General features: G+C 64.8%; 210 protein-coding genes, 2 pseudogenes and 1 riboswitch (2 of these 213 cut by a window edge). Of the genes and pseudogenes, 102 read left to right on the forward strand and 110 right to left on the reverse strand.

Going from position 1 to position 222,837, the window contains the following annotated elements; all coding sequences use genetic code 11:
• The 5 genes from AC0WRY_RS27910 to AC0WRY_RS27930 form a co-directional block, all read left to right on the forward strand.
• Window positions 1–100 carry the final stretch of a DUF4403 family protein gene (locus tag AC0WRY_RS27910; protein WP_194403971.1) on the forward strand. It extends 1,469 nt beyond the left edge of the window, so only the last 100 of its 1,569 coding nucleotides appear in the window; the start codon falls outside the window, past its left edge; it ends in the stop codon at window positions 98–100.
• Window positions 101–220: 120 nt separating this feature from the next.
• Window positions 221–1,330 carry an ABC transporter ATP-binding protein gene (locus tag AC0WRY_RS27915; protein WP_491121847.1) on the forward strand — a complete coding sequence of 370 codons (1,110 nt, stop codon included), beginning with the start codon at window positions 221–223 and terminating at the stop codon, window positions 1,328–1,330.
• Window positions 1,331–1,395: 65 nt separating this feature from the next.
• Window positions 1,396–2,448 carry an ABC transporter substrate-binding protein gene (locus AC0WRY_RS27920; RefSeq protein WP_194403973.1) on the forward strand — a complete coding sequence of 351 codons (1,053 nt, stop codon included), beginning with the start codon at window positions 1,396–1,398 and terminating at the stop codon, window positions 2,446–2,448.
• A gap of 6 nt (window positions 2,449–2,454) precedes the next feature.
• The gene (locus AC0WRY_RS27925; RefSeq protein WP_491121849.1) at window positions 2,455–3,714 is read left to right on the forward strand and encodes an ABC transporter permease; all 1,260 of its coding nucleotides are present in this window, start codon (window positions 2,455–2,457) and stop codon (window positions 3,712–3,714) included.
• Entirely contained in the window at window positions 3,711–4,538 is an 828-nt protein-coding gene (locus AC0WRY_RS27930) for an ABC transporter permease (RefSeq protein WP_491121851.1), read from the forward strand. The genes AC0WRY_RS27925 and AC0WRY_RS27930 overlap by 4 nt, the downstream gene beginning before the upstream one ends.
• A 111-nt stretch (window positions 4,539–4,649) precedes the next feature.
• Here AC0WRY_RS27930 and AC0WRY_RS27935 read toward each other — a convergent pair whose 3' ends face one another.
• Complete coding sequence (locus AC0WRY_RS27935) at window positions 4,650–5,174, reverse strand: PRC-barrel domain-containing protein (RefSeq protein ID WP_194403976.1); 525 nt, start codon at window positions 5,172–5,174, stop codon at window positions 4,650–4,652.
• A gap of 227 nt (window positions 5,175–5,401) precedes the next feature.
• Entirely contained in the window at window positions 5,402–5,974 is a 573-nt protein-coding gene (locus AC0WRY_RS27940) for a hypothetical protein (RefSeq protein ID WP_491121853.1), read from the reverse strand.
• Window positions 5,975–6,154: 180 nt separating this feature from the next.
• On the opposite strand from AC0WRY_RS27940, the gene AC0WRY_RS27945 reads away from it, so the two are divergent.
• Complete coding sequence (locus AC0WRY_RS27945; RefSeq protein ID WP_491121855.1) at window positions 6,155–6,955, forward strand: response regulator; 801 nt, start codon at window positions 6,155–6,157, stop codon at window positions 6,953–6,955.
• A 13-nt stretch (window positions 6,956–6,968) separates the two neighbouring features.
• On the forward strand, window positions 6,969–8,294 hold the full coding sequence (locus tag AC0WRY_RS27950; protein ID WP_491121857.1) for an ATP-binding protein: 1,326 nt from the start codon (window positions 6,969–6,971) through the stop codon (window positions 8,292–8,294).
• Window positions 8,295–8,303: 9 nt separating this feature from the next.
• Here the strand turns inward: AC0WRY_RS27950 and AC0WRY_RS27955 are convergent, their stop codons facing one another.
• Entirely contained in the window at window positions 8,304–8,504 is a 201-nt protein-coding gene (locus tag AC0WRY_RS27955) for a hypothetical protein (RefSeq protein WP_194403980.1), read from the reverse strand.
• Between the two features lie 242 nt (window positions 8,505–8,746).
• Between AC0WRY_RS27955 and AC0WRY_RS27960 the strand changes: the two genes are divergently transcribed.
• From AC0WRY_RS27960 to thiC, 6 genes are all read left to right on the forward strand, one after another.
• Window positions 8,747–9,307 (forward strand): transglycosylase SLT domain-containing protein, encoded by a 561-nt coding sequence (locus AC0WRY_RS27960; protein WP_491121859.1) that lies wholly within the window; start codon window positions 8,747–8,749, stop codon window positions 9,305–9,307.
• A gap of 199 nt (window positions 9,308–9,506) precedes the next feature.
• Window positions 9,507–9,647: riboswitch (TPP riboswitch) on the forward strand.
• The gene (locus AC0WRY_RS27965; protein WP_285807669.1) at window positions 9,635–10,657 is read left to right on the forward strand and encodes an FAD-dependent oxidoreductase; all 1,023 of its coding nucleotides are present in this window, start codon (window positions 9,635–9,637) and stop codon (window positions 10,655–10,657) included. Its footprint overlaps the riboswitch before it by 13 nt.
• On the forward strand, window positions 10,648–10,845 hold the full coding sequence (thiS, locus tag AC0WRY_RS27970; protein ID WP_491121861.1) for a sulfur carrier protein ThiS: 198 nt from the start codon (window positions 10,648–10,650) through the stop codon (window positions 10,843–10,845). The genes AC0WRY_RS27965 and thiS overlap by 10 nt, the downstream gene beginning before the upstream one ends.
• Before the next feature lie 174 nt (window positions 10,846–11,019).
• Complete coding sequence (locus AC0WRY_RS27975) at window positions 11,020–11,802, forward strand: thiazole synthase (RefSeq protein WP_491121863.1); 783 nt, start codon at window positions 11,020–11,022, stop codon at window positions 11,800–11,802.
• Window positions 11,789–12,397 (forward strand): thiamine phosphate synthase, encoded by a 609-nt coding sequence (locus tag AC0WRY_RS27980; RefSeq protein ID WP_491121865.1) that lies wholly within the window; start codon window positions 11,789–11,791, stop codon window positions 12,395–12,397. The genes AC0WRY_RS27975 and AC0WRY_RS27980 overlap by 14 nt, the downstream gene beginning before the upstream one ends.
• A 182-nt stretch (window positions 12,398–12,579) precedes the next feature.
• Window positions 12,580–14,478 carry a phosphomethylpyrimidine synthase ThiC gene (gene thiC / locus AC0WRY_RS27985; protein WP_491121867.1) on the forward strand — a complete coding sequence of 633 codons (1,899 nt, stop codon included), beginning with the start codon at window positions 12,580–12,582 and terminating at the stop codon, window positions 14,476–14,478.
• 81 nt (window positions 14,479–14,559) lie between these two features.
• On the opposite strand, the gene AC0WRY_RS27990 is transcribed toward thiC, so the two are convergent.
• Window positions 14,560–15,045, reverse strand: a complete 486-nt coding sequence (locus AC0WRY_RS27990) for a DUF4262 domain-containing protein (RefSeq protein WP_491121869.1) — start codon at window positions 15,043–15,045, stop codon at window positions 14,560–14,562.
• A gap of 97 nt (window positions 15,046–15,142) precedes the next feature.
• Here AC0WRY_RS27990 and AC0WRY_RS27995 point away from each other — a divergent pair, with 97 nt between their 5' ends.
• Window positions 15,143–15,658, forward strand: a complete 516-nt coding sequence (locus tag AC0WRY_RS27995) for a mismatch-specific DNA-glycosylase (RefSeq protein WP_491121871.1) — start codon at window positions 15,143–15,145, stop codon at window positions 15,656–15,658.
• Window positions 15,659–15,891: 233 nt separating this feature from the next.
• A complete protein-coding gene (locus AC0WRY_RS28000) occupies window positions 15,892–16,542 on the forward strand; it encodes a glutathione S-transferase family protein (RefSeq protein ID WP_194403989.1) in 651 nt (216 codons plus the stop codon).
• Between the two features lie 6 nt (window positions 16,543–16,548).
• On the opposite strand, the gene AC0WRY_RS28005 is transcribed toward AC0WRY_RS28000, so the two are convergent.
• Window positions 16,549–16,983, reverse strand: coding sequence for a hypothetical protein (locus tag AC0WRY_RS28005; protein ID WP_491121873.1), 435 nt, complete (start codon window positions 16,981–16,983; stop codon window positions 16,549–16,551).
• Window positions 16,984–17,448: 465 nt separating this feature from the next.
• On the opposite strand from AC0WRY_RS28005, the gene AC0WRY_RS28010 reads away from it, so the two are divergent.
• The 3 genes from AC0WRY_RS28010 to AC0WRY_RS28020 all read left to right on the forward strand — a co-directional run bounded on the left by AC0WRY_RS28010 (window position 17,449) and on the right by AC0WRY_RS28020 (window position 18,700).
• Window positions 17,449–17,835: a RidA family protein gene (locus AC0WRY_RS28010; protein WP_491121875.1), complete on the forward strand. Its 387-nt coding sequence runs from the start codon at window positions 17,449–17,451 to the stop codon at window positions 17,833–17,835.
• 113 nt (window positions 17,836–17,948) lie between these two features.
• Window positions 17,949–18,209 (forward strand): hypothetical protein, encoded by a 261-nt coding sequence (locus AC0WRY_RS28015; protein WP_491121877.1) that lies wholly within the window; start codon window positions 17,949–17,951, stop codon window positions 18,207–18,209.
• Window positions 18,210–18,448: 239 nt separating this feature from the next.
• Window positions 18,449–18,700, forward strand: a complete 252-nt coding sequence (locus AC0WRY_RS28020; protein ID WP_194403993.1) for a hypothetical protein — start codon at window positions 18,449–18,451, stop codon at window positions 18,698–18,700.
• Window positions 18,701–18,764: 64 nt separating this feature from the next.
• On the opposite strand, the gene AC0WRY_RS28025 is transcribed toward AC0WRY_RS28020, so the two are convergent.
• A complete protein-coding gene (locus AC0WRY_RS28025) occupies window positions 18,765–19,262 on the reverse strand; it encodes a J domain-containing protein (protein WP_491121879.1) in 498 nt (165 codons plus the stop codon).
• Window positions 19,263–19,373: 111 nt separating this feature from the next.
• Here AC0WRY_RS28025 and AC0WRY_RS28030 point away from each other — a divergent pair, with 111 nt between their 5' ends.
• The 3 genes from AC0WRY_RS28030 (at window position 19,374) to AC0WRY_RS28040 (ending at window position 21,179) form a co-directional block, all read left to right on the forward strand.
• Entirely contained in the window at window positions 19,374–20,141 is a 768-nt protein-coding gene (locus AC0WRY_RS28030) for an SDR family NAD(P)-dependent oxidoreductase (RefSeq protein WP_211416243.1), read from the forward strand.
• Between the two features lie 200 nt (window positions 20,142–20,341).
• On the forward strand, window positions 20,342–20,590 hold the full coding sequence (locus AC0WRY_RS28035; RefSeq protein ID WP_128917339.1) for a helix-turn-helix domain-containing protein: 249 nt from the start codon (window positions 20,342–20,344) through the stop codon (window positions 20,588–20,590).
• A gap of 67 nt (window positions 20,591–20,657) precedes the next feature.
• Window positions 20,658–21,179 carry a collagen-like protein gene (locus tag AC0WRY_RS28040; protein ID WP_491121882.1) on the forward strand — a complete coding sequence of 174 codons (522 nt, stop codon included), beginning with the start codon at window positions 20,658–20,660 and terminating at the stop codon, window positions 21,177–21,179.
• 159 nt (window positions 21,180–21,338) lie between these two features.
• On the opposite strand, the gene AC0WRY_RS28045 is transcribed toward AC0WRY_RS28040, so the two are convergent.
• Window positions 21,339–21,560 carry a hypothetical protein gene (locus AC0WRY_RS28045; protein WP_491121884.1) on the reverse strand — a complete coding sequence of 74 codons (222 nt, stop codon included), beginning with the start codon at window positions 21,558–21,560 and terminating at the stop codon, window positions 21,339–21,341.
• A gap of 98 nt (window positions 21,561–21,658) precedes the next feature.
• A complete protein-coding gene (locus tag AC0WRY_RS28050; RefSeq protein ID WP_491121886.1) occupies window positions 21,659–21,925 on the reverse strand; it encodes a DUF2277 domain-containing protein in 267 nt (88 codons plus the stop codon).
• Between the two features lie 129 nt (window positions 21,926–22,054).
• Here AC0WRY_RS28050 and AC0WRY_RS28055 point away from each other — a divergent pair, with 129 nt between their 5' ends.
• From AC0WRY_RS28055 to AC0WRY_RS28075, 5 genes are all read left to right on the forward strand, one after another.
• Window positions 22,055–23,131 (forward strand): alpha/beta fold hydrolase, encoded by a 1,077-nt coding sequence (locus tag AC0WRY_RS28055; protein WP_491121888.1) that lies wholly within the window; start codon window positions 22,055–22,057, stop codon window positions 23,129–23,131.
• A gap of 18 nt (window positions 23,132–23,149) precedes the next feature.
• A complete protein-coding gene (locus AC0WRY_RS28060) occupies window positions 23,150–23,500 on the forward strand; it encodes an MmcQ/YjbR family DNA-binding protein (protein WP_491121890.1) in 351 nt (116 codons plus the stop codon).
• Window positions 23,501–23,649: 149 nt separating this feature from the next.
• Window positions 23,650–24,003: a hypothetical protein gene (locus tag AC0WRY_RS28065; RefSeq protein WP_491121892.1), complete on the forward strand. Its 354-nt coding sequence runs from the start codon at window positions 23,650–23,652 to the stop codon at window positions 24,001–24,003.
• Window positions 24,004–24,078: 75 nt separating this feature from the next.
• Entirely contained in the window at window positions 24,079–24,459 is a 381-nt protein-coding gene (locus AC0WRY_RS28070; protein WP_491121894.1) for a DoxX family protein, read from the forward strand.
• 50 nt (window positions 24,460–24,509) lie between these two features.
• Window positions 24,510–25,112, forward strand: a complete 603-nt coding sequence (locus AC0WRY_RS28075) for an MSMEG_1061 family FMN-dependent PPOX-type flavoprotein (RefSeq protein ID WP_211416236.1) — start codon at window positions 24,510–24,512, stop codon at window positions 25,110–25,112.
• Window positions 25,113–25,317: 205 nt separating this feature from the next.
• Here AC0WRY_RS28075 and bfr read toward each other — a convergent pair whose 3' ends face one another.
• From bfr to AC0WRY_RS28090, 3 genes are all read right to left on the reverse strand, one after another.
• Window positions 25,318–25,806, reverse strand: a complete 489-nt coding sequence (gene bfr / locus AC0WRY_RS28080; RefSeq protein ID WP_024339472.1) for a bacterioferritin — start codon at window positions 25,804–25,806, stop codon at window positions 25,318–25,320.
• Between the two features lie 133 nt (window positions 25,807–25,939).
• Window positions 25,940–26,212 (reverse strand): (2Fe-2S)-binding protein, encoded by a 273-nt coding sequence (locus AC0WRY_RS28085; RefSeq protein ID WP_194404003.1) that lies wholly within the window; start codon window positions 26,210–26,212, stop codon window positions 25,940–25,942.
• 161 nt (window positions 26,213–26,373) lie between these two features.
• Window positions 26,374–26,676, reverse strand: a complete 303-nt coding sequence (locus AC0WRY_RS28090; protein ID WP_491123507.1) for a hypothetical protein — start codon at window positions 26,674–26,676, stop codon at window positions 26,374–26,376.
• 132 nt (window positions 26,677–26,808) lie between these two features.
• Here AC0WRY_RS28090 and AC0WRY_RS28095 point away from each other — a divergent pair, with 132 nt between their 5' ends.
• Together AC0WRY_RS28095 and AC0WRY_RS28100 are read left to right on the forward strand one after the other, a co-directional pair.
• Window positions 26,809–27,132, forward strand: coding sequence for a hypothetical protein (locus AC0WRY_RS28095; protein WP_194404005.1), 324 nt, complete (start codon window positions 26,809–26,811; stop codon window positions 27,130–27,132).
• Window positions 27,133–27,358: 226 nt separating this feature from the next.
• A complete protein-coding gene (locus tag AC0WRY_RS28100; RefSeq protein WP_491121898.1) occupies window positions 27,359–27,640 on the forward strand; it encodes a hypothetical protein in 282 nt (93 codons plus the stop codon).
• Window positions 27,641–27,732: 92 nt separating this feature from the next.
• Here the strand turns inward: AC0WRY_RS28100 and AC0WRY_RS28105 are convergent, their stop codons facing one another.
• The 3 genes from AC0WRY_RS28105 to ettA all read right to left on the reverse strand — a co-directional run bounded on the left by AC0WRY_RS28105 (window position 27,733) and on the right by ettA (window position 30,907).
• Window positions 27,733–28,929, reverse strand: coding sequence for a lytic murein transglycosylase (locus AC0WRY_RS28105; RefSeq protein ID WP_491121900.1), 1,197 nt, complete (start codon window positions 28,927–28,929; stop codon window positions 27,733–27,735).
• Window positions 28,930–28,970: 41 nt separating this feature from the next.
• Window positions 28,971–29,171, reverse strand: a complete 201-nt coding sequence (locus AC0WRY_RS28110; protein WP_491121902.1) for a hypothetical protein — start codon at window positions 29,169–29,171, stop codon at window positions 28,971–28,973.
• An 86-nt stretch (window positions 29,172–29,257) separates the two neighbouring features.
• Entirely contained in the window at window positions 29,258–30,907 is a 1,650-nt protein-coding gene (gene ettA / locus AC0WRY_RS28115) for an energy-dependent translational throttle protein EttA (RefSeq protein WP_194404007.1), read from the reverse strand.
• A gap of 234 nt (window positions 30,908–31,141) precedes the next feature.
• Here ettA and AC0WRY_RS28120 point away from each other — a divergent pair, with 234 nt between their 5' ends.
• The gene (locus tag AC0WRY_RS28120; protein ID WP_194404008.1) at window positions 31,142–31,357 is read left to right on the forward strand and encodes a hypothetical protein; all 216 of its coding nucleotides are present in this window, start codon (window positions 31,142–31,144) and stop codon (window positions 31,355–31,357) included.
• A gap of 146 nt (window positions 31,358–31,503) precedes the next feature.
• Complete coding sequence (locus tag AC0WRY_RS28125) at window positions 31,504–32,466, forward strand: D-2-hydroxyacid dehydrogenase family protein (protein ID WP_491121905.1); 963 nt, start codon at window positions 31,504–31,506, stop codon at window positions 32,464–32,466.
• 57 nt (window positions 32,467–32,523) lie between these two features.
• On the opposite strand, the gene AC0WRY_RS28130 is transcribed toward AC0WRY_RS28125, so the two are convergent.
• Both AC0WRY_RS28130 and AC0WRY_RS28135 read right to left on the reverse strand, forming a co-directional pair.
• Entirely contained in the window at window positions 32,524–33,732 is a 1,209-nt protein-coding gene (locus AC0WRY_RS28130) for a L,D-transpeptidase (RefSeq protein ID WP_194404010.1), read from the reverse strand.
• A 162-nt stretch (window positions 33,733–33,894) separates the two neighbouring features.
• Entirely contained in the window at window positions 33,895–34,053 is a 159-nt protein-coding gene (locus tag AC0WRY_RS28135; protein ID WP_491121907.1) for a hypothetical protein, read from the reverse strand.
• 47 nt (window positions 34,054–34,100) lie between these two features.
• On the opposite strand from AC0WRY_RS28135, the gene AC0WRY_RS28140 reads away from it, so the two are divergent.
• Complete coding sequence (locus AC0WRY_RS28140; RefSeq protein WP_491121909.1) at window positions 34,101–34,874, forward strand: hypothetical protein; 774 nt, start codon at window positions 34,101–34,103, stop codon at window positions 34,872–34,874.
• 1 nt (window position 34,875) lies between these two features.
• Here the strand turns inward: AC0WRY_RS28140 and sseA are convergent, their stop codons facing one another.
• The 3 genes from sseA to AC0WRY_RS28155 all read right to left on the reverse strand — a co-directional run bounded on the left by sseA (window position 34,876) and on the right by AC0WRY_RS28155 (window position 37,659).
• The gene (sseA, locus tag AC0WRY_RS28145) at window positions 34,876–35,730 is read right to left on the reverse strand and encodes a 3-mercaptopyruvate sulfurtransferase (protein WP_491121911.1); all 855 of its coding nucleotides are present in this window, start codon (window positions 35,728–35,730) and stop codon (window positions 34,876–34,878) included.
• Between the two features lie 124 nt (window positions 35,731–35,854).
• Window positions 35,855–36,268 (reverse strand): rhodanese-like domain-containing protein, encoded by a 414-nt coding sequence (locus tag AC0WRY_RS28150; RefSeq protein ID WP_491121913.1) that lies wholly within the window; start codon window positions 36,266–36,268, stop codon window positions 35,855–35,857.
• A 215-nt stretch (window positions 36,269–36,483) separates the two neighbouring features.
• Window positions 36,484–37,659 carry a vWA domain-containing protein gene (locus AC0WRY_RS28155; protein WP_211416227.1) on the reverse strand — a complete coding sequence of 392 codons (1,176 nt, stop codon included), beginning with the start codon at window positions 37,657–37,659 and terminating at the stop codon, window positions 36,484–36,486.
• Window positions 37,660–37,781: 122 nt separating this feature from the next.
• Between AC0WRY_RS28155 and AC0WRY_RS28160 the strand changes: the two are divergent.
• Window positions 37,782–38,028: pseudogene (locus AC0WRY_RS28160) on the forward strand (GlsB/YeaQ/YmgE family stress response membrane protein).
• A 93-nt stretch (window positions 38,029–38,121) separates the two neighbouring features.
• Complete coding sequence (locus AC0WRY_RS28165) at window positions 38,122–38,964, forward strand: AAA family ATPase (protein WP_063201884.1); 843 nt, start codon at window positions 38,122–38,124, stop codon at window positions 38,962–38,964.
• Window positions 38,965–39,946: 982 nt separating this feature from the next.
• Here AC0WRY_RS28165 and AC0WRY_RS28170 read toward each other — a convergent pair.
• The 4 genes from AC0WRY_RS28170 to AC0WRY_RS28185 all read right to left on the reverse strand — a co-directional run bounded on the left by AC0WRY_RS28170 (window position 39,947) and on the right by AC0WRY_RS28185 (window position 44,244).
• The gene (locus AC0WRY_RS28170) at window positions 39,947–41,593 is read right to left on the reverse strand and encodes a GMC family oxidoreductase (protein WP_491121916.1); all 1,647 of its coding nucleotides are present in this window, start codon (window positions 41,591–41,593) and stop codon (window positions 39,947–39,949) included.
• A gap of 16 nt (window positions 41,594–41,609) precedes the next feature.
• Complete coding sequence (locus AC0WRY_RS28175) at window positions 41,610–42,203, reverse strand: GNAT family N-acetyltransferase (RefSeq protein WP_194408433.1); 594 nt, start codon at window positions 42,201–42,203, stop codon at window positions 41,610–41,612.
• Window positions 42,204–42,343: 140 nt separating this feature from the next.
• Window positions 42,344–43,270, reverse strand: a complete 927-nt coding sequence (locus tag AC0WRY_RS28180) for an SMP-30/gluconolactonase/LRE family protein (protein ID WP_491121918.1) — start codon at window positions 43,268–43,270, stop codon at window positions 42,344–42,346.
• A gap of 140 nt (window positions 43,271–43,410) precedes the next feature.
• Window positions 43,411–44,244, reverse strand: coding sequence for a GyrI-like domain-containing protein (locus AC0WRY_RS28185; RefSeq protein ID WP_491121920.1), 834 nt, complete (start codon window positions 44,242–44,244; stop codon window positions 43,411–43,413).
• A gap of 170 nt (window positions 44,245–44,414) precedes the next feature.
• Here AC0WRY_RS28185 and AC0WRY_RS28190 point away from each other — a divergent pair, with 170 nt between their 5' ends.
• The gene (locus tag AC0WRY_RS28190; protein ID WP_491121922.1) at window positions 44,415–45,518 is read left to right on the forward strand and encodes a mandelate racemase/muconate lactonizing enzyme family protein; all 1,104 of its coding nucleotides are present in this window, start codon (window positions 44,415–44,417) and stop codon (window positions 45,516–45,518) included.
• A 9-nt stretch (window positions 45,519–45,527) separates the two neighbouring features.
• On the opposite strand, the gene AC0WRY_RS28195 is transcribed toward AC0WRY_RS28190, so the two are convergent.
• On the reverse strand, window positions 45,528–45,884 hold the full coding sequence (locus AC0WRY_RS28195) for a hypothetical protein (RefSeq protein ID WP_194404022.1): 357 nt from the start codon (window positions 45,882–45,884) through the stop codon (window positions 45,528–45,530).
• Window positions 45,885–46,068: 184 nt separating this feature from the next.
• On the opposite strand from AC0WRY_RS28195, the gene AC0WRY_RS28200 reads away from it, so the two are divergent.
• Window positions 46,069–46,293, forward strand: a complete 225-nt coding sequence (locus AC0WRY_RS28200; RefSeq protein WP_028138161.1) for a hypothetical protein — start codon at window positions 46,069–46,071, stop codon at window positions 46,291–46,293.
• Window positions 46,294–46,573: 280 nt separating this feature from the next.
• On the opposite strand, the gene AC0WRY_RS28205 is transcribed toward AC0WRY_RS28200, so the two are convergent.
• On the reverse strand, window positions 46,574–47,230 hold the full coding sequence (locus AC0WRY_RS28205; RefSeq protein ID WP_194404024.1) for a glutathione S-transferase family protein: 657 nt from the start codon (window positions 47,228–47,230) through the stop codon (window positions 46,574–46,576).
• A gap of 159 nt (window positions 47,231–47,389) precedes the next feature.
• On the opposite strand from AC0WRY_RS28205, the gene AC0WRY_RS28210 reads away from it, so the two are divergent.
• The gene (locus AC0WRY_RS28210; RefSeq protein ID WP_194404025.1) at window positions 47,390–48,613 is read left to right on the forward strand and encodes a polyhydroxyalkanoate depolymerase; all 1,224 of its coding nucleotides are present in this window, start codon (window positions 47,390–47,392) and stop codon (window positions 48,611–48,613) included.
• 3 nt (window positions 48,614–48,616) lie between these two features.
• Here the strand turns inward: AC0WRY_RS28210 and AC0WRY_RS28215 are convergent, their stop codons facing one another.
• The 8 genes from AC0WRY_RS28215 to AC0WRY_RS28250 form a co-directional block, all read right to left on the reverse strand.
• Window positions 48,617–51,991 (reverse strand): adenylate/guanylate cyclase domain-containing protein, encoded by a 3,375-nt coding sequence (locus AC0WRY_RS28215; protein ID WP_491121925.1) that lies wholly within the window; start codon window positions 51,989–51,991, stop codon window positions 48,617–48,619.
• A gap of 314 nt (window positions 51,992–52,305) precedes the next feature.
• The gene (locus tag AC0WRY_RS28220; RefSeq protein ID WP_194404027.1) at window positions 52,306–52,821 is read right to left on the reverse strand and encodes a hypothetical protein; all 516 of its coding nucleotides are present in this window, start codon (window positions 52,819–52,821) and stop codon (window positions 52,306–52,308) included.
• Window positions 52,822–53,162: 341 nt separating this feature from the next.
• Window positions 53,163–55,031, reverse strand: a complete 1,869-nt coding sequence (locus tag AC0WRY_RS28225; protein ID WP_491121927.1) for an ABC transporter ATP-binding protein — start codon at window positions 55,029–55,031, stop codon at window positions 53,163–53,165.
• 9 nt (window positions 55,032–55,040) lie between these two features.
• On the reverse strand, window positions 55,041–55,967 hold the full coding sequence (locus AC0WRY_RS28230) for a 2-hydroxyacid dehydrogenase (protein ID WP_491121929.1): 927 nt from the start codon (window positions 55,965–55,967) through the stop codon (window positions 55,041–55,043).
• Between the two features lie 7 nt (window positions 55,968–55,974).
• Window positions 55,975–57,303, reverse strand: coding sequence for an NAD(P)/FAD-dependent oxidoreductase (locus AC0WRY_RS28235; protein WP_194404030.1), 1,329 nt, complete (start codon window positions 57,301–57,303; stop codon window positions 55,975–55,977).
• Window positions 57,304–57,343: 40 nt separating this feature from the next.
• Window positions 57,344–58,219, reverse strand: coding sequence for an ABC transporter permease (locus AC0WRY_RS28240; RefSeq protein ID WP_194404031.1), 876 nt, complete (start codon window positions 58,217–58,219; stop codon window positions 57,344–57,346).
• Window positions 58,220–58,223: 4 nt separating this feature from the next.
• Window positions 58,224–59,174, reverse strand: a complete 951-nt coding sequence (locus AC0WRY_RS28245; protein WP_491121932.1) for an ABC transporter permease — start codon at window positions 59,172–59,174, stop codon at window positions 58,224–58,226.
• 27 nt (window positions 59,175–59,201) lie between these two features.
• Window positions 59,202–60,887 (reverse strand): peptide ABC transporter substrate-binding protein, encoded by a 1,686-nt coding sequence (locus tag AC0WRY_RS28250; protein ID WP_491121934.1) that lies wholly within the window; start codon window positions 60,885–60,887, stop codon window positions 59,202–59,204.
• Between the two features lie 214 nt (window positions 60,888–61,101).
• Between AC0WRY_RS28250 and AC0WRY_RS28255 the strand changes: the two genes are divergently transcribed.
• Together AC0WRY_RS28255 and AC0WRY_RS28260 are read left to right on the forward strand one after the other, a co-directional pair.
• On the forward strand, window positions 61,102–61,734 hold the full coding sequence (locus AC0WRY_RS28255; protein WP_491121936.1) for a cupin domain-containing protein: 633 nt from the start codon (window positions 61,102–61,104) through the stop codon (window positions 61,732–61,734).
• A gap of 128 nt (window positions 61,735–61,862) precedes the next feature.
• Window positions 61,863–63,731 (forward strand): ATP-binding protein, encoded by a 1,869-nt coding sequence (locus AC0WRY_RS28260; RefSeq protein ID WP_491121938.1) that lies wholly within the window; start codon window positions 61,863–61,865, stop codon window positions 63,729–63,731.
• A 103-nt stretch (window positions 63,732–63,834) separates the two neighbouring features.
• Here AC0WRY_RS28260 and AC0WRY_RS28265 read toward each other — a convergent pair whose 3' ends face one another.
• The gene (locus AC0WRY_RS28265; RefSeq protein WP_491121940.1) at window positions 63,835–64,860 is read right to left on the reverse strand and encodes an AraC family transcriptional regulator; all 1,026 of its coding nucleotides are present in this window, start codon (window positions 64,858–64,860) and stop codon (window positions 63,835–63,837) included.
• A gap of 187 nt (window positions 64,861–65,047) precedes the next feature.
• Between AC0WRY_RS28265 and AC0WRY_RS28270 the strand changes: the two genes are divergently transcribed.
• The 3 genes from AC0WRY_RS28270 to AC0WRY_RS28280 all read left to right on the forward strand — a co-directional run bounded on the left by AC0WRY_RS28270 (window position 65,048) and on the right by AC0WRY_RS28280 (window position 68,256).
• Window positions 65,048–65,512 (forward strand): cupin domain-containing protein, encoded by a 465-nt coding sequence (locus AC0WRY_RS28270; protein ID WP_194404036.1) that lies wholly within the window; start codon window positions 65,048–65,050, stop codon window positions 65,510–65,512.
• 93 nt (window positions 65,513–65,605) lie between these two features.
• Window positions 65,606–67,093 carry a flavin-containing monooxygenase gene (locus AC0WRY_RS28275; protein ID WP_491121942.1) on the forward strand — a complete coding sequence of 496 codons (1,488 nt, stop codon included), beginning with the start codon at window positions 65,606–65,608 and terminating at the stop codon, window positions 67,091–67,093.
• Between the two features lie 95 nt (window positions 67,094–67,188).
• Entirely contained in the window at window positions 67,189–68,256 is a 1,068-nt protein-coding gene (locus AC0WRY_RS28280; protein WP_491121944.1) for a hypothetical protein, read from the forward strand.
• A gap of 130 nt (window positions 68,257–68,386) precedes the next feature.
• On the opposite strand, the gene AC0WRY_RS28285 is transcribed toward AC0WRY_RS28280, so the two are convergent.
• The gene (locus AC0WRY_RS28285; protein ID WP_194404039.1) at window positions 68,387–69,157 is read right to left on the reverse strand and encodes an outer membrane protein; all 771 of its coding nucleotides are present in this window, start codon (window positions 69,155–69,157) and stop codon (window positions 68,387–68,389) included.
• Between the two features lie 207 nt (window positions 69,158–69,364).
• A complete protein-coding gene (locus tag AC0WRY_RS28290) occupies window positions 69,365–69,544 on the reverse strand; it encodes a hypothetical protein (RefSeq protein WP_194404040.1) in 180 nt (59 codons plus the stop codon).
• A 251-nt stretch (window positions 69,545–69,795) separates the two neighbouring features.
• Here AC0WRY_RS28290 and AC0WRY_RS28295 point away from each other — a divergent pair, with 251 nt between their 5' ends.
• On the forward strand, window positions 69,796–70,797 hold the full coding sequence (locus AC0WRY_RS28295) for an NAD-dependent epimerase/dehydratase family protein (RefSeq protein ID WP_491121946.1): 1,002 nt from the start codon (window positions 69,796–69,798) through the stop codon (window positions 70,795–70,797).
• Between the two features lie 151 nt (window positions 70,798–70,948).
• Here the strand turns inward: AC0WRY_RS28295 and AC0WRY_RS28300 are convergent, their stop codons facing one another.
• Window positions 70,949–71,740 (reverse strand): ABC transporter substrate-binding protein, encoded by a 792-nt coding sequence (locus AC0WRY_RS28300; protein WP_491121948.1) that lies wholly within the window; start codon window positions 71,738–71,740, stop codon window positions 70,949–70,951.
• Window positions 71,741–71,973: 233 nt separating this feature from the next.
• On the opposite strand from AC0WRY_RS28300, the gene AC0WRY_RS28305 reads away from it, so the two are divergent.
• Together AC0WRY_RS28305 and AC0WRY_RS28310 are read left to right on the forward strand one after the other, a co-directional pair.
• Complete coding sequence (locus AC0WRY_RS28305; RefSeq protein WP_211416199.1) at window positions 71,974–73,167, forward strand: efflux RND transporter periplasmic adaptor subunit; 1,194 nt, start codon at window positions 71,974–71,976, stop codon at window positions 73,165–73,167.
• A gap of 12 nt (window positions 73,168–73,179) precedes the next feature.
• Entirely contained in the window at window positions 73,180–76,329 is a 3,150-nt protein-coding gene (locus tag AC0WRY_RS28310) for an efflux RND transporter permease subunit (protein WP_491121951.1), read from the forward strand.
• Here the strand turns inward: AC0WRY_RS28310 and AC0WRY_RS28315 are convergent.
• The 3 genes from AC0WRY_RS28315 to AC0WRY_RS28325 all read right to left on the reverse strand — a co-directional run bounded on the left by AC0WRY_RS28315 (window position 76,326) and on the right by AC0WRY_RS28325 (window position 81,246).
• Window positions 76,326–78,593, reverse strand: a complete 2,268-nt coding sequence (locus AC0WRY_RS28315; protein ID WP_491121953.1) for a cation:proton antiporter domain-containing protein — start codon at window positions 78,591–78,593, stop codon at window positions 76,326–76,328. The genes AC0WRY_RS28310 and AC0WRY_RS28315 overlap by 4 nt on opposite strands.
• A gap of 286 nt (window positions 78,594–78,879) precedes the next feature.
• Window positions 78,880–79,821 (reverse strand): IS110 family RNA-guided transposase, encoded by a 942-nt coding sequence (locus AC0WRY_RS28320; protein WP_491121955.1) that lies wholly within the window; start codon window positions 79,819–79,821, stop codon window positions 78,880–78,882.
• A 252-nt stretch (window positions 79,822–80,073) separates the two neighbouring features.
• A complete protein-coding gene (locus AC0WRY_RS28325; RefSeq protein ID WP_211416196.1) occupies window positions 80,074–81,246 on the reverse strand; it encodes an MFS transporter in 1,173 nt (390 codons plus the stop codon).
• A 52-nt stretch (window positions 81,247–81,298) separates the two neighbouring features.
• On the opposite strand from AC0WRY_RS28325, the gene AC0WRY_RS28330 reads away from it, so the two are divergent.
• Together AC0WRY_RS28330 and AC0WRY_RS28335 are read left to right on the forward strand one after the other, a co-directional pair.
• Window positions 81,299–82,120: an AraC family transcriptional regulator gene (locus AC0WRY_RS28330; protein ID WP_371746173.1), complete on the forward strand. Its 822-nt coding sequence runs from the start codon at window positions 81,299–81,301 to the stop codon at window positions 82,118–82,120.
• A 230-nt stretch (window positions 82,121–82,350) separates the two neighbouring features.
• Window positions 82,351–83,703 carry a malonyl-CoA decarboxylase gene (locus tag AC0WRY_RS28335; RefSeq protein ID WP_259216900.1) on the forward strand — a complete coding sequence of 451 codons (1,353 nt, stop codon included), beginning with the start codon at window positions 82,351–82,353 and terminating at the stop codon, window positions 83,701–83,703.
• A 214-nt stretch (window positions 83,704–83,917) separates the two neighbouring features.
• Here the strand turns inward: AC0WRY_RS28335 and tarD are convergent, their stop codons facing one another.
• The 5 genes from tarD to AC0WRY_RS28360 all read right to left on the reverse strand — a co-directional run bounded on the left by tarD (window position 83,918) and on the right by AC0WRY_RS28360 (window position 87,811).
• Window positions 83,918–85,087, reverse strand: a complete 1,170-nt coding sequence (gene tarD, locus AC0WRY_RS28340) for a D(-)-tartrate dehydratase (RefSeq protein WP_491121958.1) — start codon at window positions 85,085–85,087, stop codon at window positions 83,918–83,920.
• A gap of 127 nt (window positions 85,088–85,214) precedes the next feature.
• Window positions 85,215–85,457 carry a DUF3297 family protein gene (locus AC0WRY_RS28345; RefSeq protein WP_041748727.1) on the reverse strand — a complete coding sequence of 81 codons (243 nt, stop codon included), beginning with the start codon at window positions 85,455–85,457 and terminating at the stop codon, window positions 85,215–85,217.
• An 11-nt stretch (window positions 85,458–85,468) separates the two neighbouring features.
• Entirely contained in the window at window positions 85,469–85,945 is a 477-nt protein-coding gene (locus tag AC0WRY_RS28350) for a glutathione peroxidase (protein WP_194404050.1), read from the reverse strand.
• A gap of 2 nt (window positions 85,946–85,947) precedes the next feature.
• Window positions 85,948–87,348, reverse strand: coding sequence for an amidase family protein (locus tag AC0WRY_RS28355; RefSeq protein WP_491121961.1), 1,401 nt, complete (start codon window positions 87,346–87,348; stop codon window positions 85,948–85,950).
• A 205-nt stretch (window positions 87,349–87,553) separates the two neighbouring features.
• Window positions 87,554–87,811, reverse strand: coding sequence for a DUF6894 family protein (locus AC0WRY_RS28360; RefSeq protein ID WP_194404052.1), 258 nt, complete (start codon window positions 87,809–87,811; stop codon window positions 87,554–87,556).
• A 261-nt stretch (window positions 87,812–88,072) separates the two neighbouring features.
• Between AC0WRY_RS28360 and pqqA the strand changes: the two genes are divergently transcribed.
• The 10 genes from pqqA (at window position 88,073) to AC0WRY_RS28410 (ending at window position 98,068) form a co-directional block, all read left to right on the forward strand.
• Window positions 88,073–88,153, forward strand: a complete 81-nt coding sequence (gene pqqA, locus AC0WRY_RS28365; protein WP_007595659.1) for a pyrroloquinoline quinone precursor peptide PqqA — start codon at window positions 88,073–88,075, stop codon at window positions 88,151–88,153.
• Window positions 88,154–88,284: 131 nt separating this feature from the next.
• Window positions 88,285–89,214 carry a pyrroloquinoline quinone biosynthesis protein PqqB gene (pqqB, locus tag AC0WRY_RS28370; RefSeq protein ID WP_491121963.1) on the forward strand — a complete coding sequence of 310 codons (930 nt, stop codon included), beginning with the start codon at window positions 88,285–88,287 and terminating at the stop codon, window positions 89,212–89,214.
• The gene (gene pqqC, locus AC0WRY_RS28375; RefSeq protein ID WP_194404054.1) at window positions 89,211–89,990 is read left to right on the forward strand and encodes a pyrroloquinoline-quinone synthase PqqC; all 780 of its coding nucleotides are present in this window, start codon (window positions 89,211–89,213) and stop codon (window positions 89,988–89,990) included. Before pqqB ends, pqqC begins: the two co-directional genes overlap by 4 nt.
• 12 nt (window positions 89,991–90,002) lie before the next feature.
• Window positions 90,003–90,314, forward strand: coding sequence for a pyrroloquinoline quinone biosynthesis peptide chaperone PqqD (gene pqqD / locus AC0WRY_RS28380; RefSeq protein ID WP_126255155.1), 312 nt, complete (start codon window positions 90,003–90,005; stop codon window positions 90,312–90,314).
• Window positions 90,311–91,492: a pyrroloquinoline quinone biosynthesis protein PqqE gene (gene pqqE, locus AC0WRY_RS28385; protein WP_491121966.1), complete on the forward strand. Its 1,182-nt coding sequence runs from the start codon at window positions 90,311–90,313 to the stop codon at window positions 91,490–91,492. The genes pqqD and pqqE overlap by 4 nt, the downstream gene beginning before the upstream one ends.
• Complete coding sequence (pip, locus tag AC0WRY_RS28390; RefSeq protein ID WP_285807708.1) at window positions 91,482–92,468, forward strand: prolyl aminopeptidase; 987 nt, start codon at window positions 91,482–91,484, stop codon at window positions 92,466–92,468. The genes pqqE and pip overlap by 11 nt, the downstream gene beginning before the upstream one ends.
• 13 nt (window positions 92,469–92,481) lie before the next feature.
• Complete coding sequence (locus AC0WRY_RS28395; protein ID WP_491121968.1) at window positions 92,482–93,159, forward strand: hypothetical protein; 678 nt, start codon at window positions 92,482–92,484, stop codon at window positions 93,157–93,159.
• 240 nt (window positions 93,160–93,399) lie between these two features.
• A complete protein-coding gene (locus AC0WRY_RS28400; protein WP_491121970.1) occupies window positions 93,400–95,199 on the forward strand; it encodes an FAD-dependent oxidoreductase in 1,800 nt (599 codons plus the stop codon).
• Window positions 95,169–97,016, forward strand: a complete 1,848-nt coding sequence (locus AC0WRY_RS28405) for a 2-oxoacid:acceptor oxidoreductase subunit alpha (RefSeq protein WP_194404059.1) — start codon at window positions 95,169–95,171, stop codon at window positions 97,014–97,016. Before AC0WRY_RS28400 ends, AC0WRY_RS28405 begins: the two co-directional genes overlap by 31 nt.
• A complete protein-coding gene (locus tag AC0WRY_RS28410; protein ID WP_211416187.1) occupies window positions 97,013–98,068 on the forward strand; it encodes a 2-oxoacid:ferredoxin oxidoreductase subunit beta in 1,056 nt (351 codons plus the stop codon). The genes AC0WRY_RS28405 and AC0WRY_RS28410 overlap by 4 nt, the downstream gene beginning before the upstream one ends.
• Here the strand turns inward: AC0WRY_RS28410 and AC0WRY_RS28415 are convergent, their stop codons facing one another.
• Both AC0WRY_RS28415 and AC0WRY_RS28420 read right to left on the reverse strand, forming a co-directional pair.
• A complete protein-coding gene (locus tag AC0WRY_RS28415; RefSeq protein ID WP_491121972.1) occupies window positions 98,069–98,518 on the reverse strand; it encodes a DUF4399 domain-containing protein in 450 nt (149 codons plus the stop codon). It abuts the gene before it with no gap.
• Between the two features lie 17 nt (window positions 98,519–98,535).
• Window positions 98,536–100,050 carry an SUMF1/EgtB/PvdO family nonheme iron enzyme gene (locus AC0WRY_RS28420; protein WP_211416185.1) on the reverse strand — a complete coding sequence of 505 codons (1,515 nt, stop codon included), beginning with the start codon at window positions 100,048–100,050 and terminating at the stop codon, window positions 98,536–98,538.
• Window positions 100,051–100,380: 330 nt separating this feature from the next.
• Between AC0WRY_RS28420 and AC0WRY_RS28425 the strand changes: the two genes are divergently transcribed.
• From AC0WRY_RS28425 to AC0WRY_RS28450, 6 genes are all read left to right on the forward strand, one after another.
• The gene (locus AC0WRY_RS28425) at window positions 100,381–101,001 is read left to right on the forward strand and encodes a hypothetical protein (protein ID WP_491121974.1); all 621 of its coding nucleotides are present in this window, start codon (window positions 100,381–100,383) and stop codon (window positions 100,999–101,001) included.
• Window positions 101,002–101,042: 41 nt separating this feature from the next.
• Complete coding sequence (locus AC0WRY_RS28430; protein ID WP_194404064.1) at window positions 101,043–101,492, forward strand: DsrE family protein; 450 nt, start codon at window positions 101,043–101,045, stop codon at window positions 101,490–101,492.
• 91 nt (window positions 101,493–101,583) lie between these two features.
• Entirely contained in the window at window positions 101,584–101,907 is a 324-nt protein-coding gene (locus tag AC0WRY_RS28435) for an ArsR/SmtB family transcription factor (protein WP_491121977.1), read from the forward strand.
• A complete protein-coding gene (locus AC0WRY_RS28440; protein ID WP_491121979.1) occupies window positions 101,904–102,335 on the forward strand; it encodes an SRPBCC family protein in 432 nt (143 codons plus the stop codon). The genes AC0WRY_RS28435 and AC0WRY_RS28440 overlap by 4 nt, the downstream gene beginning before the upstream one ends.
• 45 nt (window positions 102,336–102,380) lie before the next feature.
• Window positions 102,381–102,584 (forward strand): hypothetical protein, encoded by a 204-nt coding sequence (locus AC0WRY_RS28445; RefSeq protein ID WP_211416182.1) that lies wholly within the window; start codon window positions 102,381–102,383, stop codon window positions 102,582–102,584.
• Between the two features lie 9 nt (window positions 102,585–102,593).
• Entirely contained in the window at window positions 102,594–103,037 is a 444-nt protein-coding gene (locus AC0WRY_RS28450; RefSeq protein WP_491121981.1) for a DUF1801 domain-containing protein, read from the forward strand.
• Between the two features lie 212 nt (window positions 103,038–103,249).
• Here the strand turns inward: AC0WRY_RS28450 and AC0WRY_RS28455 are convergent, their stop codons facing one another.
• The 4 genes from AC0WRY_RS28455 to AC0WRY_RS28470 form a co-directional block, all read right to left on the reverse strand.
• Window positions 103,250–104,788 (reverse strand): SpoVR family protein, encoded by a 1,539-nt coding sequence (locus tag AC0WRY_RS28455; RefSeq protein ID WP_194404069.1) that lies wholly within the window; start codon window positions 104,786–104,788, stop codon window positions 103,250–103,252.
• On the reverse strand, window positions 104,785–106,062 hold the full coding sequence (locus AC0WRY_RS28460; RefSeq protein ID WP_211416608.1) for a YeaH/YhbH family protein: 1,278 nt from the start codon (window positions 106,060–106,062) through the stop codon (window positions 104,785–104,787). The genes AC0WRY_RS28455 and AC0WRY_RS28460 overlap by 4 nt, the downstream gene beginning before the upstream one ends.
• A 30-nt stretch (window positions 106,063–106,092) precedes the next feature.
• Window positions 106,093–108,036 carry a PrkA family serine protein kinase gene (locus AC0WRY_RS28465; RefSeq protein ID WP_194404070.1) on the reverse strand — a complete coding sequence of 648 codons (1,944 nt, stop codon included), beginning with the start codon at window positions 108,034–108,036 and terminating at the stop codon, window positions 106,093–106,095.
• Window positions 108,037–108,331: 295 nt separating this feature from the next.
• Window positions 108,332–109,006, reverse strand: a complete 675-nt coding sequence (locus AC0WRY_RS28470; RefSeq protein WP_491121984.1) for an STM3941 family protein — start codon at window positions 109,004–109,006, stop codon at window positions 108,332–108,334.
• A 348-nt stretch (window positions 109,007–109,354) separates the two neighbouring features.
• Here AC0WRY_RS28470 and AC0WRY_RS28475 point away from each other — a divergent pair, with 348 nt between their 5' ends.
• The 6 genes from AC0WRY_RS28475 to AC0WRY_RS28500 are packed head-to-tail and all read left to right on the forward strand — an operon-like array spanning window position 109,355 to window position 116,860.
• Window positions 109,355–112,204, forward strand: a complete 2,850-nt coding sequence (locus AC0WRY_RS28475; RefSeq protein WP_491121986.1) for a bifunctional transaldolase/phosoglucose isomerase — start codon at window positions 109,355–109,357, stop codon at window positions 112,202–112,204.
• A 12-nt stretch (window positions 112,205–112,216) separates the two neighbouring features.
• Entirely contained in the window at window positions 112,217–113,215 is a 999-nt protein-coding gene (gnd, locus tag AC0WRY_RS28480) for a phosphogluconate dehydrogenase (NAD(+)-dependent, decarboxylating) (RefSeq protein ID WP_491121988.1), read from the forward strand.
• A 28-nt stretch (window positions 113,216–113,243) separates the two neighbouring features.
• Window positions 113,244–114,755 (forward strand): glucose-6-phosphate dehydrogenase, encoded by a 1,512-nt coding sequence (gene zwf / locus AC0WRY_RS28485; RefSeq protein WP_491121990.1) that lies wholly within the window; start codon window positions 113,244–113,246, stop codon window positions 114,753–114,755.
• Complete coding sequence (gene pgl / locus AC0WRY_RS28490) at window positions 114,755–115,504, forward strand: 6-phosphogluconolactonase (RefSeq protein WP_491123508.1); 750 nt, start codon at window positions 114,755–114,757, stop codon at window positions 115,502–115,504. The genes zwf and pgl overlap by 1 nt, the downstream gene beginning before the upstream one ends.
• Complete coding sequence (locus AC0WRY_RS28495; protein ID WP_285807712.1) at window positions 115,491–116,021, forward strand: gluconokinase; 531 nt, start codon at window positions 115,491–115,493, stop codon at window positions 116,019–116,021. Before pgl ends, AC0WRY_RS28495 begins: the two co-directional genes overlap by 14 nt.
• A 26-nt stretch (window positions 116,022–116,047) precedes the next feature.
• Window positions 116,048–116,860, forward strand: coding sequence for an HAD family hydrolase (locus AC0WRY_RS28500; protein WP_212067239.1), 813 nt, complete (start codon window positions 116,048–116,050; stop codon window positions 116,858–116,860).
• A gap of 67 nt (window positions 116,861–116,927) precedes the next feature.
• Here AC0WRY_RS28500 and AC0WRY_RS28505 read toward each other — a convergent pair whose 3' ends face one another.
• Both AC0WRY_RS28505 and malQ read right to left on the reverse strand, forming a co-directional pair.
• The gene (locus AC0WRY_RS28505) at window positions 116,928–118,730 is read right to left on the reverse strand and encodes a glycoside hydrolase family 15 protein (protein ID WP_491121992.1); all 1,803 of its coding nucleotides are present in this window, start codon (window positions 118,728–118,730) and stop codon (window positions 116,928–116,930) included.
• 31 nt (window positions 118,731–118,761) lie between these two features.
• Window positions 118,762–120,723, reverse strand: a complete 1,962-nt coding sequence (gene malQ, locus AC0WRY_RS28510; protein ID WP_212067241.1) for a 4-alpha-glucanotransferase — start codon at window positions 120,721–120,723, stop codon at window positions 118,762–118,764.
• 204 nt (window positions 120,724–120,927) lie between these two features.
• Here malQ and AC0WRY_RS28515 point away from each other — a divergent pair, with 204 nt between their 5' ends.
• The 6 genes from AC0WRY_RS28515 to treY are packed head-to-tail and all read left to right on the forward strand — an operon-like array spanning window position 120,928 to window position 134,928.
• Window positions 120,928–122,874, forward strand: coding sequence for a maltotransferase domain-containing protein (locus tag AC0WRY_RS28515; RefSeq protein WP_491121994.1), 1,947 nt, complete (start codon window positions 120,928–120,930; stop codon window positions 122,872–122,874).
• An 11-nt stretch (window positions 122,875–122,885) separates the two neighbouring features.
• Window positions 122,886–126,176, forward strand: coding sequence for a maltose alpha-D-glucosyltransferase (gene treS, locus AC0WRY_RS28520; RefSeq protein ID WP_491121996.1), 3,291 nt, complete (start codon window positions 122,886–122,888; stop codon window positions 126,174–126,176).
• Window positions 126,169–128,307 (forward strand): 1,4-alpha-glucan branching protein GlgB, encoded by a 2,139-nt coding sequence (gene glgB, locus AC0WRY_RS28525; RefSeq protein ID WP_212067243.1) that lies wholly within the window; start codon window positions 126,169–126,171, stop codon window positions 128,305–128,307. The genes treS and glgB overlap by 8 nt, the downstream gene beginning before the upstream one ends.
• 3 nt (window positions 128,308–128,310) lie before the next feature.
• On the forward strand, window positions 128,311–130,389 hold the full coding sequence (gene glgX / locus AC0WRY_RS28530) for a glycogen debranching protein GlgX (protein WP_259216870.1): 2,079 nt from the start codon (window positions 128,311–128,313) through the stop codon (window positions 130,387–130,389).
• The gene (gene treZ, locus AC0WRY_RS28535) at window positions 130,386–132,140 is read left to right on the forward strand and encodes a malto-oligosyltrehalose trehalohydrolase (protein ID WP_491121999.1); all 1,755 of its coding nucleotides are present in this window, start codon (window positions 130,386–130,388) and stop codon (window positions 132,138–132,140) included. The genes glgX and treZ overlap by 4 nt, the downstream gene beginning before the upstream one ends.
• Before the next feature lies 1 nt (window position 132,141).
• Window positions 132,142–134,928 (forward strand): malto-oligosyltrehalose synthase, encoded by a 2,787-nt coding sequence (treY, locus tag AC0WRY_RS28540; RefSeq protein WP_491122001.1) that lies wholly within the window; start codon window positions 132,142–132,144, stop codon window positions 134,926–134,928.
• A gap of 1 nt (window position 134,929) precedes the next feature.
• Here treY and AC0WRY_RS28545 read toward each other — a convergent pair whose 3' ends face one another.
• Window positions 134,930–135,247 (reverse strand): polyhydroxyalkanoic acid system family protein, encoded by a 318-nt coding sequence (locus AC0WRY_RS28545; protein WP_194404086.1) that lies wholly within the window; start codon window positions 135,245–135,247, stop codon window positions 134,930–134,932.
• A 181-nt stretch (window positions 135,248–135,428) separates the two neighbouring features.
• Here AC0WRY_RS28545 and AC0WRY_RS28550 point away from each other — a divergent pair, with 181 nt between their 5' ends.
• Window positions 135,429–135,593, forward strand: coding sequence for a DUF3309 family protein (locus tag AC0WRY_RS28550; RefSeq protein ID WP_007595743.1), 165 nt, complete (start codon window positions 135,429–135,431; stop codon window positions 135,591–135,593).
• A 127-nt stretch (window positions 135,594–135,720) separates the two neighbouring features.
• Here the strand turns inward: AC0WRY_RS28550 and ligD are convergent, their stop codons facing one another.
• The gene (gene ligD / locus AC0WRY_RS28555; RefSeq protein WP_491122010.1) at window positions 135,721–138,420 is read right to left on the reverse strand and encodes a DNA ligase D; all 2,700 of its coding nucleotides are present in this window, start codon (window positions 138,418–138,420) and stop codon (window positions 135,721–135,723) included.
• A gap of 119 nt (window positions 138,421–138,539) precedes the next feature.
• On the opposite strand from ligD, the gene ku reads away from it, so the two are divergent.
• Window positions 138,540–139,424, forward strand: a complete 885-nt coding sequence (ku, locus tag AC0WRY_RS28560) for a non-homologous end joining protein Ku (protein ID WP_194404088.1) — start codon at window positions 138,540–138,542, stop codon at window positions 139,422–139,424.
• A 114-nt stretch (window positions 139,425–139,538) separates the two neighbouring features.
• On the opposite strand, the gene AC0WRY_RS28565 is transcribed toward ku, so the two are convergent.
• From AC0WRY_RS28565 to AC0WRY_RS28590, 6 genes are all read right to left on the reverse strand, one after another.
• Window positions 139,539–140,228, reverse strand: a complete 690-nt coding sequence (locus AC0WRY_RS28565) for a response regulator (RefSeq protein WP_491122013.1) — start codon at window positions 140,226–140,228, stop codon at window positions 139,539–139,541.
• Window positions 140,225–142,942 (reverse strand): DUF4118 domain-containing protein, encoded by a 2,718-nt coding sequence (locus AC0WRY_RS28570; RefSeq protein WP_491122015.1) that lies wholly within the window; start codon window positions 142,940–142,942, stop codon window positions 140,225–140,227. The genes AC0WRY_RS28565 and AC0WRY_RS28570 overlap by 4 nt, the downstream gene beginning before the upstream one ends.
• Window positions 142,943–142,982: 40 nt before the next feature.
• On the reverse strand, window positions 142,983–143,588 hold the full coding sequence (locus AC0WRY_RS28575) for a K(+)-transporting ATPase subunit C (protein ID WP_491122017.1): 606 nt from the start codon (window positions 143,586–143,588) through the stop codon (window positions 142,983–142,985).
• 12 nt (window positions 143,589–143,600) lie between these two features.
• Window positions 143,601–145,718: a potassium-transporting ATPase subunit KdpB gene (gene kdpB, locus AC0WRY_RS28580; protein ID WP_491122019.1), complete on the reverse strand. Its 2,118-nt coding sequence runs from the start codon at window positions 145,716–145,718 to the stop codon at window positions 143,601–143,603.
• A 22-nt stretch (window positions 145,719–145,740) separates the two neighbouring features.
• Window positions 145,741–147,444: a potassium-transporting ATPase subunit KdpA gene (gene kdpA, locus AC0WRY_RS28585; RefSeq protein WP_491122021.1), complete on the reverse strand. Its 1,704-nt coding sequence runs from the start codon at window positions 147,442–147,444 to the stop codon at window positions 145,741–145,743.
• 112 nt (window positions 147,445–147,556) lie between these two features.
• A complete protein-coding gene (locus AC0WRY_RS28590; protein ID WP_018641117.1) occupies window positions 147,557–147,646 on the reverse strand; it encodes a K(+)-transporting ATPase subunit F in 90 nt (29 codons plus the stop codon).
• A gap of 653 nt (window positions 147,647–148,299) precedes the next feature.
• Between AC0WRY_RS28590 and AC0WRY_RS28595 the strand changes: the two genes are divergently transcribed.
• From AC0WRY_RS28595 to AC0WRY_RS28605, 3 genes are read left to right on the forward strand one after another with little or no spacing between them, the layout of a single operon-like run.
• Window positions 148,300–148,767, forward strand: a complete 468-nt coding sequence (locus AC0WRY_RS28595; protein WP_491122024.1) for a hypothetical protein — start codon at window positions 148,300–148,302, stop codon at window positions 148,765–148,767.
• A 24-nt stretch (window positions 148,768–148,791) separates the two neighbouring features.
• Window positions 148,792–148,983 carry a hypothetical protein gene (locus AC0WRY_RS28600; protein WP_259216832.1) on the forward strand — a complete coding sequence of 64 codons (192 nt, stop codon included), beginning with the start codon at window positions 148,792–148,794 and terminating at the stop codon, window positions 148,981–148,983.
• 15 nt (window positions 148,984–148,998) lie between these two features.
• A complete protein-coding gene (locus tag AC0WRY_RS28605; protein WP_256438865.1) occupies window positions 148,999–149,127 on the forward strand; it encodes a hypothetical protein in 129 nt (42 codons plus the stop codon).
• Here the strand turns inward: AC0WRY_RS28605 and AC0WRY_RS28610 are convergent.
• Complete coding sequence (locus AC0WRY_RS28610) at window positions 149,124–149,540, reverse strand: LmrA/YxaF family transcription factor (protein WP_491122027.1); 417 nt, start codon at window positions 149,538–149,540, stop codon at window positions 149,124–149,126. The genes AC0WRY_RS28605 and AC0WRY_RS28610 overlap by 4 nt on opposite strands.
• Before the next feature lie 249 nt (window positions 149,541–149,789).
• Here AC0WRY_RS28610 and AC0WRY_RS28615 point away from each other — a divergent pair, with 249 nt between their 5' ends.
• From AC0WRY_RS28615 to AC0WRY_RS28625, 3 genes are all read left to right on the forward strand, one after another.
• Window positions 149,790–150,530 (forward strand): crotonase/enoyl-CoA hydratase family protein, encoded by a 741-nt coding sequence (locus AC0WRY_RS28615; RefSeq protein ID WP_491122029.1) that lies wholly within the window; start codon window positions 149,790–149,792, stop codon window positions 150,528–150,530.
• A gap of 68 nt (window positions 150,531–150,598) precedes the next feature.
• Window positions 150,599–151,234 (forward strand): uracil phosphoribosyltransferase, encoded by a 636-nt coding sequence (upp, locus tag AC0WRY_RS28620; protein ID WP_106948511.1) that lies wholly within the window; start codon window positions 150,599–150,601, stop codon window positions 151,232–151,234.
• 33 nt (window positions 151,235–151,267) lie between these two features.
• Entirely contained in the window at window positions 151,268–152,842 is a 1,575-nt protein-coding gene (locus AC0WRY_RS28625) for an AMP-binding protein (protein WP_491122032.1), read from the forward strand.
• Between the two features lie 5 nt (window positions 152,843–152,847).
• On the opposite strand, the gene AC0WRY_RS28630 is transcribed toward AC0WRY_RS28625, so the two are convergent.
• The 11 genes from AC0WRY_RS28630 to AC0WRY_RS28680 form a co-directional block, all read right to left on the reverse strand.
• Window positions 152,848–153,759: a flagellin gene (locus AC0WRY_RS28630; protein ID WP_212067253.1), complete on the reverse strand. Its 912-nt coding sequence runs from the start codon at window positions 153,757–153,759 to the stop codon at window positions 152,848–152,850.
• A 17-nt stretch (window positions 153,760–153,776) separates the two neighbouring features.
• A complete protein-coding gene (gene flgK / locus AC0WRY_RS28635) occupies window positions 153,777–155,549 on the reverse strand; it encodes a flagellar hook-associated protein FlgK (RefSeq protein WP_491122034.1) in 1,773 nt (590 codons plus the stop codon).
• An 18-nt stretch (window positions 155,550–155,567) separates the two neighbouring features.
• Window positions 155,568–155,987: a flagellar protein FlgN gene (locus AC0WRY_RS28640; protein ID WP_212067425.1), complete on the reverse strand. Its 420-nt coding sequence runs from the start codon at window positions 155,985–155,987 to the stop codon at window positions 155,568–155,570.
• A 72-nt stretch (window positions 155,988–156,059) separates the two neighbouring features.
• A complete protein-coding gene (locus AC0WRY_RS28645) occupies window positions 156,060–156,320 on the reverse strand; it encodes a hypothetical protein (protein ID WP_194404101.1) in 261 nt (86 codons plus the stop codon).
• A gap of 3 nt (window positions 156,321–156,323) precedes the next feature.
• Window positions 156,324–157,589: a flagellar hook protein FlgE gene (flgE, locus tag AC0WRY_RS28650; protein ID WP_491122036.1), complete on the reverse strand. Its 1,266-nt coding sequence runs from the start codon at window positions 157,587–157,589 to the stop codon at window positions 156,324–156,326.
• A gap of 46 nt (window positions 157,590–157,635) precedes the next feature.
• A complete protein-coding gene (locus AC0WRY_RS28655; protein ID WP_259216801.1) occupies window positions 157,636–158,301 on the reverse strand; it encodes a flagellar hook assembly protein FlgD in 666 nt (221 codons plus the stop codon).
• Between the two features lie 367 nt (window positions 158,302–158,668).
• Window positions 158,669–158,941 (reverse strand): hypothetical protein, encoded by a 273-nt coding sequence (locus AC0WRY_RS28660; protein ID WP_491122038.1) that lies wholly within the window; start codon window positions 158,939–158,941, stop codon window positions 158,669–158,671.
• A gap of 166 nt (window positions 158,942–159,107) precedes the next feature.
• A complete protein-coding gene (locus tag AC0WRY_RS28665; RefSeq protein WP_285807731.1) occupies window positions 159,108–159,536 on the reverse strand; it encodes a flagellar export chaperone FliS in 429 nt (142 codons plus the stop codon).
• Between the two features lie 21 nt (window positions 159,537–159,557).
• On the reverse strand, window positions 159,558–161,240 hold the full coding sequence (fliD, locus tag AC0WRY_RS28670; protein ID WP_491122039.1) for a flagellar filament capping protein FliD: 1,683 nt from the start codon (window positions 161,238–161,240) through the stop codon (window positions 159,558–159,560).
• Between the two features lie 61 nt (window positions 161,241–161,301).
• Window positions 161,302–162,126 carry a flagellin gene (locus tag AC0WRY_RS28675; RefSeq protein ID WP_194404108.1) on the reverse strand — a complete coding sequence of 275 codons (825 nt, stop codon included), beginning with the start codon at window positions 162,124–162,126 and terminating at the stop codon, window positions 161,302–161,304.
• A gap of 144 nt (window positions 162,127–162,270) precedes the next feature.
• The gene (locus AC0WRY_RS28680) at window positions 162,271–162,969 is read right to left on the reverse strand and encodes an RNA polymerase sigma factor (RefSeq protein ID WP_211416147.1); all 699 of its coding nucleotides are present in this window, start codon (window positions 162,967–162,969) and stop codon (window positions 162,271–162,273) included.
• Between the two features lie 513 nt (window positions 162,970–163,482).
• Here AC0WRY_RS28680 and AC0WRY_RS28685 point away from each other — a divergent pair.
• Genes AC0WRY_RS28685 through AC0WRY_RS28695 form a run of 3 tightly spaced genes read left to right on the forward strand, consistent with a single transcriptional unit; the run spans window position 163,483 to window position 167,826 of the window.
• Entirely contained in the window at window positions 163,483–165,897 is a 2,415-nt protein-coding gene (locus AC0WRY_RS28685) for a hypothetical protein (protein WP_491122040.1), read from the forward strand.
• Window positions 165,898–165,957: 60 nt separating this feature from the next.
• Complete coding sequence (locus AC0WRY_RS28690; protein WP_491122041.1) at window positions 165,958–167,277, forward strand: hypothetical protein; 1,320 nt, start codon at window positions 165,958–165,960, stop codon at window positions 167,275–167,277.
• A gap of 12 nt (window positions 167,278–167,289) precedes the next feature.
• Window positions 167,290–167,826, forward strand: a complete 537-nt coding sequence (locus AC0WRY_RS28695) for a hypothetical protein (RefSeq protein WP_491122042.1) — start codon at window positions 167,290–167,292, stop codon at window positions 167,824–167,826.
• 1 nt (window position 167,827) lies between these two features.
• Here AC0WRY_RS28695 and AC0WRY_RS28700 read toward each other — a convergent pair whose 3' ends face one another.
• Genes AC0WRY_RS28700 through AC0WRY_RS28725 form a run of 6 tightly spaced genes read right to left on the reverse strand, consistent with a single transcriptional unit; the run spans window position 167,828 to window position 174,798 of the window.
• Window positions 167,828–169,084 (reverse strand): acetyl-CoA hydrolase/transferase family protein, encoded by a 1,257-nt coding sequence (locus AC0WRY_RS28700; protein ID WP_491122044.1) that lies wholly within the window; start codon window positions 169,082–169,084, stop codon window positions 167,828–167,830.
• 1 nt (window position 169,085) lies between these two features.
• Entirely contained in the window at window positions 169,086–170,639 is a 1,554-nt protein-coding gene (locus AC0WRY_RS28705; protein WP_491122045.1) for a class I adenylate-forming enzyme family protein, read from the reverse strand.
• Window positions 170,640–170,662: 23 nt separating this feature from the next.
• Window positions 170,663–171,829 (reverse strand): acyl-CoA dehydrogenase family protein, encoded by a 1,167-nt coding sequence (locus AC0WRY_RS28710; protein WP_080134126.1) that lies wholly within the window; start codon window positions 171,827–171,829, stop codon window positions 170,663–170,665.
• Between the two features lie 39 nt (window positions 171,830–171,868).
• Complete coding sequence (locus tag AC0WRY_RS28715; protein WP_211416140.1) at window positions 171,869–173,158, reverse strand: TRAP transporter large permease; 1,290 nt, start codon at window positions 173,156–173,158, stop codon at window positions 171,869–171,871.
• Between the two features lie 11 nt (window positions 173,159–173,169).
• A complete protein-coding gene (locus AC0WRY_RS28720) occupies window positions 173,170–173,724 on the reverse strand; it encodes a TRAP transporter small permease (protein WP_491122046.1) in 555 nt (184 codons plus the stop codon).
• A 45-nt stretch (window positions 173,725–173,769) separates the two neighbouring features.
• The gene (locus AC0WRY_RS28725; RefSeq protein WP_491122047.1) at window positions 173,770–174,798 is read right to left on the reverse strand and encodes a TRAP transporter substrate-binding protein; all 1,029 of its coding nucleotides are present in this window, start codon (window positions 174,796–174,798) and stop codon (window positions 173,770–173,772) included.
• Between the two features lie 223 nt (window positions 174,799–175,021).
• Here AC0WRY_RS28725 and AC0WRY_RS28730 point away from each other — a divergent pair, with 223 nt between their 5' ends.
• From AC0WRY_RS28730 to AC0WRY_RS28745, 4 genes are all read left to right on the forward strand, one after another.
• Complete coding sequence (locus tag AC0WRY_RS28730) at window positions 175,022–176,224, forward strand: CaiB/BaiF CoA transferase family protein (RefSeq protein WP_491122048.1); 1,203 nt, start codon at window positions 175,022–175,024, stop codon at window positions 176,222–176,224.
• 49 nt (window positions 176,225–176,273) lie between these two features.
• Complete coding sequence (locus AC0WRY_RS28735; RefSeq protein ID WP_028160689.1) at window positions 176,274–176,726, forward strand: MaoC family dehydratase; 453 nt, start codon at window positions 176,274–176,276, stop codon at window positions 176,724–176,726.
• Window positions 176,726–177,577 (forward strand): HpcH/HpaI aldolase/citrate lyase family protein, encoded by an 852-nt coding sequence (locus AC0WRY_RS28740; protein WP_491122049.1) that lies wholly within the window; start codon window positions 176,726–176,728, stop codon window positions 177,575–177,577. Before AC0WRY_RS28735 ends, AC0WRY_RS28740 begins: the two co-directional genes overlap by 1 nt.
• A gap of 65 nt (window positions 177,578–177,642) precedes the next feature.
• A complete protein-coding gene (locus AC0WRY_RS28745) occupies window positions 177,643–178,383 on the forward strand; it encodes an IclR family transcriptional regulator (protein WP_491122050.1) in 741 nt (246 codons plus the stop codon).
• A gap of 10 nt (window positions 178,384–178,393) precedes the next feature.
• Here AC0WRY_RS28745 and AC0WRY_RS28750 read toward each other — a convergent pair whose 3' ends face one another.
• Both AC0WRY_RS28750 and AC0WRY_RS28755 read right to left on the reverse strand, forming a co-directional pair.
• Window positions 178,394–178,780: a hypothetical protein gene (locus tag AC0WRY_RS28750; protein WP_211416133.1), complete on the reverse strand. Its 387-nt coding sequence runs from the start codon at window positions 178,778–178,780 to the stop codon at window positions 178,394–178,396.
• Between the two features lie 238 nt (window positions 178,781–179,018).
• Window positions 179,019–179,816: a fumarylacetoacetate hydrolase family protein gene (locus AC0WRY_RS28755; protein ID WP_194404123.1), complete on the reverse strand. Its 798-nt coding sequence runs from the start codon at window positions 179,814–179,816 to the stop codon at window positions 179,019–179,021.
• 208 nt (window positions 179,817–180,024) lie between these two features.
• On the opposite strand from AC0WRY_RS28755, the gene AC0WRY_RS28760 reads away from it, so the two are divergent.
• Window positions 180,025–180,243 (forward strand): hypothetical protein, encoded by a 219-nt coding sequence (locus AC0WRY_RS28760; protein WP_491122051.1) that lies wholly within the window; start codon window positions 180,025–180,027, stop codon window positions 180,241–180,243.
• Window positions 180,240–180,416: a hypothetical protein gene (locus AC0WRY_RS28765; RefSeq protein ID WP_194404124.1), complete on the forward strand. Its 177-nt coding sequence runs from the start codon at window positions 180,240–180,242 to the stop codon at window positions 180,414–180,416. The genes AC0WRY_RS28760 and AC0WRY_RS28765 overlap by 4 nt, the downstream gene beginning before the upstream one ends.
• A gap of 117 nt (window positions 180,417–180,533) precedes the next feature.
• Here AC0WRY_RS28765 and AC0WRY_RS28770 read toward each other — a convergent pair whose 3' ends face one another.
• The 3 genes from AC0WRY_RS28770 to AC0WRY_RS28780 all read right to left on the reverse strand — a co-directional run bounded on the left by AC0WRY_RS28770 (window position 180,534) and on the right by AC0WRY_RS28780 (window position 182,705).
• Complete coding sequence (locus tag AC0WRY_RS28770) at window positions 180,534–181,640, reverse strand: trypsin-like peptidase domain-containing protein (RefSeq protein WP_491122052.1); 1,107 nt, start codon at window positions 181,638–181,640, stop codon at window positions 180,534–180,536.
• Window positions 181,641–181,797: 157 nt separating this feature from the next.
• Window positions 181,798–182,133 (reverse strand): hypothetical protein, encoded by a 336-nt coding sequence (locus tag AC0WRY_RS28775; protein WP_491122053.1) that lies wholly within the window; start codon window positions 182,131–182,133, stop codon window positions 181,798–181,800.
• Window positions 182,134–182,243: 110 nt separating this feature from the next.
• Window positions 182,244–182,705, reverse strand: a complete 462-nt coding sequence (locus AC0WRY_RS28780) for an Hsp20 family protein (protein ID WP_194404127.1) — start codon at window positions 182,703–182,705, stop codon at window positions 182,244–182,246.
• A 295-nt stretch (window positions 182,706–183,000) separates the two neighbouring features.
• On the opposite strand from AC0WRY_RS28780, the gene AC0WRY_RS28785 reads away from it, so the two are divergent.
• Genes AC0WRY_RS28785 through AC0WRY_RS28795 form a run of 3 tightly spaced genes read left to right on the forward strand, consistent with a single transcriptional unit; the run spans window position 183,001 to window position 186,772 of the window.
• A complete protein-coding gene (locus AC0WRY_RS28785; protein WP_491122054.1) occupies window positions 183,001–184,215 on the forward strand; it encodes an ABC transporter substrate-binding protein in 1,215 nt (404 codons plus the stop codon).
• Window positions 184,216–184,222: 7 nt separating this feature from the next.
• Window positions 184,223–185,956: an FAD-dependent oxidoreductase gene (locus AC0WRY_RS28790; protein WP_491122055.1), complete on the forward strand. Its 1,734-nt coding sequence runs from the start codon at window positions 184,223–184,225 to the stop codon at window positions 185,954–185,956.
• A 21-nt stretch (window positions 185,957–185,977) separates the two neighbouring features.
• The gene (locus AC0WRY_RS28795) at window positions 185,978–186,772 is read left to right on the forward strand and encodes an IclR family transcriptional regulator (RefSeq protein WP_491122056.1); all 795 of its coding nucleotides are present in this window, start codon (window positions 185,978–185,980) and stop codon (window positions 186,770–186,772) included.
• A gap of 6 nt (window positions 186,773–186,778) precedes the next feature.
• On the opposite strand, the gene AC0WRY_RS28800 is transcribed toward AC0WRY_RS28795, so the two are convergent.
• The 4 genes from AC0WRY_RS28800 to AC0WRY_RS28815 are packed head-to-tail and all read right to left on the reverse strand — an operon-like array spanning window position 186,779 to window position 191,282.
• Window positions 186,779–187,558 carry an SDR family NAD(P)-dependent oxidoreductase gene (locus AC0WRY_RS28800; protein ID WP_211416126.1) on the reverse strand — a complete coding sequence of 260 codons (780 nt, stop codon included), beginning with the start codon at window positions 187,556–187,558 and terminating at the stop codon, window positions 186,779–186,781.
• Between the two features lie 39 nt (window positions 187,559–187,597).
• Window positions 187,598–188,341 (reverse strand): aspartate/glutamate racemase family protein, encoded by a 744-nt coding sequence (locus AC0WRY_RS28805; RefSeq protein ID WP_194404132.1) that lies wholly within the window; start codon window positions 188,339–188,341, stop codon window positions 187,598–187,600.
• Window positions 188,342–188,350: 9 nt separating this feature from the next.
• The gene (locus AC0WRY_RS28810) at window positions 188,351–189,616 is read right to left on the reverse strand and encodes an NAD(P)/FAD-dependent oxidoreductase (RefSeq protein WP_491122057.1); all 1,266 of its coding nucleotides are present in this window, start codon (window positions 189,614–189,616) and stop codon (window positions 188,351–188,353) included.
• Between the two features lie 4 nt (window positions 189,617–189,620).
• Window positions 189,621–191,282, reverse strand: coding sequence for a thiamine pyrophosphate-binding protein (locus AC0WRY_RS28815; RefSeq protein WP_491122058.1), 1,662 nt, complete (start codon window positions 191,280–191,282; stop codon window positions 189,621–189,623).
• An 862-nt stretch (window positions 191,283–192,144) separates the two neighbouring features.
• Between AC0WRY_RS28815 and AC0WRY_RS28820 the strand changes: the two genes are divergently transcribed.
• A complete protein-coding gene (locus AC0WRY_RS28820) occupies window positions 192,145–192,834 on the forward strand; it encodes an aspartate/glutamate racemase family protein (protein WP_491122059.1) in 690 nt (229 codons plus the stop codon).
• A 1-nt stretch (window position 192,835) separates the two neighbouring features.
• Here the strand turns inward: AC0WRY_RS28820 and AC0WRY_RS28825 are convergent, their stop codons facing one another.
• A complete protein-coding gene (locus AC0WRY_RS28825; RefSeq protein ID WP_491122060.1) occupies window positions 192,836–194,332 on the reverse strand; it encodes a carboxylesterase/lipase family protein in 1,497 nt (498 codons plus the stop codon).
• 23 nt (window positions 194,333–194,355) lie between these two features.
• Window positions 194,356–195,696, reverse strand: coding sequence for an MFS transporter (locus AC0WRY_RS28830; RefSeq protein WP_491122061.1), 1,341 nt, complete (start codon window positions 195,694–195,696; stop codon window positions 194,356–194,358).
• A 207-nt stretch (window positions 195,697–195,903) separates the two neighbouring features.
• Here AC0WRY_RS28830 and AC0WRY_RS28835 point away from each other — a divergent pair, with 207 nt between their 5' ends.
• Window positions 195,904–196,554, forward strand: coding sequence for a TetR/AcrR family transcriptional regulator (locus AC0WRY_RS28835; protein WP_491122062.1), 651 nt, complete (start codon window positions 195,904–195,906; stop codon window positions 196,552–196,554).
• A 110-nt stretch (window positions 196,555–196,664) separates the two neighbouring features.
• Here AC0WRY_RS28835 and uxuA read toward each other — a convergent pair whose 3' ends face one another.
• From uxuA to AC0WRY_RS28865, 6 genes are all read right to left on the reverse strand, one after another.
• A complete protein-coding gene (uxuA, locus tag AC0WRY_RS28840; protein ID WP_491122063.1) occupies window positions 196,665–197,855 on the reverse strand; it encodes a mannonate dehydratase in 1,191 nt (396 codons plus the stop codon).
• Window positions 197,856–197,867: 12 nt separating this feature from the next.
• Entirely contained in the window at window positions 197,868–198,917 is a 1,050-nt protein-coding gene (locus tag AC0WRY_RS28845; protein ID WP_491122064.1) for an L-idonate 5-dehydrogenase, read from the reverse strand.
• A complete protein-coding gene (locus AC0WRY_RS28850) occupies window positions 198,914–200,320 on the reverse strand; it encodes a TRAP transporter large permease (protein ID WP_491122065.1) in 1,407 nt (468 codons plus the stop codon). Before AC0WRY_RS28850 ends, AC0WRY_RS28845 begins: the two co-directional genes overlap by 4 nt.
• 4 nt (window positions 200,321–200,324) lie before the next feature.
• Window positions 200,325–200,903: a TRAP transporter small permease gene (locus AC0WRY_RS28855; RefSeq protein WP_194404142.1), complete on the reverse strand. Its 579-nt coding sequence runs from the start codon at window positions 200,901–200,903 to the stop codon at window positions 200,325–200,327.
• A gap of 112 nt (window positions 200,904–201,015) precedes the next feature.
• Window positions 201,016–201,981 carry a sialic acid TRAP transporter substrate-binding protein SiaP gene (locus AC0WRY_RS28860; protein WP_491123509.1) on the reverse strand — a complete coding sequence of 322 codons (966 nt, stop codon included), beginning with the start codon at window positions 201,979–201,981 and terminating at the stop codon, window positions 201,016–201,018.
• An 81-nt stretch (window positions 201,982–202,062) separates the two neighbouring features.
• The gene (locus tag AC0WRY_RS28865; RefSeq protein ID WP_491122066.1) at window positions 202,063–202,875 is read right to left on the reverse strand and encodes a FadR/GntR family transcriptional regulator; all 813 of its coding nucleotides are present in this window, start codon (window positions 202,873–202,875) and stop codon (window positions 202,063–202,065) included.
• A gap of 141 nt (window positions 202,876–203,016) precedes the next feature.
• Here AC0WRY_RS28865 and AC0WRY_RS28870 point away from each other — a divergent pair, with 141 nt between their 5' ends.
• On the forward strand, window positions 203,017–204,501 hold the full coding sequence (locus AC0WRY_RS28870) for a mannitol dehydrogenase family protein (protein ID WP_491122067.1): 1,485 nt from the start codon (window positions 203,017–203,019) through the stop codon (window positions 204,499–204,501).
• A 97-nt stretch (window positions 204,502–204,598) separates the two neighbouring features.
• Window positions 204,599–205,006 (forward strand): nuclear transport factor 2 family protein, encoded by a 408-nt coding sequence (locus AC0WRY_RS28875; protein WP_491122068.1) that lies wholly within the window; start codon window positions 204,599–204,601, stop codon window positions 205,004–205,006.
• A gap of 177 nt (window positions 205,007–205,183) precedes the next feature.
• Here AC0WRY_RS28875 and AC0WRY_RS28880 read toward each other — a convergent pair whose 3' ends face one another.
• From AC0WRY_RS28880 to AC0WRY_RS28890, 3 genes are all read right to left on the reverse strand, one after another.
• Window positions 205,184–208,522, reverse strand: coding sequence for an AAA family ATPase (locus AC0WRY_RS28880; protein WP_491122069.1), 3,339 nt, complete (start codon window positions 208,520–208,522; stop codon window positions 205,184–205,186).
• A gap of 211 nt (window positions 208,523–208,733) precedes the next feature.
• Window positions 208,734–209,780: a transglycosylase gene (locus tag AC0WRY_RS28885; RefSeq protein ID WP_491122070.1), complete on the reverse strand. Its 1,047-nt coding sequence runs from the start codon at window positions 209,778–209,780 to the stop codon at window positions 208,734–208,736.
• 82 nt (window positions 209,781–209,862) lie between these two features.
• Window positions 209,863–210,663 carry an HAD family hydrolase gene (locus AC0WRY_RS28890; RefSeq protein WP_491122071.1) on the reverse strand — a complete coding sequence of 267 codons (801 nt, stop codon included), beginning with the start codon at window positions 210,661–210,663 and terminating at the stop codon, window positions 209,863–209,865.
• Window positions 210,664–210,806: 143 nt separating this feature from the next.
• Between AC0WRY_RS28890 and AC0WRY_RS28895 the strand changes: the two genes are divergently transcribed.
• Together AC0WRY_RS28895 and AC0WRY_RS28900 are read left to right on the forward strand one after the other, a co-directional pair.
• On the forward strand, window positions 210,807–211,655 hold the full coding sequence (locus AC0WRY_RS28895; RefSeq protein WP_491122072.1) for an NAD-dependent epimerase/dehydratase family protein: 849 nt from the start codon (window positions 210,807–210,809) through the stop codon (window positions 211,653–211,655).
• 76 nt (window positions 211,656–211,731) lie between these two features.
• Window positions 211,732–211,980 (forward strand): annotated as a pseudogene (locus AC0WRY_RS28900) (serine hydrolase domain-containing protein); the annotation flags it as partial.
• A 66-nt stretch (window positions 211,981–212,046) separates the two neighbouring features.
• On the opposite strand, the gene AC0WRY_RS28905 reads toward AC0WRY_RS28900, so the two are convergent.
• Window positions 212,047–212,934, reverse strand: coding sequence for a dienelactone hydrolase family protein (locus AC0WRY_RS28905; protein WP_491122073.1), 888 nt, complete (start codon window positions 212,932–212,934; stop codon window positions 212,047–212,049).
• Window positions 212,935–213,625: 691 nt separating this feature from the next.
• On the opposite strand from AC0WRY_RS28905, the gene AC0WRY_RS28910 reads away from it, so the two are divergent.
• On the forward strand, window positions 213,626–214,204 hold the full coding sequence (locus AC0WRY_RS28910) for a MarR family winged helix-turn-helix transcriptional regulator (RefSeq protein WP_194404154.1): 579 nt from the start codon (window positions 213,626–213,628) through the stop codon (window positions 214,202–214,204).
• Between the two features lie 14 nt (window positions 214,205–214,218).
• Here the strand turns inward: AC0WRY_RS28910 and AC0WRY_RS28915 are convergent, their stop codons facing one another.
• Window positions 214,219–215,169 (reverse strand): hypothetical protein, encoded by a 951-nt coding sequence (locus AC0WRY_RS28915; protein WP_491122074.1) that lies wholly within the window; start codon window positions 215,167–215,169, stop codon window positions 214,219–214,221.
• Between the two features lie 820 nt (window positions 215,170–215,989).
• Here AC0WRY_RS28915 and AC0WRY_RS28920 point away from each other — a divergent pair.
• The gene (locus tag AC0WRY_RS28920) at window positions 215,990–216,763 is read left to right on the forward strand and encodes a winged helix-turn-helix transcriptional regulator (protein WP_211416107.1); all 774 of its coding nucleotides are present in this window, start codon (window positions 215,990–215,992) and stop codon (window positions 216,761–216,763) included.
• A 274-nt stretch (window positions 216,764–217,037) separates the two neighbouring features.
• On the opposite strand, the gene AC0WRY_RS28925 is transcribed toward AC0WRY_RS28920, so the two are convergent.
• The 9 genes from AC0WRY_RS28925 to flbT form a co-directional block, all read right to left on the reverse strand.
• Window positions 217,038–217,496 (reverse strand): hypothetical protein, encoded by a 459-nt coding sequence (locus tag AC0WRY_RS28925; RefSeq protein WP_211416106.1) that lies wholly within the window; start codon window positions 217,494–217,496, stop codon window positions 217,038–217,040.
• Window positions 217,493–218,005, reverse strand: a complete 513-nt coding sequence (locus AC0WRY_RS28930; protein ID WP_491122075.1) for a flagellar biosynthesis protein FlgN — start codon at window positions 218,003–218,005, stop codon at window positions 217,493–217,495. Before AC0WRY_RS28930 ends, AC0WRY_RS28925 begins: the two co-directional genes overlap by 4 nt.
• 42 nt (window positions 218,006–218,047) lie before the next feature.
• On the reverse strand, window positions 218,048–218,527 hold the full coding sequence (locus AC0WRY_RS28935) for a rod-binding protein (RefSeq protein WP_491122076.1): 480 nt from the start codon (window positions 218,525–218,527) through the stop codon (window positions 218,048–218,050).
• A complete protein-coding gene (locus AC0WRY_RS28940; RefSeq protein ID WP_491122077.1) occupies window positions 218,524–218,943 on the reverse strand; it encodes a hypothetical protein in 420 nt (139 codons plus the stop codon). Before AC0WRY_RS28940 ends, AC0WRY_RS28935 begins: the two co-directional genes overlap by 4 nt.
• Window positions 218,944–218,949: 6 nt before the next feature.
• Window positions 218,950–219,702, reverse strand: a complete 753-nt coding sequence (gene fliR / locus AC0WRY_RS28945) for a flagellar biosynthesis protein FliR (protein WP_194404161.1) — start codon at window positions 219,700–219,702, stop codon at window positions 218,950–218,952.
• Window positions 219,699–221,780 (reverse strand): flagellar biosynthesis protein FlhA, encoded by a 2,082-nt coding sequence (gene flhA / locus AC0WRY_RS28950; protein ID WP_259216718.1) that lies wholly within the window; start codon window positions 221,778–221,780, stop codon window positions 219,699–219,701. The genes fliR and flhA overlap by 4 nt, the downstream gene beginning before the upstream one ends.
• A gap of 77 nt (window positions 221,781–221,857) precedes the next feature.
• Window positions 221,858–222,124, reverse strand: coding sequence for a flagellar biosynthesis protein FliQ (gene fliQ / locus AC0WRY_RS28955; protein ID WP_027572776.1), 267 nt, complete (start codon window positions 222,122–222,124; stop codon window positions 221,858–221,860).
• Window positions 222,121–222,540 (reverse strand): flagellar hook assembly protein FlgD, encoded by a 420-nt coding sequence (gene flgD, locus AC0WRY_RS28960; RefSeq protein ID WP_194404163.1) that lies wholly within the window; start codon window positions 222,538–222,540, stop codon window positions 222,121–222,123. The genes fliQ and flgD overlap by 4 nt, the downstream gene beginning before the upstream one ends.
• Window positions 222,541–222,554: 14 nt before the next feature.
• Window positions 222,555–222,837, reverse strand: the 3' portion of a protein-coding gene (flbT, locus tag AC0WRY_RS28965; RefSeq protein WP_194404164.1) for a flagellar biosynthesis repressor FlbT. 128 nt of this gene lie beyond the right edge of the window; 283 of the gene's 411 nt are visible here — the last part of the coding sequence; its start codon lies beyond the right edge, outside the window; its stop codon occupies window positions 222,555–222,557.

Consider the following 222,837-nt stretch of genomic DNA (forward strand, 5'->3'; position numbering starts at 1 on the left):
GACGCTGGCCGACATCGCCTTCGATTCCAAAACGTTGCGCGTGGTCGCGGAAGCCGGCGGCTCGCTGAATGTGTATGTGAGCAAGCTGTCGGGGATGTAGCGCGGCTCCCACGCCTCTTCATCCCTCGCACCGCTGGCATTCTCATCCGAGGATGCTAAGCTGCCCCTTGCAACCTCGAACGAGGTGCTGACAGCATTGTAGCGGCAAGCCGAGGACAACATGGAAGCCGGCATGGTGACGCCCGCGCCGGCATTGGTGCGCTTTTCCGGCATTCAGAAGACCTATGATGGCGAGCACCTCGTGGTGAAGAACCTCGATCTCGACATCAGGAAGGGCGAGTTCATCACCCTGCTCGGCCCGTCGGGCTCGGGCAAGACGACCACGCTGATGATGCTGGCCGGCTTCGAGGTTCCGACCCATGGCGAGATCTATCTCGGCGAGCGGCCGATCAAGAACATGCCGCCGCACAAGCGCGACATCGGCATGGTGTTCCAGAATTACGCCTTGTTTCCGCACCTGACGATCGCCGAGAATATCGCCTTCCCGCTATCCGTTCGCAAGACGAGCAAGGCGGAAGCGCAGGAGCGCGTCAAATCGGCATTGCGCATGATCAAGATGGAAGCCATGGCGCAGCGGCGGCCCGGACAGCTGTCCGGCGGGCAGCAGCAGCGCGTGGCGCTGGCGCGCGCGCTGGTTTTCAACCCGCAGCTCGTGCTGATGGACGAGCCGCTCGGCGCGCTCGACAAGCGCCTGCGCGAACAGATGCAGCTGGAGATCAAGCAGCTGCACGAGAAGATGGGCATCACGATCGTCTACGTCACCCACGATCAGAGCGAAGCGCTCACCATGTCGGACCGCATCGCCGTGTTCAACGACGGCATCGTGCAGCAGATCGACAAGCCCGACGCGCTTTACGAGCATCCGGTGAACAGCTTCGTGGCCCATTTCATCGGCGAGAACAATGTGCTTTCAGGCACCGTCGAGACGGTCGAGAAGGACTATTGCCGCGTCGCGCTGGCCGGTGGCGGCGCGGTGACCGCGCGGGCGGTCAACATCCAGGGCGCGGGCGCGTCCACCTCGCTGTCGGTCCGGCCGGAGCGGATCGCCATTGTCCCGGACGGCGCGTCCTGCGACGGACCGAACCGCCTGCCGGCGAGGGTGCAGAACACCATCTATCTCGGCGATCACGCGCTGGCCGTGCTCGACGTCGCCGGCAACGGCGAGTTCATGGTCAAGCTTCAGTCGGGCGCACATGACGGCCTGAGACATGGTGAAAGCGTATTCGTCAGCTTCCGCCCCGAGGACTGTCTGGCGCTCGATCCGGTCTGACCCAACACAAGCGGACCTGACATACTCAACCTCAACGCAACTCGCATGAAGAAGGAACCAGGACCATGATGAAGCGCAAGACGATTGCTCTGGGTTTCGCCGCGGCGTTCGTTGCCAGCGCTGCGCTGATGACGGTTGCAGAGGCGCGTGACCTCACCGTCGTGTCGTGGGGCGGCGCCTATCAGGATGCCCAGAAGAAGGTCTATTTCGAGCCGTTCAAGAAGGCGACCGGGATTGCCATGAACGACGAGTCCTGGGACGGCGGCGTCGGTGTGTTGCGCGCCAAGGTGCAGGGCGGCGCCGCCACCTGGGACGTCGTCCAGGTCGAGAGCGACGAATTGGCGGTCGGCTGCGAGGAAGGCCTGTTCGAGAAGATGGACTATACCAAGATCGGCGGAGAGGCTGCCTACATTCCGCCGTCGGTCAACCCGTGCGGCGTCGGCGCCATCCTCTATGACTTCGTGCTCGGCTACGACAAGGACAAGCTGAAGGAAGCCCCGAAGGGCTGGGCCGACTTCTTCGACACAAAGAAGATCCCGGGCAAGCGCGCTTTGCGCCAGGGCCCGAAGACGACGCTGGAGATCGCGCTGATGGCCGACGGCGTCCCGCCGAAGGACGTCTACCAGGTGCTGGCGACCGACGACGGTGTCGATCGCGCGTTCATGAAGCTCGACACCATCAAGGGCGACATCGTCTGGTGGAAGGCCGGCGCCCAGCCGCCGCAACTGCTCGCGTCCGGCGAGGTGGTGATGACCTCGGTCTACAACGGCCGCATCGACACCGCGAACAAGAACGAGAAGAAGAATTTCGGCATGGTGTGGGACGGCGCGCTCTTCACCCTCGACAGCTGGGTCGTCCTGAAGGGCAGCCCGAACAAGGAGGCGGCCTACAAGTTCCTGGACTTCGCCGGCAAGGCGGAGAACCAGTCGAAACTGTCGGAGCAGATCGCCTACGGCACCTCGAACAAGGACGCGGCCGGCAAGCTCGCGCCCGCCGTCCTGAAGGACCTGCCGACCGCACCCGACAACATCAAGAACGCGGTCGAGATCAACGTTGCGTTCTGGCTCGAGAACATCGACCGCCTGACCGAGCGCTTCAACAAATGGGCAGCGAAGTAGCCACCCATGACAGCGTCCGCGACCAGTGCCGATGCATCGACCGAAGTTCCGCTCAAGCGCCGATTGAGGCGTGCAGAGCGGGCACGTCAGGTCAAGGCATTGGCGCTGGTCGCGCCGCTTCTCGTCTTCCTGCTCTTCACCTTCGCCGGGCCCATCGCCGGCATGCTGTGGCGCGCGGTCGATGACCGCGAGGTGCGCCAGGTTCTGCCTCAAACCATAGCTGCTCTCGCCGAGTGGGACGGCAAGGAGTTGCCGGACGAGAAGGCCTACGCGGCCCTGGCGAGCGACGTCCAGGCGGCGCGCGCCTCCGGCACCATCGCCATCGCGGCCAAGCGGCTGAACTACGCGCTGAACGGTTTTCGCACGATCCTGACCAGCACCTCCCGCAATCTCAAGACCGCGCCCGAACCCGGCACGGCCAAGGAGACTCTAGGCAAGATCAATCCGGCCTGGCACGAACGCGCGACGTGGACGACGATCAAGGACGCCGGCGGCCCCATCACGGGCTTCTACCTTCTGGCCGCGCTCGACCTGACGCGAAACGTGGACGGCGCGATCGTCGCGGCCCCGCCGGACCAGGCCATCTACCGCAGCCTGTTCGCGCGCACCTTCGTCATCAGTCTCAGCGTCACCGCGCTCTGCCTCATCCTCGGCTTCCCCGTCGCCTACCTCCTGGCGACGCTGCCGCCGGGCAGGTCGAACCTCCTGATGATCTTCGTCCTGTTGCCGTTCTGGACCTCGCTTCTGGTCCGCACCTGCGCCTGGATCGTGCTGCTGCAGAGCAAGGGCGTCGTCAACGACAGCCTGCACTGGCTCGGCATCATCGACGAGCCGTTGCGCCTGATCTACAATCGCTTCGGCGTCTGCGTGGCCATGACCCACGTGCTGCTGCCGTTCATGATCCTGCCGCTGTACAGCAGCATGAAGGCGATCTCGCCCGCTTACATGCGGGCGGCCGCCTCGCTCGGCGCACCGCCGCTCACCGCCTTCCTGCGCATCTACCTGCCGCAGACCCTGCCCGGCGTCAGTGCAGGAAGCCTGCTCGTCTTCATCCTGGCGCTCGGCTATTACATCACGCCAGCCCTCGTCGGCGGCGCTGCCGATCAGATGATCAGCTACTTCATCGCCCTCTACACCACCGAGACCGCCAATTGGGGCCTTGCTTCGGCACTCGGTGCGGTGCTGCTGCTCGCCACCATTCTCTTGGCGCTGGTCTATGGCAAGCTGGTGCAGGGCCAGCAGGTCACGGGAGGCATGAAGAATTGAGCGACAATGCCTCCCTGCGCACGCCCAGCCAGCGCATCGCGTGGACAACGACTCTCGTGGTCTCCACGCTGGTGTTCACCTTCCTGATCGCGCCGATCCTTGCGATCATGCCGCTGTCCTTCAGTTCGAGCTCGTACCTCACCTATCCGCTGCCCGGCCTGTCCTTGCGCTGGTACGACGATTTCATCAATTCGCCGCGCTGGATGAATTCGCTGAAGAACAGCGTGATCATCGGCGTCGCCTCCACCGTGCTGTCCATGGTGCTCGGCACGCTGGCAGCGCTGGGGCTGGCGCAGTGGAAGAGCCGGTTCAAACCGCTGGTTCTGGCTTTCGTGCTGTCGCCGGTCGTCGTGCCCGGCGTCATCACCGCCGTTGGCCTGTATTTCTTCTTCGCGCCGATTGGCCTCACCGGCAGCTATCTCGGCCTGATCCTGGCCCACACCGCGATGGCAACGCCGTTCGTGGTGATCACGGTCGGCGCGACGCTGCAAAGCTTCGACACCAATCTGGCGCGCGCCGCCGCCTCGCTCGGCGCCTCGCCGCTTCAAGCGTTCCGCCGCGTGATCCTGCCGCTGATCCTGCCGGGCCTCGCATCGGGCGCGCTGTTCGCCTTTGCGACCAGCTTCGACGAGGTGGTGATCGTGCTGTTCATGGCCGGCCCCGAGCAGCGCACCCTGCCGCGCGAGATGTTCAGCGGCATCCGCGAGAACATCAGCCCGACCATCACGGCAGCGGCGGTGATTCTGACCACGGTCTCGGTCATCCTCCTCGCCACCATGGAAGCCTTGCGCCGTCGCAACGAACGGCTCAAGCGTGGTGGTTGAAAGGACTCCTTCCTTCGTCCTCTCCCCGCAAGCGGGACGAGGTAAGAGAAACGACACGACAGCGCGCCCGGTGAAAACCGGGCGCGCTTCGTTCAGATGGCTAGAAGCCCATTACTCCGAATACTTGAACTCCGGCATGTTCTTCAGCTCGTCCTTGCTGGCATTGAACACGGCGTGATCCGGATACCATTTCGAGGTGGACGACGTCGTGGTCGCAGCGGGCTTGGTGTCGGCGGTGCCGGTCGCAGCGCCCGTGGTCGTGGTCGCGGCGGGCTTCGCGCCGGTGCCGGTGTAGGCGACGGCCTCGTTGACGAACTTCAGCTTCTCGTAGGGCACGGCGACCAGATGCTCGCCCATGCCGAGGAAGCCGCCGACGCCGATCACGGCAATCTTGATGTCGCCGCTCTTGTCCATCAGCAGGTCGTTGATCGTGCCGATGTTCTCGTTGGCCTCGTTGTAGACCTTCAACCCATCCATCTTGGACGTACGCCACTGTCCCGATGCGGTCGTGGTGGTCGTCGTGGCGGTGGTTGCCGCAGGCGCCGCCTTGTCGGTGGTGGCGGTCGGCGACTGCGCGAACGCAACGGTCGTGAGCAGTGCAGTGCCGGCAAGGCCGGCGACGATCGTCTTCATCATGTTGTCATCTCCTTCAACGAAAAACTCGTGTGGAGAAAACAGCGCTGATCACGCGCAGTTCCGTGCGCGCGGCAATTTCGTCGCGCGATGCGAGTGCAAGAACTCCACAAGGGTGTTCCTGCGTCACTCAGTAACATTTTGCGACGCACGGTTCCCCGCCGACGATCATGCGCCCTGGGTGAAGCACGATCGCGGCGAGGAGCCGCGCCGACCCGCGTCGCTCGGGGTCAGCTCTTGTAGTCGATCAGAAGCGCGGAGAAGCCGGAGCCGCCGGATGAGCCGCCGTTGGCGCCGTAGGACGATGTCGACGATTGCGATTGCTGCAGCGCCTGGAGGAATTGCTGCAGGATCTCGGCAATGGTCTGGTCGCTGGAGCTGCTGCTGGTCGTGTCCGTGGACGACGAGGAATCCGAGGAGCTGTCGTCGGGCGGCGGACCGGGCGGCGGCCCGCCTGCGCCACCGGGGCCGCCCGCCCCGCCGGGACCGCTCGCGAAGGCGGACTGAAACACGCCCTTGAGCGCTTCGGCCTGGTCCGAGGTCAGCGTCCCGTTCGACACCTCGTTCGAAATGAGGTCGTCGATCTTCGACTGCATGTCCGCCTTGGAGGGGCGCGTGCCGCTCGACCCATCGCTCGACCGGCTCTGCTGGAGTGCCGTGTCGATGTCGGTCAGCGCCGTCGAGAGCGCGGACTGATCCGCCGACGAGACCGTGCCGGCGGACACTTCCGATTGCAATTCCTGCTGCAGCCGCTGCAGCGGGGACTGAATGTTGCCGGCGGAGGCCGCCGAAATCGAGGTCATGATGGCTCCGTGGGTTTTGCGGGGTTTCGCTGCTGTCCACGCCACGGTATGGTTAACGGCCTTAACGAGACCTTGCTGCTCCGCGAGCACACGATTGCCGCCTGTTGCGGGACGCCGGACAGAAACAATCCGAAACAAAAATCTTCGCCATTTGGCCCGAATCTTGGACAAACAAAGCGCATGGCCATTCCCAATCCCAACATCCTGGTCGTCGAGGACGACCGCGAAACCCGGACGTTGATTGCGAAGTACCTGCGCAACAACGCCTGCAACGTCACCGCCGTGAGCGACGGCCGCGAGATGTCGCGCGCCATGGCCGATCACCGCATCGACCTGATCATTCTCGACGTCATGCTGCCGGGCGAGGACGGTCTCAGCCTGTGCCGCAAGGTGCGTGCCGAGGGGCAGACGCCGATCATCATGCTGACCGCGCGCGGCGAGGACGTCGACCGCATCGTCGGCCTGGAGATGGGCGCGGACGATTATCTGCCAAAACCCTTCAACCCGCGCGAGCTGCTTGCCCGCATCAACGCGGTGCTGCGCCGCCAGGCCGCGGCGCAGGCGGCAAGCTCGATCGAGGGCGCCTCCACGCTCACCTTCGAGGGCTGGCACATCGATCTGCGGCTGCGCGAATTGCGCAATCCGGAGGGCGCGCGCGTCGCGGTGACCAGCGCCGAATTCGATCTGTTGCGCACGTTCTGCGAACGGCCCGGCCGCGTGCTGTCGCGCGACAGCCTGCTCGACCTCACGCAAGGGCGCAACACCGGCTCGTTCGAGCGCTCCATCGACGTGCTGGTCAGCCGCATCCGCCGCAAGATCGAGCCCAACCCGGCCGATCCCACGCTCATCAAGACGGTGCGCTCCGGCGGCTATCTGTTCACGCCGCGAACCCAGGTCGCAAATCCTCAAGCGACAAGCCTTCCCGCGGCAAGCCCCCAGGCAGCAGGCATTGAAGCGGTTGCGGCGCCCCTGAGCAGTTAAGGGGACGCCGACGATGAAGCCGTTCGGGTTCTTCCACCTCAAGGGGATCGGCGGGCAGATCGCCGCGCTGGTGCTGGCGTCGACCCTCGCGCTGCATCTCGTCGTCACCACCGCCTTCCTGATCAGCCGGCCGGATCGCCCCGACACGCCGCCGGACGGCGCGCACCAATTGACCGATGCCGCGCTGCTGCTCGGCTCTGCCGAGCCCGGCGAACGACCGCGCCTCGTCGCCGATCTCGCGCGCGCCTTCCCCAAGCTCGGCATCGAAGTGCTCGCCCCGGGCACCGCAAGCGTCGAGGAGAGCGACAATCAGCACCTGCGCGCAATGCGCCGTCATCTCGGGCGCGGCTACAAGCCGGTCCAGCTGGCCTCGGGCGGCAGCCAATCCCGCATCGGCGTCGAGTTGCCCGACGGCACCCTGATATCAGGGCATGTCGACGGCGGGCCGCGGCCATGGTTCTGGGGCGCACCCTGGCTGATAGCGCTGATGAGCGCCTTCATCTGCGTCACCGTGCTCGGCCTGTGGGCGGCGCGGGCGCTGGCAGCTCCCCTGTCGTCCTTCGCCAAGGCCGCCGAGAATTTCAGCCTGGACGGTGGGGCGGAGCCGCTGCCCGAGCGCGGCCCGGAAGAGATCCGCTCGGTGGCGCGCGCGCTCAACCGCATGCACGAGCGGATCGCCCGCCTGATGTCGGACCGCACCCGGATGCTGGCCGCGATCAGCCACGATCTGCGCACGCCGATCACCCGGCTGCGCCTGCGTGCCGAGTTCATCGAGGACGAGACCAATCGCAAGCGCATGCTGATCGACCTCGACCAGATGCGCGCGATGCTGGAGAGCGTACTGTCGCTGCTGCGCAACGACCGCAAGGTCGAGGCCGTGACGCTGGTCGATATCGCCAGCACGCTGCAGCTCGTCGCCGACCAGTTCGGCGACATGGGCCATGTCGTGCATTACGACGGGCCGGCCTCCGCGACCGCCGCCGCGCGGCCCGACGATCTGCATCGCGGCGTCGCCAACCTCGTCGAGAACGCGGTGCGCTTCGGCGCCGAGGTGACGATCCGCCTCGACGTCTCCGGCAGCAGGCTCGTGATCGACGTCGAGGACGACGGCCCCGGCATTTCGGACGCGCGCAAGCAGGAGATGCTGGAGCCGTTCGTGCGCGGCGACGATGCGCGCACCATGGACGAGTCCACCGGCTTCGGGCTCGGCCTGTCGATCGCGCGCGCCATCGCGCTCGCCCATGGCGGCGAGTTGTCGCTGCACGACCGCGAACCGCACGGACTGATCGTGCGGATGCAATTGCCGCTGTGGCTACAGCCGCGCCTGGCCGCGGCTTAGGATCGCCCGTTACGCCGCGAGCGGCGGGTGCTCGACGGCCGCCTCCTCGAAGATCGCCACCGCCTCGAAGCGATAGTTGCAGGCGTGGCAGGTCCAGAGATAGGAGACGCGCCCCTCGCCCGGCTCGATCCAGTCGGGCCGCGGGATCGGCGTGCCGCACTGGGCACAGGGGTTTTGCCTGGGGGTGTCGCTGAGGACTGCTTTTGTCATGGCACCTCTCCCGATTTGCTAGCCGCTTCCTACTCGCTTTCGCGCGCTTGCGCGACTAGACAGCCTTGCTGCCGCGAGTGGGGGTCGTCCGCCCTGAAGGAACCCTTAGCCCGGCATTGAGTCGTAACAGCGGCTCTGCGCCGCAAAATCGTCAGCGGCGGCGTTTGGTCACATCATCGCCGCGTTCGGGAGGCCTATCGGCAGCCGGGCGCAGGTCACCGAGAGGGCCTCAGGGATATCTTATGAAGATTTTACGCATTGCCGTGCTGCTCGTGGCCGGACTGACATTGCCGCAGGCGGCCTTCGCCGGTGAAGCCGAATATGCCGAGATGGTCGCGGCCCATGCCCGCGCCAACGGCGTGCCGGAAGCGCTGGTGCATCGCGTGATCATGCGCGAGAGCCGTTATCAGCCCCACCTCGTCGGCCGTGGCGGCACCATCGGGCTGATGCAGATCAAGCTCGCGACCGCGCGCGGCGTCGGCTACACCGGCGATGCTGCGGGCCTGCGCGATCCCAACACCAACCTCACCTATGCCGTGAAATACCTCGCCGGCGCCTATCGCGCCGCCAATGGCGACCACGCCCGCGCCGTGCGCTATTTCGCCGGCGGCTATTACTACGCCGCAAAGCGCCAGCGTCAGGAGGCCGTGCAGGTCGCCAACATGGGCGAGACCATGGGCCAAGGGGGTATGGGTCAACCTTGGCTGGAGCCGAACGGCAATCCGCAGCCGATGTTCGGCAATGTGCCGCACCGCAAGCTGGTCCAGCGCGTGCGCAACGCGCGGGCGCAGGCCTCGCGGTAACTCCCCGTGTCCCGGACACGCCGCAGCGTGCAACGCTGCTGCGCAGAGCTGGGACCCAGCCCTTCCTCCGCCACATGGGCCCCGGCTCAGCGACGCATCACGCCGCCAAGAGGCGGCGCACTGCATCGCGTCCGGGGCACGAGCGCTGCGGTTCCCGGCCAACACGCGTTGACCACCCCGCCCCACTGTCCTACATTAGACCTGTTCCGAGGGGTGCTCCGAGGAGGAGCTGAGATACCGCTAAACGGGCAATGCCGATCAACCGGCCTGCCAGGACCGCGGTGACCCTTTGAACCTGATCCGGGTCATGCCGGCGAAGGGACAGGGATGTTGCAAACGACCAAGCGACCGGATTCACCGGTATCCATCATCGGCGCAGGCATTGCGGGCGCCTGGCAAGCCCTGCTGTTCGCGCAGGCCGGCCATGCCGTGACCTTGCACGAGCGCGGTGACGAGGCGATGACGGACGCCACCAGCCATTGGGCCGGCGGCATGCTCGCGCCCTATTGCGAGGCGGAGGTCGCCGAACCCATCATCAGCCGGCTCGGCCTGCGCTCGCTCGACGTCTGGCGGCGCGAGCTGCCCGACACGCCGTTCAACGGCTCGCTCGTCGTCGCCCATCCACGCGAGCGCAACGATTTCGAGCGCTTTGCCCGCATGACCGAGGATCACCGCCGGCTCGACGCCGCCGGCCTCGCCGCGCTCGAGCCGTCGCTGGAGGGCCGCTTCCGCGACGCGCTGTTCTTCCCGGCCGAGGGCCATGTCGAGCCGCGCCGCGTGCTGCCGCAGCTGCACGAGCGCATCCGCGCCGCCGGCGGCACCATCAAGTTCGAAAGCGACGTCACCGTCGACGATCTCGCAAAAGACCCTGACGGCATCGTGATCGACTGCCGCGGCCTCGGCGCCCGCGACGAGCAGCCGGAGCTGCGCGGCGTCAAGGGCGAGATGATCCTGATCGAGACCGCCGAGGTGCAGCTCGCGCGCCCGGTGCGGCTGATGCATCCGCGCTGGCCGCTCTACGTGATCCCGCGCGAGAACAATCTGTTCATGCTGGGCGCGACCTCGATCGAGGCCGAGGACACCGGCGTCAGCGTCCGCTCCGCGCTCGAGCTGCTCGGCGCCGCCTATGCGGTGCATCCGGCCTTCGGCGAAGCCCGCATCGTCGAGTTCGGCTCGGGGCTTCGTCCCGCTTTTCCCGACAATCTGCCGCGCATCGGCATTCGCGGCCGCAGGATCACCGTCAACGGCCTTTACCGCCACGGCTTCCTGATCGCCCCCGCGCTCGCCGAGCTGACGCTCAACTATGTCGAGCGTGGCCAGATCGACAACGAGGTGATGCAATGCGTCTGATCGTCAACGGTGAGCAGCGCGACGTGACCGCGGCCAGCGTCGACGCGCTGCTCGCCGAGCTCGACTACGAAGGCAGCCACTTCGCGATCGCGCTGAACTACGACGTCGTGCCGAAAAGCCGCTGGGCCGAGACCGCACTGAAGGCCGGCGACGAGATCGAGATCATCACGCCGCGGCAGGGAGGGTGAGGTGATGATGCTCTCACTCCACACTCCACTGTCATCGCCCGGCTTGACCGGGCGATCCAGTACGCCGCGGCCTCACGTTTCCCGCCGTACTGCCGCGGCATACTGGATCCCCGCTTTCGCGGGGACGACAGCTACGTTTGCGCTGACACCGTCATTCAAGGAGACACCTTCGACATGGTGACCTTCTACGGCAAAACCTTCGCCTCGCGCCTGCTCATCGGCAGCGCGCTCTATCCCTCGCCGGCGATCATGCAGAGCGCGATCCGCGCCTCCGGCTCGAACATCGTCACGGTGTCGCTGCGGCGTGAATCCGCCGGCGGCAAGACCGGCGACGCGTTCTGGAACCTGATCCGCGAGCTCGACGTCACGGTGCTGCCGAACACCGCGGGCTGCCGCACGGTGCGCGAGGCGGTGACCACCGCAAAACTCGCGCGCGAATTGTTCGGCACGAGCTGGATCAAGCTCGAAGTGATCGCCGACAACGACACGCTGCAGCCCGACGTCGTTGGCCTGGTCGAAGCCGCCACCATCCTGGTCAAGGATGGCTTTGAAGTATTCCCCTATTGCACCGAAGATCTCTCGGTGGCCAACCGCCTGGTCGATGCCGGCTGCAAGGTGGTGATGCCGTGGGCCGCGCCGATCGGCAGCGCCAAGGGCATCACCAATCGCGATGCGCTGAAGCTGATGCGCGACCGGCTGCCCGACGTCACCCTGGTGGTCGACGCCGGCCTGGGCGCGCCCAGCCACGCCGCGCAGGCACTGGAGCTCGGCTATGATGCCGTGCTGCTCAACACCGCGATCGCAAAGGCCGCCGATCCCGTCGCGATGGCCAAAGCCTTCCGCTTGGGTATCGAGGCCGGCCGCACCGCTTACGAGGCCGGGCTGATGAACGCCCGCGACTTCGCCTCCCCTTCCACCCCTGTCGTTGGGACCCCGTTCTGGCATGCCGTATCCTGATCGCTTCTATCCCGTCGTCGACAGCCTTGCGTGGGTCGAGCGCCTCGCAAAACTCGGCGTCGGCACCATTCAGTTACGCGCCAAGGAGCTCGATGACGGGCAGGCCTTGCAGATGGTCACCGACGCGCTGGCGATCACGAAAGGCACGCAAGCCAAGCTGGTCGTGAACGATTATTGGCGCGCCGCGATCGTCGCCGACGCAAAATATCTGCATCTCGGCCAGGAGGATCTCGCAGAGGCCGACCTCAAGGCGATCCGCGAGGCCGGCCTGTCACTCGGCATCTCAACCCATGACGATGCCGAGCTTGAAACCGCGCTCGCTGCCAAGCCCGATTACGTCGCGCTCGGCCCGATCTTCTTCACCACGCTCAAATCGATGCGCTTCGAGCCGCAAGGCATTCCGAAGATCACCGAATGGAAGAAGCGCATCGGCACCATCCCGCTGGTCGCCATCGGCGGCATCAAGTTCGAGCACGCTGCGGAGATCTTTGCCGCGGGCGCGGATTCGATCGCGGTGGTCAGCGACGTCACGCAGAATCCCGACCCGGACGCCCGCGTGCGACAATGGCTCGGCGGTTCGAAGGAGGCGGCGTGATGCAGGTCCCGCTCTCATCCCACACGCCACTGTCATCGCCCGGCTTGACCGGGCGATCCAGTACACCGCGGCTTCACGGCTCCAGCCGCGCCGCCTCGGAGTACTGGATCCCCGCCTTCGCGGGGATGACAGCTGTAATCGCTCCTCGCGCAGCGACATCAACGAATTAACCGGAGGATCCCATGAACATCCGCTCCAACCCCGAAAAAACCATCCCCGCCGTCACCACCGGCCCGCTTCCCTCCTCGCGAAAGATCTTCGCCTCCCCGGACGCGGCGCCCGAGCTGCGCGTGCCCCTGCGCGAGATCATCCTGTCCGAAGGTGCGGGCGAGCCGAACCTGCCGGTCTACGACACCTCGGGCCCCTACACCGATCCGTCCGTCACGATCGACGTCAACGCGGGCCTCGCCCGCAACCGCAAAGCCTGGGTGCTGGAGCGCGGCGGCGTCGAGGAATATGAGGGCCGCCAGATCAAGCCGGAAGACAATGGCAGCGTCTCCACCGACAAGGCTGCGCGCGCCTTCTCGGCCTATCACAAGCCGCTGCGCGGCCTCGACGGCCACAAGATCACGCAGCTCGAATTCGCCCGCGCCGGCATCATCACCAAGGAGATGATCTACGTCGCCGCCCGCGAGAACCTTGGCCGCAAGCAGCAGCTGGAGCGCGCGGAAGCCGCCCTCGCCGACGGCGAAAGCTTCGGCGCTGCGGTCCCCGCCTTCATCACGCCCGAGTTCGTGCGCGACGAGATCGCGCGCGGCCGCGCCATCATTCCCTCGAACATCAACCACTCAGAGCTCGAGCCGATGATTATCGGCCGCAACTTCCTCACCAAGATCAACGCCAATATCGGCAACTCCGCGGTGACCTCGTCGGTCGAGGAAGAGGTCGAGAAGATGGTGTGGGCGATCCGCTGGGGCGCCGACACCGTGATGGACCTCTCGACGGGCCGTAACATCCACACCACCCGCGAATGGATCCTGCGCAACTCGCCGGTGCCGATCGGCACCGTTCCGATCTACCAGGCGCTGGAGAAGTGCAACGGCGATCCCGTCAAGCTGACCTGGGAGCTCTACAAGGACACGCTGATCGAGCAGTGCGAGCAGGGCGTCGATTACTTCACCATCCACGCCGGCGTGCGCCTGTCCTACATCCACCTCACCGCCAGCCGCGTCACCGGCATCGTCAGCCGTGGCGGTTCGATCATGGCGAAGTGGTGCCTGGCGCATCACAAGGAGAGCTTCCTCTACACGCATTTCGACGAGATCTGCGACCTCATGCGCAAGTATGACGTCTCGTTCTCGCTCGGCGACGGCCTGCGTCCGGGTTCGATCGCAGACGCCAACGACCGCGCGCAGTTTGCCGAGCTCGAAACCCTCGGCGAGCTCACCAAGATCGCGTGGGACAAGGGCTGCCAGGTCATGATCGAGGGCCCCGGCCACGTGCCGATGCACAAGATCAAGATCAACATGGACAAGCAGCTCAAGGAGTGCGGCGAGGCCCCCTTCTACACGCTCGGGCCCCTGACCACCGACATCGCGCCGGGCTATGACCACATCACGTCAGGCATCGGCGCCGCCATGATCGGCTGGTTCGGCTGCGCCATGCTCTGCTACGTCACGCCGAAGGAGCATCTCGGCCTACCCGATCGCAACGACGTCAAGACCGGCGTCATCACCTACAAGATCGCCGCCCACGCCAGCGATCTCGCCAAGGGCCACCCCGCCGCGCAACTGCGCGACGACGCCCTCTCCCGCGCCCGTTTCGACTTCCGCTGGAGCGACCAGTTCAACCTCGGCCTCGATCCCGATACCGCGAAGAACTTCCACGACGAGACCCTGCCGAAGGAAGCCCACAAGGTCGCCCATTTCTGCTCGATGTGCGGCCCAAAGTTCTGCTCGATGAAGATCACGCAGGACGTGCGCGACTACGCGGCGACGCTGAATGATCCGAACAGCGTGGGCATGTCGCTGGCCGGCACCGCCGAAGACGGCATGGCCAAGATGAGCGCGAAGTTCAAGGAGATGGGAAGCAGCGTTTATCTGGATGCGGAGAAGGTGAAGGAGAGCAATCGGGTGTTGTGAGGGCCCTCCTGCTCGCCCAAAATCAGCTGCTCCATTCAGAAAGCCGGGCCATTCGCCCGGCTTTCTTGCAGAAGCGTCGCTTCAAGAAACGGTCTTCTTCAACAATGGCTGATCCGCCTTCACGGAGACCGAGCATTCCGGCTCCCAAGGGAATCGCCTGTTGACGTCCTGCCAAATGACTTGCAGGCAGGGGAACGCAAGTCGCGATTTCCGGTAGAACCAGATCGCAGTGCCGAGGTAATCAGGATAAGCCGCCAACGGCACTTGCCAGAATCCGAGCTTGTAGCCGTTCTCCAGCAGTTCGTCGGAGATACTGTCGTCGTCGAATTTATCTCCCGCCGCAGCCCGATCGCGGATCAGGTTGATGATCGCCTGCGCGTTCTGGGCGCTCTGACCGAAGATAAGGAGTTCGGGGTGGCCGTAGTTCAGATACAGACCGATCGAAAATGCAAATGGTGGATTGGCATCTGGTACGCCTGTGATATGGCAGCCGTGGTTGCGGACATTGCGCAGGATGACCTTGTCGGCCTCGTGCTCCGGCTTGGGCCACTCAAATTGGTCTTGCATAAATCCCCCAGCCGGCCTGAGGCGCACGGCGCTCACACGCCTCTGATAATAACGACGGCAGATTCAGGGAAGAAGCAAGCCAATAGCTGCATCGAAGATGTCCAACATCATTCACCGCCTTCCCGACCAGCTCCGTCCCAACCTCCGCCTCGTCTTCGTCGGCACCGCCGCCTCGACGCGCTCGGCGGAGCTCGGGCACTACTACGCGCATCCCGGCAACCGCTTCTGGCGCGCGATCCATGAGGCCGGGATCACGCCGCGGCGCTATCAGCCGGGCGAGTTCGCGGAGCTGATCGCGCTCGGCATCGGTTTCACTGATCTGTCCAAGTCGGGTGCCGGGATGGATCACCAGATCGAGGCTGCTTCGATCGACGTACCCGGCTTCAAAGCCAAGATCGAAAAGTGTCGGCCGCGAACGATCGCGTTCACGAGCAAGAAGGCGGCGAGCTTGTTTTATGGCAAGCCGTCGGCTGCGATCGCGCTGGGGCGGCAGGTGCGCGACGGAAGCTTGCCGGAGATATTCGTGCTTCCCTCGCCGTCCGGCGCGGCGTCCGGGCATTGGACGATCGAGCCGTGGCGCGAACTGGGGGCGTGGATTGGTCGCGCACCCTGAGCGGCGACTGCCGGATTGCGTCTGCTCTCGTGTCCCGGGCAAGCGTAGCGCAGACCCGGGATCCAGAAGCTCCGGCACGGGTTCGTCATGGGCCCCGGCTCTGCAGCGCATCGCGCCGCAAGTGGCGTCGCGCTGCACTGCGTCCGGGGCACGCCACCACCGGTATTTCGCACACAGTCTGTCGGAGACAGTATCCGTCGTTCGTCCTGGAAACGATCACCCCGGAGCCTCCAATGCCCCCTACCATCACCGCCTTCGAAAACTCCCCCGACCGCGGCAAGGGCCAGGCCCGCGACATGCGGGTTCGCTGGGCGTTCGAGGAGGTCGGTCAGCCCTACGACGTCCGCCTCGTGTCGTTCAAGGCGATGAAGGAGCCCGCGCATCTTGCGCTGCATCCGTTCGGGCAGATTCCGACCTATGAGGATGGCGATCTCGCGCTGTTCGAGTCCGGCGCAATCGTGCTGCACATCGCCGAGCGCCATGATGGCTTGCTGTCTAAAGATGCCAATACGCGCGCCCGCGCGATCGCGTGGATGTTCGCCGCGCTGAGCACAATTGAGCCGCCGATCGTCGAGCTCACCATGGCGATGCTCTTCGAGCGCGACAAGAGCTGGTCCGCGGAGCGGCTGCCGATGTTGCAGGATCGCGTCCGCGTCAGGCTCGGCGAATTGTCCGCTCGCATCAGTGGTGCGGACTGGCTCGACGGCGCGTTCAGCGCCGGCGATCTCATGATGGTGACGGTGCTGCGGCGGTTGAACACATCGGGCCTGCTCGATGAATATCCTGCCATCGCCGCTTACGTCGCGCGCGGCGAGGCACGGCCCGCGTTCCGCCGCGCGTTCGACGCGCAGCTTGCGGTGTTCACCGCAACGGCGCGCTCGTAGCCGTCCCTAGCGCATCGTGATCGCGAGCCCGCTGAGATCGGCGTTCGCCATCAGGCCGACCTGTTGCCCCGTCAGCTCCAGCACGGCGCCCTTCTGGTTGGTCAGCACGATGGCGCGGGCGCCGGCGCCCACGGCGAGGCCCGCGCCGGCGGCGCCGTAGACCCCGGCGACGTCGGAGGGACGGTTGATGTTGCTGACGCGGCCGCGCAGCACGGTTTTCGAGCCGCCGAACACGAGGCCGTAGTCGAGGCCGCCGGTGGAGAGCCCATAGGTGCGGCCGCGGAAGTTGAGCACGCCGCTGCCGCCCGAGCCGCCGATGATCCAGCCCGCCTTGTAGATCGTCAGCGTCACGAAACCGCTGTCGGCCTGCGCCGCGGTCGAAAGTCCGGCCAGGGCCGCGATGGCGACCAGCACGGCGCGAAGGGTGGATGCAAGCTTCATGGGGGTCTCCGGGGGCTGTCTTTAGGGGGATTCGAATCAGACGAAGGGAATGTATCTGATTGATCGGGGCGGCAACATGATGGGGCAGTGTCAGTCGCGCTGTCCGCCAAACACCGAGCTGTCATCGCCCGGCCAGTGCGCAATTGGGCACCAGGACCGGGCGATCCAGTGTCCAGGGGCGGTCATGGTTGAGCCAAAAGGGCGCGGCGTACTGGATGCCCCGGTCAAGCCGGGGCATGACGGCGGAGTTTGGGGCGGCAGCACGGACCAATCGCAGCATGCGATGATGCCCCTGTTTTGCCCGACGATGCAATTCATCATCCTCGGTATAACCGAATTCGAAAACCCCAATGATTTCCGTCCCCCTCCTACTGTGCATGGGGTTGTTTTCGCATTTTTTGTTTTGAGGCCTCCTCACCTGCCGCTACGCTTGTGGCATCAGCGACCTTCCTTCGAGGTGATCCCATGCCGATCCAGCATTTCGCGCCCCCGCCGCACGTGAAAGCGCCGCCGCTGTCCTTTGCGACGCGGGTCGGCGATCTCCTGTTCGTCTCGGGCATTCCCGGCTTCGACGCCCATGGCGCGCTGCCTGATGGTTTCGAGGCGCAGTTCGCCAATGTCGTCGTCAACATCAAGCGCTTGCTGGACGAGGCCGGCGCCGGTGTCCGCGACCTCGCCAAGGTCAACGTGCTCTTGACCCGCCCCTCCGACGTCGCCGCCATGAATGCGCTCTATGCCGGCGCCTTCGGTCCGCCGCCCTACCCGGCGCGCACGACGTGCGTGGTGCAGGCCCTGCCCGATCCGAAGATGCTGATCGAGATCGAGGCGGTGGCCTCGCTGGCGAAGGGCTAGTTCGAACGGCGGAGGGACGGCTGACATATCCGTGATCGACCGCCGCCCGGCTTGCCAGAAGCATTGTTTTGCCGCACCAGTTTTCCTCTCACCTTCCCTTCAGGAGATATTTCATGCGTCGCGTTCTCGCCCTCTGTGCCGTTGCCGGCATCGCTTCCTCCGCGTTCGCCGTGCCCGCGTCCGCCAAGGCCGGCTATTACGTGATCCGCTGGGACAACACCGGCATCTGCCAGGTCTGGAACGAGGACCTGCAGTACAAGCCTCTCCAGATCGGGGTGTCGACCTACAAGGTCGTCAGCAAGCCGATGCCGACCTTCCAGCAGGCGTCCGACCTCCAGATCAAGATGCGCGCGGAGCGCCGCTGCACGCTCTAGGCTTGACGCGACAAGACGGATGTCGAGGGCGGATCGCGCGAGCGGTCCGCCCTTTTCGTTTGCGGGACCCGCGCATTTTCGCAGCCGAAACCGGCCAGGTCTCGCTCACGATGTTTGAACCTGATCGGCGCGTGGAATGACTCACATCTTGTCCGGCGCGCATCACCCACAGACGTCCGGCACAAGCCCTCCCCGCATTGCCGGGAGGCGCATCACATCATTCATTTGAGGAGCTGATCATGCGTCGTATTTCCGTGCTGTGCGCTGCCGCCGGTCTTGCCGTCACCGCGTTCGTCGCCGCGAGCCCTGCACAGGCCAGCTATCACCTGATCCGCTGGCAGGACTCGGGCTTCTGCCAGATCTGGGACGAGAGCATCCCGACCACGCCGTGGCCGGCCGGCTATCACCGTGCCAGCGCGAGCATGCCGACCTTCATCGACGCACTCGCGGCGAAGGATGCCGCGCTGAAGAACGGTCACTGCACCTGGTAGGATTTCGATCGGCGGACGAAGAGCCGGGCAAGGACGAAGACCTCGTCCTTGCCCGCTTTGTTTTTCACGCGTCCTTGTGCGCGCCGGGATGGATCAGGACGTCGCGCGCGGCGGCGAGGTCGATGAAGGCTTGCGTGCTGCCGCCGTGGTCGGGATGCATGCCCTTGGCGGCGCGGCGATAGGCCTGGTTGATGTCCTCGCAGGTGAGCTGCACCGCGAGCGGCAGCCCGAGCATCTTGCGGGCGCGATCCTCGCTGGAGAGCTTCTTCGGCGCAGCGTTGCGGCGGCCGAAGCGCGGCGCGGTCAAATCATGGACGACCTCGAGCACCACGCCGAGACGGCGCTGCGCCGCCAGCGTGACGCCGTCATCGTCATTGTCGACCGCCTGGCGCAGCACCGGCAGCGCCTGCTCCGCCGCCTGGCGCAGCGTGACGTCGACGCTCATCCGCGCGATCTCGGCCACGAGCCGGCCCGCCTCGGCGAAGTCGGCGGATTGCGCCGACCGCAGGCGTTCCAGAGCCAGTTTCCAGGAGTCCAGCCGAGTGTCGAGCCGTTCCATCATGCGTGCAACGTTTAGCAATCGAGATCAGTATGCCAAGGCTGCCGTTTCCGACCCCTTAATTTCGAGTTAGCGTTTGGTGAAACTTCGAAAAGAAATCGGGAGGAAAATGTCATGGCATTGCTCGCAAACCACATCGCCGTCGTCACCGGGGCCGGTTCCGGCATCGGCCGCGCGATCGCCGCCGGCTACGCGCGCGAGGGCGCGCGGGTGGTGCTGCTCGACGTCAATTCCGACACGGTCGCGGAGGCCGCGCAGGAGATCCGAGAAGCGGGCGGCAAGGCCGAGAGCTTTGCGCTCGACGTGACCAGGCGCGAGGATTGCTTCGCGCTGGCAAAGCAGGTCGAAGGCAAGGTCGGGCAGGTCTCGATCCTCGTCAACAATGCCGGCATCACCCGCCGCAACGCCTTCACCGCGGAGACCGAGACGGTGGCGAAGGACTGGAACGACATCATCTCGCTCAACCTCAACGGCGTCTTCAACATGACGCAGGCCTTCCTCGCACCTCTGCGCGCGAGCAAGGGCCGCATCGTCAATATCGGCTCGATCCAGTCCTTCGTGCATCTGCGCACGCCGAGCTCGGCGGCCTATACGACCTCGAAGCACGGCGTGCTCGGCTTCACCAAGGCGCTCGCGGTTGAGCTCGGCAAGGAAGGCGTGCGCGTCAACGCGATCGGGCCGGGCTTCATCGAGACCAACATCAACGCCAATGTGCGCGCCACCAATCCGGCGCTGGTGCAGGCCTTCGTCGACCACACCCCGCTGGCGCGCACCGGCAAACCGGAGGATATCGTCGGCCCCGCGCTCTTCCTCGCGTCGGATCTGTCGGCCTATGTCACGGGAACGATCGTGATGGTGGACGGTGGCTACCGGACGGTGTGAGGAAGCAGACCGGGCCGCATTGATATGCATCTTCTGCCAATCGCGGCGGCTTCGCGGCATTCCCGAGGTCATCTGGTGCGATGCTCCCCAATTAACCTTTCGTTAACCAAACCCGACCACCGTGGATCTACGGCTTGGGGGTCGTTTGTTCTCGATCCGCTTCCAACGATGGAAGCGGGCGTTGATCGGGGAGTGTGTTGATGACCACTGTTCACGTCGCCGCGTCCGAGCCGGGCGCGCAATTTCTTGCTCCTAACCAGATCGTTCCGCTTCTGATCGGCGCCACCGTCGACGAGGTCGAGCGCGAGCTCGTGCTCCAGACGCTGGCGCGCTGCGACGGCAACCGAACGCGCGCCTCGCGCGTGCTCGGCCTGTCGGTGCGCACGCTGCGCAACAAGATCAAGCTCTACGCCGCCTCCGGCATCGACGTGCCCGCCTATCAGGATTAGCGCGCGGAATTGCTGCTGTCGTCAAACGCCGCTAAGTAGCTTGCTTCCGTGACAGGGGAGCAGTGGCGTGGCAGACGATCAGGGACGGCGGCAGGGACCTCAAGGGCCGCGCGGACGGCAGGGCGAGCCGGGACGGCCGGGACCGCAAGGTCATCCGGGCCGGCGCGGCCCCGACGGCGCGCGCGGCAAGCCGGGTCCGCAGGGCAAGCCGGGGCCGCTCGGAAAGGCGGGACCTCAGGGCAAGCCCGGGCCGCAAGGCAAGCAAGGCGAGGCCGGCCCGCGCGGGGCCATCGGCGTGCAGGGTCCTGCAGGGCCGCAAGGACCTGCGGGGCCGCAAGGCCCGCGCGGCGAGCCGGGACCTGCCGGTCAATTGCCCTCGATCGAACAGGTGCTGCCATGGCTCGATCAGCTGTTCGACGCCTGGGACGAGCGGCGCCGTCAGCGCGAGCGCGAAGCCGCCGAGCGCGAAGCGCTGGAGGCCGCCGTGCAGGAGCCCGATGCAGCGACCGTCGACACCGAGAGCGACGACGGCGAAGGCGACGGGCCCAGGAAGAAGAAGAAAAAGAAGAAGCACGGCCAGAAGGACTAAGTGCCGCATCCGAGGGCTTAGTGCCCTGGACGCAGCGCGGCGTGCAATGCTGCGCTGCTGAGCGGGGGCCCGTCTCGCCAAGCGATGTGCGGGTCATTTTGGGTCCCAGCTCTGCGGAGCGGCACTTCGCGCCGCACCGCCTCCGGGACACCAGCCAGGTCAAGACGAACCGGACGCGTCGTCCTTGTGCGGCAGCATGCCCATGCGCTCGAACTGCCAGCGCATGGCGCGATACCAGAGATAGCCGACCGCCGCACCGCACAGCGCCAGGATGACCACGTTCGCGCTCGAGAACGAGCCGCTCCACCACATCATCCACGCCGTCCATAGCAGCGTGAAAACAATGGCACCTGCTTTCAGGGGAAGAAGGGGGCGATTCATGATCGTGCTCCGGGCTGTCAAAACCCCGGCGAACACCATCGCTTACCTGGAGGCTTTCTTCCGTGAGCCAGATCACGGAATGGGCTTGTCAGCGACCGCTAGCCGAAGCGCAGCCGCGAGCGCTCCTTGGCCCTCTCCGCCTCGACCTCGCGGTCGCGCGCCGGGGCATGGGTGTGCAGCGAGCTCAGGAGTTTCCGCGCGGCCTCCGAAACCTCCGCCACGGCACGGTCGAACGCCGCCTCGTTGGCCTGCGACGGCTTGTTGAAGCCGGACAATTTTCGCACAAACTGGAGCGCGCTGGCGTGGATCTCATCCTCCGTCGCCGGCGGCTCGAAGTTGAACAGCGTCTTGATGTTGCGGCACATGCAGGCCTCTCTCCGGATGTTTCCATGAAGACGATCGGCGGAGCTGAAATCCTACATCCTTCTTCGCAGTTCTGCTAAGTTCCGCCGTAACGCGGCCGCCGACCATGAGCCGCAACGGGGGAGAACAACATGAAGATGCTCTGCGCGGCGCTGTCGGCCGTTCTACTGTCGATTTCGATGTCGGCCATCTCCACACCCATATCGGCCGCCGATCATCCGGCCCCCAAGCAAGGCGACTGGATCGCCAAGGACTTCAAGTTCCACACCGGCGAGACCATGCCGGAGCTGAAGCTGCATTACACCACCGTGGGCGAGCCCACGGGCCAGCCGGTGCTGGTGCTGCATGGCACGGGCGGCTCGGGCACCGGCATGCTGGGGCCTTCCTTCGGTGGTGAGCTGTTCGGCCCGGGGCAACCGCTCGACGCCTCCAAATATTACATCATCATTCCCGACGGGATCGGCCACGGCAAATCATCGAAGCCGTCGGACGGAATGAAAACCAGCTTCCCGAAATACAATTACGACGACATGGTCGAGGCGCAATATCGCCTGGTGACGGAAGGCCTCGGCGTCAAGCATCTCCGCCTCGTCATCGGCAATTCGATGGGCGGCATGCACACCTGGCTGTGGGGCGAGAAATATCCGAAGGCGATGGACGCGCTGATCCCGATGGCCTCGCAGCCGACCGAAATGGCCTCGCGCAATTGGATGACGCGGCGGATCATGCTCGACACCATCCGCAACGATCCCGACTACAATGGCGGCAACTACACCAGCCAGCCGCGCATGATGAAATACGCAGCCACCGCTTACGGCATCGCCAGCATCGGCGGCACACTGGCTTATCAGGCGCAGGCGCCGACCGCGGCCAAGGCCGACAAGATGGTCGACGACCGGCTGGCGACGCCGATCACGGCGGATGCCAACGACTTCGTCTACCAGTGGGAGTCCTCGCACGACTACAATGCGGGCGAGAAACTCGAAGCCATCGAAGCATCGCTGCTGCTGATCAATTCCGCCGACGACGAGCGCAATCCGCCGGAGACTGGCATCACCGACGCAGCGATGAAGCGGGTCAAGAACGGCAAGCTGTATCTCATCCCGGCAAGCACCGAGACGCGCGGCCACGGCACTACGGGCAATGCCAAATTCTACGTCGAGCAGGTCCGGCAATTGTTGCAGACCGCCCCGCAGCGGACGATGTAATGCGAGCAGCAAGATGGCATGTCGAAATCCCGCTTTCGCAAGTCTGCACTCGCGCTTCCCGGCGTCATCGAGGGCGAACATCACGGCCATGCCGACTTCCGCATCGGCAAGCGCGTGTTCGCGACGCTGGGTTATCCCGATGACACATGGGGCATGGTGAAGCTTACGCCGGACCAGCAGGCCATGCTCGTCGACGCCGAACCGGAGCTGTTTCGTCCGGTCCCTGGCGCCTGGGGCAAGAGCGGCAGCACGAATGTGAAACTCGCGAAGATCGATCCGACGACGTTGCGGAGCGCGCTCGATATGGCCTGGCGCAACGTTGCACCGAAATCGCTGCTCGCGTCGATCGAGACGCGATCGCGAAGCTGATACCGCATCGCATCATGCGCGGCGCCCCCTGCGCCGCATATTATTTGGGCATGCAATGCGCCGATAGCTCGGGCTTAATCGCGTCAACGATGGAATCGACGCGAGCAGGACTCGCACGCGAAGATCAGGCCACGACGAGGAGGGATCGCATGCACAGGCTCGCACTGTGCGTCTGGCTGATCGCGACGACGGCGCTGACCGGCGCCGCACTCGCGTTCGACAACGGTCAATACGACCACGTCCCGCCCGACATCCGCGCCTGGTTCAAGAGCGTCATCGCGCCGAACGGCGTGCCCTGCTGCGACGTCTCCGACGGCCATCGCACCGACTATGATGTGCGCGGCGGCGCCTATTGGGTGCCGATCGAAGGACAATGGATGGAGGTGCCCGACCGCGCCATCATCCGCGACCGCGGCAATCCGGTCGGCCAGGCCGTGGTGTGGTATGTCCACCACCGTGGCGCCATCATCATCAGCTGCTTCGTGCCGGCGGATGCGGTCTAGCCGCGCGATGGCGCGTCAGTACCGCGCGTGGTAGTTCGAGCGATGGCTTCTGAACCCGACCGCAGGCGCGCGGTGATGCGCTTCGCTCTTGCCGCACTCTACGTCGCTGCCGGGTTTGCGCATCTGGCCGTCCCCGACAAGTTTCTCGCGATCGCGCCGTCCTGGGTTCCCTTCCCGATAGAGGTCATTCTCGTCACCGGCATTTGTGAGGTTGCGGGCTCGATTGCATTGCTGATGACGCCGCTGCGCTGGTGGGCAGGCGTGGCGCTCGCGCTCTATGCGCTTTGCGTTTGGCCTGCGAACATCAAGCACGCGCTGGAGGGTATCGACGTTCCGCCCATCCCCAATAGCTGGCTTTACCATGGTCCGCGCCTGGCGCTTCAGCCCGTGCTGATCTGGTGGGCACTCTACTGCGCCGACGTGATCGCATGGCCATGGCGGCGACAAAAGGGATAGCGGGGCGGCCGGGGAATGATAGTCTCGACACGTCAATCAAGGAGACCTTCGTGACCCAGCTTTGCGCCGAAGACCTCGCCACCATCTATGCCAAGCCGAGCCCGCGCGTGATCGCAAAGGCGCGTCCCGCGATCGACGCGCACGCGAAGAAATTCATCGAGATGTCGCCATTCTGCGTGCTCGCGACGTCGGGAGCGGACGGCAGCGTCGATGCCTCGCCGCGCGGCGGCGGCATCGGCTTCGTCCACGTCGCCGGCCCCAATCAGCTGTTGATGCCCGACCGCTCCGGCAACAACCGGATCGACAGCTTCCGCAACGTCGTCGAAGGCTCGGGCTTCGTGCAGCTGTTGTTCTTCGTCCCAGGGATCGACGAGACGCTGCGCGTCGGCGGTCGCGGCACGCTGTCGGCCGATCCGGATCTGCTTGCCTCCATGGTGGAGTTCGGCAAGCCGCCGCGCGCGGTGCTGAACGTCACTGTGAGCGAAGTCTATTTCCACTGCGGCAAGGCGCTGATGCGCTCGAAGCTGTGGTCGTCGGAAAAGGTGCAGCGCTCGGTGATGCCGAGCATCGTGACGGTCATTCACGACCAGACCGGCCTCGGCGAGCCGGCCAGCCAGGAAACCGTGGAAGAAATCTACAAGACGCAGTTGTAGCTGAAGCTCAGTTCAGCGGTGGAGCAACAGCCACGGTGTCGTCCGGGCGAACGCCGGGTCCCATAACCCCGCAGAGGCGTTTGGCGAGGACTTGCAGTGAAGAGCCTATCCGGCGGTACGAACACCGCCACGTGCAGATCGATCGCTCGGTGTAGATCCCCGCGTTCGCGGGGACTACACTGGAGTATGCGGCGAAAGCCGGAGCTTAGTGCCCCTCGCCCTCGAGCCCACCGACGTGCTTCTGGGTGTAGAGCTCGAGGCCGATGCGGCCGATCAGGTCGAGCTGGGTTTCGAGGAAGTCGATGTGGTGCTCCTCGTCGCTCATCAGCTTCTCGAACAGGTCACGCGTGACGTAGTCCTTGGCGCCGTGGCAATAGGTGGCCGCTTCCTGATAGAGCGCCCGCGCGCTCATCTCGGCGGCGAGATCGCACTCGATGATCTCCTTGACGTTCTGGCCGATGCGCAGGGGATCGAGCACCTGCATGTTCGGGAAACCGTCGAGGAACAGGATGCGCGCAGTCAGCTTGTCGGCATGCTCCATCTCCTCGATGGACTCCTTGCGCCAGACCTTGGCCATGTCGAGCAGGCCCCAATTGTCGAGGAAGCGGTAGTGCAGCCAGTACTGGTTGATCGCAGTCAGTTCGTGACGCAGCGCCTTGTTGAGATAGTCGATAACTTTTGCGTCGCCCTGCATGGTTCACTCCAGCTCTTGCATTCCAAATCGGCCCCGACCGAATTTAGAACGCTTCTAAGTCAGTTTATGGATGAGGGCAACTGGCCACGCGGACGCAGCCGGGGAAAAGCGCAGCCAATCCGAAGGGAAGATTTTAGCAGGCCGCGAGGGCGAACTGGGCGGGCTCCGCCGTCTCGTCGTTGGCGGCCACGGTGTGGCTGTGCGGGCAGCCGGCACAGCAGGACTGGGCGCAGGGGCCAAGGGCTTCGTCGATGATGGTCTTGATCGTTCGCGCACAGCGGCCGCATTCGGCGTTACAGCCGAGGCATCCATAGACTTGTTTGGCGTGGCGCACGGCGTCGTCGGACTCGGCGACGGCGGCGCGGATGTCGACATCGCTCAGCACGTTACAGGAACAAACGATCATGGAAGCAGCAGGCCCCTCGGTGATGCGTCATCATCGATATTTAACGGGCCGGCCGGATGCAAAAGGAAAAACCGGTATTTGAAGCTATTCCAAACTGGCCCGAAAGCAGCTTAGAACGGCCCTAAATTACGGCGTTGCGCTGGATCAAGATTTGAGAGGATCTAATCGCCGCCGCCTCCCCCGCCGTCGCCGCCGCTGCCTCCGCAATCACCGCCACTGCTGCCGCTATCGCTGCTGGAGCAACTGCCACCGTCGTTCGAGCTGCCCGAACTGTCGCTTAAGAACCAGCTCCCCAGCGAAAAGCCGTCGCTGGTTCCAGAGCCGGTGCTGCTGCTTCCACTGTCGCCGCCAGCCCCGGCGCGCGAGCGCCGGCCGCGGTTCTGGAGATGGGTCAACCAGCCATAGCCGATCGCAAAAACGATCCCGGCAGCGACCAGTGCATTTATCATCGCGTTGCCCATCATCGCCTCCCTGGCAGAGCCGCAGTCCACATGAATTGGTCGGGTCTGGCGAAGGTGCCGTTCATTGATCATTCAAACGAAGTATGGAACTCTGCTCCCAAAGTGTTCCAGCGTGTTTGTGCGAAAGGTCAACCAATGAAGAAATTGCTCCTGGCGGTCGCGGCCGTCGCCACCCTGGCCGTTGCGGCCGTAACACCGGCCCAGGCCCAGCGCGGTGTCGCGGCAGGCGTGGCGGCCGGGATCATCGGCGGCGCCATTGTCGGCGGCGCGCTGGCATCTCCGTATTATTACGGACCCGGCCCGGGCTATTACGAACCCGGCTATTACCCGCGCCGCTACTATGCGCCGGGTCCCGGCTACGTCGCCGACGGCTATTATGGCGGCGGCTGCGTCTGGCAGAAGCAGCGCTTCTGGGACGGCTATGGCTGGCGCGTCCGCCGCGTCAGAGTCTGCGGCTGAGGCGCCGCAAGCAGGGTTCGCGTGGACCGGTTCACTACGGATGCGCCGTTCATCTCGGGGCCTGAAAAAGACCGCTTTTTCTCGTCACAGCTCCGTGTGCGTTTACCGTGGGTTGACCAATTGCGCGCTTCTTAGCTGCACGGCCAATTCCCTCAGCGTGTGCGTGAACCTTTGAAACCCGGGCGCCTCTAACAAGAGGAACCCATCTCCCAGGAGAGCCAAGAGCATGAAGAAGACTTTAGTTGCCGCCCTCACGGTTGCGACGGTCGCCGGTTCGCTGTTGACCGCCATGCCGTCCGCGAAGGCCCATGACGGCGTCGGCGCCGGCATCGCAGCCGGCCTGATCGGCGGCGCCATCGTCGGCGGCGCCATCGCGTCGAGCCGTCCCGCCTATGGCGGCCCCGTCTACGTCGCTGAGCCCCCGCCGCCCGCGCCCTGCTACTGGCAGCGCCAGCGTTATTGGGATGGCTACGGTTGGGTCGTTCGCCCGGTTCGCGTTTGCTACTGATCTGATCGCATGGCGCTCGTCAGCGCCGCGATCGAAGCCCGGCCGAGACCATCGGCCGGGCTTTTTCTTTGAGATCAGAGAAGCGCGAGCCGCTATCGCGCCGCCTGGATCGAACGCAGCACCTCTTCGCTCGGCCAGCAATCGACCTTGAGGCCTGCCGACTTCTGATAGGCACCCAGCGCCGCGCGGGTCTGCATGCCGGCCTTGCCGTCGATCTTGTCCTTGTAGAGCCCGATCCGCGTGAGGCCGCGCTGCATCGTCTCGACATCCTTGGTGCGCAATTGCCTGGAGGCCGACCAGGGCGTTGCGAACGGCAGCGGGCTCGTCATGCGATCGGCAAGGTGGCCGACGAACAGCACATAGAGGTCGGAGAAATTGTATTCCTTGATGACGAAATAGTTCTTCGTCGTGAGGAATGACGGGCCGTAGATGCCCTCGGGCTGCAGCAGCGAAGCCGGTTGCTCCTGCTCGGCGGCGCTGAGCTTCTGTCCGCGCACCGGCACGAAGCCCTCGAGCAGCCATTGGCCGATCGGCTTCGTCACCTCGGGCACGCCTGTGCTGCAATCGACCTTGGCCGGCGCCTGCACTTCATAGGCCCAGCGCAGGCCGCTCTGCCAGCCCTTGTTGACGAGCTGCTGCGCGGCCGAGGCCAGCGCATCCGGCACCGAGTGCCAGATGTCGATGCGGCCGTCGCCGTCGAAATCGACGCCGTGCTTGTAATATTCGGACGGCAGGAATTGCGTCAGCCCGGTGGCGCCCGCCCAGGACGAGCGCATGTCCTTGCGCGTCACCACGCCCTCGCCCAGGATCTTCAGCGCGAGGATGAACTCGGTGCGGTACTGATCCTTGCGGCGTCCGACATAGGCCTGCGTCGCCAGCACGCGGACGAGATCGTAAGGCAGAGTGTAGCGGCCGTAATCGGTCTCGCGGCCCCAGATCGCGAGCATCACGGTCGCCGGCACGCCGGACTTCTTTTCGATCTCGCTCAGCGCGGCGCGATATTTTTGCAGCAGCCGCTGTCCCTCGCCAGCAAGCCGCGCGATCGAGGCCTCCCTCACATAGTCCGCAGGCACCTGCACGAACTCGGCCTGCGACGGCGCGCCGGTCGCGGGGCGCCCGGGCAGGATCAGGTCGGGCAGCTTGTAATCAGGCTCGAGACCGCGCGTCTGCGCGTCGAACACCGCGCGCGAGACGCCTTCCGCCTGCGCTTCCGGCCACAGCGAGGCGATGAATTGTGTAAAGGCCGCGTCGGCGGCGCGGGCGGAATGATAGAGAATCGACGCGAGCAATAGAGCAGCGACGACGCACCCAAGCAGTCGGCTCAGTCCGTTCACGCGTTAGCCAAATCGAGACGTCGTTCAATCCGCTCGATGCGAACATCCGTGCGATCAAGCCGGTTCGACATGTTCGCGTACTGGCTTTCCGGATTGCCGATGCGCTGCTTCATCTCGCGGATATCATCCCGCACGTCATCGACCGCCGCGCGGATGTGGCGCAAGAGCTCCAGAACCATGCTGTCAGGCTCGACCATGCGGACATCTTATCACAGGGGCTATCGGATGAAAATGCTGGGCCGCCGGGGATGCGCCCGCGGCAAATCGCGGGCGCCAATAGCCATCACCGCGTCAGCTTCTTGTACTTCACGCGGTGCGGGATGATGCTGTCCTGGCCGAGCCGGCGCATCTTGTCCTTCTCGTAGTCCTGGAAGTTGCCTTCGAACCATTCGACGTGGCTGTCGCCTTCGAAGGCCAGGATGTGGGTCGCGATACGGTCGAGGAACCAGCGATCATGGCTGATGATGACGGCGCAGCCGGCAAAATCCTCCAGCGCCTCTTCGAGCGCGCGCAGCGTGTCGACGTCGAGGTCGTTGGTCGGCTCGTCGAGCAGCAGGACGTTGGCGCCGGACTTCAGCATCTTGGCGAGATGCACGCGGTTGCGCTCACCGCCGGAAAGCGCACCGACCTTCTTCTGCTGGTCGGCGCCCTTGAAGTTGAACGCGGAGCAATAGCCGCGCGAGTTCACTTCCTTCTTGCCGAGCAGGATCAGCTCGTTGCCGCCGGAGATTTCCTCCCACACGTTCTTGTTGCCGTCGAGCGCGTCGCGCGACTGGTCGACATAGCCGAGATGAACGGTCTCGCCGACCGTGATCGAACCGGAATCCGGCTTCTCCTGGCCGGTGATCATCTTGAACAGCGTGGTCTTGCCGGCGCCGTTGGGGCCGATCACGCCGACGATGCCGCCGGGCGGCAGCTTGAAGGTGAGGTTGTCGATCAGGAGGCGGTCGCCGAAGCCTTTGCTGAGGCCTTCGAAATCGACCACGTTGGCGCCGAGCCGCTCGGCGACGGGGATGATGATCTGCGCGGTCTGGGTCTGCTTCTCGCTCGCCTGCTTGAGCAGATCCTCATAGCGCTGGTAGCGCGCCTTGGACTTGGCCTGACGCGCCTTCGGTGACGAAGCGACCCATTCCTGTTCGCGGGCCAGCGTCTTCTGGTGCGCGGCGTCCTCGCGTCCCTCCTGCTCTAGCCGCTTCTGCTTCTGAACCAGCCAGGACGAGTAATTGCCCTCGTAGGGAATACCCTTGCCGCGATCGAGCTCGAGGATCCAGCTCGTGACGTTGTCGAGGAAGTAGCGATCGTGGGTGACGATCAGGATCGCGCCGGGATAGCTGCGCAGATGGCTTTCGAGCCACGACACGGATTCGGCGTCGAGATGGTTGGTCGGCTCGTCCAGCAGCAGCAGATCGGGCTGGTCGAGCAGCAGCTTGCACAGCGCGACGCGGCGGCGTTCGCCGCCGGAGAGCTTGGTCACATCGGCCTCGTCGGGCGGGCAGCGCAGCGCGTCCATGGCCTGGTCGACCTTGCTGTCGAGATCCCAGAGGCCCTGGGCCTCGATCTCGTCCTGCAGCTTGGTCATCTCGTCGGCGGTTTCCTCGGAATAGTTCATCGCCAGCTCGTTGTAGCGATCGAGGATGGCTTTCTGCTTGGCCACGCCCAGCATGACGTTCTCGCGCACCGAAAGCTTGGCGTCGAGCTGCGGCTCCTGCTCGAGGTAGCCGACGCGGGCGCCCTGGGCGACCCAGGCCTCGCCGTTATACTCCTTGTCGAGCCCGGCCATGATCTTGAGCAGCGTCGACTTGCCCGAGCCGTTGACGCCGAGCACGCCGATCTTGGCGTCCGGGTAGAAGCTCAGATGAATGTTATCGAGCACCTTCCGGGTCGGGTAGCTCTTGGTCAGGCCTTGCATGAAATAGATGAACTGGCGCGCCATCGGTCCCGAAAACCTTCGATTTGAGGAAATTTGCTTCGCCTGCGATGTAGCGATCCCGTCCCAAAAGGGCAACGTTTTCCGTCCGTTCACCACGGACGAATACGGGATGGACACCATCCGGCCACCGATCCGGACAATTGAAACCATCTTTTAATAAATCAGGCCGAAAGCTCGGTTTCGCGCGGAAACAGCGCCACCCGCTCAGAACGAACGGGAGCACAGCGAGGCCGCATCATGGCTCTGATCGAGACCCATTCTCTTCCTGTTCCGGCAGAAGCCGGCCCAGTCTCCGACTTCGCCTCGGAGATCAAGGGCTTCTGGAAGCGCTTCTTCGCCACCGCCTTCAACCCCTACCGGCCCGAACTGCATTACATGCGCGGCCCCGGCCCCGCCTGGCGCGCCAAGCACGGCATGGATGCGCCGTTCCGCCTGAAGCCCCGCGACCTCTAAGCGCCTCTCTCTCCTATCGGGCTTTTGAGGACGCAAGCGGCTTGCGCGCTGGTGCGATTGCGCGCAACCATGGCCTTGGTTCCGACGACGGCGCTTCCCTCGCGCCCTCACCTCTCGCGATCAACTCTGGCCCTGGATCAACGCTGATGAGCCGGCTGCGCTGTGCAATTCTCGACGACTATTTCAACCTCGCGCTCGACGTCGCCGACTGGCAGAAACTGTCCGACCGCGTCGACGTCACCGTGTTCAGCCATCCCTTCGCCTCTGAACAGGCCGCGGCAAGCGCGCTTGCCGACTTCGAGATCATCTGCGCGATGCGCGAGCGCACGGCCTTCCCCAAGGGCCTGTTCGAGAGCTTGCCGAAGCTGAAGCTGCTCCTGACCTCCGGCATGCGCAACGCGTCGATCGACATGGAGGCGGCCAAGGCGCGCGGCGTCGCGATTGGCGGCACGCAATATTCCCGCGATCCCACGGCACCGCTGACCATGGGCCTGATCCTGGAGCTGACCCGCGGCATTGGCCGCGAGAACGCGCGCATGCATGCCGGCGAGCCCTGGCAGGCCTTTGCCGGCGTCGAGATCGAGGGGATGACGCTCGGCATCGTCGGGCTCGGCAAGCTCGGCACCAAGATGGCCGGCATCGCCAAGGCGTTCGGCATGAACGTAATCGCCTGGAGCCCGAACCTGACGCCGGAGAAGTGTGCGGCGGCCGGCGTCGGCTACGCCACCAAGGAGGAGCTGTTCGCCAAGGCCGACATCGTCACCATCCATGTCGTGCTGAGCGAACGCTCGCGTGGTCTCGTGGGCCGCGCGGACCTGGCGCGGATGAAGCCGACCGCCTTCCTCGTCAACACCGCGCGCGGGCCGATCGTGGACGAGAAGGCGCTGCTCGAAGCGCTGCAGCAGCGCAAAATCGCGGGCGCCGGCATCGACGTGTTCTCGGTCGAGCCGTTGCCGGTCGATCATCCCTTCCGCAAGCTCGACAACCTCGTGCTGACGCCGCATCTCGGCTACGCCACCGAGGACGGTCTGCGCATCCATTACGGCCAGATGGTCGAGGCGATCGACGCCTTCACCAAGGGCGGCGAGCTGCCGCGCAAGCTGGCCTGAAAACGAAAAGGGCGTGCCGACGGCACGCCCTTCGCAATCTGATCCGGTTCGCAGCGCTTAGCGCACGGTGACCGGTGCGGGCAGCGGCGGCACCACCGTCGGCTGGGTGCCCGGGACGGGACCTGCCTGGGCGGCCATCGGAGCCGGGCCAGCAGCAGGACCGGGCGCCGGCGCAGCGGAGGCGGTCGCCGTTCCCGGCGGCGGGCCGCCCGGCATCACCACCACGCGGGTGCCGACCTTGACGCGGTCGAACAGGTCGGAGACGTCCTCGTTCAGCATGCCGATACAGCCCGACGAGACGAACTTGCCGATGGTCGAGGGCTGGTTGGTGCCGTGGATGCGGTAGACGGTCGAGCCGAGATACATCGCGCGGGCGCCGAGCGGATTGCCGGGGCCGCCGGCCATGAAGCGCGGCAGATAGGGCTGGCGCTCGATCATCTCGGTCGGCGGATGCCAATCCGGCCACTCGGCCTTGCGGGTGATCTTCTGCACGCCGGTCCAGGTGAAGCCATCGCGGCCGACGCGGACGCCGTAGCGGATCGCGCGGCCGCCTCCAAGCACGTAATAGAGGTAGGTGTTCGGCGTATCGACCACGAGGGTGCCGGCCGGCTCCTTGGTCTGGAACGAGACTTCCTGGCGGCGCAGGTTCGGCGGCAACTGCACCGGCGCAGCATCGGGCTGCTCCTCGGGCGGCAGCGCGGCCATGGTCATCGGACGGCCATCGGCGCCGACGGGCGGCTGGCCGGCCTGGACCGTACCGGTCGCGGCGGGACCTCCGACAGCTTCCGGCGGACGCATGCCGTCACCGGCGGGGGCCTGTCCCTGCTGACCCGGACGATTGGCATAGATCACCGGCGGCGGGCCGGCGGGGCGGCCGTAGCGAGGATCGTCGGGCGACATCACGGGGCCCTGCGACGGCGCGGCCGAATAGACCGGCGGGCTACCCGCCGGGCGGCCATAACGCGGATCGTCCGGCGACATCACCGGGCCCTGCGGCGGCGCCGCCGAGTAGACCGGGGGTGCGCCGGCGGGGCGGCCATAGCGTGGATCGTCGGCGGGGCCGGGCGGCGGCAGCGCGGCCTGCGGCATCGCGTCGTCGTCATCGTCCAGCGCGTCGAAATTCGGCGCACGGTCACCGGGCCGATATTCGGCCGGGGCGCCGTAGCTCGGTGCCTGCTGGACCGGATAGCTCTGAGCCTGCGCGAGCGAGGTTCCCGCGGCAGCGACTGTTGCGGCAGCGCATATCGTCAGAAAATGTTTGATCATCATCGCTCTTGTATAGTCCCCAAGCCCGATCGGACCGTTAACGGCCAGATGACGGAAGATAGCGGCACATTCAAGACATATCAGGCTTATTTGCGCCGGATTGGCCGATTTGTGATCCGCAAGACTACCGTTGCCCCGTTGCATCACGGGGCGGAAATCCACTCACACCGTCATTTGCCGGAGTCTGCGGCCCCGTTTTTTAGGGAACGGGTCGAAATCGTTGCGGTATGTTCGAATCAGCCTGATTCGCCGCCCATTGAGCTCTCGATCCCGCGCGGCGAACGCGGCCAACAGTACCGTCACCGCGTTCAGATGGCTCATGGGCCCCGGCATCCCACGCCGCCCGGGCGGAAATTCGTAACCCTTCGATGCTTCCCGGCTTTCGCTTCCTGTTTGCCGCGATCCTGCTGTCAACCTCCATCCTGGTGTTCGGCCTGGGCGCGGCCGCTCTCCTGCGCGCGAGCCACGAGCAGTATGCCAATAACCCGTCCTGGCTGAACGGCCCGCAGGAGCAGCGGTTCGCGCAAGGACCCGAGCCAGCCCAGCCGGTGCTCGCGGTGCTCCGCACCGAGCCGGAGGTGGCGGCCGAGTCCGAGCCGTCGTTGCGCGACCAGGTGCCGACCATTGGACTGCCGGCAACCGAGCCCGAGCAGGTCGCTGCGCTGACGACCGAGGCTGACGTCCAAATGCAGGCCGCTGCGCCTCCGGCAGAAGCTGCGGCCGTCGAGCCGGCCAAGGCCGAGCCGACGACGGAGGCCGCAATGCCGGCGCCCGCCGACACGCTCACCCAGGCCGACAACACGGCCTCGCTTCCGGATGCCAAGCCGGACCTTGGCGCTGCCGCTGCCGCCACCGTCGGCGAGCCGCCGCCGGCTGATCCGGCCCTCGCCTCCTCCGCGCTCGAAATCGCCGCGGCCAAGCTGGCCGCACTGAACGAGCCGGCGACGACGGCCGTGAAGGATCCGCCGGCGAAGAAGGTCGAGAGCAAGGCCGACGACAAGGCGACCAAGCGCAAGGCCAAGGCGAAGAAGCGGCAGCGCGTGGTGCGGCGTCCGCCGCCTCAGCAATTGCAGCAGCAGTTCGATCCGTTCGGCCAGCAGCAGACATTCGCGACGACGACGGCTACGAGGTCGCGCCAGTAATTTACGCCGGCCCGGTCGCGATGGCCGGACCGCTCTCCTGGCCCCATTCCGACCACGAGCCGTCATAGAGCGCGGTGTCGGTGATCCCTAAGCGATACAGCGCGAGCGTCAGCACGCCGGCGGAGACGCCGGAGCCGCAGCTCGTCACGATCGGCGCGTCGAGCTTGACGCCGGCGCCGGTGAAGGCGGCGCGCAGATCGTCGAGCGGCTTCATCTCGCCGGTCGCGACGTCGAACAATTGATTGTACGGCACGTTGCGGGCGCCGGGGATGTGGCCGGAGCGGATGCCCGCACGCGGCTCGGGCGCGCGGCCCTCGAAGCGATCGGCGGCGCGCGCGTCGATTACCTGCTCGGCACGGCTTTCGACATTGGCGATCAGCTGCTGCATGCTGCGCACGCGCTTTGCATCGTAGCTCGCCTTGAACGTCGCCGGCTTCGGCTTCACTTCGCCGCTCTCGACCGGCCGCCCCTCGGCCCGCCACTTCTTCAAGCCGCCATTGAGGATGCGCACGTTGTTATGGCCGAAGGCCAGGAACATCCACCACGCGCGCGGCGCTGCGACCCAGCCGCCGGCATCGTACAGCACGACGGTGTCGGCGTTGGAGATGCCGAGATTGCCGATGTCGCGGCCGAACTGCTCGGCGCTCGGATACATGTGCGGCAGCGGGTTGGAATGATCCGAGACCGCATCGACGTCGAAGAACGCAGCGCCCGGCAGATGCGCGGCGAGATAGTCGTCCTTCGGCAGCGGCAGCACGCCCGGCAGCTTGAAGCTGGCGTCGAGGATCTTGACGTTGGCCTCGCCCATATGGGCAGCGAGCCATTCGGTGGAGACGAGGGGGTCGATGGCGGTCATGTAAAGTCTTTCTTGTCATTCCGGGGCGTGCGCAGCACGAACCCGGAATCCATCGTGCGGCAACGTTGGTGGATGAGTGGATTGCGGGCTCGCGACTTCGTCGCGCCCCGGAATGACGGCGGAGTCACCCCTTCTTCTTCGGCTCCCACTTCTCGGTCGGCCCGCCGGCATCGCGCCAGGCGGCGTAGCCGCCGGCGATGTGCGCGACGGGTTTCAGGCCCATGTCCTGCGCGGTCTTGGCGGCGAGAGCGGAGCGCAGGCCGCCGGCGCAGTGGAAGACGAACTTCTTGTCTTCCTGGAAGATCGGCTTGGCGTACGGGCTCTGCGGATCGATCCAGAATTCGAGCATGCCGCGGGTGCAGGCGAAGGCGCCGGGGATGCGGCCGTCGCGCTCGATCTCGCGGGGGTCTCTGATATCGACGATGACGACGTCGCCGTTCTTGGATATCTCGATGGCGTCCTTGGCGTCGAGCGTCTCGATCTCGGCATTGGCCTCGTCGATCAGCGCCTTGATGCCGCGGGTGATGTTTTGGGGCATATCGTTCTCCCTCGTTATTTCGTGGCCGTTGCTACGGTGCTTACGCGCCGCATATTCGGTCTGACCTCTCCCGCTTGCGGGGGAGGTCGCGGCGCGAAGCGACGCGAGTGGGGGCTCTCTCCTCTTGGAGAGCGTCGCCCGTGGCGATACCCCCTCCCCAGCAAGCGGGAGAGGGAGCGTACTTCCGTCGCCGATCGCACCGGGCTGATCATAAGCTAGTGCGTCAATTCCTTCATCGCACCTTCCAGCCCTTCGATCGTGATCGGGTACATCCGATTGGCGAAGATGCGCTTGATGATGGTGGTGGATTCCGAATAGTCCCAGTGCTTCTGCGCGACCGGGTTCAGCCACACCGCGTGCGGATAGGTGCGGATGATGCGGTCGAGCCAGACCGAGCCGGGCTCCTCGTTGACATGCTCGACCGAGCCGCCGGGCACCATGATCTCGTAAGGCGACATCGAGGCGTCGCCGACGAACACGATCTTGTAGTCGTGCGGGTATTTGTGCAGCACGTCCCAGGTCGGCGTGCGGTCGGTGAAGCGGCGCTTGTTCTGCTTCCACACGCCTTCATAGAGGCAGTTGTGGAAGTAGAAATACTCCATGTGCTTGAACTCGCTCTTCGCCGCCGAGAACAGCTCCTCGACCTGCTCGATATGCGCGTCCATGGAGCCGCCGATGTCGAAGAACACCAGGAGCTTCACCGCATTGCGCCGCTCGGGGCGCATGTGCACGTCGAGATAGCCGTGATTGGCGGTCTCGCGAATGGTGGTGTCGAGATCGAGCTCGTCCGGCGCGCCCGTGCGCGCGAACTTGCGCAGGCGGCGCAGCGCCACCTTGATGTTGCGGATGCCGAGCTCGACATTGCCGTCGAGGTCCTTGAACTCGCGCTTGTCCCACACCTTGACGGCGCGGTTGTTGCGGTTCTTCTCCTGGCCGATGCGGACGCCTTCAGGATTGTAGCCGTGCGCGCCGAACGGCGAGGTGCCCGCCGTGCCGATCCATTTCGAGCCGCCCTGGTGCCGGCCCTTCTGCTCTTCGAGCCGCTTCTTCAGGGTCTCCATGAGCTTGTCCCAGCCCATGGCCTCGATCTGCTTCTTTTCTTCCTCCGTGAGGTACTTCTCGGCGAGCTTCTTCAGCCACTCCTCGGGGATCTCCGCCTTCTCCATGGCGTCGAGCAGGTTTTCCAGCCCCTTGAACACCGTGCCGAAGACGCGGTCGAACTTGTCGAGGTTGCGCTCGTCCTTCACCAGCGCGGTGCGCGACAGGTAGTAGAAATTCTCGACCGAATAGTCCGCAAGGTCGGCGTCGAGCGCCTCCACCAGCGTGAGGTATTCGCGCAGCGTCACAGGGACCTGCGCGTCGCGCAGAGAGGTGAAGAATTGCAGGAACATGGCTGACAGATTGCCCGTCGGGGGACGAACGTCAAGGGGCGGAGGCTGCCGCTGAACGCTGGACCCGGGTGCTTTTTGCTCTAGAATTGGCGCCCTCACGGGGTTGTTTGGGGACGTATGCAATGGGAATTGTCGCAGCGCTCATCATCGGCGCGATCGCAGGCTGGCTTGCCGGCAAGATTGTCCACGGGGCGGGATTTGGGCTGGTCGGCAACATGGTCGTCGGCATCATCGGCGCGCTGGTCGCGAGCTGGGTTCTGCCGCAGCTCCATATCGGGCTGGCCACCGGCACGGTCGGCGCCATCGTCGATGCCCACCATCGGCGCGGTGATTGTGCTCGTCATCCTTTCGCTGATAAAACGGGTCTGAAAGCCTGACCGAACCAGGAACGGCCGCCGCGAGCGGCCGTTCGCTTGTCGCGACGGAGCGCGCCTCTCGCCGACGATGAACCAAGGACACGCAATGAAATTTACCGGCACCAAGGACTATGTTGCGACCGACGATCTCAAGGTCGCCGTCAACGCCTCGATCGTGCTCGAGCGCCCGCTCCTCATCAAGGGCGAGCCCGGCACCGGCAAGACGGTGCTGGCGGAGGAAGTGGCGAAGGCGCTGAACGCGCCGCTTTTGACCTGGCACATCAAGTCCACCACCAAGGCGCAGCAGGGCCTCTACGAATACGACGCGGTCTCGCGGCTGCGCGACAGCCAGCTCGGCGACAGCAGGGTCTCCGACATCAAGAACTACATCAAGCGCGGCAAGCTGTGGGAGGCCTTCACGGCCGAGCAGCGCCCAGTGCTCCTGATCGACGAGATCGACAAGGCCGACATCGAATTCCCCAACGATTTGCTGCTCGAGCTCGACCGCATGGAATTCCATGTCTACGAGACCGGCGAGACGATCAAGGCCAAGCAGCGCCCGATCATGATGATCACCTCCAACAACGAGAAGGAGCTGCCGGACGCCTTCCTGCGCCGCTGCTTCTTCCACTACATCAAGTTCCCGGACGCCGACACGATGGGCCGCATCGTCGACGTCCACTTCCCCGGCATCAAGAAGCGCCTGGTGGAAGAGGCGCTGCGCATCTTCTTCGAGGTGCGCGAGGTGCCCGGCTTGAAGAAGAAGCCGTCGACCTCGGAGCTGCTCGACTGGCTCAAGCTGCTGCTCAACGAGGACATGAGCGTCGAGCAGCTGCGCGAACGCGACCCGCGCAAACTGATCCCCCCGCTGCACGGCGCTCTGCTGAAGAACGAGCAGGACGTGCATCTGTTCGAGCGGCTGGCGTTTTTGAGCCGACGGGAAGTGTGAGGCTCGTGTCCCGGACGCGCTGCAGCGTGCAACGCCGCTGCGCAGAGTCGGGGGGATCACGCCGCACGGATGACGCGGAGACATGGGCCCCGGCTCTGCAGCGCACCGTCGAAGTGACGCTGCGCTGCGTCCGGGGTACGACATTCGCGTGTGAGGCAGCGGCATCGCTTCTCCAATTTGCACATTGAATCGCAGACACGCCATCGCAGCCTCGCGGCGCGTCTCGCCCGAGCTTTGCTCGCATTCCTCGCCCCAAAAAAAGAGGGCGCAGGGAAGGCCGGGTGCTGACATCGCACCCGCGGTCCGCTGCGCGAAATGCACACGCAGAGAAGACCGCACAGCAGCATACAGGTGGTGCCGATCACTCGGCCTTCCCTGCGCGATGGTCGGACGGTTTATGCCGCGCTCTCCCGGGAGCCGAACTTTCCTTTGGCCTCCCTCGCCGTTCGAATTGGATGATGCCGTCCACCCGGTTGGGCTCGCGCGCATCTTCGAACAGGCTTGACCGTAGCAACGACGGCTAGGACCACACGGTTTTGCCGTACGCACGGCCCGCCATTTCGCCGCAGTATTTCCAACCCCGTCGACGGAGCTGGAAACTTACAGGCGAGACGAGGCCTAGCAGCGCCGTTCGTCTGCACGCGGCCGCGAGCTCACAGGGACACCCCGCCCTGCCCGCACCTCTCATGCCGACGCTGCCGCGTCCACCGCAACCCGGCCCGCGTTTCGAACGACTCGCGAACCGCCCCTCTTCGTCGGGCCGGGCTGCGTCGATCTATGCTGCAATTCCGAATTTCGGTAAAGTGGAATATTTTTGCGGAAGGGGTTGACGGGCGAGCGACACAGCAAGCTTGCACAGTGCGCGTAGGGCGGATTAGCCGAGGGCGTAATCCGCCATCGTTTGCCTCGGCATCGACAGAAGCGGTGGGTTACGCCAACGACCGCGCTCTGCGCGGCCGCGGCTAACCACCCTACGAAGCCGTCAGGCTACCGCTGTGTCCGGAATCCTTGCGGCTTCCATCGGCGTCTTGCCGCGGATCAGGTCTGAGGCACGATCCGCGATCATCATCGTGGAGGCGTTGAGGTTCGCCGAGATCATGCGCGGCATCACCGAGGCGTCGATGACGCGGAGGCCTTCGAGGCCGTGGACGCGGAGCTGGTCGTCGACCACCGCCCACCTACTGTCCGCCGGGCCCATGCGGCAGGTGCAGCCGGGGTGGAAGGTGGTGGTGCCGCGTTCAGTGGCGGCGGCGAGGAATTCGTCGTCGGTGTTGATGTTGGGGCCGGGGAAATCCTCATAAGCGTAATAGGGCGACAGCGGCGCGCTCTTCAACAAGCGCCGTGCGAGCTTCATGCCGCCGACGATGACGCGGCGGTCGAGCTCGGCGTCGAGGTAGTTGGTCTGGATGATCGGCGGTGCGAACGGATCGTTCGAGCGAATGCGGACATAGCCGCGGCTCTCCGGGCGCTGCTGCCAGGAGGCCACCGTCATGCCGGGCTCGTCCTCGAGCTGGCCCTGCACGCCTTCTTTGTAGCTTGCCGGCGTGAAGGTGAGCTGGAGATCGGAGGAGTCCGCGCTCTCGCCGGAGTGCCAGAAGCAATAGACCATGGTCGGCGACAGCGAGAGCAGGCCGCGGCGCGCGGTTGCCCATTTCAGCGCCTCGATCCACAGCGAGACACCGCGGCGAAGCTCGTTGATGGTCTTGATGTCCTTGACCCGCGCCACCGTGCGCGGGGCGTAATGGTCCTGCAGGCCCTCGCCGACCGGCAGCGCGTGACGCACGGCGATGCCGTGCTGCTGCAGCAGATCCGGCGAGCCGATGCCGGAGAGCTGCAGCAGCTGCGGCGAATTATAGGTGCCGCCGGAGAGGATGACTTCCTTGTTGGCGCGCACTTCGATCGGGGTGCCGCCGCGACCGCCCTTGGTGTAGCGCACGCCAACGGCGCGCTTGCCCTCGAAGATGATCTCGGTCGCGTGCGCATGGGTGTGCACATGCACGTTGGGCCGCTTCATCGCGGGCTTGAGGAACGCGGTCGAGCCGGACACGCGCAGGCCCTTGTCGATGGTGCGCTGGCAGTAGGAGACGCCCTCTTGGATGGCGCCGTTGTAGTCAGGGTTGCGGGGAATGCCGAGCGAGACTGCGCCTTCCATGAAGGCCTCGCAGAGCGGATCGCGCCAGTCCATCGTGGTGACCGTGAGATTGCCGTCACGGCCGCGGAACGTGTTGTCGCCCTCGCCGACCCGCTTCTCCAGCCGCTTGAAGTAGGGCAGCACGTCGGCATAGCCCCAGCCGCGATTGCCCATCTGCGCCCAGGTGTCGAAATCCATCCGCTGACCGCGGTTGTAGATGTGGCCGTTGATCGAGGAGGAGCCTCCGAGCGTCTTGCCGCGCGGCGCGTAGATGCTGCGCCCGCCGGTCCAGGGCCCCGGCTCCTGCTGGTAGGCCCAGTTGATGCTCTTCATGTGGAAGGTCTTGATGAAGCCGGCCGGTAGATGGATGTAGGGATGCCAATCGGAAGGCCCCGCTTCCAGCACGCAGACGCTGGTGTTCGGGTCTTCGCTGAGCCGGCTGGTGAGCACGCAACCGGCGGAGCCCGCGCCGATGATCACATAATCAAATCTGTCCATGGTGCCTCGGCCGCTCCTAGCGCGGCTTGTCGTTGAGTTGATAATTCAAATGCGCCTGCACCGTCGGCCACTCCGCCGCAATGATGCTGTACACGACGGTGTCGCGCAGCGTGCCGTTCGGCGCGACCTGATGGCTGCGCAAAATGCCGTCCTGCTTGGCGCCGAGACGCTCGATGGCGCGGCGGCTCTGGTGGTTGAAGAAGTGGGTGCGGAATTCGACCGCGATGCAGTTCAGCGTCTCGAAGGCATGCCGGAGCAAGAGCAGCTTGCACTGCGTGTTGAGCGGGCCGCGCTGCGCGCTCTTGCCATACCAGGTCGAGCCGATCTCGACGCGGCGGTTCGCGGCATCGATATTCATGTAAGTGGTCATGCCGACGATATTGCCGCCGGCATCGAACACGGTGAACGGCAGCATGGAGCCCGCGGCCTGCAAGGCCAGGCGGCGGTCGATCTCCTTGCCCATGTTCTCCGGCAGCGGGATCGCCGTGTACCAGAGCTTTGACAGCTCGCCGTCCTTGACGGCCTCGACCAGAGCCTCGCGATGCTGCTGCGACAGCGGCTCGAGACGAGCGTGCTGTCCACGCAGGGTGACGGGATCGGGCCAGGGCATTTGATCGTTCCTCATGACGTTATTCCGGGGCGGCTCGAAGAGCCGAACCTCAGATGCGCAATTGCGCACCGGGGAATCTCGAGATCCCGGGTTCTATGCTCCGCATAGCCCCGGGATGACAATCGCGTTTTACGCGATTGTCACTTGTTCAAAAAGTTCAACGGCAATCCGCCGCGCGGCCAGTCCATCGCGACCAGCTCGCCCTTGCCGGACAGCGTGATGTAGGCCGTCCTCAGCTCGGGGCCGCCGAAGGCGATGTTGGTGGTGACGCGGTCGCCGGTCGGGACCTGCTCGACCAGGGTGCCATCAGGTGCGATCACCGAGATGCAGCCGGAGACCAGGGTGGCGACGCAGACATTGCCGCCGGCTTCCACCGCGAGCGAGTCGAACATCTGATAGCCGCCGAGGCCGCAGATCGGCTTGCCCCGCTCGCCGCGATAGATCACGTCGCGCGGCTTCAGCGTGCCGGGCGCCGAGAGCTCATAGGCCCAGAGCCGGCCGGTCGGCGTCTCCGCGATGTAGACGGTATTCTCATCCGGCGACAGCCCGATGCCGTTCGCCGGCAGGATGCCGTGCACGATCTCGACAAGCTCGGTCATGCCGGGCTTGAGGTAGTACATGCCGCCGACGTCCATCTCGCGCGCGCGGCGCTTGCCGAGATCGGAAAACCACAGGCCGCCCTGCTTGTCGAAGACCAGATCATTCGGCCCGCGCAGATCGTGCGCGCCACATTTGGTCACGACGGTCTCCACCTTGCCGGATTGCAGATCGACGCGCTGGATCGAACCGCCGAGATAATCGTCGGGCTGCGGGCCCGGCATGATCATGTTGCGGGTCGGGATCCAGGAGAAGCCGCCATTGTTGCAGATGTAGATCTTGCCGTCGGGGCCGAGGGCGGCGCCGTTCGGGCCGCCCGGAATTTTCGCGACGATCTCCTTGCGGCCATCGGGATAGACCCGCGTCAGGCGCTGGCCGCGGATCTCCACCAGCACCACCGAGCCGTCCGGCATCACGACCGGCCCTTCGGGAAATTCGAGGTCGGTGGCGAGAACGCGGACGTTGGACATGTGGAGACCCTCCCGGCTGCTTGTTATGGCTTGCACGGGATGTCCGGCACGGGCCCCACACGCAAGATTTGCCTTGGGTTATGACAAAGTCACCAGGGCTTGCCAAGCAAGCGGGACGGTATGCCAGCGTTGCGGAAGCTTTACTCCCTCACCGGCACCCAGATCTCGAAGCCACCATTGCCGGTTGCGGGATCGAAGGCCTCGCCGTAGCGCTCGAAGCTCGGCGCGTCCGCGGCCGCAAGACCGGATGCCGGCAACCACCGATTCCAGATCGTGTTGACGGTGCGGCGGATCGAGGCGACGTGGTCGGTGTGGGTGAACACCGCATAGCGCTGCTCGGGAATGCGGATGCGACCGAAGCGGCGCGGCAGGTCGGAGAAATCAGCGACCTCCACGCCGGCGATGTAGTCGAAATTGCCGGCATCGTCGCCGTTGCAGCACACGCCGTAGGCGACGTGACCGACCCGCGCGGGAATGTCGGCGACCTCCTGATGGAAGCGCTGCCACAGGCCCGGGATCATGGCGCCGTTGTCGCAGGAGATGCGCTCGGCGGGACCGGCGACGAGAAAGGCCTTGGCGGCTTCGAAACGCGGCGGGGCGAGATGGTCGAGCATGGTGGAATCCATGAGGATGGGCTCCTGGAGCTTGAGCTGGCTGGCGCATGACGCGGCCCTGACGGCTTCGGGCGTGGTGCCGAACTGGTCGCGGAACGCGCGGGTGAATGCTTCGTGCGAGCCGTAGTCGGCCTCCAGCGCCAGCGACAGAATGTCGGGCGCGCCATTCGCCAGGTTGCGCGCGGCCTCCGTCAACCGGCGGGCGCGCACGTAACGGATCACTGGCAGACCCGTGGCTGCGGCAAACGCACGCACGATGTGGAACCGCGACACGCCCGAGACCGCAGCGATCTCGTCGAGCGTCATCGGCTCGGCCAGATGGCTCTCGATATACCAGAGCGCGCGCTGCGCTGGGTTCATGGCGGGCGTCCTCGTACGAAGCGCGGTCATGATGCGCGGCATGCGGCCGCGTCGCTTGATCGGCATTGCTGGTCGGCACAGGGAGGATAGTCCGCCAATGGCCACTGGCAACGCCCCGGCATTCGCAGCTACACTCGCCAGAACCGCTCACGAGAAAGGGGAACCGGGTCATGGACATCACCGATGTGCGGGCGCACCATATCCGCATCCCCTATGATGCCGGTGTCGCGAGCTTTCGCCAGGGCGCCTCCGCGATCACAGCCCTCGACATGGTGCTGGTGGAGGTCACGACCGATGCCGGGCTGACCGGCTGGGGCGATGCGTTCGCTTATGTCTGCCCGCACACCACGCGCAGCGCGGTCGAGGAGATGATCGCGCCACAGGCGCGCGGGCTGAAGGTGCCCGATGCGGCCGGCATTCCCGCCGTCATGGAGCAGATTCAGCGCAATCTGCATCTGTTCGGCCGCTACGGCATCACCATGTTCGCGATCTCGGGGCTCGACATCGCGCTGTGGGACCTTGCCGCCAAGATCGAGGGCGTACCGCTGCATCGGCTGCTCGGCGAGACCAGGCGCACGGCGATTCCAGCCTATGCGAGCCTGCTGCGGATCGGCTCGCCCGACAATATCGCGACCGAATGCGGGAAGGCGCTCGCGCTCGGCTATGGCGCGATCAAGCTGCATGAGACCACGGCGCCGGCGGTGTTCGCCGCGCGCGAGGCGATCGGGCCCGACATTCCGCTGATGGTTGACATGAATTGTCCTCTGACAGCCGAGCAGGCGATCGCCTTCGCAACCTCATGCCGCGATGCGCGGCCGATGTTCCTGGAGGAGCCGATATGGCCGCCGGAAGACTTTGCCGCGCTCGCCGAGGTCCGCCGCAAAGGCGGGCTCGACATCGCCGCCGGCGAGAATGCCTGCACGGATTATCAATTCCGCCAGATGATGGAGGCCGGCGCGGTGAGCCACGCCCAGCCGTCGGTGATCAAGGTCGGCGGCATCACGGAATTCTTGAAGATCGCGGCGCTGGCCGACCGGCTCGGCGTCAAGATCGTGCCGCACTCGCCCTATTTCGGGCCCGGCCTGCTCGCGACGCTGCACCTGCTCGCGACGCGCGACGACGGGCTGGTCGAGATGTTCTATCTCAAGCGCGAGGCTTGCCTCTGGGGCGGCCGTGCGGACAGCGATGCGACCGGCCATGTCGCGGTGCCCACAGGACCCGGGCTCGGCTACGAGCCCGATCGCGGCGTGATAGAGCGCTATCGGGTGGCGTGACCGCCGGGCCTATTTCGCAGCATCCTTGGCCGGCGGCGCGTCCTGCTTCTTCTTCAGATCCTCGGCCGTCTTCGCTTGCGCGGCCTGGAGATCGCCAATCGTCTTCTGCAGACCGGCAAGGCTCGTCTTCAGCGCGTCGATCTGGCGAGCCGCCGCATCCAGCTTCTGCTGATGATCGAGATTGAGCTTGGTGATCGTCTTCTGCAGGAAGTCGACATTGCTCTGCAGGCAGGAGGTGCGCCGCTCCATGGTCTTTTCGACCGTGCAGATCTCGATGCCGGGCACGTCCTGCGCGTGCACCGGCGCATTCGCCAGTGTTGCGAGCAGCAATATCGCGAAACAAATGCCGGCATCTCGAAGCAGCATGAAAAGTTCCTCGTCAAACGATCACGGCAATGTGCGCTGTTTGCGCGCAGCCGGCAAACGCTACCACACTCGTACCGCATTCTCGCGTTGAGCTTGGGTCCGTTCCCTCGGACGGGGAACGATGATCCGCGCGCGGAAGAAGTGGGCGCTCGTTCCGCGGCTTTGTTTAGGGGAGATTTTTGGAATGGCAACGCGCGATAGACGACTGGCGGAATTCGACGGCGCCGGAGAACCACCGCCGGGCCTGGCGCTCGAAGTGCTGTGCGAGGACCACAGCGGAACGTATCAACTGCCGTTCGCCTGCCGCTATGTCGAGGGACGCTGGCAGAACCACGAAGCCGGCATCGCGGTCGAAGCCACCGTCATCGGCTGGCGCCTGCCACGCGTGAAGCAGCGCGGGGCTGCCTGACGCGGATATCTGTTCCAAAATGCAACGGCGCCGCGCTCCGCCTTTAACCAACGGAACGCGGCTCGAACGAATCACGTCCGAATCAGCCGAATCGCCGTGTACGCAACTGTTCACGGCTAGATGTCGATGCGGCGGTGCAGGCGCGTACAATATCTGTGCGGCGCGGCGAACGGCATCGACCGCTCACCGGCGCCAAAGGTTAATTCCGGCAAGGGGATAGCTCCTCCGGACGTGTGCAACCGCTGCCGCCCCCGAAACAGGCAAGGTGCTGCGTGCCTGCCTAATATTCGACCTCGAGCTCCTCGATCTCGGCCGGCTCTTCCCGCGCCGCGGCGATCCATTCGGCCATCTCGGGCATCGCCATGATGGTGTCGGCATAGGCCTGCAGCACCGGCTCCAGCTTGACGTCATAGGTGACGAAGCGCGTTACCACGGGCGCGTACATCGCATCCGCCATGGTGCGCTGCGCGCCGAACAGGAAGGGGCCGCCCGACTGCTCCAGGCAATCGCGCCAGATCGACGAGACGCGGTCGATGTCGGCCTGCGCGCGCGACCAGATCTTGAAGCCGGGAAAACGCCCCTTCAGATTCACTGGCAGCGAGGCGCGCAGCGTGGTGAATCCGGAATGGATTTCGCCTGATATCGAGCGGCAATGGGCGCGCTGGATGCGGTCATCGGGCAGCAGACCGGCTGACGGCATCACCTCGTTGAGATATTCGGCGATCGCCAGCGTATCCCAGACCACCGCGCCCTCGTGCCGCAGGCACGGCACCAGGATCGACGACGACAGCAAGAGGATCTCCGCGCGCGCGGACGGATCGTCCGGCGCGGTGACGATCTCCTCGAAATCGAGCCCGGAGAATTTTGCCAGCAACCAGCCGCGCAGCGACCAGGACGAATAGTTCTTGCTGCTGATGGTCAGCGTCGCCTTTGCCATGTGGCTCTTCCTTGATCCCGCCTCTCCGCCGGCGTGCGGATGTGCCCTGCTTGCCGCGAGGTGAGCAGCAAGCGACGTGCCAATTTTGTTTGCGGGCGATCCACCCCGCCGCTTGGCGTCGTTATTGCATAGCACCGCGGGACGGATGGGCGTTTCAGTATGATGTCGATGTATTATCAGGCCTTTCAGAACCATATGGACCTGACGGCGCCGTGGCGCGCGGGGGCCTCGTCCGCGCTCAAATTCCTCCATCTGGTGCCGCAGGGCATGTCGGACCAGGTGGTCGGCCGTCTGTCTGCCGCGCTGGAGCTGATCTCGCGCTCGACCCTGACCTATCACCGTCCCGCCTACGGCATCGACCGCGTGACGGTGGGCAATCGCGAATTGGCCGTCACCGAGGAGATCGCCTACGCGACGCCGTTCGGCTCGCTGCTGCATTTCAGGAAAGACGGCGCTGGCGAGCAGCCGCGCATGCTGCTGGTGGCGCCGATGTCCGGCCATTTCGCGACCCTCTTGCGCGGCACCGTGCAGACGCTGCTGCAGGACCACGATGTCTACATCACAGACTGGCACAATCCGCGCGACATCCCGCGCAGCGAGGGCCGCTTCGGGCTCGACGACTACACCGAGCACCTGATCGACTTCTTAGGCCAGCTCGGCCCGCGCCCGCACATGGTCGCGATCTGCCAGCCTTCGGTGTCGGCGCTCGCGGCCGCCGCCATCATGTGCGAGGACAACCATCCCTCGCGCCCGGCGACGCTGACGCTGATGGCAGGTCCCATCGACACGCGCATCCAGCCGACCAGGGTCAACGAATTCGCCAAGAGCAAGCCCATCGAATGGTTCGAGCAGAACCTGATCAACTACGTGCCGGTGCAATGCCGTGGCGCGCTGCGCAAGGTCTATCCCGGCTTCGTGCAGCTCACCGCCTTCGTCTCGATGAATCTCGAGCGCCACATCAAGCAGCATCTCGACCTCGCCAACCACATCGCCAAGGGCGAGAAGGACAAGGCCGCGACCATCAAGACCTTTTACGACGAATATTTCGCGGTGATGGACCTGCCCGCCGAGTTCTACATCGAGACCGTGCGCGACGTGTTCCAGGAGCACCTGCTGCCGCAGGGCAGACTGATGCATCGCGGCCGCCCCGTGAACACGAAAGCCGTCAGCCGCATGGGGCTGATGACTGTCGAGGGCGAGAAGGACGACATCTGCTCGATCGGCCAGACGCTCGCCGCGCAGGACCTCTGCACCGGCGTGCGCGCCTATCGGCGCGTGCACCACATGCAGGCCGGCGTCGGCCATTACGGCGTGTTCTCGGGCAAACGCTGGAACAACGAGATCTACCCGCTCTTGCGTGATTTCGTGCACGTCAATTCGTGAGCGTCATCCCCTGCCCCAAGACGCCCGGCCTGGGGAAGCGTCACGTGTTTCATCCGCCTGCGTGAGCAGCTCCCTGGCTTCAACCAACTCCGGAAGATTTCGCTCCGCCTCGAATTCAGCGAGCACGGGATCGAGCAACCGGGATATCGCATCCGCTCGGCCATTTGTCTTGTGCAGCCGTGCAAGTTCGAGCGCGCTGCGCAGCTCGAAAGTCCTGGTCTGCTGGTGTCGCGCGATTTCCAGCGCTCGCGCGAGGGCGTCTTCGGCACGGGGTACGTCCGAAGGATCATGGCGCGACAAGAGTTTGCCGCGGACACGATGCAGCTCGGCATCAAGCCAATGCTGGCCGGATTGTGCCGTCCCGGCGATCAATTCGTTCAGGATGTCCAGCCCGGTCTCGACTTGGCCCAGCTCTGCATTCGCAACGGCGACGTGCATCCCCCAAAACGGTTCGCAGAGATAGCAATCGTTCTCGCGCAGCAAGGTCCAGCCGTGACGCATGTCCGCCACTCCGGCCATTCGGTCGCCGGCACGCCACTTGGCCAGGCCATTCAGGTAGGTGCCCGCGGCCACGTATAGCGGCATCGTGTGGTCGCGCGCGAGACCGAGCGCCAGGATCGTCTCTGTTTGCTGCAACATGCCCCCGCATACCCCGTCGAACACTGCGCGATGAACCAGCGCATTGGCCTGGGACAGCGCTCGTTTTTCTGCCGGAGCACCAACCGCTTCCGCGGCGAGCCTGCACGCTCGAGCGGTGCTGCCCAGCGGCCAGAGCACCAGGGCAAGAAATCTCATGATCACGAACGGCAGATCCAACGCCGAAGCCCTGAAGGTCGCGGGATCCGGCTCGGCACCATAGACCGCCAGCGCGCGCTCGAGATGCGTTCTCGCATTCAAGTAATCGCCGGCGAACCAGCAGGTGACGCCGCCTGCCCAATGGGCAACGACGGCGGCCACCGGCGAGTCCGGTCGTCGGTCAGCGGCGCTCCTGATGGCGTCCGCCAGCTCCCGCATCGGAGCGAGTTCGCCCTGCGTCAGGCAGGCATTGAAGAGTCCCGAATGCACCGGCGCGAGCTCAACGGGATCATCGATGTCGGCTGCGAACCGGCGCGCACGCGTCCATGCCGCAACCGTTTCAGGAGCACTATGACCGAGGCTGCCCCGGAGCGCTCGACCATATGCGATTTGTAGATGCAGCCTGCTCATCATCCGGCGCGGCTCGTCAGGCAACTGATCGGCGATCGCAATGGCCTTGCCGAGATGCGCGATCGCTTCGGCATAGGCCGAACGTTTCAGTGCCTGTTGGCCCGCCTTGCGCCACCATTCGAGGGCGGCCTCGCTCAGCCCCGCCTCAGTGAAGTGATGCGCCAGGACTTCCGGCTCGGTCTCGGCAACGGCTGGAAAGTTCTCGCGCAGGATCTCGCCAATTCGCGTGTGAAGCACCTGCCGTTTGCTCTTGAGCAGGCTCTCGTAGGCCGCTTCCTGAACGAGGGCATGCTTGAAACTATAATTTGCTTCGGGCGGAGTCCCACGGCGCAAGAGCAATTCGGCCTCTTCAAGCTGTGCCAGCGCAGCGCTCAGGGTCAGATCATCGCGTCCTGCCACGGTCTTCAGCAGCGCGTACGAAAAGTCGCGGCCGATGGCCGCGCCTATCTGTGCCACCTCCTTGACCGGAGCGAGCCGGTCGAGCCGCGCCATCAGCGAATCCTGCAGCGTCGCAGGGATGGCAAGCGGCGGCAGCGGACTGTTCAGCCGGTAGCGTCCGGCATCCTCGACGAGCAAGCCGGACTCCAGCACCATCTTGGTCAATTCCTCGACGAACAGCGGGATGCCATCGGTCTTGTCGATGATCTGCTCCATCATCTCGCGTGGCAGCTGGCGGCCGACGACCACCTGCTCCACCAGCGCGCGCGTGTCCTGTCGGTCGAGCCGGTCGAGCCGCAACAGACTGACGTTGGCAAGGCCCGACCAGGAGGGCTCGAACTCCGGCCGGGATGTCATGAGCACAAGTATCGGCAGGGCCCTGATCCGATCGACCGCGAGATCGAACAGTTCGAGCGTCGTGGCATCGGCCCAATGCATATCCTCGCAGATGAGCAGCAGAGGCTGGCCTCGCGCCAATCCCTCAAGCTGATCGAGAAGAGCGGCAAACGTCTGTCTGCGCTGCTGCGCCGGGCTCAAGCCGAGGGGCGGGTAACGGTCGCCAATGGGAATCGAAAGCAGAGCCGCGATCAGCGGGGTTGCTCGGGCGACCTGCTGGGTTCCCAGCGCCAGCATGGCCTCGAGCTTGTCGAGCTTCTGTTCCGGCGTGTCGTGCAAGCGAATTCCGGCGGCGCGATCGAGCTGCGCGACAAAGGGATGAAGTGCGCTGTTGGTGTGATAAGGCGAACACTGATACCGCACCCGACGGTGTGTCCCCAGCGAGGGGCTTTCGGACAATGTTGCCACGATGCGCGACTTGCCGATGCCCGCTTCGCCGGAAATCAAGACGATCTGGCCCAAGCCCTGCCATGCCTCCCGCTGACGCGAGAGAATGAATTCGATCTCGTCCTTGCGGCCGACAAAGCCGATCGAGCGCGCGGCACGCACCGCCTCGAAGCGGCTCTCCGATGCGCTCGCTCCTTCCACCGCCCAGACCGCGATGGGCTCGCTTATCCCCTTGACCTCGCGCCGCCCGAGATTGCGGAAGGTGAAGAGGTCGCCAAGCAGCCGGCGTGTCGATGAAGCAACGACGACCGCCCCCGGCTCCGCCAGACTCTGAAGCCGGGCAGCGAGGTTCGGCGTATCGCCGATGGTCGCATGTTCCTCTGACGCATCTCCGCTGATGAGGTCGCCGGCCACCACGAGCCCGGTCGCAATTGCGATCCGAAGTTCAACCCGTTCGCCCGCGCCTGTCTTGAGCTCGCAAATCGCAGCGATGATATCGAGGCCCGCTCGCACTGCGCGCTCCGCATCATCTTCGTGGGCGCGCGGATAACCGAAGTAGACGAGGATTCCGTCACCGACGAACCTGGCTATCCGGCCGTCGTAAGCGGCGATGACGCGCGCGCATGCGACGCGGTAGGCCCGGATCACTTCCCACAGATCCTCGGGATCGAGACGCGCTGAGAGTGCGGTGGATCCGACCAGATCGCAAAACATAACGGTGAGGTGGCGCCGCTCGGCGTCGTGAGGAGGAGACGGCGACGCGATCAACGCGGCTGGATCGAGTTCGGCAATGGCACGCAGCATCTTGCGGCGATGACCGAGCAGCACCCCGAGCTTGTCGAAGTCCTCGTCCATCAGTTCGGGGAGGATGCCCACGTCGATGCCATTCTGGGCAAAACGCTCCGCGTATTGCCCAAGCCCCAGTTTCTCGAGCCACTCCGCAATCTGCATGGCTCCCACCGATCTTATGACTGGCAGTTAGCAGAATTCTGGACCACGGCCGCGCGGGAGAATATCCCAACGCCGCCATGATGGCACGTCTTGTTTGTTGCGCGAAAATCTAGGTTACTCAGTACCGGTACGGTTTCGATCGGGATACTGCTCGATACGAACGGCTGCGCTACCAAGCATCGCTGGCGCGCAGCGTTGGACAGCAGAGGTTGCGATGAACCGTCATCGCTCATTCCAGACCTGAAGCCGAACCAACACTGCGGCTTGCGCAGACGTACGATGTCAAGCGGACTTTTCCGTGAGCGCACGTCCCTTCATTGCTCGTTGATGGGCGTTGCGTCGTTGCGAGCCATCGTGCCCGCCGCAACCTGAAGCGAAGAGCCAACCACCCAACAGCCGGCTACAAAGGCGATCAGGCCGTTGGGCAGATTTTGATCAAGGACAAGGATGCTGACGGACAGAGTCGCAGCGATCGCTGCGCCGAACGTTCCGGCTGCACTCATGATCTCGGCCGGCTCGGAACCGTTCCATTCTTCCGAGATGCTCGATCTCGACTTCCGTGCGACATTGCCGGCCAAGTCGATGCCGACATAATAGCTGAGAGCTCCGTAAAGCATTGTTATCAGCACGATCCAGCCGCTTTCAAACAGTCCGCCTTTCTGACGCAACAGGGTCGCACCCACATAGAGGCCGCAAGAGGCTCCAACAGCTGCCAGTCCAATTCTTTCAAGGAGATGGGCCGACTTGATCAGACGGGAACGAGGGATCCGAAGACTGCCGACGTGCCTTGTGAGGGAAAATGCGTTGGAAAATGCGCTGCTTATCTTCATCGGGGGCTCCTTCTGAGTAAGTGGCAGCCTACCGGCCGACCCGAATAGAAGCTGCCAGGACGCGTTTCTCGATGCCCTTGATTCCATTTCTGAAAGATCTGTGCTGAGTGATGGGGCTGGCTTGCTCGTGAGCAAGACGAGGAGCCAACCCAAAGCTGCGAGCACGCGGCTGCGCAGGCATTGCATCTCACCCGTGTTCGTCAGTCAGGTCCGGGTGCGGCAATTTCTTGCGGAAGTGGTAGTTCAGAAAGAGTGTGATGGAGTATGAAGCGGTTCACATGCCGCTGTTCCCTGTCGCTCCATCCGCTCACGATTTCCGGAGGACATGTGGAGCTCGCGCCTCAACCGGACCACTCCGCGCCCCAGACCTGCACGACGTGGCCGGGCGAGACTTCACGATACTGCCGCACCGGCAGCTGGTAATCGGGCGCGCGCACCGGGCTTCTGATCTCGTCGTTAGCCACCTCGCGCCGCGTGCCGCGGCGTGACGGGTCGGGCACCGGTACAGCGGCCATCAGCTTCTTGGTATAGGGATGCTGCGGATTGCCGAACAATGCAGCACGCGGGCCGATCTCCACGATCTCGCCGAGATACATCACCGCGACGCGGTGGCTCATGCGCTCAACCACGGCGATGTCGTGGGAGATGAAGAGATAGGCGAGGCCCATGCTGGCCTGCAGGTCGAGCATGAGGTTGACGACCTGCGCCTTGACCGAGACGTCGAGCGCGGAGACCGCCTCGTCCGCCACGATCAGCTTCGGCCCGAGCGCGAGCGCCCGGGCAATGCAGATACGCTGCCGCTGGCCGCCTGAGAATTCGTGCGGAAAGCGCGCGGCCATGTCGGCGGAAAGACCGACGCGCACGAGGAGGTCGGCGACCTGGTCGCGCGCCTGCGACGCCGTCGCGAGACCATTCGCGAGCAAAGGCGCTGCGATCGCCGTTCCCACCGACATGCGCGGATTGAGGCTCGCGAACGGATCCTGAAAGATGATCTGCATCTGCTTGCGGACGTCGCGCAAGGTGCGGGCATTCATGGCCAGCACATCCTGACCGTTGATCAGCACGGTGCCGCTGTCAGGCTCCGTCAGCTTGAGGATCGAGCGGCCGGTGGTCGATTTGCCGCAACCGGATTCGCCGACCAGCGCCAGGGTCTCGCCGGCCCGCAAGGTAAAGGAGACGTTCTCGACGGCATGGACGCGGCCCGAGACTTTGCCGAACAGGCCCGAGCGGATCGGAAAGCGCGTGGTGAGGCCTGAGACTTCGAGCAACGGGCGCTCGGCGGCCGAGACGGTGTTGGGCGTCTCCGCCGGCTCGTCCGAGGTGCCCGTCACCTTGTCGACGATCGGAAAGCGCATCGGCCGCGCGCGTCCGTCCATCGAGCCGAGGCGCGGCACCGCGGCGAGCAGTGCGCGCGTATAGGGATGCGATGGCGCTGCGAAGATGCGCGCGGTGGCATCGGTCTCGACCGCCTGCCCGCCATACATCACGACGGTGCGGTCGGCAATCTCGGCGACCACGCCCATGTCGTGGGTGATGAAGAGGATCGACATCCCCTCCTCCTGCTGAAGCTCCTTCAGGAGCTCCAGGATCTGGGCCTGGATGGTGACGTCGAGCGCGGTGGTCGGCTCGTCCGCAATCAGGAGCTTCGGCTTGCAGGCCAGCGCCATCGCGATCATCACGCGCTGGCGCATGCCGCCGGAGAGGCGATGCGGATGCTCGTGGAAGCGCGATTTCGCCGCGGGAATGCGGACGCGATCGAGCAGGCGGACGGTCTCGGCCTCCGCCGCCGCACGAGACAGGCCTCGATGCTGGATCAGCGCCTCCGCGATCTGGAAGCCGATGGTGAGCACCGGATTGAGGCTCGTCATCGGCTCCTGGAAGATCATGGCGACGTCATTGCCACGGATGTCTTTCATGCTCGCGTCCGGCAGCGCCAGCAGATCGCGGCCCGCGAGCATGACCCGCCCCTCGATCCGGCCGATCTCCTTCGGGATGAGCCGCATGATCGACAGCGCAGTGACGCTCTTGCCCGAACCGGACTCGCCGACGATCGCCACGGTCTCGCGGGCTGCGACGTCGAAGGAGACGTTGCGGACGACGGGAATCCATCTCCGCTCGAGCATGAAGGAGGTGGTGAGGCCGGAGACCGACAGCACCGGCGCCTGCGCTCCGGCGGCGACTTCGTTTGATGCGCTTGCGCCGATGCTCATGAACGTGCCCTAATAGCCGCGCGTGCGATCGACCAGCCCCGGCAACGCCTCGCCGCGGCGGTGGCGTGCGATGACGTCGAGCACGAAATCGACGGCCGTGTCCGGTGTCGTCATGCTGGCATTGTGCGGCGTCAGCAGGATTCGCGGGTGGCTCCAGAACGGATGGCCTGAAGGCAGCGGCTCGGGATCGGTCACGTCCAGCACCGCACCGGACAACGCGCCGCCGTCGAGCGCCGCGAGCAGGTCGGCCTCGACGAGATGCGGCCCACGTCCGACATTGACCAGCCCCGCCCCGCGCGGCAGGCGTGCGAACAGATCGGCATTGAGGATGCCGCGCGTTTCGTCGGTGAGCGGCAGCAGGCAGATGAGAATGTCAGCCTGCGCAAGGAATTCGGGCAGTGCCTCGCTACCGGCGTAACAGGTCACGCCCTCGATCTCGCGCGGCGAGCGATTCCAGCCGAATAGCGGAAAGCCGAATGACCTGAGGCGATCGAGCACGGCCTGGCCGAGCTGGCCGAGCCCCATCACGCCGACCCGCCGCCGCTTCGCCGGCGTGATCCGGATCTCGCGCCAGACCTGCTGTTTCTGCTGACTGATGAAATCGAGGAGATCGCGATGCAGGGCCAGCACGACCATGGTAACATATGCCACCATGGTCTCGGCAATGCCGGGCTCCAGCATCCGGACCAGCGGGATGTGCGCCGGCACTTTCGCGGTGTCGAACTGGTCGACGCCTGCGCCGACCGAGAACACCAGTTCGAGATTGGGGAACGTCGTCGCGATATCGTCCGGCGGCACCCAGGCCACGAGATAGCGGACAGCAGCGGGGTCGCCGATATCGGGCCAGCGCCGGAACGGCACATCGGGCGCGCGCTCGGCGAAGAACGTCGCCCACTCGGCGCCGCGCTCCATGTTGGCCTTGTAGAGAACCGTCATGCCGTCCTCAGAACGGGCTGACGGGCGCCAGGCGCCGGCCGTCGATCATGCGCTTGTGGCTGTAGGCGGCGGGATCGACCAGCGGCGTCGCGCCGGTCACGATGTCGGCGGCGAGCTTGCCGGCGGCGGGGCCAATGCCAAAACCATGGCCGGAGAAGCCGGTCGCGAGGAAGAAGCCAGGCAGCGCATCGACCGGCGAGATCACGGGGATGGTGTCGGGCGTGCAGTCGATGGTGCCGCCCCAGGCTTCCGCGATCTCGATGTCCTTCAATTCCGGATTCGCCTTGATCAAGGAGGCCAGCGCGGCATTGACCAGCGACATGTCGGGCGCGGGATCGCGCACGCGCTCGGTCTCGAACGGTGAGGGCTTGTCGAGGCGCCAGCCGGTGCCGCGCACGATCTGGTCGAAGAAGGACTTGCCGAACGAGAGCTTCAGGCCGTTCTTGCGATGCAGATAGGTGGGCCAGAAGGTGCGCGCGTAGCGGAACAGGTCGGGCGACAGCTCGACCGTGCCGCGGTTGCGCAGCGCCAGCGTGAAGCCGCCGTCGAGGCGGCGGCGGATGCAGTAGAAGTCGGTGCCGAGCGCGCCCGAGGTGATCTCCGGCGCCGGCGTGGTCCGGCATGCGGTGGCGTTGACGAGACCGATCGGCAGCTCGATGCCGTGACGGCGGCAAAACAGCGACGACCACGCCCCGCCCGACAGCAGCACGGCTTGCGTGCGGATGGTGCCTTTCTCGGTGACGACGGCGCTGACACGGCCGCCTTGCGTCTCCAGCCCGCGCGCCGCGCAGCCCTGATGAATGGTGACGCCATGTTTTCGCGCGGCCGTCGCAAGCGCCGGCACGGCCATCGATGGCTCGGCGCGGCCGTCGCTCGGCGTGTGCAGGCCGCCAACCCATGTGTCGGTATTGCCCGGCATGCGCTCGGCGACTTCGGCCGGCGTCAGCACCGTGGAGTGCACCTGCATCTCGCGTGCGACCGCGGCCCAGCGCTCCCAGCTCGCAAGCTCGTCCTTGCTCTTGGTGAGGAACAGCACGCCGGTGCGGCGGAAGCCGGCATCGACGCCGGCATCGTTCTGCATGTCCTCCCACAGCCGCAGCGCTTCGCGCGCCAACGGGATTTCCTCGCGCGCGCGGCCCTGCTGGCGACACCAACCCCAATTGCGGCTCGACTGCTCGCCGCCGACATGGCCCTTCTCGAGAAGCGCGACCGAGTGGCCCTTCTTCGCCAGATGGTAGCCTGCGGACACGCCGATGACGCCACCGCCGATGACGACGACGTCCACCTGCGCGGGCAGGCGTTCATCGCTATTGATTCGGTTCAGCGGCGGGGACATGGGGCACTCCTGGCATTCAGTTCGGTCGAGTTCTTGCTCATCAGGGGATGTTCATCCGCGGATCGAGCGCATCGCGCAGGCCGTCACCGAGGAAGTTGAAGCTGGTGACCGCCAGCGTGATGGCGAGGCCCGGCGCGATCGCAAGCCATGGCGCGCTGGTGAGATAGATCTGCGCGTTGTTGAGCATGTTGCCCCAGCTCGCGGCCGGCGGCTGGATACCGTAGCCGAGATAGCTGACATAGGATTCCAGCAGGATTGCCTTGGCGACGTTCAGGGTCGCCGCTACCACGATCGGCGCGATCGCATTTGGCACGAGCTCGCGGAACATGATCCGCAGGTTCGACGAGCCGAACGCGAGTGCAGCAACCGCAAACTCGCGTTCCCGCAGCGACCGCACCTGGGCCTCGACGACGCGCGCTACCGCCATCCAGGCGGTCGCCGCGATCAGCACGGTGGTGGTGACGAGGCCTGGCTCGGTGAGCGCCGCCAGCGCGAGCAGCAGGAAGATGGTCGGAAAGCACAGCACGGCGTCGACGAGCCGCATCAGCACCGCGCCGACCACGCCGCCATAGAAGCCGGCAAAGGCGCCGACAACGATGCCGACCGCCATCGCGATCACCATCGCGACGATGCCGATCGAAAGCGAGACGCGTCCGCCCATCATCAGCCGCGCCAGCACGTCGCGGCCGAGCTCGTCGGTGCCGAGGATGTGCGCGCCCGAGAGCGGAGGCGCGAACCGCTTCATGATATCGATATAGGTGTCGTCGAACGGCAGCAGGTACGGGCCGAATGCCGCACCGAGCACAAGCACCAGAATGATGACGGCACCGGCGAGCGCCAGGCGATGCCGGCGGAAGCGCCGCCACGCGGCCTGACCGGGCGCGAGCTGGACGGTAGAGAGGGTTGCGGTCGCCATCGCCTTAGCCCACCCGGATGCGCGGATCGACGACGGCATAGAGGATGTCGGCGAGCAACGAGCCGATCAGCACCATGGCCGCCGAGAACATCAGGATGCCCATCACCACGGGATAGTCGCGGTAACCGATCGAATCCAGGAACAGGCGGCCCATGCCGGGCCAGGTGAACACGGTCTCGGCCACCAGCGCGCCGCCGAGCAGCGTCGGGAACTGCAGGCCCGCCACCGTGATCATCGGCAGCAGCGCGTTACGCAGCGCGTGCACGGTGAGGATACGCCATTCCGGCAGGCCCTTGGCACGCGCGGTGCGGATGTAGTCCTGGTTGATCACCTCGAGCATGGAGGAGCGCATGAAACGGCCCCACATCGCGGTCTCGACCAGCGCCAGAACCATCGCCGGCGCGATCAGATGATGCATGAGGTCGAGGAAGGAGCCGTCGCCGACGGTCTCGCGGTTTCCGGCCGGCAGCCAGCCGAGCTTCACCGAGAACACGTAGATCGTGACGAGGCCGAACCAGAAGGTCGGGATCGACAGCGCGATCATGGCGCCGACGGTCGCAAGCGTGTCGAACAGCGAATAGCGGCGTAGCGCGCCAAGTATGCCGATCCAGCAGCCGAGCAGCACCGCGATGATGGTCGCCGTCGCCATCAGCTCCAGGGTGGCGCCGAGATGCGAGGAGATCACCGCCAGCACCGCCTCGCCATCGCGATAGGACTTGCCCCAATCACCCCGCACCATGCGGCCGAACCAATCGAGATACTGGATCGGCAGCGGACGATCGAGGCCGAGCTGGCTGGTGACGCGATCGAGATCCTCCTGCGTCATCTGCGCGGAGGCCGCGAATTGCGACAGCGGACCGCCGGGCGCCAGATGCAGGATGGCGAAGCCGATTCCCGAGACGATCACGAGCAGCATGATCGCCTGCGCCAGGCGGTTGACGACGTAACGGGCCATCTCAGGCGATCCAGCGTATTGGTCGCATCACGCCCAATACCATTCGCGCATGTTCCAGCTGTTGATCGACATGTTGATGTTGGGACGGAAGCCTTGCAGCCCCTCCTTGATGCCCTCGGCGATGAAGCCCTGGAACAGCGGCAGGATGGCGAGGTCGTTGCGGATCAGCTTTTGCAGCTCGCCATAGGTCGCTTTGCGCTGCACCAGGTCGAATTGCTTGGCGCCTTGAGAAAGCAGCCGGTCGGCCTCCGCGTTCTGATATTGATAGGTGTTGTAGCCGCGGCCGCCCTTGGCGGGAATCGCGCCGGAGCCGAAGCGGGGCGTCACGTCGGGGTCGCTGCCCAGCATGAAGTTCACGCCGACGATCACCGAATTGAACTTCGATTGCTGCCAGAAGTCGCCCCAGATCACCGCAGCCGGCATGTTGTTGACGCGCATCGCAGCGCCGATTGCGCGCCAGTCCTGAATCAGGAGCTGCTGACATTGCTCGCGCACGGCGCTGCCCGCCGTGGTCGAATTGGCGAACTCGAGCTTGACGCCGCCCTTCTCGCGAATGCCGCCGGAGCCACGAACCCAGCCCGCCGCGTCGAGCAGCGCGTTGGCTTTGGCAGGATCATATTTGTGTTGCGGCAGCCCTTGCTGGAACGACCACGCCTGCTGCGGCACAAAACTCTCGGTCTGCGTCGGCAGGCCGTAATAAAGCGCATCGATGATCGCCTGCTTGTTGATACCGAGATAGAGCGCCTCGCGCACGGCGCGGTCGGCGAAGGGCCCGAATTCCAGATTGGGCGCGATATGCTCCACCGAGGAGGTCGAGGAGACGAAGATCTTGCGGCCCTTCAGCGTCTTCGCTTCCTGGACGAAGTTCGGCAGGATGCCCTGCAGGCCGGTGTAGTCGACCTGGCCGGTGCGGAACTGGGTGTAGAGAACGGTAAGGTCCGGAATGTACTTGAAGATGACACGTTCGACGTAAGGTCCCTTGCCGTGGTAGCCGGCATGGGCATTCAGCAAGATATGGTCGCCCGGCACGCGCTCGACCCAGCGGAACGGTCCGGTGCCGACCGGCGCGTTGTGGAACGGCGAAGCGTTGGGATCGGACACCTTCTCCAGGATGTGCTTGGGCACGATGAAGGTGAACGACGCCAGGATCGACATGTAGGGCGAATAGGGCGCTTCCATCCGCCAATGGATCTCGTCGGGCGCGACGACGGTGATGTCTTTGACGAGGCTATGGCCGACCCGGCTGCGGGCGCGGAAACCGGGATTGTTGATCAGCTCGAGCGAGAACTTGACGTCCTCCGCCGTGAACGGGGTGCCGTCGTGCCACTTCACGTCATTGCGCAGCTTGATCTTCCAGGTCAGGCCGTCCGCCGACAGACCGCCATTCTCGATGGTCGGGACCTCGCGGGCGAGGTCGGGGACGAACTTGCCGTCAGGCTCGATGAACCAGAGCGGCGAGAACACCTGCCACCAGATGCCCTGATCGACCTCGATGCCCGGCATCAGCGGATGAAAGACGGTCGGCTCCTGCGACAGTGCCGCGATCACCTGTCCGCGCGGCTTGTCCGGCGGATTGGTGGGGCGTTCGGCCTGGGCAAAGGCGCTACCTGACAGTGTCCATCCCGCCGCAGCGCCCGCGCCGAGCTGAAAGAACTGACGGCGATTCGGAATGCCGAGTGCCGGGACGCCGAGCTTGCCGGTGTCGTCTGCCATGACCCACTCTCCGTTTCCGCACGCGGCACCGTCTCCCGCGCCCCCGAGACCCCGGCAAAGGGACAGGAGTGGGCTTTAGTGCTTCTAAATTTTTCTGGCAAAATTTCATCACGACTAAATACAGCTGTCAATCGCATTGCTAGTATGCGCGACCTTTCCGAGTGAAGCCTCGGCCGATGCGGCCGCGGCTCGAGATGATGCATGGGAGAGCGACATGGATGGTCGCGGCGACACGAATAGCCCGAAGGACACTGCGACGATCGAGGCGGACGATGCGGTCGACCAGCGCCTCGGCGAAACCGTGCGGCTGCTGCGCCAGCGCGCCGGCTACTCGATCCAGGATGTCGCCACCAAGACCGGCCTCTCCACCGGCATGATCAGCCAGCTCGAACGCGCGCGCGCCATGCCGTCCATCCGCACGCTGCGCCTGCTCAGCATCGCGCTCGACGTGCCCATCTCCTATTTCTTCGAGGCCAGCGATCCCGTCGAGGCGCCGCGCTACATCGTGCGCAAGAATGCCAGGCGGCTGCTGCGGCTCACCGCCAGCGGCGTGGTCAAGGAAGCCCTCACCCCCGCAGGCAAAGGCCAGCTCGAGCTCTATGAGCTCACGCTCAATCCCGGCGCCTCCTCCGGCACCGACTTCCTGCAACACACCGGCGAGAAGGCCGGCTACATCCTCTCGGGCAGCCTGCGGCTGTGGCTCGACAACCAGGCCCATGTGCTGGAAGCCGGCGACAGTTTCCGCTTTCCGAGCATCGTGCCGCACATGTTCGACAATCCGACCCAGCAGGCGGCGCGCGTGATCTGGGTGACGACGCTGCAGCAGACCGATTCGCCTGCTGGTTGAGGCCGGCCCAAACCCGCGACCGCCGGAAATTGCCCCTCGACGGCGCTGCATCCAATCTGTAGCTCACATGAAGCGGCCTGCTCGACGCGGCCGCCCCGGTCCGCGGCTGGCGTCCTTGGTGTGAGACCATGAAACTCAGAGGGCTTCTGACACTCGCGATGGTTACACAGGCCATCGTGACGGCCGTAGCCCTGTTCGCCTCCTATGCTCTGACCGGACCGCGTGAATTCGGCATTCTCCAGCTCGTCGCCCTCCTGGCGAGCGCCGCAATTGCCGTGCTGCTCGTGGGCCTCTGCACCGGCGCAATCGAAAGGTCAGAGCACGCACGCGCCGTCGCGCACTCCGCCGAGCTGGCGCGGGCGCGCAGCGACAGCGCGCAGATGACGCAAGCCGTCATCAAGACCGCCCTCGATGCCTTCATTCAGATCGACGACAGCGGCACCGTGCTGGAGTGGAGCTTTCAGGCCGAGGCCCTGACCGGATGGACGCGGCAGGAGGCGCTCGGCTCCGACGTCGTCGACCTCATCGTCGCCAAACCGCTGCGCGCCGCCTTCAAGCAGCGCATGGCGCGGCTGGTGCCGGAATTGTCGGACACCCCGTCCGGCCTGCGCTTCGAGCTGACCTTGATCCACAGGAACGGCGACCGGATCCTGGCGGAAGCCTCCAGCACGGTGTTGCGGCTGGGCGGACGCGCCGTCGTCAACACTTTCGTCAGGGACATCACCCAGAAGCGCGCGGCCGAGGAGCAACTCGTGCAGTCCCAGAAGATGGAGGCGGTCGGACAGCTCACCGGCGGCATCGCGCACGAATTCAACAACATGCTCACGGTGATCACGGGCACGATCGAGATCCTTGCCGATGCCGTCAAAGACAACCCGCCGCTTGCGACCATAACCAAGCTGATCAGCGAAGCCGCCGATCGCGGCGCGGCGCTGACGTCGAGCCTGTTGTCCTTTGCCCGCAAGCAGGCGCTGCAGCCGGCCGACATCGACGTCAACGAGCTCCTGGAAGAGCTGGCAAAGCTGCTGCTGGCAACTTTCGACAAGAAGATCGAGATCGTCACCCGGCTCGACCGCAACGTCTGGCTCGCCTTCGCCGACCGCGGCCAGCTGAGCTCGGCGCTGCTCAACCTCGCGATCAACGCCCGCGACGCCATGCTGGACGGCGGCAGGCTGACGCTGACGACGCGCAACGTCGTGTTCGGCGTGCGCGAGGCCGTGGCGGTCGGCGCCGGCTATGCGGGAGATTATGTCGAGATCGAGATTGCCGACACAGGCACTGGCATTCCGCAAGCCATCCTGGAGAGGATCTTCGATCCGTTCTTCTCCACCAAGGAGGTCGGCAAGGGCACGGGCCTCGGGCTCAGCATGGTGTTCGGCTTCGTCAAGCAGTCCGGCGGCGGCATCAAGGTCGCCTCCGAAGAAGGGCGCGGCACGGTCTTCACGATCTATCTGCCGAAGGCGGAGGCGAGCGCGCTGCGCCCCACCGGGTATGACGACCGCAAGATCGTCGGCGGCAAGGAAACCGTGCTCTGCGTCGAGGACGACCGCGATGTCCGCCACTACGTCACGGTCCAGCTCGAAAGCCTCGGCTACACGGTCATCCCGGCCGCCAATGCGACCGAGGCCCTCGCGATTGCGGCCGAAGGCAAGCCGTTCGACCTGCTCTTCACCGACATCGTGATGGCCGGCGGCATGAACGGACGCGAGCTCGCCGAGCAGATGGCGGCGGCGCGTCCCTCCTTGCGGATCCTGTTCACCTCCGGCTATGCCTACGACTCCCTGCATACCCAGGGCCGCGCCACGATGGGCGCCCCGCTGCTGCGAAAGCCCTACCGCAAGGCGGAGCTCGCACGCATGCTGCGCCGCTGCCTCGACACGGCGGTCGATTCCGCCGGCGACGCGATCCCGACGCCCTACTCGGTGCAGGCCGACGTCGAGGCTTTTCTGCGCAAGCAGGCTGCGGAGGACGGCGGCGCGAGGAGGCCGCGGAAATAGCGATCTCGTGCCGAGTGCAAATGCGCGTTGTTTGAACCGCCGCTGGGCCGCGGGGTTCACCTCTCCCGCAGGGAGAAGTGAACAACGACCGCCCGAGCGCCTCTCAGCTCATCCTTCGCCGCAGCGTCGCCGACGGCGTCTCGCCGAATTTCTCGCGGTAGGCGCCGGCCATGCGGCCGAGATGGGTGAAGCCGAGATCGAAGGCGATGTCGGTGACGGAGGCATCGGGCGCGGCTTGCGCGAGCCGGGCGTGCAGAGCGGCGAGGCGCATGTCGAGCAGCATCTGCGAGATCGACGCGCCGAAGTGGCGGCGGAAACCGAGCTGCAGCGCGCGGATGCCGATGCCGGAGACGCAGGCAAGCTGCGCGAGGTCGAGCGGCACGCCGGCATTGTCCGCAAGATGATCGCGCGCGGCACGAAGTGCGCGCGGCAGCCGCTCGGCCCGGCCGGAGAAAGTTCGTATCGCATCCGACAGGACATGCCGTTGGCCATTGAGCAGATGATCGAGCAGCAGCTCGCGCCAATCGGCGATCGCGACCGCTGACAGCCTGCCGGTGGGACCGAGGCGCTCGGCGAGCAGCATCAGCTCGGCGAGACTGGTTCGCAGGCGCCGCCCCGACGGCGCATCGAGATCGATCACCGGATCGAACTCGACCGTGCCCGAAGCCCTGCCCGACAGCGCCGCGGCGCGCTGTTCCACCATGCGGCGGTCGAGCAGCAGGATCGCCTGTGCGCAGTCGCGCCACATCATCCGCGTCGGGATCGTCGGCGACAGCAGCGACGCCGTCCGCTCCGGCGCGGCTTCGAGCTCGGTGATGCCGGCGCGGATGCGGGCTGTGCCCGTGAGCGGGATCTGCACCAGGAAGAAGCGCTCGAGGCAGCCGGGATCGATGCCGACCGATCCGCCATAAGCGACGTAGTTGATGGAAAAGCCATCGAAAGCCGCGCAATTGTGCCGGGCCGAGAAGCCGGACGCGCGCGCCTGTGCCGGCTCGAGGTCGTGCGGACAGAAGATGCGCCCGATCTCCGCGGCCGCTTCGTCGACATCGTCAGTGGTGACGCGGGCGAAATCCGCGAGCCGTTCGGCTGCGGATGCCCTTGCGCTCATTTCCAGCACGGCTGCGGACATTGTCGACCACGCTTCGCGTCGCGGAATTGCTTTAAGCTTATAATAACTCCGCCGGGCCGAGAAGGGCCATGCCCGCAAAATCGTCGTGCTGCATGGCAGCAACCATCGCCGGATTCGTTTAGCGGATAGACAGCCGCCCCATTGTTGCCGAAGCTCCATCCTCGCCGGAATCCAATGGGAGCGCGCCATGACTGCACCTGCAAAGACTGCACTCGAAAAGGGCATTACCGCGAACGGCACAGGCTACGGCGGCAAGACCTGGAACATCCTGGGCCAGGTCTATTTCCCCAAGGCCGTCACCGACTCCACCTTCGCATTCGAGACCAACAGCGATCCCGGCCAGTTCGTGCCGGTGCACATCCATCCGACCCAGGACGAGTTCATCCTGGTGCAGGAGGGCACGCTAGACCTCAAGCTCGACGGACAATGGGTCAAGGCCCATGCCGGCGATCTCGTGCGCATGCCGCGCGGCATCCCGCACGGCTATTTCAACAAGTCAGACAAGCCGTGCCGCGCGCTGTTCTGGGTCTCGCCGATGCAGAAGCTCGAGGCGCTGTTCAACCAGCTGCACAATCTGACCGACCCGGCCGAAGTCGTGCGCATCTCGGCGCTGCACGAGGTGGATTTCCTGCCGCCCGAAGCCAACGACTAGCTTCCTCGTCACTTCATCTGCTTGCCGGCCCGCCGGCCGCGCCTTGCGGCCGAACGTGGTCGCTTGCGCGGAAAACACATTGCGAGCAAACTCATGGTCACTCCCAAGCATGTCTGCGTGATCGGCGCCGGCGTCTCCGGCCTCGCCGCCGCCAAGGCGTTCTCCTCCCGCGGCCACCGCGTCACCATCGTCGAACGCTCTGGCGATCTCGGCGGTGTCTGGGATCCGGCGCGCTCCTATCCCGACGTGCAGACGCAAAGCCCGAAGGAGCTCTACCGCTACACGGACCGCGCGATGCCGGACGCCTATCCGGAATGGCCGACCGGGCCGCAGGTCCACGCCTATCTCACCGACTATGCGAAGAGTTTTGGACTCGACCGCATGTTGCGCCTCGACACGGCCGTGGCGGGCATGGCGCGCCGCGCCGACGGCAAGCCGGGATGGACGCTCGCACTATCAGGCAAGGACGGTACGACGAATGAGGATTTCGATTTCGTCGCTGTGTGCACCGGCCAGTTCAACGAGCCGCGCGAGCTGCATTGCCCGGGCGAGGATCGCTTTCTGGCACAAGGCGGCCAGATCCTGCATTCGTCGAAATATGGCGATCCCTCGCTGGCGAAGGGACGCCGTGTCGTCGTGCTCGGCGGCTCGAAATCCGCGACCGACATCGCGGTCAACGCAGTGAAATCGGGCGCGCGCGAGGTCACCATCGTGATGCGCGAGCCGGTCTGGCGCATCCCCTATTTCATCGGCGGGCTCGTGAACTTCAAGCGCATCCTCTACATCCGCGCGCAGGAGGAGATGTTTCCAGGCTGGGGTATCAGCGCGATAACGCGGCTCGCGCACCGCATCGCCGCGCCGCTGGTGTGGGCGAACTGGCGCGGGCTGGAGAGCCTCTTGAAAGCGCAGCTCAAGCTCGGCCGCTGCAAGATGGTGCCGAAGGAGCGGATCGAGGACGGCGTCAACTGCTCGGTGCCGATCGCAACACCTGGCTTCTATCCGATGGTCGCCGACGGTCGCATCAAGGCGGTGTTCGGCACGTTCGACTATTATGACGGCGACAGCATCGTGATGAGCGGCGGCGAGCGCGTCGGTGCCGACGTCGCGGTGCTCGCGATCGGCTACAAGCTCGGCGTGCCGTTCCTGCCAGAGGCCTACAGGCAGAAGCTGGTCGATGCCGACGGGCAGTACCGGCTCTACCGCCTGATCGCCAATCCTGATCTGCCCGAACTCGGCTTCGTCGGCTTCAACTCCTCGTTCTGCACCGTTCTCTGCGCCGACCTCGCCGCCAACTGGCTGGTGCGCTATGCCGACGGCCAGCTCGCCAAGCAGCCGACGGCGCAGGCCATGCGCGACAACATCGAGATGATGCTGCACTTCAAGCGCGTCGAGCGACCGGCCGCGGGCGTCTATGGCGGCCTCTGCGTCGCGCCCTATCACTACCGCCATTTCGACGAGCTGATGGCCGACATCGGCACCAAGAACCAGAAGACGGGCGGACTGAAAGGACGCTTCCAGCCGCCGAATGCGGATGCCTATGCGAAATTCCTGGCGACGGCGCCGGACTATCGTGCGGCATGAGGGCAAGAATGACGGCTGAGCGGGATTTGCATCTCGCCAGCCCTTACCTCCGATGCTTACGATCTCCCTGGCCAGCGAATCGATGGGAACCGGCCATGGGATTCAGACGTCTCGCGATCTTTGCGGTTGTTGCCTTCTTCGTCGCAGCGCCCGCCGCCAGCCAACAGCGTGCGCTCACGCCGCGGCAGACGGAGGCGGTCGCCGCCTATGACAAGGCGCTCGCCGAGTTCAAATCGATCCTCGCCGAACGACGGCGCCAGATCGACGCGAAAGAGCCGCTGCCAAATCTACCGGGGCAGGCGCTTTATCTCGCCCGCGTCGCCGTGATCAGCTCGTACAAGGATCTCACCGATGCCATGCCGTCGCGGATCGGGAAGCCCAATAAGTTCGAGATTCCGCCGGCCTATTTCGACGCCGAGATCGAGCCGCTGATCGACGAATATTCAAGACTGTTCGACGTCATGGAGGCGCCGCCCGCCAATGCGCAGAACTCGGCGACACCATTCAAGGACGTCGTCGATCTCGCGACAGTGATCGCCCGCACCAAGGGACTCGCACCTGAGCAGGCTGCCGCCGCCGGACGGATCAGCCTCGGGCTGTTCTTTGCCGAGACCAACGGCAAGCAGAACGTCCGCAACGGGCGCTCGAACACTTACATGGGCAGTTTCCAGACCGGCCCCTCCGAGGACCGCAACGGCCACAGGAAATGGCAGGCCATCAAGGGCGAGATCGCCGCGATCGATGCGGCCTTGAGCGCGCGCGACGACAAGGAGGAGGCACGGGCGAGCGGCATCGACCGCCGCTTCAACCACTGGACCAACGTGCGCGACGGCCTGATGAACGCGCATGCGGAGGTGTTCCGCGAGATCCCGGCCATCGTGAAGACGCTGCCCGACCCGATCGACCAGATGAAGTTGTTCGAGCTGATTCAGATCGTGCCGACCCCGACGCGGGCTGCGCTCAAATCCGGCGATCTCCTGAACTACAGGGTGTCCAGCCCCACGATCATGAAGCACCTGCGCAACAACAGCATCTTCGCCTTCGGACAGGCCGACCGCGCCCGCAGTTCCGCCAGCTTCCGCGAGATCCTCGCTGCGATGTGGCTGTTCAACCGCAAGTTCGAGAAGGCGATGGCGAAGTATGCGGAGATCAGGGGGCGGTAGGGGCGCGTCAGGCAACTCTATCTGTTTGCCCCGCGTTCATGCGAAGGGCGACCGGCAAGATCGGTCGCCCTTCTCTTCACTTCATATCGCCGGGATCAATGTTGACAATCCGCGACGGGACCAGAGGTCCTCAGTAGCGCGTCAAGCCCGGTCCGCCGAAGCGATAGTTGATACGCGCAGTGATGATATCCACGTCCTGACCGATGCTGTTGGTCGTGGCAACGCCTCCAGGGGCGGCCGCGAAGCTCAGAGTCCGACGATCAAGGAAGATGTGATCGTACTCCACGCCGACCGACCAATTGGGAGCGAAACCGAACTCCATGCCAGCGCCGACGGTAGCTCCCCACCGCGTATCGCTGCTGGAGTTGATCAACGCATTGGTTGCCGTGAAAGTGTGGGTGTAGCGGTTATCCACCACGGCCGCGCCGCCCTTCGCATATAGCAGCACGTTGTTCCAAGCCCAACCGACCTGGCCCGTGAAAAGACCGAAGGCGCGCAGCCGGGAATTGATGGTGAGGTCACCCGGCGCGAACACGAAGGCAGGCGACGACACCCGCGATCCGTTCAAGTCGGCCCAATCCCCTTGCGCCTCCAGTCCGAACACCCAGGACGCCGACTGCCAGCGATATCCGATCTGACCGCCAGCGACGGCACCGTCTGCGTTGTGACATCCCTCGCCTGCCGTAAAGGGGGCGCCTGCGAAGCTCACAAAGTCCCAGCAGTTGCGGGTGGTGCCGTATCCACCGTTGCCGCCGATGTAGAAGCCGCTCCAATCGTAAACCGACGCCACAGCGGGCGGCGGCGCTTTAACGTATGGCCTTGCCGCCATATCAGCGGCCTGCGCATGGGTACTCAACGCCAGTGCCGCCACTGCGACACCGGCAAGCATTGTTTTTTTCATATGTAGTCCCCTTGGGCTGAAATGCCGTAACAAATAGACACCATTGAGCGGTGCTTCGCTGTAGCCGTGAAAACACGGGTCTAGTGGGTGTTTAGCCAGGAGAGTTCCTCCCAATTCCGAACGTTCAGGGCCAAAAGCCCAAAAAAATCAATAAAAGCACAGCGCCGACGTGCCAACATTTCGGAACTCAACCTGATTGAAGCGGTGCTACCTGTCTTTCCGCACCGAAACGCGGTTCTTTCGCTTTTCGAACGCGAGGTACTTCTCGATCGCGGCCTGAAGTTCACCCGCCAATTCCAACCGCCGCTCAGGCGTGTTGAGGCCGCGCTGAAGTTCGAGCACCCGGCCGGCCATTTCCTGACAGATCTTCGCAAGCGTTTGGTTCATAGACAGCTTCCTCGGTGACTCAAACGAGAGGAAGTCGGTCTTGGATCACATCCAATCCGAGCCAAGGAGAACTCACGCCCGGGCGAAGCGATCCTGCGGATGGCGGTAAAAGGCAAGTCGACCGAGATCGAGCATCTGACTCCACTCAATTTGCCCGGTCCGGCACCCGTGGCCGGCCGCTCGACGCGGGCGGTTGCAACCGCTACCGAAAATTGTAGCCTCTCGCTCTCACCAGCGACGCGGATCAATCCATGCGTATCCTCATTCTCGGCGGCAGCCAGTTTCTCGGACGCGCGGTCGCAAGCCATGCCTGCGCTGCCGGTCACGAGGTGACCTGCGCCGCCCGCGGCGAAGCCGGGCCGATTGCGGCGGGCGCCCGCTTGATCCGGATCGACCGCGATGTGGCCGACGGTCTTGCGCCGCTCGCGGGCGAGACATTCGATGCTGTGATCGACGTCTCGCGTCATCCCGGCCAGGTCCGACGCGCGGTCGCGGCGCTGAAGCGACCTGGCGTGCACTGGACCTTCGTCTCCACGATCAGCGTGTATGCGGACAACCGGATACCAGGACAACGCGCGGATACGGCGCCGCTGCGCGAGCCCGCGGCAGGGGAACTGGAGCACAGCACGGATGCCATTTACGGCGCCGCCAAGGTCGCCTGCGAGCAGGCGGTCGGCAACGATGCCTTCATCTGCCGCGCCGGCCTGATCGCCGGGCCGGAGGATCCGACGGGGCGCTTTGCCTATTGGCCGACACGGCTCGCGCGCGGCGGCGAGGTGTTGGCCCCGGGGTCTCCTGATGATGCCGTCCAGTTCATCGACGTGCGCGATCTCGCGCGTTGGATCGTGCATGCCGCGGAAATTCGCCTCACCGGCATCTATGACGGGATCGGGCCAATTCGCACGCGCGGCGAATTGCTGGCCGAATGCGCAGCCGCGCTGAATGTGTCATGCACCTTCACCTGGATCGATCGTGCGTTTCTCGAGGCCCACGACGTGCGGCGCTGGGCAGGTCCGCGATCATTGCCGCTGTGGCCCCTGCCCGACTTCGCCGGCTTCATGACGCGCGACACCTCACCGGCCCGCGAGGCCGGACTGACCTCGCGACCGCCGGGAGACACCGCGCGCGATACGCTGCATTGGCTTCTCAACGGCGGAGGCCCGGTCATCGGGCTGACCGCCGATGAAGAGCGGGACGTGCTTGCGGCGTGGCATGCGGAAAGAGAGCTCCAGAGCGGAATGGCTTCACGTTGAGCCGATCGCCGCCGGTCGTTCACCTCTCACGCTTGCACCCTCTTCCCGACCCTCTCCCGCGAGCGGGAGAGGAAGCGTACCTCCGTCGTCGCAGCGATCAGGACTCATCGCATCATGCGCAAATTCTCCGGCTTGTTCGGAGCCGCCGCAGCTACTCCGTCCGGATCGGCGAATCCTTCAGGCCATTGTCGTCATAGGCCTTGCGCAGCGTGCCGTTGGTCGTGGCTTCATTCATGAATTTGGTGACGAAGGCCAGCGCCTGGTTGTGGCCGAGCGGCACGGCGACGGCGGTCACCGTCTTCTTGAACGTTTCGTCCAGCACGCGCGTACCCGGGATCTTCTGCGCCATCTTGTTGAGCTGGTCGCGCGACAGGGCGAAGGCGTCGATCTCGCCGCTCTTCAACAGGCCGAAGATCTCGTCATAGGTCTGATAGCCCGTGACCTTCGCATGCTTCAGATGCGCGATCGCACCGCGCATGGTCGTCGTGGCGTTGACGGCCGCAACCTTGATGCCGGGCTGGTCGAGCGTCGCAAAATTGCTGACCGCCGAGCCGGGCTTGACGATGTAGGTGGCGTCCGCGACCTCGTAGATCGGGCCGAACAGCATCCTGGTCTCGCGCTCGGGATCCTTAGGGAGCCAGGTGACGTCCCACGTCCCTTTTGACGCAGCGTCGGTGATCTGCCCGGAATTCTGGTGCACGACATATTCGACGGGGAGACCGAGCTGTGCAGCCATCGCCTTGCCGAGATCGACGGGCACGCCGGCATAGCCGGCTTCGGTCCTGGTCGACCAGAACGCGCCGCCTGCGGGGCTGATGGCGATCGCGACCCGCAGCTTGCCGGTCGGCGCGATCTCGTCTTTCAGGCCATCTGCTAGCGCGGGCATGGCAACGATCGCTGCGAGAGCGAGGCCCGCGAGGGCCGACCGGAATGGCGTTGGCATGTCATGGTCTCCTCACCTTTTCTTCTTCCCGGCCGCTCCGTTCGGCTCGCGGCCTTTGATACAATTCTGGTCGATCACACCCTCGGTGAAAAGCGGTTTGTCGTGATAAACTTGCCAAAGGCCACATCGCTCGTTGCGGTGCAAGGCCGGCGACTGCCATGGCTATGGTGTTCCACGGCCAGTCTTTTGTTGCTAGCCTGCCGCATCGACAGACAGCAATCGGGGGCCACCGAATGACCGCAGCGAATCCCGCCTCTCCCGCAAGACGCAATGGTGCGCGGAGGCATATCGTGCGGGGCCTTTGCGCTGCGGCGTCCGTGGCCGTGCTCGCCGGCTGCGAGGACAAGAACACGTTCGTGGCACCGCCCCCGCCCAAGGTGGACGTGGCAACGCCCGTGCAACGCCCGGTGACGCGCTACATCGAGGCCACCGGCAACACGGCGCCGATCAAGAGCGTCGATCTCGTCGCGCGGGTGCAGGGCTTTCTGCAATCGATCGACTATCAGGACGGCAGCTTCGTCAAGCAGGGCACCCAGCTGTTCACGATCGAGCCGGAGACCTACAAGCTCAAGCTCGAACAGGCGCAGGCGGCCGAGACCGGCGCGCAGGCCTCGGTCCGGCAGTCGGAAGCCGATTACAAGCGGCAGGCCGAGTTGGTGCAGCGCCAGGCGGTCTCGCAAGCCACGCTCGACAATTCCACCTCTACGCGCGACAACGCCCAGGCCAATCTGCAGCAGGCGCAGGCCAACACCAAGCTGGCCCAGGTCAATTACGGCTACACCAAGGTGACGGCGCCGTTCGACGGCATCGTCAGCGCCCACATGGTCTCGGTCGGCGAGCTCGTCGGCGTCTCCTCGCCGACCCAGCTTGCCTCCATCGTCGCGATGGACCCGATCTATGTGAACTTCACCGTCAACGAGCAGGACGTGCTGCGCATCCGCGCCGAAGCCACCCGCCGAGGACTGACGCCGGCCGACATGAAGCAATTCCCGATTCAGGTGGGACTGCAGACCGAGGCCGGCTATCCGCACGAGGGCAAGCTCGACTACGTCTCGCCGACGCTCAATCAATCGACGGGCACGTTGGCAGTGCGCGGCCTCGTCCCCAACGACAAGCGGGTGCTGCTGCCCGGCTATTTCGTCCGCGTCCGCGTGCCCTTCGACCAGGAGAAGAGCGCCCTGCTCGTCCCTGATACGGCGCTCGGCAGCGACCAGGGCGGCCGCTATGTGCTGGTGGCCAACGCCGACAACGTCGTCGAGCAGCGCAAGGTGCAGATCGGCCCGGTCGACAATGGCCTGCGCGTCATCGAAAGCGGCCTGAAGCCGGAGGACCGCGTCGTCATCGCGGGGCTGTTGCGGGTGATCCCGGGCCAGAAGATCGATCCGCAGGTGACGAAGATCGAGCAGTCGCAGGCCTCGAGCAAGTAAGGGCTGCCAGCCATGATCTCAAAATTCTTCATCGAGCGGCCGGTCCTCTCGAACGTCATCGCGCTGCTGATGATCCTGATCGGCGGCGTCGCGCTGTTCAACCTCGCCATCGCGCAATATCCTGACGTGGTGCCGCCGACCGTGCAGGTCACCACGCGCTATCCCGGCGCCAGCGCCAAGACCGTGATCGACACAGTTGCCTTGCCGATCGAGCAGCAGGTCAACGGCGTCGAGGACATGCTCTACATGCAGTCCTATAGCGGCTCCGACGGCACCTATACGCTGACGGTGACCTTCAAGATCGGCACCGATCTCAACTTCGCGCAGGTGCTGGTGCAGAACCGCGTCTCCAGCGCGCTATCGCAATTGCCGCAGGCCGTGCAGAACCAGGGCGTCACCGTGCAGAAGCGGTCAACCTCGATCCTCCTGTTCGTGACGCTGACCTCGCCGGATTCGCGATACGACAGCCTCTATTTGAGCAACTACGCCACCATCAACATCCGTGACGAGCTCTCCCGCCTCCCCGGCGTCGGCAACGTCACCGTGTTCGGCGCCGGCCAATATTCGATGCGGGTCTGGCTCGATCCGAACAAGTTGCAGGTCCGCGGCTTGGTGCCGCAGGACGTCATCCAGGCGATCCAGCAGCAGAGCCAGCAGGTCGCCGCCGGCCAGGTCGGCGCGCCGCCGACGCCGCCGGGACAGGCGTTCCAGTACACGCTCAACGTCAACGGACGGCTCGACGACACCAGCCAGTTCGAGAACATCATCGTCAAGTCAGGCGGCAGCGGCGATGTCACGCGCGTGCGCGACGTCGGCTGGGTCGAGCTGGGGGCACAGACCTACAGCCAGATCTTCTCGCTGAACAAGCAGCCGGCGGTCGGCATCGGCGTGTTCCAGTCGCCCGGCGCCAACGCGCTGCAGGTCGAGCAGGCCGTCGAGAAGAAGATGGCCGAGCTCGCCAAGCGCTTCCCGGAAGGCGTCAAATACGACACGCCGTTCGACACCACCAAGTTCGTCGAGGCCTCGGTGCACGAGGTCTACATGACGCTGATCGAGGCCGGCCTGCTGGTGCTGGTCGTGATCCTGGTCTTCCTGCAGGACTGGCGCGCGATGCTGGTGCCGGCAACCACCGTGCCCGTCACCATCATCGGTGCCTTCGCGGCGATGGCGGCGCTCGGCTTCACCATCAACATGTCGACGCTGTTCGCGATCGTGCTCGCGATCGGCATCGTGGTCGACGACGCCATCGTCGTCGTGGAAGGCGCCGCGCACAACATCGAGCGGGGCATGAACGGCCACGACGCCGCGATCAAGGCGATGGACCAGCTGTTCGCGCCGATCGTCGGCATCACGCTGGTGCTGATCTCGGTGTTTCTGCCGGCCTCGTTCCTCGCCGGCCTCACCGGGCGGATCTATTCGCAATTCGCGCTGGTGATCGCGGCGACCGCGCTTTTGTCCGCCATCAACGCGGCGACGTTGAAGCCGACGCAATGCGCGCTGTGGCTGCGGCCGGCGGTGCCGCCGGAGCAACGCAATTTCTTCTACCGCGGCTTCAACGCGGTCTATGACCGCGTCGAGCGCGGCTACACCAGGTTGATCACGTTCCTCGTGATGCACGCCACGGTCTCGGTCGCGTTCGCGCTTCTGGTGATCGGCGCCAGCGGCTATGGCCTGTCGCGGGTGCCGACCGGCTTCCTGCCGATCGAGGACCAGGGCTATCTGATCGCCGCGGTGCAGCTGCCCGACGGCGCCGCGCTGGAGCGGACCCAGGCGGTGCTCGACAGGGCCAGCACACTGATCAAGGAGACCCCCGGCGTCCAGCAGGTCATCACCATCGCCGGCATCTCCGCGCTCGACAACAGCGCCAGCCTTGCCAATGCCGGCGTCGCCTACATCATCCTGAAGGACTGGGACGCGCGCAAAGGACCCGGCGAGGATCTGCGCTCGCTGGTGTACGGCCTCAACGACAAGCTCGCGGCCATCATGGAGGCCCGCACCATCGTGCTGCCGCCGCCGCCGATCCAGGGCATCGGCAACGCCGCCGGCTTCTCGATGCAGGTCGAGCTGCGCGACGGCAACAGCGATTTCGCCAAGCTGCAGGCCATCACCGGCGCGATGGTCTCGAACGGCCAGAGCCAGAGTGCGCTGCAGCGGGTGCAGTCCTCGTTCCGTTCCTCGGTACCGCAATTCAACGTCGAGATCGATCGCGTCAAGACCCAGACGCTGCACGTCACCACCGATCAGGTGTTCTCGGCGCTGTCGACCTATCTCGGCTCGTCCTATGTCAACCAGTTCAACAAGTTCGGCCGCGTGTTCCAGGTCTATACGCAGGCCGATCCCGCCTTCCGCGTCACCGAGCGCGACATCGCCAACATGCAAGTGCGCAACTCGAACGGCGACATGATCCCGATCGGCACCGTCGCCAAGATCACGCCGGCCACGGGGCCATCGCTGATCAGCCTCTACAATCTCTACCCCTCCTCGACCGTGATCGGCCTGCCGGCGCAGGGCTATTCCTCCGGCCAGTCCTTGAAGCTGATGGAGGAGATCGCGGACAAGACGCTGCCGCCGGGCACCGGCTACGAATGGACCGCGATGTCCTATCAGGAGAAGGCGGTCTCGAACCAGATCTACTGGGTGTTCGGCCTTGCCATGCTGCTGGTCTACCTGGTGCTCGCCGGCCAGTATGAGAGCTGGTACGCACCGATCTCGGTGATCCTCGCCGTGCCGCTGTCGCTGCTCGGGCCGATGCTGATCCTCTCCGCCCTCAAGATCGACAACAACCTCTATTGCCAGATCGGCCTGATCCTCCTGATCGCGTTGTCGGCCAAGAACGCGATCCTGATCGTCGAGGTCGGGCTCGAGCTGCACGGCCGCGACGGCAAGCCCGTTCTGGAGTCCGCGATCGAAGCGGCGCGCGCCCGCTTCCGCCCGATCCTGATGACATCGTTCGCCTTCATCCTCGGCGTGGTGCCCCTGGTGCTCGCCACCGGCGCCGGCGCCAGCGCCCGCAAATCGATCGGCATCACGGTCTTCTCGGGCACGCTGGCCTCGACCTGCCTCGCGGTGCTGTTCGTGCCGGCCTTCTTCGTTGTGGTGCAGCGCTTCGAGAACTGGCGGGCGAGCAAGAAGGCGCCGAAGGTGGCCGAGGTGAAGCCCTAGCCCTTCTCCGCCGCGACCTGCCGCGCTTCGCCGCTCGACACCAGCAGCACGGAGACCTTCGACTGCCTGAGCACGGCATCCGCGACGCCGCCGAAGGAGAGATGGTCGGCCTGGATGCGATCGACGCCCATGACGACGAGATCGACGTCGGTGGTGTCGATCTCGCGCAGGATCGCCGCCTCCGGCGCCCGGTTGACCCGCAGCGTTGTGGTGATGTCGACGTCGTAGCGGGCCGCGAGATCGCTGGCGTCCTTGAGGATGCCCGCCTCCTGGCTGAGGCCGCGGGAGGTGCCGCGCTGCGCGCCCTTGTCGCGCGTCGTCGCGACATAGATCACCCGGAGCGAGCCTGATCCTCCTTGCGCCAGCGCAACTGCGACCTCGGCGCCGCGCTTGGAGATGCCGCTGCCGGAGACCGGGACGAGGATGTTGAGTCCCTCGGGCATCGGCTGCTTCAGGTGCTTGCCCTTGGCCGCGGCGATCGCGAGCGGTCCCTCGAACGTTGTGGCAATGTCCTCGATCTTGCGGTCGAAGCGATCCTTGGTCGCGGCGACCTTGTCGACGCCGACGACGAGGAGATCAAAACCCTTGCGCGCCTCCTCGGCGATGGTCTCGCCGAGCTCCGCACGCCTCGCGCGGGTCACGACGTCGACGCTGCCGGTGTCTCCCTCGGTGTTGGCAGCCACCGCCTCGGCCGCCTTCTTCACCACGGCTTCGTGGCTCTCCTCCGCGTCGCGGCCCTTCTCCTGCTCCTCCGGCCGCTTGCCGATATGCAGCACGGTGATCGGCAGGCCGCGCATGCCGGCGATCAGGCCCGCAAGGTGGGCGGCAAAGGTGGCATTGACGCTTTCGTCCACCGCCAGCAGAGGGCGCTCGAGATTGGCGAGGAAGCCGCGCTTCTCGAATTCCTCCCGCTCCAGCCGCTCCTTCTCCTCCTTGTTCATCGGCAGCCGCGCCAGCGCCGCGCGCAGCATCGGCGGCATCGCCATCGTGGTCACGATCGCCATGGTCACGATCATCGTGAACAGGTTCTGGCTGAGCACGCCGATGGACAGGCCAATGGTCGCGATGATGACCTCGGTCGAGCCGCGGGCATTCATGCCGCTCGCGAGCGCCAGCGATTCCCGCGTGCTGAGGCCGCCGACCGTGCCGCCGACGAAGGCGCCGCCGAACTTGCCGACGCTGGCGATCACGACCAGGAGGCCGGTGAGCATCAGGAGATTGGGATCGCGCAGCACGGAGAGATCGGCGGCAAGGCCGGCCAGGCCAAAGAACACCGGCATGAAGAAGCTCGAGATCAGCCCGCGCAGGCGCTCGTCGATCTGCCGCGTCAGGATCGGAGATTCCCCGACCAGGATGCCGGCGACGAAGGCACCCAGCACGGTGTGCACGCCGATCAGATGCGTGATCATCGCCATCGCGCACATCAGCAGCAGGATCACGGTGATGACGGCCGCGGCGCTGACGAGATTGTCGTTGGCCCAGCGGATCAGCTGAAACACCAGGCGGCGGCCGATCGTGAAACTGACGGCGAGGAAGGCGAGCGTGCCGAGCACGGCTTTCGCCACCGAGGCGATATCCAGCGCCCCATGCGAAGCCAGGCTGAAGATGACGGCAATGATGATCCAGCCGATGGTGTCGTCGATCACGGCGGTCGCGACGATGATCTGCCCGACATTGCGCCGCATGAAGTTCATCTCGCGCACGACCACGGCAACGATCTTCACCGAGGAGATCGACAGCGCCGTGCCCATGAACAGCGAGGCGACGAGACGTTGTTGCGGATTGGGCAGCAGCGCATCGGGCAGGAATTCGCCGAGCGCGAAGCCGCAGGCAAAGGGCACGAGGATGCCGGCGATCGAGATCGCGATCGCAGCCTTGCCGACCTTGCGGACCAGCTTGAGATCGGTCTCCATGCCGGTGAGCAGCAGAAGCAGCAGGATGCCGACCTGCGCGATGCCGTCGATCATCGCCTTCTGCTCGGGCGATCTGGGGAAGATCGCGGCTTGCGCCTCCGGCCAGACCCAGCCGAACAGCGACGGACCGAGGATGATGCCGGCGAGCAGCTCGCCGATCACCGAGGGCTGGCCGATCCGCTGCATGATCTCGCCGAGACCGCGGCCGACCGCGATCAGCAGCACGATCTGCGCCACCAGCAGGAATTCGGACGGGCCGGCCGGTTTGCCCGTTTCAGCGCCGGCCGCAATGGTGGTGAGAACGAGCGCCGCGAAGGCAAGGCTGGCCGATCCGAGCAGGCGCCATGGCATGCAGATGTCTTTCCCCCTTTGCCCCGGTGTCGGGGCCATGGGGATAGAACCCGCGGAAGGTGGCGCGGGTTCCCGGCGTAGGAGGCTGCGGGCGGCAACAAAAAGTCGAAAACAACCCCATGCACAGTAGGGATGGAGTTGAAAAGGCTCGGGAAAATTTTGGCGTTACCGAAGCGCTTTGCTCCGTCGCGCAAAACAGGAGTAGGAGTGAGATCATGGACGGTGCGAGCGTTCCCCGGACGCAGCGCAGCGTCTTTTCGACGAGGCGCTGCCGAGCCGGCAACTGTTATGTTGGCCTAGTGTACAGGTACGGCTTTCGATCGCGCATGATGGCGTTGAGGACCGTCAACAGCTTCCTGGCAACGGCAATGAGAGCGAGCTTGGCAGGTTTACCGGCCTGTCGCAGTCGAGCGTAGAAGGCCTTGAATGGATCGGCCCGGCGGACCGCATTGAGAGCGGCCATGTAGAGGGCATCGCGGACGCGCTTTCGGCCCCCGACGATCTTCCGCTTGCCGCGGTAAGCGCCGCTGTCGACGTTGAAGGGAGCCAGGCCGGCGAGCGCGGCCACCTGCTTCGGTCCCACTTTTCCGAGTTCCGGCATCTGCGCGATCAGCTGCATGCAGGTTACGGGCCCCACGCCGGGAAGTGACCGCATCAACTGCGCATCATCGGAGACCTCCGGCTCAGTCTTGATCAGTGCGCTAATATCGGCCTCGATTGCGGCGATCTCATTGTCGAGGACTTCAATGAGCCGACCGATGCGATCGGCCATGGCGCGGTCCTCGGCCTCGCTGCGCCTGTTCTTCTCCTGGGCACGCATGAGAACCAGTTGATCCCGCCGTTTTGCAAGCCCCGCCAGGGCATTGCGGGCAGGATTGGCAGCCTGCTCAGCGGCAGGCTGCATGGCCCGGGCAAAGCTCGCCAGCATCCGGGCATCGATCGGGTCGGTCTTGGCGAGCTGGCCGCTGGCGCGCGCAAAGTCCCGGGCCCGGGCCGGGTTGATCCGGGCAAAGCGGATGCCGGCCTGGCTGAGCGCCTCACGAAGCTCAAGGTCATAGACGCCCGTGGCTTCAAAGACGACCAGCACATCGCAGCGCCAACGCGCCGCGATCTGTGTGATGGCCTGCGGCGCGTTGGCGATGCGCTCCGGCACGCCCAGGCTCTCATCGAAGATATCGAGATATCGTTTGGAGACGTCGATTCCGACGTAACGAGGGCGTATGATCATGGTGCCTGTCCCTGTGATGCGAGGTCTGTTGGCGCAGCCTCGTGCAACTGTTCAGGTTGATAGATGGAACGGGCGGGAGACCGAGCCGGCTCACGGCGTCAAGCGCCAAGGACCCAACGGCTTCCCGCCCACTCCAACATGACAGGATTTCGATACACAGGGGCCCATCTCGCCGCATGCCATGTCGCTTCTGGGTCCCGGCTCTGCGCCGCAACGCCTGCGCGTTGCAGCTTGTCCGGGACACGAGGCCCCTCACACGGGCTGCGGCGTCCGGATCTCGCGGGGCAGGATGATAGCGGCGGCGATCGCGAGCAGGCAGAGGCCGGCGAAGGCGTGCAGCATGGTGACGAAGCCGCCCTGCTCGTAGAGCCAGGCAACCAGGCCGACCGAGGCACCCGCCGCGGTGAAGCCGATGAAGTAACGCACGGCGTAGGCGCGCGAGCGCCATTCCTCGCTGGTGTATTTGCCGACCATGGCGTCGTTGACCGTGACCTGGCCGAACGCGCCCATGACGATGCCGATCGACACCAGGATCAGTGGCAGATTGTTCAGGGTCGCGGCGAGATAGAGGAACGGCGCCAGCATGAAGGACAGCGGCAACGCCACCGTCTTCAGCGAGTAGCGGTCGAGCAGCCGACCGATCGTGTACTGCGTCATCGCGCCGAACACGTAGACGCAGGCGGCAATGACGCCGAGCAGCGCCGGGCTTTTCGTCAAATCCGCCAGCCGCTCCGCGAACAGCTTTGGCAGCGCCACGGTGACGGCGTTGAACGTCGTGGAGATCGCGATCACCACGATCAGCAGCGACAGCACCACGCGCCACATGTCCTGCTTGGCCACCCGCGCCTGCGCCGCCGCCTGCTTGGCGCCCTTGCGGTCCTCGTGCACGACCATCATCGCAAAGGCGAGGCCGATCAGGATCGTGACCACGCCGGGCACGATGAAGGCAAATCGCCAGCCGAGATATTGCCCGATCACGCCAGTGACCAGCGCCGAGGAGGCGACGCCGAGATTGCCCCAGACGCCGTTGATGCCCATCTCGCGGCCGAGCCGGTCGGCATAGGACACGATCATTGCGGTGCCGACCGGATGATAGATCGAGGCAAAGATACCGATCGAAAGCAAGGCGGCGCCGAGCTGCGCCGGGGTCTGCACGAAGCCGACCGCGATCATGGACAGACCGATGCCGACGAAGAAGATCAACATCATGTGGCGGCGGCTCCAGCGGTCCCCCAGCCAGCCGGTAAGCAGCGAGCCTGCGCCGAAGGCGACGAAGCCCGGCGTCGCGTAAGGCAATAGTTCCGAATAGGCCATGCCGAGCGCCGGGCCCATGATGATGACGGCGGCGGCGAAGATCAGCATCGAATAATGGTCGATGAAATGGCCTGCGTTGACGAAACTGATCACCCGGCTGGGGCTGTTCATTCCCGAATCCTCTCCTGCTCCGAAATGAGTTATATGTCCTCCCCATGACGGGATGCCGCCAATGACTGTCTTGGAAAGGCCAAACTTGGAAACGCCTATCCTCCGGGAGGTCCGGAGCAACCACCGCTCGCCCGCCGGCGTGCACCTGGTCGCGCGCGACTATCCCAAGGGGATGCGGATCGATCCACATTTGCACCGCGAGGCGCAGCTGATCTATGCGGCCAAGGGCACCATGCAGGTGACGACCCCCGGGGGACGCTGGCTGGTGCCGCCGGACCGGGCGGTGTGGGTCCCGGCCGGGCTCGATCATGCCCTCGACCTGCTCGCCGATATCGAGATGCGCACGCTGTATTTCGACCTGTCCTGGCTGAAGCGCGAAAAGCGCTATGAGGGATTGACCAGGGAATTCGTGGTCCGGGTCTCGCCGCTGCTCAACCAGGCGATCCTCGCGCTGTTCGACACTGGCAATACCGAGGAGCGCGCCGAGCTGCTGGTGCGCCTCGTCATGCTGGAATTGCACCAGGCCGAGGATTCCGCGACCTTCGTGCCGCTGCCACATGAGCCACGCTGCCGCCGCGCCGCGATGATCGTGCTCGACGACCCAACCGGCCTGCACGACATCGACACGCTGGCGCGCGAGGTCGGAACCTCCGCGCGCACGCTGTCGCGACTGTTTTCCGCGGAGACACAGCTGAGCTTCAAGAGCTGGTGCCAGCGCGCGCGGATTGCCGCGGCAATCCAGCGGCTGTCGACAGATGCAAATGTCTCCGTGAAGCAGCTCGCGACCCAGCTCGGCTATGCCAGCGTGCCGGCATTCTCGGCCGCGTTCCGGCAAGTGACGGGACGGACGCCGACGGAATTTGCGGGGAAGTAGGCCGCTCGCATTCACAGGTCGTCGTGCCCAAGCTTGTCCCGGCCATGACGATGCGGAAACTGGAATGCCTCAAACTGCCATATGCGATCGCCCTCGCCTCGCCCAGCATGCCTGCATTCTCCAAACGCACGGTCCGACTAAAGTTGCCGCATTCCTCCGCTTGATTGTGATCGGTTTCCGCCCAAATCCCGTGTAAGCTTCCGCAACGCACAACTGACACGAAAGCCCCGATGGCCAACGCCTTCTTCTCCGACCTGCTCGCCACCATCTCCGAGCGCGGCCGCACGCTGCTTCGTCGCGGCGAGGCCGCCGATACCAGACCGGATGCCGATGGGCTGATCGAGCTCTGTGATGCGCTGCTGTCGGGCCGGGGCGAAGCGTCGGGCATCGCCATCGCCCGCGAGGTGCTCGACATCTACCGTGAGCTGGATGCGGCGGGACGCCGCGCCTTCTTCGACGGACTGGTGCGCGATTTCGGCCCGGACCGGGAGCGTCTATCGAAGGCAATCGAGAAATGGCGTGCCGCGCCGAGCGACGAGGACGCGAGCTCGCTGCATTTCGCCTCGGAGCCGCGGCGGCAGGAGCTGATCCGCCGGCTCAACCGCGCGCCCGGCGGCACCGGCGAGCTCGTCAACATGCGCGCCGATCTGCTTGGCATGATGAACGGACACACCGATCTCGCCGCACTCGATCGCGACGTCTCGCATCTGCTTTCTTCGTGGTTCAACAGGGGGTTTCTCGTGCTGCGCAGGATCGACTGGTCGACGCCGGCCAACATCCTCGAAAAGATCATCCGTTACGAGGCCGTGCACGAGATCTCCGACTGGGACGATCTGCGCCGCCGCATCGATCCGGTCGACCGCCGCTGCTATGCGTTCTTCCACCCCGCGATGGTGGACGAGCCCCTGATCTTCGTCGAGGTGGCGCTGACCGAGACCATCCCGGGCGCGATCGCGCCGCTGCTTGCGGTCGACCGCCAGCATCTGCCGATCGAGCGCGCGCGCACCGCCGTGTTTTATTCGATCTCGAATACCCAACGGGGCCTTGGCGGCATCTCCTTCGGCAGCTTCCTGATCAAGCAGGTGGTCGAGGAGCTACGCCGCGAGACGCCGAAGCTCGACACTTTCGTGACGCTGTCGCCGGTGCCGGGCTTCATGGCCTGGGTGAAGCAGGACAGGGACCTGCCGCTCTCGGACGAGGACCGCGAGGTGCTGAAGCGCCTCGACGATCCCAAATGGTTCGAGAACCCCGAGACGACGTCGCTGCTCCGCAGCGTGATCGAGCCGCTCGCCGCGCACTATTTCCTCAAGGCGCGCACGCCGAAGGGCAAGCTGATCGATTCCGTCGCCCGCTTCCATCTCGGCAACGGTGCGAGGCTGGAACGCATCAACTGGCTGGGCGACCTCTCGCCGAAGGGATTGCGGGAATCGGCCGGCGTGATGGTCAACTACCTCTACCGCCTCGACGACATCGAGAAGAACCACGAAGCCTATGCCAATGACGGCGAGGTCGTGGCGTCCAGCGCGGTGAAGAAGCTGCTGAAGGGCGAAGGGCGACGGCTGCTGGATATGCGGCTCTCGTAGCTGCAAACCCAGTCGTCGTCCCGGACAAGCGCAGCGAAGCGCAGATCCGGGACCCATAACCACAGAGAGTGATGGTTACGGGGACTCGGAGTGACCAGCTCGCGCCACGACTTTCCCCTGGGGCTATAGGTCCCGGATCGGCGCGCGCTTGGGGCGCGCTTGTCCGGGACGACAGCGAGTGTGACGCGGCCATCGTGCCGTAGCGCTGGCGCCCCTACTCCGCCAGCGCCTTCATCTCCTTGTAGAGATCCGACTTGCCCTCGAAGCCGATGCCGGGGAGATCGGGCATCGTGATGTGTCCGTTCTCGACGCGGACGCCGTCCGGGAAGCCGCCATAGGGCTGGAACAGGTCGGGGTAGCTCTCATTGCCGCCGAGGCCGAGGCCCGCGGCGATGTTGAGCGACATCTGGTGGCCGCCGTGCGGGATGCAGCGGCTGGGCGACCAGCCATAAGTTTTCAGCACTTCCAGCGTGCGCTGATATTCGCAGAGACCGTAAGACAGCGCGCAGTCGAATTGCAGCCAGTCGCGGTCGGGGCGCATGCCGCCGTAGCGGATCAGGTTGCGGGCGTCCTGGTGGCTGAAGAGGTTTTCGCCCGTCGCCATCGGTCCCGGATAGAATTCGGCGAGCGCGGCCTGCAGCGCGTAGTCGAGAGGATCGCCGACCTCCTCGTACCAGAACAAAGGATAGTCGCGCAGCATCTTGGCGTAGGCGATGCCGGTCTCCAGGTTGAAACGGCCGTTGGCATCGACGGCGAGCTGCGCGTCCTTACCGATCTCCTTGAGCACCGCCTCGATCCGCATGCGGTCCTCTTCGATCGGCGCGCCGCCGATCTTCATCTTCACGACGTTGTAGCCGCGATCGAGATAGCCGCGCATCTCACCGCGCAGCATCGAGAGATCCTTGCCGGGATAATAGTAACCGCCGGCGGCGTAGACGAAGACGCGCGGATTGGCTTTGACGCCGTGGCGCTCGGCGAGCAGACGGAACAGCGGTTGGCCGGCGATCTTGGCCACCGCATCCCACACCGCCATGTCGATGGTGCCGACCGCGACCGAGCGCTCGCCATGGCCGCCGGGCTTCTCGTTGGTCATCATCGCAGCCCAGACCTTGTCAGGGTCGAGATTGTCGCCGGCGCCATTGAGCAGCGACTTCGGATCGGCTTCCGTGATGCGCGCGGCAAAGCGTTCGCGGATCAGGCCGCCCTGCCCGTAGCGGCCGTTGGAGTTGAAGCCGTAGCCGACGACGCGCTTGCCGTCGCGCACGACGTCAGTGACGACGGCGACGAGGCTCGTCGTCATCTTGGTGAAGTCGATATAGGCGTTACGGATCGGGGACGAGATCGGCTTGGTGATCTCGCGGACGTCGACGATGCGGACGGACATGGGGCAGGCTTTCTCTTGGCGTCATTCCGGGATGGTTCGAAGGACCAGACCTCAGGTGCGCAATTGCGCACCGGGGAATCTCGAAATTCCGGGTTCGATGCTTCGCATCGCCCCGGAATGACGGTGACTATTTCTTATCCCTGAAATACGGCTCGACGGGTCCGTGCACCTTGATGGTCAGCGGGTTGCCGTGGCGGTCCTTGGCGTTCCCTGCGGTGACGCGGACCCAGCCCTCGCTGATGCAGTACTCCTCGACATTGGTCTTCTCGACACCCTTGAAGCGGATGCCGACGTCGCGCGACAGGATGTCCGCGTTGTAATAGGGGCTGTTCGGATCGACCGACAGGCGGTCCGGAAATTCGTCGCTCATGATTGTCTCGCTTACAACAGTGTTTCGATTTGGTTGCGCAATCCTTCGGGCCGGGCGGTCGGCGCGTAGCGCGCGACCACCTTGCCCGCTCGGTCCACCAGGAATTTGGTGAAATTCCATTTGATGGAGGCGCCGAGAAGCCCGGATTGCTGGCGTTTCAGGTACTCATACAGAGGGTGCGCATTGGCGCCGTTGACGTCGATCTTCTCGAACAGGGGAAAGGTGACGTCGTAATTGGTCGAGCAGAACGCCTGGATCTCGCTCGCCTGGCCCGGCTCCTGCGCGCCGAACTGGTTGCAGGGAAAGCCGAGCACGGCAAAGCCGCGCGGCGACAGATCGCGATGAAGATCTTCCAGGCCGCGATATTGCGGCGTGAAGCCGCATTTGCTCGCGGTGTTGACGATCAGCAGCACCTGCCCTTCGAAGCGGCGCATCGGGACCTCCTCGCCGGCCAGCGAGTTGGCTTTGAAGTCGTAGATCACCGACATCGCTAGCCCACGGGATCGATCGGCGATGGCGGCACGCCCCCCGCCTCGATCGCCTCGCCAGCGAGCAGACAGAGATCCTCGCGATAGCGGCCGGACACGACATGCACGCCGACCGGAGCCTTGCCGACGAGACCCGTGGAGACCACGAGGCCGGGCAATCCCATGAAGGGAATCGCGATCTGCGGCAGCTGCGCTTCCCACACCCGCTTGAAAGACTCGTCGTCCTTGCGGTCGAGATGATCGGGGAACGGCAGCTCGCCCGAGACCGGCGTCAACAGCACGGCGTATTTCTCGAAGAACAGCATCCAGTCGCGGGTCAGCGTGGCCCGCCGCGTCAGCGCCTTGGCGTAATTGGCCTGGTCCATCGGCGTGACCCTGGCGCGGTTGCCGCGCAGACAGGCCAGCGCGCCGGGATCGCCTTCGCGTTCGGCCGCCTCGAGTTGCGCCTCATAGCCATCGCCGAGCCAGAGCTTGATCTGCCACTCGACCGCCTCGCGCATCGGCGGCGTGTCGTCGATGATATCGACGGTCCACCCCGCCCGCTCCAGCCGCTTGCCGGCGTCGCTCACCGCCGCCTTCACCTCCGGCGTGGTGGCAAGGCCGCCCGGATTGAGGCAGAGCCCGGCGCGCTTGTCTCGCGCCGGGCCTTGCAGCGGCGCCGGCACGAACCAGGGATCGCGGATGTCGCGCGCCGACATGGCTTCGAGCGAGATGCGCAGATCATTGACGGTGCGCGCCAGCGGACCCGACACCGCCATGATCTGCGGCCCGATCGGGCGCTCCGGCAGCGCCGGGTTGAAGGCGGGGATGCGCCCGAGGGTGGGGCGCAGACCGTGCACGCCGCAGGCATAGGCGGGATAACGGATCGAGCCGGCGATGTCGGTGCCGTGGGCGATATGGCCGATGCCGGCCGCGACCGCCGAACCCGCGCCGCCGGACGAGCCGCCCGGCGTCAGCGAGGCATCGCGCGGGTTCTTGGTGTCGCCATGGATGAGGTTGGTGGTGAACCAGCGATAGGAGAAGGCCGGGCAATTGGTGCGGCCGAGCAGGATGGCGCCGGCTTTGCGGAAGTTGGCGACGACCGGATTGTCCTCGCGCGCGATCACGTCGCGCTGCAGCTTCAGGCCGTTGGTGGTGGCAAAGCCCTCCTGGTCGACATTGGCCTTGATGGTCACGGGCACACCGGCGAGCACGCCCGGATCCTCGCCCCGCGCGATGGCGGCATCGACGGCATCGGCCTGCTTGAGCACGTCGTCCGGCCGGTGGTCGATCACCGCATTGAGCTGGGGATTGACGGCATCGAGCCGGGCGAGACCGGCCTTGGCAGCCTCCCTGGCGGACACCTTTTTGGACTTGACGAGGGTGGCGAGGTCGGCAGCCGACAGGCGCCAGAGATCTTGCATGGCTTGCTCCGTGTAACCGGCGTCTTTTAGCGCCGGGAACGCGGCAAAGCCATGCGGATTTCGCGGGGGTGAAGGGCGGGCGCTCAGCACGTAATCGCGCCGAAGCACGGGTAAGGGCTCTGTCCCCTGGGGGTTCTCGCTTGCGGAGACACCCTCTCCACAGCTCTCCCCCGCAAGTGGGGGAGGCAGCGCACCTCGCGTGCCTCTAATGCCTTGTCGCGGACGGATCCGGGATGTCCAGCAGCGCCTCGGTGAAGGGAAACTCCAGCACGACCTCGCCTTCGGTGTCGGTCACCTCGATCACCGCCTCGAGCAGGGCCCGCTGGGTGCCCTCGGACTTCACCACCTCCAGGATCATCTGGCGGGCGACCTCCCAGGCGCGATCGGGGTTGCGCAGGTCCTCGCCATCAGGATCCACGATCAGTTCGTCGCCGATACGGGTGTTGAAGAAATATCTGGGCATGCCTGATCCAATGGGGTCGCCTGTAGCCGATTGGAAGCCGTTCTAAACTCACAACTCGTTTATCCCGACAGGGATCACGACCTATCGGCATTTTGGTGTGTCATTCGCGCATCTTTGCGGCCGGAATGCGCTCTCTTGCAGCGCAGCAATTCGGGAGGCCTACTACCTAGGTCCGGGAAAATTTCACTAGCGAACTTCTCGGCGCGCATTAACTTAGAGGGTGGGCGGATACGTCCGAATTCGCAAAAATGGAGAGCTAAAATGGCATGGAAAGCCCCGAAGATCGTCGAAGTGCCCTGTGGCATGGAAATCAACATGTATGTGAGCGCCACCCGCAAGTAAGCCGGTTGGCGATTTCGCGTTCTGCGGCGGTGGATCTTTCGGTCACGACGCGTTTCCGAAGGAAAGAATCCGTGTCGGCATTTGCGTCGGCCTGAGATCCACCGCGCGTGTTCCTTTCCAGGAGACGGATCATGCTTCGCGTCGTCGTCCTGGGCGCCGCAGCCGGCGGCGGGGTTCCCCAGTGGAATTGCGGCTGCGAGGGCTGCCGGGCGGCCCGCAATGGCGGGAATGAGCTGCACCGGACGCAAGCCTCGATCGCCTTCAGTGGCGACGGCGACAACTGGTTCCTGATCAACGCCTCCCCCGACCTGCGCCAGCAATTGAATGCCACGCCGCAGCTACACCCCAAGGCCGGTGCGCTGCGCCATACGCCTATCGCGGGCGTGGTCCTGACCAACAGCGAAGTGGATGCGGTGGCGGGCCTGCTCTCGATGCGCGAGAGCTCGCCGTTCACGATCTATGCGCATGAGAAAGTGCTGGCGATCTTGGCCAGCAACAGCATCTTCAACGTGCTGAACGAGAAGCACGTGCGGCGCCAGTTGATCGGCATCCATGAGCCGTTCGAGCCCCGCCTTCCCGATGGTGCACGTTCAGGGCTCGAAGTGCTGCCGTTCGCGGTCTCGGGCAAGTCGGCCTGGTATCTGGAAGGCAAGGCGCATCCCGGCGGCGAGAGCGGCGACGGCGATACGCTGGGCCTGAAGATCACCGACAAGTCGACCGGCAAATATTTCTACTTCATCGCCGCCTGCGCCGAAATCACCGACGCGCTCAAGACCGAGATCGACGGCGCTTCGCTGGTGTTCTTCGACGGCACAGTCTGGCGCGACGACGAGATGATCAGGGCCGGGCTCGGTCACAAGACCGGCAAGAGCATGGGACACGTCGCCATGTCCGGTGACGACGGCGCCATCGCGCGCCTCGCCGACCTCAATATCGACAGGAAGATATTTCTGCATATCAACAACTCGAACCCGGCGCTGCTGCCTGCCTCACCCGAGCGCAAGACGGCTGAGGCGGCGGGCTGGCAGATACCGGCGGATGGAACGGAGATCGTGCTGTGACTACGGCGTCAATGACGGGAATGACTGCGCTTTCGATCGGCAGGGATATCAGGCTCAACTCCGCCGAGGAGCTCGAGGCGACGCTGCGCCATATCGGGGCGACGCGCTATCACAGCCTGCATCCGTTCCATAAGCTCTTGCACGGCGGCAAGCTGAACAAGGGCCAGGTGCAGGCCTGGGCGCTGAACCGCTACTATTACCAGAGCACGATCCCGATCAAGGACGCGGTGGTGATCTCGCGCTTCCGCGACCGCGCCACGCGCGTGGAATGGCGCCACCGCATCGAGGACCATGACGGCGATGTCGGCAGCGAAGGCGGCATCGAGCGCTGGATCAAGCTGACCGAAGGCCTCGGCCTCGACACGGCCTACGTGGAATCCACCGAAGGCATCCTGCCGGCGACGCGCTTCGCGGTGGAGGCTTACGTGCACTATTGCCGTGAAAAGAGCCCGCTGGAGGCGATCGCGTCCTCGCTGACCGAGCTGTTTGCGCCGAACCTGCACGAAGAGCGCATCGCCGGCATGCTGGAGCATTACGACTTCGTCAATCCCGACATCATGAGCTACTTCAAGCGCCGCCTGACGCAGGCGCCGCGCGATGCCAATTTCGCGCTGGACTATGTCAGAACGCATGCGAGGACGCCGGAAGAGCGCGCTTCGGTCTGCAACGCGCTGATCTTCAAGACCAACGTGTTGTGGGTGCAACTGGACGCGCTGCAGCACGCCTATGTCGAGGGCAACATTCCGCCGGGCGCGTTCGTGCCCAAAGCGGGCTGAAGAGGAGCAGCAATGGCCGGGCCGCGCAACATCAGCGTCAGCGAGGCGAGCCGCCCCGTGCTGCCGCGGCATGCCAAGCTGAAATATGACGAGACCCGCAAGGTCTGGGTGATCCTGGCCCCGGAACGCGTGCTGGCCCCGGACGAGATCGCGGTCGAGGTCTTGCAGCTCTGCGACGGCAAGCGCAGTGTCGGCGACGTATCCGATCAGCTGGCGGCGAAATACGCGGCTCCCCGCGAGGCGATCCTGGCCGACGTCATCGTCATGTTGCAGGACCTCGCCGACAAGGGCTTTCTGACCGAGATCAGGGAGAAGACGTCATGAGCGACGTGACCATCCCACCCAGCGACAGCCTCGCGGTGCTGGAGAAGCAGCGCTCGACGGCGGAGACCTTCGGCATTCCGCTCGCGGTGCTGCTGGAAATCACCCATCGTTGCCCGCTGCAATGCCCCTATTGCTCCAACCCGGTCGAGCTCGACCGCTCGGGCAAGGAGCTGACCACCGAGGAATGGAAGAAGGTCCTGAGCGAGCTCGCCGAGATCGGCGTGCTCCAGGTGCATTTCTCCGGCGGCGAGCCAACGGCGCGCAAGGACCTGGTCGAGCTGGTCAAGCACGCCAGCGATGTCGGGCTCTACACCAATCTCATCACCTCGGCCGTGCTGCTGACGCGCGAGCGGCTGAGCGAGCTTGCGGACGCCGGGCTCTGCCATGTGCAGATCTCTTTCCAGGGCATCGAAGAGGGCCTCTCCGACCGCGTTGCCGGCTACAAGGGCGGCCATCGCAAGAAGCTCGAAGTGGCGAAATGGACGCGCGAGCTGGATTTGCCACTCACCGTGAACGCGGTGATGCACCGGCAGAATTTGCACCAGCTGCCTGACATCATCCAGATGTCCGTCGATCTCGACGCCGATCGCCTGGAGGTCGCCAATGTCCAGTATTACGGCTGGGCGCTGAAGAGCCGCGCTGCCCTGATGCCGACCGTCGCGCAGCTCGACGAATGCACGCGCATTGTCGAGGAGGCGCGCGAACGCCTCAAGGGCACGCTCGCGATCGACTATGTCGTTCCCGACTATTACGCGCTGCGGCCGAAGAAATGCATGGGCGGCTGGGGCCGGCAGTTCTTCAACATCTCGCCGGCCGGCAAGGTGCTGCCCTGCCACGCCGCCGAGAGCATCACCGGGCTCGAGTTCGAATCGGTGCGCTCCAACCATTCGATCGCCTGGATCTGGCAGAACTCCGAGGCCTTCAACCGCTATCGCGGCACCGGCTGGATGAAGGAGCCGTGCAAATCCTGCGAATTCCGCGAGATCGATTTCGGCGGCTGCCGCTGCCAGGCCTTTGCTCTGACGGGCGACGCCGCCAACACCGATCCGGCCTGCGCGCTGTCGCCGCTGCACGAGACCATCTTCAAGCAGGCGGAAGCCGAGGCCGAGGGCGAGACCAGCCGCTTCCTCTATCGGAATTTCGCCGGCGGCACCCTGGAATCCGAGAATGGGACCTGACGCCGACGCGGCCGCTTCCGCCAGGCGTGCCGATCCTTTTGCGCCGCTGACCTCCGACATGCTCGACGTCGGCGACGGCCATGAGCTCTATGTCGAGAGCGTCGGCCGCAGCGACGGCATTCCGGCGATCTATCTGCATGGCGGGCCCGGCAGCGGCTGCCAGCCGGACCATCGCCGGCTGTTCGATCCCGATCGCTTCTGCGCCGTGCTGTTCGACCAGCGCGGCTGCGGCCGCAGCCGGCCCAAGGGCTCGCGCGAGCACAACAGCACGGCGCATCTGATCGCGGACATGGAGAGGATCCGCGAGAAGTTCGGCTTCGAACGCTGGATGGTGGTCGGCGGCTCCTGGGGCGCGACATTGGCGCTGGCTTACGCAGAGGCACATCCCGAGCGCGTCTCCGGCATTGCTCTGCGCGCGACGTTCCTCGGCACCCGGGCGGAGGTTGAGACGGCGTTTACGGTGCGCCTGGCGCAATTCTATCCCGCACTGTACGAGGATTTTCTCAGCGTGCTGCCGCCTGAAGAGCGGGCGCAACCGGTGGACGCCTACTGGCGTCGCATCCTCGATGCCGACCCGGCCGTGCACGGCCCTGCGGCGCGGGCCTGGCACGACACCGAGCGCGCTCTATCGGAGCACAAGCCCGGCAAGACGCGGCTCGACCTCGCGTCGCTGAACGTCTGGCGCACGCTGCCGGCGACGCCATTCATGGAGGCGCATTATTTCGTCAAAAATTCCTTCATGAGCGAAGACCAGTTGTTGCGGAACGCGGGCCGGCTCGCCGGCATTCCCGGCATGATCGTGCAGGGCCGCTACGATCTGTTGTGTCCTCCCGAGACATCCCACGCGCTCGCGAAAGTTTGGTCCACGTCCGAGCTTCGCGTCGTGGAAGAAGCCGGGCATTCGCTCTATGATGCCGGCGTGAGGGATGCGGTGATGAAGTCGATCGCCGACCTCGCATCGAAGATCGGGCGATGAGAGGACAAGAAGAATGCCACTCGCCGGGAAAGGCATGCTGCTGACGTCGATGAATATCGACGCAGCCGATGAAGACGATTTCAACCGCTGGTACGATCGCGAGCATCTGGAAGAGCGCGTCGCGATCGAGGGTTTCCTGGAGGCGCGGCGCTATGTCGCGCATGCCGCCAATCCCAAATATCTCTCGCTGTACTCGACGGAAACGATCGACGTGCTGGACAGTCCCGCCTATCGCGCGCGGCTCGCCAATCAGACCGAATGGTCACGGCGGTCCATGGCGCGTTTCAAGGACATGCTGCGCGTCGTGGCGCGCATTACGCTCAGCAAGGGCACCGGCCGGGGCGCTGCGCTCGGCCTGGTGCGGCTGCGTCCCACCGCGGACAATGCGGCCGCGTGGCGTGACGCACTGCAAGACAAGCTGGCGCCGCAAGAGCGTGACGGCATCATCTCGATGCACATGCTCGAAAGCGAGCCGGAATTGTCCGGCGCAAAGGCGGACATGCCCGCGATCCGCAACGAAGGCGCGCGCGACTGGTTCGTGCTGATCGACGGCACCCATGTCGGCGCGGTCTCGGCCGTGATCGCCGAACGCTTCACCGGCCCAGCGGCTGCGCCCGTCCCACCCCCCGTCTCCGTCGGCACGTACAGCCTGATGTGGGACCTCGCGAAGAGCGACATCGCGCAGAGTTGACGCACCGGCGCGCATCGCAACATGCTGCACCGCACGCGCATCACGCGCCGCCGTTAATGCTGTGCGCGCTTGGCTCCCATGAAAGCCGGTGATCCCGCAAATTTGCCGTTGTACTTCGGAGCCGTTCTAATAAGCTAACCCAATGACGTCATTCAGAAACCAGATCGAAGCGCGTTAAGCGCTCGCCATGCTCACAAAAAAAGGCCGCGGGGTCTTTGGGCCTGCGCGGACAGGGTAGGAATGAAACCGACCGATATCGCGGCCCCCGACTACTTTCACAAAGTGGTCGATTGCCAATGGGCCTGTCCTGCACACACTCCGGTTCCCGAATACATCCGACTGATCGCACAAGGCCGCTACAGCGACGCCTACATGATCAATTGGAAATCGAACGTGTTTCCCGGCATTCTGGGACGCACCTGCGATCGTCCGTGCGAGCCGGCGTGCCGGCGCGGACGCGTCGAGGAAACCCCCGTCGCGATCTGCCGCCTGAAGCGCGTCGCCGCCGACTTCAAGGATGACATCAAGCAGCGCCTGCCGAAGCCCACGCCGAAGAACGGCAAGCGCGTCGCGTTCGTCGGCGGCGGTCCGGCCTCGCTGACGGTGGCGCGTGATCTGGCGCCGCTCGGCTATCACTGCACCGTGTTCGACGGCGATCCCGAAGCCGGCGGCATGATGCGCACGCAGATCCCGAAATTCCGCCTGCCCAATTCCGTTATCGACGAGGAGACCGGCTACATCCTGGGCCTCGGCGTCGACTTCAAAGGCGGACACCGCATCGAGAGCATGAAGGCGCTGCTCGCCGAAAAGTACGACGCGATCTTCGTCGGCTCCGGCGCGCCGCGCGGCCGCGAGCTCGACATTCCCGGCCGCAAAGAGGCAGCCGGCAACATCCATATCGGCATCGAATGGCTGGCCAACGTGTCGTTCGGCCATGTCGACAAGATCGGCAAGCGCGTGATCGTGCTCGGCGGCGGCAACACCGCGATGGATTGCTGCCGCACCGCGCGTCGTCTCGGCGGCGAAGAGGTGAAGGTCGTGGTCCGCTCCGGCTTCGAGGAGATGAAAGCCTCGCCCTGGGAGAAGGAGGATGCGCTCCACGAGGATATTCCGATCCTCAATTTCATGGTCCCCGTCGCCTTCGTTCACGACAATGGCAAGCTCACCGGCGTCACCTTCCAGAAGGTGAAGGCCGAATACGACGCCAAGGGCCGCCGCAACCTCGTTCCCTCCGGCGAGCCGGACCAGACCATCGAATGCGACGACGTGCTGGTCGCGGTCGGCCAGGAGAACGCCTTCCCCTGGATCGAGCAGGATTGCGGCATCGAGTTCGACAAATGGCACATGCCCAAGGTCGATCCCAAGACATTCGTCTCGACCAATCCAAAGGTGTTCTTCGGCGGCGACGCCGCGTTCGGCCCGAAGAACATCATCTGGGCGGTGGCGCACGGCCACGACGCCGCGCTGTCGATCCACGAGATGCTGTCGGGCGAGGACATTACCGAACGTCCACTGCCGGACGTGCATGTCTCGTCCCAGAAGATGGGCATCCACGAATGGAGCTATGACAACGACATCTCCGTCGACAAGCGCTACAAGGTGCCGCATCGCGACAAGGTGATCGCGCTGAAGGATATCCGCGCCGAGGTCGAGCTCGGCTACGACGTCAAGCTGGCGCTCGGCGAGGCCGAACGCTGCCTGAACTGCGACGTGCAGACCGTGTTCTCGACCTCGCTCTGCATCGAATGCGATGCCTGCGCCGACATCTGCCCGATGGATTGCATCACCTTCACCGCCAACGGCGAAGAAGGCGATCTGCGCCAGCGGCTCAAGGCCCCCTCGGCGCATCCCGACCAGGACCTCTACGTCTCCTCGGACCTCAAGACCGGACGCGTGATGGTCAAGGACGAGGACGTCTGCCTGCATTGCGGGCTGTGCGCCGAACGTTGTCCCACCGGCGCCTGGGATATGCAGAAATATTTCATCGAGATGACCCACGCAGGTTCGACATGTCCGACAAAAAGCCGATCAGCAGCGTAAACGACTTCGTCGTCCGTTTCGCCAACGTCAACGGTTCGGGCTCGGCCAGCGCCAACGAGATGTTCGCGCGCGCGATCCTGCGTCATGGCGTGCCGGTGTCCCCCCGCAACATCTTCCCCTCCAACATCCAGGGCCTGCCGACCTGGTACGAGGTGCGGGTGACCGAAGAAGGCCATCTCGGCGCCCGCGGCGGCGTCGACATGATGGTCGCTATGAATCCGCAGACCTGGGACAAGGACGTCGCCGGCATCGAGCCGGGCGGCTATCTGTTCTACGATTCCACCAAGCCGATGCCGTCGACCAAGTTCCGCGACGACATCACCGTGATCGGCGTGCCCCTCACCGCCATCACCAACTCGACCTACACCGATCCGCGCCAGCGCCAGCTGTTCAAGAACATCATCTATCTGGGCGCGCTCTCGGCGCTGCTCGACATGGACCCCAAGCTGATCGAGCAACTGATCGGAGAGCAGTACAAGGGCAAGGAGAAGCTGCTCTCCTCCAACGTGCATGCACTGCATCTCGGCCGCGACTGGGCGCTGCAGAATTTGAAATGTCCGATCGGGCTGCGGGTGAAGAAATCCGACAAGGTCGGCGACCGCATCTTCATCGAGGGCAACAGCGCCGCCGCGCTCGGCGCCGTCTATGGCGGCGCTACGGTGTGCGCCTGGTATCCGATCACGCCGTCATCGTCGGTGGCGGAGGCCTTCACCGCGCATTGCAAGAAGTACCGGCACGATCCCGAAACGGGCAAGGCGAAATACGCCATCGTGCAGGGCGAGGACGAGCTCGCCTCGATCGGCATCGTGATCGGCGCCTCCTGGAACGGCGCCCGTGCCTTCACCGCGACCTCCGGCCCCGGCATCTCCTTGATGACCGAGTTCATCGGCCTCTCCTATTTCGCCGAGATCCCGGCCGTGATCATGAACATCCAGCGCGCCGGCCCCTCCACGGGCATGCCGACCCGCACCCAGCAATGCGACATCATCGCCTGCGCCTATGCTTCGCACGGCGATACCAAGCACGTGCTGCTGTTCCCCGAAGATCCCGCCGAGGCCTTCGAGTTCGCGGCGGCCGCCTTCGATCTCGCCGAGCGGCTGCAGACCACGATCTTCCTGATGCTCGATCTCGACATCGGCATGAACCACCGGCTCTGCCGGCCGCTGAAGTGGGACGATGCCAAGCAATATGACCGCGGCAAGGTGATGACCGCGGAGATGCTGGAAGAGGGCCGCGACTTCGGCCGCTATCTCGACGTCGACGGCGACGGCATCCCCTACCGCACCTATCCCGGCACGCATCCGACCAAGGGCTCCTACTTCACCCGCGGCACTTCGCGTGATCGCTATGCGCGCTACTCCGAGGAAGGCTCGGTTTACGCCGACAACATGCAGCGCCTGATGCGGAAGTTCGAGACCGCGCAGGACCTGGTGCCACGGCCATTGCAGGCCAATGCAGAGCGGCCGACCAAATACGGCGTGATCTATTTCGGCTCGACCTCGCCGGCGATGGACGAGGCGATCGGCCTGTTGGAAGCGCGCGGGCATCAGCTCGACCGGATGCGCATCCGCGCCTTCCCGTTCCACTCGAGCGTCGCAAGCTTCCTCGCCGAGCACGACTTCGTCTACGTGGTCGAGCAGAACCGCGACAGCCAGCTACGCCAGCTCATCGTCAACGAGAACGGCATCGACCCGGTGCGTCTGGTGCCGATCGTGCATTATGACGGCTCGCCGATCACCGCCCGTTTCATCGCAAAAGCCATTGGCGATCACCAGGATCACCTCAAGGTGACCCCGCTCCGCAAGGCCGTGTCATGACCTACATCGCAAAACCGAAATTCCATCATCCGGGCCTCAAGAAGAACGAGCTCGGCTACACGCATCGCGACTACGAGGGCAAGATCTCGACGCTGTGCGCGGGCTGCGGCCACGATTCGATCACCGCCTCGATCATCGAGGCCTGCTACGAATTGTCGATCGAGCCGCACCGGGTGGCAAAGATCTCCGGCATCGGTTGCTCCTCGAAGACGCCGGACTATTTCCTCGGCAATTCGCACGGCTTCAACTCCGTGCACGGCCGCATGCCATCAGTGCTGACGGGCGCCAACCTCGCCAATCGCGACCTGATCTATCTCGGCGTGTCCGGCGACGGCGATTCCGCCTCGATCGGCTTCGGCCAGTTCGCGCATTCGATCCGGCGCGGCGTCAACATGACCTATATCGTCGAGAACAACGGCGTCTACGGCCTGACCAAGGGCCAGTTCTCGGCGACCGCCGACCGCGGCTCGAAGAGCAAGAAGGGCGTCACCAACACCGACAACGCCATCGACCTCGTCGCGATCGCGCTGCAGCTCGGCGCCACCTTCGTCGCGCGCTCGTTCTCGGGCGACAAGACCCAGCTGGTGCCGCTGATCGCGGCCGCGATCCGCCACAAGGGCGCATCCTTCATCGACGTCATCAGCCCCTGCATTGCCTTCAACAACCACGCCGGCTCGACCAAGAGCTTTGATTATGTCCGCGAGCACAATGACGCCGTGAACCGGCTAGACGTGCTGGTCGGCCGCGATCCCATCGCCGTCGACTATGCGCCCGGCACGGTGCAGATGGTCGAGCAGCATGACGGCAGCAAGATCGCGCTGCGCAAGATCGACGCCGACTACGATCCGCACGACCGGCTCGGCGCCCAGACCTTCCTCGCGAAGCACGCCGCCAAGGGGCAGATCGTCACCGGTCTCCTCTACGTCGACCCCGACGCGGAAGATCTGCACGAGCACCTCAACACGGTCGAGACGCCGCTCAACTCGCTGGAGGCCGACACGCTGTGTCCGGGCTCGGCCGTGCTGGACAAGATCAACGCCAGCCTGCGGTAATCATTTGTTCCGCGCCGAGGCCGGCGACCTGACGCGGATCGTGATCCTCTCCGACACGATCGGCGGTTGAAACGGATAGTGCTTGGCGTCGCCGAGCACCAGCTGGAGCGTGTGCGTGCCCGGCGCAAGCTCAAGCATGGTTTCGGTCTGCCCTGCGCCGAAATGCAGGTGCGACTTGTCTTGCGGGATCGGCTCATTCGGATCGATGGGGTCGTTGACGTCGACCAGCAGATGATGATGGCCGGCGTTCTGGTAGTCGTCGCCAGCATGCGTCACACCCATGTTACGCAAGCCGAACCGGACCCAGACCCCACCGCGAACCTTCTGCCCGTCATGCGGCGTGATGAAATAGAGCTTGGCGTCCTTGGGCGCAGCTTTGCCCTGCGAACGGGCCGCGCCCGGTAGCAATGCGATCGCCACTACCAGCGCGACACAGGCAATGATCTTCATCAAACTTACTCCAGCACTTATGGACTCAGTGCGACACGGAATCCATGTGTAGGGTAACGAACATTAGTGTCGTAACCATCGCGGTTTGACGGCCGCACATATCTCGAATCGTTCTTCCAGGAACCCGAGCGCAAGACATGAGAGCTGCAGTCGCCGCTGCTCCATGCCGAGCCGTCACCCGGCGCGCCCTGATAGGTCTTATGCCAGCAGTCCTCGACCCACTGATCGATGCCGCCGCCCATGTCATAAAGCCCGAATGGATTGGGCCTGAAGCTGCCGACCTTGGCCGGCTGCTCAGCCGCAAGATCACCGCAATCCTTGCACCCGGCCATGCCCGGCTGGAGCTTGTCGCCCCACCAATATTTGGTCTGCGTTCCGCCGCGCGCGGCATATTCCCATTCGGCTTCGCTCGGAAGGCGGTAAGGCTTCTTCGTCGTCTGCGCGAGCCAGGCGGCATATTGTTGCGCATCGGCCCAGCTCACGTTGCTGACGGGGGCATCGTCCTTGCCGGTGGCCGTGAATCCGCACGCCCCGGCGGCGGCGCACTCGTTCCACTCCCGCACTGTTACCGGAAATTTTCCGATCGAGAACGGCTTGACCGCGACCTGGTGGACAGGTCGTTCGGTCGGGTCATCATTGTTTCCCATCGCGAAGCTTCCGCCGCGAATGGCGATCATCTCGGGTTCGCGAGGCGGCGTCGCCGATGGGCTGGGCGCCGGCGCCGGCGACGGCGAGGGAGGGGCGGAAGCCAATGATGGGGAGGGTTGTGGCGTCTGCGTCGCTGCCTCCTGCGGCAGCGCGGCCGGGGCGGCGGTGGGCGTGGCGGCCTGCTCGTTGATCCTGCCGGGCTGCACCAGCAAATACCAGAGCACGCCGGTCGCGATAATCAGCACCGTGATGGCCAAAAGGAAGATAAGGGTATTTTCGCGCCGCCCTCGCGTCCTGCCGACCGCATCTGCATCCGGCAGCACGCGATAGACACGCACCGGATCGGTGATGTTCTTGACTTTGCGGTCTCCGAGCGACTCATAGCCGCACACCACCTTGTGCTTGATCTGCTCGTAGATCGCGCCCGAGATGTAAACCTGACCAGGCTCCGCAATGCCTTCGATACGTGTGGCGATATTGACGCCGTCGCCGTAGATATCGTCCGGCTCCACGATCACGTCGCCGAGATTGACGCCAATCCGGTATTCGAGCCGCGAATGCTTTGGGAGCGAGGCATTGCGGCCGATGAGGTTCTGCTGGATCACGATGCTGCAGCGAACGGCCTCAACAGGGCTGTCGAAGATGGCGATGAAGCCATCGCCCGTGGTCTTCACCAGACTTCCATGGTGCTCGATGATGCTGGGCTGGATGATATCGCGCTCGATCCGCTTGACGCGAACATGCGTTCCCTCCTCGTCCGCTTGCATGATGCGGCTGTAGGAAGCGATGTCGCCGACAATGATCGCTGCGAGACGGCGAGGCATGGGGCCGTGTGGCGGCGGCTCATCCTGATTGCCGGATCTGAAGTTGCGAATTTCGCCCATGCGGGGGACTCCACACGCTTACAAGGCAGCCCCAGCTTACGACTGCCAAAGGCGGCCGTTTGTGAACGCTACCACATTGTCGAACCGAGACAATGTCGCCGCCATCGCCGACATCGGGTTCCGGAGAAATCAAGGAGTGCATCAGTTGAACCTTCTTGGTGCCATCAATGACTAAGGCCAGGCCTGAGACGACGGCCCGAGTTCGTGCCGGGATAGTCGCGCGGGTGACCGTGCCGAAGGCCTGAACGCAGTGCGCTGGCGCCGCGACTAATGGCAGGCCTGCGCCGCCCTGCCGCGGCGGGCTATTGCCGCCAAGCGCCCGGTGCGATCATGAAGCTTGCTCTTGTCCTCCCGCTTGCCCTTGCCGCATTCATCGGCGCCGCCCAGGCCGAGGAAGGCGACGACATCCGTGAGGCCAGCAAGGCTGAAGCCGAGACCTTCAATGCGCGCATGTATGCGGGCGCCCCCGGCGCAAAAGCCTATGCCTGCTTCGTCCGCCGCTACGATGCCGACCATCTTGCGCGGCATCCGAAGCAGAAGGTCGCCTCGATGAAGCTGTTGATCTCGGCGGAGCTGGACAAGGAGGACAAGGAGCTGCACAACTCCTTCCGGCTCGGCTTCAGGTACCGGCATCGCTCCGGCGACTTCGATTCGAGCGGTTCGTGCAATCACGCTGTGTTCACCAAGGGCGGCAACGAAGTCCGCCTGGGTTGCGGCGTCGACTGCGAGGGCGGCGGCATCGGCGTTGCACTCTCGAAGGACGACAGGTCGGCGATCGTGCGGCTCGAGCGCGTCAGGGTCTGGCAGAACAACAAGCCGGACGACGACGCCGAGCGATCGCTCGTCGGCGGCGCCGACGACAGGATTTTCCGGCTCGATCGCACCGATACCAGCGAATGCGCTTCGCTGGTGACCGACCGCAAGGAACTCGCGGCACTGCGCCACAAGTGATATTCCTTCGGCAAAGTTGGACCCAGTCGAGGGAGATCGCCATGAACCGCCGGAACATCCTGTGGAGCGCCGTCTCGGCGCTGGGCGCAGCGTTCGGCGCCTCGCGTGCGCAAGCCGCGACGGAAGCGGGCGCGGGCAACAAGCTGAAAGTGGTCTATCACCTCAGCGACGCCGAGAAGGTCAACTTCGTGCTCGGCAACATCCAGAACCACATCGACGGGGTCGGTGGCCCCGAACACGTCACGATCGCGCTGGTGATCCACGGTCCGGCGCTGAAAGCGTTTCACGCTGGCCAAGCCAACCCCGATCTCAGCAAGCGGATCGGCGAATTCTCCAAGGACGGCGTCGAGCTCGCCGCCTGCGGCAACACGATGAAGGCGCAGAACGTCACGCTGAAGGAGCTGCTGCCGGGCTTCGTCAGCGCGGAGAAGGGCGGCGTGGTTCGTTTGGCCGAGCTGCAGTCGCAGGGGTATCTGTACTTGCGGCCGTAGGCGCGACGCGCCACGGCGTCCGATACCCCTTGACTTACCCATAACTCCACGGTTATGCATCAATCCATAACTCAAAGGTTATGGATTTTCCATGTCCCCCGCCCCCGATATCCTGTTCAAGACGCTCGCCGACCCCACGAGGCGGGCGATCTTCGAGCGGCTGTGCCGCGAGGGCGAGCAGACGGTCGGGGCATTGACGGTGCGATCCGGCGTTTCGCAGCCGGCGGTCTCAAAACATCTCGGTGCGCTGAAGCAGGCCGGCCTGGTGCGCGACCGCCATGAGGGACGCCAGACCCATTACAGCGCCCAGCCGGGCGCGCTCGATCCGCTGGTCGACTGGACCAGCCAGATGGCCGGCTTCTGGCAGAAGCGGCTCGACGCACTCGATGATCTCCTGAAGAGGATGGACCAATGACTGAAGCCTCAAGCCAGACGCGCTCCGTGGTCGTCGAACGCGAATTCGCGTTTCCGGCCGAACGGCTCTGGCGCGCGCTGACGCAGCCGCATCTGATCGAGGACTGGCTGATGAAGAACGACTTCAAGCCCGAGGTCGGTCATCGCTTCAACCTGCGCGGCGAATGGGGCGGCGTGCTGGACTGCGAGGTGCTCACCCTCGAGCCGCAGAAGAGTCTCGCCTACACCTGGAACTTCGCGCATGAGGACGCCGCCTTCGACCTCAGAAGCGTCGTCACCTTCACGCTGACGCCGACCAGCAGCGGCACGCATCTGCGCGTCGAGCAGGCGGGCTTCAGCCCGACGCAGAAGCAGGCTTTTGGCGGTGCGCAGGCCGGCTGGAAGCAGTTTTTGGCAAAACTGGACGAGGTGCTGGCGCGAGGAGCCTAGCTCTCCGCCCGCGTCTATTTCCGAACATTTTCAAGAGAGGACCTAATGAGCGCGCAGATGTGGATACGGCAAATTCATCGTTGGCTGTCGATGGCTTTCACGCTTGCGGTCATCGCCAACATCGTCGCCATGATCATGCAGCTCCAGGCCGTGTGGATCGGCTTCCTGGCGCTCGTGCCGCTGATTCCGCTGCTCGCGACAGGGCTGTATCTGTTCGCGCAGCCCTATCTCAGCCGCAGCAACGCGTGAGGCGAGAGCATGAAAAAGACCGTGACCGCGAAGAAGACCGGCGCGTCGGACGCGAATGGAGCCTCCCCCTCCAAGCTGATCGACGGCAGGATCAAGGAGCTCGGCGACTGGCGCGGCGACATGCTGGCGCGGGTCCGCAGCCTGATCAAGGAGGCCGCCCCTGATGTCGTCGAGGAATGGAAATGGCGCGGCGTTCCCGTGTGGGAGCATGACGGCATCATCTGCACCGGCGAGACCTACAAGGAAGTGGTGAAGCTGACCTTCGCCAAGGGCGCGGCGCTCGATGACCCCTCAGGCCTGTTCAATTCCAGCCTCGACGGCAATGTGCGGCGCGCGATCGATATTCGCGAGGGCGAGAAGGTCAACGAGAAGGCGTTGAAGGCGCTGATCCGCGCGGCGATGGAGCTGAATGCGAGCAAGGCGAAGAAGAAGCAGGTGAAGCGATCGGGATAGAAGCGCGCGGTGGCATAGCCGCAACGGGAACAGCCCTTCTCCCCTTGTGGAAGAAGGTGGCGCGAAGCGCCGGATGTGGTTCTGTCAACACGGAAATTGCGGAGCGATCCCGCTCACCCCAGTGCGCTCGTATTTACCGGCGTCGCTGCCCTCCCCCCACAAGGGGCGAGGGCACATCAACGCGCCGCTGTCTTGCTCACATCGGCAGGCCCTCACGCCACCGCGGCTGCGATCGGGCGCGGGCTGACGACGTATTCGCGCAGGACCTTGTCGTTGGCATCGACCTCGATCAGCGCGACGTCGTAGGTCCAGAGATCGGCGAGGTGCTGTAGCACGCGCTTGGCGTCGGTCTCGTTGAGCTGCGAGCCCTTGATGACGTGGTGATGCAGGATCAGGCGGCGGTCGCCGGAAAGATCGACGTCGACCACCTCGATATTGGCGTCGATGTAGCCGACATCGTGCTGCCGTGCCAGCTCGCGGCGGACGCGGCGGAAGCCGCGCTCGTCATGGATGGCGTCGACGCGGATGCCGGCACGTTCCTCCGGATCGTCGTGCAGATGGAACATGCGGAAGTGCCGCATCAATTTCGGGCTCAGGAACTGGCCGATGAAGCTTTCGTCGCGGTAGTTGGCCCAGACGTCGCGCAGCACGCCCATCACGTCGCCCTTGCCGGCGATGTCGGGGAACCACTCGCGGTCCTCGTCTTCCGGCTTGGTGACGATCCGCTCGATGTCCTGCATCACGGCAAAACCGAGCGCGTAAGGGTTGAATCCGGAGAACCGCCGGTCGTCGAATTCGGGCTGGAACACCACGTTGGTGTGCGAGCCCAGGAATTCGAGGAAATTGCCGTCGCTGATGCGGCCCTGCTCGTGCAGCTTGGTCATGATGCGATAGTGGACGTAGGTCGCCGTCCCCTCGTTCATCACCTTGGTCTGGCTCTGCGGATAGAAATATTGCGCGATGTGGCGGACGATGCGCAGCAACTCGCGCTGCCACGGAGCCAGGCGCGGCGCGCTTTTTTCCAGGAAGTAGAGCAGGTTTTCCTGCGGCAGCCCGAGCAGCTTGCGGCGGCGCTCGATGCTGAGCGCGGACCGGCTCTTGGCGGCGCCCTTGGGGACGGTGCGCCAGAGGTCGTTGAACACCTCCTCCTCGTGCTGGCGGCGGCGCCCTGCCCGCTTCTCCTCGACCCGCAAATCCAGCTTCTTCTTGCCGGGATAGCGGTCGATGCCGTGCGACATCAGCGCGTGCGCGGCGTCCAGCGTGCGCTCGACCTCGACGCGGCCGTAGCGTTCCTCGCATTGCATGACATAGGTCTTGGCGAAGTCGAGATAATCCAGGATGCCGTCGGCGTCGGTCCACTGCTTGAACAGGTAATTGTTCTTGAAGAAGTGGTTGTGGCCGAAAGCGGCGTGCGCGATCACCAGGGTCTGCATCGTCGCCGTGTTCTCCTCCATCAGATAGGAGATGCAGGGCGAGGAGTTGATCACGATCTCATAGGCGAGCCCCATCAGGCCCTTGCGATAGGACGCCTCGTGATAGGCGAATTGCTTGCCGAACGACCAATGCTTGTAGAACAGCGGCATGCCGACCGACGAATACGCGTCCAGCATCTGCTCGGCGGTGATCACCTCGATCTGGTTCGGATAGACGTCGAGCCCGAGATCCTTCAACGCCACCGCCTCGCAGGCATCGGTGATGCGCTGCAATGTGTGGAAATCCCAATCCGCGCCTTCGAACAATCGTTCAGTCATGGAGCGGCCTTCTCCTGGGCAGTTTCGCGGCGCTGGAACAGATCGTGGAACACCGGGAAGATCTCGCTGCGCTCGGAGACCTTGCGCATCGAGAGCGGTGCGCCGCCGTTGCGCAGGCGCTCATAGAGGGTCCAGAGCGAGGAGTCGGAGAGATCGAAGGCGCTGCCGCCGGACTCCCCGACCTCGAGATAGGCAAAGAACTGGCAGACCGGCAGGATCTTGTCGGTCAGCAGCATGCCCGTCAGCTCGCCGTCGGAATAGGAATTGTCGCCGTCGGAGGCCTGCGCGGCATAGATGTTCCAGTCCGACGGGTTGAAACGCTCGCGCACGATCTCGTGCATCGCCTGCAGCGCGCTGGAGACCAGCGTGCCGCCCGAGGCCGGGCCGTAGAAGAAGGTCTGCTCGTCGACCTCCTCGGCGCGGTCGGTGTGGCGGATGAAGACGATCTCGACATGCTTGTAGCGGCGCTTCAGGAACACGTAGAGCAGCATGTAGAAGCGCTTGGCGAGATCCTTCATGTGCTCGGACATCGAGCCGGAAACGTCCATCAGGCAGAACATCACCGCCTGCGCCACCGGCCGCGGCACCTTCTCGTAGCGGCGATAACGGATGTCGAGCGGGTCGATGAAGGGAATACGCTTCGATTTCGCCTTCAGTTTTTCGAGCCGAGCCACCAGCTCCACGCGCTCGTCCTCGTCAGTGCAGGCGGCGATCGCGGCCTCCAGCTCCTCGATCTCGTCCTTGCTGGGACGCTTGAGCGCGATGCGGCGGGCGAGCGCGAGCTTCACCGTCCGGCTCACCGAGATATTGGCGGGCGAGCCCGAGGTGGTGTAACCGGCGCGCTGGATGCCCTCGCTCTCGGTCTGCGCGATCTTGCGCTTGGCGAGATCGGGCAGCTCGAGATCGTCGAGGAAGAGATCGACGAACTCGTCGCGGGAGAGCACGAAGCGGAACGCATCCTCGCTGTCGCCTTCGCCCGGGCCGGAATCCTTGGCGCTGCCCTGCCCGGAGCGCTGCAGATAGTCGCCCTCGATGAACTTCTTGTTGCCGGGCAGCACCATGTCGCGCGTACCGCCTTCGCGGCGAAAGCGCGGCTCGTGCATGCCGTCGAGGGGGATCGTGACTTCGCCCCCCTCCAGGACGTCCTTGATGTCGCGTTCCTGCGAGGTCTTCTTGACGGCGCCCTGCACCAGGGATTTGGCCCGACGCAAGAACCGCTGGCGGTTCTCAAGACTCTTGCCGCCTGGATTCAGGCGCCTGTCAATAATGTGAATGGGCACTTTACCATTCGCCTCCCATCCGCCTCAACCGGCCTGCTTCACGCGCATGTACCATTCGACGAGCCGGCGAACCTGACGCTCGGTGTAGCCACGCTCCACCATGCGAGCGACGAACTCGCCATGCTTCTTCTCCGTCTCGCCGTCCTTCTTCGACCCGAAGGAGATGACCGGAAGCAGGTCCTCGACCTGGGAGAATATCCTCTTTTCGATCACGTCGCGAATCTTCTCGTAGGAGGTCCAGGTCGGATTCTTGCCGCCGTTCTGGGCCCGCGACCGTAACGAGAATTTGACAACCTCGTTGCGGAAGTCCTTGGGGTTGGCGATGCCCGCCGGCTTCTCGATTTTCGTCAGCTCCTGGTTCAAAAGCTCGCGATCGAGCAGTTGGCCGGTGTCGGGATCCTTGAAGTCCTGGTCCTCGATCCAGGCGTCGGCATAGTCGACGTAGCGATCGAACAGGTTCTGGCCGTAATCCGAGTAGGATTCCAGATAGGCCTTCTGGATCTCGTTGCCGATGAACTCGGCATAACGCGGCGCCAGATCCGCCTTGATGAATTCGAGATAGCGCTTCTCGACTTCCTCCGGCAGCTGCTCGCGGCGGATCGACTGCTCCAGCGCGTACATCAGATGCACGGCGTCGGCGGCCACCTCCTGCGGGTCGTGGTTGAAGGTCGCGGCCAGGATCTTGAACGCGAAGCGGGTCGAGACGCCGTCCATGCCTTCGTCGACGCCGGCGGCGTCGCGATATTCCTGGACGCTGCGCGCTTTCGGATCGGATTCCTTCAGACTCTCGCCGTCGTAGACCCGCATCTTGGCGAACACGGTGGAATTCTCGTGCTTGCGCAGGCGCGACATCACCGAGAACCGTGCCAGCGTCTCCAGCGTCGAGGGCGCGCAAGGCGCCGAGGCCAGCTCGGAACCCTGAATCAGCTTCTCGTAGATCTTCTGCTCTTCCGTGATCCGCAGGCAGTAAGGCACCTTGATCACGCAGATGCGGTCGATGAAGGCTTCGTTGTTCTTGTTGGACTTGAAGCTCGCCCACTCGGCTTCGTTGGAGTGCGCGAGGATCACGCCGGTGAACGGGATCGCGCCGATGTTCTCGGTGCCGATGTAGTTGCCTTCCTGCGTCGCGGTGAGCAGCGGGTGCAGCATCTTGATCGGGGCCTTGAACATCTCGACGAACTCGAGCACGCCCTGGTTGGCGCGGTTGAGGCCGCCGGAATAGCTGTAGGCGTCGGGATCGTTCTGCGCGTAGGTCTCCAGCTTGCGGATGTCGACCTTGCCGACCAGCGAGGAGATGTCCTGGTTGTTCTCGTCACCGGGCTCGGTCTTGGCGATTGCGATCTGGCGCAGCCGCGACGGCTGGATCTTGGCGACCCGGAACTGGGAGATGTCGCCGCCGAAGGCTTCCAGCCGCTTGTAGCACCACGGGCTCATCAAGCCGGTGAGACGCCGGCGCGGGATGCCGTATTTCTCTTCCAGCATCGGGCCGAGCTGATCGGGATCGAACAGGCTGAGCGGGCTCTCGAACACCGGGGAGAGTTCATCGCCGGCCTTGAGCACGTAGATCGGATGCACTTCCATCAGCGACTTCAGCCGCTCGGCGAGCGAAGACTTGCCGCCGCCGACCGGTCCGAGCAGATAGAGAATCTGCTTGCGCTCCTCGAGGCCCTGCGCCGCATGCCGGAAGAAACCAACGATGCGCTCGATCGTTTCTTCCATGCCGTAGAAGCCGGCGAAGGCCGGATAGGTCCGGATCGTGCGGTTCAAAAAAATACGGCCAAGGCGTGGGTCCTTGGCCGTGTCAATCGTCTGAGGTTCACCGATCGCTGCTAGCAGTCGTTCGGCCGCGTTCGCGTATTTCATGGGATCGCTTCGACACGATTCCAGATATTCCGCCATCGACATGTCGTGCTGGCTTCTCGCCTCGAACGACCGAGCGAAAGCGTTGAATAGAGAATCGTTGTACATGATCCCTCTCCGCGTGAGTTCCGCTACAAGCTGAAACGAAAGCAGTTACCGGACCGTTCCTCAGGCCGTTTCGAATCAGCGTGAGCACATGACGATCATTGGACACCCGGGTGCCAACACGACGCAACGCACAACGTAGGCACTCGTTGAGTTACGAACAGGCACATGCCCGTAATTTGTGCGAATCTCTGTCTATATTGGCTCATTTCCAAGAAATGTCACTCGGTCGCAACATCCGGGCGTTACCGGGGATGCGTTCATCCGGCGTTGCAGCATAGCGATCCCGGCGGCGATCTTATGACGCTTGTACGGCGAAGCCTTGGGCACGGCCTTGAGCATCGCCTTGGGTGCCGCGTTCATCTTCCTGCTGCAATGCGGTGCGCGGCGTGCTGGCTGCGTGCGCGTCGCGGCAAGCACGCAGCACTGTATCAAAATCGGTCGCCAGGCCCTCTGCCCGGATGACGATACGATCGTTCTGCGCATGACGGGCCAGGTTGCGCATGCTGCGCAGGTGCCGCTGCAAGTCCGGCGTCGGCGTCAGCACGATCATCTCGCGGCCGCGACACTCTTCAGCAGAAATCCGTGCGATCGAATCCCACGGCAGAAATTCATTGCCGAGGCGGAGATCGCGGATGCCGTAGCGATTGACGATGAGAACCGGACCCCGCTCGGTGGGGAGCATCCAGATCAGCCGGATCGTCACCAAGGCGAACACCACGACGCCGGCATATCCGACCATCGTGTTGTATTCGCCAAGACCATCCCACCAGTGGAAGGCAAGGGTCGCACTGAGCAGGGTCATCGCAAAGCCCGCCGCAACCAGCAGTCGCAGCAAGGTCCTACATGGGCTGATTTCGAGATCCTGCGATCCGTCGACGGATCCGGCCTGCGCGCCCGGCGGCGCACTATTGGCGACGGCGAACGCCATGCCTTCATGACGAGCGTGCATGCTTTCCCCCAGCATGGCCATTTGCGACCGAGCTATTCACCAGATGCACTGGAATCAGCCGATGGCATCCGCACAGCCACTGGTTGATAGCGAAGCGGCCGACATTACGCAACCAGACTTGACGTAACCAGACTTGGCCGAACTTCGGCCAACGACTTTTTACGCAACCCAAAGATTACGCAACCCAAGGACTTTTTCGCAACAACCCTGCTGCCGCCCGGATCGCCATGATCGCGACGGAGTTAGACTGGAGGGTATGACGCCTGTACCCTTGATTGGTTCCCTCCCGGGAGCATGTAAGCTAGAGGATAGCGCGTCAGGACCGGCGCGGAAACCCCTCGCCCGCAGGCTTGGAGATAAATAGGCATCATGAATCCCGTCAAAGAACTGGAAAAGCACGGACAAGCCGTCTGGCTGGACTTCCTGGCCCGTGGCTTCATCGCCAAGGGCGACCTGAAGCGGCTGATCGACACCGATGGCGTCAAGGGCGTCACCTCCAATCCCTCGATCTTCGAGAAGGCGATCGGCAGCTCGGACGAATACGATGCCCCGATCGGCAAGGCGCTGAAGCGCGGCGACCGGACCGTGGCCGATCTGTTCGAGGCCGTCGCGGTCGAGGACATCCAGGCCGCCGCCGACGTGCTCCGCCCGGTCTATGACCGCCTCAAAGGCGGCGACGGCTATGTCAGCCTGGAAGTCTCGCCCTATCTCGCCATGAACACATCAGGCACGGTCGCTGAAGCACGGCGGCTGTGGAAGGACGTTGGACGCAAGAACCTGATGGTGAAGGTGCCGGCAACGCCCGAGGGCCTGCCGGCGATCGAGACGCTGATCGGCGACGGCATCAGCATCAACATCACGCTGCTATTCTCCAAAGCGGTCTACCTCCAGGTGGCCGAAGCCTACATTGCCGGCCTGGAAAAATACGTCGCCGGCGGCGGCGATCCCTCGCATGTCGCGAGCGTGGCGAGCTTCTTCGTCAGCCGCATCGACTCCGTGGTCGACAAGCAGCTCGACGAGAAGATCGCCCGCGCCAACGACCCGTCCGAGAAGGAGCGGCTCGCCGCGCTGAAGGGCAAGGTCGCGATCGCCAACGCCAAGGTTGCCTACCAGGATTACAAGCGCCTGTTCTCGGGCCCCCGCTGGGACAAGCTCGCCGCCAAGGGCGCCAAGCCGCAGCGCATGCTGTGGGCCTCGACCGGCACCAAGAACAAGGATTACAGCGACGTCCTCTATGTCGAGGAGCTGATCGGCCCCGACACCATCAACACGGTGCCGCCGGCGACGCTGGACGCGTTCCGCGACCACGGCAAGCCGCGCGACAGCCTGGAAGAGAACGTCGACGACGCTCGCCGCGTGCTGGACGAGCTGGAGCGCTCGGGCATCTCGCTCGACGCCATCACCGAGGAACTGGTCAAGGACGGCGTCAAGCTGTTCGCCGACGCCGCCGACAAGCTCTACGGCGCCGTCGCCCACAAACGCGCGACCGTGCTCGCGCCCGCGCTCGATCGTCAGGAGCTCTCGCTCGGCGACGGCCTCGGCAAGGCCGTGGCCACGAGCACCGAGGAATGGCGGGCGTCCGCCAAGATCCGCCGGCTGTGGCAGCGCGACAAGTCGGTCTGGACCGGCACTGATGAGGACAAATGGCTCGGCTGGCTCGACAGCGCGGCCAAGGCCGACGTCGCCGATTACGAGGATTATGCGGGCCGGGTGAAGGGCCAGAAATTCTCCGACGCCGTCGTGCTCGGCATGGGCGGATCGAGCCTCGGCCCCGAGGTGCTGGCCGAGACCTTTGGCAAGAAGCCCGGCTTCCCGAAGCTGCACGTGCTTGATTCCACCGACCCTGCGCAGGTGCGGGCGATGGAGGCAAAGATCGACATCGCGAGCACCGTGTTCATCGTCTCGAGCAAATCGGGCGGCACCACCGAGCCGAACGCGATGAAGGACTATTTCCACGAGCAGGTTGCCAAGGCGGTGGGTGCGAAGGTGAAGACCGGCCATCGCTTCATCGCGGTGACCGATCCCGGCTCGTCGCTGGAGAAGGCCGCCAAGAAGCTGAACTACGCCCGCATCTTCCATGGCGAGCCCTCGATCGGCGGCCGCTATTCGGTGCTGTCGCCGTTCGGCCTGGTGCCGGCGGCAACCGCCGGCATCGACGTCAAGACCTTCGTCAAGCATGCGCTCGCGATGGCCCGCTCCTGCGGGCCGGACGTTCCGCCGAGCGAGAACCCCGGCGTGCAGCTCGGCCTCGCCATGGGTCTCGCCGGGCTCGAAGGCCGCGACAAGGTGACGATCCTGGCCTCGAAGAAGATCGCCGATTTCGGCGCCTGGGCCGAGCAGCTCATCGCGGAATCGACCGGCAAGGAAGGCAAGGGCCTGATCCCGATCGAGGGCGAGCCGCTGGGCGATCCCGCGGTCTACGGCAACGACCGGTTCTTCATCGACATCCGCATCGAAGGCGAAGCGGACGCCGCCCACGATTCCAAGCTCGCCGCGATCGAAGCGGCCGGCCATCCCGTGGTTCGCATCGTCATGAAGTCGATCGACCATCTCGGCCAGGAATTCTTCCGCTTCGAGATGGCGACCGCAGTCGCGGGCTCGATCCTCGGCATCAACCCGTTCGACCAGCCGGACGTGGAAGCGGCCAAGATCAAGACTCGCGAGCTGACGGCGTCGTTCGAGAAGACCGGCGCGCTGCCGGAAGAGCAGCCGGTGGTCAGCACCGATGAGGCCGATCTCTATACCGACGAGGCCAACGCCACGGCGCTGCGCGCCGCCGGCGCCAATGGCGATCTCACCTCCTGGCTGAAGGCGCATCTGTCGCGCTCGGGCGATGGCGACTATGTCGCCCTGCTCGGCTATGTCGCGCGCGACAAGGCGACGATCGACGCGCTCCAGGCCATGCGGCTCGAGGTGCGCGAGAAGCGGCATGTCGCAACCTGCGCCGAGTTCGGGCCGCGCTTCCTGCACTCCACGGGGCAGGCCTACAAGGGCGGACCCGACAGCGGCGTGTTCCTCCAGATCACCGCCGACGATGCCAAGGACCTCAAGGTGCCGGGCCAGAAGGCCAGCTTCGGCGTGATCAAGGCGGCGCAGGCGCGCGGCGATTTCGACGTGCTCACCGAGCGTGGCCGGCGCGCGTTGCGCGTCCACCTCAAGGGCGGGCTCAAGAAGGGTCTTGCCGCTCTCAACGCGGCGCTCACCGACGCGCTCACTTAAGGAATATCGCCAATGCAACTCGGCATGATCGGCCTCGGCCGGATGGGCGGCAACATCGTTCGCCGCCTGATGCGCCACGGACATTCGACCGTGGTTTACGACAAGGACGCCAAGGCCGTCGCCGGCCTCGCCGCGGACGGCGCGGTCGGCTCGGCGACGCTCGAGGAGTTCATCTCGAAACTCGAGCGCCCCCGCACCGCCTGGGTGATGCTGCCGGCCGGGCACATCACCGAGACCACGATCAATACGATCGCGGGCGTGATGCAGGAAGGCGACGTCATCATCGACGGCGGCAACACCTTCTGGCAGGACGACGTCCGCCGCGGCAAGGCGCTGAAAGCCCGCGGCATCCACTATGTCGACGTCGGCACCTCCGGCGGGGTTTGGGGCCTCGACCGCGGCTATTGCATGATGATCGGCGGCGAGAAACAGGTGGTGGACCGGCTCGACCCGATCTTCGCCGCGCTCGCGCCCGGCGCCGGCGACATTCCGCGCACCGAGGGACGCGAGGGACGCGATCCCCGCATCGAGCAGGGTTACATCCATGCCGGCCCCGTCGGTGCCGGCCACTTCGTCAAGATGATCCACAACGGCATCGAATACGGCCTGATGCAGGCCTATGCCGAAGGGTTCGACATTCTCAAGAATGCCAACATCGAGGCCCTGCCGGCGGACCATCGCTACGATTTCGATCTCGCCGACATTGCGGAAGTGTGGCGGCGCGGCTCGGTGATCCCGTCCTGGCTGCTGGACCTCACCTCGACCGCGCTCGCCGACAGCCCCCAGCTCGCCGAATATTCCGGCTTCGTGGAAGATTCCGGCGAGGGACGCTGGACCGTGAATGCCGCGATCGACGAGGCCGTGCCGGCTGAAGTGCTGACCGCGGCGCTCTACACACGTTTCCGTTCCCGTCGGGAACACACCTTCGCCGAAAAAATTCTCTCCGCGATGCGCGCGGGATTCGGCGGCCATAGGGAGCCGAAGCAGCCGGGCGCTGCGAAGTCGAAATAGCAAGTAGCGAAGCGAAGGCCAACAATTCGTGACAAAAGACCCGCAAGCCAAGCGCAAGCCGGAAAATTGCGCCTTCGTCATCTTCGGCGTGACCGGCGACCTCACCCATCGGCTGGTGATGCCATCGCTCTACAATCTCGCCGCCGAGCACCTGCTGCCTGAAAAATTCTGTGTCGTCGGCGTGGCCCGCAAGAGCCAGTCGGATGACGAGCTGCGCGACAGCCTGATGAAGGGCTTGCGCAAGTTCGCGACGCGGCCGGTCGACGACGACATCGCAAAGCAGCTGCTGCAATGCGTCACCTTCGTCGAGGCCGATCCGAAGGACCCGCCGTCGTTCGACCGCTTGCGCGAACACCTGGATTCGCTGGAATGCGCGCAGGAAACCGGCGGCAACCGCCTGTTCTACCTGGCCACGCCGCCGGCCGCGTTCGCGCCGACCGCGCGTGAGCTCGGCCGCACCGGCATGATGAAGGAGAACGGCGCCTGGCGCCGCCTCGTGATCGAAAAGCCGTTCGGCACCGATCTCGCGTCGGCCAAGGCGCTGAATGCCGAGCTTTTGAAGATCATGGACGAGCACCAGATCTACCGGATCGATCATTATCTCGGCAAGGAGACGGTGCAGAACATCCTGGTGCTGCGCTTCGCCAACGGCATGTTCGAGCCGATCTGGAATCGCAACCACATCGACCACATCCAGATCACGGTCGAGGAGAAGCTCGGCGTCGGCCATCGCGGCGGCTTCTACGATGCGACCGGCGCGCTGCGCGACATGGTGCCGAACCATCTGTTCCAGTTGATGTCGCTGGTCGCGATGGAGCCGCCGGCGCGCTTCGACGCCCATTCGGTCCGTTCCGAAAAGGCGGAGGTGCTGACGTCGATCCAGCTGCCGAGCCGGGAGGATGCGCTGAAAAACTCGGTCCGCGCGCAATATCTCGCAGGCCGCGTCGGCGACGACGATGTCCCGGACTATCGCAAGACCGAGGACGTCAAACCCGGCAGCACCACCGAGACCTTCGTTGCGCTGAAACTGATGATCGACAATTGGCGCTGGGCCGGCGTCCCCTTCTATTTGCGCACCGGCAAGGCGCTGGGCCACAAGCGCACCGAGGTCGCGATCAAGTTCAAGCAGGCGCCGTTGTCGATGTTCTCGGGGACCGACGTCGACCGCCTGTCGCAGAACTTCCTCACCATCGGTATCGCGCCGAGCGAAACCATCGAGCTTCAGTTCAACGCCAAGATCCCGGGACCGAGCATCACGATCGACGGCGTCGAGATGAAATTCAAGTACGGCGACTATTTCCAGGCCGATCCCTCGACCGGATACGAGACGCTGATCTACGACTGCATGATCGGCGACAACATCCTGTTCCAGCGCGCCGACGGCATCGAGGCCGGATGGCAGGCCGTGCAGCCGTTCCTTGACGCCTGGAAGAGTGAAGGCACCAACGGCATCGAGACCTATGAAGCCGGCAGCGACGGGCCGAAATGCGCCGACGAGCTGCTGCGGCGCGACGGGCGAAGCTGGCGGAAGTTCTCGTGATGGCCGCAGCGGGCCAGCCGAAGCTGATCGTCGCGGCCGACGCCGCAGCCCTGGCGCAGGCCGCGGCCGAGCGGGTGATGGCACGGATCGCGGCCAATCCCGGCCGCATCGCGATCTGCCTGACCGGTGGCTCCAGCCCGAAGAAGCTCTATCAATTGCTTGGCAGCGATGCATATCGCGACAAGATCCCGTGGGAGCGCGTGCATTGGTTCATCGGCGACGAGCGTTTTGTCGGCGAGAGCGACCCCCTCAACAACATGGCGGTGGCGCGCGCGACGTTTCTCGATCGCAATGCAGCCTCGAGCCACATCCACCCGATTCCGACCGGGACTGAATCTCCCGAGGAAAGCGCCGAAGCCTACGCGCGCGAGTTGCAGGCCTTCTACGGCTCTGGACGCCTCGATCCGTCGCGTCCGCTGTTCGACATGGTCCTGATGGGCGCGGGCCCGGACGGCCACACAGCTTCGCTGTTTCCCGGCTTCCCCGAGATCGAGGAGAGCGAGCGCTGGGTCGTCGGGGTGCCCAAGGCCAATGTCGCGCCTTTCGTGCCGCGAGTCTCGCTTACCCTGCCCGTCCTTGCGTCGTGCGACGAAATGCTGTTCGAGATGGCCGGGCACGACAAGCAAGCGATCTTGACGCGCCTCCTCAATGGCGAGACTCTGCCGGCGTTACGCGCGCGCTCGAAGGGTGAGACCGTCTGGCTGGTCGACCAAGCCGCGCTTCCGGAGGGTATTCGTGGCGGGCGTTGAAGCACCTTGTGCATTGATCGTGATGGGCGTGTCGGGGTCGGGCAAGAGCACGATCGCGGCAGCGCTCGGCCAGCGGCTCGGCTGGCGCTTCGAGGACGGCGACAGCTTTCATCCCGCCAGCAATGTCGAGAAGATGCGCGCCGGTCACCCGCTCACCGACGGGGACCGCTGGCCCTGGCTCAACGCCATCGCCGACGAGATCGCGCGGGTTTGCGACGAGGGCGAGCACGTCATCATCGCCTGCTCGGCGCTGAAGCACACCTACCGCGACGTGCTGCTGCGCGGACGCGACGACGTCCGCTTCATCTTCCTGAAGGGCACGAAAGAGCTGATCGCCGAGCGGCTCGCCCAGCGCAAAGGCCATTTCATGCCGCCGGGGTTGCTGACGAGCCAGTTCGAGACGCTGGAGCCGCCGGAAGCCGGCGAGCACGTCATCACCGTCTCGATCGACGAAACGGTCGAAGCGATCGTGGACGGCATCGTACGGCAGTTGAAGCTGGGCGGGGCGAAGCGCTGAGACCTGAAAAACCTGAAGGTTCTGCCATGACGCAAATCTCACTGGTCGTGTCCGACGTCGACGGCACGCTGCTGACCAAGGACAAGACCCTGACCGAGCGCGCGAGAAGCGCAGTGCAGCGGCTGCACAAGGCCGGCATCGGCTTCACCATCACCTCCAGCCGTCCCGCCATCGGCATGCGCTTTTTGATCGAACCGCTGGCGCTCTGGCTGCCGGTCGGGCCGTTCAACGGCTCCTCGATCGTCGATCCCGAGATGCGGCCGGTCGAGCAGCACCTGATCCCGGCCGGCGCGGCCGAGCGCGCCTTGCAGATCCTTCGCGAGTTCGGCGCAGACATCTGGCTCTTCACCACCGACAAATGGCTGATCGACAATCCCGGCGGCAAATACGTCGCGCATGAGCAGCACACGATCCGCTCCGATCCCACCATCGTGACGGATTTCTCGCCGTATCTCGCCAGTGCCTGCAAGATCGTCGGCGCCAGTGCCGACGCCGCCGGGCTCGAACGTTGCGAAAAGGCGATGCAGGAGGCGCTCGGCAGCGAGGCCACTGCGGTGCGCTCGCAGACCTATTATCTCGACATCACCCCGCCCGGCTTCAACAAGGGCACGTTCGTCGAGGCGATGGCCAAGCGGCTCGGCATCGCGACCAGCGCCGTCGCCACCATCGGCGACATGCAGAACGACCTCGCGATGTTCGCCGTCAGCGGCACCTCGATCGCGATGGGCAATGCCACCGACAACGTCAAGGACCAGGCGACCCACGTCACCGCGAGCAACGAGCAGGACGGTTTTGCGGAAGCGATGGAGATGATCCTGAAGCGGAACGGGGTGGGGTGAGGTATTTCAACCTCTCCCGCTTGCGGGAGAGGTCGCCGCGCAGCGGGGGGAAGCGCACCTCTCCTCCTCACTTCGACCGCTGCATCGCCGGCTTTTCGCTCTTCTGCCTTGCCGCGGACAGATTATGTGCGGTGTTGATCAGCGCGATGTGGGTCAGCGCCTGCGGGAAATTTCCGGTCTGGCGCCGGGCGACTGAATCATATTCCTCGGCCAAGAGACCAACGTCATTCGCGATGCCGGCCACGCGATCGAGCAAGGCTTGCGCCTTGTCGAGATCGCCGGCCAGCACATGGGCATCGGCCAGCCACAATGTGCAGGCCAGGAACGCACCTTCGAGCGGCGGCTGGTCCGCGGGCAACTCGCGCGGATCGTGCCTCAGCACGAAGCCGTCGCGCATCAGGCGTGTCTCGACAGCCGCGATGGTGCCGCGGATCCGCGGATCGTCCGCCGGCAGAAAACCGACGGCCGGCAGCAGCAGCACGGATGCATCGAGCAGCTTCGCGCCATAGGATTCGACGAAGGCGTTTTCCTCGGCGTCAAATCCCCTGTTGCAGACATCGCGATGAATGGCCTCGCGCAAGGTGCGCCAGTGCAGCAGCGGCGCCTTGAAGCCGAAGGTCTCGGCGCTCTTGATGCCGCGGTCGAAGGCGACCCAGGTCATGACCTTGGAGAAAACGTAGTGCCTGGGCTCGCCCCGGCGCTCCCAGATGCCGTGATCGGGCCGGTCCCAGACCTCGGCGAGATGATTGAGCACGGCGCATTCCAGCGCCCATGTCGTTTCATCGTCGAGCTTGAGCTTGGCCATGCGCGACTGGTGGAATGCGTCGATCAATTCGCCGTAGACGTCGAGCTGAAGCTGCGCATGCGCGGCATTGCCGACGCGCACCGGCTTTGCGCCCTCATAGCCGTCGAGCCAGCCGGCCTCCCATTCCAGGAGCCGCCGCTGGCCCCAGATGCCGTACATGATCTGCATGTTCGCCGGCGAGCCTGCGGCGGCGCGCAGCAGCCAATTGTGCCAGGCCAGGGCTTCCTCGGTGTAGCCCGAGTTCATCAGCGCCAGCAGCGTGAAGGTAGCATCGCGCAGCCAGCAGAAGCGGTAGTCCCAGTTCCTGCTGCCGCCGAGCTTTTCCGGCAATGACGTGGTCGGTGCTGCGACGATGCCGCCGGTCGGGCCGAAGGTCAGCGCCTTCAGCGTGATCAGCGAGCGCATGATGAGATCGCGATAGTCGCCGTCGCGGGTGCAATGGCCACACCAGTCCTTCCAGAACTCCTCGGTGTCCCGGAGCGCGGTCTCGGGATCGATCGGCGCGGGCGGCGGCAGATGCGAGGGGCCGTAGGTCAGGACGAACGGCACGGTCTCGCCTGCCCTCACCTCGAAATCTGAGACCGTGGTCAGATCCTCGCCGCGGGTCCCGACCGGCGTGCGCAACACCGTCATGTCCTGGCCGGCAATGGCCATCAGGGAATGGTCGATCCGCCGCACCCAGGGAATGTCGATGCCGAAGCCGAAGCGGATCACGAGCTCCATCCGCATCTTCACTGAGCCCTCGATGCCGCGCACCAGCCGGACGATGTCGGACGCCTTGCCGCGCGGCGGCATGAAGTCGATCAGCGCGATGGCGCCGCTCTTGGTCTCAAATCGCGTTTCGAGGATGAGGGTATCGCCGAGATAACGTCGCGATGTCCTGATGACGTCCTCGTTCGGCGCGATCAGCCAGCGGCCGTTCTTGTGGGTGCCGAGGATGGCGGCAAAGCAGGCGTCGGAATCGAAGGCCGGCCAGCACAGCCAATCGATTGAGCCGTTGCGCCCGACCAGCGCGGCGGTCTCGCAATCGCCGATCAGCGCATAGTCTTCGATCTTCTGTGACAATGTCGTGCGAGCCTGAGAAGCCCCCTTCCGATCAACTTCCGCCGTTCAATGAACGTTCCCGAGTTGCCGCTCGCAAGGCCGTGAGGTCGACCTTGGAGGCGATCTTGTCGAGCGCGACGGGAAGACGCTGGCGCCAGTTCGGGTGCTCATCGATCGTGCCGGGAATATTGGGCTGGTCGATCACGCCGAGCAAATCCTCCATCGACACCGCGAGCAGCCGCGACGGCGTGCGCGACAGGAAGGCGAGCACCGAATAGAGGTCGTTGGCCTTGATGCCGTTCTGGCGCAGGATCTCGTCGAGCGCGCCGAGCGCATCCCAGCGCGCCTGGTCGTTCTCGCCGGGATCGAGCCCGAGCGATCGCTTCATCTTGAGATCGCCAAAGGAGCGCCAGCCGGCATAGGTCGACAGGTCATGCGTGTTCAGCGTCACCAGCGCATTGGGCCTGTAGTGGTCGACGGGGCGGAAATGACCGGCATCGTCGCGCTCGAACATCATGACGAGATAGGACCAGATGCCGAAATCCTGCATCATCTCGCGGAAACCCTCCGGCACGGTGCCGAGATCCTCGCCGATCACGATGCATTTGTGGGCCGCGCTCTCGCGCGCCACGGCGCCAAGCAGCGCCTCGAACGGCATCTGCACATAGGCGCCGTTATCGGGCTTGAAGCCGCGCGGCACGAGATAAAGCCGCTTCAGCCCGAGCACGTGGTCGAGCCTGATGGCGCCGGCATGGCGCATCGAGGCCGCCAGCATGTCGGCGAACGGCACGAAAGATTGCGCTTCCAGGCCGCCGGCGTTGAAGCCGGCAAGGCCCCAATCCTGGCCGACGGTGTTGAGCACGTCGGGCGGCGCGCCGACGGCGAGATGGCGCGAGATCGCCATCTGCTCGTTCCACGCATCGAAGCCGTTGGACTGCACCCCGACGGCGACATCGAGATAGAGCCCGACCCGCATGCCGAGCTGGCTGGCGAGCTGCTTGGCGGCATGCAGCTGGCTGTCCGCCGTCCATTGCACGAACTCGACGAATTCGACCTCGCGCTTGTCGGGTCCGTTGCGCAGCCCGGCGCATTTCGCCTCGTCCGGCTGCTGCCATTCCGCCGGCCATTCCCACCACGGCACATTGAAACGATGCCGCAGCACCTCGAAACAGGCAAAGCGCGACAGCAATGGCGCGCGCTCGGCGCGGAAGGCGTCAAATTCCTTGCGGCGCGCTTGGCTCGCGCTTGTCACGAAGCTGTTGAAGGCGGCGCGCAAGGCCAGCCATTTCAGCGCCGCCATGTCGGCATAAGGCACGCGATCGCCTTCGCGCAGACGGGCGGCGGTCGCGGCTGCGTCGGGCACGAGATCAGCCGAGAATTCGGGAATGGCCTCGACGTCGATATAGAGCGGATTGAGGAACAGCCGGCTGTTCGGCGAATAGGGGCTGCAATCCGAGGGGTGGTCGTCGAACAGAACGTGCAGCGGATTGAGCCCGACGCCGTCGGCCCCGAGCTGCTTGGCGAGCCTGACCAGGTCGGCGAGGTCAGTGAAATCGCCGATGCCCCAGTTGCGGTTGGAGCGGACGCTGTAGAGCTGCACGGCGAGCAGCCAGCCGCGGTCGAAATCGCCGCCGAAGGCCCGCTCCGGCGCCACGATCATCGGCACCTCTTCCGTCACGCCTTGGGCATCGGTCAGCGTCAGGCGGTGATAACCGAGCGGCAGGTCGGCCGGCCAGGCGATCACGGGCTCGCGGGTCTTCCCCTGGGCGATCGATTTGCCGTTTGCGGTCAACGTCCATTGCAGCGGCGGCGCGCCGATCGCCGCCAATTCCGTGCGCGGATGTCCGAGCGCGCGAATCACGACCGGCCCGCTCACGAAGCGGTAAACTCGCTTCTCCGGCAGGGCGTCGAGGATGGACTTCAGGGCCACGGGGTCAGTGACCCGCAGCTTTCCGAGGGCGTCAACGAATTCGGATTGAACGCCCTTGATGCGGGCTTGAGCTAAAAGATCCATTCGGCACGCAGCTTGCAGGCCACCCTTGGGCCGGGGGCATCGATTTTAACGAGGCAGCGGAAGACGTTAGTCTGGCTCAACTCAAAACCATGCCTGCCGTTCCCAGGCGGAACTAATGACACACAAGCGGCTTTCTATATAGGTACCAAGCGTAGGTTCCCGACAAGGGAAACGGGCCCCTGCTTTCTTGTCAATGGCATCACCGTGAACAAGACAATTCAAACTGTCGAAAGTGCCGCAGCCGGCAGCGCTTTCCTCATCGAAGACGTCTATCCCGCGATCGATGGCGGCCGCTTCGCCGTGAAGCGGATCGCAGGCGAGCGGGTCGAGGTATGGGCTGATGTCTATCGCGATGGCGAGGCCGTGGTCGGGGCCGCGCTGCTCTGGCGCCCCGAGCAGGACCGGGATTGGCGGCGCGAGCCAATGATCCATCACAGCAATGACCGCTGGTCCGGCGCTTTCACGCCGGCGGAGCCCGGCCAATATGCCTATGCGATCGAGGCCTGGACCGACGAGTTCGCCACCTGGTCCCACGCCGTCGCGCGCAAGCAGCGAACCGGCGCCGATGTCAGCCTCGATGCGCTCGAGGGGGCCGGCCTCCTGACCAAGGCGCATGGCGCGCCGCAGGCCGCCGCGGCTGTCATCGTCAGACAATGCGAGGATTATCTGCAGACTGGCGATGTCACCTCGCTGCTGGCGAGCGAGCTCGGCGATGCCATGGCCGAGAGCCAGTCCCGGCCGGATTTGACCCGCTCACAGTCCTTCCCACTGACCATTGACCGCGACAGAGCGCGATTTGGCGCCTGGTATCAGATGATGCCACGCAGCCAGAGCCGGATCCCAGGCCAGCACGGCACGCTGCGCGACTGCATCGCACGCGTGCCCGATATCGCGGCGATGGGTTTTGACGTGCTTTATTTCACGCCGATCCACCCGATCGGCCACAGCCGCCGCAAGGGCCGCAACAACGCGCCGGTGGCGAGCGACGGCGAACCCGGCTCGCCCTACGCGATCGGCGCCGCCGAGGGCGGCCACGATGCACTGCATCCGGAGCTCGGCACCATCGAGGATTTTCGCGCGCTGGTCGCGACGTGCCTCGAATATGGTCTCGAGCTTGCACTGGACTTCGCCGTGCAATGCTCGCCGGACCATCCCTGGCTGACGCAGCATCCGGAATGGTTCAAATGGCGGCCCGACCGCTCGGTGCGGACCGCGGACGGCCGCTATTCCGACATCGTGATTCCCGATTTCGCCTCGGTCGACCGCATCGGCCTGTGGAACGCCTTTCGCGACGCCATGCTGTTCTGGATCGACCATGGTGTCACCATCTTCGCCATCGACAACCACGACACCGCGCCGCTGGCATTCTGGGACTGGCTGATCCGCGACATTCGCCGCCGGCATCCCGAGGTGATCCTGTTCTCCAAGGCGTTTGCGCGGCCGAAGCTGATGAAGGGCCTCGCCAAGCTCGGCTTTGCGCAGTCATTCACCTATTTCCCCTGGCGCACCTCGCGCTGGGAGCTGGAGCAATATCTCGGCGAGCTGACGCGCTATCCCGAACGCGACTTCTATCGTCCGAACCTGTTCGTCAACACGCCCGATCTGCTGCCCTATCATCTCCAGGGCGGGGACGCCTGGGCGTTCAAGTCGCGCCTCGCACTGGCGGCGACGTTGTCGGGCAGCTACGGCATGTACAGCGGGTTCGAACTGCTGGAGCACGAGGCGATCCCCGGCCGCGAGGAATATCAGGATTCCGAGAAGTATCAGATCAAGCAGCGCGACTGGGACCAGCCCGGCAACATCAAGGCCTATATTGCAGCACTCAACCGCATCCGCAACGACAACGCCGCGCTCCAGCAAACGGCGAATTTGCGTTTTCTGGACGTCGAAGACGGCGAGACCATCGCCTTTGTCAAGGAGGCGGCTGAACCCGCCAACATTGTCGTCATCGTGATCGCACTTTCCGGCCACGTGCGCGAATGCTGGCTGCCGCTCGGCGACGTCACCGTTGACGCCGGCGGGCAGCGTCACCATGTGACGACACTCGAAAACCTCCTCACCGGCGAACAGTCCCGCATCGAATGGGGCGGGATCAGGTTGCGTATCGATCCCGACCGCGATCCGGCGCATCTGTTCCGCTGCCTGGCGTAAAGGGGCACGCCATGAACGTTCTATCTTCCGTCGACACCAAGAAGGCTGAGGCTGCCGAGATCGTGGACGAGCTGTGGTACAAGGACGCCATCATCTATCAGCTCCACGTCAAAGCCTTCGCCGACAGCAACAATGACGGCATCGGCGACTTTGCCGGGCTGACCGAGAAGCTGCCCTATCTGCAGGAGCTCGGCGTCACCGCGCTGTGGCTGTTGCCGTTCTATCCCTCGCCCGGTCGCGACGACGGCTACGACATCGCCGATTACGGCTCGGTCAATCCCGATTTCGGGACGATGAAGGACTTCAAGCGCTTCATCCAGGAAGCGCAGAAGCGGGGCTTGCGCGTCATCACCGAGCTCGTCGTCAATCACACCTCGGACCAGCACAAATGGTTCAAGCGCGCGCGCCGCAGCCATCCCGGTTCGAGCGCCCGCAACTGGTATGTCTGGAGCGACACCGACCAGAAGTACCAGGGCACGCGCATCATCTTCACCGACACGGAAAAGTCGAACTGGACCTGGGATCACGAGGCCGGCGCGTTCTACTGGCACCGCTTCTTCTCGCACCAGCCGGACCTCAATTTCGACAATCCGCGCGTGGTCAGCGCACTGATCCAGGTGATGAAGCGCTGGCTGGATGCCGGCGTCGACGGCTTCCGGTTGGACGCCATCCCCTATCTCTGCGAGCGCGACGGCACCAACAACGAGAACCTTCCCGAGACGCATGCGATCATCAAGCGCCTGCGCCAGGAGCTCGATTCATACTCCAAGGGCAAGTTGCTGCTCGCCGAGGCCAATCAATGGCCGGAAGACGTGCAGGAATATTTCGGCCGTGGCGACGAGTGCCACATGGCCTATCACTTCCCACTGATGCCGCGCATCTACATGGCGATCGCGCAGGAGGACCGTTTTCCGATCACCGACATCCTGCGTCAGACGCCGGACATTCCGGCGAGCTGCCAATGGGCGCTGTTCCTGCGCAATCATGACGAGCTGACGCTCGAGATGGTCACCGACGTCGAGCGCGACTATCTCTGGACCACCTACGCCAACGATCCCCGCGCCCGCATCAATGTCGGCATCCGCCGGCGCCTCGCGCCGCTCATGGACAATGACCGGCGCAAGATCGAGCTGATGAACTCGCTGCTGCTGTCCTTCCCCGGAACGCCGATCATCTATTACGGCGACGAGATCGGGATGGGCGACAACATCTATCTCGGCGACCGCAACGGCGTGCGCACGCCGATGCAGTGGAGCCCGGACCGCAACGGCGGCTTCTCGCGCTGCGACCCCGCCCGCCTCTACGCGCCGCTGATCATGGATCCGGTCTACGGCTACGAATCGGTCAACGTGGAGGCGCAGTCGCGCAGCCTGTCATCGCTGCTCAGCGCCACCAAGCGCCTGATCTCGGTGCGCAAGTCGACGCTCGCCTTCGGCCGCGGCACCATGACCTTCATCCGCCCGGCCAACCGCGCCGTGCTGGCCTATGTCCGGCAGTATCGCGACGAGGTGATCCTGTGCGTCGCCAATCTGTCGCGCGCCGCACAAGCGACCGAGCTCGATTTGTCGCCGTGGAAAGACCGTATCCCGCAGGAGATGCTCGGCCGCACGCGATTCCCCGCGATCGGCGAACTGCCCTACATGATCACGCTGGGGCCCTACGGCTTCTACTGGTTCCAACTTCAGGAGCGCGACAAGTCCGAGCCGGTGACGCCGCGCGCGGTGCCGGAATTCGAGACGCTGGTGGTGCCGGTGAATTCCAACTGGGTGTCACTGGCCCGCGAGCGCGGCGTCTTCGAGCGCGACGTGCTGCCGGGATTCCTGTCGCGGACCCGATGGTATCCCGAGCACAATCCCAAGCAGATCAGGACCACGCTGACGTCGGCGGTACCTTTCAGCGACATCGGTGACAACAGGCCGTGGATTGCTTTCTTCGAGACAGCGCGGGACGACGTTACTACGCGATACGTGCTGCCCATGCAGATCGAGTGGGTGCGCTTCGACCGCGAACGCTTCAACCCAAAGGCGCTCGCCGCCGTCCGCCAGGGCGCGCGCGAGGGCACTCTGCTTGACGTTGCCACCGATCCGATATTCATCGGCCTGTTCTTGCGAGGTCTGTCGCAACACCTGGTCGTGGACGAGAACAATCTGCGGCTGGAATTCAAGGCGACCAGCAAGTTCTCCGACTACACCGTCAAGGAGCCCGAACGTATCCGCGCCATCGAGCAATCGAACAGCACCGCGCTGGTCGACAATCAATACGTCGCCAAGATCTACCGCCGGCTCGAAAGCGGCGTCAGCCCCGAGATCGAGATCGGCCATTATCTCACCGAGGTCGCGCGCTTCGCCAACACGCCGGCGCTGCTCGGCAGCGTCGAGCTGGTCGAGGGCGGACAGCGCAGCGCGCTCGGCGTGCTGCATGCCTATGTCGAGAACCAGGGCGACGGCTGGACCGTGACCACGGGCTATCTCGATCGCTATATCGACGAGCAGCGCGTGTTGTCGGCCGATGAAATGCCGCGCGAGACCCAGGAGCAGGCGCCCTATCTGCATTTCATCGCGCAGATCGGCCGCAGGCTCGCCGAGCTGCACCTCGCTCTCGCCGCAGCCAAGTCCGACGATCTCGCCCCGATGCCGATCGAGACTGCCCAGGTCAAGGCCTGGGTGTCCGACCTCAAAGCGCGGGCCCAGCGGGTTCTGGATCGGCTGGCCGATAGCCGCGATGGCCTGCGGGAGGCGGACCGCCCCCTGATCGACCGCCTCACCGCGATGCGGGCGAGCCTATCCGACGCCCTGAATGCGCTATTGCCTTCGGGGATCGGCGGGTTGAACATCCGTCATCATGGCGACTTCCGTCTCGGGCAAACTCTGATCGTGAAGGACGATATCTTTATCATCGACTTCGACGGCGATCCGCGCCAGCCGCTGGCCGACAAGCGGCGCAAGCTGCCTGCCGCGCGCGACGTCGCCGGCCTGATCCGCTCGATCGATGCTTCGGTCAACGCGGCGCTGGGCCGTGCGCTGACGGGGGTCTCCGACGAGCAGGGCCGGCTTGCAGCCGCGCTCGACGAATGGCGCGAGCGAGCCGCTGCAACCTTCCTGTCCACCTATCGCGAAGCCATGACCGATCGCCGGCTGTGGCCGGAGGACCGGCAGTCCGCGGAAGGCCTGATAAGATTTTTCCTGCTTGATCAGGCCTTCAATGAAGTAGAGTACGAGCTGTCCCACCGGCCTGAGGGGCTCCATGCGCCGCTGACCGGACTGCTTCGCATTCTGTCCAATGAGAGCGAAGCCCATGCCTAAACTGCCTGCCGAGGCCTATGCGATCATCGAGGGCCGCCACTCCGACCCCTTCCACTATCTCGGGCTGCACCCTGAGGGCAGCAGAAGCGTGGTGCGCGCGTTTCTGCCCGAGGCCTCCAACGTCGAGGCGGTCGGCGAACATGGCGAGGTCGCCTCGCTCGACCGCGTGCACGATGCCGGACTGTTCATCGGTGCGCTGCCCAACGGCTCGAAGCACTATCAGCTGCGCGCGAAATTCGGCGGCAACGTCGTCGAGTTCGAGGACGCCTATCGCTTTCCGCCGATCCTGACCGATTTCGACCTCTATCTGCTCGGCGAGGGCACCCACCAGCGCCTTTACGACAAGCTCGGCGCCCATCCGATGCGTCATGAAGGCGTCGACGGCATCGGCTTCGTGGTGCTGGCGCCGAATGCACGGCGCGTATCCGTGGTCGGCGATTTCAATTTCTGGGACGGACGGCGCCATCCCATGCGGGTGCGCGGCGCCGGCTATTGGGAATTGTTCATCCCGCACGCCAAGGCCGGCGATCACTACAAGTTCGAGATCATCGGACCGCATGGCCATCTGTTGCCGCTGAAGTCCGATCCGATGGCGTTTGCGAGCGAAGTCCGTCCGAAGACGGCTTCGATCGTGTTCGACGAGGCGCATCTGCCGCGGCCGCGCCCGTCACCTGACGGCATCAACGCGCTGTCGGCGCCGATGTCGATCTACGAGGTTCATCTCGGCTCATGGCGCCGCAAGAACGGCGATGAATGGCTGACCTATCGCGAGCTGGCCGAGCAGCTGCCGGCGTACGCCCGCGACATGGGCTTTACCCATCTGGAATTCCTGCCCGTCAGCGAGCATCCGTTCGACGGCTCGTGGGGTTATCAGCCGACCGGCCTCTACGCGCCGACCAGCCGCTTCGGAAGCCCTGAGGATTTCGCCGCCCTCGTCGATGCCTGCCACCGCGAGGGCGTCGGCGTGCTGCTCGACTGGGTGCCGGGTCACTTCCCCGACGATCCGCACGGGCTCGGCAGTTTCGACGGCACCGCGCTGTACGAGCACGCCAACCCGCTGCAGGGCCGCCACCTGGACTGGGGCACGCTGATCTACAATTACGGCCGCACCGAAGTGACGAACTTCCTGGTGTCGAACGCGCTGTTCTGGATGGAGCGCTACGCGATCGACGGCCTGCGCGTCGATGCCGTCGCGTCCATGCTCTATCTCGACTATAGCCGGCCACCCGGCGCGTGGATCCCGAACCAGTACGGCGGCCGCGAAAACATCGAGGCGATCAACTTCCTGCGCCGCTTCAACACCGAGGTCTTCGCCCGCTTTCCGCAAGCGACCACGGCTGCCGAAGAATCCACCGCCTGGCCGCAGGTGTCGCGGCCGGTCGAATTCGGCGGGCTCGGCTTCGGCTACAAGTGGAACATGGGCTGGATGCACGACACGCTGAACTACATCAGCAAGGATCCGATCCACCGCAAATACCATCACGACGAGATCCTGTTCGGCCTGCACTACGCGTTCTCGGAAAACTTCATCCTGCCGCTGTCTCATGACGAGGTCGTGCACGGCAAGCGCTCGATTCTCGGCCGCATGCCCGGCGACGAGTGGCAGCGTTTTGCGAATCTGCGCGCCTATTACAGCTTCATGTTCGGCCATCCCGGCAAGAAGCTGCTGTTCATGGGCGCGGAAATCGCGCAGAGCCGCGAATGGAATCACGACCAGTCGCTCGACTGGCACCTGCTCGAATACAAGTACCATTCCGGCACCCAGGCACTGATTCGGGATCTCAACCGGCTCTACCGCGCGGTGCCGGCGCTGCACCAGATGGACTGCGACCCCGCCGGCTTCGAATGGCTGATCACGGACGACGCCGGCCGCAACGTGTTCGCCTGGCTGCGCAAGGGATTCGACGAGCACGCGCGGTGCCTCGTCATCGTCAACTTCTCGCCGAACGTCTATCAGAACTACCGCGTTCGCGTGCCCTTCGGCGGCAAATGGAAGGAAGTGCTCAACTCGGATTCCGCCCATTATGGCGGCAGCAATGTCGGCAATATCGGCGAGGTCCATGCCGAGGGCGGCGAGCTTCGCCTCACCATTCCGCCGCTCGCCGCGATCTTCCTCGTTCCGGAAAGCTGACACATGCGCCTGACTGCTGGATCGCCCGCACGCCTCGGCGCAAGCTGGGACGGACGCGGCACCAATTTCGCGCTGTTCTCCGCCAACGCACAGAAGGTCGAGCTCTGCCTGTTCGACACGCAAGGCCGCCGCGAGCTCGAGCGCATCGAGCTGCCCGAGAAGACCGAGGATGTCTGGCACGGCTATCTCAACGACGTCTCGCCGGGCCAGCTCTACGGCTATCGCGTGCACGGTCCCTACGAGCCCGAGCACGGCCATCGCTTCAATGCCAACAAGCTGCTGCTCGATCCCTATGCCAAGCGGCTCTCCGGACGCCTGGTCTGGAGCGATGCGCATTTTGCCTACCGCACCGGCTCGCCCCGCGAGGACCTGTCCTTCGACCGGCGCGACAACGCGCGTGGCATGCCCAAGGCCGTCGTGGTCGACGAGACCTTCAACTGGGGCCGCCGCGAGATCCGCCCCAACATCCCCTGGGAAGACACGATCATCTACGAGGCTCACGTCAAGGGCCTGACGCAGAAGCGCGACGACGTGCCGCCGAATTTGCGCGGCACCTATGGCGGCCTGTCCTCGCCGGCCATGATCGAGCATCTGAAGAAGCTCGGCGTCACCACGGTCGAGCTGCTGCCGGTGCACAGCTTCGTCGACGACCGCATCCTGGTGGAGAAGAAGCTCGCCAATTACTGGGGTTACAACACGCTGTCCTTCTTCGCGCCCGAGCCGCGCTATGCCCAGGACAACGCGCTCGATTCCTTCCGCACCACGGTGGCACGCCTGCACGATGCCGGCATCGAGGTGATGTTAGATGTCGTCTACAACCACACGGCCGAGGGCAATCACCTCGGCCCGACGCTGTGCTACCGCGGCATCGACAACGCTTCGTATTACTGGCTGAACCGCGAGAATCCCCGCTATTACGACGACTTCACCGGCTGCGGCTCGTCGGTCAACCTGACCCATCCCCGCGTGCTGCAGATGGTGATGGATTCACTTCGCTACTGGGTCGAGGTCTGCCATGTCGACGGCTTCCGCTTCGACCTCGCCACCACGCTGGCGCGCGGACCGAACGGTTTTGACCGCGGCATCTCTTTCCTGACCGCTATCCGGCAGGATCCGGTGCTGGCGACCGTCAAGCTTGTCGCCGAGCCCTGGGATCTCGGCCTCGGCGGTTACCAGGTCGGCGCCTTCCCCTCGCAATGGTCGGAATGGAATGATCGCTATCGCAGCGCCATGCGCCGCTACTGGAGCGGCGAAGGCAGCCTGATCGGCGACATCTCCAGCCGCATGACGGCGTCGTCCGATTTGTTCAACCACGACGGACGGCGGCCGCGCGCCAGCATCAACCACATCACCGTCCATGACGGCTTCACGCTTGCCGACCTCTTCAGCTACAACGAGAAGCACAACGAGGCCAATGGCGAGGAGAACCGCGACGGCTCCAACGACAACCACAGCAACAATTGCGGTGTCGAGGGGCCGACCGACGATCCCCAGATCCTCGGCCTGCGCCGCCAGCTTCGCAAGAATGTGCTGGCCTGCCTGATGCTGGCGCAGGGCGTTCCGCTGATCCTCGCCGGTGACGAGGTCGGCAACTCGCAATCGGGCAACAACAACGCCTACTGCCAGGACAACGAGATCGGCTGGGTCGGCTGGGATAATCTCGGCAAGGAGAGCGACGACATGGTCGATTTCGTCGCCCATCTCGCCGACATCCGCCGCCGGTTCTCGCAGCTTCGCAGTCACCGCTGGCTCGACGGCCGCCCCGCGGACGGTGTGTCCTACGGCGCATTGTGGCTGACGCCTGCCGGCGACGAAATGACGGAGAACGACTGGAAATTCCCGGAGGGACGATTCCTCTCCTATGTGATGGGGCCGATGGAACCGGGTGGCGCCGCGATCTTTATCGTACTGAACGCCGCCCCCGAAGACATCGCATTCAAATTGCCCAAAATGACCGAATACAAGAGCTGGCAGCAGATCCTGAACACGACGGATGCCAAGCTGAATACGATCGACTTCCCGCCCGGAAGCGACAGCAAGGCGCCGCCGCGCTCCGTGCTCGCCTTCGCGGGGGCGCTATGAGGCCGTCCTTCGGGGCGAGGCCGACGAAGGACGGCGTGTCGTTCCGCCTGTGGGCGCCCGCCGCGCGCCGTGTCGACCTTCTGCTCGACCGACGACATGCGATGCAGCGCCGGCAGGATGGCTGGTACGTGGCCGAGATTGCCGGTCTCACCGCCGGCAGCTCCTATAAGTTCAGGATCGACGACGACATCGACGTGCCCGATCCGGCCTCGGCTTTCCAGCCCGACGATGTGTTCGGCCCGAGCGAGGTGATCGATCACGACGCCTTTCCGTGGCGCGCGCGCGATTGGCACGGCCGGCCCTGGGAAGAGACGGTGCTGATCGAGACCCATGTCGGCACCTTCACGTCGAAAGGCACTTACCACGCCATGATCGACAAGCTGGATCATCTCGCCGCAACCGGCATCACCGCGCTGGAGCTGATGCCGCTGGCCGATTTCGCGGGACGCCACGGCTGGGGCTATGACGGCGTGCTGTGGTATGCGCCAGACAGCGCCTATGGCCGCCCGGAAGACCTGAAGACGCTGATCGACGAGGCGCATCTGCGCGGGCTGATGGTGTTCCTCGACGTCGTCTACAATCATTTCGGCCCCGAGGGGAATTATCTCGGCCGCTACGCGCCGGCCTTCTTCACCGATGCGCATACGCCCTGGGGCAGCGCGATCGACTATCGCGTGCCGCAGGTGCGCGCGTTCGCGGTCGAGAATGCACTGTCTTGGCTGACCGATTACCGTTTCGACGGATTGCGGCTGGATGCCGCCAATCACATCATGGCGATCCCCGGCGAGATATCGATGCTGCATGATCTCAGCGCCGCTGTCGGCGAGCTCTCGAAGGCGACGGGTCGGCACATCCATCTCGTGCTCGAGAATGGCGACAACCGCGCTAGCTTGCTCGACGCGGCGCAGGAGCCGCCGAACGGCAGATATCGCGCGCAGTGGAACGACGATTATCACCATGCCTGGCATGTGATGCTGACCGGAGAGCATGCCGGCTATTACGGCGACTACCAGACGCCGCGCATGGACCTCGCACGCGCACTTGCCTCGGGCTTCGTCTATCAGGGCGAGGTTTCGGAGTTCTGGGGCAAGAAGCCGCGCGGCGAGCCGAGCAGTCAGCTGCCACCTGCGACGTTCGTCAATTTCCTGCAAAACCACGACCAGATCGGCAACCGCCCGCTCGGCGACCGGCTCGAAAGCCTGGCATCGCCGCAGCAAATCGAGGCCGCGCTCGCGGTGACCCTGCTCGCGCCGATGGTGCCGATGCTGTTTCAGGGCGAGGAATGGGGCTCGACGGTGCCCTTCCCGTTCTTCTGCGATTTCCAGGGCGGGCTCGCCGATGCCGTCCGCAAGGGGCGCAAGCAGGAATATGCGTGGGCCTACGAGAAATACGGCGACGAGGTGCCCGATCCGCTCGATCCCGCAACGCTGCAATCGGCCGTGCTCGACTGGACCGGCCGCACGCCGCTGCAGGACGCCCGGCTCGCGTTGGTCCGACAGCTGCTTGCGCTGCGTCGCAAGGAGATCGTGCCACGGCTGAGGGGCGCAAGTTTCGGCGAGGCCGAGGCGGCAGACAACGGCCTGCTCACCGCACATTGGCGGATGGGTGACGGCACGGCGCTGCGCCTGACTGCCAATCTCTCGGACAAGGACATCGCGCGTCCCGACGGCGCGACGGGCGCTCCCATCTGGGGCGACGCGAGCGGCGAGCGGCTCGCGCCATGGTCGGTGATCTGGCATCTCGGAGGTTAACATGCCTCCTGCCATTCCGCTCGCGACCTACCGGCTGCAGCTCACCGCGGATTTCGACTTCGACAAGGCCGCCGCCGTCGTGCCTTACCTCAAGGCGCTGGGAATCACGCATCTCTACGCCTCGCCGGTGATGAAGGCGCGCAAGGGCTCGACCCACGGTTACGATACCGTCGATCACAGCCAGTTCAATCCGGAGCTCGGCGGCGAAGCCGGCTTCACACGGCTGAGCGACGCACTCGAGGCGCACGACATCGGCCTCGTCATCGACTTCGTGCCGAACCATGTCGGCGTGCATTTCGCCGACAATCCCTGGTGGCTCGACGTGCTCGAATGGGGCCAGGCCTCGCCGCACGCGGTCTCCTTCGACATCGACTGGGACCTGTTGCCTTACCGCGCGCGCGGCGGCGTACTGCTGCCGATCCTCGGCAAGTCCTACGGCGACGCACTGGAGAGCGGCGAGATCGAGCTGCGCTACGATCCGGACCAGGGCAGCTTCTCCGCCTGGTATTTCGAACATCGCTTGCCGATCGCGCCGGAGCGCTATGGCGAGATCCTGCGCATGACCGTGAAGGAAGCGGAAGCCGCCGAAACGGAGGCCGGCAAACGCCTGCTCTCGCTCGCGGCGCGCTACACCGGACTGCGCCGCCCCAACCGCAAGGAAGCCCCCGCTTTCAAGACCGAGCTCAGGGAGATCGCGGGTGGCGCCGATATCATCGCACGCGGCCTTGCTGCTTATCGTGCCGCCAAGGATCGTCCCGCGCAGACCCTGGCGCTGCATCATCTGCTGGAACGCCAGAACTACAAGCTCGGGCACTGGCGGCTCGCCTCCAGCGATATCAACTACCGCCGCTTCTTCGACGTCAACGGACTTGCGGGCCTGCGTGTCGAGGACGCGACCACTTTCGCCGCCACGCACCGGCTGGTGAAGCAGCTCATCGCTGGCGGCAGGCTTCAGGGCATCCGGCTCGATCACATCGACGGCCTGCGCGATCCCGCGCAATATTGCCAGCGGCTGCGCCGCCTGGTGCGCGATGCGCAAGGAAACACCAAGCCGTTCTACACGGTGATCGAAAAGATCCTGTGCGAGCACGAACGCCTGCCGCACTTCGCCGGCGTTCAGGGCACCACCGGCTATGAATGGATGAACGTCATCACCCAGGTCCTGGTCGACAGCAAGGGCCTGGCGGCGCTGGACGAGACCTGGCGGCAGATCAGCAACCGTTCGCCACAGCTTGCGCCTTACGTCAAGGAGGCCAAGCGGCGCGTGCTGGAGACGCTGCTCACCAGCGAATTCACCGTGCTGACGCGCCTGCTCGCGCGCATCGCGAACGGGCATTATTCGACACGGGATTTCTCCGCGGACAGCCTGCGGCAGGCACTCGAACTCTATGTGCTGCATTTCCCGGTGTATCGCACCTATTTGACCAACAGCGGCCCGACGGCCCCCGACCGCAAGTTGATCGACGACACCATCGCGCGCGCCCGCTCCGAATGGTTCGCCGCGGACGAAGGCATCTTCGATTTCCTGCGCGACGCCCTGACCATGGATCTGCTCAAGCCCGGCCGCCCGCCACACAGCGCCCCGCGCGTGCGCCGCTTCGCGCTGAAGGTGCAGCAATTCACCGGGCCAATGATGGCGAAGTCGCTGGAGGACACCGCGTTCTATCAATTCCACCGGCTGCTCGCCCTGAACGAGGTCGGCGGCGATCCCGCCAGCAGCGGCCTCACCATTCCAGCTTTCCACGAGGCCATGCAGGCCCGCGCCAGGGAATGGCCGCTGGGAATGACGGCGACCGCGACGCATGACACCAAACGCGGCGAGGACGCCCGGGCGCGCATCGCGGGCTTAACCGAAATTCCCGGCGAATGGACCAGCGCGGTTTCGCGCTGGAAGGTGTTGAACGCGCCGCATCTCACGCTCCAGGGCAATTTCCGCGCGCCGTCGGCGACGTTCGAATACATGCTCTACCAGACGCTGCTTGGGGCCTGGCCGCTGCAGGGGCCGATCGATTCCGGCTTCGTCGAGCGCATCCAGGCCTACGCGCTGAAGGCCGCGCGCGAAGGCAAGGAGGAGACGAGCTGGCTCAACCCGCATGAAGCCTATGAGAACGGCATCAAGAGCTTCATCGACAAGATCCTCGATCCCACGCTGTCAGGCGAATTCCTGGAGGCGCTGCAGACGCTGGCCCGGCGCGTGGCGCTGCTGGGCGCGTTCAACGCGTTGAGCCAGCTCACCCTCAAGGCGACGCTGCCCGGCGTGCCCGACTTCTATCAGGGCACCGAGTTCTGGGACCTCTCATTGGTCGATCCCGACAACCGCCGCCCGGTCGATTTTGACGCGCGGCATGCGGCGCTGGGGTCGCTGGACGATCCGGACTGGAACGACCTTAAGAAGAGCTGGCCGGACGGCCTGATCAAGCTGGCCTGGACACGGCGTCTCCTACGGCTGCGCAATGAGCTCGCCGACGTCTTCGCGCAGGGCCACTACCAGCCGCTGGCGGTGCACGGCACACATGCCGACCACGTCATTGCCTTCGCCCGCCGCCACGGCCGCAGCGCGGCGATCGTCGTGGTCGGGCGTCACTTCGCGCCGTTCACGCAAGCGGGCCGGGAATGGCCCGCGCCCGACGGATTCGACGCAACCATCGATATCACGGGCTATGCGGCGGCGGGCTTTGCAGGCAACGAACTGCCGCTCGCGCAGGCCTTCCGCGATTTTCCCGCTTTCGTCATCGAAGCCCGCACGGCAAACGCCGTCAGGCCGGCGCGACCGCGCGCACGCGCCTGAATTACTTTCCGCCGTCCTTGGTCAGCAGCAACTGCCCGCGCTTCTTGATCGTGGCCTGCGCCATCTCGGCGAAGCGCTGCAGCAGCCAGGGCAGCACCACCTCGACCCGAACCTGATCGTCGCCGACATCGACCTTCCCCGTTGCGACCTGCCCCATCGCGCGAATGCGAAAGGCCATGCTGTCGCCGCTCCAGCGCTCCTCCTCCACCTGCATCACGGGAATGCTGGCGGCCGCGCGGCCGAGCCCGGTCTTGAGCCGGCGCACCGCCTCCTCGCGGCCGAGGCGATGCGGGATTGAAACGACAAGCGGTGCTGACATGGCCCTGCCCAAATGACGATTGATCTCAACATAGTCATGCCAAGTACGGCCACAAAGGTTCCATGCAAGTTGATCCTCCCGCCGTGTTTCATCGCGGGAACTTTAAAACCTGCGGCAAGTTGCCCCCGGACAAAGGGACAGGGTGCAACGCCCTTTCTACAATGGGCTGGAGGATTTTTGCATGTCTATCGGTACGATCATTCTGATCATTCTCGTCATCGCCTTGCTCGGCGGCTTCAGCGGCATCGGCGGCGGCCCGTTCTACGGCACCGGCTATTACGGCGGCGGCGGCCTCGGGCTCGTCATCGTCATCCTGCTGATCCTGCTGCTGCTCGGACGGATCTAGCGGCATCCACGATGTCGTAGGGTGGGTTGGCCGCAAGGCATAACCCACCTCTTTGGTTTCCACGGAGGCGGAAGTGGTGGGTTACGCTCAGCGACGGTGCTTCGCGTCGTCGCCGGGCTGACCCACCCTATTTCGCTTTCGCCGCAAGCTTCTTGATCGCGGCCTTGATCGACGTCGCCGCATCATCATAATCCTCCCACGCTTTCGATCGCCCGAGCAGGCCCGGCACGCTACGCACCGTATAGCGCTTCGGGTCGAGATCGCTCTTCACCTGAGCCCAGGTGACAGGCATCGAGACCGTCGCTCCAGCGCGGGCCCGCGGCGACAACGGCGCCACCGCCGTCGACATCCGGTCGTTGCGGAGATAGTCGAGGAAGATCTTCCCCTTGCGAAGTTTCTTGGACATGTTGAGCAGATAGCGCTCGGGATCGTCGTCAGCCATCCACTGGCAGACGCCCTGCGCGAACGCCTTGGCTTCCTTCCAGCTCACCTTGTCGCGCGCGCCGTGAAGCAGCGGCACCACCACGTGCAGGCCCTTGCCGCCCGTGGTCTTGCAGAAGCTCTCCATGCCGACGTCGGCCAGCCGCTGGCGCATGTCCTTGGCCGCCTCCACGACATCGGCGAAGGCGACATCCGGCGCCGGATCGAGGTCGAACACCAGCCGGCCCGGCGTATCATAGGCGTTTGGCGCGCAATTCCAGGGATGCAACTCGACGCCGCCGATCTGCGCGACGGCGGCAAGCCCTTCGACGCGGTCGATCTGCAAATACGGTTTACGATCGCCAGACACCTTGGCCAGTTCGAGCAGGTTCGAGCTGCCCTGCATGGCATGACGCTGAAAGAATGTTTCGCCGTTGATGCCGTCGGGCGCACGCACGATCGAGCACGGGCGCCCCTTCAGATGTTCGATCATCCAGGGGCCGACGGCCTCGAAATAGCGGGCGAGATCAAGCTTCGTCACGCCTTCGCCGTCAGCACCGTCCGGCCACAGCTCCTTGTCCGGCTTGGAGATGACGACGCCCATCACCTCGGCGGTGCCGGTATCTTTCGACCGCTTGGCCGTCTTCGCCACGCGCCTGCCGGCTGTGGGCGCGGCGAGCTCGGTGTCGACGGGCTTCTCCGCCTCCACCTCCTCGGCCGGCTTGTCCTGCCGCAGCCCCTTGAACGCGGCCTGGCGGATATTGCCGTCGGCGGTGAAGCCGGCGAACTCGATCTCGGCGACGAGCTCGGGCTTCAGCCAGTGCACCTCTCGGCTCTTCTTCGGGGCATTCTTGCCGCCGAAGGGGCTTTCCTTGGCTGCCATCGCCTTCAACGACGGCATGATGCGCTTGACCTTGTCGGCGCCGAAGCCGGTGCCGACCATGCCGACGAAAGCGAGATGATCGCCACGCTGCACGCCGGCCATCAGCGAGCGGAATTTGCCATTCGTGGTCTTGTAGCCGCCGATCACCACTTCGTGGCCGGCGCGACATTTCGACTTGACCCAGCTCTCGGTACGTCCCGAACGATAGGGCGCATCCAGCTTCTTCGACACCACGCCTTCGAGCTCGAGCTTGCAGGCCGATTGCAGCACGGCATCGCCGCCGCTCTCGAAATGCTCGACATAGCGGATCTGGCTCGATTTCCGCTTCCGCGCGCCCAGCAATGCCTTCAGCTGCGCCTTGCGTTCGCCGAGCGGCAGCCGCCGGTAATCCTCACCTTCCGCGAACAGCAGGTCGAAGGCAAAGAAGATCAGCTCCTCTGTCTTGCCATCGGACAGCGCAGCCTGAAGCGAGGAGAAATTCGGCGCGCCATTATGGTCGAGCGCAACGATCTCGCCGTCGATCATCACGTCCGGCAGCGTGGCTGCCTCCTTGGCGATGGCGCCGAACTTGCCGGTCCAGTCGAGACCCTTGCGCGTCTTCAACGTCGCTTCGCCGTCCTCGACCCGCAGCTGCACGCGATAGCCGTCGAACTTGATCTCATGGCACCAGCCGTCTCCGGCCGGCGGCCGCTCGACCAACGTGCAGAGTTGCGGCGCCACGAAGTCCGGCATCTTGGCGACCTTCGTCGCATTCGTCGCTGTAGTGGCCTTTTTCTTTGCAGCCCTGCTCTTCGGGAACTTGGTCTTGGCGCTCTTGCCGGCCTTCAACGCCGCACGCGGTGCCGGCTTGACCGTTCGCCCCTTCGTCTCCTCGGCACGGTTGGACTGCCAGACCGCGTCAGCCTTGGTTTTGGCGCCCTTCGCCAGCATGAACGGCTTTGGCGCGCGTCCCTTGCCTTCGGCAATCTGGTCCATCGCACGGCCGGAGGCGACCGACTTGTCCTCGTCGAGAATGTCGTTGTCCTTGCCCTCGCGGGCATGTTCGTCGCGATGCTTGATCAGCAGCCAGTTGGTGCGCTTTTCGCCACCACGGTTGCGCATGCGCACCAAGACCCAGCTGCCCTGCAGCTTGTCGCCATGCAGGGTGAACTTCAGATCGCCCTTCTTGAAGCCGGCCTCTGGATCGTCCGATTCCCAGGTGCCGCGGTCCCACAGCATCACCGTGCCGCCGCCATACTGCCCTTCCGGAATCGTACCTTCGAAATCGCCATAGTCGAGCGGGTGGTCCTCCACCTCGACCGCCAGGCGCTTGTCGTGGGGATCGAGCGAGGGCCCCCTCGTCACGGCCCAAGACTTGAACACGCCGTCGAATTCAAGCCGGAGGTCGTAGTGCAGTCGTGATGCATCGTGCTTCTGGATGACGAAGCGCCGCTGCTTCGACGGCGCCACTGCGGACTTGCCCGACGGCTCGGGTGTCTTCTCGAAGTCGCGCTTCTGTCGGTAAGTGGAGAGTTTTTGCAGCACGAGCAGTCCCGCTTTTCTTCCGAGGATTCAAGCCTAACACGGCCAAAGTCCCATCCGGAACCAAAACCCTGTGGGAGGGTTGGGGTTCCAAAATGCCTTTGAAAACGCTGGAGAATGGAATGGCCCCGCGCGCCTATTGGAAGGGAACGTTGAAGCTGTCGCTGGTCAGCTGTCCGGTCGTGCTTTACCCGGCGACCACGGCGGCCGAGAAGACGCGGTTTCACCTGATCAATCGCGAAACCGGCAATCGGCTCAAGCAGCAGATGATCGATTCCGAGACCGGCGACGTCGTCGAGAGCGACCAGAAGGGCCGCGGCTATGAACTGCGCAAAGGCAAATATGTCGAGATCGAGCCGGAGGAGCTCGAGGCGGTCCAGATCGAGAGCAATCACACCATCGACATCGAGAGCTTCGTGCCGAGCGAGGAGATCGACCAGCGCTACCTCAACCATCCCTATTACATTGCGCCCGACGGCAAGGCCGCGGTCGACGCCTTCGCGGTGATCCGCGACGCCATGAAGGACCAGGACCGCGTGGCGCTCGCCAAGATCGTGCTCACCAACCGCGAGCACATGATCGCGATCGAACCGCTCGGCAAGGGCCTGCTCGGCACCACGCTGCGCTTCCCTTACGAGCTGCGCGACGAGGACCAGTTCTTCGACGACATCAAGAGCCCGAAGATCAGCAAGGACATGGTCGAGCTCGCCGGCCACATCCTCCACACCAAGGCCGCGCATTTCGACCCCGGCAAATTCAAGGACGACTATGAGACCGCGCTGAAGGCGCTGGTCAAACGCAAGGCCAGCGGCAAGAAGATCGAGCTGCCCGAGCCCGAGGAGCGGCCGAGCAACGTCGTCAGCCTGATGGACGCCCTGAAGCAGAGCCTGAAGGGCCGCGGCGGGAAGAAGACGACGGCGAAGTCTCACGCGCGGCGGACGTCCGGGCGGCAACGCGCCGCGCGAAAGACGCACCGGTCGACCGCGCGGCAGAGGAAGGCGGGATAGCTCGCCATTCCGGCAATGCGAAGCATCGAACCCGGAATCCATCATGCCGAATGCGCCGAGCGGAGAAATGGATTCCGGGCTCGCGCCAAGGGCGCGCCCCGGAATGACAGCGGACTAATCCCCCGCCCTCAACCGGTATCCGATCCCCGTCTCAGTCAGCACGTATTGCGGCCGTTCCGGATCGGCTTCGATCTTCTGGCGAAGCTGGCGGACGTAGACGCGTAAGTACTGCGCGTCAGTCAATTCGTCCCAGAGCTCCTTGAGCAGGAAGCGGTGAGTCAGCACCTTGCCGGCGTGCTGCACCAGCACGCGCAAAAGATCGTATTCCTTGGGTGACAGCTTGACCTCGCGCTCGCCGACTTTGACGATGCGGCGGACGAGATCCACGGAGAGATCGCCGGTGCGGAACACCGGGCGTTCGCCTTGGACCTGGAGCTGGTGGCGCAGCGCGGCGCGCAGGCGGGCCAACAACTCGTCCATCCCGAACGGCTTGGTCAGATAATCGTCGGCGCCGAGATCGAGCGCCTGGACCTTGCCGGCCTCGTCGCCGCGGCTCGACAGCACCACGATCGGCACGGCCTCGTTGCGGGCGCGGATGGTGCGCAGCAATTCGTGTCCCTGAACGTCGGGAAGTCCGAGATCGAGAATGATCAGCGCCGGCGCTTCCTCGAGCTTCGCCAGCGCGATCTTGCCGTTCGACGCCTCCAGGATGTCGTAGCCTTGCGTCGACAACCCCATCCGCAGCAATTTGCGGATCGGCGGCTCGTCGTCGATGATCAGGACCTTGATCGGGGCGGCGCTCATGCGGCGGTATCCAATGCGCGGCTCTCTGCCGGAACGGGAAGACGGATGGTGAGGACGGCGCCGCTCCGCTCGCTGCGGTTGGCGGCCGAGATCGTGCCGCGCATCGCCTCGACGAAGCCGCGGGAGATGGCAAGGCCGAGCCCGGTGCCCGGGCGGACATGGTCGCCCTTCTGCACACGATAGAACTTGTCGAACACGCTCTCGAGCTCGTCGGGCGGGATGCCGGCCCCCTCGTCCACGATCTCGAGCACGACATGATCGCGATCGCGCCGACTGCGGATCGAGACCGTCGTGTTGGGAGGCGAATATTTGGCGGCGTTGTCGAGCAGGTTGAACAGCACCTGCTCGAACAGCACGGCATCGAGCTGGAGCATCGGCAGATCGGCCGCCAGAATCAGCTCGACCTTGTGGCCGCCAAGGATCTTGGCTGCGCGCCGCAGCGCGCTGCCCACGATCTCGCCGAGGTCATGCAGCGCCGTGTTGGGCACGATGGCGCCGGATTCGAGCTTGGTCATGTCGAGCAGATTGGCGATGAAGCGGTTGAGCCGTTCGGATTCATCGATGACGGTGGCCAGCAGGTCGCGCTTCTCCGTGTCGGACAAGGCCCCGGCGAGATCGCGCATGGTCGAGGCCGCTCCCAGCACCGAAGCGAGCGGCGTCTTCAGATCGTGCGAGATCGAAGTCAACAGTGCGGAGCGCAAGCGTTCGGATTCGACGGTGCGCTTGACGCGATCCATATCCTCGACCAGCAGCACGCGCTCGATCGCCAGCGCCCCCTGGTCGACCAACGCGTCCAGCAGCCGGCGCTGGTCCGGCGTCAGCAGCGGCCCGGTGCGGTCATTGTCGATGCCGATGACGCCGATCGGGCCGCGCCCCGTGCGCATCGGCAGGAACAGCCGTTTTGCGCCCGGCAGCGTATCCGAGCCACGGCCGGCGGGGCGGTCATTGCTCCAGGCCCAGTTGGCGGCGGCGAGATCGGCCTGGTCGAGATCGTCTTCCGGCGGGTAGCCGGACTTCACCGTCAGCAAGCCGTCTTCCGGCAGCAGCAGCACGACGCGGACCTTCAGCATCAACGCGATCTGGTAGGCTGTTGCCCACAGCACGTCGTCGAGCGTCGCGGTGCCCGCGAGCTTGCGGCTGAAGGCGTGGAGCTGCTCGGTCATCCTGATCCGGCCAATGGCGGTATCGGCCTGGATGCGCACGCGCGCGGCGACGTTGGAGACCAGCATGGCCACCACCATGAACAGGAAGAACGCGGCGACGTTGGTCGGGTCGGTGATGGTGAAGGTGTAGATCGGCGGAATGAAGAAGAAATTGTAGCAGAGCGACGCCGCGACCGTCGCCAGCAAAGACGGCCACAGGCCATAGCGCACGGCAACCGCCACGACCGAGGTCAGCAGCACGAGATCGACGTTCTCGATGCCGAAATAGGGCTGGATCAACTTGGCGGCGCCAAGGCCGATCAGCACGATCCCGAGCGCGTAGAGATAAGGCCGGGCATCGGATGGCTCGGATCGCGCGGCGGTCTGCACCGCCGTCTTGGATGCATCCTCGGCCGGAAGTTCGTCGCCGGGAATGACGTGAACGCTGATATTGCCCGCACGGCGGACCAGATCATGCACCACCGAGCCGCGCGTCAATTCGAACCAGCGCGAGCGCGTCGACTTGCCGATCACGATCTGGGTGACGTTGTTGCCTTGCGCGAAATTGACCACGTCATCGGCGATGCGGCGCCCGACCGCGGGGATGGTCAGCGCCTCGCCGCCGAGCGATTCCGCCAGTCGCAGCGTGTCGGCCAGCCGGTCGCGCTCCTCGTCGGACAATTGCAGCGAGCGCCGCGTCTCGATCGAGAGTGCGGTGAACGGCGCATGCAGCCGGTCGGCCAGCCGCTTGGTGTAGCGGACGAGGCCCGCCGCGCGAGGATCCTCGCTGACGCAGACCAGGATCCGCTCGCCCGCGGCCCAGGGCCCGGAAATCGCATTCGCCTGCATATGAGTGAGCAGCTGCTCGTCGACCCGCTCGGCGGTCCGCCGCAGCGCGAGCTCACGCAAGGCAGTCAGATTGCCCGGCGAGAAATAGTGCTCCAGCGCCCGCTCGGCTTGGCGGGGCACGTAGACCTTGCCTTCTTTCAGCCGCTGGATGAGATCGTCGGGCGTGAGGTCGATCAGCTCGATCGCATCGGCGCGATCGAACACGGAATCGGGCACCGTCTCGCGCACCCGGACATGAGTGATCTGGGCGACGACGTCGTTGAGGCTTTCGATGTGCTGGATGTTGACGGCGGTGTAGACGTCGATGCCGTGGGACAGCAGCTCCTCGACATCGAGATAGCGCTTGGGATGGCGACTACCTGCCGCGTTGGTGTGGGCGAGCTCGTCGACCAGCGCAATCTGCGGCCGGCGCGCGATCACCGCATCGAGATCCATCTCCTCGACGATCTGGCCGCGGTACTCCAGCCGCTTGCGCGGGACCATTTCGAGCCCGCGCACCAGCGCCTCGGTCTCGGCGCGGCCGTGGGTCTCGACGAAGCCGACCACGACGTCGATGCCGGCCTTGCGCTTGGCGTGGGCGCTTTGCAGCATCTCGTAGGTCTTGCCGACGCCGGGCGCGGCGCCGACGAAGATCTTCAGCTTGCCGCTCTCCTCCCGGCGCGCCGCTTCCAGCAGCGCTTCGGGGGACGGACGTTGTTCGGGATCGCGGCGCTGTTGAACCATCAGGCCAATATAATCATGGGGGCATTCCCAGCCTAGGCCGCTACTTCGCCGACGCACGATCCAGCGCGAGATTCAGCGCCAGAACGTTAACCCGGGGTTCGCCGAGCAGGCCGAGCACGCGGCCCTGAACGTTGGAAGCCACAAGCTGCCTCACGGCGTCTTCCTGCATATTCCGCGCCTTCGCCACGCGCGGCACCTGGAATTGCGCCGCTTCCGGCGAGATGTCGGGATCGAGGCCGCTGGCCGAGGTCGTCACCAGGTCGACTGGGACCGGCCCGCTCGAGTTCTCGGCCTTGAGCTTGTCCACGTCCTCCTTCAGCCGGTCGGCCAACGCCTTGCTGGTCGGGCCGAGATTGGAGCCGCCGGAGTTGGCGGCATTGTAGGGTGCCGACACCGTCTTGGTCGCATCATTGGGGTCCGGGGCCAGCGTCGCCGAGGGACGGCCGTGGAAATATTTGTCGTCCTTGAACTCCTGTCCGATCAGGGCGGAGCCGATCACCTTGCCGTCCTTCTCGATCAGACTGCCTTGCGCTTGTTTCGGAAATAGCACACCGGCAATGCCGGTCATTGCCAGCGGATAGGCCAGTCCCGTGATGGCGGTGAGCGCCAGCAACAAGACGATGGCGGGACGGATTTCTCTCAACATGACAGGCCTCCTTTAGGCCAAGTGCAGGGCAGTGACCACGAGGTCGATTGCCTTGATGCCGATGAACGGAATGACGATGCCGCCCAGGCCGTAGACCAGAAGGTTGCGGCGCAGAAGGGCACCGGCGCCGACCGCGCGATAAGCAACTCCCTTGAGCGCGAGCGGAATCAGCGCGATGATGATCAGCGCGTTGAAGATGATCGCCGACAGGATGGCGCTCTGCGGGCTCGACAAGTTCATGACGTTGAGCACGTTGAGCTGAGGGTAGAACGCCAGGAACATCGCCGGAATGATCGCAAAGTACTTGGCGACATCGTTGGCAATCGAGAACGTCGTCAGCGCGCCGCGCGTCATCAGCAGTTGCTTGCCGATCTCGACCACCTCGATCAGCTTGGTCGGGTTGGAGTCGAGATCGACCATGTTGCCGGCCTCGCGCGCGGCTTGCGTGCCGGTGTTCATGGCGACGCCGACGTCGGCCTGGGCAAGCGCCGGCGCGTCGTTGGTGCCGTCGCCGCACATGGCGACCAGCTTGCCCTTGGCCTGCTCGTCGCGGATCAGCTTGAGCTTGTCCTCGGGGGTGGCCTGCGCCAGGAAGTCGTCGACACCGGCTTCCGCCGCGATCGCGGCTGCCGTCATCGGATTGTCGCCGGTGATCATGATGGTGCGGATGCCCATGCGGCGGAGCTCGGCGAAGCGCTCGCGAATGCCGCCTTTGACGATGTCCTTGAGCTGGACGATTCCGAGCAGCTTGCCGTCCTTGGCGACTGCCAGCGGCGTGCCGCCGGACTTCGACACGTCGTCGGCAATGCCCTGGATCTCGCGGCCGAGCTCGGAGAGCGCGGCAGGCTGCATCGCCCGCGCCGTATTGCCGGATGCGACCGCGGTCACAGCGCCGCCGCCGATATAGTTCAGCATGGCATCGACCGCACCCTTGCGCACCGATGAGCCGCCGGCATCGACGCCGCTCATGCGGGTCTGCGCCGTGAACGGAATGAAGGTGGCCCCGAGCTCGCCCATGTCGCGGCCGCGGATGCCGTACTTCTCCTTGGCCAGCACGACGATGGAGCGGCCTTCCGGAGTTTCGTCGGCGAGCGAGGCAAGCTGGGCGGCGTCCGCCAGCTCCTGCTCGGTCACTCCGCGCACCGGACGGAAGGCGGTCGCCTGCCGGTTGCCGAGGGTGATGGTGCCGGTCTTGTCGAGCAGCAACGTATCGACGTCGCCGGCCGCCTCCACCGCGCGGCCCGACATCGCCAGCACGTTGAAGCGCACCAGACGGTCCATGCCGGCGATGCCGATCGCCGAGAGCAGCGCGCCGATCGTGGTCGGGATCAGCGTCACGAACAGCGCGACCAGCACGATCACCGAGATCGAGCCGCCGGCATAGGCCGCATAGCTCGGAATGGTGACGGTGGCGAACACGAAGATGATGGTGAGGCCGGCGAGCAGGATGTTGAGCGCGATCTCGTTCGGCGTCTTGGCCCGCTCGGCGCCCTCGACCAGCTTGATCATACGGTCGATGAAGGTCGAGCCCTGGGCCGCCGTGATGCGGACGCGGATCCAGTCGGACAGCACCTGCGTGCCGCCGGTCACAGCCGAACGGTCGCCGCCGGATTCGCGGATGACGGGCGCCGATTCACCGGTGATGGCGGCTTCGTTGACGGAGGCGACGCCCTTGATCACCTCACCGTCCGAGGGAATCGTATCGCCCGCCTCGACCAGGACGAGATCGCCGACCTTCAGGCTCGTGCCGGGCACCAGCCTGAAATCACGGCCCGCGCCGCTCAAAAGCTTGGCCTGGCTCTCGGTGCGGGTCTTGCGCAGCGTCTCGGCCTGCGCCTTGCCGCGGCCTTCGGCCACCGCTTCAGCGAGGTTGGCGAACAGCACGGTGAACCACAGCCAGAGAATAATCTGGAAGGTGAAGGCGAGATTTTCCCCGCCGGTGACGAGGTCGCGGACGAAGATCACAGTGGTCAGCGCGGCCACGATCTCGACCACGAACATCACAGGGTTCTTGATCATGGATCGCGGATCAAGCTTGGTGAAGGCAGCACCAATCGCCGGCACCACGATCTTGGGATCCAGCATCGCCGAGACTGGCATGCGCTTGTTGGGTTTGTGGACTGGTTCCATGGAGGTCACTCCGAAAGCTGGATCAGAAAACGTTGCCGGCGTTCATCGCGAGATGCTCGACGATCGGGCCGAGGGCGAGCGCCGGGAAGAAGGTCAGGCCGCCCATGATGAGGATGACGCCGACGACGAGGCCGACGAACAGTCCGCCGGTGGTCGGAAAGGTGCCCGTCGACGGCGGGATCGATTTCTTCTCCGCGAGCGAGCCGGCTATGGCCATGGCCGGCACGATCATCAGGAAGCGGCCGACGAACATCGCGCAGGCACCCGTCAAGTTGTAGAACGGGGTGTTGCCGGTGAGACCCGCGAAGGCCGAGCCGTTGTTGCCCGTCTGCGACGAATAGGCATAGAGCACTTCCGAGAAGCCATGCGGGCCGGCGTTGGCCATCGAGGCCACGCCCGTGGGCAGCACCACGGCCACGGCCGACCAGCCCAGGATCATCAGCGGCAGGATCAGGATCGCGAGCATCGCCATCTTGACCTCACGCGCCTCGATCTTCTTGCCGACATATTCCGGGGTGCGGCCGACCATCAGGCCTGCGACGAAGATCGCGAGGATGACGAACAGCAGCATGCCGTACATGCCGGCGCCGACGCCGCCGACGATGATTTCGCCGAGCTCGATGTTGATCAGCGGAATCATGCCGCCGAGCGCCGTAAAACTGTCATGCATGGCGTTGACGGCGCCGCAGGAGGCGGCCGTGGTGATCACGGCGAAGAGGGAGGACGCGACGATGCCGAAGCGGACCTCCTTGCCCTCCATGTTGCCGCCGGTCAGGCCCAGCGCCTGCAGCGTCGAGGTGCCGCTCGCTTCCGCCCAATAGGTGACGGCGACGCCGGCCAGGAACAGCAAGCCCATGACCGCGAGGATCGCCCAGCCCTGACGCTGGTTGCCGACCATGCGGCCGAACACGTTGGTCAGGGCAGCACCGAGCACGAAGATCGAGAGCATCTGCACGAAGTTCGACAGCGCCGTCGGGTTCTCGAACGGATGCGCGGCGTTGGCGTTGAAGAATCCGCCGCCGTTGGTGCCGAGCATCTTGATCGCGACCTGCGAGGCGACCGGGCCGACCGCGATGGTCTGCTTGGCGCCTTCGAGCGTGGTCGCCTCGACGTAGTCTCCGAGCGTCTGCGGCATGCCCTGCCAGACCAGGAACAGCGCGTAGACGATACAGATCGGCAGCAGCACATAGAGCGTGCAGCGGGTGACGTCGACCCAGAAGTTGCCGACGGTGCGCATCGAGGCGCGCGAGAAGCCGCGGATCAGCGCCACCGCCAACGCGATGCCGGTCGCCGCCGACAGGAAGTTCTGATGCGTCAGGCCGACCATCTGGGTCAGATAGGACAGCGTGCTTTCGCCGCCGTAGTTCTGCCAGTTGGTGTTGGTGATGAAGGAGACCGCAGTGTTGAAGGAAAGATCTTCGGCAACCGCGCCTTGTCCAGCGGGATTGAACGGCAACACGGCCTGGAGCCGCATCACGCCGTAAATGACGAGGAAGCCGCCGACATGAAACAGCAGCATGGCGACCGTGTAGGTCAGCCAGTGCTGTTCGCGCTTCTCGTCCACGCCGGAGATCCAATAGATGCCAGCCTCGATCGGCCGCAGCACCGGCGACAGGAACGTCCGCTCGCCGCCGAACACGCGCGTCATGTACCAGCCGAGCGGCTTTGTGAGTGCGACAATAACGACACAGAACAGAATGATCTGGAGCCAACCGATCATGGTCATGGAATCAACCCTTCAAGCTTGGTGTCCGCCGCAGCAGCGGCAGCAGCAGCGCCAGCAGGCCGGCGACGAGCACGGCGTCCGCCAGCAATAGTTCGACAATCAGCAGCACGGGTCAGAACCGCTCGGGCCGCAGCAGCGCGTAGGTGAGATAGACCAGCAGCCCGAACGAGACGGCACCAGCGAGCGCATAATCGAAGATCATGGTCCGCTCCCTCACAGCCGTTCGCAGGCGTAGGTGTAGCCGATCGCAAGGGCAAAGAAGCCGAAGCCCAGCGCCAGCATCAGAATGTCCATCATGGGATTGCTCCTCGTTGCGCCCCAACGGGACGCAACCTTTCTCGGGGGCCCGACGGCCGCGCGCAGAAGATGGAAGATATTTGCGCGGTGGCTGCCGGGACTTTCGACCGTGCTGAAGTGCCAGCGCGGGCATAGGTTTTCGAGATGAGGGCTATGGCGACGTTATAGGAATCTCATAAAGGCCGGGCGGTGGCTCGATTGAGCCACGATCTCGCCAAATGTCCCGCTGGCTCCCCGCGAAGCCGTGGCAATCGCATAGACATTCGGCCAAGGTCGTCATGCCCAGGCTTGTCCCGGGCATCCACGTTCTTCGCGCTGCCGTGGATGGCCGGGGCAAGCCCGGCCATGACGACGTGGTGACTCTCAGTGCCCCCTAGCCCACATCTCATGCCATGGCTTCACGAGACGACAGCGGTTGATGACGCCCCTCACGTCCCACCCGCTCACTTATGAAATCCCTATATCTCGCCCCCGATCCCCATCTCGCTTTCAAATGCCCTCCCCGGCCATCTTGGCGGTGCCGGCCGACTGACCGACGCCAGTTCCAGGAGGTCAGACATGATCGCCATTCTCCGACGCCTCGACCCACCTTCGCTCAGCCAGCACCTTCGCGCGGCCGCAGGGATGACACGCCCGTTGATGCTCGAAATCATCGACAAGGCCTGCCCGCGCGTCCGCTCGCTCGGCCAAAGCGAACGCAGCACACGCCTCATACGCCTGATCGATGCCGGGGCCTGGACTGACGCGGCGCTGGCTCTGCTGGAGCTCGAGCTGCCGCTATGGCAGGTCCGGCGCGTCGCCTATGACGAGGGCGAGTGGCATTGTGCACTATCGCGCGAACGCGAGTTGCCGGATTGGCTGGACGCCGCGGTCGAGGCGCGCCATTCCGACCTGCCGCTGGCTCTGCTGTCGGCCTTGGTCGAGGTCCGGGCATTGGCCGCAGAGGTGACGCGGCCGAGCGTTCCTTCCGTTCGCCCACTGCGGGATCGGCTTTATGAGCCGCTCGCCTGCGACAATTTCGGCTGAAGCTATGACAGAAGGACCCTGGACATGCCGGTGCTGCCACAACACGCTGAACAACCGCCGCACTGGGCTGAACGTCGGCCCGCACAATCGAAAGTGCGCAGCGCCCAGCTCAAGCATCTCGCGCGGCCTGTGCTGACCGTGCTCTCGATGGGCAGCGTGCTCACCGCCCTGATCGCGCTGAGGGCCGCCATCCATCTTTGGCAGCTCCACGCCTGACGGGGACCGACCACCATGCCGTTCCTCAAGGGAAATCTGGAGCAGATGGTCACCGTGACCATCCTGACCATGACGCTGAGCCTGATCTGGGGGGCGATCCTGACGCTCGTGATCACGCTGGTGGCGCGCGGCCTCGGCGTCTAGCTTCGCCGTTCCGCTTCGATCAGCCGCGCCAATTCCGCCGCGGTGACCTCGATCGGCCGGCCGCTGCGCTCGACGCGGGCCTGGATCAGCGCGCCCTGGAGGGCCGACGTGCAGAGCACGGCAAGCGTCTCCGCCCGCGACCTGGCAAACCCGTCGGCGACGAGCTTGTCGCGCAGGAGCGATATCCGCGCCGCATAGGCCTTGCGACCGGCCTCGGAGACGGCCCGTTCGCGCGGCGCAAGCTCGAGCAGCACGGTCGTGATCGGGCAGCCGTTGCGGAAACCGGAGACCTGCATCCAGCCTGCCAACAGTCTCGCGTGGGCACGCAAGAGCTCGGCGGTCGAGCCGCACTGCTCCGCAAGCTGGGCGACCGTCGCCGCGACGCGGCGGCCCGCCTCCTCCACCGCCGCCACCGCAATCGAGGACTTTCCGTCCGGAAAGTAATGGTAGAGCGATCCTTGGGCGCTCCGCTGGCTTCGACGATGTCGTTGAGGCCCGTCCGGGCAAAGCCCTGGCGGCGGAACAGCGTCACCGCGGCATTGATGATGGGCTGGCGGTGTTTCGGCACGGCCGGCATGGCGCTTTCCCCCTCGTACGAAATTATATTGATTGGTCTACATCAGCCTCCGACAGTCAAGACTGGTCCATGACGGGAGAGGCAAATGGCAGTCGGAGTGAGCTTCGAGGTGAACGATGGCGTCGCGCGGATCGGGCTCGACGACGGCAAGGTCAATGTGATGTCGACCAGCATGCTGGCCGCGATCGGCGCCGCCTTCGACCGGGCCGAAAAGGAAGCCGAGATCGTGGTGCTGCGCTCGGCACGGCCCGGCATCTTCTCCGCCGGCTTCGATCTCAAGGTGTTCGCCTCGGGCGATGCCGCAAAGAGTCTCGAGATGGTCCGCGCCGGCGCCGAGCTGGCGCTGCGGCTGATGTCTCATCCGCACCCGGTGATCGGCGTGATGGAGGGCCATGCCTTCCCGATGGGAACGTTCCTGCTGCTCGCCTGCGATGTCAGGCTGGGTGCGCACGGGCCGCACCGCATGGGGCTGAACGAGGTCGCGATCGGCATCGCGCCGCCGAGCTTTGCCATCGAGCTGGCGCGCAGCCGCCTGCATCCGGCCTGGCTCAGCCGCACCGTCACGCTGGGTGAAATGTACGAGCCCGAGGATGCGCTGACCGCAGGCTTCCTCGATCGTGTGGTTCCGCCGGAAGCCATCGACGACGCCCTTGCGGAGACCATCGCCGCGCTACGCGCCATCCACAGGCCGTCGCACGCGATCGCGAAGAAGCGCCTGCGCGAGCCCGCGATAGATGCGATGCGCGCGGCGATCGACCGCGAGTTGACCATGGCTGCCTACGCGGCGAGCAATCGCGCCCGCAGCGCCGTGGCGGTGCCCGGATGAAGCCACCTGCCCCCTCGGAAAGACCCGGCGATCTGGCGCAACTTGGGGGAAACGTGTAGATCGGTTTCATGAGCACAGGCAATGTCAACGTCGTCGCCCACCCCCTGGTCCAGCACAAGCTCTCCCTGATGCGGGAGAAGGATCGCTCGACCAAGAGCTTTCGCGAGATCCTGAACGAGATCGGGATGCTGCTCGCCTACGAGGTGACGCGCGATTTGCCGCTGGAGCTGGTCGAGATCGAGACACCGATCGCGCCGATGCGGGCGCCCAAGATCGCCGGCAAGAAGCTCACGCTGGCGCCGATCCTGCGCGCCGGCGTCGGCTTCCTCGACGGCATGCTGGCGCTGATGCCCTCCGCGCGCATCGCCCATATCGGGCTCTACCGCGACCCCGAGACATTGCAGGCCGTGGAATATTACTTCAAGGCGCCGCAGGACCTGTCGGACCGCACCGTGATCCTGATGGACCCGATGCTGGCGACGGGCAATTCGGCCTGCGCCGGCGCCTCCCTGCTCAAGGCCCGCGGCGCCCGCGACATCCGCTTCGTCTGCCTTCTGGCGGCGCCCGAGGGCATCGCGCAATTCCAGAGCGAGCATCCTGATGTGCCGATCTGGACCGCCGCGATCGACGAGCGGCTCAACGATCACGGCTACATCGTGCCGGGCCTGGGCGATGCCGGCGACCGGATGTTCGGCACCAAGTAGACAGATTTGAGCGATCGGGTTACTCCGCTTGCCATGAGTACCAATGCGTTTTCGCTGCAATCGCTGATCCGGACCGAGGCCGCCGCTGACCCCGCCTTCGTCTTCGACGGCACGCCGGTCTCGCGCGAGCAGTTCTCGGAGAAGGTTGAGCAGACCGCCGCCTGGCTCGCTGCGCAAGGCATCGGCAAGGGGGACGTGGTCGCGGTCTGGCTGGTCAACCGGATCGAGTGGCTCGCGCTGCTGTTCGCCGCCGCCCGCTGTGGTGCGATCGTCGCCGCGGTCAATACGCGTTACCGCAGTGCGGAAGTCGCGCATCTGCTTCGGCTGTCCGGCGCCAGGCTGATGGTGGTCGAGGCCGCATTCCGCTCGATCGATTTTGCCGCAATCCTCGCCGGCATCGCCAGGGATGAGGTGCCCGCTCTGCAGAAGCTCGCAATGGTCGGCGCGGACGCGATCCCCGCGCATTGGCCCTGTGTGCGCTTCGATGCCTTCGACGGATCCTATCCGCCCGCTCCCCCTCCCCAGGACGACATCGACCTCCCCGTGCTGCTCTACACGACATCGGGGACCACCAAGGGACCGAAGCTCGTGGCGCATTCGCAGCGGACACTGGCGGGTCATGCTGTCACCGTTGCCAAGGCCCTGAAGCTCTCACCGCAGCGTCATGCGCTGCTGGCCATGCTGCCGTTCTGCGGCACCTTTGGCATGACGAGCCTGCTTGGCTTCGTCGCAGCCGGTGCAACCATTCATGTGCTCGATGCCTTCGAGGCGGCACCAGCGCTGAAGATTCTCGGCACGCAAGGGATCACGCACGCCTTCGGCTCCGACGAGATGTTCCGGCGCATTCTCGCCCTCACCGATGCGCCGCGTCCATTCCCGCATCTGGAAACGTGCGGCTTCGCCGCCTTCCAGCCCGGTTGGCGCGAGCTTGCCGCGGAAGCCGAGGCACGCGGCCTGCCGCTGTTCGGCCTTTACGGCTCGAGCGAGGTCCAGGCGTTGTTCTCGATCGCGCGGCCTGGCGATGCCTTCGCCGACCGCATCGAGGGCGGCGGCTGGCCGATGTCGTCCGACGCGCACGTGCGTGTGCGCGACACCGAGACCGGCGCGCTTGCGGCCAGCGGCGTCTCCGGCGAGATCGAGATCAGCGCGCCGTCGCGCTTCCTCGGCTATTTCAACAATCCGGAGGCGACGCGCGAGGCGATCACCGCGGACGGGTTCTTCCGCACCGGCGATATCGGCCGGCTGCGTGGCGACGGCTCCTTCGTCTACGAGACCCGCGCGGGCGATGCCATGCGGCTCGGCGGCTTCCTCGTCGCGCCCGGCGAGATCGAGGACGAACTCAAATCCTGTGCCGGCGTGACGGATGCGCAGGTGGTTGCAGTCGATCTGAAGGGCCAGGCGCGCTGCGTCGCGTTCGTGATTCCTGCAAGGGAGCCGCCCATGCAGGAGACGTTGATCACGCATCTGCGCCAGCGGCTCGCCGGCTACAAGGTGCCGGCGCGAATCTATCTCGTGGATTCCTTTCCCGTCACCGACAGCGCGAACGGCGTGAAGATCCAACGCGCCAGGCTGCGCGCCATGGCGATGGAGCGGATCGCCGCCGAATAGCCGCGCTATTTCAGGTAGCTCGCGAGATTGATGCTCAGGATCTTGGCCAGCGCCGAATAGGACGCGGTGAGCTGTGCCTGGTAGGTCGACAGCTGCGCCGTGATGGCGGCGACGTCGACACCGGTGAGGTCATTCGACAACGTTTCGGCATAGCTCTTGTAGTCGGCCTGGCGGGCACTCGCCGTCTCGATCGAGGACGCCGCATTCGAGAGCCGGGCCTGCACCGCCGCGGTGTCGTCGAGCGCCATGCCGGTAAGATCGAGCGCGCTGGAAATGTCCGAGGACGACAGCGTGGTGCTGTTCGCGACGAATTTGAGGACCCGCATGACCTCCTCGAACGCCGAATTGTCGGCGGTGACGCCGTACGACACCGTCTCATCCGAGGCAACCCGAACCGAAGCGATCTCGTCGTCGCCCTCGTAGTAGCTGGTGTCGGCCGTCGTCGTCGAACCGGTCCCGGACGAGAAGCTCGTGAGATCGACCGGCGCCGTATCGGTCTTGCCGCCGGCGAACACATACTGGCCGTCGTATTGCGTGTTCATCAGCGAGCCCATCTCCTGCAGCATCTGCTGGGCGGTGGTGATCACCGAATTGGTCTCGGTCGAGCTGCCGGTCGAAGCGGCGCTGAGCTGGGAACGGAGCTGGGTAAGGATGTCGGTCATGGAGCCGATGGCGGAATACATCACCTGGATCCTGCTGTCGGCGAGCGTCGCAGCGTCGACATAAGACTGTGCACGCGTGACCGAGACCTGGAGGTTGACGACATGCTGCGCGTCCGAGCCGTAACCGCCGAAATCGGTCGAGATCACCCCCGTCGATTCCTGGATCTGCTTGTTGGCCATCACCGACTCGACGCGCATCGCGTCCGCGATCATCCTGTTCGACTGCGCGAAGGTGGCGACCCGCATCGCGACCATGAGCGTGCCCCCGGCTGTTACGATTGAACGGCGGACAGCAGCGCCGAATACATGGTGTTGACGGCCTGGATCAGCGCGGACGCCGCGGTGTATTTGTTCTGAAGCGTGCTGAGCTTGGCGGATTCCTCGTCCAGGTTGACGCCGGATTGCGAGGACAACGAGTTGGCATAGGTCGACTGCGCGGTTTCCTTTGCCGTGTAAGTGTCAGACGCCCGCGACGCCTTGCTGGGGACGTCGGCCACGATGGCCGAGGCATAATCGGCCAAGGAGCCGGTGGTGGCCGCAAGGCCGCCGGTGGATGCGAAGGTCCGGGATTCCGTCAGCGCGTCGTAGAAGGCGTTGACCACGCTGGTCGAACCGGACGACAGCACGCTGCTGCCGACGGTCAGGCTCGACGAGGAATCCAGCGTCGCGAGCTGAATCTCGTTCACCCCGGACAGGATCTTGCTGTTGACCGCGATATCCGCCGCGCTCGTTCCCGTCATGAGGTCGTTGAGGCCGAAATACTCCGAAAACCCCTCCCCCGCGCTGCCGACCGAGCTCGTCATCTGGTTGACGGCGACACCGTTGCCCGAGCCGGTCGCCGCGATCGAGAGATGGCCGTCTGCATCGATCGAGGCCGACAATCCGGAAATGCCGTTGATGGCGGTGACGAGGTCACCGACCGTGGAATAGGACGACAGGTCGAGATCGCCGTACGAGACCAGATTGCCGCCCTGGTCGGTAACGGCAAGACGCACCGTGCCCGAGGCGGACAGCGCCGTGCCGCTGGTGACGCTGGCCGTACCGGTGAGGCTGGTCGGCGCCGGCACTGCGGACGCGCTGTTCGAGACGCTGTTCATCACTGAAGCGAGCTGCTGGGCAAGCTGGTCGAGCTGGGACTGCGCGTCCGGCAGCGTCTTGTCGCGCAGCGTGATGAGCGCCCCAATGTCTCCACCCGATATCTGCGAGGTGATGTCGACACCGTTCACCGTGATCGCACTGAAGCCGCTCGACGAGGAACCGGCGGTGTACGTCGTCGACGCCGTCACGTTGGAAGCGGCCGTATAGCCGATCTCATGCGCGGAGCTGTCGACCAGCGCCTGGCCGGACTTGGTGTAGATCTGGATATCGCCGTTCGACGCGGTGAAGTAATTGACGTTCATCTTCGAGGCGAGGTCCTGCAGCGCGGTGTTGCGCTGGTCCTCGAGGTCCGCGGTCGACTGGCCCGCCGCCGCCGTCTGCTTGATCTCTGCGTTCAGGTCCGCGATCTGCTGCAGGTCGGTATTGACGTCGTCGATCGCGGACGAGATGTCCTGATCGGCGTCGGCGCGGAGCTTCTGGATGCTGCTCGAGGTCTCCCGCAACTGACTGGCGACATCATCGAGTGCGCTGACCACGTTGGATTGCAGAGAGGCGCTGCCCGGCGAACTCGCCAGCGACGCCAGCGCCGATTCCAGCGAGGCGATGCTGTTGGCGAGCGAGGTCCCTGTTGACGATGAGTCGGTGCTGCTGGTCGATCCGTAGAGCTTTCCGAGCGACGTCAGGTAGGTATTCGTGGTGTCCGCCGATCCGAGCTCCGAGGTCGCGGCGATCAGCGATTTCAGCAACAGCTTGTCGACGGTCGAGGTGATGCCCGTCACCGTGACGCCGGTGCCGACGCCATTGGTCACGCTGCTCGACTGGTTCGCGGTCTTCGCGGTATAGCCGGTCGTGTCGGCGTTCGATATGTTCGACGACGTCACGCTGATCTGCACGGACGTGGCCGAGAGCCCGCTGAAGGCGATGGATCGCGCGATATCGAGTGACATGGCGGCCTCCTCGGCTGGTCACGCGCTGCGGCTGGTGCCGCTGGAAACCGCGCGAGCGGCGAGCCGGCCGGAGGCGCCATAGGGCGACACCGCCGCGATCTGCTCGCGGATCGCCTGCATGACCGCCTCGATCCGGCGGTTGCTGGCCTCGATGGCCGCCCGCAGGCGGAGCAGATTCTCGTCCATCGCCGCACGCAGATTCAGGATCCGCTCCAGGAGCTGCTCGCGCAGGATGCGGTCCCTGACGTTCAGGTTCGTGTTGCCCGCCGCGCATTCCGCCACCGTGCGCTCGAACATCTCTGCCAGCCGGTTCTTCTCGTCGACCTGCTTCAGGCGCGAGGCGGGCAGGCCCTTGGCGAGCTCTGCATTCTCCGTCGCAACCAGCGCGGTCAGCGTATCGATCAGCGTGATCAGCGACTTGATCCGGGCATCGCTCATCCCCGCGGACTGGCTGTAGGTCTGATTTTTGGCTTTGCTTTCGGTATGGACTACGGTCATCCTCATCGCCTTCTAATTGTGCGGCTTGCCGCGGCCGGCTTGTGAACTGCGCAAATAGGCGCCGATCGCGGTCGTCCTGGCGGTTGCCTGTTTCATCTGCCCTTCGATCTCAGCGCATTCGCGCAGAAGGCCGCGGCGAACCATCTCGAAATCGTCGAGGAGCGCGAGCAGCTGCTTGCGGTCACCGCTCCCGACCGTCGCGGCCCGCGCCACCAACCGCCGCAGCCGGCGCAGCAGCGCTTCTCCGGCAGCACTCGCGCTTTCACCCTGCATCGCTCACCTCATCGCCGAGATCAGCGTGTCGTACAGCTTGTTGACGGTGGAGATCACTTGCGACGCTGCGGAATAAGCCTGCTGAGCGGAAATCATGCTCGAGAATTGGCTGGAGGTGTCGGTGGTCGACGACTCCAGCTCGCTGCCGTAGACCGTGCCCGCGCCGTTCTCGCCTGAGGCCTGTAACGCGGCGTTGCCCGATGTCACGGTCGCCGAATAAATGCCGTTGCTGGAAGCGGCCAGTCCGTTGGGATCGGCGAAGGTTGCGACCGCGATCTTGTAGATCGCGATGGTCTCGCCGTTGGAATAGGTGGCATCGACGACGCCGTTCTTGCCGATCGAGATGCTGGACAGCTTGCCATAGGACAGACCGTCGGAATCGATGCTGGTGACGTTGACGTCAGGCGTGGTCTCGCCGGAGGCGTATTGGGTCAGGCCGTCGGTGCCTCCGACGGTGCCGAGATCGAGCGTGATCGTGCTGTCGGCGGCGCCATCGGTCCAGCCCGTCACGGCAATTGTCGCGGGATCCGGGCTCGTGCTGGCGAGCGATCCGTCGCTGTTGAAGGTGATGTCGATGGTGCCCGAGGCCGTGCCCGTCGCAGTCGTCGTGTCCGAGGCCGACGTCGGATTGGCAAAGCTGGCACTCCAGGTGTTGGTGCCGGTCTTGCTCCAGGTGATCTGCATCGTGTTTGCGGCGCCGAGCGAATCGTAGACCGTCATCGAGCTGGTGTAGGTATCGCCGGTTGCGGCATCCGACGGCAGGTTTGCCGCGATCGTGGTCTTGGTAGTGGCGCTGCCGCTGGTCGATGCGACCTGGGTGTTGATCGCCCCGAGATTGCTCGCCGATTCACTGCCGACGACGTTGCCGTCCGCGTCGGTACGCCAGCCCTCGAGGTAATAGCCGTTGCTCTCGAGATAGCCGGCATTGTTGATCGAGAAGGCACCGTTGCGGGTATAGGCGACTGTGCCGCCGGACGTGGCGTCGGTCACCACGAAGAAGCCCGAGCCCTGGATCGCGACGTCGGTCGCGTTGGAGGTCGCGGCGAGCAGGCCTTGCTGGGTGATGTTGGCGCGACCCGAAACGGTGACGCCGCCCGAGGCGTAGGAGGTCGTGTTGCTGGAGGCCGTCACCAGCGCGTCGAACATGGCCGACGTTGTCTTGTAGCCGGTCGTGTCGGAATTGGCGATGTTGTCGCTGATCATCGACAGGGATTGGCTCTGGGCGCTGAGCGCCGAGATCGCCGAGGACAATGCGCCGGTGAGACTCATGATGAAGCTCCGAGGAAATCGGGAACGTTAAGACAGGAACTTGGGATCAGGACGTGACGCCGAGGATGTTCGCGGCGCTGACGGCAACGCCGTTCACCGTGAGCGAGGGCGTCGAGGTCGAGGTGTCGATGCCGGTCACCGTGCCGGTGACGGTCGTGTAGTTGAGCACCGAGTTGCCTGCGGAGTCGGTCGCGGTCACCGAGATGGTGTACTGGCCGCCGTCGGAGAGCTGGTTGCCGCTGGAATCCTTGCCGTCCCAGGTGAAGCTGTTGGAGCCGGAATTGCCCGTTCCCGTGCCGGTGTAGACGACGTTGCCCGAAGAATCCGAGATGCTAATCGAAACATCAGATGCAGCCGAGGACAGCGAGTAGCCGAAGCTCGCCGAACCGTTGCTGAGTGTCGAGGTATCGGTCTTCGCCTCGACGGTGTGGCCGATATAGTTCACCGAGTTCAGCGTCACGAGGCTCGAGAACGAACTCGCCAGCGACGACATGTTGGAGTTGATCGACTGCTGCTGGGTGAAATTGGCGTAGGAGGTGAGTTGATTGATGAAGTCGGTGGTCGAGGTCGCGTTCAGCGGATCCTGGTTCTGAAGCTCGCTGACCAGCAGGCTGAGGAAGTCGCTGGACGTCAGCGACGACGAGGACGACGCGCTCGACGACGATGTCGTGGTGGTCGCAGTCGTTGCGGAACTCACGGCGGAAACGGTCATCAGAAACTCCGGCTTTCCCGCGCTGCCGGCGACCAGATGCCGGCCGGCGCGCTTGAAATCTGTGTGCTGATGAAACGGGTGGGCGGGCGGATTCAGGCGCGGATTCACCCGCGCGAAAACGGCTTTCGATACGGCAAAATCTGCCGTGTATGTGCGCTAGAATGCGATGATCAAATTAGTCCCTTGCGCGACGAGGCCAAACCACAACTTGCTTGCTCGCGCGCAAGGAGCATTAACGCCTCCGCGACGTCATGGCCGGGCTTGTCCCGGGCCATCCACGCGTCGCCGCGCGGCACGAAGAACGTGGATGCCCGGGACAAGCCCGGGCATGACGGCCTCGCGTGGTGTTCGGTATCAGTAAGACGCGTCAGCTCCCCGCCGTCTCACCTTCCGTGCGGGGCTCGGCGGCATCGTCTTTCATCTTGGCAGCAGCGGCGACGATGCGGTCGGCGAGGCCTGCGGGCGCGCGGACGGTCGGCGCCGCAAGCGCGCGGCGCAAGGTGCGCGCCTCTTCGAGTAGGGCCTGCGCCGCGGGCGATCGCGCCAACAGCTCTTGCGCAGGCACGCGCCGATCCTCGGGCCAGCGGGAAAGATCCTCGCCCAGCCGGTCGATCAGTTCCTCAAACTCGGTGACGTCCATCGCCTGCCGATCCTGCTTCGGTCAGGCCTGTCATAAAGCATTGCAGGCGCGGCGAAAACCGGATTTCGGCGAACTGCGGCGCCAAAAGCGCCCGCAGCACTACGGACGACGGCGCAAATGGCGGCCCGGATGATCGCCGAAGCGCACCGGGATCGGCCGGAGCCGTTCAGCCCCTGCGGGCCATGTCGGCCGGCGCGCCGCCTCCGCTGCGCGTGGCGGCATCGACGAATTCCCAGGCCTCCCGAAGCTCGGAGAGCCCCGCGATGATGCGTGCGAAACTCGCGCGCGCGTGCGGACGGCCGAACGCCTTGAGGCTTGCCAGGATCATCGCGTTATAGGTCTGGAACACCTGTTCCGCCACCGCGCCGCCCTTGGCGAAGTCGAGATTGTGGCTCAGTCCGCGCAGGATTGCGGTCGCCCTCATCAGGTGCTCGTGCCCCTCCTCGAAGCGGCGCGCTTCCTGCGCGGCCAGCGATTTCTGCAGAAAGGTGATGGCTCCCCCCAGCAGCATCGAAATCGCCTTGAGCGGCGGCACGCTCGTTGCCGCGCCCCGATAGGCCTGGTTGGCCATGTACGCCATCTGGTTATGCATCATCGATCACTCTGTCTCACACGATCAATCGCTCGAGGAGCTGTTCAGCAATGCCTTGAGATAGGTTAGCTTGCTGTTGGCGCTCTCGATCGCCGCCTGGTACTTTGCGTATTGGGTCTGGAGCTGCGACTGCAGCGTTGCGGCCGCACTGTTGATGTCGTCGACCTTCTGCTGAAGATCGTCATCGCGCGTGGTCAGATTGGTGATGAGCGTCTGCAGCACGCCGGTCGAGGACGCGTAGTTCTTGGCGATCTGATAGAGCTGCGTCGCAATGCCCGAGGTCGACGTCACCGTGATCGATTGGGAGGTCGACCCGCTGTAAGTGAAGGCCATGCCTGCATAGATCGAGCCGGCGGCACCGATGATCGTGGTGCCGCTGACCGTGAACAGCGTCGAATCGCCGCCGACCGACGCCGAGGTGAGGTTGCCGTCGGAATCGACTGCCACATCCAGCGTGAAGGATTGCGGCGACGTCCCGGTATTGACGACGCTGAGCTGGCTGGACGACGTCGTGGTCTGCGCCGACAACAGCTTGGTCACGCCGCTCAGATCAGTGCTCAGGATGTCCGATAGTGTCGAGGTGTCGAGCTCCAGCTCGTTGCTCTCGTTGAACGACAGACCGAGATCGGCCATGGTCATGCCGCCGATCGTGCTGTTCAACGCATTCTGGAGCGCATCCATGATGTTGCGCATCGTTCCGTCGCCGAACAGGACCGCGCGCGAATCCGCCGTGCCGTCGGTGGCCGTCGCCTGTTGGGCGATGACCTCATCGCGAAAGGCGTTGTAGTTGGTGACGAACGTCTCCAGCGCGGACTGGATCTGGCTGGTGTCGGTCTCGATGCTGATGTTCAGCGACGTTCCGTCCGGCGTCGCCTGGAGCAGGTTGAAAGTGACCCCGCTCAGGACGTCGGAGATGTCGTTGGTGTCGCGGGTCATCGAGATGCCGTCGAGCGTGAATTCGGCCGACTGCGCCTCCTGGATGACGTTGGTGAAGCTCCCCGAGCTGTCCGTGACGCCCAGCTCGTTCATGATGTCGTCGCCGGACGTGCTGGAATAGCTGATATCAGCCGCATCCTCCGTGCCGGTCAGCACCATCTGGTACGAGGTGCTGGACACCTGCACGATCGAGGCCTGGACATTGGTCGTCGATGTCTGGGCGTTGATGGCATCGACGATGTCCTGAAGCGACATCGTGCTGTTGACGGAGATGTCAGACGTGGCACCGCCCTCCAGGCCGATCGAAAACGTGCCGGAATAGCCGAGCTCGTCGGTCTGGCTCGATTGCGCCGTGCCGGACACCTTGTGGGCCGTGGCGAGCTGGCTGATCGTCAGCGTGTGGTCGCCGGTCGCCGCCCCGCTCTTGATCGTCATGGAGAGCGCCGAGGAAGCGCTGACATCCCCGGTCGAGCTGATGCTGGCGGCGCGCGTGGCAAACGCGCTGGTGGACAACGAGTTGACCACCGCGGTCGAAAGCGAGGCCAATCCCGAGTACAGCGTCTTCAGATCGCTCTGCAGCGTCTGATAGGCCGAGATCTTGGCCTCGTTGTTCGTGATCGTGGTCGATATCGTGTCCGCCTGCGCGGTCTTCGCGTCGACGGCAGCCTGGATCAGCGCCGACCAGTCGATGCTGCTCGAATTGGTGGTCCCGCTCGTGGTGACGGAGACACCCGAACTTGTGCTGCTGCTGGCCGAACTGACGGAAGCCACTGTGCGTATCTATCCCTGGCAGGAAGCGGGCCGGCATCACGCCGGCCCGCTCGTCTCGTCATCAGCCCAGCAGCTTGAGCAGGTACTGGGGCATCTGGTTCGCCGCGGCGAGTGCCGACACGGCGGCCTGGGTCTTCACTTCCGCGGAGGAGAGCTTGGACTGCTCGGCCGCGATGTCGACGTCCTTGATCGCCGAATTCGCCGATTGCAGGTTCTGGGTTTGGGTCGAGATCGAGTCCGCGCTGAAATTGAAGCGGGATTCCTGGGCGCCGATGCTGGCGCGGGCAGCGGAGACCGTGTCGATCGCCGTGTCCAGTGCGGTCAGCGCCGAGGTCGCGTTCGACAGCGTGCTGACGTCGAGCGAGGACACGCCGAGCGAAGAGGCCGTCAGGCTCGTGAGCGTGATGGTGATGGTATCCGAGCCCGATGAGCCGACCAGCACCGAGACGCCGGAAGCGAACACGCTGGAGCCGTCGAGCAGGCTCTGGCTGGAGTAGCGGGTGCCGGACGCGATCGAATCGATTTCGCTCGTCAACTGCGTGAATTCCGAGTTGATGTAGGCGCGGCTGGAGTCGGTCGTGGTGCCCGACGCGGATTCGGAGGCCAGCGACTTCATGCGGGCGAGGATGTCGGAGATGTTCGAGGCGCCGCCGTCGGCGGTCTGCAGGATCGCGTTGGCCTGCGAGGCGTTGGTCGCGGCCTGCTGCAGCGTGGTGACATCCGAGGAGATGCGGGTCGAGATCGCAAGACCGGCGGCGTCGTCGGATGCCGACGTGATGCGGGAGCCGCTCGACAGCTTCGAGAGCGAAGAGGTCTCTTGCGACGAATTGATGTTGAGGTAACGAACCGCGGCGTTGGCGGCGGTATTGGTGTTGATTGCGGGCATTGAGAGCTCCTGTGCTGATGGGCATGGCGTGCCGCATCGTTGAAATCGGCTTACGACGACGCGGACCGCAGCCCCGTCCGTTCGCTCAAACGACGGAGCGCAAGGAGATCAGGCGCGAAAGTTTTCGCGAGGCGATTTTTATGGTTAGCAGTCGGTAAACGCGGTGCGGATGTCGCGCTCGTGCTTGCGCAGCAGCTGACGAAGCTGCTGGCGTCCGCGCTTGAGAAGCGACTCGACGGCAGCCACCGTCGTGTCCATCACCTGGGCGATCTCGCCGTTGCTCATGTTCTCATGATACGAGAAGATCACAGCGATGCGCTGCTGCTCGGGCAGGCGCTGCATCGCCAGTTCCAGCATGTCGTTCAGCTCGTTACGAGCGATGATCTCGACCGCGCCGGGCTGGCCGTCGGCGACCTCAGGCACGGTCTCGACGTTCTCGTTGCGCGGCTTGCGGCGCAGATCGATGCAGCGATTGGAGATGACACGGTAGAGCCAGGTCGAGAACTTGGCGCGGCCATGCTGCCACCGTCCCCGGTGGCTCCAGACCTTGAGCATGGTGTCCTGCACCACGTCCTCGGCGTCCGCCGCGTTGCCGACGATGCGCAGCGCGATTGCGTAGGCGCGATCGATGTGACGCTCGACCAGCATGCGGAAGGCGGCCTCGTCGCCGGTCGCGAGTTTGTCGAGCAGTTCGCTGTCTTCATCATAGACGACATCGTCGGCGACAGGTGCGCTGTCCGGCGCGAGCGGCACCGAGGCCATCATCGGCACCATCGCTTCGGCTGGCACCGTCGTCGCAATCGCGGACTCGGCGGGCGTCATGACATCAGCAGCGTAACTCATCCCGCAACCTCCAACCCACAATGCCGGGGGCGCACATGCCACACGGCTTCCAGGCGTTGAACGCAGGACCAAAACAATCCAGGCGAAGAATTTTTGTTATTTTTCAAGATATTACCTGGCATCTTTTGCCGGGCGTCGGGCAATAATTGCCGATAGCGCGATGCTCTCGCGCTTCAATCCTGCAATCATCCCATCGTCTCGCGCCATGACAGATCATCCATCCTGAACAGATGTAGCAGTAAGAAAACGCAGACATTACGCGGCACTAGGTGATCGCGTGCAACGCGCGCGTGGCGCATCAAGAAGCGATTGTTTCCGAGTGTGAATGAACGCGAGACAGCATCCGCACTCGGCAATTTTTTCCGAATCACCTTTTTCGAACCTAGCGATTTTTTTGAATCTGTCAGTCGCGACGAACGCGATTTTGAATCGCACGAGAATTTTTTTTGCATTTGCGGCGCCTGACTCGACGCGGACGCACGTTCAGCGTCCTGATGGGCGGGGAATTGCAGCATGAAGATCGCAACAGTAGGCGCCGAGCGTCGCGCGCAAATTGTTTCTGCTTGGTCGTTCGATGTTTTCGATACGTTTCTGCTGCGTGCATGCACGACGCCGGATGGCGTGTTTGAAAGGACTTACGAGCTATCCGGCATTTCACGATCTTGTCCGAATGTTTCCGCGAGCTTCGTTCAGCATCGCATCCAGGCCGAATCGCGCGCGCGTCGAATCGCGAAGGAGAAATGCGGCGCGGGCGAAGTGCGCATCGAGGAGATCTATTCCTGTTTTCCATTCAAGCTGTTCGGCCTTTCGCAAGCCAGCCTGAACGATCTGGTCGAGGCCGAGTTCGGCGCCGAGGTCGAGCTTTGCCGCGTCAACCAGGACATGCTCGGGCAATATCTGGACATGAAACGCGCCGGCCACCGCGTCGGATTCATCTCGGACACCTATTGGGATTCCGGCCGGCTGGCGCGGCTGCTGCGGGCTTGCCATCCCGGCCTCGCCTGGGACTTCCTCTATGCGTCCTGCGACCACGGCAGCGGCAAGAGCGACGGCTTGTTCGCCACCTACCTCTCCGAGCAGGGCATCGATGCCGGCGCCTCCTTTCACGTCGGCGACAACGAGAAGGCGGACATCAAGGGGGCGAAGCGTCACGGCATTCACCCCCGCTATTATCCGCAGGCATCAGCGCAGCTCGCCTCGAACTTTCAGCGCGAGACGGCACTGTTCGAGCTGCTGTGCGGCGGCGCGCCGGCGCGGCTCGATCACGGCGCGCGGATGCTGCGGCGCATGGTCGCCGCGCGCAGCGCCGGGAGGTCCCAGGCCTTCCAGCTCGGGCTGACCGTGCTCGGCCCTGTCATGACCGCGTTCGACGTCTTCGTGACGCGGCGCTGCGAGGAGATGGCAGGTCCAGGCCGCAAGGTCGTGCTCGGCTTTCTCGGCCGCGACGGGGTTCTGTCGCACCGGATCCGGCAGGAGCTGCATGGCGCCCCATCGGCCTATATCGAGATCAACCGTCGCGTCAGCCTGATCGCCTCAGCCGACACGATGCAGCCGCTCGTCGATCTGCTCGGCAAGGTGCTCAAGATCGACGCGCCGACCTTCCGCGACATGGTGAAGATCATGCCGGCGAAAGTTGCCGCTTTCTTTGGCGGCTTTCCGGACGGGATTGCCTCCGGCGAGGAGCTCGCCGAGGCGCTTCCCGGACTGATCGATCCCGCCGAGATCGTCGCGCTCGCCGCGGGCTTGCGCGCCCGGCTGCTCGCCTATCTGCGCCGGACCATCCCCGGCTTCGACGACTGCACCGATCTCGTACTGGCCGATCTCGGCTATTCCGGCAGCGTGCAGAAGGCGCTGCGCCGCATCTTTGACCTCGAAGGCATCGAGATCCGCCTGCACGGCGCCTATCTGATGTCGCTCGACGACGCCTTCGACGACCTTGCCGAACAGGACAGCGCGGCGGGCTTCATCTCCGACCTCGTCGTCACGCCTCACATCAAGCGCATGCTGATCCGCAACGTCGCGCTGCTGGAGCAGATTTGCTGCTCCGCGGACGGTTCGGTGCGCGACTACGATCGCGGCGCGGTGCTGCGCGAGATCAATCCGCGTCCCCCGGAGCAGTTGGCGCTTGCCACGGAGATCCAGGCCGGCGCGCTGGCTTTCGCTGGCAGCGCGGACGGTGTCGCGCGCGATTACGATCTCGATCCCTATGCCACCCCCGATGTCGCGGCGCGCTGGTGCGCGGCGACACTGGCACGGCTCCTGCTGCTGCCTGATAATGACGAATTGGCGCTGCTCGGCCCGTTGAAGCACGACGTCAATCTCGGGACCGACGCGCTCGCGCCGCTGCTCGACGCGCCGTTCGTGCGCAACCAGATCACCGCCCGCGGCCTCTCGGCAGCCTGCACGGCGGCCGCGCCGCCCATGTGGCTTGCCGGCAGTTTCGCCGGCCTGTCACCATCCTACAATTATCTGTACGTGCTGTTCGGCGCCAACCGCCTGCCTGCCGACGTCTTTGAGGAACGGGCCTCCGGCCTGGTTCAGGTCGGACTGTTCCGCGCCGACGGCGGTGCAGCGCTGGAGGCGGCGACCGTCCATCGCACCGGGCTCGGCGAGCTGCGTCTGCGCATTCCCCTGTCGCGTCGCATGTCGATCTCCACGATCGCACTGCCGCTGGCGAAATTCGCGCCCGAAGGCCTGCTTCACGGCGTGACCCTGCAGCAGGGCGGCGACGTTCGTGACGCCGCCGAGAGCCAGGATGTTGTCGCGATCGCGACCGAGCGGTTGATCTACGGCGGCGTGCAGTGGAATGGCGGCCATTATCGCGCCGAGACCGAAGATGGTTGCCTGCTGATCCCGGTCGCCCCGATGACGCAGGAGATCGCGATCTATTCCGTCGCGATCACCCCGCTCGGAGCCGCCCCCAAATAGTGCGCCTGATCGCGCCGCCCCGGCCGTTGAAGTCCTGGGGCTTACGAGGGGGCACGGAAATTGCGGAACGCGACGCAGGCGAATCTTGGGCAGGTACTGCAATCCGGCGGCATCAAGCTCGGCCGGACCCAGCTCGACCGACTGGGCTGGCTGGTCGGCCAATACGGTGCGCCGGCGCTCGATGGCGTCGCGGACGGGCAGCACAACGGCGTCGCTATTCTGAGGGAGCCACTGAGCGGCGCGGCGGCCGAGCTGTTCTACCGTTCGCTCAGTCCCGCCTGCGCGGTCGTCATTCCCAGAAGCGAGAATCCCGGCTTCGACTTCCTCAAGTCCAAGCTGACCGAATTCGGCACCGTCGGCCCCTGCGGCGCCGACGGCCCGCACGAGATGTGGTGGGGCGGCATCGGCTGGTCGAGATTCCTCGCCGCCGCCGACGCCTCCACGCCCCGGCCGCGAATCGTCTCCTGCCATCCGCGCGGTGTCGACGCGGCCGCGTCCCTCCGCCTCCGTCATTCGCTCGAACGCCTGCAGCTCGATTGTCATATCGAGCCGATCGACACCCAGCTCGACGACCGCCTGCTCTGCTTCGAGAAGGCGGAGTTCATGGTGCGGATGTGGAACAAATATCGCGAACCGCTGCTGTTCGTCGACGCGGGCGCTACCTTGCGCGAGGCGCCGCTGCTGCCCTCCTTCCTCGGCTGCGACGTCGCCTTGCACAAGTGGAATCGCTGGGAGATGTCGGCGCGCACGCTCTATCTCGGTCGCTCCGCGCATGCGGAACGGCTGCTTCGCGCATGGCAGCAGCTTGCGGCCGCCTATCCCGCGATCTGGGAGGGCTATCTGCTGGACCAGGCCTGGAGCCTGACGTCGTCGCAGGTGCCGCTCGATACCGTGTGGCTGCCGCGCTCCTATCACGCGCTGAAGGGCGATCTCGGCGCCTCGCGCGCGACGATCCTGCATGACCAGCAGACGACGACGCTGGAGCTCGGTCCCGATCCCGGCTTCGCGAGCATCGTGCGCACCGCCCGTCGCGCCGGCCGCACCGGCGCCCGCGACGCCTTCATGGTGATGACCTCGAAGGTCGAGACCAAAGGCGGCATCGCCGTGATCCTGCGCGACGTCTCGGCCAGCGACGCGGGTGCGGTCGCCGCGACCGTCGAGGCCGTGACCGGCGCCTACGCCGCCGATTGCGGCGGATACGGCCGGCTCGAGCTGTCGCTCTGCGCCTGGCAGGACGACGTCGGTGCCGCGCGGGAAGCCGCAAGCCTCGCACGTTACCGCATCCTGGAGATCGCGCCGGGACTGCGCATCGCCAGCGACTTCTTCGCGAGCCACGCGTCCGACGATGCGGTCATGACCGCGCGCCAGCTTTTTCCCTAAGGGACCATCACGATGCTCAAGACGATCATCCTGCTCACCGACACCGTGCAACAGCAGCAGCCGCTGGCCAATCTGCTCCGCGAGCATAATCGCGACCTCGTCTTCTGCTCGGCGCTGCGCGCATCGGACCTCAGTGCCATCGACCCTGACGTGCTGAGTGAGGCACGGCTGGTGTCGTTTGCCGCCGACGTCGCCATGCACGAAAAATTCCTGCTCAGGCTCGGGTATGGTGCCTACAAATTCTACGCCACGCCGACACAATATCCGGGCCTGCCGCCGGCGCCCGACGAGAGCGAGGACGATCCGCACTGCTACTCCGTGATCGCGCAGTCGATGACGATCTGGCCGGATTTCAAGAAGGTGGTCGGCCTGGAAACGGTCACGATCCCAGATGGCACCGCTCCTGCCGACCGCGAGCGGCTGGTATTCTCCCGCCTCGCCCATCTGTTCTGGGGCATGTCGCACATGATCGCCGGCGAGGCGACGGACCTCCCAGGGATCATCGGATCCGGCGGCAGCCAGCGTCCGACGCTCGCGATGATGAACTGAGCTAGCGCACGGAGGCGCGAAGCTGCGCCGACAGAGCGTCGCGGTGCTCGGGCGCGGCGATCGCGATCATGCGGCGTGCCCGCTCGGCAAGGCCGGAGCCGCGCAATTCCGCGATGCCCCATTCGGTGACGATGGCGTCGACATCCGCGCGTGGCGTCGTCACCGTCTCGACATCGGCGACGATCCGGCTGGTCCCGTCGGGCGCCGTGGCGGGCAGCGCGATGATCGCTCGTCCGCCGGGCGACGCGTTGGCGCCGCGCACGAAGTCGAGCTGACCGCCGATCGCGCCGATCGCAACGCCATTCAGCGTCTCGGAATTGACGCTGCCGTCGAGCCCGACCTGCAGCGCCGAGTTGATCGCGACCAGGCGATTGATCCGCGCCAGCACGTCCTGGCCGTGCGTGTAGGACGTCGGTCGCACCGATACCGCCTCGTTCTCGTGCACGAAGCGGTAGAGCCGCCGCGTACCGATCACCTGATTAGTGACCGTAGTTCCGGCATCGATCCCCTTCTCTGCATTCGTCACCGCGCCGCGTTCGATCAGATCGACGACGGCATCGTTGATCAGGCCGGAATGGATGCCGAGATTGCGCACATGGGATAGCGAGGACAGGATCGCGTCCGGAATTCGGCCGACACCGAACTGCAGCGTGCTGCCGTCGGCGATCAGGCTTGCGGCATGGGCGGCAATCCGACGCGAGACGTCATCGAGCGGCGGTGAGACCAGTTCAACGGGAGGCCGGCGCGCGGTCACGCGCAGATGGATCGGCACCTCGGCGGGCCATTCCGCTCCAAACGTGAATGGCGCATCCGGGTTGATCTCGGCGATGACGAGACGCGCGCCGCGCGCGGCGTCGATGACATAGTCGTTCGACAGGCTGGCGCTCAAGCGGCCGTCACCGGCTTCAGCAAGCTGCACCAGAACGACATCAGCCCTGTGGCGTCGCGCGGCGAAGTCGGCGCAGAAGGCGCTGTAGTTGCTCGGGATCACATCGAGCCGCCCTGCCCTGGCGAGCCGCCGTGCATTGCCGATCACGCCGTAGCTCTGGAACGCCACGTTGGGGGCGCAAGCCACGGGGAACGTGTCGGAAAAGATCGGCCCGACCATCATGCGGAAGGCCGGAAGTCGCGCGGCCTGGTGCATCAGCGCCTGCGTCAGGGTGACGGGCTCCGCCGTCGCCTGCCCGCAGACGACGAGATCGCCCTCGCGGATCAGGCCGGAGAGATCGATCAGCGCCGAAGGTTCGGGGATCGCCATCTCAGCCCATCGGCGTGAGGCGCTTGGAGGACTCAGCCAGCAGCGTGCGCAGCTCGGTCTTCACAATCTTGCCGTAGCTGTTCTTGGGAAGCTCAGCGGTGAGGTAATAATGCTTCGGCCGCTTGAAGCGCGCGATCCACGCATTGCAGACCTGATCGAGTTCGTCTCGCGTGACTGCCTTGCCCGCGACGGGAACGACGACCGCCACGACCTCCTCGCCCCATTCCGGATGCGGCCGGCCGATCACGGAGACTTCGGCGACGGCCTCGTGCCGCAACAGCACTTCCTCGACCTCGCGCGGATAGATGTTGGTGCCGCCGGAGATGATGACGTCCTTGGAACGGTCCTTCAGCGTGAGGAAGCCGTCGGCATCGAAGGCACCCATGTCGCCGGTGTAGAGCCAGCCGTCGCGCAGCGTATTCGCGGTCGCCTCCGGATTCTGCCAGTAGCCGGACATCACGGTATCGCCGCGCACGATGATTTCGCCGATCGCGCCCGCGGCAACATCGCGTCCGGTCTCGTCCACGGTGCGCACCTGCACGACGCCTTGGGCAATGCCGACCGAGGCGAGGCGCTCCTCATAGCGCGGATGACCGGCGGCCGCATGCATGCGCTTCGGCAAGTAGGTGATGGTCATCGGCGTCTCGCCCTGGCCATAGATCTGCGCCAGCTTCGGGCCAAACACGCCGAGCGCCGCCTTGCAATCGGCGACATACATGGGGCCGCCGCCATAGATGATGGTCTTCAATCCCGGTGCGTTTGCACCCGCCGCCTCCGCCGCGACCGTCAGGCGCCGCACCATGGTGGGCGCGGCGAAAAAGGAGATGTTCTCGCGCTTCGCCGTCAGGTCCAGAATTTCGTCCGGCTCGAAGCGGCCGCTCTCCGGAATGATCTGCGCGCCCATGCCGAGCACATGCGGCACCATATAAAGACCTGAGCCATGCGACATCGGCGCGGCGTGCAGCAGCGCCTCGCCCGGGACGATCGGATTGATCTCGGCGAGGTAATTCAGCGACATCGCCAGCAGATTGCGATGGCTGAGCACGGCGCCCTTGGGGCGACCGGTGGTGCCGCTGGTGTAGAAAATCCAGGCGGGATCGGTGATGGCGACATCGGCGATGGCGATGCCATCGGCCTTTTCCAGCGCGCGGTGCTCGCCCGAGCCGATCTCGACGATGAGCGGCTTGACCGTCGCGAGCGCCAGCGCCTCCGATGCAATGCTCGCCATGTCCTCGGTCACGAACACGAGCGCCGCGCCGGAATTGTCGAGAATGAACGCAACCTCGCGCGGATGCAGTTTTGCGTTGATGGGAACGGCGACCAGGCCCGCATGCCAGCAAGCGTAGAGGCAGGCGACATAGTCCGGCACGTTCTTCATCAGCAGCGCCACGCGATCGCCCTTGGCGAGGCCGAGGCGTTGCCGCAGCGCGCCCGCGAGCGATGCCACCGTCGCGGCGAGCCGGCCGTAATCGGCGACCGGCGTCAGACCCTTGAGCAGGGCCGGCGCGGAGGCGTCCGCTTTGGCGGCACGCAGCAGATGATGAGCGAGGTTCACTGCGATCCCCCTGAAGGCTAAGCCTAATACGACTTGGCGAGGCCTAGCACCTTTTCCGCGATGAAGCTCAGCGCGAGCTGCGGGCTGACCGGCGCGATGCGCGGGATCAGCACTTCGCGCAGATAACGCTCGACGTGGAACTCCTTGGCATAGCCGAAGCCGCCATGGGTCATCACGGCCTGCTCGCAAGCGTGGTAGCCGGCTTCACCGGCGAAATACTTCGCAGCATTGGCGCCGGCGCCGCAGGGCAGGCCCTTGTCGTATTGCCAGGCCGCCTGCATCACCATCAGCCAGGCCGCCTCCAGCTCGACCCAATTCACGGCGAGCGGATGCTGGATGCCCTGGTTCTTGCCGATCGGACGGTTGAACACGACCCGCGTCTTGGCGTATTCGGTCGCGCGCGACAGCGCCAGCTTGCCGAGGCCGACCGCTTCCGCCGCGATCAGGATGCGCTCGGGGTTCATGCCTTCAAGGATGTACTGAAAACCCTTGCCTTCTTCGCCGATCCGATCCTCCATCGGAATTTCAAAGTCCTCGAAGAACAGCTCGTTGGAATCGACGATCTTGCGGCCCATCTTCTCGATCTCGTGGACCTTGATCCTGTTGCGGTCGAAATCGGTGTAGAACAGGCTGAGGCCGTGGGTCGGCGAGCGCACCTCTTCCAGCGGCGTGGTGCGCGCCAGCAGCAGGATCTTATGCGCGACCTGCGCGGTCGAGATCCACACTTTCTGGCCGTTGACGATGTAACGGTCGTTCTTGGCGACCGCCCGCGTCTTGAGCTGCGTGGTGTTGAGGCCGGTGTTGGGCTCGGTGACGGCAAAGCACGCCTTCTCGCGGCCCTCGACCATCGGCGGCAGCATGCGCTTGCGCTGCTCCTCGGTGCCGAACACGACGACGGGATTGAGACCGAACACGTTGATGTGCACCGCGGAGGCGCCGGACATGCCGGCCCCTGATTCCGCGATGGTGCGCATCATGATCGCAGCTTCGGTGATGCCGAGCCCCGAGCCGCCATACTCCTCGGGCACGCAGATACCCAGCCAGCCGGCGTCCGCCAGCGCCTTGTGGAAATCGTGCGGGAAGCCGCCGTCGTGGTCCTTCTTCAGCCAATAGGCATCCGGAAAGCCTTCGCAGATTTTTGCGATGGCATCGCGAATGGCTTCCTGCTGATCGGTGAGCGCGAAATCCATGTTCTTTGATCTCCTTCTTGGGAGCCGCGAGCTCCGTTCCTAGCGCCCCATCTGCGAGGGCAGCCAGAGGATGATAGACGGAAACGCCACCAAAATCGCGATCGCGATCAGATGCGCGATGAAATGCGGGAAGGTGCCGTGGAACACTTCCGCCACCGGCCGCTTGGCGTAGCGGGCGACGATGAAGCAGTTGAGGCCCACGGGCGGCGTGATCATGCCGACCTCGGCGGTGACGATCTTGATGACGCCGAACCAGATCGGATCGAAGCCAAGCGTCTTGATCAGGGGCAGCACGATCGGCACGGTCAGCACCAGGATCGCGATCTGGTCCATGAACGAGCCGAGCACGATGTAGCCGAACAGGATCAGCGTGATGATCACCCAGCGCGAGGTCTGCAACGAACCAATCCAGGCGACGAGATCCTGCGTCACATGGGTGAGCGTGAAGAAATAGCCGAAGATCGAGGCGCCGACGAGGATCGTCACGATCATGCAGGTGCCGTGGCAGGCGCTGAGCAGCGCCTTGTACAGCGATCCCGGCGTCACCCTCCCCTTGGCGATGGCCAGCAGCAGCGCGCCCGCAGCACCAAGTGCGGAGGCTTCCGTCGGCGTCGCCACGCCGAGATAGATGGTACCGGTGACGAGGGAGAACAGCAGCGCCATCGGCCCGACCTGCCACAGCAGCGAAAAACGCTCGCGCCAGGACACGGGCTCGATGCGCGGCGCCCGCGACGGATCCTGCCAGACCAGGAAATAGATCGTCGCCATGATGGTGGCGGTGACGAGCGCTGCCGGAATGATGCCGCCGATCAGGAGCTGCCCGATATTGACCTCTGCGAGCAGGCCGAAGATCACCAGCGCCACGCTGGGCGGGATCAACATCGCCAGCGTGCCGGAGATCGCGACGACGCCGGCCGCCATCTTCGGCTCATAGCCCTGGCGGATCATCGCCGGAAGACTGGTCGACGACAGTGTCGCGGCCGATGCCGTCGAGGTGCCGCAGATCGCCCCAAAGCCGGCCCCGGCCAGAGCGGTCGCCATGCCGAGCCCGCCGGGGATCCGGCCAACCCACGCGGAGGCCGTCTTGAACATGTCGTCGGCCACGCCGGACAGCAGCACGAGGTCCGCCATCAGCAGGAACATCGGGATGGTGATCAATTCATAGGACGACACCGTCGAGAGCGGCGCCGTCTGCAGAATGCCGAACAGCGTGCCGGTGCCGCCGACCATCAGCAGACCGACCGAGCCGGCGAATCCCATGGCGAAACCGACCGGCGTACCGATCGCCAGCAGGACAAAAAGCAATCCAAGCACGAGGATGACTGTCATCGCGGCCGCCGTTATTCGAAGGAATGGGCTTCGCCGGCCTCGTTGACAGGCGGCAGGGGAAATAGATCACGACCCGAGACGAGGCTGAGGACATTGCCGACGAGCTGCAGCGCCAGCCGCAGCACCAGCACGCCGCAGCCGAACGGCACCAGCGCGGCCGAGATCCAGGTCGGCCAGGCAATGGCGCCGGCCAGCACGTCGTGCTGCTCGTAATTCTCCAGCGCGCGCTCGAACCCGACCTTGCAGATCAGAGCGAAGACGAACAGGCCGGTGAGTGCGGTGACGATCTCCGACAGCCTCCGGCCCCCGGCGGGAAAGCGCGAGAGCAGGATGTCCACGCCGACATGCGCATGCACGCGCAAGGTATCGGACAACGTCAGGAAGAACACGGCGGCCAGAAGGTAGAGCCCGATCAGGTCGTAGGTGAAGGAGAACGGGCTGTTCATGACGTAGCGCATGAACACGTCGGCCACCACCAAGGCCATGATCGCAAACAGAGCGATCGCGGCGATCACCGTCAGCGCGCGCTCCAATACGCCGAGCACGTCCGTCGCCCGCTTGATCATCGCTCTCCCTTTCCGCTCGATCCTGTAGGCAGCGCCCCTGCGGCGCTACTTCGCGCCACTCGCCGCGAGCAAACCTTCGAACTCCTTCAGCGCGGCGGAAGCCTGCTTGCCGCGGCTGTCGAGCCCGGCTGCCCATTCCTGCGCGACGCCCTTGAGCTTCTCTTTCATCTCCGCGCGCGTGGCATCCGGGAGCGCGGTGAAGCCGATCCCCTCGTCCTTCATCTTCTGCCGTGTCGCGTCCTGCTCCTTGTCGACGTCGGCGCAGGCCTTCGGCGTGATTGCTTCCGACGCGGCGTCCATCGCCTTCTTCACATCGTCGGGCAGCTTGTCCCAGACCGATTGATTGATCGAGTAGGCAACGATGAAGCTGCCGAAGCTGACGCCGTCGGTCGCGTATTTGACGAGCTTGTCGAGGCCATAGGCGACGACGCTGTCCATCGGGAACAGCAGCCCGTCCATCGTGCCGCGCGACAGCGATTCATAGGCATCGGGCGCGGCCATGCGCACCGGCACCGCGCCGAGCGTACGGACCGTCAGATCCTGCGCACCGCCGGTGGTGCGCAGCTTCAGCCCCTGCATGTCCTTGATGGTCTCGACCTTCGCCTTGGCGGTCCACACCTGATAGGGCGGCAGCACCACAGCCATCAGCAGCTTGATCTTGTTGGGCGCATATTCCTGCTTGGCGAGGATGCCTTCCCGCGCCGTTTTCCAATAGGCCAGCGTGCCCTGGCAACTGGTCTGGAAGGCGCCCGGCAATTGCGCGACCTCGGACAGCGGCATCTTGTCGGAGACGTAGGACGGCCCGATGTAGCCGATGTCGACCACGCCGGACTGCGTCAGCCGCAGCATGTCGGTGGCCTTGCCGATCTGCTGGTTCGGATAATGCGTGAACGTCACCGCGCCGTTGGTGCGCTTGGCGACATCGTCCATCCAGGGCTTGAGCATCAAACGAACGAGATAGTGGTCGGCGGGGAAGCTGTCGGCGACCTTCAGCTCCAGCGCCTGCGCCTGCAATGTCGAGACCGGCAGTGAAAATGCCAACGCGGCGGCCGCCCAGACCCAATTCCTCTTCATTCGCCTTCTCCCTGACGCGCCCTCACGCCGACGGCGGCAGCCATTTTGCTGCCGGTCGCTTCGGCCTCACTTCTTGCTTGAGAAGTTTGTACATATATGTGAATTTATATGTCAAGTATATGAACTAAGCATGGGCCTATGCGGCTGTTGGCGAAGCCCACGAATTGACATGCCCGTTTTCTGAACACTAACTCCACGTATATGAACTCTCACGCGAGGCCTCATGGGACCGCTCGCCGGCTTCACCATTCTCGACCTGACCTCGGTGTTGATGGGCCCTTACGGCACACAGGTGCTGGCCGACATGGGGGCCGACATCATCAAGGTCGAAAGCCCCGAGGGCGACATCGTCCGCCAGATCGGTCCCGGCCGCACGCCCGGCATGGGCGGGATGTTCCTCAATGCCAATCGCGGCAAGCGCAGCATCGTGCTCGATCTCAAGAAGAAGGAAGGCCGCGACGCGCTGCTAAGACTGGCGAAGCGCGCCAATGCGCTGGTCTACAATGTGCGCCCGCAAGCCATGGCGCGGCTCGGCCTCGACTACGAGAGCCTCCGCGCGGTCAACCCCGCGCTCGTCTATGTCGGTGCGTTCGGCTACGGCCAGTCCGGTCCCTACGCTGCAAAGCCCGCTTATGACGATCTGATCCAGGGCGCGGCGACCATCCCGACACTGCTGGCAGCCGCCGGCGACGGTACGCCGCGCTACGTCCCCGTCACCATCGCCGACCGCATCGTCGGGCTGATGATGGTCAATGCGATCATGGGCGGGCTAATGCACCAGCAGCGCACGGGTGTGGGCCAGCGCATCGACGTGCCGATGTTCGAATCGATGGCGGAGTTCGTGCTGGTCGATCATCTCGGTGGCCTCACCTATGACCCGCCGCTCGACCATGGCGGCTATCCCCGCCTGCTGTCGCGCTACCGCCGGCCCTACAAGACCAGCGACGGCTATCTCTGCGTCCTCATCTACAACGACAAGCACTGGCGCAGTTTCTTCGAGGCGATCGGGCAGCCGCATTTCCTCGATCAGCCGCGCTTTGCCAACCACGCCGCGCGCACGAAGCATATCGACGAGATCTATGAGGAGATCGGCCAGATCTTCACCACGCGCACCACCGCGGAGTGGCGAGAGCTGCTGGAGCGCGCCGACATTCCGGTGATGCCGATGCACACGCTGGAGAGCATCCTGGACGATCCGCATCTCAATGCGGTCGACTTTTTCAAGACGGTGGACCACCCCGTTGAGGGGCGCATCCGCCAGATGCGCGTGCCCTCCACCTGGAGCGCAACCCAGCCGGAGCCAGCCGGCCCCGCGCCGACGCTCGGCCAGCACGGCCGCGACATCCTGCATGAGGCGGGCTTCTCGACTGAAGAGATCGACCAGCTCGCAGAGCAGAAGGCAGTTCACCTGGCGCCGCTGCCGTAAGAAGCGGGGGGGGCGCCGGCAAAAATAAAGACACAGGGAGGAAACCGCGATGGCCGGACTTTATTTCGAAGACTTTTCCGTAGGCCAGGAGTTCAGGCATCCGCTGACCCGGACCGTCACGGAGATGGACAACACCATGTTCAGCCTACTGACGCTCAACCCGCAGCCGCTGCATATCGACGCGCATTTCGCCGAAAAGACCGAGTTTGGGCAGCGCATTTTCAACAGCCTTTACACCCTCGGCATCATGATCGGCATGACGGTCTATGATACGACCATGGGCACCACCGTTGCCAATCTCGGCATGACCGACGTCACGTTTCCAAAACCGGTCTTCCATGGCGACACCTTGCGGGCGACGACGAAGGTGCTTTCGTTGAGGGAATCCAAATCGCGCCCGAGAGCGGGCATCGTCGAGTTCGAGCACCATGCCTTGAACCAGAACGACGAGATCGTCGGAAAATGCCGCCGCATGGCGATGATGCACAAGAGGCCGGTCTGATGCGTTCGATGCTGTTCGTGCCGGGCGATTCCCCGCGCAAATTCGAGAAGGCGAGCGAGGGCAACGCCGACGCGCTGATCATCGACCTCGAGGATTCCGTCGTCGCCGAGAAGAAGCCGGAGGCGCGCACCCTGACGCTTTCGATGCTGAAGAGCCGCCCCGGCCCGCACCAGCTCTATGTCCGCGTCAACGCGCTCGACACCGGCATGACGCTGGCCGATCTCGCCGCGGTGCTGCCCGGCAGGCCCGACGGCATCGTGCTGCCGAAATCACAAGGCGGCGACGACGTGCGGCGGGTCGCAACCTGGCTCGAAGCGCTGGAGGCGGCATCCGGCATCGCGGCCGGCACGACGCGTATCATCTGCGTCGCGACCGAGACGGCCAGCTCGATCTTCGGCCTCGGCAGCTACAAGGGCTGCTCCCCCCGCCTCGCCGGCCTGATGTGGGGCGCGGAAGACCTCTCGGCTTCGCTCGGCGCCACCGAGAAAGCCTCCGGTGGCGTGTTCCACAGCCCCTATCGCCTCGCCCGCGATCTCTGCCTGATGGCCGCGGCCGCGGCCGAGGTCGTGCCGATCGACACGGTCTATACCGACATCGACAACCTCGCCGGCCTGGAAGCCGAAACGCGCGCCGCGCGGCGCGACGGTTTTTCCGCCAAGGCCCTGATCCATCCCAAGCATGTCGATGTCGTCAATGCGGCGTTCGCGCCGACCGAGGCCGAACGGACCTGGGCGGAGAAGGTGATCGCGGCGTTCGCGAGCAATCCGAATTCCGGCACGCTGCGGCTCGACGGCCAGATGATCGACAAGCCGCATCTTCGCGCCGCGAAGAAGATCCTCGGCCAGCCCTAGAGCCCAGTTCCGATGGAAGCGGAACTGGGCTTGAAAACGCTCTAGATCAGGACGCAAAGCCCGCCATGATCGTTCGCCAAGCCGCAAACGTCCTGGAGATCATGGAATTCTTCGCGCAGGCGAGGAAGCCGGCGACGCTTGCGGAGATCGCCGATCATTTCGGCTGGCCGCGCTCGTCGACCTTCAACCTTCTCACGACGCTGTCGGAGAAGGGCTATCTCTACGAGCCGCGGCCGCGCGCCGGCTTCTATCCGACCCCGCGCTGGCTGGCGATGGCGCGGATGATCTCGGAGGTCGAGCCCCTGCCGCAATGGACGCATCAGCTGATCGCCGATCTCTCCGCCGAGACCGGCGAGACCGCCTCGATCGTGGCGCCGGCCGGCGTGATGGCCGTGTTCATCGACGTCGTCGAATCCCAGGCCGCGATCCGTTATTTCGCGACCATCGGCCATCGCGTGCCGATCCATGCAACGGCCAGCGGCCGCTCGTTGCTGCTGCAATATTCGCAGGAAGAGCGCGACTCCGTCTATCGCAAGATCGAGTTCAAGCAATACGGCCCGTCGACGCCGATCAGCATCGAGGCGGTCGAGACCGAGCTGCGCAACTCGATCGCGCGCGGTTACTGCCAGAGCTTTGGCGATTACAGCCGCGATCTCGCCGGCGCTGCGATCCCGTTGCCGGTCGGCGACCGCCGTCTCTCGGTCGTCGTCGCCGGCCCGGAATTCCGCATTGGCCCCAGGGTCGACGAGGTCGCCGCGCTGATCGCGCGCACGGTCGATCGGCTGCGGCCGAAGGCGCCGGCTTGACGCTGCGGTCTCAGTCGAAACCTTGAACGGGCGGCGTCGAACTCTGCGCCGGTACGGCAGGCGCGGCTTGAACCGGCGGCGGGGCCGGATTGGCGGCAGCTCTCATCTGGCCATTGGCCTCCATCGCCTGGCGCATGCGCGGTTGGTTCCTGGCCGCGGCCGCGCGACGCGGCGGCGGCCGATGTCCTGCCGAGCGCGAACCTCTCACGCCCCACGATCGCGCGATCGAAGGTCCCGCGGTGTACCCGATCAAGGCGCCCGCGACCGCACCGACCGGTCCCAGCACGACCGCGCCCGACACCGCGCCGAGCGCCGCGTCCCCCGCGCGCTCCTGCGCAACCGCGCTCACGGGCACTAAGGCCAGCAATGCGACAGCAGTGATCAGAGCTTTGGTCATCGGAGAGTCTCCCTCACGGGAAACCACTCCTGCTCAAATATGGCCGCACGAGGTTCACTTGCCGGCCAACAAATGGCAATTGCCGGGTGGAACCGGGCGTCGGGCGACGGTGGCACTCCTTCCGCCAGTGCGCACGGCGTGGATGGCCGGGACGAGCCCGGCCATGACGATGTGGAGACCAGGTTGCCGCAAATCGCTCAAACGCGATCGTCCGGCCGCACAGGGAGGGCGAAAGCAGCTACACGATCTTGATCGACATATCCGGCAAGCCTTCGAGCTTGCACAGCAGCACGTCGCCCTTCACGACGGGACCGACATTTTCCGGCGTGCCGGAATAGATGATGTCGCCGGCTTTCAACTCGAACGCTTCCGACAGCTTTGCGATCTGCTCGGCCACGCTCCAGATCATCTTGCTGAGATCCGAGTTCTGCTTGACCGTGCCATTGACCGCCAGCGAGATCGCGCCCTTCTCGAAATGGCCGGTCTTGCTGGCGGGGTGAATCGGGCCGAGCACCGCGGCGTGGTCAAAGCTCTTGCCGATCTCCCAGGGCTTCTTCTCCGCGGCCATGCCGTTCTGAAGGTCGCGCCGGGTCATGTCGAGGCCGAGCGCGTAGCCATAGACGTGGTCGAGCGCCTTATCGACCGGGATATTGGTGCCGCCGGATTTCAGCGCGGCGACCAGTTCGACCTCGTGATGATAGTTCTTGGTCAACGACGGATAGGGATGATCGGCGACCTCGCCGACCGCGACGTTCTGGATCGCGTCGGTCGGCTTCTGGAAGAAGAACGGCGGCTCGCGGTTCGGATCCGAGCCGCGCTCGATCGCGTGTGCCGCATAATTGCGCCCGATGCAGTAGATGCGCCGGACCTGGAACACCTCTTTCTCGCCGACGATCGGGATGGTCACCATCGGTACCGGAAAGATCGGCTTGGGCCCTGCCTGCGCTGCGGCCGGAACGACGTCGGCCATGGTTGCCGCGGTCGCGACGGCGGCGGTTGCAAGCAGATCGCGTCGCGTCGGTGAGGTCCGTTTCATCTCGGGGGCTCCCTTCCTTGTCGTTGGGCCGCGTCAGGCGCGCCGCTCCGGCTGATAGTCGATCTTCAGCGTACCAGCAACAGGAACGCCGCGGTGCGGGCTTCAAACATCTTGACAGCTGCTTCGCGCTGAATATTTTTTCGTCGAGAAAGCACTTTCTCACCCTCGAAAATCAAAGGATCCAAAGCGACCGTCTGGAGAGACGACGATGCTCGATGAGAATTTGGCCCTGATACGCGCGCACCGCAACAATATTCACCGCTATCGGCGGCTGCTGAAAACAAGGCTGTCGCGGCTGGAGCGCAATTTCGTAGAGCGGCGCCTCGCGGAAGAGAAGTCGGCGCTCGATGCGCTGACCGCGGCGACCTTCCCTGTTGACTTCCGCGCACCCGGGGTGCCGGCCGAGGTGATGGGGGTGGCGCAATGAACAGTCAGCGGGCACTGCTCATTCGCGGCAGCGAAAAGGTGATCGGCCATTACGAGCTTCTGCTCGCGAGCGCCAAGACCGAGCATGAGCGCGAGCTTTATCAGCAGCGCATCGAGCGCGAACGTCGGCTGATCCGCGACCTGCAGGACGAGCCGGATTACCGCGCCGCCTAACTTGCTCCGCCTCTGCCGTTTGCGGGGGAGTCGGAGGCCCCCTCCCCAACCCTCCCTGGCGAGCGGGAGGGAGCGCACCTCCGTCATCGCGGCAATTGAGCCTCACCCCGTCATGCCTTAGCGAACGAGGCGATTGGGACCTGCGAGCGCACTGCTTGATTGGTTCGCCGGTGCCACCCGCACGGTCGCGGTGAGCGGTGTGCCATTGCGCAACAGATTGAGCCTCACCTCCTCGCCGACACGTGCCAGGCCAATCGTATTGCGGAGTTGTGCGGCGGTGCGGATCGGACGCTCGTCGGCAGCGGTCACGACGTCACCCTTGCGCAGGCCGGCCCTTTCAGCGGGCGAGTCTGCAGCGATCTCGGCGATCACGGCGCCCTGGGTCAGTCCCTTGTTGATCGACGGATGCAGGTCTTTCAGAGAGACACCGATGCGGCCGCGCTCGACGCGGCCACTCGCGACGATCTGCTCCATCACCTTGCGCGCCATGTTGACCGGAATGGCAAAGCCGATGCCGACATTTCCGCCGGCAGGCGAGATGATCGCCGAGTTGATGCCGACCAGCTCGCCGCGCAGGCTGACCAGCGCCCCGCCGGAATTGCCTGGATTGATCGCAGCATCGGTCTGGATGAAATCCTCATAGCCCTGCTTGCCGAGGCCGGTGCGGCCGAGCGCGCTGACGAGGCCCGATGTCACGGTCTGCCCGAGCCCGAAGGGATTGCCGATCGCGAGCACGAAATCGCCAACGTCGAGCGCATCGCTGTCGCCGAAGGGCAGCGCCTTGAGGCCCGTAGGGTTCTGGACCTGGAGCACGGCAACGTCGGTCGGCGGATCGCGTCCGACCACCTTGGCGGAGAACTGCCGACCATCCTTGGTCGTGATCTGAACGGCAGACGTGCCTTCGACCACGTGATTGTTGGTCAGCACGTAGCCGCGCTCGGCATCGACGATCACCCCGGAGCCGGTCGCGTTCACCTCCTTTTCAATCTGCCGGGGAACGTCGAAGAACTCGCGAAACAAGGGATCGCGATAGAGCGGGTTGTCCTCGCGCACGCGGCCGTGCACGGAAATGTTGACCACGGCGGGTGTCACCCGGCGCACCAGGGGCGCCAGGGTCGGCACCGAGCCGCCGGTCTTCATGTCGGGGATTTGGCCGGCAGCAGGCTGTGACGCCATGAGCGTCAGCACCAGCACCGCCAGCAAGAGCGGACGCACAGCGTTCATCTTTTTTCCTGCCGCCTTGTATGGATATCGGAGAACGTGGTGGCTCACTCGCCGTCGCGTGACGCGGCGATCCAGCCTTGCATGGCGAGGAACGGAGCGGCGAAGGTCGCCGAAACCTGGCCGAGCAACACCAGTCCCAGAACAGTCTGCGTGAGCATCATGGATGATGCCCCTCAGCGGCGGCCCAGGGCCGCCGCTGCCGCATCGGCACGCCGCCGCCGCGCGGCGGATCGTCATTGTCGTTGTCGCCGTCGAGCTTGCGCAAGCAGGCCAGGATATCGGCGAGCCGGACCGTGTGGCTCATCCCGGGGATCTCGCGTAAGCCGGGACAGGATTCGACCGCGTACATGTCGGATGCCCAGGACGACAGGATGATCCGCTTCTCCGGCGGAGAGAGCTCCTCAGCATTCAGGACATCGTCAGGCGAATCGTAATGGGCTGCAGGGTAAAACAGCGGATTGAGAGTCCCGGCATTGCTATTCACGTTGGTCATTTCTGAACCTCCCCTCATGCTCCTTTCCAAGGGACGTGCTTGTTGACGACGAGACGGCGGCGACAATCGCCGCCGTCCCGCCTGATGCTGTTGGTCGCAACAGCGAGAGCTTAAGCCGCTTTCTTCTGCTCGATCTGCGAGGCCGCAGGCGCGGCACCCGTGATCGGAATCCGGCGGGGCTTCATGGCTTCCGGAACCTCGCGGACGAGGTCGATGATCAGCAGCCCGTCCTGGAACGAGGCCTGCTTCACCTGGACATAGTCGGCAAGGTTGAACACGCGCCGGAACGGCCGCGCAGCGATGCCCTGGTACAGATATTCCCGCGCGGCGGTCTCGGGTTTCCTGCCCTCGATCGTCAGCGCGTTCTGTTCGGCCGTCACCGTGACGTCGCTGGCGCCGAAGCCCGCCACCGCGAGGCTGATCCGGTAATGGTCCTCGCCGGAGCGTTCGATGTTGTAAGGGGGATAATTGTCCTCGGTCGCCTGGCGAAGCGTGCTGTCGACGAGGTCGGCCAGGTGATCGAAGCCGATGGTGGAACGCCACAGGGGCGCGAAGTCGAAACTGGTCCTCATAACCAAGTCCTCCTGAGAGCAAGATGGATACGAAGGAGCGCAGGACAGGATCCCAGACGAGGTCCGAAGCCGGCCCGGCGCCCGCACCGGACCCGATCTGGCGTCCGGCACACCGCTCTCGCGGCGAAAAACGACTTAGAAAATCAGAAATAGCTTTCAAGGGGCGGTTCAAAAATTTTTAGAGCCCGACAGAGACCCAGACATATTCGCCATTGACAAACTAATTCGCTTATATCTAACTTTTCTAGGACCAGCCCGCCGCGCCACGCGGCCAATAAAGAGAGAGGAAACAACCATGAGAGGGCTTCTGGCCTGCGCCATGCTCGCGGCCATGACTTCGACTGCCATGACCACAGCGGCGACCGCGCAAGTCTCCGACGACGCGGTGCGGATCGGCGTGCTGACGGATCTGTCGAGCTGGGGCCGTGACAATTCGGGGCCGGGCTCGGTCGAGGCGGCAAAGATGGCGGTGGAGGAATTCGGGCCGACCGTGCTCGGCAAGCCGATCGAGATCATCAGCGCCGACCACCAGATGAAGACCGATGTCGGCGTGCAGATCGTGCGCGGCTGGTTCGACAACGGCAAGGTCGATGCCGTCGTCGACATCCCCAATTCCGGCATCGCGATCGCCGTGCACAACATGGTGCGCGAGCGTAACAAGATCGCGCTGCTTTCAGGTCCGGGCGCGAGCTCGCTGACCGACGAGCTGTGCAGCCCCAACACCGTGCATTTCACCTACGACACCTATGCGCTGTCGAAGGTGACGGCCTCAGCCGTGATCAAGGAAGGCGGCAAGTCCTGGTACTTTATCACCGCCGACTACGCCTTCGGCCAGCAGCTCGAGAAGGACGCGACGCGCTTCATCAATGAGATGGGCGGCAAGGTGCTCGGCGGCGTCAAGCATCCGACCAACACGGCGGACTTCTCGTCCTTTGCGCTGCAGGCGCAGAGCTCGAAAGCCGACGTCGTCGCCTTCGCCAATGCCGGCCAGGACACCGACAACGCGATCAAGCAATCCGGTGAGTTCGGCCTCGTGCAGGGCGGCCAGAAGCTGGTTGGCCTCCTGATGTTCGACACCGACGTGCACGCGGTCGGCCTCAAAGCCGCGCAAGGCACTTATATGACGACGGCGTCGTACTGGAACATGGACGAGGCGACGCGCGCCTGGTCCAAGAAGTTCTATGAGCGCACCAAGGTGATGCCGACCATGATCCATACCGGCGTCTATGGCTCGGTCCTGCATTACCTGAAAGGCATCAAGGCCGCTGGCACCGACGATCCCGCCAAGGTGATGGCCAAGATGCGCGAGCTGCCGATCGAGGATATCTTCGTCCACGGCGGCAAGTTGCGCGAGGACGGCCGCGTCATCCGCCACATGTATCTCGCCAAGGTGAAATCGCCCGAGCAATCGAAGGAACCGTGGGACTATCTGGACATCGTCAAGACCGTGAAGGGCGAGGACGCCTTCCGCCCGGTCTCCGAGTCCAAATGTCCGCTGCTGAAGAAGTGAGGTCCAGATGACCGGCACCGAGCATAGCGCAAGCGAAACCTACGAGTGCGATGTGCTCGTGGCCGGATCGGGCTGCTCCGGCATGTCGGCCGCGATCACCGCCCGCTCCCGCGGCCTCGACGTCCTGATCGTCGAGAAGGAGCCGCGCTTCGGCGGCACCACCGCCCGCTCCGGAGGCTGGCTCTGGATTCCCGGCACCTCGCTGGCGAAGGCCTATGGCATCGCGGAAACGCCGGAGCAGGCCCGCACTTATTTGCGGCACGAAGCCGGCAACAATTACGATGCGGAACGCGTCGATGCATTTCTCACGGCCGGCCCCGAGGCGGTGGATTTCTTCACCACCAAGACGGCGCTGCGCTTCGACATGCCGCTGGTGTTTCCCGACTATCACGCCGAGGCGCCCGGCGGCGCGCAAGGCGGTCGCTCCATGGTGACGCGTCCGTTCGACGGCCGCGAGCTCGGCGACCTCATCAAGTCGCTGGGCATGCCGCTGCCCGAGCTCACCGTGTTCGGCATGATGCTCGGAAGCGGCAAGGAGATCATCCACTTCATGCGCGTGACGAAGTCGCTGACCTCCGCGGTCTACGTCGCCAAACGCCTGTCGCGACACCTCATGGACGTGCTGCGCTATGGCCGCGGCATGACGCTGACCAACGGCAATGCGCTCGCGGGGCGCCTCGCCAAATCCGCGCTCGACCTGAAGATTCCGATGTGGCTGTCCTCGCCCGTGCGCGAGCTGACGGTCGAGAACGGCGCGGTCACCGGCGCCATCGTGTCGCGCGAGGGACGTGAAGTCCGCGTTCGCGCGCGACACGGCGTCGTACTCGCCTGCGGCGGTTTTCCGCACGACGTCGAGCGCCGCAAAAAGATGTTTCCGCACGCGCCGACCGGGAACGAGCATTATTCGCCGGGGCCCACCGGCAACACCGGTGACGGCCTGCGTCTTGCGGAGCGCGCCGGCGGGCATGTCGAGGACCGCCTGCCCAACGCGGCAGCCTGGGTGCCGGTGTCGCTGACGACGCGCAAGGACGGCTCGAAGGGCGTGATGCCGCATTTCATCGACCGCGCCAAGCCCGGCGTCATCGCGGTGATGCGCGACGGCAAGCGCTTTGCCAATGAGGGCAACTCCTATCACGACTTCGTCCAGGCCATGATCAAGGCGGCCAAGCCCGGCGAGGAGATCGCGGCCTATCTCGTCTGCGATCACAAGACGCTGCGCAAATATGGCCTCGGCTGCGTGCCGCCCTTCCCGATGCCGCTGGGTCATCACCTCGAGACCGGCTATCTCATGCGCGGCGATACGCTGGAGGCGCTGGCGGCGAAGACCGGCATCGATGCCAGGGCATTCGCCGAGACGGTCAGGCAGTTCAATGCGACCGCCCCGCAAGGCCATGACGCCGCCTTCGGCAAGGGTTCGAAGGCCTATAATCGCTACCAGGGCGATGCCATGCACGGGCCCAATCCCTGCGTCGCGCCAATCGAGAACGGGCCGTTCTATGCCATCAAGATGGTGGTCGGCGACCTCGGCACCTATGCCGGCATCGTCACCGACGCGAATGCGCGGGCGCTCGATGCCGAGGGACGGGTGATTCCCGGGCTCTATGCCGCCGGCAACGACATGGCGAGCATCATGGGCGGCAATTATCCCGGCGCCGGTATCACGCTTGGGCCCGCGCTGACCTTCGGCTACATTGCCGGCCGTCATCTCGCCGACAACGCCGCCAAGCGCGACGCGGCTTAAAGCCAAGCGCATCGGAGGCGCATGAAGAGAGAAAGCCGCGGCATCCAGTCCATCGAGGTCGGCGGAGAGCTGCTACGCGCGCTCGCCCGCAGCGGCGAGCCGATGATGCTGCGCGATCTCGCGCGCGAGGCCGGCATGACGCCCGCCAAGGCGCACCCTTATCTTGCCAGCTTCTCGCGCATCGGCCTGATCGAGCAGGACGAGAACACCGGCCGCTACGAGATCGGCGCGCTGGCGCTGGAGCTCGGACTGATCAGCCTGCGCCGGCTCTCCGGCGTGCACATCGCAAGGCCGAAGATCGCCGCGCTCGCGAGCCAGATCGGACATGCGGTGTCCCTCGCCGTATGGGGCACGCACGGCCCGACCGTGGTCCAGCTCGAGGAGCCGGCCCAGCCGGTCCACATCGTCATGCGCGCCGGCTCGGTGATGGCACTGCTGGAGACCGCGACCGGCCGGGCGTTTGCGGCCTTCCTGCCGGAGAAGACGATCAACGCTGCGCTCGAGAGCGGCCTCGACCGTCACGGCGTCGGTTACAATCCCAAGCGCGCGGTGAAGGGCGCCAAGGTCGCGGAGATGCTGACCGAGGTGCGCAAGCACGGCCTCGCCCGCGCGCTCGGCGATCCCCTGCCCGGCGTCAACGCGTTCTCGGCCCCCGTGTTCGACCATTCCGGTCACGTCGCACTGGTCATCACCGCGATGGGGCCGGAAGGTACCTTCGATGCGCGCTGGGACAGCCCGATCGCCCATGCCCTGCGCGATTGCGCCGGCGGCATCTCGAAGCGGCTGGGTTACGGGATCACCGCTGCCGCGGAGTGAGTGCCTCTACTTCTCCTTCACCGGCACGGTGTAGTTCAGGATCAACCGCCCACCGTCCGGATAGATCGTCTGTCCCGTGATGTAGGAGGCATCGTCACTCGCGAGGAACGCGACGACGGAGGCCACCTCGCTCGGCTCGCCGCCACGGCCCGCAGGCGTGCGGGACATCACGGTCTTGCGGGCATCCTCGGAGGTATAGATCGACGACGCCACCATGTCGGTCAAAATCGTGCCCGGCCCGACCGCCACGACCCGGATGTTGTGCGGGGCGAGCGCGACGGCGGCGACCGAGGTCAGCTGCTTCATGCCGCCCTTGGACATCGCATAGGTCGCGAGCGCCGGGATCGCCAGCAGCGCGTTCACCGAGGACATGTTGATGATGACACCGCCGCCACCTTGCGCGATCATCTGCTTGGCCGCGGCCTGCACACCGAAGAACGCACCCTTCAGGTTGATGCCGATGATCTCGTCGAACTCCTCTTCGGATATCTCCAGGATGTCGCGGTTGCGAGCGACGCCGGCATTGTTGACCATGATGTCGAGCCGGCCGAATTCCTTCACGGCGGTGGCGACGAGCTGATCGACATCGGCACGCTTGGCCACGTTGCCGACAACGGTGCGCAGGGCGTCCGGGCGGCCCAACTCGGCGGCCGTCGCGGCAAGACCCTGGGCATCGACGTCGGAGATGACGACCTTGACGCCGTCGTCCAAAAATCTCTTCGCACAGGCCTTGCCGATGCCGCGCGCCGCGCCGGTGATGGCAGCAACCTTGCCGGATAGTTTCATGGGCTCACTCCAGGACTTGTGACGATGTCGCGGACGCGCTCACGCAAAGACGCGCGGGCGCAGTCCAGCATGAAACCAGGTGATCATGGAATAGATGTCGTAGACGGGCAACCCGACCTCGGCCTGAAGCGCCGCCGCGTAAGGCGGCATGTTGGTGCATTCGAGCACGATGGCGCCGACGTCAGGATTCTTGGCGACGAGCTGCTTGCCGGCCTCGACCACGTCGCGCTCGGCCTGTGCGATGTCCATGTCGTCCTTCTCGGCCTTGATCAGGACGCGAAAGAACTCCTTGCCGTTCTCGGTGCCGACCAGCGGCGTATCGAGCGGCACGCCGGCGCCTTCGAGATGGGCCGGCGTCAGGGTCGAGCCCGAGACCGTGACGAGACCGACGCGCTTGCCCGGCGGCAGGGTCGCCTGCACCCACGGCACCTGCATCAGCGACGAGGTCGCAACGGGCACGCCGACCGCGGCCGCGATCTCCTTCTGGAACAGCGAGAGGAAGCCGCAATTGGTGGTGATGGCTTCGGCGCCCAGCCGCACCAGATCCTTCGCCGCGTCGATGAAGTCAGGCAGCAGGCCGGCCGCGCCCTTCAGCACCACCTTCTCGGGAGAGGCGCCGCTCACCACGCGATAGAGCACGGGGAAAGGCCAGGTCGTGCCGTTGCCCATGTCGCCGGGAATGCGGGGAAAGCGCGCTTCGAGCATCAAGATGCCGAGCGGCGCGCCATAGATGGCCTTGCCGCCACGGGCAATCCGGGATGACGAGTTGGCAGGATAAGTCATGTTGCGACCTCAGAGGAAACGTTCGGGCGCGAAAGGGAGAAGCGGAATTTCAGGCGGCTTGCCGCTGAGGAGCTGCGCGACAAGGCGGCCGGTACGGGCCGAGCCGACCAGGCCGACATGGCCATGGCCGAAAGCATAGACGATATCACGCGAGGCGCGCGCATGGCCGATACAGGGGCGCCCGTCCGGCATGCTCGGCCGATGGCCGAACCACGTCTTGATGCGCGAAGCCGGAATGTCCTTCGGCAGTTTCGGGAACATGCCGAGAAGATGATCGCGCAGGATCTCGGCGCGTTTCCAGTTCGGCGCGGCCTCGAGGCCCGCGATCTCGACGGTGCCGGCGGCGCGCAGGCCCTTGTTGGTCCAGTTCACCACCATCTTGGCGTCAGACGCCATCATCGAGCTGCGCGGACCTGTTTCCGGATTCTCGATCATGACGTGATAGCCACGCTCGGTCTCCAGCGGCAGGACATCGCCGACGGAGGCGGTGAGCTGCTTCGATCGCGCACCGGCGGCAACCACCGCGGCATCGCAAGGTATCTCGCCGGTCTCGGTGACAACGGCGACGAGCTTGTCGCCGTCGAGCCTCAAGCCGGTCGCCTTGGCCCGTACATGCTTGGCTCCGCCAGCGATCGCATGATTGGCGAGCGCTGCAACATAGGCGCCGGGATCGCGGCAGCGGCCGGCCTCTTCCACCACCACGCCAAAGGTGTAGCGCGAATGCAGGTCAGGCTCGCGCTGGCGAATCTCGTCGGCGGAAAGCTCCAGCCATTCGACGCCGACCTTCCGGCGCAGGCGCCAGCCGAGATCATTGTCGAAATTGCCGCGCGAGGGAAACACATGCATCACGCCATTGCGCTCGATCAGCTCGGGGACACCAGCTTCTTCGGCGAGCTTCCGGTGCAGCAGTGGCGCGTCCTTGAGGAGATCGCGTAGCGCGAACGCCGTGGTCTCGACCCGCGCCGGGGTCCACCCCGAGAGCAGATATTTGATCAGCCAGGGCAGCGCCTTCGGCAGATACGACCAGCGGATCGCGAGCGGCCCCAGCGGGTCCATCAAATAGCCCGGCACCTTCTTCCAGATGCCCGGCTCGGCCGGCGGGATCACCGAATGCGACGACAGCCAGCCGGCATTGCCATAGCTTGCCGCCTGCTCGCCGCCGGGCTCGCCCGGATCGATCAGCGTGACGCGGTGGCCCTCGCGCAGCGCCTCGATGGCGCTGATCACACCGACCGCGCCAGCACCGATGATGGCGACATGGCGACCGGCCGCCATCGCTTTAAGCCTTCACCGCCGGCGTAAAGTCCTTGCCGACGGAGATAGCCCTGGGATCGATGATGCAGTGGAGGATCGACGGCTTGCCCGAGGCCAGCGCGCGCTCGAACGCCGGCGCGAACTCTTCCGTGCGCTCGACGCGCTCGCCATGTCCGCCGAACGCCTTCGCATACATCGCAAAGTCGGGATTCTTGAGCTGGGTGCCGACGACGCGGCCGGGATAATCGCGCTCCTGGTGCATGCGGATGGTGCCGTATTGCGCATTGTCGACGACGATGACGATCAGCGGCGCATCGTACTGCACGGCGGTGGCGAACTCCTGGCCGTTCATCAGGAAGCAGCCGTCGCCGGCGAAGGCGACGACGATCCGATCCGGATATTGCCGTTTCGCAAGCACCGCCGCCGGCACGCCATAGCCCATCGAGCCCGAGGTCGGCGCCAGCTGTGCCGCAAAGCTGTGGAAGCGGTGATGGCGATGGATCCATCCGGCATAATTGCCGGCGCCATTGCAGACGATGGCGTCCTTCGGCAGCCGGTCGCGCAGCCAGGTCATGATCTGGCCGTACTGGAACGTGCCGGGCAGCTCGCGCGCCTTGTCGGTCCAGGCGAGGTAATCGGCATGCGCCTTGGCGGCCTCGCCCTTCCAGGCAATTGCGCCCGCGGGCCTCAGCGTCTCGACGGCGGCAGCGAACGCGGCGGGCGTTGCCTGGATCGCCAGATCAGGCTGATAGACGCGGCCGAGCTCTTCGGAGCCGGGATGTACGTGAACCAGCTTCTGCTTCGGATTGGGAATGTCGAACAGTGTGTAGGACGAGGACGGCATCTCAGACATGCGGCCGCCGATCAGCAGGACGACGTCGGCGTTGTCGATGCGCGCCTTCAGACCCGGGCTCGGTCCGATGCCGAGATCGCCGGCATAATGCGAATGATCGGCATCGATCAGCGAGGCCCGGCGGAACGAGGTCGCGACCGGCAGGTCGAAGCGCTCGGCAAAGCGCGCGATGCTCTTGGTGGCCTCGTCGGTCCAGCGCGAGCCGCCGAGGATGACCAGCGGCGCCTTGGCGCCCGCGAGCATGGCGCCGAGCTTTTCGAGATCGGCCGGGGCGGGCCAGCTCACCGCCGGCTCGATGCGCATGGCATCGGCAACGGCGGCAGTCTCGGTCAGCATGTTCTCCGGCAGCGCGATCACCACGGGACCGGGGCGGCCCTGCATGGCGACGCGGAAGGCGCGCGCCACGAGCTCCGGAATGCGGTCGGGACGGTCGATCTCGACCGCCCATTTCGCCATGGAGCCGAACACGGCCTTGTAGTCGAGCTCCTGGAACGCCTCACGCTCGCGCATGCCGGTATCGACCTGGCCGACGAACAGGATCATCGGCGTCGAATCCTGCATGGCGATATGGACGCCGTGGCTGGCATTGGTGGCGCCGGGGCCGCGGGTGACGAAGCAGATTCCGGGCCGCCCGGTGAGCTTGCCGTAGGCTTCCGCCATCATGGCAGCGCCGCCCTCGGCGCGGCAGATCACGACGTCAATCGGGCTGTCATGCAGCGCATCGAGGGCCGCCAGGTAGCTCTCACCGGGCACGCAGGTGACGCGGTCGACGCCTTGCGCGACGAGCTGATCGATCAGGATCTGGCCGCCGGTGCGGGTGTTGCGGATGGTCATGTCGGCTCCCTCAAGGCTCTGGCGATACACCATTATTCGCCGAACTGGGTAAGACACGCCGACAGAGCGCGCAAGCGCCAAAGGCGATCATTGCCTGCGCAGGCGTCATGCCGGTCCGTGCCCCCTGCACGACAGCCTGCTCGCAATGCCGGAGCATGACGCAACAGCATCGCTCTTCCGCTCCGTCTCGCTTGCAGACGCGCCTTCGCCTTCTCGCAGCGCCTTGCGCCCGAGTCTTGCGCTTCTCGTCACGCCCTCAATGAAAGGGCGCAGGGAAGGCCGGGCGCCGGCTGGCACCCGCTTGTCCGTCGTGCGATGAAAATGCACACGCAATGCACAACGGATGACAGGTGAAGCCGGAAACGTCCGGCCTTCCCTGCGCGATGTTTGACGGCGTATGGCGCGCTCTCCCGGGAGCCGACCTTTCCTTTGGCCTCCCTCGTCTCGCGGATTGACGGCGCGCTTTGCCCGGTTGGGCTCGGCGCACCTCCGCAAGGCTTGACTGTAGCAACGACAGCCAGGACCACGCGATTTGGCCGTACGCTTCAGCGCCGCTCGTCCGCACGCGGCCAGGACCTCACGGGGTTGATCCCGCCCTGCTCCCGCCTGTCGTGCACGACGCCGCCTGCGTCCACCGCTCCCCGATCCGCGGTTCGAAACGACGTACGACCGCCCCTTTCGCCGGATCAGGATGGACGACACATACGCCGAAACCGAATTTCGGTAAAGTGGAATATTTTTAGACGTTCCAGAGTCCGACACAGGCACGCGTGCGCTGCCCCAGACCGCATGCACTTGCGGCGGCTACCGAGCCGCGACGTTTTCGTCTACGGTCGGGCCAAACTCAAACGAGGACACCGGAATGCAGACCATCGGCCTGATCGGCGGCATGAGCTGGGAGAGCACGGCGCTCTATTACAAGCTGATCAACGAGCGCGTCCGCCGACGCATGGGCAAGCTGCATTCGGCCCCGCTGCTGCTGTACTCCTACGATTTCGAGGAGATCAAGCAGATGCAATATGCGGGCCGCTGGGCGGAGGCGGCGGCCAGCCTCGCCGAGGTCGCGCGGCGTCTCGAAAGCGCCGGCGCGCGGGCGATCGTGCTGTGCACGAACACGATGCACAAGCTGGCGCCCAAGATCGTCTCTGGCGTCAGCATTCCGTTCATTCACATCGGCGATGCGACGGCGCAGCGGATCCGGGCGAAAGGCTACCGGCGAGTCGGGCTGCTCGGCACCAAGTTCACGATGGAGGAGGACTTTTACGTCGACCGGTTGCGCGCGCATGATCTCGACGTGCTGGTTCCTCCCACCGAGGCGCGCGCCGACGTCAACCGCATCATCTATGACGAGCTGTGCCTTGGAATCGTCACTGACCCCTCGCGTCGCCGCTATCGGGACGTGATGGCAGCGCTCGTCGCCGCCGGTGCGGACTGCATCATCCTCGGCTGCACCGAGATCACGATGCTGGTCGGGCCCGATGATACCTCGGTCGAGACGTTCGACACCACGGCCATTCACGCGGAGACGGCGGCCGATTTCGCCATCGGGTGATTTAGGCGACGCCTCGCGCCTTGGGCACGCCGGATTGCGCCAGCAGCTCCGTCCATAGCCGCGACCGCGCCTCGTCTTTGAGGGAGACGACATGGAACGGCTGTCCGAAAATCGCGAGCGGCTCGTTGGCTGACGTGAACCGCGGCCAGGCCTCCGCGGCGTCGGGCACGCCGGTCGTGACGAAGCGCAGCACATCGGCCTGAAACCGCGCCGCGACCTCGACGTCGTCAGGCGTCATCGGGCCGCCCTTGCGTCTCAGGATCGGGCGATCGACGAAATCAGGCAGATGCGCCCAGAGACAGGCATTGTCGGCACCGTGGGTCGGGCCTTGCGACAGGAACGGCTCCAGCGCCGGTCGGTGATCGAACCGGCTGAGCCACACTGCGCCGCCCGCCCCGGCCTGCAGCCGCGCGAGATCGGCCATCGGGCGATGCCAGAATGCATCCGACAACAGCGCCTCGTACGGATCCTCATCGGCGAGCGCGGTGGCACGGTATGAGGACAACAGGCGCTCCCAGCCGGTATCGCCGAATGAAGCCCGCAGCTGCCGCTCGGTGGTGCGGATCATCGCGGCCGGCGGCGTGCTTTTCAGGAACATCACCATCTCGTCGCGGCAGGAGCCGAGCCAGAGCGGAGTGTCCCGCAAGGCCCCACTGGCGAAGACATCTCGCGGCTCGCGCGGGATCACGACGCCGTCGAGCACCGGCCCGAACAACGTGCCTTGCTCGGTCTCGTCCGCCAGCCTGCGGCCGACCCGCTCCACCGCAGCGAACAGTCTTGGCAGTGGCACCGACCCGATCGCGCCCGGGTCGCGCGCCAGTTCGAGCTCGTCGAGCACGCGGCGCGCGACGTCGTCGGCGTGATCGGCGCGCATGATGGTTCGCCCGGGCGCGCTGAGCGCGAGCGCGCGGATGAATTTTCCCCTCGCCTGAGGCAAGGTCGCGAGCGCGATCACCATGGAGGCGCCAGCCGACTGGCCGGACAATGTGATTGCGTCAGGATCGCCGCCGAAATTCGCGATATTGGCGCGCACCCAATGAAGCGCGGCGAGCGTATCCTGGAGCGCGAGGTTGTTGGCCTCGTGAAGGCCGTGACGATGCAGCTGCAGGAATCCGAGCGGGCCAAGCCGGTAGTTGATGGTGACGATCACCGCCGGGCCGTTCGCGGCGAGGAAGGCGCCATCATAGTCCGCACCGCCGCCGGTGACGAAGGCGCCGCCATGGACGAAGAACAGCACCGGCAGCGGACGATCGGCCCCTGCCGGCGTCCAGACGTTCAGGCTGAGACAGGCCTCCTCAATGGCATGATCGAGATGACCGGGTTGCGGCGCGTACGGACCGAAATCCGTGCAGCTCAGCGGCGCCGTCCAGCCAGCTGGCGGCACCGCCTTCGCGAAGCGGCGCGCCGTCGCATAAGGCACGCCCTTGAAGACGCGCATGCCGTTCTGCACGAGGCCCGTGACGGGCCCGCTCGTGGTCGAAACTGCATTGGTCAACATGCGATTGTCACCCTGCCCGTCGCTCAAGCACGCCGCTTGCCGAGATCGGCGATGTCGACGGTGTGGGTTTCGCGCGCGGTCGCCGCGGCCGCCGCCGAGATCACGCAGCAACAGGCAACGAAGATCGCGACCGGAATCCAGCCGTTCGGTCCCTCGCCGACCAGGCTCGCGCTCACCAGCGGCGTGAAGCCGGCGGCGAGAAAGCCGAGCTGGGTGCCGATCGCGGTGCCGGAATAGCGCACGCGCGCCTCGAACATCTCGGCATAGAAGGACGGCCAGATCGCGTTGGGTGCGGCATAGACGATGCCCGAGAGGATCATCGCCGCGGCGAAGATCGTCAGTGTATTGCCTGAGGTCACCAGCATGAAATAGGGGAACACGAGCACCGCGCAGCCGAGCACGCCGCCGATGAACACCGGCTTGCGGCCGATCTTGTCCGCCAGCAAGGCCCACAGCGGCTGGGTGATCAGCGCGGTGACGTTGCCGAGCACGCCGGCCCACAGCATGGTCGGACGCGCCACGCCGAACTTGGAGGTGACATAGCCGAGCGCGAACACGGCGGTCATGGTGCTGACGGTGGCGATCAGCGCGCAGACGATCACGCGCAGCACATCGGGCCAGTAGTCGCGCAGCAGCGTGACGACGGGGAAGCGCGCCATTTGCGCCTTGTCCTTGATGTCCTCGAATACGGGCGTTTCGGGCATGGTCCGCCGCACCAGATAGGCAACCAGCAGCACCAGCGCGGAGAGCAGGAAGGGAATGCGCCAGCCCCAGCTCAGGAGCTGGTCTTCCGGCAGGCTCGACACCGGGATGAACACCAGCGTTGCCAGGATCGCGCCGGCCTGGGTGCCGCTCAAGGTCCAGCTGGTGAAGAAGGCACGGTTGGAATTGGCGGAATGCTCCAGCGTCAGCGAGTTCGCCCCGCTCTGCTCGCCGGCGGCCGACAGGCCTTGCAGCAGGCGCAGAAGCGTCAGGATGACAGGCGCGGCATTGCCGATTGCCTTGGCATCCGGCAACAGGCCGATCGCGAGCGTCGAGCCGCCCATCAGCACCAGCGTGAACAGCAGCACCGTCTTGCGGCCGATGCGATCGCCGAAATGGCCGAGGATGACGGCGCCGACCGGCCGGGCGATGTAGCCGATGCCGAAGGACAGCAGCGCGAGCAGCGTCGCCGTCGAGGGATCGACATTGGCGAAGAACACTTTTGGAAAGATCAGCGCCGCGGCGGTGCCGTAGATGAAGAAGTCGTAGTATTCGAGCATGCTGCCGACGAAGCTGACCAGCGCGGCGCGCTTGGGCAGCTTGTCTTGCGCGGCTTCCGCGCCGGATGACGCGCGCAGCGCCGCGGTTGACGTCAACGTCATTCGAATCTCCTCCCCATGTGGCCGGTGCGGTTCGCGTCAGGCGGGCCGCCTCACGCGCGTTTTCTGTTCTGGTTGCCGCAACCTTGGTTTGACGTCATAATGTACGAACTAGTACGTTTATGCAATACGCGTTGGATCATCGCCGGAAGGCGCCAAATTTGCCTTCACCTTCAAGGTGATCCGTGGAAACTGGCGGGAGTAACAGCAATGCTCGAGCGCATGCCGCCCCCATCGAAGCGCACCAACGACCCCAAGCGCACCAAGCGCGACATCCTCGAAGTGGCGATGGCCGAATTCGCCTCGGAAGGCTATTCCGGCGCGCGCGTCGATGCGATCGCGGCGCGGACGCGCACCTCCAAGCGCATGATCTACTATTATTTCGGCGGCAAGGAGCAGCTCTACCTCGCGGTGCTCGAAGAGGCTTATCGCAGCATCCGCGCGCTGGAGGACCAGCTCGACATTGCGAGCTGCGACGCTCGCGAGGGACTGCGCCGGCTGATCGAAGCGACCTTCGACCACGACGAGCGCAACCCGAACTTCATCCGCCTCGTCTCAATCGAGAACATCCACCACGGCAAGCACCTGAAGCAGAATTTGCAGCTGCGCCAGCTCAACGCCAGCGTGATCGCAACCCTCGACGGCATTTTGAAGCGCGGCCGCGCGGAAGGCGTCTTCCGCGACGACGTCGATGCCATCGATCTGCATCTCGCCATCTCCTCCTATTGCTTCTTCCGCGTCGCCAACCGCCACACGTTCGGCGCGCTGTTCGATCGGGATCTGAGCGAGCCGAAGGTCTTGGCGAAGAGCCGGACGCAGATCGTCGAGATGATTTTGGCGTGGCTGGGGGCGAAGGGCTGAAGCAGCAAGCGGGCGGCGATCGCGTCACATTGTCTTGTGTCCCGGATCTGCAGCGCACCGCTGAAGGAGCGCTGCGCTGCGTCCGGGGCACACGGCCTTGAGAGCCTCCCCTACCGATGCTCGATCGCGCGGATCGCGCCGCGCAGCTCCGCGAGGCCGCGCAGACGGCCGATGGCGGTGTAGCCGGGGTTGGTGCGCTTGGTGGCGGCGAGATCGTCGAGCATGCGGTGGCCGTGGTCGGGACGGAACACGATACTCTTGTCCGGCGCGCGCTTCGCGTTCTCCTTCAGCAGCGCCTTCAGCACCGCGACCATGTCGACATCGCCGTCGAGATGATCGGACTCGTGGAACGACAGCCCGTCCGCCTCGCGCTTGGTCGCGCGCAGATGCGCAAAGGCGATGCGCGGGCCGAACCGTTCGGCCATTTCAGGCAGATTGTTCTCCGCGCGCACGCCGAGCGAGCCCGTGCACAGGCAGATGCCGTTGGCCTTGGACGGCACGGCGTCGAACAGCGCCTGATAGTCGTCGGCTGACGAGGCGATGCGCGGCAGGCCGAACAGCGGGCGCGGCGGATCGTCCGGATGCAAGGTCAGCGACACCCCGAGCTGCTCGGCGACCGGCGTCACGCGCGCCAGGAATTCGGCGAGGTGCTGCCGCAGGATCTTCGGCGTGATGTCGCGATAGGTTTCCAGCCGGTCCCGGAATTGCGGGATGGTCATCGGCTCGGTGGTCGAGCCCGGCAGCGCGCTGGCGATCACCATGACGAGATAGTCGATATCGGCCTGGCTCATCTTCTCGAACAACGCTTTCGCGCGGGCCCGCTGCTCCGGCGAATACTCCTGAACCGCGGCCGGACGCTTCAGGATATGCAGCTCGAAGGCGGCAAAGCGGTCCTGGTCGAAGCGCATGGCGCGGGCGCCGTTCGGCAGCTCCCATTCGAGATCGGTGCGGCACCAATCCACGACCGGCATGAAGTTGTAGCAGATGATCCTGATGCCGGCGCTCGCGACCGCCTCCAGGCTCGCGATCCAGGCCTCGATCGACTTGGTCGCTTTGCCGCCGAGACGCTTGACGTCGTCGGGGATCGGAATCGATTCCACCACCGACCAGGTCAGCTGCGAGCGGCCCGGCTGGCCGTTCTCGATGAAGTTCTTGCGCTCCTCGACTGCCTTGCGCGTCCAGGCCTCCCCGATCGGCACCTGATGCAGCGCCGAGACGATGTCGCTCGCCCCGGCCTGCCTGACGTCGTCGAGCGAGACCGGATCATCGGGCCCGTACCAGCGCCATCCCTCCAACATCATGAATCCCTCCGATCAGTTCGCGGTCAGCACGACCTTGACGCTCTGCGAGCGGTCGAGCGCGAGCCGCAGCGCATCCGGCGCGGTCGACAGCGGACGCTCGGCGGTGACCAGCGACAACACGTCGACGCTGCCATTGGAGATCAGCTCCACTGCGGTCATGAACTCGAAGCCGAAGCGGAACGAGCCGCGCAGGTCGATCTCCTTGGCCATCACCGCATTCGCAGGCGTCGGGATCTGGCCGCCCGGCAGATTGCCGATCTGCACCACGACGCCGCCGCGCCTGACGATGCCGATCGCGCTGGCAAGGCCTGCGGCCGTGCCCGAGACCTCGAAGGCGAAGTCATAGGGACGCGCCGCAGCCTGGGCCTTCAGGCCTTCCTCGCCGGCGGAAACGTTCTCGACATGCGAAGCGCCGAGCCTGGTCGCAAAGGCTAGCGGCGCCGGCGCGATATCGGCCACCGTGACGTCGGCCATGCCGGCGCGGTGCGCGGCGAGCATGGTCAGAAGCCCGATCGGGCCGGCACCGAAGATGATGCCGCGCTTGCCCTCGATATTGCCGGCGCGCGCGACCGCGTGCAGGCAGACGGAGAGCGGCTCGGCCAGGGCCGCGGCCTGATACGACACGTGGTCGGGAATCTTGACGCATTGCGCGGGGATCGCGTCGAAATAATTGGCGAAACCACCCTGCATGTGCGGCGTCTTCGACGCCGAGCCCATGAAGTAGATGTTCTCGCACAGGTTCGGCCGGCCCTCGCGACAGGCGACGCAATGGCCGCACCAGCGCGACGGGTTGACGGCGACACGGTCGCCGACTTTCAGGTTCGCTGCGGAGCCGGAGATCTCCACGACCTCGCCCGAGATCTCGTGGCCAAGCACCAGCGGCGACTTCACCACGAAATCGCCGGTCCGGGCATGGCGGAAATAGTGCATGTCCGAGCCGCAGATGCCGCCGGCGCCGAAGCGGATGCGCACCATGCCGTCGGCGAGCCTGTCGAGCGGATGCTCGATCATGCGGAGATCTTCGGGACCGAACAGGGTTGCGGCGAGAGCGGTCGAGGTCATTTGGAGAGTCCCATGTATTTTGGCAGCCAGAGGGTCAGTTCGGGGATGTAGGTGATCGCGATCAGCGCGAGCATCAGCGGCACCAGCCAGGGCAGGATCGCCACCGTCGTGCGCTCGACCGAGAGTTTTGCGACGCGCGCGAGCACGAACAGCACCATGCCGAGCGGAGGATGCAAGAGGCCGATCATCAGGTTCAGCGTCATGATCAGGCCGAAATGAATGGGATCGATGCCGAGCTTGAGCACGATCGGCAGCAGGATCGGCACCAGAATGGTGATCGCCGCCGTGGTGTCGATGAAGCAGCCGACGAACAGGATCAGCACGTTGGCGAGCGCCAGGAACACCCATTTGTTGTGGGTGACGCTGAGCATCCAGTCCGAGAGCGTCTGCGCCGCCTGCGACACCGTCAGCAGCCAGGCGAAGATCGAAGCTGCCGTGACGATGAACAGCACCGAGGCCGTGGTCTCGATCGTGTCGAAGGTCGCCTTCGCGACCGTTTGCAGCGTCATGGTGCGGTAGCGGACGAGGCCGAGGAACAGCGACCAGATCACGGCGGCGACCGCAGCTTCGGTCGGCGTGAACCAGCCGAGCGTCATGCCGCCGATCAGGATCACCGGCGCCATCAGCGCCATCACCGCCGAGAAGTCGAAGTACCAATCGATCACCAGCAGCGTACCGAGACCGATGACCACCGCGACGTTGACCGAAAGGCCGGCCAGCACCATCAGCCAGATCGCCATCGGGAACCAGAGCACGATGACGATCTCGAGCCCGGCCGAGCCGAGCTGCGGCCAGGAGAACGGCGTGTCGCTGCCCCATTTGTTCTTGTGCGCGAAATAGGTGACGGTGATCATCATGAACAGCGTCAGGACGACGCCCGGAATGACGCCGCCGAGAAACAGCGCGCCGATCGAGACGTTCGCCATCATGCCGTAGATCACGAAAGGCAGCGACGGCGGGATGATGGGCCCTAGCGTCGCCGAAGCCGCGGTGACGCCGACCGAGAACTCGGTGGAGTAGCCGTGGTCCTTCATCGCCTTGATCTCGATGGTGCCGAGACCGGCGGCGTCCGCGATCGCGGTGCCCGACATGCCGGAGAAGATCACCGAGCCGATGATGTTGACGTGGCCGAGGCCACCGCGCATCCAGCCCACGAGGGCGACGGCGAATTTGTAGATGCGCCCGGTGACGCCGGCGATGTTCATGAGGTTGCCGGCCAGGATGAAGAACGGCACGGCAAGCAAAGGAAAGCTCTCGACGCCGGCGATCATGCGCTGTGCCAGCGTGACGTCGGGCGTCACGCCGCTAACCAGGATGTAGAGCAGCGAAGATGCGGCCATGGCGATCGCCACGGGAACGCCGAGCAGCATCAGGACGAGAAAGCCTCCGAGCAACAACAGCATGACGTTATATCTCCGATCCGTCGTAGGCACCCGGACGTTCGAGGACCGAGTAACCCTGCCGCCAGTGCTGCACCGCCGCCTGCAACGAGCGCAGGAACATCAGCACGAAGCCGAGCAGCACGGCGTAATAGACGTAGTTCTTGGGGAAGTTGATCGTGGTCATCTGCTCGTCGCCGATGATCTGGATATAGACCCAGACCAGTTTCGTGGCGTAGCCGAAGAAAGCGATCCGGATCAGGTCGATCACCGTCGACAGCGCGCGCCCCGCGGGCTGCGGGAGATAGCGGTAGAGCAGGTCGACCTGGATGTGCCGCGACAGCCGCACGCACATCGAGGCGCCGATGAAGACCACGCCGATCAGGCAATAGGTCGCGATCTCCTCGGTCCAGGCGTAGCTGTCGTTGAGCACGTAACGGGTGAAGAACTGCAGGAAGACGGCGAGCGCCATCACCCAGAAGATCGCCAGCGCCACCCAGTCCTCGAACGCGTAGATGCCGAGATCGACCTTCGGCGTCGCCTCCTCCTCGAAGGTATGGGCGATCTCGTCCGCGGTGATCTGCCGGTGGATTTCGGCGGTGGACATGGGGTTGCTCCTCTCCAAATCGTCGTTCCGGGATGGTGCGCTAGCATCAGACCCGGAACCTCGAGATCCCGGGCTCGGTCCTGCGGACCGCGCCCGGATGACGACTACGTCGTCACTTCACCGCCTGGATCTTTTCCCAGTCGGCTTTGCGATAGCCGAAGGTCTCGAACGCGACGTTCTTCAGCACGGTGTCGCGGAACTCGTTCTTGTCGACCTCGGCCACGGTGAGGCCCTTCTCCTTGAAGAAGGCGACCAGCTTGGCCTCGTTCTGCTTGATCTCGCCGGTGGCCTTGGCGGCGGCTTCCTGGGCCACGTCGGTGAAGATCTTCTTGTCCTCGTCAGAGAGCTTCTTCCACAGCGCGCCGGCGATCACGGTGTTGAGGTGATCGACGATATGGCCGGTCAGCACGATGTGCTTCTGCACCTCGTAGAACTTCTTGGCCTCGATCGTGGTCAGCGGGTTCTCCTGCGCTTCGACCGTGCCGTTCTGGAGCGCGAGATAGACTTCGGCGAAGGCGATCGGCGCGGTATTGGCGCCGCAGGCGCGCGGCATGGCGAGGTAGGCCGGCACGTCGGGCACGCGCATCTTCAGGCCCTTCATGTCGGCGCAGGTCTTGATCGGCTTGTTCGACGAGGTCTGGCGCACGCCGTAATAGGTCACCGCGACGATGTGGTGGCCGCTCTTGTCCTCATAGCCCTTGGCGAGCTCCTTGAAGATGTCGCTCTTGGTGTAGGCGAGCAGATGATCGGCATCGCGGAACGTATAGGGATAATAGGTCACGCCGATCGGCGGGAAGCTCTTGGCGGCGAAGCTGGAGCCGGAGATGATGATGTCGACCGAGCCGAGCGACAGGCCCTGGTTGATGTCGGCTTCCTTGCCGAGCTGCGAGGCCGGATAGACGTCGATCGCATAGCGCCCGTTGGTGCGCTTGCCGATCTCCTGTGCGGCCCAGACCGAAGCGGTGTGGAACGGCTCCGACGTCTCGTAGACATGGGCCCATTTCAGCTTGGTCTGCGCCGTGCTGGCGCTGGTCGCAGCCAGCAGCGTAGCCGCGGAGATCACGGCTGCAATCGTCATTTTCTTCAACATCGACTTTCCTCCATCGTTCAAGTCTGCTTCTTGTTCGCCCGCCCCGGCATGGATGCGGGCCGTACAATCTCATCGCTGCCGCGCGCGACCGCTCCCGGCCTGCTTCTTTGCTGGCCGCTTTGGTGTCGCCGCCTTCGCCGGGGCTCGCGCGGCCCGGCTCCGCCCCGAAGAGGATCCTGCGGCGTTCTCGGCGCCGAAATTCTGCGCGAAGCGCTCCTGCGAGCGCGCCAGATGGGCGCGCATCGCCTCGCGCGCGGCGTGCGGATCATGCGCCGCGATCGCCTCGCGCACAGCGCGATGCTCGTCGAGCGCGGTGCGCCAGGTGCCCGGGCTTTCGAAATAATGCGCAAGCTGCGCGAAATAGGGATTGAGGCGCTGGTCGAACAGCTCGCCGACCACGCGGACCAGAACGGCATTGCCGAGGCTGCCGGCGATCGCGACATGAAACGCGCGGTCGTGGACCATCGAGGCTTCGCCGGGATGCTCAACCTGCTCCATCGCCAGCAGTGAGGCGTCGATGCGGGCGATGTCGTCCCTGGTCGCGACGCGCGCGGCCTGTTCGGCGATCGCGCTTTCCAGGAATTCGCGGGCGCGCAGCAGCTCGAACGGTCCCTCGATGACGGAGGCGGCTGCGGGGGCGGCGCTTGCGGCGGGCTCGATCACATAGATGCCGGACCCGACGCGGATGCGCAGGCGCCCTTCGACCTCGAGCGCGATCAGGGCTTCGCGCACGGTCGGGCGCGACACCTTGAGCTGCTCGGCGAGCTCGCGCTCGGTCGGCAAGCGACTGCCGACCGCGTACTCGCCGCTGTCGATCAGGCTTCGCAATTGATCGGCGACCTGGCGATAAAGCCGTCTCGCCTCCACAGCTTCCAGCGGCACGCTGGTCCTCCCGCAAGGGTCGCGCGGGGGTTCCCCGCCCGCGGCCTGCCAATTTTGGAAAATTGGTCTTACCAATTGACCGAAGCATTGACCTGATACGGGCGCCATGTCAAGCAGCGGCAAAGCAAAGGGGAGACGTCCATGCGCCCAGGTTCAGCGCGTCTTGGCCGCGCCAATCTCGACGGGCTGTCGCCGGGCATCCGCCGGCCGGCCTACCACCGTTCGCAAGTCACACCCGGCATCGTGCATCTTGGTCTCGGCGCGTTTCATCGCGCGCATCAAGCGGTTGTCATCGACGACTGCATTGCCGCCGGCGGTGCCGCCTGGGGCATCATCGGCGCGAGCCTGCGCAGCCCGGATACGCGCGATGCCCTCGCCCCGCAGGATCATCTCTACACCGTCGCCGTGCGCTCGGCCGAAGGCACCGAACACCGCGTCATCGGCGCGCTGCTCGACAGTGTGGTCGCGCGCGAGAAGCCGGCAGCGCTGGTCGAGCGGATGGCCGATCCCGCCATCCGCATCGTCTCGCTCACCGTCACTGAAAAAGGCTATTGTCACACGCCGCAGACCGGCGATCTCGACGAGCGGCATCCGGATGTCGTGCACGACCTCAACAATTTCGACGCGCCGCGCTCGGCGCCCGGCTTCATCGTGGCCGCGCTGGCGCGCCGGCGCGCACGGGGTCTTCCGCCCTTCACCGTGCTGTGCTGCGACAATCTCGCCGCCAACGGCCACACTGTGCAGCGCATCGTGACGCAGTTCGCCGCGCTGCGCTCGAAGGATCTCGCCAAGTGGATCGCCGATACGGTCGCCTTCCCCTGCACCATGGTCGATCGCATCGTTCCTGAAACGACCGATGCCGACCGCGACGCGGTCTCGAACGCCCTCGGCATGCGCGACGCCTGGCCCGTGATGACCGAGCCGTTCACGCAATGGGTGGTCGAAGACCGCTTCACGGCGGGCCGGCCCGACCTCGCCGCAGCCGGGGTCGAGCTCGTCAGCGACGTCAAGCCGTTCGAGCTGATGAAGCTGCGGCTGCTCAACGCCAGCCATTCGGCGCTGGCCTATCTCGGCTATCTCGCAGGCTTCGAGACCATCGCCGACACCATGCAGAATCCGCATTTCGCGCGCCTCGCGGCAAAGGTGATGGAAGAGGCCGCGGTGACGCTGACCATGCCCGCGGGCACGGACCTCGCCGCCTATCGCGCCTCGCTGCTCAAGCGCTTTTCCAATCCGGCGCTGCATCACCGCACCTGGCAGATCGCGATGGACGGCTCGCAAAAGCTGCCGCAGCGCCTGCTCGGCGCGATGCAGGATCGCCTCGCACGGAACCTGCCGATCTCGACGCATGCGCTCGCGGTCGCCGGCTGGATGCGTTACGTCAGCGCAACAGACGAGCAGGGCCGCGCCATCGACGTGCGCGATCCCCTTGCCGGCGAATTCGCCGCGCTGGCGCGCGAGGCGAGACCTGTTGCCGAGCGGCTCGCGCCGGCTCTGCTCGGCGTCGGACAAGTGTTCGGGCCGCTGGGCGCCGAGCCGCGGCTGCGCGAGGCCGTGACCGCGGCCCTCGGCCGTCTCTACACGGATGGGGCGCGACGGGCCGTGGAGACGCTGGTGTCGGCCTGACCTTAAAACAGGCAATGCTGCACTGCGGTCCAATCGAACGCGACGTCGAACGGAAGTCGCGCTTGATTTTTGCCGGCCCTTGCCCCACCCGAGAGCAATGGCAAAAGACAGCAAGATCATCGCCGCCAACGCGGCCTTCTACGCCGCTTTTTCAGCGGGCGACTTCGCCGGCATGGAACAGATGTGGGCGGATGACGACGGCATTTCCTGCATCCATCCCGGCTGGCCGGCGATCGTCGGACGCGCCACGGTGATCGGAAGCTGGCGCGACATCCTGCAAAATCCTGAAAGACCGCAGATCACCTGCGCCGAGCCGCAGGCGATCGTCGACGGCGACAGTGCCCGCGTGCTCTGCATCGAGATCGTCGACGGCACCGCTCTGGCGGCTGCGAACCATTTCCGCCGGATCGGCGACGACTGGCGCCTGGTGCATCACCAGTCGAGCCCGATCGCGCAGATTGTCGAGCAGGCCGAGGACGATAGAACGAGCCACCGCGTCCACTGAACGAGGCAAGCGGGCGGGCGCGCTCCAAGTCGCGTGCTCACAAGTCCAGCACGAGTCCGTTTCACCTTTGAAGGTGGACCTCGACGCGTCGCAGACCGATGACCGCTAAGGGCCAACTCCGGAAGTAGCATGCCCCATGGGATCTCCGAGACGGCGCTCGGTCCTGGTGAGCCCTTCTTAATTGAGCTGGTCGAGCAAAGCCTTTGCTTGCTGGAGGTCCGCAGTATCGAGGCCTTCAGTGAACCAGCCAAAAATAGGCGCAAGCAAACTTTGGGCCTCATTGCGTCGACCCTGCGCTTGCAGGACTCTGCTGAGGCTCATCGCCGCACGTAGCTCAAGGAGCCGAGCACCTTGCTGTTGTGCTGCTTTGAGGGCTTGGTCCAGACACCCTTCCACCTCATCGCGGCGCCCCGCTTTGAGAAGCAGTTCGCCAAGCTCGGGCGCAAACCAGCAGTCACCGCTCTGGTCGGTCGCTTCACATATGAGCCGTAATCCATCCTTAATCTCTCCGGCAATGAGATGCGCTTCCGCCGCTCGGGCAAGACGGTACGTAACGTGAAATTTCGACCCTGTTGCGCGCCACGCGACCAGCCCTTCCCGCATGACGGCGAGGCCCTCCTCAATGTGTCCCTGCACGACGCGCGCCCAGCCGCGCAACATGGTCGCGTTCGCGACTCCGACGGCAGACCCATGGCGCGCGAGCAGTGGGAGAACGATGCTCACAGAGTCTTGGACTTTCTGCGGCTCGCGGCGGATCTGGTGCAGTTCTGCTGCAGACCACAGCGCCTGGGCAAGCGTGGGGGCATGGTCAAGATCACGCGCAAGCCCAAGGCCTTTCTGCATTTGCCGAACGGCTTGGTCCGGATAACCCGTTGCCGCGGCAATGAGTGCGTCGATCACGTAACCGCAGACGCCCGGATCATGGCCTCCATATTGCAGGGCTTGCTCGCCATGCGTTTCGCGTCGGTAGATAGCAAGTCCGCCCGCGATATGATGGCGTGCCGTGGCAAGGGCGCCGGTTTCCAAAAAGACTGGCCATGCTGCGTGGTGAGCTTGCAGCATAAGTGCGGAATCCCCGCTTGTGTTCGCCATGCCGAATAGCTCATCCACCAATCGGCCGGCCGTCGCCAAATCACCAGCCGTGAAGGCAACTAGCCACGCCCCCCAGACGGTTGGAAAAAGGCCTGCTATTCGCTGTGCATTACGCGCCAGCTCGCGAGCCCGAGCGTACACGCGCCCGATCTCGGGTGCCGCTGACGATCTCGTCGTCATTAATGCCGGCCCCAAAGCGATCAGCAACTGCAACTCCTGATCGGCATGTGCGGCCCTATCAGGCAGCGTTTCAAGCAGCTCTATTGCGTTCCGAAAATGTGCGACCGCCTCCTGATTGGCCGACCGTTTTGCTGCGCGATCTCCAGCACGCTGCCAATAATTGATGGCCTGCTCAGGCAATCCGGCCTGAGCGTAATGTCGAGCAAGAACTTCAGGTTGGGTCTCGCAGACATCGGAAAGCTCCTGCGCAAGGACATTTGCTATGCTCTCATGGAGCTCCTTTCGCTTTGCGCGGAGCAGCGTGCCATAGGCCACGTCCTGCACCAGTGCGTGCTTGAACAGATAGTTGGCATGCGGCGGCTCGCCCTGCCGAAACAGTAAACCAGCCTGAATGAGACGGTCCAGCGCCGATCCTAGCTGCGCCCCGGTTTGTCGCGCCACCGAAGCCAGCAGACTATGCGAAAACTCCCGCCCAATTGCCCCTCCAATCTGCGCTACCTCCTTGGCCGCCGGGCCGAGCCGGTCGAGCCGCGCCATCAGCGACGCGTGCAAGGTTGCGGGAACCAACTTGGCCGGGGATGGAACCGTGGCGGCGGTCAGCCGGGCGGCCCCCTCGCTCTCTGCCTCCAGCACCGCCTTCGTCATCTCCTCCACGAACAGGGGAATACCGTCGGTGCGCTCCACGATCTCCGCCGTCACATCCGACGGCAGCCCCTTGTTCTCGACAAGCCGCGCTATGATCGCGGCCGCCTCACGCTCCCCAAGTCGGTTGAGCGTCAGGCTTGTCACATGCGACTGTCCCACCCACGGCGGGTTGAACTCGGGGCGGAAAGTTACGACGAGCAGCACGTGAAGGGCTGCGATCCGGTCGACCACCCGGCCAAGCGCTTCCAGGCTCGTCGGATCGACCCAATGCGCATCCTCGAAGATCATCAGCACAGGATTCTGGCGTGCCAATCCCGCGAGTTGCGACATCAGTGCTTCGAGCGTTCTTTGCCTGCGCTGTTCCGGGGCCAAAGCAAGCGCAGGATATCGTCCATCATTCGGAAGCGACAGCATCTCCGCAAAGAGCGCGGCATCCTGGATGGAAGTTGAAGTCTGCGCGAGCATCGCATCCAGCTTGTTGAGCTTCTCTTGCGGTTTGTCGTCGTGCGCCAGTCCGGCGGCACGCTCCATCTGGCCAATGATCGAATAAAGCGCGCTGCCCGTATGTTGCGGGGAGCAGAAATAGCGCAAGCACGTGTGGGATTCGGTAGCGAGGCGCTCCAGAACCGCGGCTGTGAGCCGTGATTTCCCGATACCTGCCTCGCCGGACAGGAGTACTACCTGTCCTTCGCCCATCTTTGCCTTGGACCAGCGGCGAAAGAGCAATTCGAGCTCCTCTTCCCGCCCGACCAGAGGGGACAGGCCATTAGTGTGCAGGGCGTCAAAGCGGCTCTGCACCAGACTCGTCCGCAGTGCTGCCCAAGCACGTGCAGGCCGGGCAATGCCCTTGAGGTCCCTGGCCCCGAGATCCTGGAGTTCGAAGAGGTTACCCAGAAGCTTTCGCGTACTGTCCGCAATAACCACGGTGTCCGGCTCGGCAATGGCCTGCAGACGGGCCGCAAGGTTCGGCGTCTCGCCCACCACCGCCTGCTCCTGGGCGGCACCCGCGCCGATGAGGTCGCCGACGACGACGAGCCCGGTCGCGATGCCGACGCGTACCTGCAGAAGAACGTTGACGGCGGGCTTGAGCTTTGGCATCGCATCGACCAACGCAAGCCCGGCCCTGACGGCTCGCTCGGCATCATCCTCGTGGGCCTGGGGATAGCCGAAATAGGCCAGCACCCCGTCGCCCATGTACTTGGCGACGAAACCGCCGGCTCTGGTAATGAGATCGGTACAGCAGCGATGGTACGCGCTGACGATCTCCCGCATGTCCTCGGGGTCGAGGCGAGCCGAGAGCGCGGTCGAACCGACGAGGTCGCAGAATATAACCGTGAGCTGGCGCCGCTCGGCGGTGTCGAGCGATCGCGGCGCGGCAGGTGCCGCAGCCGCAACTGCCGGTGCGCTCTTCGCAATGGCTTCAAGATCGGCGATCGCGCGCAAGAGCTTGCGGCGGTGGCCCAATGAGGACACACCCAGCTCTTTCAAATCCTGGTCTGTCAGATCGACGAGCACACCAAAGTCGATATCGTTCTCGGCGAATTGGTCCGCATACTCGGACATGCCGAGCTCGTCGAGCCAGTCTGCAATCTGCTTCATCGCGTGCCCGGAGACGGTTAACGCGGGTTTCTCGCCAAGACGCAGAATACCAGCACTCGCCAGGCAATTGTAGCTAGTAGTCCGAAACCTTTAGGTCTGTTGTGGGTCACAAGCGGCGGTCCGGGCCGGCGCGGCACCGCGTCCGGTCTACTGCCAACAGCAGGCGTCCAGATCGGCTTATGCTTTTCAGCTAATCCCGCCGACAACGGAATTATTGGCTTGCCGCCGCGGCAGCAGTCGCCACGTACTTCCCGTAGAATTCAGCGACCCGGCCGCGCCACATGCCGACGAACGCCTCTGACGTCACGTTCTCGACCGATTTCCAGGTGCGCTTGAAGGCCGGAAGTGCATTGCCCCAAATTGCGCGTTTGCACCACCGCTCGCCCTTCTCTTTGCCTTCGCTGCTGGCGCACATGGATTTCCAGGCGAGACGAGCGGGCTTGCTGATGTGTTCGGCGGCACCTTCCCAGCCTTGCTGATGGATCAGGTAGAGATCGCTCATGTCCGGCGTCCGATGCGTGATCCATCCGAACTGGACGCCTTCGGTGATGATCTTGTAGGCGGCCGCAACGGCGTTATCCCGCGGACTGCGAATCTGCCCGAAGCCGAACTTCCCGAACTCATAGTGGCTCAGCTGAAACAGCCCGATATACGACCCGGTGCGTTGATTGGGATTGAAGCCGGACTCGATCTTGGCAACCGCCATCATGAAATTAAAATCGAGTCCGAACGCGTCGGAGGCGCGCTTGATCTCTTCGGCCGGCGTTCCGACCGGAATGTCCTTGAACGCACGCAAGACGATCTCCGCCGGTTTCTCGACGGGCGGCAGCTCGGACCAGACATAGTAGACCAGGTAACGAAAATCCTGCGTCGACGCCGCCTTCAGAGCCGCAATGGACGCATCGCGTTCCGGCGGCAGCGGTTGAAGGACATCCTGTCCCAACGACGCCAGTTTTGGCGCGACGGGTTCATCGACGATCTCGGCTTTGGCGCTCAAAGGGCCGGAACCTGCTGACGTCTCCGAGCCAGGCGCTGCTCTTTCTGACCGAAGGGCTGCCGCAAGTCTGGCGGATGCCTCCGCGTACAAGGCAGGCGTCACCATGTTCGCAGGCGACGCCATGCTCGCAGGAGCGGCCATGCTTGCCGCCGCTTCCGGCATGACATCCGGCGCCATCGCGGCCGGTCTGTTACCGGCGGCCAGGTAAAGTCCCGCGGATGCGATCACAGCCACGATGCAGCTGGTCTGCCAAACCTTCATTGCCGGAAGTCCACGGATGGCTTCTGTACGAAGGCTGTCGGCATGTTCCTGCGGCCTGTGGCTGAATACTCTTGGTAGAATCTTAAGGTTTAAATGTGGTGAACGAGAGCGGGCTCTCTGCCTCGCAGCTCGATGTGCCCCCCTTTGGGTTCCCCGTTCTTTGCCCGGCGACGAGTTCCGACAAATCGTCCAGCACGCACTGCGCCGCGGCAAAATCATCATCCGCAAAGAACATGCTGCGGGTGATGATGACAGGGATCTTCGCCTGTGAGGCCGAAATCAGGCCGTTGGCGGAATCCTCAACGGCAACGCAATCGGCCGCGCCCAGCCTCAGCCGGGCCAGCGTTTCGAGATAGACGTCCGGCGCGGGCTTCTTGTGCCTGACATCGTCGCCGGCAACGATGGCGTCGAACTCCGCAGCCCAGTTCGCCCCCAGCACCCGCGACAGCAGCGCATCGATGTTGCCGTGCGAGGTCGTGGTCGCGATCGCAAGCCGCTGCCCCCTCGACTTCCCCGCGGCGAGCAGCTCGATCACGCCCGGCCGAAGCTGACAGCAGCCGGTCTCGACCAGCTCGGCATAATGCGCGGTCTTGATGCGGTGAAGCGCGGCGATGTCCTCGTCCGGCAAAGGCCGGGCGGTCGGCAGCCTGCCATGGTAGGCGCGCATGCGCTCCTTGCCGCCGGTCACCCGCAGCAGCTCCTTGTAGAGGGCGCGGTCCCACTGCCAGTCGAGACCGTGGCGGGCGAAAGCATGGTTGAAGGCCTGCCGATGCAGCTCCTCGGTCTCGGCCAGGGTGCCGTCGACGTCGAAGATCAGCGCGGCCGCGCGCCGGATCAACTCGCTGGCATGCGCCGGTGCGAAAGCGAGCGCCTCTGCCTGCATGGTCGGTGCCTCCCTGTGACAGCCGACCATCGCCCGAAGCAGGGGGGCGAGACAAATCGCAATATCTTTTGCCGGACCCAAAAATCTCTTATGAGCGAGGGACGCGCAGCTCGCGCGGGAACTTCGAGCTTTCAGGGAGACGCATGCGGCTCTTCATCCTTGGCCTCGGCTACAGCGTCCGGCACTTCGTCCGCCAACACGGCGGCAGCTTCTCGCACATCGCGGGCACCGTGCGCGATCCGGCAAAGCGAGACGACCTCGCCGGCATCGAAGTCCACGCCTTTTCCGGCGAGCCCCCCGCGCGCGAGACGGTCCAGCAAGTCCGCGATGCCGATGTGCTTCTGGTATCGGTCCCGCCGGGCAGCGCCGGCGATCCCGCCATCGCAGCGTTCGGCGACGTGTTGGCGGCGCGCCGCGGCAAGATCGTCTATCTCTCCACCATCGGCGTCTACGGCGATCACGACGGCGGCTGGGTCGACGAGAGCACGCCGGCGCAGTCATCGCTCGACCGCGCGCGCATGCGGGTTGCCGCCGAACAGGCCTGGACGGACATTGCGCACGGCGATGCCGCGATCCTGCGGCTGGCCGGCATCTACGGCCCTGGCCGCAACGCGCTGGCGACGCTGCGCGCGGGCACGGCGCGGCGCATTATCAAGCCCGGCCAGGTCTTCAACCGCATCCATGTCGACGACATCGCAAGTGCGATCATCGCCGCCATTCGCCACGGCAGCGGCGGCACCTGGAACGTCTGCGACGACGAGCCGACGCCGCCGCAGGACGTGATCGCCTACGCGGCGGAGCTGAAGGGCGTTGCGCCGCCGCCGGAAGAGCCGTTCGCGACCGCCGCGATGTCGGCGATGGCGCGCAGCTTCTATGCCAGCAGCGCCCGCGTCTCCAACGCGAAATTGAAGCGCGAGCTGGGCGTCACGCTGCTCCACCCGACCTATCGTCACGGCCTCGACGCGCTGTGGCGCGCGGGCGAAGGACGATAAGGGTCTCGGCCTCCCCCGGCCGCGTCCCAGTCATGTCCGGCGCGCGGTTGACTTCGCCTTGATGCGGACGTGATAGAACAACGTGGCCAATGTCGAGCCGCATCGCGCCGGCTTTGGCTTTGGCCTGTCCGTCGCGGTCCGCACCAGCGAGGGGTTGTCATCGGTCCCCGGCAATCCCGGCGAGTTCACCTGGAACGGCGCCTACGGGACGCAGTTCTTCAGCGATCCCAAGGAGCGTCTCGTCGTCGTGGTCGGAACGACTGCACCAGGCGAGCTGCGCAAATATTATCGCGAGCAGGTCCAGGACCTCGTCTATGCGCGATGACGAAGTGAAATCGGCGCGTATCGAAAGAGAAAGGGCGGCTGACCGGCCGCCCCTTTATACCCGGCGTCAGCTCAATACGCCGTACTTCTTGAACCAGGCCTCCGCCTGCTTCCAGGCATCGTCCGCGGCGTCCTTGCGGTAGCTGCCGCGGTAGTCGGCATGGAAGCCGTGCGGCGCTTCGGGGTAGACCTTGAATTCGGCCGTCTTCTTGTTCTCGGCCAGCGCCGCCTTCATCTGCTCGACTTGCGCGACGGGAATACCGGTGTCGGCACCGCCGTAGAGGCCGAGCACCGGGGCCTTCATCTCGGGTGCAAGCTGTATCGGGCTCTTCGGCCACAGCGGATTGGCGGGGTCGACCAAACTCCCGTAGAAGGCAACGCCGGCCTTGAGGCTGCTGCTGTGGGCGGCATATTCCCAGACCGTGCGGCCGCCGCGGCAGAAGCCGATGATGCCGAGCTTGGCGGCATCACCGCCCTGCGAGCCCGCCCATGCCACCACTGCATCGAGGTCCGACAGCAGTTCGGCGTCGGGCTTGGCATTGACGATCGGCAAGAGGTCCTTGATGTCGGTGACCTTGGTGAGGTCGATACCCTTGCGGAAGTAGTAATCCGGCGCAATGGCGAAGGCGCCGAGCTTGGCGAGGCGCCGCGTCACGTCCTTGATGTATTCGTGCAGGCCGAAGATCTCCATCGCCACGATGACCACCGGGGCCTTGGTGTTGCCGGCAGGGCGGGCGAAATAGACGGGCATCTCTTCGGAGCCGACCTTGACCTTGGCATCGCCGGCCTGGAGGCCATTAGTGTCGGTCGCGACCACCTCGGCGCGCACGGGCCCGGCCGCCAGCGTGTAGCCGGCCGCCACGGCCGCGGTGGCGCTCATGAATCCGCGGCGCGAGACCGGGGCGACTTTCGTCAGCCCGACGACGTCGGACGTCATGGTAGTTTCGAAGCTCATCGGTCTATCCCTCTGCTGCCTATGCTGATGCCCCCGGGGGCGACGCATTCGCCAGTAATTGCCGGCGAAACGCAAGTCACCAGCCTGCGAGCACGCGCCCTTTCAGGCCGGCCCCTGAATGGCGATGACGCTGCAGGCGATGAGGTCGCAGTGCTTGCGCATGTTGGCTGACGCGTGATGCTGGCCCGCGCGGCTTGCCCGACCTCCAGCGACGCGCTGACATGGCCTGGATCGCTCGTATGCCGACTTAACCGTCTAGCTGCGCTGCGTCGCAACATCCATTAACCGAAAAAGTCGGTTCTCTCCTGGCCGATCACACCGCCGGGCGCCGCAGGCGATGCGCATGTTCGCGCATTCGACGCGCCGACCCGCAACAAAAGGACACCGCAACGGCTGCAATGACACATCATGTTGCTCACACATCGCGCATGACCGCCGGAGCACGTGCGAGACGCCGTCATTTGATTGAAATTTTCAGAGGACTCGAGCGGTGCGATTTACTCGAACTTTCTTTGTGACGCCCTAGTTCCACGTCGGAAGTTCCAACCGCTTCTTCCCCATGCGCGGTCCGCCGTCCGGCAACGGACGAAGGGCCCAGGTGGCACTTCATTCTCGTCTGCTCAGATTGCACCCCAAGGCTCAATTGAATCAAGGCTCAGTTGATTAAAGCTTTATCCGACCTGGAATTGAAATGAATTTGGCTCGCGAATCGATTGAACTGCTGGAGCAGGCCGCACGAATCCTGTGGTTCGAAGGCACCCGGCACGGCTTGCGCGACCGCGAATGGATGGCGCTGCGATTCCTCTCCCGCGCCAACCGTTTCTCCCGGACGCCTTCGGCGCTCGCAAGTTACGTCGGCACCACGCGCGGCACCGCCTCGTTCATCATCGGAGAGCTCGAACGGCTCGGTTATATCGAGCGAAAGCGCTCGGCCACCGACAAGCGCTCGGTGATGCTGAGCGTGACACAGCAGGGCAAGAAGTTCCTGGTGCGCGACCCCGTCAACGTCCTCATCGAGGCGATTGCCGGGCTCGACGACGAGGTCAAGATGCGCTTCCGCGACACGTTCCGGCACGTGCTGGATCAGTCGGACGCGGCCGAACAGCGGCACCACACCGACGTTTGCAAGCGGTGCATCTTCCTCCGGGAAGAGCGCATGACCACGGACAGCAAGGCGCCGGCCGAATTCAGCTGCCGCCTGTTTCGCTCGCCGATCGCGGAGGCGGAGGTGGACCTGCTATGCACCAGCTTCGAGCATCACCGCCAGTAGAACGCGGCGTTCGCTCAGGGCGTCGCCTTGCGTGACGAATAGACGACGCCCCCGCTCGTCTCCACCACCAGACGCCCGTTCTCGCTCCTGATCTCCTCGATGCGGCCGAGGCCGGGCACCTGCTGGCCCAGCACGGCTTCGATGACGCCGTTCGGACTCTGCAGGATGGCGATGCCCTCATAGGCCTGGCGGACCGACCAGCCCTTGATCACCTTCCGCGGCACTGATGCGCGCTCGGGCGGCGACACCGAGCCCGTGAACTCCGGCGCTGCGACCGCGGCCATCATCGGCCCTTGCTGTGACGGCGGCTGCGATTGCACCGTTGCCGGAGCGGGGGCCTGAACCTGCGCCTGAGCCAGCCTGTCGAGCTTGACCGTCGAGGACGAACTCACCCGTTCGATGCGATCCAGATTCTCGGCAAACCGGCCGAACCGGTCGTTGGTCGCCTTGCTCGACTGATCGACCGCGGTGCGCAGGCCGTCGAGATTTTCCGACACGCCAGACACCTGCTTGCGCAGCTGTGCGACGGTCTCGCGCAGGATCCTGATCTCCGTATTGGCCGCAACGTTGTTCTGCGCCGGCTGCGTGGTGAGATAGGCGATCACGCCGGTGCAGGCGCAGACCACGAGTATGGCGGCGACCGCCAATGTCGCGAGCGGCGCAACCCATGTCGGACGGGGCGGCGGCGGCTTGGCCACGATCACCGCCGGCTTGATCACGGTCGGCGCAGGCTTGGGGATCGCCATCTTGTCGAGACGCGCTTTAGCGCGAATACGCTTGAGCCCTTCGAGCGCCTCCTTCGCGAGAGCTTCGTCGCTCGCCGCGGCCGACGCACACTTTGCAGCCGCAGCAGGCTTGGTCGCTCGCGCCGTATCATCCTTCATATCGCGCGGCGCGGGAGCCGGCTTTGCCGTCGCGGAAACATCAGCGGTCGCGTTGGGACGAGCTTGTCCATCGGACAACATGTGAGAATGCTCCGTGCGGTTCGATCTGTCGAACGGTGACGTTATTTGCCGAAGCTTGTCCGAAACGTGCGCATCGAAAGATTCTCAACACGCGCGATGCGACGCGCCGTGGCTTAAACGCGTCGTTCGCGTGGCGAGAGTGCGACTCGAAAGACACACACTCGCCAAGTTTTCGCCAAGCTGGAGTCGCGGCACCGCGTATGAGTCGAATTGTCGCATGTGGAAGACCGCGCGAGCGCGTCAATCGCGGGTTGAAAACCCCCTCCTATGCGTGAGCGCCCGCATCACTCAAAACAGCTGTAGTTGTACGGGGATGCGGAACCATAGGCCCATCGCGGTGCAGAATTAGTTTGGTTTCCAAAGCAACTGATGCGATTGAATACATCAAGAAACAACCCGAAACAAACCAACAGCATCAAGCACACGTAGCAAACACTTTGTGGCGCACGCTTGATCGGAAATCGGCAATCGCTACGGTCCTAGTCAAGTGATTCTCGCCAGTGGCGAGGAGATCGACACAAGTTTCAGGTGTGTTCGGACGCGATGAGCAACTTGGCGCAACTGTTCTAGGTCGTTTCTCAATCTGCCCCGCGAGGTGATCCGTACGACACCCGCCGGGCCTCACGCAGTAAGCGTTCAGTATCGAGTGGAAGTACCAGGCCTGCGAGACGCAGGCACTGAATGCGTAGGGCTGCCCGCGAATATCGAAACCATAACAACGGTTCGCGGGAAGGAATGTCGTCAAACAGCATCGTTGCCGAGCCGGAGCATCACAACAACCAGCCGGCCGCAACAAGTGCGAAACAGGGGCGAAAGACTGATGTATATTATCGTTGATGATCGCGAGAGCGTCGCGAACAGCTACGTCGGAGGGCTCGTTCGCGAAGGCGTATCGTCGATCGGATTCTCCTCCGGGGAATTCTGGGACTGGCTGCAATCCGCGAGTGAATCGGACCTGGCAGCGGTCGACGCCTTCCTCCTCGGGGATTGCGATGCCCGCGGAAGCCTGCCGCGGGCGATGCGCAAGCGTTCCTCGGCTCCCATCATCGCCGTGAGCGGCCAGAAGATGCTCAAGAACACGCTCGAGCTGTTCGAATCGGGCGTCGACGATGTCGTGCACGTGCCGGTCCATCTCCGCGAAATCCTCGCTCGAACGGCCGCGATCGCGCGCCGCCGGGTGGGCGAACTGCCAAGGCCCTGCGAGACAAGGATCCAGGTCTTCTTCAACGGCCGTGACCCCGAGATCGCGGGCCACGCCCTCACCCTGCCCCGCCGCGAGCTGCGCATTCTCGAATATATGGTCAGCAACCACGGCAAGTGGATCACCAAGACGCAGATCTTCAACGCGGTCTACGGCATCTTCGAGTCCACGTTCGACGAGAGCGTGATCGAGAGTCACGTCAGCAAGCTGCGCAAGAAGCTCCGCGACCGTCTCGGCTTCGACGCGATCGTGGCCCGGCGCTACGTCGGATACCGCCTCGACATCCCCGCCGGCGAAACCCTGGACGAGCCGATGCAGGAGCTCGACGACGAGGTCGGCATCCTCCTGAACCGCGCGCATGCCGTCCCGGCCGCGTATCCGGCCGGCAACTGATCCGGCAGAAGCCTGCTGTAGAACCGACAACGGCCTCCGCGAAGCAGCTTCGCGGAGGCCGTTGCACGTTTGGGGGGTAGAGGCGGCAAGCAGTCGAGCGCGCCTCGTCCTTCAAGACGACCGCTTGGCGGTCTCCCCAGGATGAGGCTAGCAGCAGTGCTCGTTGAAACTCGCCCCACGCACCCGGCCCTCATCCTGAGGGCCCGCCAACGGCGGGCGTCTCGAAGGATGGCCGCACGGAAATGCTCTCAACCCGGCTTCAAGTCGGCGCGCGCTACGGCTTCTGCTGGAATTCTTCCCTGGAGACGTAGTTGAAATCCTCGACAAGGACGTCCTGGACGATATCAGCCTGCATCCGCTCGTTGACGCGCTGCTTGATGGCCGTCGTCAGGATGGAGAGGTCGTAACGGGCGAGCTTCCTGAAGTCGAGACGGTCGTCGGCATAGATCCTGCGGAAGGCCTCGTCGACGACGAACGGCTCCGGCGGGACGTTGAGCTGGTGCATGGTCCGCGCCTCCATGGTGTAGACGAAGCGCGCGACGATATAGCCCTGCACATTGCCGTTCTCGACCATGGGCACGCTCAGGGCCCGCGTCTTCTGGTATTGCAGCCCGTCGAGATATTCGTCCTTGGCCGGCAGAAGGCTGCCGTTTTCCTTCCAATAGGCCACGGCATAGCTCGTGCCCGCTGTGAGGATGCATACCCAGAGCCCGGCCAGCACCAGTCTGATCATTTTCCGTCCTGCGCTGCGCGACCGGTATAGGTGCCGTCCGACTCGGCCTCCTTGATCGCCTTGACGATGATGCCGGCGACCTCGCGCACCGCGTCATAGTGCATTTCGAGGACCGACCGATTGCGCTCGAGTTTTTCGCGTAGCCGCTGAATCTCCTCGGTGACCTCGACTTCGCCGCCGAGATGCATCCGCGCCCGCATCAGGCGGACGAATTCGAGCATGCTGCGGCTCTTGCGCGCGCTGAAATCGTCGAAATCGATCTTCTGCCCCGTGGTGAGCGCGACCGTCTCTTCCTCGACGATGCTCTCGAGCCGGCGGATCGCAGCCAAGAGGCCGCGCACTTCGTCCGATCTCGCAACATCGGCGCCGTCGACCGCGGGCTCGCTGCTCACGACCGGCAGCAACACGGGCAGCAGCGCATTGCCTGCTGCGGCTTCCGTCGTGACCATCTCGATGTCCGCGACCGGCTGCTCGATCACCATGGCCGCCGCGCTGTCTTGTACCTGCATGGAAACTTCACCCCTCAACTTCTGTCACCCATTCGCGGATCATCATCCCGCCTTGCCCGCATTGTCCGGTGCCGGCGGATGCGCGGCAGCGAGCCGCTCGGCGATGCCGATGCCCTTACCCTTTGCCAGCTGGTTGCCGAGCTGCTCCGCCAGCATCGACTTCCAGACGCCGCCGGCCGTGCCCTTGCCGAAGACCTCCTCCGATTCCTTCGGCAGCATCGTCTCGACGAAGGTCTGGAGGATGAAAGCTTCGAACTTCCGGTAGACCTCGCCGGATGCCGGCGCCTTGATCACCCGAACCGGCGCGCCGTTCACCGCGTCCGACTGCGCCGCGGCCACCTTCGCCGCGGGTTGATCGGCGGCCACTGCCGCGGCCTTGCCGGCCTCCGCGTCCATCGTCGCGGCGAAATCGGCATCGGAAGATTTCAGCGCATCGAGCTTCGCGGTCGCGGCGCGCTGCGTCACGGGATCGGCGGCCTCGAGGACGTCGAGGACGAGGTCGGGTGTCGCTGTCACGATCATGTCTTGTTCCGGTTGGCTGGCCGTGGCGTCCAGGCGCGCACGGCAGGGCTAAGTCCCGTCATCTCCTCGAGATCCCGTTTCTCGGCGCCGCGGAGCTTGTCGGCCAGCGCCGCCTTCGCGACTTCCTCGAGCTGCTTCACGCGGCGGTTCTCGGCGCGAACCTGGTCGAGCTGCTGTGCGGCCTGCGCCTGAACCGCGCGCGCACCGACGCTCGTCCTGTTCAGGCGCCGCGCGATCGATTCGCTCGACGAGCCCGCCGGCGGCTTGCCGTCGTTCAAGGCGCCCACCAGCCATTCCTGCTCGTCCTGCAGGCCTCGCTCCTGCTGTCGCAACTGCGCAAGCTGCCATTCGGACAGCCGGAGCTGCAGCTTCACGAGCGAGACCATCCGGCCGAGCTTGTCCGCGCGCGAGGCCATCACTGCTCACTCCGCCAACCAGGACGAAACGCCGAGCATGAATTGCGTCAGCAGCTCGTCACTGGTGAGGTAGAGCAGCAGGAAGCCGCCGAACAGCACGAAGGGCACGGAGATGAAATAGACCGGAATGGCCGGCGTCAGCTTGTTAATCAGGCCGACCGCCAGGTTGACGATCACCGAATAGACGATGAAGGGGCTGGTGATCCGCAGCGTCAGCACGAACGCTTCGGACAAGCGTCCGACCAGCTGGTCGAGCGGCATGCCGCCGCCGAGCCGGTCGCCGGGATGCCAGACATCGTAGGAGTTCATCAGCCCGCGCAGGACCTGCCAATGCTGGTCTGTCATGAAGAACAGCGTGGTGACGGACACCATGATCAGCGGCACCAGCGCCGGCGCCGGATCGCTGTCGGCAACCGGCGTGCCCGGGATGTTGCTGAGGCCGATCGCGCTCGCCATCACGGTCGCCATGGTCTGCAGCGCGAGGAAGAATACCCGCCCGCCGAGCCCGATGACGCTGCCGACCAGGAGCTCCGAACTGATCAGGAGCGCCAGCGTCAGCGGCGCCGCGTTGTCCGTGAGGGGCTTCAGGACCGCGATCAGGATCGGCGCCAGCGCGAACGTCGTGACCAGCGCGACGAACAGGCGAACCTGGGCCGGAACGTTGACGCTGGAATAGCCGGGCACCAGCATCAGGCAGGCGCCGATGCGGCAGAATACGATGAACGTCACCAGCACGCTGTCGGCCAGGCCTGAGATCACGAGATGGCTCCGAGTGCCCTGATCTCCGCGCTGCGCGCGACCTCGACATGCGACAGGATCGGCAACGTCGGGAACACCCGTTCCAGGATCATCCGGACATAGGGGCGCGCTTCGGGCGTCACTGCCAGCACCACGCTGGTACCGTTCTCGGTGAACTTGCGGATCGCGGCGCTGGCTTCGGTCGCGAATTGCTCGATCAGGCGCGGATCGGCGTCGAACTCGATGACGTCGCCCTTGGCGTCGCGCTTCAGGCTCTGGTGGAACGCGAGATCCCAGCGGTTGCCGAGACGGACGACGTTGAGCACGCCATTGTCGGAGAGGTCGCCGCAGATCTGCTGGGCCAGCCGCGTGCGCACATGCTCGGCGACCTGCTCGGAGCGCCGCACATGGGGCGCGATCTCGGCGATCGCCTCCAGGATGAGGTGGAGGTTGCGAATGGAGACCCGCTCGGCCAGCAGGATCTTCAGGATCGCCAGCAGGCCCGAATAGGAGATTTGCGAGGGGCAGAGATCCTCAACCAGGCGCTTGTACTCGGGATCGAGCCGGTCGAGCAGCGCGCGCATGTCCTTGTAGGACAGGAGCTGGGCGAGGTTCGCCCTGAGCACTTCGCTCAAATGCGTGAGCAGCACCGACAGGTTGTCGACCGGCTTGCAGCCCTGCCGCTTGACCTCGTCGGTGAAGGCTTCCGTGACCCAGAGTGCCTTCATGCCGAAAGCAGGCTCGATCACCTCCTCGCCGGGCACGTCGGGCTTGCCGTCCTTGTCGACCAGCACGAGCACCTCGCCGAGCCTGAGCTCGCCGTGGGCGACGCGCGTGTCGTGGATCCGGATCTGGTAGCTCTTGGGATCGATCGAGAGATTGTCGGTGAGCTTGATCTCGGGGATGACGAAGCCGTACTGCTTGGCGAACTTCTTGCGGATCTTGGCCACGCGATGCGCAAGCTCGGTGCGCGAGCCCAGGAGATGGACCGAAAGGTGGCCGCCGAGCGCCAGTTCGATTTCGGCGGTCTTGAGCTGTTCCTTGACGGACTCCTTGGCCTCGGCCTGGGCGCGCTCGTCGGCCTTGAGGGCTGCCTCCTTGCGCTCCTGCGCCGCCTGCCGCCTCGGCAGCGAGTAGCCGACGAAGGCCATGACGCCGCCCAGCGCAACGAAAGGCGCCAACGGCAGCCCCGGCATCAACGCGAGCACGAACATCATCAGCGCGGCGGCCGATACCGCGCGCGGGTAGCCGCTGAGCTGCCGCAGCACGGCCTGCTCCGCCGACCCCCTGGTGCCGCCCTTGGAGACCAGCAGGCCCGCGGACAGCGACACGATCAGTGCCGGCATCTGCGACACCAGACCGTCGCCGACGGAGAGTTTGGTATAGACGTCGGCGGCACGCGACAGGGTCAGCCCGTGATGGGTGACGCCGATGATGATGCCGCCGAAAATGTTGATCGCCGTGATGATCAGACCGGCGATGGCGTCGCCGCGGACGAATTTCGAGGCGCCGTCCATGGCACCGAAGAACGCGCTTTCCTCCTCGAGCTCGCGGCGCCGGCGCTGGGCTTCCTTGTCGTCGATCAGGCCCGCCGACAGATCGGCGTCGATCGCCATCTGCTTGCCGGGGATGGCATCGAGGGTGAAACGCGCGCCGACTTCGGCGATACGCGTCGCGCCCTTGGTGATCACGACGAAGTTCACCGTGACCAGGATGGCGAAGATGATCAGGCCGATAACGAAATCGCCGCCCATCACGAACTTGGAGAAGCCGGCGACGACGTGGCCGGCGGCCTGCTCGCCCTCGCCGCCGCGCGACAGGATCAGGCGGGTGGTCGCGACGTTCAGTGCGAGGCGCAGGATCGTCGCGATCAGCAGCACGGTCGGGAAGGCGGAGAAATCGAGCGGTCGCTGGATCCACAACGCGACCATCAGGATCAGCGCCGACAGCGCGATCGAGAACGCCAGGCCAAGGTCGATCAGGATCGGTGGGATCGGCAGGAACAGAATCGTGAGCATGGCCACGATGCCGCCGGCAAAAAAGGCGTCGGCCCCCAATCTTCGTGGGGTCGGCAGGCTAGCAGCTAACGTATCGGCCATGGGTCACCGGCAGAGGAGTCCGGTTCGCAATCTGCCGTGCAAAGCTTACGCGAGGGTGGTGGCAGACGCCTCGCGGATCAGAAGCCGTGCTCGATCCGCGAATAGACCATCTCGGTGAAGGTCGAGAGATGCGCGCCGATGAAGGAGCCGGAGACGGCGACGACCAAGAGGATGACGATGATCTTCGGAACGAAGGTCAGCGTCACCTCCTGGATCTGGGTCAGGGCCTGGATCAGCGCGATCACGGTGCCGACCAGCATCGCGGCGCCGACCGCTGGCCCGGAGGCGACGATGATGGTCCAGATCGCCGCCTGGACGATGTCGAGAGCGTCGCGTTCGTTCATGACTGGCTGATCGTGAGGCCGGGCCCGACCGCGACCTTGGTGCCGTCCTGGAGGGTCGCGATGGAGCCGTCACTGTTGATGGCGACCGAAACGACCTTGCCGCTGAAGCTGGCGCCGGTCGAGTCCGTGAAGCTGACGGTCTTCCCGATCAGGCCGTTGGCCTGCGACAACGACTGCGACGACAGCAGCGCGTCCAGCTTCGAATTGGTCTGCATCGCCTGCTCGACCGTCGAGAGCTGGGCGAACTGGCTCATATATTGCGAGGTATCCATCGGATTGGTCGGATCCTGGTTCTTCATCTCGGCAATGAGGAGCTGAAGAAACGTATTGTAGTCGACGCTATTGCTGGACGTCGTCGTGGTCTGGTCGGTCGCATTGGACTTGCCGGTCGTGTCGGTCACGCCTGTGACGTTCATGTGTCTCTCCGCTGTCAGGCAGCTTCGACGGGGGAAATGGGTACGGCGCCGGCCAGGATGGCCTGCTCGACCGGGAACAGGGCCCGGATCCGCTTGAGCGCTTCGAAGTAACGGGTCGCCTCGACCAGCTCGTCGACCGCACCAAGCCCCTCCAGCATCTCGCGGCTCTCGCACACGGCACGCAGGGCCGCATGATGCTGCGCATAGAGCGCCGCGGCATCACGGATGTCGGTCGGGTTCATCAGCATGAGCTGGACGATGAAATAGAGCTGCCGCAACGCCGTGGTGGCGTCGGAG

It is taken from the genome of Bradyrhizobium sp. T-12 (genome assembly GCF_058314695.1).

What these genes read in the sequence shown, in the direction of transcription:
- AC0WRY_RS28640 (WP_212067425.1), bottom strand. Translation starts at nt 155,987, where the DNA reads ATGAGCGATGCCCGGATCAAGTCGCTGATCACGCTGATCGATACGCTG.
- AC0WRY_RS28770 (WP_491122052.1), bottom strand. Translation starts at nt 181,640, where the DNA reads ATGAACGCTGTGCGTCCGCTCTTGCTGGCGGTGCTGGTGCTGACGCTC.
- AC0WRY_RS28095 (WP_194404005.1), top strand. Translation starts at nt 26,809, where the DNA reads ATGAAGAAATTGCTCCTGGCGGTCGCGGCCGTCGCCACCCTGGCCGTT.
- AC0WRY_RS27920 (WP_194403973.1), top strand. Translation starts at nt 1,396, where the DNA reads ATGATGAAGCGCAAGACGATTGCTCTGGGTTTCGCCGCGGCGTTCGTT.
- AC0WRY_RS28015 (WP_491121877.1), top strand. Translation starts at nt 17,949, where the DNA reads ATGCGTCGCGTTCTCGCCCTCTGTGCCGTTGCCGGCATCGCTTCCTCC.
- AC0WRY_RS28435 (WP_491121977.1), top strand. Translation starts at nt 101,584, where the DNA reads ATGTCCCCCGCCCCCGATATCCTGTTCAAGACGCTCGCCGACCCCACG.
- AC0WRY_RS28935 (WP_491122076.1), bottom strand. Translation starts at nt 218,527, where the DNA reads ATGATCGTGACAGCGACACCCGACCTCGTCCTCGACGTCCTCGAGGCC.
- sseA (WP_491121911.1), bottom strand. Translation starts at nt 35,730, where the DNA reads ATGACCGCCATCGACCCCCTCGTCTCCACCGAATGGCTCGCTGCCCAT.
- glgX (WP_259216870.1), top strand. Translation starts at nt 128,311, where the DNA reads ATGCGCCTGACTGCTGGATCGCCCGCACGCCTCGGCGCAAGCTGGGAC.
- AC0WRY_RS28895 (WP_491122072.1), top strand. Translation starts at nt 210,807, where the DNA reads ATGCGGCTCTTCATCCTTGGCCTCGGCTACAGCGTCCGGCACTTCGTC.
- AC0WRY_RS28245 (WP_491121932.1), bottom strand. Translation starts at nt 59,174, where the DNA reads ATGGCCCGTTACGTCGTCAACCGCCTGGCGCAGGCGATCATGCTGCTC.
- AC0WRY_RS28440 (WP_491121979.1), top strand. Translation starts at nt 101,904, where the DNA reads ATGACTGAAGCCTCAAGCCAGACGCGCTCCGTGGTCGTCGAACGCGAA.
- AC0WRY_RS28870 (WP_491122067.1), top strand. Translation starts at nt 203,017, where the DNA reads ATGCGCCCAGGTTCAGCGCGTCTTGGCCGCGCCAATCTCGACGGGCTG.
- AC0WRY_RS27925 (WP_491121849.1), top strand. Translation starts at nt 2,455, where the DNA reads ATGACAGCGTCCGCGACCAGTGCCGATGCATCGACCGAAGTTCCGCTC.
- AC0WRY_RS27965 (WP_285807669.1), top strand. Translation starts at nt 9,635, where the DNA reads ATGTTGCAAACGACCAAGCGACCGGATTCACCGGTATCCATCATCGGC.
- AC0WRY_RS28545 (WP_194404086.1), bottom strand. Translation starts at nt 135,247, where the DNA reads ATGTCAGCACCGCTTGTCGTTTCAATCCCGCATCGCCTCGGCCGCGAG.
- AC0WRY_RS28805 (WP_194404132.1), bottom strand. Translation starts at nt 188,341, where the DNA reads ATGACTTATCCTGCCAACTCGTCATCCCGGATTGCCCGTGGCGGCAAG.
- AC0WRY_RS28675 (WP_194404108.1), bottom strand. Translation starts at nt 162,126, where the DNA reads ATGCCCGCAATCAACACCAATACCGCCGCCAACGCCGCGGTTCGTTAC.
- AC0WRY_RS28745 (WP_491122050.1), top strand. Translation starts at nt 177,643, where the DNA reads ATGATCGTTCGCCAAGCCGCAAACGTCCTGGAGATCATGGAATTCTTC.
- flgE (WP_491122036.1), bottom strand. Translation starts at nt 157,589, where the DNA reads ATGAGTCTCACCGGCGCATTGTCCTCGGCGATCTCGGCGCTCAGCGCC.
- AC0WRY_RS28305 (WP_211416199.1), top strand. Translation starts at nt 71,974, where the DNA reads ATGACCGCAGCGAATCCCGCCTCTCCCGCAAGACGCAATGGTGCGCGG.
- AC0WRY_RS28085 (WP_194404003.1), bottom strand. Translation starts at nt 26,212, where the DNA reads ATGATCGTTTGTTCCTGTAACGTGCTGAGCGATGTCGACATCCGCGCC.
- AC0WRY_RS28915 (WP_491122074.1), bottom strand. Translation starts at nt 215,169, where the DNA reads ATGTTGTCCGATGGACAAGCTCGTCCCAACGCGACCGCTGATGTTTCC.
- AC0WRY_RS28330 (WP_371746173.1), top strand. Translation starts at nt 81,299, where the DNA reads ATGCCGCCAATGACTGTCTTGGAAAGGCCAAACTTGGAAACGCCTATC.
- AC0WRY_RS28400 (WP_491121970.1), top strand. Translation starts at nt 93,400, where the DNA reads ATGAAACCGACCGATATCGCGGCCCCCGACTACTTTCACAAAGTGGTC.
- AC0WRY_RS28885 (WP_491122070.1), bottom strand. Translation starts at nt 209,780, where the DNA reads ATGAAGGTTTGGCAGACCAGCTGCATCGTGGCTGTGATCGCATCCGCG.
- AC0WRY_RS28825 (WP_491122060.1), bottom strand. Translation starts at nt 194,332, where the DNA reads ATGTTGACCAATGCAGTTTCGACCACGAGCGGGCCCGTCACGGGCCTC.
- AC0WRY_RS28410 (WP_211416187.1), top strand. Translation starts at nt 97,013, where the DNA reads ATGACCTACATCGCAAAACCGAAATTCCATCATCCGGGCCTCAAGAAG.
- AC0WRY_RS28740 (WP_491122049.1), top strand. Translation starts at nt 176,726, where the DNA reads ATGCGTTCGATGCTGTTCGTGCCGGGCGATTCCCCGCGCAAATTCGAG.
- AC0WRY_RS28775 (WP_491122053.1), bottom strand. Translation starts at nt 182,133, where the DNA reads ATGACCAACGTGAATAGCAATGCCGGGACTCTCAATCCGCTGTTTTAC.
- AC0WRY_RS28755 (WP_194404123.1), bottom strand. Translation starts at nt 179,816, where the DNA reads ATGAAACGGACCTCACCGACGCGACGCGATCTGCTTGCAACCGCCGCC.
- AC0WRY_RS28010 (WP_491121875.1), top strand. Translation starts at nt 17,449, where the DNA reads ATGCCGATCCAGCATTTCGCGCCCCCGCCGCACGTGAAAGCGCCGCCG.
- AC0WRY_RS28120 (WP_194404008.1), top strand. Translation starts at nt 31,142, where the DNA reads ATGGCTCTGATCGAGACCCATTCTCTTCCTGTTCCGGCAGAAGCCGGC.
- AC0WRY_RS28720 (WP_491122046.1), bottom strand. Translation starts at nt 173,724, where the DNA reads ATGATCAAGCGGGCGACGGACGTGCTCGGCGTATTGGAGCGCGCGCTG.
- AC0WRY_RS28785 (WP_491122054.1), top strand. Translation starts at nt 183,001, where the DNA reads ATGAGAGGGCTTCTGGCCTGCGCCATGCTCGCGGCCATGACTTCGACT.
- AC0WRY_RS28695 (WP_491122042.1), top strand. Translation starts at nt 167,290, where the DNA reads ATGCTCAAGACGATCATCCTGCTCACCGACACCGTGCAACAGCAGCAG.
- AC0WRY_RS28910 (WP_194404154.1), top strand. Translation starts at nt 213,626, where the DNA reads ATGAATTTGGCTCGCGAATCGATTGAACTGCTGGAGCAGGCCGCACGA.
- AC0WRY_RS28920 (WP_211416107.1), top strand. Translation starts at nt 215,990, where the DNA reads ATGTATATTATCGTTGATGATCGCGAGAGCGTCGCGAACAGCTACGTC.
- AC0WRY_RS28130 (WP_194404010.1), bottom strand. Translation starts at nt 33,732, where the DNA reads ATGATCAAACATTTTCTGACGATATGCGCTGCCGCAACAGTCGCTGCC.
- AC0WRY_RS28255 (WP_491121936.1), top strand. Translation starts at nt 61,102, where the DNA reads ATGGATGGTCGCGGCGACACGAATAGCCCGAAGGACACTGCGACGATC.
- AC0WRY_RS28820 (WP_491122059.1), top strand. Translation starts at nt 192,145, where the DNA reads ATGCAGACCATCGGCCTGATCGGCGGCATGAGCTGGGAGAGCACGGCG.
- AC0WRY_RS28240 (WP_194404031.1), bottom strand. Translation starts at nt 58,219, where the DNA reads ATGGCGACCGCAACCCTCTCTACCGTCCAGCTCGCGCCCGGTCAGGCC.
- AC0WRY_RS28035 (WP_128917339.1), top strand. Translation starts at nt 20,342, where the DNA reads ATGACCACTGTTCACGTCGCCGCGTCCGAGCCGGGCGCGCAATTTCTT.
- AC0WRY_RS28475 (WP_491121986.1), top strand. Translation starts at nt 109,355, where the DNA reads ATGAATCCCGTCAAAGAACTGGAAAAGCACGGACAAGCCGTCTGGCTG.
- AC0WRY_RS28830 (WP_491122061.1), bottom strand. Translation starts at nt 195,696, where the DNA reads ATGACGTTGACGTCAACCGCGGCGCTGCGCGCGTCATCCGGCGCGGAA.
- AC0WRY_RS27950 (WP_491121857.1), top strand. Translation starts at nt 6,969, where the DNA reads ATGAAGCCGTTCGGGTTCTTCCACCTCAAGGGGATCGGCGGGCAGATC.
- gnd (WP_491121988.1), top strand. Translation starts at nt 112,217, where the DNA reads ATGCAACTCGGCATGATCGGCCTCGGCCGGATGGGCGGCAACATCGTT.
- AC0WRY_RS28275 (WP_491121942.1), top strand. Translation starts at nt 65,606, where the DNA reads ATGGTCACTCCCAAGCATGTCTGCGTGATCGGCGCCGGCGTCTCCGGC.
- AC0WRY_RS28055 (WP_491121888.1), top strand. Translation starts at nt 22,055, where the DNA reads ATGAAGATGCTCTGCGCGGCGCTGTCGGCCGTTCTACTGTCGATTTCG.
- AC0WRY_RS28025 (WP_491121879.1), bottom strand. Translation starts at nt 19,262, where the DNA reads ATGATGGAACGGCTCGACACTCGGCTGGACTCCTGGAAACTGGCTCTG.
- AC0WRY_RS28225 (WP_491121927.1), bottom strand. Translation starts at nt 55,031, where the DNA reads ATGAGCATCGGCGCAAGCGCATCAAACGAAGTCGCCGCCGGAGCGCAG.
- AC0WRY_RS27940 (WP_491121853.1), bottom strand. Translation starts at nt 5,974, where the DNA reads ATGACCTCGATTTCGGCGGCCTCCGCCGGCAACATTCAGTCCCCGCTG.
- AC0WRY_RS28835 (WP_491122062.1), top strand. Translation starts at nt 195,904, where the DNA reads ATGCTCGAGCGCATGCCGCCCCCATCGAAGCGCACCAACGACCCCAAG.
- AC0WRY_RS28110 (WP_491121902.1), bottom strand. Translation starts at nt 29,171, where the DNA reads ATGGTCGAGCCTGACAGCATGGTTCTGGAGCTCTTGCGCCACATCCGC.
- AC0WRY_RS28570 (WP_491122015.1), bottom strand. Translation starts at nt 142,942, where the DNA reads ATGGTTCAACAGCGCCGCGATCCCGAACAACGTCCGTCCCCCGAAGCG.
- AC0WRY_RS28155 (WP_211416227.1), bottom strand. Translation starts at nt 37,659, where the DNA reads ATGTTCCTGCAATTCTTCACCTCTCTGCGCGACGCGCAGGTCCCTGTG.
- AC0WRY_RS27915 (WP_491121847.1), top strand. Translation starts at nt 221, where the DNA reads ATGGAAGCCGGCATGGTGACGCCCGCGCCGGCATTGGTGCGCTTTTCC.
- fliQ (WP_027572776.1), bottom strand. Translation starts at nt 222,124, where the DNA reads ATGAACGAACGCGACGCTCTCGACATCGTCCAGGCGGCGATCTGGACC.
- AC0WRY_RS28215 (WP_491121925.1), bottom strand. Translation starts at nt 51,991, where the DNA reads ATGCAGATTGCGGAGTGGCTCGAGAAACTGGGGCTTGGGCAATACGCG.
- pgl (WP_491123508.1), top strand. Translation starts at nt 114,755, where the DNA reads ATGGCCGCAGCGGGCCAGCCGAAGCTGATCGTCGCGGCCGACGCCGCA.
- AC0WRY_RS28050 (WP_491121886.1), bottom strand. Translation starts at nt 21,925, where the DNA reads ATGTGCCGCAACATCAAGACGCTGTTCAACTTCGAGCCGCCGGCGACG.
- AC0WRY_RS28815 (WP_491122058.1), bottom strand. Translation starts at nt 191,282, where the DNA reads ATGACCATCCGCAACACCCGCACCGGCGGCCAGATCCTGATCGATCAG.
- AC0WRY_RS28905 (WP_491122073.1), bottom strand. Translation starts at nt 212,934, where the DNA reads ATGAGCTTCGAAACTACCATGACGTCCGACGTCGTCGGGCTGACGAAA.
- AC0WRY_RS28200 (WP_028138161.1), top strand. Translation starts at nt 46,069, where the DNA reads ATGGCAACGCGCGATAGACGACTGGCGGAATTCGACGGCGCCGGAGAA.
- AC0WRY_RS28310 (WP_491121951.1), top strand. Translation starts at nt 73,180, where the DNA reads ATGATCTCAAAATTCTTCATCGAGCGGCCGGTCCTCTCGAACGTCATC.
- AC0WRY_RS28325 (WP_211416196.1), bottom strand. Translation starts at nt 81,246, where the DNA reads ATGAACAGCCCCAGCCGGGTGATCAGTTTCGTCAACGCAGGCCATTTC.
- AC0WRY_RS28070 (WP_491121894.1), top strand. Translation starts at nt 24,079, where the DNA reads ATGCGCTTCGCTCTTGCCGCACTCTACGTCGCTGCCGGGTTTGCGCAT.
- AC0WRY_RS28595 (WP_491122024.1), top strand. Translation starts at nt 148,300, where the DNA reads ATGATCGCCATTCTCCGACGCCTCGACCCACCTTCGCTCAGCCAGCAC.
- AC0WRY_RS28210 (WP_194404025.1), top strand. Translation starts at nt 47,390, where the DNA reads ATGATGTCGATGTATTATCAGGCCTTTCAGAACCATATGGACCTGACG.
- AC0WRY_RS27945 (WP_491121855.1), top strand. Translation starts at nt 6,155, where the DNA reads ATGGCCATTCCCAATCCCAACATCCTGGTCGTCGAGGACGACCGCGAA.
- AC0WRY_RS28170 (WP_491121916.1), bottom strand. Translation starts at nt 41,593, where the DNA reads ATGGACAGATTTGATTATGTGATCATCGGCGCGGGCTCCGCCGGTTGC.
- upp (WP_106948511.1), top strand. Translation starts at nt 150,599, where the DNA reads ATGAGCACAGGCAATGTCAACGTCGTCGCCCACCCCCTGGTCCAGCAC.
- AC0WRY_RS28710 (WP_080134126.1), bottom strand. Translation starts at nt 171,829, where the DNA reads ATGGATTTCGCGCTCACCGATCAGCAGGAAGCCATTCGCGATGCCATC.
- AC0WRY_RS28725 (WP_491122047.1), bottom strand. Translation starts at nt 174,798, where the DNA reads ATGAAGAGGAATTGGGTCTGGGCGGCCGCCGCGTTGGCATTTTCACTG.
- thiC (WP_491121867.1), top strand. Translation starts at nt 12,580, where the DNA reads ATGAACATCCGCTCCAACCCCGAAAAAACCATCCCCGCCGTCACCACC.
- AC0WRY_RS28260 (WP_491121938.1), top strand. Translation starts at nt 61,863, where the DNA reads ATGAAACTCAGAGGGCTTCTGACACTCGCGATGGTTACACAGGCCATC.
- AC0WRY_RS28930 (WP_491122075.1), bottom strand. Translation starts at nt 218,005, where the DNA reads ATGCAGGTACAAGACAGCGCGGCGGCCATGGTGATCGAGCAGCCGGTC.
- AC0WRY_RS28090 (WP_491123507.1), bottom strand. Translation starts at nt 26,676, where the DNA reads ATGATGGGCAACGCGATGATAAATGCACTGGTCGCTGCCGGGATCGTT.
- AC0WRY_RS28125 (WP_491121905.1), top strand. Translation starts at nt 31,504, where the DNA reads ATGAGCCGGCTGCGCTGTGCAATTCTCGACGACTATTTCAACCTCGCG.
- AC0WRY_RS28810 (WP_491122057.1), bottom strand. Translation starts at nt 189,616, where the DNA reads ATGGCGGCCGGTCGCCATGTCGCCATCATCGGTGCTGGCGCGGTCGGT.
- AC0WRY_RS27955 (WP_194403980.1), bottom strand. Translation starts at nt 8,504, where the DNA reads ATGACAAAAGCAGTCCTCAGCGACACCCCCAGGCAAAACCCCTGTGCC.
- AC0WRY_RS28860 (WP_491123509.1), bottom strand. Translation starts at nt 201,981, where the DNA reads ATGACGATTGCAGCCGTGATCTCCGCGGCTACGCTGCTGGCTGCGACC.
- AC0WRY_RS28425 (WP_491121974.1), top strand. Translation starts at nt 100,381, where the DNA reads ATGAAGCTTGCTCTTGTCCTCCCGCTTGCCCTTGCCGCATTCATCGGC.
- AC0WRY_RS27995 (WP_491121871.1), top strand. Translation starts at nt 15,143, where the DNA reads ATGTCCAACATCATTCACCGCCTTCCCGACCAGCTCCGTCCCAACCTC.
- AC0WRY_RS28645 (WP_194404101.1), bottom strand. Translation starts at nt 156,320, where the DNA reads ATGCAGGGTGAAAGCGCGAGTGCTGCCGGAGAAGCGCTGCTGCGCCGG.
- AC0WRY_RS28465 (WP_194404070.1), bottom strand. Translation starts at nt 108,036, where the DNA reads ATGTACAACGATTCTCTATTCAACGCTTTCGCTCGGTCGTTCGAGGCG.
- AC0WRY_RS28135 (WP_491121907.1), bottom strand. Translation starts at nt 34,053, where the DNA reads ATGAGCCATCTGAACGCGGTGACGGTACTGTTGGCCGCGTTCGCCGCG.
- AC0WRY_RS28165 (WP_063201884.1), top strand. Translation starts at nt 38,122, where the DNA reads ATGAAATTTACCGGCACCAAGGACTATGTTGCGACCGACGATCTCAAG.
- AC0WRY_RS28420 (WP_211416185.1), bottom strand. Translation starts at nt 100,050, where the DNA reads ATGGGCGAAATTCGCAACTTCAGATCCGGCAATCAGGATGAGCCGCCG.
- malQ (WP_212067241.1), bottom strand. Translation starts at nt 120,723, where the DNA reads ATGGATCTTTTAGCTCAAGCCCGCATCAAGGGCGTTCAATCCGAATTC.
- pqqB (WP_491121963.1), top strand. Translation starts at nt 88,285, where the DNA reads ATGCTTCGCGTCGTCGTCCTGGGCGCCGCAGCCGGCGGCGGGGTTCCC.
- AC0WRY_RS28925 (WP_211416106.1), bottom strand. Translation starts at nt 217,496, where the DNA reads ATGATCAGACTGGTGCTGGCCGGGCTCTGGGTATGCATCCTCACAGCG.
- AC0WRY_RS28685 (WP_491122040.1), top strand. Translation starts at nt 163,483, where the DNA reads ATGAAGATCGCAACAGTAGGCGCCGAGCGTCGCGCGCAAATTGTTTCT.
- AC0WRY_RS28315 (WP_491121953.1), bottom strand. Translation starts at nt 78,593, where the DNA reads ATGCCATGGCGCCTGCTCGGATCGGCCAGCCTTGCCTTCGCGGCGCTC.
- AC0WRY_RS28405 (WP_194404059.1), top strand. Translation starts at nt 95,169, where the DNA reads ATGTCCGACAAAAAGCCGATCAGCAGCGTAAACGACTTCGTCGTCCGT.
- AC0WRY_RS28760 (WP_491122051.1), top strand. Translation starts at nt 180,025, where the DNA reads ATGCTCGATGAGAATTTGGCCCTGATACGCGCGCACCGCAACAATATT.
- AC0WRY_RS28655 (WP_259216801.1), bottom strand. Translation starts at nt 158,301, where the DNA reads ATGACCGTTTCCGCCGTGAGTTCCGCAACGACTGCGACCACCACGACA.
- AC0WRY_RS28000 (WP_194403989.1), top strand. Translation starts at nt 15,892, where the DNA reads ATGCCCCCTACCATCACCGCCTTCGAAAACTCCCCCGACCGCGGCAAG.
- AC0WRY_RS28065 (WP_491121892.1), top strand. Translation starts at nt 23,650, where the DNA reads ATGCACAGGCTCGCACTGTGCGTCTGGCTGATCGCGACGACGGCGCTG.
- AC0WRY_RS28765 (WP_194404124.1), top strand. Translation starts at nt 180,240, where the DNA reads ATGAACAGTCAGCGGGCACTGCTCATTCGCGGCAGCGAAAAGGTGATC.
- AC0WRY_RS28630 (WP_212067253.1), bottom strand. Translation starts at nt 153,759, where the DNA reads ATGGTCGCGATGCGGGTCGCCACCTTCGCGCAGTCGAACAGGATGATC.
- AC0WRY_RS28730 (WP_491122048.1), top strand. Translation starts at nt 175,022, where the DNA reads ATGGGACCGCTCGCCGGCTTCACCATTCTCGACCTGACCTCGGTGTTG.
- AC0WRY_RS28660 (WP_491122038.1), bottom strand. Translation starts at nt 158,941, where the DNA reads ATGGACGTCACCGAGTTTGAGGAACTGATCGACCGGCTGGGCGAGGAT.
- AC0WRY_RS28335 (WP_259216900.1), top strand. Translation starts at nt 82,351, where the DNA reads ATGGCCAACGCCTTCTTCTCCGACCTGCTCGCCACCATCTCCGAGCGC.
- AC0WRY_RS28180 (WP_491121918.1), bottom strand. Translation starts at nt 43,270, where the DNA reads ATGTCCAACGTCCGCGTTCTCGCCACCGACCTCGAATTTCCCGAAGGG.
- AC0WRY_RS28845 (WP_491122064.1), bottom strand. Translation starts at nt 198,917, where the DNA reads ATGACCTCGACCGCTCTCGCCGCAACCCTGTTCGGTCCCGAAGATCTC.
- uxuA (WP_491122063.1), bottom strand. Translation starts at nt 197,855, where the DNA reads ATGATGTTGGAGGGATGGCGCTGGTACGGGCCCGATGATCCGGTCTCG.
- AC0WRY_RS28320 (WP_491121955.1), bottom strand. Translation starts at nt 79,821, where the DNA reads ATGATCATACGCCCTCGTTACGTCGGAATCGACGTCTCCAAACGATAT.
- flgD (WP_194404163.1), bottom strand. Translation starts at nt 222,540, where the DNA reads ATGAACGTCACAGGCGTGACCGACACGACCGGCAAGTCCAATGCGACC.
- AC0WRY_RS28550 (WP_007595743.1), top strand. Translation starts at nt 135,429, where the DNA reads ATGTCTATCGGTACGATCATTCTGATCATTCTCGTCATCGCCTTGCTC.
- pqqA (WP_007595659.1), top strand. Translation starts at nt 88,073, where the DNA reads ATGGCATGGAAAGCCCCGAAGATCGTCGAAGTGCCCTGTGGCATGGAA.
- AC0WRY_RS28350 (WP_194404050.1), bottom strand. Translation starts at nt 85,945, where the DNA reads ATGTCGGTGATCTACGACTTCAAAGCCAACTCGCTGGCCGGCGAGGAG.
- AC0WRY_RS28605 (WP_256438865.1), top strand. Translation starts at nt 148,999, where the DNA reads ATGCCGTTCCTCAAGGGAAATCTGGAGCAGATGGTCACCGTGACCATC.
- AC0WRY_RS28345 (WP_041748727.1), bottom strand. Translation starts at nt 85,457, where the DNA reads ATGAGCGACGAATTTCCGGACCGCCTGTCGGTCGATCCGAACAGCCCC.
- AC0WRY_RS28030 (WP_211416243.1), top strand. Translation starts at nt 19,374, where the DNA reads ATGGCATTGCTCGCAAACCACATCGCCGTCGTCACCGGGGCCGGTTCC.
- AC0WRY_RS28205 (WP_194404024.1), bottom strand. Translation starts at nt 47,230, where the DNA reads ATGGCAAAGGCGACGCTGACCATCAGCAGCAAGAACTATTCGTCCTGG.
- AC0WRY_RS28235 (WP_194404030.1), bottom strand. Translation starts at nt 57,303, where the DNA reads ATGTCCCCGCCGCTGAACCGAATCAATAGCGATGAACGCCTGCCCGCG.
- AC0WRY_RS28800 (WP_211416126.1), bottom strand. Translation starts at nt 187,558, where the DNA reads ATGAAACTATCCGGCAAGGTTGCTGCCATCACCGGCGCGGCGCGCGGC.
- AC0WRY_RS28940 (WP_491122077.1), bottom strand. Translation starts at nt 218,943, where the DNA reads ATGGCCTCGCGCGCGGACAAGCTCGGCCGGATGGTCTCGCTCGTGAAG.
- AC0WRY_RS28285 (WP_194404039.1), bottom strand. Translation starts at nt 69,157, where the DNA reads ATGAAAAAAACAATGCTTGCCGGTGTCGCAGTGGCGGCACTGGCGTTG.
- pip (WP_285807708.1), top strand. Translation starts at nt 91,482, where the DNA reads ATGGGACCTGACGCCGACGCGGCCGCTTCCGCCAGGCGTGCCGATCCT.
- AC0WRY_RS28265 (WP_491121940.1), bottom strand. Translation starts at nt 64,860, where the DNA reads ATGTCCGCAGCCGTGCTGGAAATGAGCGCAAGGGCATCCGCAGCCGAA.
- AC0WRY_RS28700 (WP_491122044.1), bottom strand. Translation starts at nt 169,084, where the DNA reads ATGGCGATCCCCGAACCTTCGGCGCTGATCGATCTCTCCGGCCTGATC.
- AC0WRY_RS27975 (WP_491121863.1), top strand. Translation starts at nt 11,020, where the DNA reads ATGGTGACCTTCTACGGCAAAACCTTCGCCTCGCGCCTGCTCATCGGC.
- AC0WRY_RS28615 (WP_491122029.1), top strand. Translation starts at nt 149,790, where the DNA reads ATGGCAGTCGGAGTGAGCTTCGAGGTGAACGATGGCGTCGCGCGGATC.
- AC0WRY_RS28360 (WP_194404052.1), bottom strand. Translation starts at nt 87,811, where the DNA reads ATGCCCAGATATTTCTTCAACACCCGTATCGGCGACGAACTGATCGTG.
- AC0WRY_RS28780 (WP_194404127.1), bottom strand. Translation starts at nt 182,705, where the DNA reads ATGAGGACCAGTTTCGACTTCGCGCCCCTGTGGCGTTCCACCATCGGC.
- AC0WRY_RS28195 (WP_194404022.1), bottom strand. Translation starts at nt 45,884, where the DNA reads ATGCTGCTTCGAGATGCCGGCATTTGTTTCGCGATATTGCTGCTCGCA.
- AC0WRY_RS28880 (WP_491122069.1), bottom strand. Translation starts at nt 208,522, where the DNA reads ATGAAGCAGATTGCAGACTGGCTCGACGAGCTCGGCATGTCCGAGTAT.
- AC0WRY_RS28140 (WP_491121909.1), top strand. Translation starts at nt 34,101, where the DNA reads ATGCTTCCCGGCTTTCGCTTCCTGTTTGCCGCGATCCTGCTGTCAACC.
- glgB (WP_212067243.1), top strand. Translation starts at nt 126,169, where the DNA reads ATGCCTAAACTGCCTGCCGAGGCCTATGCGATCATCGAGGGCCGCCAC.
- AC0WRY_RS28100 (WP_491121898.1), top strand. Translation starts at nt 27,359, where the DNA reads ATGAAGAAGACTTTAGTTGCCGCCCTCACGGTTGCGACGGTCGCCGGT.
- AC0WRY_RS28045 (WP_491121884.1), bottom strand. Translation starts at nt 21,560, where the DNA reads ATGAATCGCCCCCTTCTTCCCCTGAAAGCAGGTGCCATTGTTTTCACG.
- pqqE (WP_491121966.1), top strand. Translation starts at nt 90,311, where the DNA reads ATGAGCGACGTGACCATCCCACCCAGCGACAGCCTCGCGGTGCTGGAG.
- AC0WRY_RS28890 (WP_491122071.1), bottom strand. Translation starts at nt 210,663, where the DNA reads ATGCAGGCAGAGGCGCTCGCTTTCGCACCGGCGCATGCCAGCGAGTTG.
- ku (WP_194404088.1), top strand. Translation starts at nt 138,540, where the DNA reads ATGGCCCCGCGCGCCTATTGGAAGGGAACGTTGAAGCTGTCGCTGGTC.
- tarD (WP_491121958.1), bottom strand. Translation starts at nt 85,087, where the DNA reads ATGTCCGTCCGCATCGTCGACGTCCGCGAGATCACCAAGCCGATCTCG.
- treS (WP_491121996.1), top strand. Translation starts at nt 122,886, where the DNA reads ATGAACGTTCTATCTTCCGTCGACACCAAGAAGGCTGAGGCTGCCGAG.
- AC0WRY_RS28250 (WP_491121934.1), bottom strand. Translation starts at nt 60,887, where the DNA reads ATGGCAGACGACACCGGCAAGCTCGGCGTCCCGGCACTCGGCATTCCG.
- AC0WRY_RS28060 (WP_491121890.1), top strand. Translation starts at nt 23,150, where the DNA reads ATGTCGAAATCCCGCTTTCGCAAGTCTGCACTCGCGCTTCCCGGCGTC.
- AC0WRY_RS28470 (WP_491121984.1), bottom strand. Translation starts at nt 109,006, where the DNA reads ATGGCCATGCTGGGGGAAAGCATGCACGCTCGTCATGAAGGCATGGCG.
- AC0WRY_RS28445 (WP_211416182.1), top strand. Translation starts at nt 102,381, where the DNA reads ATGAGCGCGCAGATGTGGATACGGCAAATTCATCGTTGGCTGTCGATG.
- AC0WRY_RS28855 (WP_194404142.1), bottom strand. Translation starts at nt 200,903, where the DNA reads ATGTCCACCGCCGAAATCCACCGGCAGATCACCGCGGACGAGATCGCC.
- AC0WRY_RS27990 (WP_491121869.1), bottom strand. Translation starts at nt 15,045, where the DNA reads ATGCAAGACCAATTTGAGTGGCCCAAGCCGGAGCACGAGGCCGACAAG.
- AC0WRY_RS28230 (WP_491121929.1), bottom strand. Translation starts at nt 55,967, where the DNA reads ATGACGGTTCTCTACAAGGCCAACATGGAGCGCGGCGCCGAGTGGGCG.
- AC0WRY_RS28280 (WP_491121944.1), top strand. Translation starts at nt 67,189, where the DNA reads ATGGGATTCAGACGTCTCGCGATCTTTGCGGTTGTTGCCTTCTTCGTC.
- AC0WRY_RS28500 (WP_212067239.1), top strand. Translation starts at nt 116,048, where the DNA reads ATGACGCAAATCTCACTGGTCGTGTCCGACGTCGACGGCACGCTGCTG.
- AC0WRY_RS28750 (WP_211416133.1), bottom strand. Translation starts at nt 178,780, where the DNA reads ATGACCAAAGCTCTGATCACTGCTGTCGCATTGCTGGCCTTAGTGCCC.
- AC0WRY_RS28415 (WP_491121972.1), bottom strand. Translation starts at nt 98,518, where the DNA reads ATGAAGATCATTGCCTGTGTCGCGCTGGTAGTGGCGATCGCATTGCTA.
- AC0WRY_RS28355 (WP_491121961.1), bottom strand. Translation starts at nt 87,348, where the DNA reads ATGCAAGATCTCTGGCGCCTGTCGGCTGCCGACCTCGCCACCCTCGTC.
- AC0WRY_RS28295 (WP_491121946.1), top strand. Translation starts at nt 69,796, where the DNA reads ATGCGTATCCTCATTCTCGGCGGCAGCCAGTTTCTCGGACGCGCGGTC.
- AC0WRY_RS28790 (WP_491122055.1), top strand. Translation starts at nt 184,223, where the DNA reads ATGACCGGCACCGAGCATAGCGCAAGCGAAACCTACGAGTGCGATGTG.
- pqqD (WP_126255155.1), top strand. Translation starts at nt 90,003, where the DNA reads ATGGCCGGGCCGCGCAACATCAGCGTCAGCGAGGCGAGCCGCCCCGTG.
- AC0WRY_RS27935 (WP_194403976.1), bottom strand. Translation starts at nt 5,174, where the DNA reads ATGATGAAGACGATCGTCGCCGGCCTTGCCGGCACTGCACTGCTCACG.
- AC0WRY_RS28020 (WP_194403993.1), top strand. Translation starts at nt 18,449, where the DNA reads ATGCGTCGTATTTCCGTGCTGTGCGCTGCCGCCGGTCTTGCCGTCACC.
- AC0WRY_RS28680 (WP_211416147.1), bottom strand. Translation starts at nt 162,969, where the DNA reads ATGAGTTACGCTGCTGATGTCATGACGCCCGCCGAGTCCGCGATTGCG.
- bfr (WP_024339472.1), bottom strand. Translation starts at nt 25,806, where the DNA reads ATGCAGGGCGACGCAAAAGTTATCGACTATCTCAACAAGGCGCTGCGT.
- AC0WRY_RS28715 (WP_211416140.1), bottom strand. Translation starts at nt 173,158, where the DNA reads ATGACAGTCATCCTCGTGCTTGGATTGCTTTTTGTCCTGCTGGCGATC.
- kdpA (WP_491122021.1), bottom strand. Translation starts at nt 147,444, where the DNA reads ATGACCATGATCGGTTGGCTCCAGATCATTCTGTTCTGTGTCGTTATT.
- ettA (WP_194404007.1), bottom strand. Translation starts at nt 30,907, where the DNA reads ATGGCGCGCCAGTTCATCTATTTCATGCAAGGCCTGACCAAGAGCTAC.
- AC0WRY_RS28600 (WP_259216832.1), top strand. Translation starts at nt 148,792, where the DNA reads ATGCCGGTGCTGCCACAACACGCTGAACAACCGCCGCACTGGGCTGAA.
- AC0WRY_RS28395 (WP_491121968.1), top strand. Translation starts at nt 92,482, where the DNA reads ATGCCACTCGCCGGGAAAGGCATGCTGCTGACGTCGATGAATATCGAC.
- treZ (WP_491121999.1), top strand. Translation starts at nt 130,386, where the DNA reads ATGAGGCCGTCCTTCGGGGCGAGGCCGACGAAGGACGGCGTGTCGTTC.
- AC0WRY_RS28175 (WP_194408433.1), bottom strand. Translation starts at nt 42,203, where the DNA reads ATGCCCTGGCCCGATCCCGTCACCCTGCGTGGACAGCACGCTCGTCTC.
- AC0WRY_RS28150 (WP_491121913.1), bottom strand. Translation starts at nt 36,268, where the DNA reads ATGCCCCAAAACATCACCCGCGGCATCAAGGCGCTGATCGACGAGGCC.
- AC0WRY_RS28220 (WP_194404027.1), bottom strand. Translation starts at nt 52,821, where the DNA reads ATGAAGATAAGCAGCGCATTTTCCAACGCATTTTCCCTCACAAGGCAC.
- AC0WRY_RS28795 (WP_491122056.1), top strand. Translation starts at nt 185,978, where the DNA reads ATGAAGAGAGAAAGCCGCGGCATCCAGTCCATCGAGGTCGGCGGAGAG.
- AC0WRY_RS28850 (WP_491122065.1), bottom strand. Translation starts at nt 200,320, where the DNA reads ATGCTGTTGTTGCTCGGAGGCTTTCTCGTCCTGATGCTGCTCGGCGTT.
- AC0WRY_RS28290 (WP_194404040.1), bottom strand. Translation starts at nt 69,544, where the DNA reads ATGAACCAAACGCTTGCGAAGATCTGTCAGGAAATGGCCGGCCGGGTG.
- AC0WRY_RS27960 (WP_491121859.1), top strand. Translation starts at nt 8,747, where the DNA reads ATGAAGATTTTACGCATTGCCGTGCTGCTCGTGGCCGGACTGACATTG.
- AC0WRY_RS28455 (WP_194404069.1), bottom strand. Translation starts at nt 104,788, where the DNA reads ATGACTGAACGATTGTTCGAAGGCGCGGATTGGGATTTCCACACATTG.
- flhA (WP_259216718.1), bottom strand. Translation starts at nt 221,780, where the DNA reads ATGGCCGATACGTTAGCTGCTAGCCTGCCGACCCCACGAAGATTGGGG.
- AC0WRY_RS28735 (WP_028160689.1), top strand. Translation starts at nt 176,274, where the DNA reads ATGGCCGGACTTTATTTCGAAGACTTTTCCGTAGGCCAGGAGTTCAGG.
- AC0WRY_RS28450 (WP_491121981.1), top strand. Translation starts at nt 102,594, where the DNA reads ATGAAAAAGACCGTGACCGCGAAGAAGACCGGCGCGTCGGACGCGAAT.
- AC0WRY_RS27980 (WP_491121865.1), top strand. Translation starts at nt 11,789, where the DNA reads ATGCCGTATCCTGATCGCTTCTATCCCGTCGTCGACAGCCTTGCGTGG.
- AC0WRY_RS28190 (WP_491121922.1), top strand. Translation starts at nt 44,415, where the DNA reads ATGGACATCACCGATGTGCGGGCGCACCATATCCGCATCCCCTATGAT.
- AC0WRY_RS28005 (WP_491121873.1), bottom strand. Translation starts at nt 16,983, where the DNA reads ATGAAGCTTGCATCCACCCTTCGCGCCGTGCTGGTCGCCATCGCGGCC.
- AC0WRY_RS28270 (WP_194404036.1), top strand. Translation starts at nt 65,048, where the DNA reads ATGACTGCACCTGCAAAGACTGCACTCGAAAAGGGCATTACCGCGAAC.
- AC0WRY_RS28625 (WP_491122032.1), top strand. Translation starts at nt 151,268, where the DNA reads ATGAGTACCAATGCGTTTTCGCTGCAATCGCTGATCCGGACCGAGGCC.
- kdpB (WP_491122019.1), bottom strand. Translation starts at nt 145,718, where the DNA reads ATGGAACCAGTCCACAAACCCAACAAGCGCATGCCAGTCTCGGCGATG.
- treY (WP_491122001.1), top strand. Translation starts at nt 132,142, where the DNA reads ATGCCTCCTGCCATTCCGCTCGCGACCTACCGGCTGCAGCTCACCGCG.
- AC0WRY_RS28575 (WP_491122017.1), bottom strand. Translation starts at nt 143,588, where the DNA reads ATGTTGAGAGAAATCCGTCCCGCCATCGTCTTGTTGCTGGCGCTCACC.
- AC0WRY_RS28565 (WP_491122013.1), bottom strand. Translation starts at nt 140,228, where the DNA reads ATGAGCGCCGCCCCGATCAAGGTCCTGATCATCGACGACGAGCCGCCG.
- AC0WRY_RS28875 (WP_491122068.1), top strand. Translation starts at nt 204,599, where the DNA reads ATGGCAAAAGACAGCAAGATCATCGCCGCCAACGCGGCCTTCTACGCC.
- flgK (WP_491122034.1), bottom strand. Translation starts at nt 155,549, where the DNA reads ATGTCACTCGATATCGCGCGATCCATCGCCTTCAGCGGGCTCTCGGCC.
- AC0WRY_RS28430 (WP_194404064.1), top strand. Translation starts at nt 101,043, where the DNA reads ATGAACCGCCGGAACATCCTGTGGAGCGCCGTCTCGGCGCTGGGCGCA.
- AC0WRY_RS28590 (WP_018641117.1), bottom strand. Translation starts at nt 147,646, where the DNA reads ATGATCTTCGATTATGCGCTCGCTGGTGCCGTCTCGTTCGGGCTGCTG.
- AC0WRY_RS28665 (WP_285807731.1), bottom strand. Translation starts at nt 159,536, where the DNA reads ATGATGCATAACCAGATGGCGTACATGGCCAACCAGGCCTATCGGGGC.
- AC0WRY_RS28185 (WP_491121920.1), bottom strand. Translation starts at nt 44,244, where the DNA reads ATGAACCCAGCGCAGCGCGCGCTCTGGTATATCGAGAGCCATCTGGCC.
- AC0WRY_RS28300 (WP_491121948.1), bottom strand. Translation starts at nt 71,740, where the DNA reads ATGCCAACGCCATTCCGGTCGGCCCTCGCGGGCCTCGCTCTCGCAGCG.
- thiS (WP_491121861.1), top strand. Translation starts at nt 10,648, where the DNA reads ATGCGTCTGATCGTCAACGGTGAGCAGCGCGACGTGACCGCGGCCAGC.